General features: G+C 65.6%; 209 protein-coding genes, 8 tRNA genes and 1 riboswitch (2 of these 218 only partly in view). Of the genes, 98 read left to right on the forward strand and 119 right to left on the reverse strand.

The features are described from left to right. The 4 genes in view from ispF to eno are tightly spaced (at most 31 nt apart) and all read right to left on the reverse strand, a layout consistent with a single transcriptional unit that may run on beyond the window. A protein-coding gene (ispF, locus tag G7Y85_RS02055) for a 2-C-methyl-D-erythritol 2,4-cyclodiphosphate synthase (protein WP_166251029.1) crosses the window boundary here: on the reverse strand, positions 1–407 show its 5' portion. 97 nt of this gene lie to the left of the window's left edge; 407 of the gene's 504 nt are visible here — the first part of the coding sequence; it begins with the start codon at positions 405–407; the stop codon falls past the left edge of the window. Further along, complete coding sequence (ispD, locus tag G7Y85_RS02060) at positions 404–1117, reverse strand: 2-C-methyl-D-erythritol 4-phosphate cytidylyltransferase (RefSeq protein ID WP_366514905.1); 714 nt, start codon at positions 1115–1117, stop codon at positions 404–406. Before ispD ends, ispF begins: the two co-directional genes overlap by 4 nt. Before the next feature lie 14 nt (positions 1118–1131). Further along, the gene (gene ftsB, locus G7Y85_RS02065; protein ID WP_166251031.1) at positions 1132–1410 is read right to left on the reverse strand and encodes a cell division protein FtsB; all 279 of its coding nucleotides are present in this window, start codon (positions 1408–1410) and stop codon (positions 1132–1134) included. 31 nt (positions 1411–1441) lie between these two features. Further along, positions 1442–2758: a phosphopyruvate hydratase gene (gene eno, locus G7Y85_RS02070; RefSeq protein ID WP_166251033.1), complete on the reverse strand. Its 1317-nt coding sequence runs from the start codon at positions 2756–2758 to the stop codon at positions 1442–1444. Positions 2759–3045: 287 nt separating this feature from the next. Here eno and kdsA point away from each other — a divergent pair, with 287 nt between their 5' ends. After that, positions 3046–3894, forward strand: a complete 849-nt coding sequence (gene kdsA / locus G7Y85_RS02075; RefSeq protein WP_166251035.1) for a 3-deoxy-8-phosphooctulonate synthase — start codon at positions 3046–3048, stop codon at positions 3892–3894. A 109-nt stretch (positions 3895–4003) separates the two neighbouring features. Here the strand turns inward: kdsA and pyrG are convergent, their stop codons facing one another. The 21 genes from pyrG to rpsB form a co-directional block, all read right to left on the reverse strand. Next, positions 4004–5704, reverse strand: coding sequence for a CTP synthase (gene pyrG / locus G7Y85_RS02080; protein WP_166251037.1), 1701 nt, complete (start codon positions 5702–5704; stop codon positions 4004–4006). 65 nt (positions 5705–5769) lie between these two features. After that, on the reverse strand, positions 5770–7062 hold the full coding sequence (tilS, locus tag G7Y85_RS02085; RefSeq protein ID WP_166251039.1) for a tRNA lysidine(34) synthetase TilS: 1293 nt from the start codon (positions 7060–7062) through the stop codon (positions 5770–5772). Between the two features lie 177 nt (positions 7063–7239). Then, positions 7240–8202, reverse strand: coding sequence for an acetyl-CoA carboxylase carboxyltransferase subunit alpha (locus G7Y85_RS02090; RefSeq protein ID WP_166251041.1), 963 nt, complete (start codon positions 8200–8202; stop codon positions 7240–7242). 246 nt (positions 8203–8448) lie between these two features. After that, the gene (locus G7Y85_RS02095) at positions 8449–9528 is read right to left on the reverse strand and encodes a transporter substrate-binding domain-containing protein (RefSeq protein WP_166251043.1); all 1080 of its coding nucleotides are present in this window, start codon (positions 9526–9528) and stop codon (positions 8449–8451) included. Positions 9529–9625: 97 nt separating this feature from the next. Next, positions 9626–13210 (reverse strand): DNA polymerase III subunit alpha, encoded by a 3585-nt coding sequence (gene dnaE / locus G7Y85_RS02100; RefSeq protein WP_166251045.1) that lies wholly within the window; start codon positions 13208–13210, stop codon positions 9626–9628. After that, entirely contained in the window at positions 13207–13854 is a 648-nt protein-coding gene (gene rnhB, locus G7Y85_RS02105; RefSeq protein WP_166251047.1) for a ribonuclease HII, read from the reverse strand. The genes dnaE and rnhB overlap by 4 nt, the downstream gene beginning before the upstream one ends. Positions 13855–13922: 68 nt before the next feature. After that, entirely contained in the window at positions 13923–15077 is a 1155-nt protein-coding gene (lpxB, locus tag G7Y85_RS02110; protein ID WP_166251049.1) for a lipid-A-disaccharide synthase, read from the reverse strand. 39 nt (positions 15078–15116) lie between these two features. Continuing rightward, a complete protein-coding gene (locus G7Y85_RS02115; protein WP_166251051.1) occupies positions 15117–15674 on the reverse strand; it encodes a peroxiredoxin in 558 nt (185 codons plus the stop codon). A 21-nt stretch (positions 15675–15695) separates the two neighbouring features. Then, positions 15696–16487 carry an acyl-ACP--UDP-N-acetylglucosamine O-acyltransferase gene (lpxA, locus tag G7Y85_RS02120; RefSeq protein ID WP_166251053.1) on the reverse strand — a complete coding sequence of 264 codons (792 nt, stop codon included), beginning with the start codon at positions 16485–16487 and terminating at the stop codon, positions 15696–15698. After that, the gene (gene fabZ / locus G7Y85_RS02125; RefSeq protein WP_166251055.1) at positions 16484–16960 is read right to left on the reverse strand and encodes a 3-hydroxyacyl-ACP dehydratase FabZ; all 477 of its coding nucleotides are present in this window, start codon (positions 16958–16960) and stop codon (positions 16484–16486) included. The genes lpxA and fabZ overlap by 4 nt, the downstream gene beginning before the upstream one ends. Then, complete coding sequence (gene lpxD, locus G7Y85_RS02130; RefSeq protein WP_166251057.1) at positions 16938–17996, reverse strand: UDP-3-O-(3-hydroxymyristoyl)glucosamine N-acyltransferase; 1059 nt, start codon at positions 17994–17996, stop codon at positions 16938–16940. The genes fabZ and lpxD overlap by 23 nt, the downstream gene beginning before the upstream one ends. A gap of 141 nt (positions 17997–18137) precedes the next feature. Further along, positions 18138–18644, reverse strand: coding sequence for an OmpH/Skp family outer membrane protein (locus G7Y85_RS02135; protein WP_166251059.1), 507 nt, complete (start codon positions 18642–18644; stop codon positions 18138–18140). Positions 18645–18683: 39 nt separating this feature from the next. Beyond that, complete coding sequence (gene bamA, locus G7Y85_RS02140) at positions 18684–20993, reverse strand: outer membrane protein assembly factor BamA (RefSeq protein ID WP_366514906.1); 2310 nt, start codon at positions 20991–20993, stop codon at positions 18684–18686. Positions 20994–21012: 19 nt separating this feature from the next. Then, positions 21013–22368: an RIP metalloprotease RseP gene (gene rseP, locus G7Y85_RS02145; protein ID WP_166251061.1), complete on the reverse strand. Its 1356-nt coding sequence runs from the start codon at positions 22366–22368 to the stop codon at positions 21013–21015. Next, positions 22361–23530: a 1-deoxy-D-xylulose-5-phosphate reductoisomerase gene (locus G7Y85_RS02150; protein ID WP_166251063.1), complete on the reverse strand. Its 1170-nt coding sequence runs from the start codon at positions 23528–23530 to the stop codon at positions 22361–22363. The genes rseP and G7Y85_RS02150 overlap by 8 nt, the downstream gene beginning before the upstream one ends. Before the next feature lie 13 nt (positions 23531–23543). Next, on the reverse strand, positions 23544–24374 hold the full coding sequence (locus G7Y85_RS02155; RefSeq protein WP_166251065.1) for a phosphatidate cytidylyltransferase: 831 nt from the start codon (positions 24372–24374) through the stop codon (positions 23544–23546). Between the two features lie 18 nt (positions 24375–24392). Beyond that, a complete protein-coding gene (uppS, locus tag G7Y85_RS02160; protein WP_206675462.1) occupies positions 24393–25094 on the reverse strand; it encodes a polyprenyl diphosphate synthase in 702 nt (233 codons plus the stop codon). A 52-nt stretch (positions 25095–25146) separates the two neighbouring features. Then, entirely contained in the window at positions 25147–25704 is a 558-nt protein-coding gene (gene frr / locus G7Y85_RS02165; protein ID WP_166251069.1) for a ribosome recycling factor, read from the reverse strand. Between the two features lie 52 nt (positions 25705–25756). Then, on the reverse strand, positions 25757–26476 hold the full coding sequence (pyrH, locus tag G7Y85_RS02170; protein WP_166251071.1) for a UMP kinase: 720 nt from the start codon (positions 26474–26476) through the stop codon (positions 25757–25759). Between the two features lie 105 nt (positions 26477–26581). Beyond that, positions 26582–27628, reverse strand: a complete 1047-nt coding sequence (tsf, locus tag G7Y85_RS02175; RefSeq protein ID WP_166251073.1) for a translation elongation factor Ts — start codon at positions 27626–27628, stop codon at positions 26582–26584. A gap of 150 nt (positions 27629–27778) precedes the next feature. Beyond that, entirely contained in the window at positions 27779–28594 is an 816-nt protein-coding gene (gene rpsB, locus G7Y85_RS02180; RefSeq protein WP_166251075.1) for a 30S ribosomal protein S2, read from the reverse strand. 222 nt (positions 28595–28816) lie between these two features. Here rpsB and map point away from each other — a divergent pair, with 222 nt between their 5' ends. The 3 genes from map (at position 28817) to dapD (ending at position 33250) form a co-directional block, all read left to right on the forward strand. After that, entirely contained in the window at positions 28817–29599 is a 783-nt protein-coding gene (gene map, locus G7Y85_RS02185; protein WP_166251077.1) for a type I methionyl aminopeptidase, read from the forward strand. After that, entirely contained in the window at positions 29599–32277 is a 2679-nt protein-coding gene (glnD, locus tag G7Y85_RS02190; RefSeq protein WP_166251079.1) for a [protein-PII] uridylyltransferase, read from the forward strand. Before map ends, glnD begins: the two co-directional genes overlap by 1 nt. Before the next feature lie 157 nt (positions 32278–32434). Continuing rightward, positions 32435–33250, forward strand: a complete 816-nt coding sequence (gene dapD, locus G7Y85_RS02195) for a 2,3,4,5-tetrahydropyridine-2,6-dicarboxylate N-succinyltransferase (RefSeq protein ID WP_166251081.1) — start codon at positions 32435–32437, stop codon at positions 33248–33250. A gap of 19 nt (positions 33251–33269) precedes the next feature. Here dapD and G7Y85_RS02200 read toward each other — a convergent pair whose 3' ends face one another. Beyond that, positions 33270–33770 (reverse strand): DUF2721 domain-containing protein, encoded by a 501-nt coding sequence (locus G7Y85_RS02200; protein WP_166251083.1) that lies wholly within the window; start codon positions 33768–33770, stop codon positions 33270–33272. A 104-nt stretch (positions 33771–33874) separates the two neighbouring features. Between G7Y85_RS02200 and dapE the strand changes: the two genes are divergently transcribed. Next, complete coding sequence (gene dapE / locus G7Y85_RS02205) at positions 33875–35014, forward strand: succinyl-diaminopimelate desuccinylase (protein WP_166251085.1); 1140 nt, start codon at positions 33875–33877, stop codon at positions 35012–35014. Next, positions 35011–36045 (forward strand): YheT family hydrolase, encoded by a 1035-nt coding sequence (locus tag G7Y85_RS02210; protein WP_166251087.1) that lies wholly within the window; start codon positions 35011–35013, stop codon positions 36043–36045. The genes dapE and G7Y85_RS02210 overlap by 4 nt, the downstream gene beginning before the upstream one ends. Positions 36046–36065: 20 nt before the next feature. Here G7Y85_RS02210 and G7Y85_RS02215 read toward each other — a convergent pair whose 3' ends face one another. From G7Y85_RS02215 to G7Y85_RS02225, 3 genes are all read right to left on the reverse strand, one after another. Beyond that, positions 36066–37130 (reverse strand): hypothetical protein, encoded by a 1065-nt coding sequence (locus tag G7Y85_RS02215; protein ID WP_166251089.1) that lies wholly within the window; start codon positions 37128–37130, stop codon positions 36066–36068. A gap of 143 nt (positions 37131–37273) precedes the next feature. Beyond that, complete coding sequence (locus G7Y85_RS02220; RefSeq protein WP_166251091.1) at positions 37274–38062, reverse strand: SDR family oxidoreductase; 789 nt, start codon at positions 38060–38062, stop codon at positions 37274–37276. Between the two features lie 184 nt (positions 38063–38246). Then, positions 38247–39134: a fructose bisphosphate aldolase gene (locus G7Y85_RS02225; protein ID WP_166251093.1), complete on the reverse strand. Its 888-nt coding sequence runs from the start codon at positions 39132–39134 to the stop codon at positions 38247–38249. 121 nt (positions 39135–39255) lie between these two features. Between G7Y85_RS02225 and G7Y85_RS02230 the strand changes: the two genes are divergently transcribed. Next, positions 39256–39343: transfer RNA gene (locus G7Y85_RS02230), tRNA-Ser, on the forward strand. 213 nt (positions 39344–39556) lie between these two features. Next, positions 39557–39632: transfer RNA gene (locus G7Y85_RS02235), tRNA-Thr, on the forward strand. A 249-nt stretch (positions 39633–39881) separates the two neighbouring features. Here the strand turns inward: G7Y85_RS02235 and G7Y85_RS02240 are convergent. The 3 genes from G7Y85_RS02240 to dapA form a co-directional block, all read right to left on the reverse strand. Then, positions 39882–39973, reverse strand: a tRNA-Ser gene (locus G7Y85_RS02240). A gap of 35 nt (positions 39974–40008) precedes the next feature. Continuing rightward, positions 40009–40347, reverse strand: a complete 339-nt coding sequence (locus tag G7Y85_RS02245; RefSeq protein ID WP_166251095.1) for a hypothetical protein — start codon at positions 40345–40347, stop codon at positions 40009–40011. Then, the gene (gene dapA, locus G7Y85_RS02250) at positions 40347–41225 is read right to left on the reverse strand and encodes a 4-hydroxy-tetrahydrodipicolinate synthase (protein WP_166251097.1); all 879 of its coding nucleotides are present in this window, start codon (positions 41223–41225) and stop codon (positions 40347–40349) included. Before dapA ends, G7Y85_RS02245 begins: the two co-directional genes overlap by 1 nt. A gap of 139 nt (positions 41226–41364) precedes the next feature. Between dapA and G7Y85_RS02255 the strand changes: the two genes are divergently transcribed. The 6 genes from G7Y85_RS02255 to G7Y85_RS02280 all read left to right on the forward strand — a co-directional run bounded on the left by G7Y85_RS02255 (position 41365) and on the right by G7Y85_RS02280 (position 45592). After that, positions 41365–41904 carry a glycine cleavage system transcriptional repressor gene (locus tag G7Y85_RS02255; RefSeq protein WP_166251099.1) on the forward strand — a complete coding sequence of 180 codons (540 nt, stop codon included), beginning with the start codon at positions 41365–41367 and terminating at the stop codon, positions 41902–41904. A gap of 9 nt (positions 41905–41913) precedes the next feature. Next, entirely contained in the window at positions 41914–42369 is a 456-nt protein-coding gene (locus G7Y85_RS02260) for a peroxiredoxin (protein WP_166251101.1), read from the forward strand. A 267-nt stretch (positions 42370–42636) separates the two neighbouring features. After that, positions 42637–44067, forward strand: coding sequence for a PhoH family protein (locus G7Y85_RS02265; RefSeq protein ID WP_166251103.1), 1431 nt, complete (start codon positions 42637–42639; stop codon positions 44065–44067). Positions 44068–44125: 58 nt separating this feature from the next. Next, the gene (locus tag G7Y85_RS02270; protein WP_166251105.1) at positions 44126–44434 is read left to right on the forward strand and encodes a hypothetical protein; all 309 of its coding nucleotides are present in this window, start codon (positions 44126–44128) and stop codon (positions 44432–44434) included. 14 nt (positions 44435–44448) lie between these two features. Next, positions 44449–44814, forward strand: coding sequence for an MmcQ/YjbR family DNA-binding protein (locus G7Y85_RS02275; RefSeq protein WP_166251107.1), 366 nt, complete (start codon positions 44449–44451; stop codon positions 44812–44814). Position 44815: 1 nt separating this feature from the next. After that, positions 44816–45592, forward strand: a complete 777-nt coding sequence (locus G7Y85_RS02280; protein WP_366514907.1) for a sulfite exporter TauE/SafE family protein — start codon at positions 44816–44818, stop codon at positions 45590–45592. A 7-nt stretch (positions 45593–45599) separates the two neighbouring features. On the opposite strand, the gene epmA is transcribed toward G7Y85_RS02280, so the two are convergent. Both epmA and efp read right to left on the reverse strand, forming a co-directional pair. Next, complete coding sequence (epmA, locus tag G7Y85_RS02285) at positions 45600–46553, reverse strand: EF-P lysine aminoacylase EpmA (RefSeq protein ID WP_241695916.1); 954 nt, start codon at positions 46551–46553, stop codon at positions 45600–45602. 87 nt (positions 46554–46640) lie between these two features. Continuing rightward, positions 46641–47210, reverse strand: a complete 570-nt coding sequence (gene efp, locus G7Y85_RS02290) for an elongation factor P (RefSeq protein ID WP_166251111.1) — start codon at positions 47208–47210, stop codon at positions 46641–46643. 90 nt (positions 47211–47300) lie between these two features. On the opposite strand from efp, the gene epmB reads away from it, so the two are divergent. The 3 genes from epmB (at position 47301) to G7Y85_RS02305 (ending at position 51894) form a co-directional block, all read left to right on the forward strand. Further along, positions 47301–48335, forward strand: a complete 1035-nt coding sequence (epmB, locus tag G7Y85_RS02295) for an EF-P beta-lysylation protein EpmB (protein ID WP_166251113.1) — start codon at positions 47301–47303, stop codon at positions 48333–48335. Between the two features lie 156 nt (positions 48336–48491). Then, positions 48492–50612: an EAL domain-containing response regulator gene (locus tag G7Y85_RS02300; RefSeq protein ID WP_166251115.1), complete on the forward strand. Its 2121-nt coding sequence runs from the start codon at positions 48492–48494 to the stop codon at positions 50610–50612. A 73-nt stretch (positions 50613–50685) separates the two neighbouring features. Next, positions 50686–51894, forward strand: coding sequence for an Aq_097 family APC-type transporter (locus tag G7Y85_RS02305; RefSeq protein ID WP_166251117.1), 1209 nt, complete (start codon positions 50686–50688; stop codon positions 51892–51894). A 76-nt stretch (positions 51895–51970) separates the two neighbouring features. Here the strand turns inward: G7Y85_RS02305 and htpX are convergent, their stop codons facing one another. From htpX to G7Y85_RS02340, 7 genes are all read right to left on the reverse strand, one after another. Further along, positions 51971–52855 (reverse strand): protease HtpX, encoded by an 885-nt coding sequence (htpX, locus tag G7Y85_RS02310; RefSeq protein ID WP_166251119.1) that lies wholly within the window; start codon positions 52853–52855, stop codon positions 51971–51973. An 81-nt stretch (positions 52856–52936) separates the two neighbouring features. Further along, a complete protein-coding gene (gene parC, locus G7Y85_RS02315) occupies positions 52937–55189 on the reverse strand; it encodes a DNA topoisomerase IV subunit A (protein ID WP_166251121.1) in 2253 nt (750 codons plus the stop codon). Between the two features lie 37 nt (positions 55190–55226). Beyond that, entirely contained in the window at positions 55227–57131 is a 1905-nt protein-coding gene (recQ, locus tag G7Y85_RS02320; protein WP_241695917.1) for a DNA helicase RecQ, read from the reverse strand. 193 nt (positions 57132–57324) lie between these two features. Beyond that, positions 57325–59250, reverse strand: coding sequence for a DNA topoisomerase IV subunit B (gene parE / locus G7Y85_RS02325; protein ID WP_166251125.1), 1926 nt, complete (start codon positions 59248–59250; stop codon positions 57325–57327). A 116-nt stretch (positions 59251–59366) separates the two neighbouring features. Next, a complete protein-coding gene (locus G7Y85_RS02330) occupies positions 59367–59741 on the reverse strand; it encodes a hypothetical protein (RefSeq protein WP_166251127.1) in 375 nt (124 codons plus the stop codon). Beyond that, the gene (locus tag G7Y85_RS02335) at positions 59738–60295 is read right to left on the reverse strand and encodes an RNA polymerase sigma factor (protein WP_166251129.1); all 558 of its coding nucleotides are present in this window, start codon (positions 60293–60295) and stop codon (positions 59738–59740) included. The genes G7Y85_RS02330 and G7Y85_RS02335 overlap by 4 nt, the downstream gene beginning before the upstream one ends. 12 nt (positions 60296–60307) lie before the next feature. Further along, a complete protein-coding gene (locus tag G7Y85_RS02340) occupies positions 60308–60730 on the reverse strand; it encodes a DUF6249 domain-containing protein (RefSeq protein WP_166251131.1) in 423 nt (140 codons plus the stop codon). Between the two features lie 129 nt (positions 60731–60859). On the opposite strand from G7Y85_RS02340, the gene G7Y85_RS02345 reads away from it, so the two are divergent. From G7Y85_RS02345 to dxs, 3 genes are all read left to right on the forward strand, one after another. Next, positions 60860–61120, forward strand: coding sequence for an exodeoxyribonuclease VII small subunit (locus G7Y85_RS02345; protein ID WP_166251133.1), 261 nt, complete (start codon positions 60860–60862; stop codon positions 61118–61120). Further along, a complete protein-coding gene (locus G7Y85_RS02350; protein ID WP_166251856.1) occupies positions 61120–62010 on the forward strand; it encodes a polyprenyl synthetase family protein in 891 nt (296 codons plus the stop codon). The genes G7Y85_RS02345 and G7Y85_RS02350 overlap by 1 nt, the downstream gene beginning before the upstream one ends. Positions 62011–62104: 94 nt before the next feature. Then, positions 62105–63988: a 1-deoxy-D-xylulose-5-phosphate synthase gene (dxs, locus tag G7Y85_RS02355; RefSeq protein ID WP_166251135.1), complete on the forward strand. Its 1884-nt coding sequence runs from the start codon at positions 62105–62107 to the stop codon at positions 63986–63988. Between the two features lie 17 nt (positions 63989–64005). On the opposite strand, the gene cysG is transcribed toward dxs, so the two are convergent. Both cysG and G7Y85_RS02365 read right to left on the reverse strand, forming a co-directional pair. Beyond that, positions 64006–65400, reverse strand: a complete 1395-nt coding sequence (gene cysG, locus G7Y85_RS02360; protein ID WP_166251137.1) for a siroheme synthase CysG — start codon at positions 65398–65400, stop codon at positions 64006–64008. Positions 65401–65426: 26 nt separating this feature from the next. Beyond that, complete coding sequence (locus G7Y85_RS02365) at positions 65427–66230, reverse strand: sulfite exporter TauE/SafE family protein (protein WP_166251139.1); 804 nt, start codon at positions 66228–66230, stop codon at positions 65427–65429. Positions 66231–66318: 88 nt separating this feature from the next. Here G7Y85_RS02365 and cysB point away from each other — a divergent pair, with 88 nt between their 5' ends. The 5 genes from cysB to G7Y85_RS02390 all read left to right on the forward strand — a co-directional run bounded on the left by cysB (position 66319) and on the right by G7Y85_RS02390 (position 70811). Beyond that, entirely contained in the window at positions 66319–67302 is a 984-nt protein-coding gene (gene cysB / locus G7Y85_RS02370; protein WP_166251142.1) for an HTH-type transcriptional regulator CysB, read from the forward strand. A gap of 86 nt (positions 67303–67388) precedes the next feature. Next, positions 67389–69059 (forward strand): nitrite/sulfite reductase, encoded by a 1671-nt coding sequence (locus G7Y85_RS02375; protein WP_166251144.1) that lies wholly within the window; start codon positions 67389–67391, stop codon positions 69057–69059. Continuing rightward, positions 69056–69559: a DUF934 domain-containing protein gene (locus G7Y85_RS02380; protein ID WP_166251146.1), complete on the forward strand. Its 504-nt coding sequence runs from the start codon at positions 69056–69058 to the stop codon at positions 69557–69559. Before G7Y85_RS02375 ends, G7Y85_RS02380 begins: the two co-directional genes overlap by 4 nt. 187 nt (positions 69560–69746) lie before the next feature. Then, entirely contained in the window at positions 69747–70520 is a 774-nt protein-coding gene (locus G7Y85_RS02385; protein WP_241695918.1) for a hypothetical protein, read from the forward strand. Positions 70521–70550: 30 nt separating this feature from the next. Continuing rightward, positions 70551–70811 carry a hypothetical protein gene (locus G7Y85_RS02390; RefSeq protein WP_166251148.1) on the forward strand — a complete coding sequence of 87 codons (261 nt, stop codon included), beginning with the start codon at positions 70551–70553 and terminating at the stop codon, positions 70809–70811. An 85-nt stretch (positions 70812–70896) separates the two neighbouring features. Here G7Y85_RS02390 and G7Y85_RS02395 read toward each other — a convergent pair whose 3' ends face one another. The 10 genes from G7Y85_RS02395 to pcnB all read right to left on the reverse strand — a co-directional run bounded on the left by G7Y85_RS02395 (position 70897) and on the right by pcnB (position 81078). Then, positions 70897–72165 carry an N-acetylmuramoyl-L-alanine amidase gene (locus tag G7Y85_RS02395; RefSeq protein ID WP_166251150.1) on the reverse strand — a complete coding sequence of 423 codons (1269 nt, stop codon included), beginning with the start codon at positions 72163–72165 and terminating at the stop codon, positions 70897–70899. Between the two features lie 94 nt (positions 72166–72259). Then, a complete protein-coding gene (gene tsaE, locus G7Y85_RS02400) occupies positions 72260–72769 on the reverse strand; it encodes a tRNA (adenosine(37)-N6)-threonylcarbamoyltransferase complex ATPase subunit type 1 TsaE (protein ID WP_166251152.1) in 510 nt (169 codons plus the stop codon). After that, positions 72769–74259, reverse strand: a complete 1491-nt coding sequence (locus tag G7Y85_RS02405; protein ID WP_166251154.1) for an NAD(P)H-hydrate dehydratase — start codon at positions 74257–74259, stop codon at positions 72769–72771. Before G7Y85_RS02405 ends, tsaE begins: the two co-directional genes overlap by 1 nt. A 111-nt stretch (positions 74260–74370) precedes the next feature. After that, on the reverse strand, positions 74371–76011 hold the full coding sequence (gene pgi / locus G7Y85_RS02410; protein ID WP_166251156.1) for a glucose-6-phosphate isomerase: 1641 nt from the start codon (positions 76009–76011) through the stop codon (positions 74371–74373). A gap of 69 nt (positions 76012–76080) precedes the next feature. After that, on the reverse strand, positions 76081–76701 hold the full coding sequence (locus G7Y85_RS02415) for a TIGR02466 family protein (RefSeq protein WP_166251158.1): 621 nt from the start codon (positions 76699–76701) through the stop codon (positions 76081–76083). Positions 76702–76705: 4 nt separating this feature from the next. Further along, positions 76706–77092 carry an aspartate 1-decarboxylase gene (gene panD / locus G7Y85_RS02420; RefSeq protein ID WP_166251160.1) on the reverse strand — a complete coding sequence of 129 codons (387 nt, stop codon included), beginning with the start codon at positions 77090–77092 and terminating at the stop codon, positions 76706–76708. A gap of 166 nt (positions 77093–77258) precedes the next feature. Then, entirely contained in the window at positions 77259–78104 is an 846-nt protein-coding gene (gene panC, locus G7Y85_RS02425) for a pantoate--beta-alanine ligase (protein ID WP_166251162.1), read from the reverse strand. Continuing rightward, positions 78101–79033 (reverse strand): 3-methyl-2-oxobutanoate hydroxymethyltransferase, encoded by a 933-nt coding sequence (panB, locus tag G7Y85_RS02430; RefSeq protein WP_166251164.1) that lies wholly within the window; start codon positions 79031–79033, stop codon positions 78101–78103. The genes panC and panB overlap by 4 nt, the downstream gene beginning before the upstream one ends. Positions 79034–79249: 216 nt before the next feature. After that, on the reverse strand, positions 79250–79735 hold the full coding sequence (gene folK, locus G7Y85_RS02435; RefSeq protein ID WP_166251166.1) for a 2-amino-4-hydroxy-6-hydroxymethyldihydropteridine diphosphokinase: 486 nt from the start codon (positions 79733–79735) through the stop codon (positions 79250–79252). Then, on the reverse strand, positions 79732–81078 hold the full coding sequence (pcnB, locus tag G7Y85_RS02440) for a polynucleotide adenylyltransferase PcnB (RefSeq protein ID WP_166251168.1): 1347 nt from the start codon (positions 81076–81078) through the stop codon (positions 79732–79734). Before pcnB ends, folK begins: the two co-directional genes overlap by 4 nt. 59 nt (positions 81079–81137) lie before the next feature. Here pcnB and G7Y85_RS02445 point away from each other — a divergent pair. Next, positions 81138–81213 (forward strand) — tRNA-Glu (locus tag G7Y85_RS02445). Between the two features lie 109 nt (positions 81214–81322). On the opposite strand, the gene G7Y85_RS02450 is transcribed toward G7Y85_RS02445, so the two are convergent. From G7Y85_RS02450 to G7Y85_RS02460, 3 genes are all read right to left on the reverse strand, one after another. Next, entirely contained in the window at positions 81323–82291 is a 969-nt protein-coding gene (locus G7Y85_RS02450) for an SDR family NAD(P)-dependent oxidoreductase (protein ID WP_166251170.1), read from the reverse strand. A 1-nt stretch (position 82292) separates the two neighbouring features. Continuing rightward, the gene (locus G7Y85_RS02455; protein WP_166251172.1) at positions 82293–82823 is read right to left on the reverse strand and encodes a VOC family protein; all 531 of its coding nucleotides are present in this window, start codon (positions 82821–82823) and stop codon (positions 82293–82295) included. A gap of 97 nt (positions 82824–82920) precedes the next feature. Further along, entirely contained in the window at positions 82921–83832 is a 912-nt protein-coding gene (locus G7Y85_RS02460) for a recombination-associated protein RdgC (RefSeq protein ID WP_166251174.1), read from the reverse strand. 233 nt (positions 83833–84065) lie between these two features. Between G7Y85_RS02460 and G7Y85_RS02465 the strand changes: the two genes are divergently transcribed. Beyond that, positions 84066–84704: a diguanylate cyclase domain-containing protein gene (locus G7Y85_RS02465; protein WP_166251176.1), complete on the forward strand. Its 639-nt coding sequence runs from the start codon at positions 84066–84068 to the stop codon at positions 84702–84704. 76 nt (positions 84705–84780) lie between these two features. After that, on the forward strand, positions 84781–85308 hold the full coding sequence (locus tag G7Y85_RS02470) for an RDD family protein (RefSeq protein ID WP_166251178.1): 528 nt from the start codon (positions 84781–84783) through the stop codon (positions 85306–85308). 13 nt (positions 85309–85321) lie between these two features. On the opposite strand, the gene G7Y85_RS02475 is transcribed toward G7Y85_RS02470, so the two are convergent. The 3 genes from G7Y85_RS02475 to lptF form a co-directional block, all read right to left on the reverse strand. Beyond that, complete coding sequence (locus G7Y85_RS02475) at positions 85322–85840, reverse strand: CC0125/CC1285 family lipoprotein (protein WP_241695919.1); 519 nt, start codon at positions 85838–85840, stop codon at positions 85322–85324. Between the two features lie 80 nt (positions 85841–85920). Further along, positions 85921–86985, reverse strand: a complete 1065-nt coding sequence (gene lptG, locus G7Y85_RS02480) for an LPS export ABC transporter permease LptG (protein ID WP_166251180.1) — start codon at positions 86983–86985, stop codon at positions 85921–85923. Then, positions 86982–88064 carry an LPS export ABC transporter permease LptF gene (gene lptF / locus G7Y85_RS02485; protein ID WP_166251182.1) on the reverse strand — a complete coding sequence of 361 codons (1083 nt, stop codon included), beginning with the start codon at positions 88062–88064 and terminating at the stop codon, positions 86982–86984. The genes lptG and lptF overlap by 4 nt, the downstream gene beginning before the upstream one ends. A gap of 273 nt (positions 88065–88337) precedes the next feature. Here lptF and G7Y85_RS02490 point away from each other — a divergent pair, with 273 nt between their 5' ends. From G7Y85_RS02490 to G7Y85_RS02510, 5 genes are all read left to right on the forward strand, one after another. Continuing rightward, positions 88338–89849 (forward strand): leucyl aminopeptidase, encoded by a 1512-nt coding sequence (locus tag G7Y85_RS02490; protein ID WP_166251184.1) that lies wholly within the window; start codon positions 88338–88340, stop codon positions 89847–89849. A 39-nt stretch (positions 89850–89888) separates the two neighbouring features. Next, complete coding sequence (locus G7Y85_RS02495) at positions 89889–90326, forward strand: DNA polymerase III subunit chi (protein WP_166251186.1); 438 nt, start codon at positions 89889–89891, stop codon at positions 90324–90326. Further along, positions 90323–90694, forward strand: a complete 372-nt coding sequence (locus G7Y85_RS02500; protein WP_166251188.1) for a hypothetical protein — start codon at positions 90323–90325, stop codon at positions 90692–90694. Before G7Y85_RS02495 ends, G7Y85_RS02500 begins: the two co-directional genes overlap by 4 nt. Positions 90695–90785: 91 nt before the next feature. Continuing rightward, positions 90786–93713 carry a valine--tRNA ligase gene (locus G7Y85_RS02505; RefSeq protein WP_166251190.1) on the forward strand — a complete coding sequence of 976 codons (2928 nt, stop codon included), beginning with the start codon at positions 90786–90788 and terminating at the stop codon, positions 93711–93713. 73 nt (positions 93714–93786) lie between these two features. Beyond that, positions 93787–95532 (forward strand): ABC transporter ATP-binding protein, encoded by a 1746-nt coding sequence (locus tag G7Y85_RS02510; protein ID WP_166251192.1) that lies wholly within the window; start codon positions 93787–93789, stop codon positions 95530–95532. An 18-nt stretch (positions 95533–95550) separates the two neighbouring features. Here G7Y85_RS02510 and G7Y85_RS02515 read toward each other — a convergent pair whose 3' ends face one another. After that, the gene (locus G7Y85_RS02515; protein ID WP_166251194.1) at positions 95551–96699 is read right to left on the reverse strand and encodes a glycosyltransferase family 4 protein; all 1149 of its coding nucleotides are present in this window, start codon (positions 96697–96699) and stop codon (positions 95551–95553) included. Between the two features lie 89 nt (positions 96700–96788). Here G7Y85_RS02515 and G7Y85_RS02520 point away from each other — a divergent pair, with 89 nt between their 5' ends. The 6 genes from G7Y85_RS02520 (at position 96789) to spt (ending at position 103485) form a co-directional block, all read left to right on the forward strand. Then, positions 96789–97733 carry a glycosyltransferase family protein gene (locus G7Y85_RS02520; protein ID WP_174839731.1) on the forward strand — a complete coding sequence of 315 codons (945 nt, stop codon included), beginning with the start codon at positions 96789–96791 and terminating at the stop codon, positions 97731–97733. A 96-nt stretch (positions 97734–97829) separates the two neighbouring features. Then, positions 97830–98972 carry an ELM1/GtrOC1 family putative glycosyltransferase gene (locus G7Y85_RS02525; RefSeq protein WP_166251196.1) on the forward strand — a complete coding sequence of 381 codons (1143 nt, stop codon included), beginning with the start codon at positions 97830–97832 and terminating at the stop codon, positions 98970–98972. Positions 98973–99114: 142 nt separating this feature from the next. Next, positions 99115–100845 (forward strand): fatty acyl-AMP ligase, encoded by a 1731-nt coding sequence (locus G7Y85_RS02530; RefSeq protein WP_166251198.1) that lies wholly within the window; start codon positions 99115–99117, stop codon positions 100843–100845. Continuing rightward, a complete protein-coding gene (locus tag G7Y85_RS02535; protein ID WP_166251200.1) occupies positions 100835–101809 on the forward strand; it encodes an NAD-dependent epimerase/dehydratase family protein in 975 nt (324 codons plus the stop codon). The genes G7Y85_RS02530 and G7Y85_RS02535 overlap by 11 nt, the downstream gene beginning before the upstream one ends. 189 nt (positions 101810–101998) lie before the next feature. Further along, the gene (locus G7Y85_RS02540; protein ID WP_166251202.1) at positions 101999–102250 is read left to right on the forward strand and encodes an acyl carrier protein; all 252 of its coding nucleotides are present in this window, start codon (positions 101999–102001) and stop codon (positions 102248–102250) included. Next, positions 102247–103485, forward strand: coding sequence for a serine palmitoyltransferase (gene spt / locus G7Y85_RS02545; protein ID WP_166251205.1), 1239 nt, complete (start codon positions 102247–102249; stop codon positions 103483–103485). The genes G7Y85_RS02540 and spt overlap by 4 nt, the downstream gene beginning before the upstream one ends. Before the next feature lie 25 nt (positions 103486–103510). Here the strand turns inward: spt and G7Y85_RS02550 are convergent, their stop codons facing one another. The 3 genes from G7Y85_RS02550 to G7Y85_RS02560 are packed head-to-tail and all read right to left on the reverse strand — an operon-like array spanning position 103511 to position 106565. After that, positions 103511–104449, reverse strand: coding sequence for a hypothetical protein (locus tag G7Y85_RS02550; RefSeq protein ID WP_166251208.1), 939 nt, complete (start codon positions 104447–104449; stop codon positions 103511–103513). Next, positions 104446–105384: a diacylglycerol/lipid kinase family protein gene (locus tag G7Y85_RS02555; RefSeq protein WP_166251211.1), complete on the reverse strand. Its 939-nt coding sequence runs from the start codon at positions 105382–105384 to the stop codon at positions 104446–104448. Before G7Y85_RS02555 ends, G7Y85_RS02550 begins: the two co-directional genes overlap by 4 nt. Next, positions 105384–106565, reverse strand: coding sequence for a CDP-alcohol phosphatidyltransferase family protein (locus G7Y85_RS02560; RefSeq protein WP_166251214.1), 1182 nt, complete (start codon positions 106563–106565; stop codon positions 105384–105386). The genes G7Y85_RS02555 and G7Y85_RS02560 overlap by 1 nt, the downstream gene beginning before the upstream one ends. Before the next feature lie 32 nt (positions 106566–106597). Here G7Y85_RS02560 and G7Y85_RS02565 point away from each other — a divergent pair, with 32 nt between their 5' ends. From G7Y85_RS02565 to G7Y85_RS02590, 6 genes are read left to right on the forward strand one after another with little or no spacing between them, the layout of a single operon-like run. Then, complete coding sequence (locus G7Y85_RS02565; RefSeq protein ID WP_166251217.1) at positions 106598–107512, forward strand: metallophosphoesterase family protein; 915 nt, start codon at positions 106598–106600, stop codon at positions 107510–107512. Next, positions 107509–107958 carry an HIT family protein gene (locus G7Y85_RS02570; protein WP_166251220.1) on the forward strand — a complete coding sequence of 150 codons (450 nt, stop codon included), beginning with the start codon at positions 107509–107511 and terminating at the stop codon, positions 107956–107958. Before G7Y85_RS02565 ends, G7Y85_RS02570 begins: the two co-directional genes overlap by 4 nt. 13 nt (positions 107959–107971) lie before the next feature. Next, positions 107972–109177, forward strand: coding sequence for an LptF/LptG family permease (locus G7Y85_RS02575; protein WP_166251223.1), 1206 nt, complete (start codon positions 107972–107974; stop codon positions 109175–109177). Further along, complete coding sequence (locus G7Y85_RS02580) at positions 109174–110259, forward strand: LptF/LptG family permease (RefSeq protein ID WP_166251226.1); 1086 nt, start codon at positions 109174–109176, stop codon at positions 110257–110259. The genes G7Y85_RS02575 and G7Y85_RS02580 overlap by 4 nt, the downstream gene beginning before the upstream one ends. A gap of 38 nt (positions 110260–110297) precedes the next feature. Continuing rightward, positions 110298–111431, forward strand: coding sequence for a GNAT family N-acetyltransferase (locus G7Y85_RS02585; protein WP_166251229.1), 1134 nt, complete (start codon positions 110298–110300; stop codon positions 111429–111431). Beyond that, positions 111428–112210: a nucleotidyltransferase family protein gene (locus G7Y85_RS02590; RefSeq protein WP_174839732.1), complete on the forward strand. Its 783-nt coding sequence runs from the start codon at positions 111428–111430 to the stop codon at positions 112208–112210. Before G7Y85_RS02585 ends, G7Y85_RS02590 begins: the two co-directional genes overlap by 4 nt. 3 nt (positions 112211–112213) lie before the next feature. On the opposite strand, the gene G7Y85_RS02595 is transcribed toward G7Y85_RS02590, so the two are convergent. The 3 genes from G7Y85_RS02595 to G7Y85_RS02605 all read right to left on the reverse strand — a co-directional run bounded on the left by G7Y85_RS02595 (position 112214) and on the right by G7Y85_RS02605 (position 115300). After that, the gene (locus tag G7Y85_RS02595) at positions 112214–112861 is read right to left on the reverse strand and encodes a sterol desaturase family protein (RefSeq protein WP_166251232.1); all 648 of its coding nucleotides are present in this window, start codon (positions 112859–112861) and stop codon (positions 112214–112216) included. A gap of 7 nt (positions 112862–112868) precedes the next feature. After that, entirely contained in the window at positions 112869–113651 is a 783-nt protein-coding gene (locus G7Y85_RS02600) for a phosphocholine cytidylyltransferase family protein (RefSeq protein WP_166251235.1), read from the reverse strand. Between the two features lie 152 nt (positions 113652–113803). After that, positions 113804–115300 carry a DUF3336 domain-containing protein gene (locus tag G7Y85_RS02605; RefSeq protein ID WP_241695920.1) on the reverse strand — a complete coding sequence of 499 codons (1497 nt, stop codon included), beginning with the start codon at positions 115298–115300 and terminating at the stop codon, positions 113804–113806. A 161-nt stretch (positions 115301–115461) separates the two neighbouring features. On the opposite strand from G7Y85_RS02605, the gene G7Y85_RS02610 reads away from it, so the two are divergent. The 4 genes from G7Y85_RS02610 (at position 115462) to G7Y85_RS02625 (ending at position 120071) form a co-directional block, all read left to right on the forward strand. Further along, positions 115462–116373, forward strand: a complete 912-nt coding sequence (locus tag G7Y85_RS02610) for an AAA family ATPase (protein ID WP_166251238.1) — start codon at positions 115462–115464, stop codon at positions 116371–116373. Between the two features lie 10 nt (positions 116374–116383). Continuing rightward, on the forward strand, positions 116384–117379 hold the full coding sequence (locus G7Y85_RS02615; protein ID WP_166251241.1) for a DUF58 domain-containing protein: 996 nt from the start codon (positions 116384–116386) through the stop codon (positions 117377–117379). Beyond that, positions 117376–119358 (forward strand): transglutaminase TgpA family protein, encoded by a 1983-nt coding sequence (locus G7Y85_RS02620; RefSeq protein ID WP_241695921.1) that lies wholly within the window; start codon positions 117376–117378, stop codon positions 119356–119358. Before G7Y85_RS02615 ends, G7Y85_RS02620 begins: the two co-directional genes overlap by 4 nt. A gap of 116 nt (positions 119359–119474) precedes the next feature. Continuing rightward, positions 119475–120071 (forward strand): 1-acyl-sn-glycerol-3-phosphate acyltransferase, encoded by a 597-nt coding sequence (locus tag G7Y85_RS02625; RefSeq protein WP_166251244.1) that lies wholly within the window; start codon positions 119475–119477, stop codon positions 120069–120071. Position 120072: 1 nt separating this feature from the next. Here the strand turns inward: G7Y85_RS02625 and G7Y85_RS02630 are convergent, their stop codons facing one another. From G7Y85_RS02630 to ilvN, 7 genes are all read right to left on the reverse strand, one after another. After that, positions 120073–121302: an MFS transporter gene (locus tag G7Y85_RS02630; protein ID WP_166251247.1), complete on the reverse strand. Its 1230-nt coding sequence runs from the start codon at positions 121300–121302 to the stop codon at positions 120073–120075. Position 121303: 1 nt separating this feature from the next. Further along, a complete protein-coding gene (rimI, locus tag G7Y85_RS02635; RefSeq protein WP_166251250.1) occupies positions 121304–121777 on the reverse strand; it encodes a ribosomal protein S18-alanine N-acetyltransferase in 474 nt (157 codons plus the stop codon). Continuing rightward, on the reverse strand, positions 121774–122637 hold the full coding sequence (locus G7Y85_RS02640) for a uracil-DNA glycosylase (RefSeq protein ID WP_241695922.1): 864 nt from the start codon (positions 122635–122637) through the stop codon (positions 121774–121776). The genes rimI and G7Y85_RS02640 overlap by 4 nt, the downstream gene beginning before the upstream one ends. 44 nt (positions 122638–122681) lie before the next feature. Beyond that, entirely contained in the window at positions 122682–124379 is a 1698-nt protein-coding gene (gene leuA, locus G7Y85_RS02645) for a 2-isopropylmalate synthase (protein ID WP_166251877.1), read from the reverse strand. A 269-nt stretch (positions 124380–124648) separates the two neighbouring features. Next, on the reverse strand, positions 124649–125446 hold the full coding sequence (gene pssA, locus G7Y85_RS02650) for a CDP-diacylglycerol--serine O-phosphatidyltransferase (protein ID WP_166251253.1): 798 nt from the start codon (positions 125444–125446) through the stop codon (positions 124649–124651). A gap of 125 nt (positions 125447–125571) precedes the next feature. Next, positions 125572–126588, reverse strand: coding sequence for a ketol-acid reductoisomerase (gene ilvC / locus G7Y85_RS02655; protein ID WP_166251880.1), 1017 nt, complete (start codon positions 126586–126588; stop codon positions 125572–125574). A gap of 67 nt (positions 126589–126655) precedes the next feature. Next, a complete protein-coding gene (gene ilvN, locus G7Y85_RS02660) occupies positions 126656–127165 on the reverse strand; it encodes an acetolactate synthase small subunit (protein WP_166251256.1) in 510 nt (169 codons plus the stop codon). Between the two features lie 159 nt (positions 127166–127324). Here ilvN and ilvB point away from each other — a divergent pair, with 159 nt between their 5' ends. Then, positions 127325–129169, forward strand: a complete 1845-nt coding sequence (gene ilvB, locus G7Y85_RS02665) for a biosynthetic-type acetolactate synthase large subunit (RefSeq protein ID WP_166251259.1) — start codon at positions 127325–127327, stop codon at positions 129167–129169. A gap of 10 nt (positions 129170–129179) precedes the next feature. Next, entirely contained in the window at positions 129180–130493 is a 1314-nt protein-coding gene (locus G7Y85_RS02670; RefSeq protein WP_166251263.1) for a GGDEF domain-containing protein, read from the forward strand. A gap of 49 nt (positions 130494–130542) precedes the next feature. Here G7Y85_RS02670 and G7Y85_RS02675 read toward each other — a convergent pair whose 3' ends face one another. Further along, positions 130543–131049, reverse strand: a complete 507-nt coding sequence (locus tag G7Y85_RS02675; protein WP_166251267.1) for a winged helix-turn-helix transcriptional regulator — start codon at positions 131047–131049, stop codon at positions 130543–130545. A gap of 81 nt (positions 131050–131130) precedes the next feature. Between G7Y85_RS02675 and G7Y85_RS02680 the strand changes: the two genes are divergently transcribed. The 3 genes from G7Y85_RS02680 (at position 131131) to G7Y85_RS02690 (ending at position 133303) form a co-directional block, all read left to right on the forward strand. Continuing rightward, complete coding sequence (locus G7Y85_RS02680; RefSeq protein ID WP_166251270.1) at positions 131131–131631, forward strand: PaaI family thioesterase; 501 nt, start codon at positions 131131–131133, stop codon at positions 131629–131631. Between the two features lie 99 nt (positions 131632–131730). Next, the gene (locus G7Y85_RS02685; protein ID WP_166251273.1) at positions 131731–132504 is read left to right on the forward strand and encodes an enoyl-CoA hydratase; all 774 of its coding nucleotides are present in this window, start codon (positions 131731–131733) and stop codon (positions 132502–132504) included. A gap of 250 nt (positions 132505–132754) precedes the next feature. Next, a complete protein-coding gene (locus G7Y85_RS02690) occupies positions 132755–133303 on the forward strand; it encodes a hypothetical protein (RefSeq protein ID WP_166251275.1) in 549 nt (182 codons plus the stop codon). Between the two features lie 18 nt (positions 133304–133321). Here the strand turns inward: G7Y85_RS02690 and G7Y85_RS02695 are convergent, their stop codons facing one another. Beyond that, positions 133322–133687, reverse strand: coding sequence for a Rieske (2Fe-2S) protein (locus G7Y85_RS02695; RefSeq protein WP_166251277.1), 366 nt, complete (start codon positions 133685–133687; stop codon positions 133322–133324). Positions 133688–133731: 44 nt separating this feature from the next. Then, on the reverse strand, positions 133732–134982 hold the full coding sequence (locus G7Y85_RS02700; RefSeq protein WP_166251279.1) for an MFS transporter: 1251 nt from the start codon (positions 134980–134982) through the stop codon (positions 133732–133734). Positions 134983–135088: 106 nt separating this feature from the next. Here G7Y85_RS02700 and G7Y85_RS02705 point away from each other — a divergent pair, with 106 nt between their 5' ends. Continuing rightward, on the forward strand, positions 135089–135859 hold the full coding sequence (locus G7Y85_RS02705) for an AraC family transcriptional regulator (RefSeq protein WP_166251281.1): 771 nt from the start codon (positions 135089–135091) through the stop codon (positions 135857–135859). Positions 135860–135874: 15 nt separating this feature from the next. On the opposite strand, the gene G7Y85_RS02710 is transcribed toward G7Y85_RS02705, so the two are convergent. Next, positions 135875–136234, reverse strand: coding sequence for a SpoIIAA family protein (locus tag G7Y85_RS02710; RefSeq protein ID WP_166251283.1), 360 nt, complete (start codon positions 136232–136234; stop codon positions 135875–135877). Positions 136235–136399: 165 nt separating this feature from the next. Here G7Y85_RS02710 and G7Y85_RS02715 point away from each other — a divergent pair, with 165 nt between their 5' ends. From G7Y85_RS02715 to G7Y85_RS02730, 4 genes are all read left to right on the forward strand, one after another. Further along, on the forward strand, positions 136400–137434 hold the full coding sequence (locus tag G7Y85_RS02715) for an isocitrate/isopropylmalate dehydrogenase family protein (protein WP_166251285.1): 1035 nt from the start codon (positions 136400–136402) through the stop codon (positions 137432–137434). A 75-nt stretch (positions 137435–137509) separates the two neighbouring features. Further along, positions 137510–137980 (forward strand): Imm26 family immunity protein, encoded by a 471-nt coding sequence (locus G7Y85_RS02720; RefSeq protein WP_166251287.1) that lies wholly within the window; start codon positions 137510–137512, stop codon positions 137978–137980. Positions 137981–138223: 243 nt separating this feature from the next. Beyond that, positions 138224–139867: a GMC family oxidoreductase gene (locus tag G7Y85_RS02725; protein WP_166251883.1), complete on the forward strand. Its 1644-nt coding sequence runs from the start codon at positions 138224–138226 to the stop codon at positions 139865–139867. Between the two features lie 110 nt (positions 139868–139977). After that, positions 139978–140526 carry a CC0125/CC1285 family lipoprotein gene (locus G7Y85_RS02730; protein ID WP_166251289.1) on the forward strand — a complete coding sequence of 183 codons (549 nt, stop codon included), beginning with the start codon at positions 139978–139980 and terminating at the stop codon, positions 140524–140526. Positions 140527–140597: 71 nt separating this feature from the next. Here the strand turns inward: G7Y85_RS02730 and G7Y85_RS02735 are convergent, their stop codons facing one another. The 3 genes from G7Y85_RS02735 to fadB all read right to left on the reverse strand — a co-directional run bounded on the left by G7Y85_RS02735 (position 140598) and on the right by fadB (position 144669). After that, positions 140598–141023 (reverse strand): MAPEG family protein, encoded by a 426-nt coding sequence (locus tag G7Y85_RS02735; RefSeq protein WP_166251291.1) that lies wholly within the window; start codon positions 141021–141023, stop codon positions 140598–140600. A 192-nt stretch (positions 141024–141215) separates the two neighbouring features. Further along, entirely contained in the window at positions 141216–142376 is a 1161-nt protein-coding gene (gene fadA, locus G7Y85_RS02740) for an acetyl-CoA C-acyltransferase FadA (RefSeq protein WP_166251293.1), read from the reverse strand. Between the two features lie 124 nt (positions 142377–142500). Further along, the gene (fadB, locus tag G7Y85_RS02745; RefSeq protein ID WP_166251295.1) at positions 142501–144669 is read right to left on the reverse strand and encodes a fatty acid oxidation complex subunit alpha FadB; all 2169 of its coding nucleotides are present in this window, start codon (positions 144667–144669) and stop codon (positions 142501–142503) included. 523 nt (positions 144670–145192) lie between these two features. On the opposite strand from fadB, the gene G7Y85_RS20050 reads away from it, so the two are divergent. Together G7Y85_RS20050 and G7Y85_RS02755 are read left to right on the forward strand one after the other, a co-directional pair. Further along, on the forward strand, positions 145193–145867 hold the full coding sequence (locus tag G7Y85_RS20050; protein WP_174839733.1) for a histone: 675 nt from the start codon (positions 145193–145195) through the stop codon (positions 145865–145867). A gap of 112 nt (positions 145868–145979) precedes the next feature. Further along, a complete protein-coding gene (locus G7Y85_RS02755; protein WP_166251297.1) occupies positions 145980–146909 on the forward strand; it encodes a metalloregulator ArsR/SmtB family transcription factor in 930 nt (309 codons plus the stop codon). Between the two features lie 44 nt (positions 146910–146953). Here G7Y85_RS02755 and dnaQ read toward each other — a convergent pair whose 3' ends face one another. The 3 genes from dnaQ to G7Y85_RS02770 all read right to left on the reverse strand — a co-directional run bounded on the left by dnaQ (position 146954) and on the right by G7Y85_RS02770 (position 149032). Next, positions 146954–147679, reverse strand: coding sequence for a DNA polymerase III subunit epsilon (gene dnaQ, locus G7Y85_RS02760; protein ID WP_166251300.1), 726 nt, complete (start codon positions 147677–147679; stop codon positions 146954–146956). Continuing rightward, entirely contained in the window at positions 147676–148164 is a 489-nt protein-coding gene (gene rnhA / locus G7Y85_RS02765) for a ribonuclease HI (protein ID WP_166251303.1), read from the reverse strand. The genes dnaQ and rnhA overlap by 4 nt, the downstream gene beginning before the upstream one ends. Before the next feature lie 91 nt (positions 148165–148255). Then, a complete protein-coding gene (locus G7Y85_RS02770; RefSeq protein WP_166251306.1) occupies positions 148256–149032 on the reverse strand; it encodes a class I SAM-dependent methyltransferase in 777 nt (258 codons plus the stop codon). A gap of 55 nt (positions 149033–149087) precedes the next feature. Between G7Y85_RS02770 and gloB the strand changes: the two genes are divergently transcribed. Together gloB and G7Y85_RS02780 are read left to right on the forward strand one after the other, a co-directional pair. Then, positions 149088–149858 (forward strand): hydroxyacylglutathione hydrolase, encoded by a 771-nt coding sequence (gene gloB / locus G7Y85_RS02775; protein ID WP_166251309.1) that lies wholly within the window; start codon positions 149088–149090, stop codon positions 149856–149858. A 47-nt stretch (positions 149859–149905) separates the two neighbouring features. Next, positions 149906–150304 (forward strand): hypothetical protein, encoded by a 399-nt coding sequence (locus tag G7Y85_RS02780; protein WP_166251312.1) that lies wholly within the window; start codon positions 149906–149908, stop codon positions 150302–150304. Positions 150305–150354: 50 nt separating this feature from the next. Here G7Y85_RS02780 and lon read toward each other — a convergent pair whose 3' ends face one another. The 4 genes from lon to G7Y85_RS02800 form a co-directional block, all read right to left on the reverse strand. After that, the gene (lon, locus tag G7Y85_RS02785) at positions 150355–152688 is read right to left on the reverse strand and encodes an endopeptidase La (protein ID WP_241695981.1); all 2334 of its coding nucleotides are present in this window, start codon (positions 152686–152688) and stop codon (positions 150355–150357) included. Between the two features lie 194 nt (positions 152689–152882). Next, positions 152883–154943 carry a transglycosylase domain-containing protein gene (locus G7Y85_RS02790; protein ID WP_166251318.1) on the reverse strand — a complete coding sequence of 687 codons (2061 nt, stop codon included), beginning with the start codon at positions 154941–154943 and terminating at the stop codon, positions 152883–152885. A gap of 37 nt (positions 154944–154980) precedes the next feature. Beyond that, positions 154981–160623: an Ig-like domain-containing alpha-2-macroglobulin family protein gene (locus tag G7Y85_RS02795; protein ID WP_166251321.1), complete on the reverse strand. Its 5643-nt coding sequence runs from the start codon at positions 160621–160623 to the stop codon at positions 154981–154983. Between the two features lie 4 nt (positions 160624–160627). Next, positions 160628–161122, reverse strand: a complete 495-nt coding sequence (locus G7Y85_RS02800; RefSeq protein ID WP_166251324.1) for a hypothetical protein — start codon at positions 161120–161122, stop codon at positions 160628–160630. 86 nt (positions 161123–161208) lie between these two features. Here G7Y85_RS02800 and G7Y85_RS02805 point away from each other — a divergent pair, with 86 nt between their 5' ends. Continuing rightward, positions 161209–162291, forward strand: a complete 1083-nt coding sequence (locus G7Y85_RS02805) for a ZIP family metal transporter (RefSeq protein ID WP_166251327.1) — start codon at positions 161209–161211, stop codon at positions 162289–162291. 42 nt (positions 162292–162333) lie between these two features. Here G7Y85_RS02805 and G7Y85_RS02810 read toward each other — a convergent pair whose 3' ends face one another. The 5 genes from G7Y85_RS02810 to G7Y85_RS02830 form a co-directional block, all read right to left on the reverse strand. Next, a complete protein-coding gene (locus tag G7Y85_RS02810; protein ID WP_174839734.1) occupies positions 162334–163680 on the reverse strand; it encodes a class II 3-deoxy-7-phosphoheptulonate synthase in 1347 nt (448 codons plus the stop codon). 89 nt (positions 163681–163769) lie between these two features. Further along, positions 163770–164585: a DODA-type extradiol aromatic ring-opening family dioxygenase gene (locus G7Y85_RS02815; RefSeq protein WP_166251330.1), complete on the reverse strand. Its 816-nt coding sequence runs from the start codon at positions 164583–164585 to the stop codon at positions 163770–163772. Positions 164586–164616: 31 nt separating this feature from the next. Beyond that, a complete protein-coding gene (locus G7Y85_RS02820; protein WP_366514909.1) occupies positions 164617–165609 on the reverse strand; it encodes an Lnb N-terminal periplasmic domain-containing protein in 993 nt (330 codons plus the stop codon). Positions 165610–165780: 171 nt separating this feature from the next. Further along, entirely contained in the window at positions 165781–166530 is a 750-nt protein-coding gene (locus tag G7Y85_RS02825; RefSeq protein WP_166251333.1) for a slipin family protein, read from the reverse strand. A 13-nt stretch (positions 166531–166543) separates the two neighbouring features. Next, complete coding sequence (locus tag G7Y85_RS02830; protein WP_166251336.1) at positions 166544–167401, reverse strand: NfeD family protein; 858 nt, start codon at positions 167399–167401, stop codon at positions 166544–166546. Between the two features lie 135 nt (positions 167402–167536). Here G7Y85_RS02830 and mutS point away from each other — a divergent pair, with 135 nt between their 5' ends. The 6 genes from mutS to G7Y85_RS02860 all read left to right on the forward strand — a co-directional run bounded on the left by mutS (position 167537) and on the right by G7Y85_RS02860 (position 175158). After that, positions 167537–170149, forward strand: a complete 2613-nt coding sequence (gene mutS / locus G7Y85_RS02835; protein WP_166251339.1) for a DNA mismatch repair protein MutS — start codon at positions 167537–167539, stop codon at positions 170147–170149. A gap of 29 nt (positions 170150–170178) precedes the next feature. After that, positions 170179–170514 carry an antibiotic biosynthesis monooxygenase family protein gene (locus tag G7Y85_RS02840; protein WP_166251342.1) on the forward strand — a complete coding sequence of 112 codons (336 nt, stop codon included), beginning with the start codon at positions 170179–170181 and terminating at the stop codon, positions 170512–170514. Positions 170515–170609: 95 nt separating this feature from the next. Continuing rightward, the gene (locus G7Y85_RS02845) at positions 170610–171095 is read left to right on the forward strand and encodes a MarR family winged helix-turn-helix transcriptional regulator (protein ID WP_166251345.1); all 486 of its coding nucleotides are present in this window, start codon (positions 170610–170612) and stop codon (positions 171093–171095) included. Next, on the forward strand, positions 171092–172441 hold the full coding sequence (locus G7Y85_RS02850; RefSeq protein WP_166251348.1) for a TolC family protein: 1350 nt from the start codon (positions 171092–171094) through the stop codon (positions 172439–172441). The genes G7Y85_RS02845 and G7Y85_RS02850 overlap by 4 nt, the downstream gene beginning before the upstream one ends. Before the next feature lie 58 nt (positions 172442–172499). Beyond that, complete coding sequence (locus G7Y85_RS02855) at positions 172500–173588, forward strand: HlyD family secretion protein (RefSeq protein WP_166251351.1); 1089 nt, start codon at positions 172500–172502, stop codon at positions 173586–173588. Position 173589: 1 nt separating this feature from the next. Next, complete coding sequence (locus G7Y85_RS02860; protein ID WP_241695924.1) at positions 173590–175158, forward strand: DHA2 family efflux MFS transporter permease subunit; 1569 nt, start codon at positions 173590–173592, stop codon at positions 175156–175158. 10 nt (positions 175159–175168) lie between these two features. On the opposite strand, the gene G7Y85_RS02865 is transcribed toward G7Y85_RS02860, so the two are convergent. From G7Y85_RS02865 to G7Y85_RS02895, 7 genes are all read right to left on the reverse strand, one after another. Continuing rightward, entirely contained in the window at positions 175169–175855 is a 687-nt protein-coding gene (locus tag G7Y85_RS02865) for a helix-turn-helix transcriptional regulator (RefSeq protein ID WP_166251354.1), read from the reverse strand. Between the two features lie 23 nt (positions 175856–175878). Continuing rightward, entirely contained in the window at positions 175879–176244 is a 366-nt protein-coding gene (locus G7Y85_RS02870; protein WP_166251357.1) for a VOC family protein, read from the reverse strand. Between the two features lie 96 nt (positions 176245–176340). Further along, the gene (locus G7Y85_RS02875) at positions 176341–178101 is read right to left on the reverse strand and encodes a DUF885 domain-containing protein (RefSeq protein ID WP_166251360.1); all 1761 of its coding nucleotides are present in this window, start codon (positions 178099–178101) and stop codon (positions 176341–176343) included. Positions 178102–178132: 31 nt separating this feature from the next. After that, positions 178133–178366 (reverse strand): DUF2970 domain-containing protein, encoded by a 234-nt coding sequence (locus G7Y85_RS02880; protein WP_166251363.1) that lies wholly within the window; start codon positions 178364–178366, stop codon positions 178133–178135. A gap of 61 nt (positions 178367–178427) precedes the next feature. Next, positions 178428–178916: a DUF2505 domain-containing protein gene (locus tag G7Y85_RS02885; RefSeq protein WP_166251366.1), complete on the reverse strand. Its 489-nt coding sequence runs from the start codon at positions 178914–178916 to the stop codon at positions 178428–178430. A 73-nt stretch (positions 178917–178989) separates the two neighbouring features. Continuing rightward, the gene (locus G7Y85_RS02890; RefSeq protein ID WP_166251369.1) at positions 178990–180345 is read right to left on the reverse strand and encodes a DUF1329 domain-containing protein; all 1356 of its coding nucleotides are present in this window, start codon (positions 180343–180345) and stop codon (positions 178990–178992) included. A 126-nt stretch (positions 180346–180471) separates the two neighbouring features. Then, on the reverse strand, positions 180472–181860 hold the full coding sequence (locus G7Y85_RS02895; protein ID WP_366514910.1) for an ABC1 kinase family protein: 1389 nt from the start codon (positions 181858–181860) through the stop codon (positions 180472–180474). Between the two features lie 52 nt (positions 181861–181912). On the opposite strand from G7Y85_RS02895, the gene G7Y85_RS02900 reads away from it, so the two are divergent. Then, positions 181913–182353 (forward strand): DUF6918 family protein, encoded by a 441-nt coding sequence (locus tag G7Y85_RS02900; RefSeq protein ID WP_166251376.1) that lies wholly within the window; start codon positions 181913–181915, stop codon positions 182351–182353. Positions 182354–182516: 163 nt separating this feature from the next. Here G7Y85_RS02900 and G7Y85_RS02905 read toward each other — a convergent pair whose 3' ends face one another. The 10 genes from G7Y85_RS02905 to G7Y85_RS02950 all read right to left on the reverse strand — a co-directional run bounded on the left by G7Y85_RS02905 (position 182517) and on the right by G7Y85_RS02950 (position 190423). Then, positions 182517–185078, reverse strand: a complete 2562-nt coding sequence (locus tag G7Y85_RS02905) for a DUF1329 domain-containing protein (RefSeq protein ID WP_241695925.1) — start codon at positions 185076–185078, stop codon at positions 182517–182519. A gap of 2 nt (positions 185079–185080) precedes the next feature. Continuing rightward, on the reverse strand, positions 185081–185812 hold the full coding sequence (locus tag G7Y85_RS02910; protein WP_166251382.1) for an energy transducer TonB: 732 nt from the start codon (positions 185810–185812) through the stop codon (positions 185081–185083). A gap of 15 nt (positions 185813–185827) precedes the next feature. Next, complete coding sequence (locus tag G7Y85_RS02915) at positions 185828–186241, reverse strand: ExbD/TolR family protein (RefSeq protein WP_166251385.1); 414 nt, start codon at positions 186239–186241, stop codon at positions 185828–185830. Positions 186242–186251: 10 nt separating this feature from the next. Then, entirely contained in the window at positions 186252–186785 is a 534-nt protein-coding gene (locus G7Y85_RS02920; protein ID WP_166251388.1) for a MotA/TolQ/ExbB proton channel family protein, read from the reverse strand. Beyond that, the gene (locus G7Y85_RS02925; RefSeq protein WP_166251391.1) at positions 186769–188145 is read right to left on the reverse strand and encodes a MotA/TolQ/ExbB proton channel family protein; all 1377 of its coding nucleotides are present in this window, start codon (positions 188143–188145) and stop codon (positions 186769–186771) included. Before G7Y85_RS02925 ends, G7Y85_RS02920 begins: the two co-directional genes overlap by 17 nt. Beyond that, the gene (locus G7Y85_RS02930) at positions 188142–188903 is read right to left on the reverse strand and encodes a DUF3450 domain-containing protein (RefSeq protein WP_166251394.1); all 762 of its coding nucleotides are present in this window, start codon (positions 188901–188903) and stop codon (positions 188142–188144) included. The genes G7Y85_RS02925 and G7Y85_RS02930 overlap by 4 nt, the downstream gene beginning before the upstream one ends. 8 nt (positions 188904–188911) lie before the next feature. After that, positions 188912–189706 (reverse strand): alpha/beta hydrolase, encoded by a 795-nt coding sequence (locus tag G7Y85_RS02935; protein ID WP_166251397.1) that lies wholly within the window; start codon positions 189704–189706, stop codon positions 188912–188914. Between the two features lie 235 nt (positions 189707–189941). Beyond that, positions 189942–190018 (reverse strand) — tRNA-Asp (locus G7Y85_RS02940). A 13-nt stretch (positions 190019–190031) separates the two neighbouring features. Continuing rightward, positions 190032–190107: transfer RNA gene (locus G7Y85_RS02945), tRNA-Val, on the reverse strand. Between the two features lie 43 nt (positions 190108–190150). Next, on the reverse strand, positions 190151–190423 hold the full coding sequence (locus tag G7Y85_RS02950; RefSeq protein WP_166251400.1) for an HU family DNA-binding protein: 273 nt from the start codon (positions 190421–190423) through the stop codon (positions 190151–190153). A 499-nt stretch (positions 190424–190922) separates the two neighbouring features. On the opposite strand from G7Y85_RS02950, the gene G7Y85_RS02955 reads away from it, so the two are divergent. From G7Y85_RS02955 to fabV, 10 genes are all read left to right on the forward strand, one after another. Beyond that, positions 190923–191423, forward strand: coding sequence for a hypothetical protein (locus G7Y85_RS02955; protein WP_166251403.1), 501 nt, complete (start codon positions 190923–190925; stop codon positions 191421–191423). Further along, complete coding sequence (locus G7Y85_RS02960) at positions 191420–193228, forward strand: tetratricopeptide repeat protein (protein ID WP_166251406.1); 1809 nt, start codon at positions 191420–191422, stop codon at positions 193226–193228. The genes G7Y85_RS02955 and G7Y85_RS02960 overlap by 4 nt, the downstream gene beginning before the upstream one ends. Before the next feature lie 14 nt (positions 193229–193242). Then, the gene (locus G7Y85_RS02965) at positions 193243–196116 is read left to right on the forward strand and encodes a tetratricopeptide repeat protein (RefSeq protein ID WP_166251409.1); all 2874 of its coding nucleotides are present in this window, start codon (positions 193243–193245) and stop codon (positions 196114–196116) included. Continuing rightward, the gene (locus G7Y85_RS02970; RefSeq protein WP_241695926.1) at positions 196100–196771 is read left to right on the forward strand and encodes a tetratricopeptide repeat protein; all 672 of its coding nucleotides are present in this window, start codon (positions 196100–196102) and stop codon (positions 196769–196771) included. Before G7Y85_RS02965 ends, G7Y85_RS02970 begins: the two co-directional genes overlap by 17 nt. Continuing rightward, complete coding sequence (locus tag G7Y85_RS02975; RefSeq protein ID WP_166251412.1) at positions 196768–197145, forward strand: hypothetical protein; 378 nt, start codon at positions 196768–196770, stop codon at positions 197143–197145. The genes G7Y85_RS02970 and G7Y85_RS02975 overlap by 4 nt, the downstream gene beginning before the upstream one ends. 72 nt (positions 197146–197217) lie before the next feature. After that, entirely contained in the window at positions 197218–197847 is a 630-nt protein-coding gene (locus G7Y85_RS02980; protein ID WP_166251415.1) for a MotA/TolQ/ExbB proton channel family protein, read from the forward strand. A gap of 28 nt (positions 197848–197875) precedes the next feature. Further along, the gene (locus G7Y85_RS02985) at positions 197876–198400 is read left to right on the forward strand and encodes an ExbD/TolR family protein (RefSeq protein ID WP_241695927.1); all 525 of its coding nucleotides are present in this window, start codon (positions 197876–197878) and stop codon (positions 198398–198400) included. Next, entirely contained in the window at positions 198397–198903 is a 507-nt protein-coding gene (locus G7Y85_RS02990) for an ExbD/TolR family protein (RefSeq protein WP_166251418.1), read from the forward strand. The genes G7Y85_RS02985 and G7Y85_RS02990 overlap by 4 nt, the downstream gene beginning before the upstream one ends. Then, positions 198900–199883, forward strand: a complete 984-nt coding sequence (locus G7Y85_RS02995) for an AgmX/PglI C-terminal domain-containing protein (RefSeq protein WP_166251421.1) — start codon at positions 198900–198902, stop codon at positions 199881–199883. Before G7Y85_RS02990 ends, G7Y85_RS02995 begins: the two co-directional genes overlap by 4 nt. A gap of 167 nt (positions 199884–200050) precedes the next feature. Then, positions 200051–201265: an enoyl-ACP reductase FabV gene (fabV, locus tag G7Y85_RS03000; RefSeq protein WP_166251424.1), complete on the forward strand. Its 1215-nt coding sequence runs from the start codon at positions 200051–200053 to the stop codon at positions 201263–201265. Between the two features lie 106 nt (positions 201266–201371). Here fabV and G7Y85_RS03005 read toward each other — a convergent pair whose 3' ends face one another. From G7Y85_RS03005 to G7Y85_RS03015, 3 genes are all read right to left on the reverse strand, one after another. After that, positions 201372–203288, reverse strand: coding sequence for a SurA N-terminal domain-containing protein (locus tag G7Y85_RS03005; protein ID WP_166251427.1), 1917 nt, complete (start codon positions 203286–203288; stop codon positions 201372–201374). A 73-nt stretch (positions 203289–203361) separates the two neighbouring features. Further along, positions 203362–203436 (reverse strand) — tRNA-Lys (locus G7Y85_RS03010). A 16-nt stretch (positions 203437–203452) separates the two neighbouring features. Then, a tRNA-His gene (locus tag G7Y85_RS03015) sits at positions 203453–203528 on the reverse strand. Positions 203529–203638: 110 nt separating this feature from the next. Here G7Y85_RS03015 and G7Y85_RS03020 point away from each other — a divergent pair. Together G7Y85_RS03020 and G7Y85_RS03025 are read left to right on the forward strand one after the other, a co-directional pair. Continuing rightward, positions 203639–204409 carry an ABC transporter ATP-binding protein gene (locus G7Y85_RS03020; protein ID WP_166251429.1) on the forward strand — a complete coding sequence of 257 codons (771 nt, stop codon included), beginning with the start codon at positions 203639–203641 and terminating at the stop codon, positions 204407–204409. After that, positions 204406–205209, forward strand: coding sequence for an ABC transporter permease (locus G7Y85_RS03025; protein ID WP_166251432.1), 804 nt, complete (start codon positions 204406–204408; stop codon positions 205207–205209). The genes G7Y85_RS03020 and G7Y85_RS03025 overlap by 4 nt, the downstream gene beginning before the upstream one ends. Before the next feature lie 7 nt (positions 205210–205216). Here G7Y85_RS03025 and G7Y85_RS03030 read toward each other — a convergent pair whose 3' ends face one another. Next, positions 205217–206215: an AraC family transcriptional regulator gene (locus tag G7Y85_RS03030; RefSeq protein ID WP_166251435.1), complete on the reverse strand. Its 999-nt coding sequence runs from the start codon at positions 206213–206215 to the stop codon at positions 205217–205219. Positions 206216–206332: 117 nt separating this feature from the next. On the opposite strand from G7Y85_RS03030, the gene G7Y85_RS03035 reads away from it, so the two are divergent. Both G7Y85_RS03035 and G7Y85_RS03040 read left to right on the forward strand, forming a co-directional pair. Then, positions 206333–207199, forward strand: coding sequence for a sterol desaturase family protein (locus G7Y85_RS03035; RefSeq protein WP_166251438.1), 867 nt, complete (start codon positions 206333–206335; stop codon positions 207197–207199). Between the two features lie 92 nt (positions 207200–207291). Further along, complete coding sequence (locus G7Y85_RS03040; RefSeq protein ID WP_166251441.1) at positions 207292–208161, forward strand: lysophospholipid acyltransferase family protein; 870 nt, start codon at positions 207292–207294, stop codon at positions 208159–208161. 12 nt (positions 208162–208173) lie between these two features. Here G7Y85_RS03040 and G7Y85_RS03045 read toward each other — a convergent pair whose 3' ends face one another. Beyond that, positions 208174–208503, reverse strand: a complete 330-nt coding sequence (locus G7Y85_RS03045; RefSeq protein ID WP_166251444.1) for a DUF190 domain-containing protein — start codon at positions 208501–208503, stop codon at positions 208174–208176. Between the two features lie 15 nt (positions 208504–208518). Beyond that, positions 208519–208905: a fluoride efflux transporter CrcB gene (gene crcB / locus G7Y85_RS03050; RefSeq protein ID WP_166251447.1), complete on the reverse strand. Its 387-nt coding sequence runs from the start codon at positions 208903–208905 to the stop codon at positions 208519–208521. Positions 208906–208977: 72 nt separating this feature from the next. After that, a riboswitch (Fluoride riboswitch) is annotated at positions 208978–209042 on the reverse strand. 90 nt (positions 209043–209132) lie between these two features. On the opposite strand from crcB, the gene G7Y85_RS20575 reads away from it, so the two are divergent. Beyond that, positions 209133–211259: a TIR domain-containing protein gene (locus G7Y85_RS20575; protein WP_166251450.1), complete on the forward strand. Its 2127-nt coding sequence runs from the start codon at positions 209133–209135 to the stop codon at positions 211257–211259. Positions 211260–211449: 190 nt separating this feature from the next. Next, positions 211450–214062, forward strand: coding sequence for a neutral/alkaline non-lysosomal ceramidase N-terminal domain-containing protein (locus G7Y85_RS03060; RefSeq protein WP_166251453.1), 2613 nt, complete (start codon positions 211450–211452; stop codon positions 214060–214062). Here the strand turns inward: G7Y85_RS03060 and G7Y85_RS03065 are convergent. Then, positions 214028–214720 carry a TetR/AcrR family transcriptional regulator gene (locus tag G7Y85_RS03065; RefSeq protein WP_166251456.1) on the reverse strand — a complete coding sequence of 231 codons (693 nt, stop codon included), beginning with the start codon at positions 214718–214720 and terminating at the stop codon, positions 214028–214030. The two genes, G7Y85_RS03060 and G7Y85_RS03065, sit on opposite strands and share 35 nt — an antisense overlap. Positions 214721–214800: 80 nt before the next feature. Between G7Y85_RS03065 and G7Y85_RS03070 the strand changes: the two genes are divergently transcribed. The 8 genes from G7Y85_RS03070 to G7Y85_RS03105 all read left to right on the forward strand — a co-directional run bounded on the left by G7Y85_RS03070 (position 214801) and on the right by G7Y85_RS03105 (position 222172). Next, on the forward strand, positions 214801–215586 hold the full coding sequence (locus G7Y85_RS03070) for a sterol desaturase family protein (protein WP_166251459.1): 786 nt from the start codon (positions 214801–214803) through the stop codon (positions 215584–215586). An 86-nt stretch (positions 215587–215672) separates the two neighbouring features. Next, on the forward strand, positions 215673–218285 hold the full coding sequence (locus G7Y85_RS03075) for a neutral/alkaline non-lysosomal ceramidase N-terminal domain-containing protein (protein WP_166251462.1): 2613 nt from the start codon (positions 215673–215675) through the stop codon (positions 218283–218285). A gap of 121 nt (positions 218286–218406) precedes the next feature. Then, positions 218407–218772 carry a SpoIIAA family protein gene (locus G7Y85_RS03080; RefSeq protein WP_166251465.1) on the forward strand — a complete coding sequence of 122 codons (366 nt, stop codon included), beginning with the start codon at positions 218407–218409 and terminating at the stop codon, positions 218770–218772. Between the two features lie 274 nt (positions 218773–219046). Beyond that, positions 219047–220099: an inorganic phosphate transporter gene (locus G7Y85_RS03085; RefSeq protein ID WP_166251467.1), complete on the forward strand. Its 1053-nt coding sequence runs from the start codon at positions 219047–219049 to the stop codon at positions 220097–220099. 15 nt (positions 220100–220114) lie between these two features. Next, a complete protein-coding gene (locus tag G7Y85_RS03090; protein ID WP_166251470.1) occupies positions 220115–220867 on the forward strand; it encodes a DUF47 domain-containing protein in 753 nt (250 codons plus the stop codon). A gap of 115 nt (positions 220868–220982) precedes the next feature. Continuing rightward, on the forward strand, positions 220983–221375 hold the full coding sequence (locus G7Y85_RS03095; RefSeq protein ID WP_166251473.1) for a hypothetical protein: 393 nt from the start codon (positions 220983–220985) through the stop codon (positions 221373–221375). Beyond that, on the forward strand, positions 221372–221572 hold the full coding sequence (locus G7Y85_RS03100; protein ID WP_166251476.1) for a helix-turn-helix transcriptional regulator: 201 nt from the start codon (positions 221372–221374) through the stop codon (positions 221570–221572). The genes G7Y85_RS03095 and G7Y85_RS03100 overlap by 4 nt, the downstream gene beginning before the upstream one ends. A 207-nt stretch (positions 221573–221779) precedes the next feature. After that, positions 221780–222172 carry a group I truncated hemoglobin gene (locus G7Y85_RS03105; protein WP_166251479.1) on the forward strand — a complete coding sequence of 131 codons (393 nt, stop codon included), beginning with the start codon at positions 221780–221782 and terminating at the stop codon, positions 222170–222172. Positions 222173–222230: 58 nt separating this feature from the next. Here the strand turns inward: G7Y85_RS03105 and G7Y85_RS03110 are convergent, their stop codons facing one another. After that, positions 222231–223250, reverse strand: coding sequence for an AraC family transcriptional regulator (locus tag G7Y85_RS03110; protein ID WP_166251482.1), 1020 nt, complete (start codon positions 223248–223250; stop codon positions 222231–222233). A 124-nt stretch (positions 223251–223374) separates the two neighbouring features. Between G7Y85_RS03110 and G7Y85_RS03115 the strand changes: the two genes are divergently transcribed. Both G7Y85_RS03115 and choxAB read left to right on the forward strand, forming a co-directional pair. Then, complete coding sequence (locus G7Y85_RS03115) at positions 223375–224874, forward strand: flavin-containing monooxygenase (protein WP_166251485.1); 1500 nt, start codon at positions 223375–223377, stop codon at positions 224872–224874. A gap of 61 nt (positions 224875–224935) precedes the next feature. Then, positions 224936–226552 (forward strand): cholesterol oxidase, encoded by a 1617-nt coding sequence (gene choxAB, locus G7Y85_RS03120; protein WP_166251488.1) that lies wholly within the window; start codon positions 224936–224938, stop codon positions 226550–226552. A gap of 51 nt (positions 226553–226603) precedes the next feature. Here choxAB and G7Y85_RS03125 read toward each other — a convergent pair whose 3' ends face one another. Beyond that, the gene (locus tag G7Y85_RS03125; RefSeq protein WP_166251491.1) at positions 226604–227437 is read right to left on the reverse strand and encodes an alpha/beta fold hydrolase; all 834 of its coding nucleotides are present in this window, start codon (positions 227435–227437) and stop codon (positions 226604–226606) included. 55 nt (positions 227438–227492) lie between these two features. Beyond that, positions 227493–229334 carry a dihydroxy-acid dehydratase gene (gene ilvD, locus G7Y85_RS03130; protein WP_166251494.1) on the reverse strand — a complete coding sequence of 614 codons (1842 nt, stop codon included), beginning with the start codon at positions 229332–229334 and terminating at the stop codon, positions 227493–227495. Between the two features lie 105 nt (positions 229335–229439). Here ilvD and G7Y85_RS03135 point away from each other — a divergent pair, with 105 nt between their 5' ends. Next, positions 229440–229446, forward strand: partial view of a LysR family transcriptional regulator gene (locus G7Y85_RS03135; protein ID WP_166251497.1) — the start only. The gene runs 905 nt beyond the window's last position; 7 of the gene's 912 nt are visible here — the first part of the coding sequence; its start codon is at positions 229440–229442; its stop codon lies beyond the right edge, outside the window.

Below are 229446 nucleotides of genomic sequence, written 5' to 3' on the forward strand. Positions count from 1 at the left end.
CAATCGAGCGCGACGTCCAGTCCCTGCGCCAGCTGCTCGCACATCGCCGCGGTATGCGCCGAGACCCGCGGTGCCTGCGCGATCAGGCTGAGATCGGCGTTGACGACGCGATAGCCGGCCAGGTTCACGCGGCGCATGACTTCGGCGAGCAGGCGGCGGCTGTCGATGCCCCTGTACTGCGGATCATGGTCCGGAAACAGCTTGCCGATATCGCCCGCGGCGATCGCGCCGAGCAGCGCATCGCAGAGCGCGTGTATCAGCGCGTCGCCGTCCGAATGCGCGACGATGCGATAGGCGCAGGGAATGAACACGCCGCCGAGCTGGACGCCGTCGCCGGCTTCCAGGCGATGTGTATCGAAGCCATGACCGATGCGCAGCCCTCGTGCCTGGCCCGTCGGTGGATTCATGCCTGTCGCTCCTGCTGCTGCAGCCAGAACTGCGCGAGCTGCAGATCTTCCGGATAGGTGACCTTGATGTTGGCCTCGCTGCCGCGCACCAGGCGCGGCCGGTAACCGCGCCGTTCCATCGCACTGGCTTCGTCGGTGGCCTCGACGCCGCCGTCGCGGCAGTCCTGCAGCGCCTGCATGAGCAGGCTCATACGGAACAGCTGCGGCGTCTGCGCGCGCCAGAACGCGCTGCGATCGACGGTCTCGGCGATGCGGCTCTGGCGGGCTCGCTTGAGCGTGTCGTTGACCGGCAGCGCGAGAATGCCGCCATGCTCGTCATCGGCCTCCTCGCAGAGCCGGTCGATGTCGGCAGCCTGCACGCAGGGTCGCGCCGCGTCATGCACCAGCACATGGACGTCGCGAAAGGCGCGGGTGCGCGCCGCCACCACTTCGAGTCCGGCGAGTACCGACTCGGCGCGCGCGGCACCGCCGATCGTCGTGACGATGCGCGGATGGCGCGCGATCGGCAGCTGCGCAAAGCCGCTGTCGCTGCGCGCCAGCACCAGCACCACGCCGTCGATCCATTCGGCTTCGAGAAACGGCGCCAGCGACCACTCGATCAGGGCACGCCCGTGCAGCGGCAGATACTGTTTCGGCCGGCCGCTGGCCATGCGCGTGCCACCGCCGGCGGCCGGAATCACGGCCCAGTAACGCGCTGCAGGTGCGGACACGTACGCGCGCGGCTTCAGCGCTGGACGACCAGATAGAAGGTCTCGCCTTCCTTGATCATGCCCATGGTCGTGCGCGCGCGGCCCTCGATCGCGACGACGCCGGAGTTCAGATCCTGGACTTCGGCGTCGAGCGTCGCATTGCGTGCGCGCAGCCGATCGTTCTCGGCGGCCTGTTCGGCGACTTCGCCTTTCAGGCGATGCGTGTGCGCGATGCCACCCTTGGCGACCCACAGCCGCCACTGCAAACCGAGCAGCATCGCGGCGAGGACGACAAGAATGACGCGTTTGGCCATGTCGCAGTCTAGCGCCAGTCGAGCCGTTTGTTTACAGGGCGATCGGGAACGCGCCGGCACCCGGGTACCGGGCACGCTTGCCGAGCTTGCGCTCGATGCGCAGCAGCTGGTTGTACTTGGCCATGCGGTCCGAGCGGCACAGCGAGCCGGTCTTGATCTGCGTCGCGGTGGTGCCGACGGCGATGTCGGCGATCGTCGCATCCTCGGTCTCGCCGGAACGATGGCTGACGACACTGCTGTAGCCGGCGTCGGTCGCCATCTGGATCGCTTCCAGCGTCTCGGTCAGCGTGCCGATCTGATTCGGCTTGATCAGGATCGAGTTCGCGACGCCGCGGATGATGCCTTCGGCGAGGATCGTGGTGTTGGTGACGAACAGATCGTCGCCGACCAGCTGCACCTTGTTGCCGAGCTTCTCGGTCAGATACTTCCAGCCCTTCCAGTCGCCCTCGGCACAACCGTCCTCGATCGAGATCACCGGGTACTTCGCGCAGATGCCGGCGAGGTAATCGGCAAACTGTTCACTGGTGTAGCTCTTGCCCTCGCCATGCAGGTTGTACTTGCCCTTGGCGTAGAACTCGCTCGACGCCACATCGAGGCCCAGATAGATGTCCTTGCCCGCCTTGTAACCGGCCTTCTCGATGGCTTCGAGCAGGCAATCCAGCGCCGCGACATTCGACGGCAGGTTCGGCGCGAAGCCACCCTCGTCGCCGACCGAGGTGCTCAGCTTGCGGCCGTGCAGCACCTTCTTCAGCGAGTGGAAGATTTCCGCACCGTAGCGCAGCGCTTCGGAAAAGCTCGGCGCGCCGACCGGCAGGATCATGAATTCCTGGATGTCGACATTGTTGTCCGCATGCGCGCCGCCGTTGATGACGTTCATCATCGGCACCGGCAGCGTCACGCTGGAAATGCCGCCGAGATGCTGGAACAGCGGCAGGAAATTCTCTTCGGCGGCGGCCTTGGCGCTCGCCAGCGAGACGGCGAGGATGGCGTTGGCACCGAGCTTGGATTTGTTGGCGCTGCCGTCGGCGGCGACCATCGCGGCATCGACCACGGCCTGCTCCTGCGCATCGAGACCGGTGACGACCTTGGCCAGTAGCCCTTCGACATTGGCGACCGCCTTCTTCACGCCCTTGCCGAGATAGCGCGGATGCTTCGCGGTCTTGCCGCCCTTCTTGGCAGCCGGTGCGCCGTCACGCAGTTCCACCGCCTCGCGGGTTCCCGTCGACGCCCCGCTCGGTGCCGCCGCGCGGCCGACCGCACCGGATTCGAGTTCGACTTCGGCTTCCACGGTCGGGTTGCCGCGCGAATCGATGATTTCCAGGGCAGTGACTTTGACGATCTTCGACATGAGGGAAAACGCTCCGGATAGCGGGAAAGATCGCGAATTCTAGCGTGCGCGACCGGACCCGTCATACGCGAAGCACCGTCCCCGGGCATTTCTGCCGACCGGCATGGAGCACGCCCGCAACGCGAGGTGAACGTACGGCCGGCACGGCCGGCGGTGTGCGGCCGTGCGCCGTCGACGCCTGCGCCGCTCGTTCACGCTGAAACGAAAGGGGCGGTGATCGCCGGCCTCTTCGTTGACGCTGCGCAAGACGTCGCGGACACTGCCGCGAATTTGCCACCAGCCAGAACATGTCCACGACCCTCCACATTCAGAACATCGCCGTTGGAAATTCGGCGCCGTTCGTCCTCTTCGGCGGCATCAACGTCCTCGAATCGAAAGAGATCGCCCTGCAGGCCGCATCCGAATACGTGCGTGTCACGCAAAAACTGGGCATTCCGTACGTCTTCAAGGCCAGCTTCGACAAGGCCAACCGCTCGTCCATCCACTCCTATCGCGGCCCCGGCCTCGAGGAAGGCCTGCGCATCTTCGAGGCCGTGAAAGCCGAGTTCGGTGTGCCGCTGATCACCGACGTGCATGAGCCCTGGCAGGCCGCGCCGGTCGCCGAGGTCGTCGACGTCCTGCAGCTGCCGGCCTTTCTCGCGCGACAAACCGATCTGGTCGTCGCCATGGCCAGGACCGGCCGCATCATCAACATCAAGAAGCCGCAGTTTCTCAGCCCCTCGCAGGTCGGCAACATCGTCGAGAAGTTCCGTGAGGCCGGCAACGAAAGGATCATCCTCTGCGATCGCGGTACCTGCTTCGGCTACGACAACCTGGTGGTCGACATGCTCGGCTTCGGGGTCATGAAGAAGGCCACCGCCGGCCTGCCGGTGATCTTCGACGTCACCCATGCCCTGCAGCAACGCGATCCGGGCGCCGCGGCGTCCGGCGGGCGCCGCTCGCAGGTGCTCGATCTGGCACGCGCCGGCATCGCAACCGGCCTCGCCGGCCTGTTCCTCGAAGCGCATCCGAATCCCGACCAGGCCAAGTGCGACGGCCCCAGTGCGCTGCCGCTGGCTCAGCTGGAGCCGTTCCTCGCCCAGCTCAAGGCGCTGGACGAACTGGTGAAAGGCTTCGCGCCGCTGGAGATCCGCTGACGCGCATGACGATGCTGTGGCGCCGCACGGCGCCGAAGCCGTGCGTGGCAGCACGAAAAAGGCCGGCTTGCGCCGGCCTTTTTCATGTTTGCCCAGCCAGGTCGGCACGTCACGCCACTTTCACGCTCGTCGCAGCCGGAGCACTGGGAGCGACCTGCGTCGGCTGGTTGGCGCGATGATGCTCGCGCGCCGCCTTGACGAAGCCTTCGAACAGCGGATGGCCGTCACGCGGTGTCGACGTGAACTCCGGATGGAACTGGCAGCCGATGAAGAATGGATGCTTCGGCAACTCGACCATCTCGACCAGTTCGTTCTCGGCCGACTCGGCGACCAGATCCATGCCGTGCTCGGACAGGATCTTCTTGTAGTTATTGTTGAACTCGTAGCGGTGACGATGGCGTTCGCGAATGATCTCGGCGTTGTACAGCGCGCGTGACTTCGATCCGGCCTTGAGCCGGCAAGCCTGCGAACCGAGGCGCATGGTGCCGCCCTTGTCGGAGCCTTCGCTGCGCAGCTGCTTGCGGCCGGCTTCGTCCTGCCACTCGGTGATCAGGCCGATCACCGGGTCCGGCGATTTCGGATCGAATTCGGTCGAATGCGCGCGCGTCAGGCCGCAGACATTGCGCGCGTACTCGATCACCGCGACCTGCATGCCGAGGCAGATGCCGAGATACGGGATGTTGTTCTCGCGCGCATAACGCGCCGCCATGATCTTGCCTTCGATGCCGCGCTCGCCGAAACCGCCGGGCACCAGGATCGCATCCATGCCCTGCAGGATGCGCGCCGACTCGGTTTCGACCGCCTCCGATTCGATGTAGCGGATCTTGACGCGCGCGCCGGTGTGCAGACCGGCGTGATGCAGCGCCTCGTTCAAGGACTTGTAGGCGTCGGCGAGATCGACGTACTTGCCGACCATCGCCACCTGCACTTCGGTATCGGCGCTCTGCCGGGCCTCGACGACCCGCTCCCAGGCCGACAGGTCGGCAGGCCGCGCGTCCAGACCGAAATGGTCGATCACCAGCTGGTCGAGATTCTGCTGATGCAGCCAGCCCGGAATCTTGTAGATGTCGTCCATGTCGATCGCGGCGATCACCGCCTGATACGGCACGTTCGTGAACAGCGAGATCTTGCGGCGCTCGGCATCCGGGATCGGCCGCTCGGTGCGGCAGATCAGCACGTCCGGCTGGATGCCGATGCCACGCAGCTCCTTGACCGAATGCTGGGTCGGCTTGGTCTTCAGCTCGCCGGAAGCTTTCACGAACGGCAGCAGGGTCAGGTGCAGGAACATCGCGTGGCGGCGGCCGAGTTCGACCGCCATCTGGCGGATCGCCTCGAGGAACGGCAGCGACTCGATGTCGCCGACCGTGCCACCGATCTCGACCATGCAGATGTCGGCGCCGTTGACGCCGCGACGGATGCCGGCCTGGATTTCGTCGGTGATGTGCGGAATGACCTGCACGGTCTTGCCCAGATAATCGCCACGGCGCTCCTTGTCGAGCACGTTGCGATAGATCTGACCGGTGGTCATGTTCGAATAGCGCGTGGTCTTGCCACGCAGGAAGCGTTCGTAGTGACCGAGGTCGAGGTCGGTTTCGGCGCCGTCTTCGGTAACGAACACTTCACCGTGCTGGAAAGGGCTCATCGTGCCTGCATCGACATTGATGTAGGGATCGAGCTTGATCATGCTGACCTTGAGTCCGCGCGACTCGAGAACAGCACCCAGGGAAGCGGCGGAAATGCCTTTACCAAGCGAGGACACCACGCCCCCGGTGACAAAAACGAATCGCGTCTGATGCGGCGCGTCGGGCATGGGAATGGGCAGGCAATGGGTTTAGTGGATTTTACGCCGACGGCCGCGCGCACTCAAAGTGGGCATCAGCCCGTTTTGCCGGAAAAGCCCGTGCTGCCTGCGCCGGCGAGCGTCGTCTGCCATTCCGGATCAAGACCCAGTTCCACTGCTTTTGCGCTGCGCCAGTAGCCGGCGATCGCCAGCAACTCGTCGCCGGCAAGCAGCAAGGGCATGCGGACGCGCACCCAGGGCGGGATTCCGGCCTCCTGACAGAGCTGCTTGAGACTGCGGCTGTGGCGGCCGGCGGCCGGCTTCAGGCGCTCGCCGCCACGCGCAAAGCCGACCTGCAGCGGCAGTGGCGACGGCCTCGACAGCCGCAACTCGCCGAGCCCGGCCGGCAGCGTCAAGGCCCGGCGCCGCGCCGGCCACGCGAGAACCTGATCGGGGACAGGCGGCAGATGCGGCAGAAAGTGCAGAACGTCGCGAAAACGACGGACCTCGCCGCTTTCGTGGCGCAGCAGCGGCTGTGCGTCGCCGCGCGCACGGAGAATTTCCTCGTCGAGTCGTGCCAGCCGCGCCTCGGCCGGCGCCGGCCAACCCATCGCAACCCAGGCGTGGTACAGGGCGTTGCGACGACGCACGCGATCCAGCGCAAGCAGACCCGCGACCGACCAGCCGTCGCCAACACGCAGGGCAAGCAGATCCTGACTGGCCAGCGCAGCGACGAGCGCTTCGGCATCGGCGGCGCGCTGCGCCAGGCGCGCCAGACTCGCGGCGGCCTGCGGCCAGTGCGCCCCAAGCCTGGGCATCAGCTCCGTACGCAGGTACGAGCGCGCATAGCGCGCGTCCTGATTGTGCGGATCGTCGATCCATTGCAGGCCGCGCCGTTCGGCGAAACGATGCAGTTCCGCACGCGGCTGATCGAGCAGCGGCCGCCACAGCCGCCCGGCCCCGAACGCGGCAAGCACCGGCATCGCCGCCAATCCTGCAATGCCGGTGCCGCGCAGCGCGCGCAGCAGGACGGTTTCGGCCTGATCGTCGCGGTGATGCGCCGTCGCCAGCAGATCGCCGGCCTTCAGCATGGCCGCGAACGCGGCATAGCGCGCCTCGCGCGCCGCCGCCTCCGGCCCGCCGCCGTGTCGCGGATCGACCCGGACCCGGCGCACGCTGAGCGGCACGTCCAGCGCCCGGCACTGGCCGCGGACCTGCCGCGCCCAGCCGTCCGCCGCTGCCTGCAAACCATGATGGACATGCACTGCCCGCAGATTCGGCACGCCGCTTTCGTGAAGCAGATGCAGCAGGGCCGTCGAATCGAGCCCGCCGCTGAGCGCCACCCAGACCCGCGCGCGCGGCGCAAGCGGTGGCAAAACGATCTTCATGGCTTGGCTCTGGGCCAGCGCAGCAATGCCGCCGCAGGCGGCGAGCGAAGCGTGCCGATGATGTGAACGGGGCGTCGCGAGCAGGGCCGAGGTCGCGCTGGCCGCGCGCAGCTGTGCTGAAGCACAGCGAGCACGGCCGGCGCGAGATCGACCCGCACAGCAGCCCCGTTCACATCATCAGTGGAGGGTGTCGTAGGAACCGTATGCCATCAGCCGCTGGTAGCGAGCCGCCATCAGCTTGGTCATCGGGGTGTGGCGCAGACGTTCGAGATTGGCGGTCAGCTTCTGTCGCACGGTTGCCATCGTCGCGGCCATGTCGCGGTGCGCACCGCCGAGCGGCTCCGGCACGATTTCGTCGACCAGCTTGTGTTCGTAGAGGTCGGTCGCGGTGATGCGCATCGCCTCGGCTGCTTCCGGCGCCCGCGCCGCGTCCTTGAACAGGATCGATGCGCAGCCTTCCGGCGAGATCACCGAGTAGATGCTGTACTGGAGCATCATGATGTGATCGGCGACGCCGATCGCCAGTGCGCCACCCGAACCGCCCTCGCCGATCACCGTCGCCAGCACCGGCGTGCGCAGCTTCGACAGCTCGAACAGATTGCGTGCGATCGCTTCGGATTGATTGCGTTCCTCGGCGTCGATGCCCGGATACGCGCCCGGCGTATCGATGAAGGTCAGCACCGGCAGATTGAATTTCTCGGCGAGCTTCATCAGGCGCAGCGCCTTGCGGTAGCCCTCGGGCTTGGGCATGCCGAAGTTGCGGTAGACCCGCTCCTTGGCATCGCGACCTTTCTGCTGGCCGATGACGACGACGGCGCGACCTTCGAGGCGGGCCACGCCGCCGACGATGCTCGGATCATCGGAAAAGTGGCGGTCGCCGTGCAGCTCGTCCCACTCGGTGAACAGGGTCTTCACGTAGTCCAGCGCGTACGGCCGCTGCGGGTGACGCGCGACCTGCGCGACCTGCCAGGGCGTGAGCTTGGCGAAGACCTGCTCGGTCAACTGCCGGCTCTTGCCTTCGAGGCGCGAAATCTCTTCGGTCAGGTTGACGCCGCTGCCGGTGGTGGCAAAGCGCAACTCCTCGATCTTCTGCTGGAGTTCGGCGATCGGCTGTTCGAAATCGAGATAGTTCAGGTTCATTGGTTGGTCGTTCGTTTGCAGCGGGGGGTCGCGGCGGCCTGTTGCCAACTTTAGCGCAAATCGGCCGCGCGCCGTCCGGGCCGTCGCGTACCAGCGGGAATTCGGGCCCCCGTCATGGCGAACCGCGCAGAGGTGGCGCCATCCGGCAGCGTGGCCGGATCAGGCAGCGTGTCGCAATCGCCTCGTCGGCCTTTGCCCGCCTCGCAATGACAAGTTCCAGAGCGAGACGCCGCCGTCCGGGCCGGTTCAGCGATCAGCGCCCAGATAGCGATCCAGCGTGTCCTGCCACTGCGGCGCCTCGACGATGCGCAGCAAGGCCTGGTTGATCGGCTTGCGCCATTCGGAATCGCGCGGCACCGCCAGTGCGTAGTCTTCCTCGCGCACGAGTTCGGCAAGCACGGTCAGATGCTTGAGCTTGCCGTCATGAATCCGCGCCTGCAGCACCGGCGCGTCGTAGAGCACGGCATCGACCTGTCCGGCCGCCAGACGCCGCAGCGCTTCGGCCGGATCGACGACGTCGATCACCGTCAGCCGGTGGTGATCGGCCAGCGTGGCGCTGGTCGAACCGGAGGTCGACGCGACCCGCACATGCGGCAGATCGGCGACGCCATGCACTTCGGTCGACAAGCGCCCGATCGTGATCGACGAGGCGATCGCCGCGGTGAATCCGGAGATCGTGATCACGCTGACGAACATCCAGACCAGTCCGACGACACGCCCGCCGAGACTGGTTGGCGCCTTGTCGCCGTAACCGACGGTGGTCATCGTCACTGCCGACCACCACAGGCCGGAACCGATGCCGCGCGCAGGCGTGCCGCCGAACTGCGCGGGATTGCTGCGCCGCTCGAACCACCAGACCAGCACGCCCACCAGCAACAGGACCAGCACCAGCGCGCCGACCGCCTTGAGAAAGCTGGCCGAAATCATGCCGCCGAGCGCAGCCCGCCAACCGCCGCTGGCACGCGTGGCGATGCCGATGCCGCCGCGATAAAACGGCTGCGTGAAATCGACCTGCTCGGCGCGTTGTGCGGTGACCGTCAGCGCGCCAACCGCCACATCGAAATGACGATCCGCAACACCGGCAAGCAAGGTATCGACATCGTCGGCAGGCGCGTATCGCGTCCGCGCACCGATCGCTTGCGCGATGCCGCTCCACAGTTCGATCGCGATGCCGCTGTAGCGACCGTCGGCATCGCGCATCACGAACGGCGGATTCTCGCGCAGGCCGACGGTGAGGACATGCCCGCTGCCGCCGGCCGGCGCGACCGATGGCGCCTGGCTTGCCTGTGCTGCAGCGGACAGGCCACCCAGCAGCAGAACGAGCATCAGGCAGCTTCGAGCGAATGGCAGCATCGCGGACTCCTTGGTCGTCTGAGCGTCCGACCCACCTTAACGCAGCGGCCACGCCGATGCGCCTTGCGCATCACTCGTCGTCGAACGAGCCGGCGCCGGCGTTGGCAAACTTTCGCTGCGGAATCGGCGCCTGGAAGCGCTTGTACTGCACGCGCACCGCGGCGGCGCCGAGCCATTGCTGCAGATCGAGCAGGGTCTTGTCGTCGAGGCGCAGCCTCCACTCGGCGCCGAATTCCAGCTCGCAGGCCGCCTTGCTGCCGCGGTAGCGGATTTCGACCTCGGTCTTGCCGCCGCGCAACGCCATCACGCGCTTGCGCAGGGCAATGACGTCGTTGGCCGGACGCTGCCAGTCGAGGCTGAGACGCACGGCATAGTCCCGCAGCACGTCGTCCAGCGAATGGAATTCCGGCGCGTACAGCCGCGGCTCGGCGTCGCGATTTTCGCGCGCCGGCGACAAACCGATTTCGGCGATCGCGAACACCAGCTGATCGGGTTTCACGAACGGCGCGTACTTCGCCCACTTGTCGGCATCGATCCAGGTCGACAGCTGCGCGCTGCGATCGTCCAGCGTCAGCTTGTAGCTGGCGCCGCCGCGACCGTCGCCTTTGAAGAAACGCACATCGGCCACCCAGGCGGCAAACATCACTTTGACGCGCGGCTGCCAGACCGGCTTGCCGTTGGCGGCGACCGGCTGCGGCGTGGCGTGCTGGCGGATCAGCTCATGCAGGCGACCACTGCAGACCTGCTCGGTGATCTCGCCGTAGGCCTCGATCGGATGGCCGGACAGATAGAAGCCGAGCGTGTCGCGTTCACGCGCGAGCAGTTCGCGCTGCGACCAGTCGGCCTCGGTATCGGCTTCGATCTGCTGTTCGGCCTTCGCCATGCCGCCACCGAGACCGAACAGATCGTTCTGGCCCGAGTCGGCGCTGGCGGCGGCGGCCTCGGCGAGCTGCAGCGCCTTCGGCAGGGTCTTCATCAGCGACGGCCGGTTCAGGCCGAAGCCGTCCATCGCGCCGGAACAGATCAGGGCCTCGAGCACGCGCTTGTTGGCCTTGCGCGTGTCGACACGCTTGCAGAAGTCGAACAGATCCTTGAACGCGCCGTTCGCCGTGCGCTCGGCAATGATGCCTTCGAGAGCGGCTTCGCCGGCACCCTTGATCGCACCGAGTCCGTAGCGGATCGCGCCCGGCTGCGGCACCGTGAAACGGTAGTCGCTTTGATTGACGTCGGGGGAAAGCATCTTCAGGCCCATGCGCAGGCATTCCTCGCGCATCGTCACGATCGCGTCGGTGTGCTGCATTTCGCAGGACAGCACCGCTGCCATGAACTCAGCCGGATAGTGCGTCTTCAGCCACGCAGTCTGGTACGAGACCAGCGCATAGGCCGCGGCATGCGACTTGTTGAAGCCGTAGTTCGCGAACTTCTCCATCAGGTCGAAGACCTGGGTCGCGATCTCGCCGTCGACGCCGCGACCGGTCGCGCCGTCGGTGAAGATCTCGCGCTGCTTGGCCATTTCCGAAGCGATCTTCTTGCCCATCGCGCGGCGCAGCAGGTCGGCGCCACCGAGCGTGTAACCGGCCAGGCGCTGCGACATCTGCATGACCTGTTCCTGGTAGACGAAGATGCCGTAGGTCGGCTGCAGCACCGCTTCCATTTCCGGATGCAGATAGACCACCGGCGCATCGCCGCGCTTGCGGGCGCAATATTCGGGAATCAGGTCCATCGGCCCCGGCCGATACAGCGACACCAGCGCGACGATGTCCTCGAAGGTATCAGGCTTCAGGTCCTTGGACGCGCGCTGCATGCCCGGCGATTCCATCTGGAACACCGCGGTCGTCTCGCCGCTCGCATACAGCTCGTAGGTCCTGGCGTCGGTGATCGGCAGCTTCAGCACGTCGATCTCGGTCCCGGTGCTCTTGACGACATTGTTGACCGCCTCCTGGATCACGGTCAGCGTCTTCAGGCCCAGAAAGTCGAATTTCACGAGCCCGGCGGATTCGAGATCCTTCATGTCGAATTGCGTGCGCATGCCGCCGCCGCCGGCTTCGCAGTACATCGGCGCATAGTCGGTCAGCGGCTGCGGCGCGATCACGACACCGCCGGCGTGCACGCCGACACCACGCGTCGTACCTTCCAGTGCCAGACCGAGATCGATGACGGCGCGCGTGTCTTCCTCGCCGTCGTAACGCTGCTTGAGCTCCGGCACCTGTTCGAGTGCGTCGACCAGGGTTGCGCCCGGCGTGCCCGGCACCAGCTTGGCAATCGAGTCCGCGAAACCGTAGCCATGGCCCATGACGCGCGCGACATCGCGAATCACGCCGCGCGCCGCCATCGTCGCGTAGGTGATGATCTGGCCGACGCGGTCACGGCCGTATTTCTGCGCGACGTATTCGATCACGCGATCGCGATTGTCCATGCAGAAATCGATGTCGAAATCCGGCATCGAGACGCGCTCGGGATTGAGGAAACGCTCGAACAGCAGGTTGTACGGCAGCGGATCGAGATCGGTGATCTTGATCGCGTACGCGACCAGCGAGCCTGCGCCGGAACCACGGCCGGGCCCGACCGGACAGCCGTTGTTCTTCGCCCACTCGATGAAGTCGGAGACGACCAGGAAGTACCCGGCAAAGCCCATCTTCTCGATGATGCCGAGTTCGTAGTCCAGGCGTTGCCAGTAGACATCTTCCTCGGCCGCCAGCGTGATCAGCGTGAAGCGCTCCCGCAGACCTTCGCGCGCGCGTTCGCGCAACCAGCTGTCGGTCGTATAGCCGTCGGGAACCGGGAAGTTCGGCAGGTGATACGGTGGCGCGAACTTGAGCGTCAGCGAACAGCGGCGCGCGATCTCGACCGAGTTTGCCAGCGCTTCCGGCAGATCGGCGAACAGCGCACACATTTCGTCGGCGGACTTCAGATATTGCTGATCCGTGTAGTCGCGCGGGCGTTTCGGGTCGTTGAGCACGCGACCCTGCGCAATGCAGACGCGCGCCTCGTGGGTCTCGAAATCGTCCTGGGCAAGAAAGCGCACGTCGTTGGTCGCGACCAGCGGCAGCTGCTCGTGTCGCGACAGCGCGGCTGCGGCGTCAACCCATTCGTCGTCGCCGGCGCGGCCGCAACGCGCGATCTCCAGATACAGGCGATCGCCGAAACAGTCACGCAATTCGGCCAGTGCCTCGCGTGCCGCGTCGACGTTGTCGGACAATGCGGCGCGGAAGACCGCCCCGTCGCGGCCGCTCAGCGCGATCAGACCCTCGTTCCAGGCGTGCAGCGATTCGCGCGACACCAGCGGCTGCCCGGTGGTCTGCCCTTGCGTGTAGGCCGCCGAGATCAGCTTGGCGAGATTGCGATAGCCACCGTCGTTCTGCACCAGCAACGTCAGCCGCTCGGGGCTGTCGCCGGCCAGCCGCGGCGCAAGCCAGACATCGACACCGACGATCGGCTTGATGCCGGCGCCCTCGGCCGATTTGTAGAACTTCACCATCGCGAACAGATTGTTCTGGTCGGTGATCGCGACCGCCGGCATCCGCAACTCGGCCGCGCGCGAGGTCAGCGTCGCGCCGACACCGCCGCCCTTGCGTTTCGGCGGCTCGACGCGCACCACGCCATCGGTCAGCGAATACTCGGTATGCAGGCGCAGATGGACGAAGTCCGTCGTCATGCGCAATGCCCGGCCGCGGCGAGACGGAGGCGATCGTGTTCGCCTGCGAACAGGTCCTGCTGCTTGCAGGGCGCGAAACTCATCCGGTGAATCGCGCTGACGCCGAGCCGCCGCAAGGCATCGAGATGCTCCGGCGTGCCGTAGCCCTTGTGCTGCGCGAAGCCGTAGCCGGGATAGTCGGCATCGAGCTTCTGCATCTCGCGATCGCGCGCAACCTTGGCGAGAATCGACGCCGCCATGATCGGCGCGTGGATGGCATCGCCATCGACCACCGCTTCCGCGCTGTATGCCCAGACCGGCAGGCGATTGCCGTCGACCAGGCAGTGCTGCGGTGCGGGCTTCAGTGCATCGACTGCACGGCGCATCGCCAGCATCGTCGCGTGCAGGATGTTGAGGCGCTCGATCTCGTCGAGTTCGGCGCGGGCGATGGCGAACGCGACGGCGCGATCCTGGATCTGCTCGAACAGCGTCTCCCGTACGCCGGCCCTCAGCTTCTTCGAGTCGTCGAGGCCGCGGATGCCGTGCTGCGCGTCGAGAATCACGGCAGCCGCATAGACCGGCCCGGCCAGACATCCACGACCTGCCTCGTCGATTCCGGCGACAAGCGGTACGGGATAAGTCGCGATCGAGACACGGCGGGGCATCGGCCGATTTTAGGCGCCCGGCCGCAGAATCACAGTCTTGACGACGGCCGCAGTACGCGAATACGCGATCAGGGCTGACTCTGCAGCAAATCGCCGAGCACATCGGCGGCGCGGCGCGCCGCATCGCAGCGCAACCGACTCCGAACGCCATCGAATTGCTGCAACTGGACATCGCGCGCCGCCGGCTCGCGCAGCAGCGACAATACCGCCTCGGCCAGCAATTCCGGCTTTACCTCGCCCTGCAGAAACTCGGGCACCACGGGCCGATCGGTGAGCAGGTTCGGCAGGCTGACATAGGGGGTCTTCAGCATGCCGGCCGACAGCAGCAGCCAGGCCGTTATCGGCGCACCGCGATAGGCGACGATCATCGGCCTGCCCAACAGCAGACATTCGAGCGTCGCGGTACCGGAGGCGATCAGCACCGCGTCGGCCGCCCGCATGGCGTCGCGCGACTGGCCGTCGAGCAGCGTCCACGACAGCGTTGGCGCATGGCTTGCAATCGCCGCCTGCATCCGCGCACGCAAGGCCGGCTTGGCAATCGGCGTCACGAAGCGCGCGCCGGGCATCTGCGCCGCAATCAGCGCCGCCGCGCGAACCAGCGGCTCGGCGAGATACTTGAGTTCGGAGCCGCGACTGCCGGGCAGGACCGCGACCAGCGGTCCGGGCAACGGCAGGCCGAGTGCGGCACGCGCCTGCGTCGGCGTGACCCCGGCATCGAGCTCATCGGCCAGCGGATGGCCGATGTATACGGCCTTGTCCGGTGCACCATGCCGGGCGTAGAAGTCCGGCTCGAACGGAAACAGGCAGAGGATGCGTTCCACCGCGCGCGCGATCGTCTTGACGCGGCCGGCACGCCAGGCCCAGACCGTCGGACTGACGACGTGCACGGTGCGAATGCCGCGATCGCGCAGGCGCCGTTCGAGCCCAAGATTGAAATCCGGCGCATCGATGCCGATCACGAGGTCCGGCCGATCGGCGGAAAAGCGCGCGACCAGATCCCGCCGCAGCCGCAGGATGCGCGGCAGGGCCGGCAGCACTTCGGTAATGCCCATGACCGACAGTGCGTCGATCGAGGCAATCGACTCGCAGCCGGCCGCCGTCATGCGCGCACCGGTGACGCCGTAGAAGTGTGCAGCCGGAAAGCGCTCGCGCAAGGCCGCAACCAGGGCGCCGCCCAGCAGATCGCCGGACAGTTCGCCGGCGACCAGCGCAATCCTCAACATGCGATCTGCGCGGCTTGCCTGATCACGATCGCAGACGCTTCACGGACTCGCCGTCGGCGCGCTTTGCGCCTGCTTCCACTGCTTGATCGCGTTCAGCGTGTTGGCGACGTGTTCGCTCGGATCGAGCGCGCTGTAGGCGTAGATGATCTTGTGATCCGGCGCGATCACGTAGGAGATGCGTGTCGCGTAGTTCAGCAGCGGCATCTTGGCGTCGTACTCGTTGATGATCTTCTGATCCGGATCGGCCGCGACCGGAAACTTGCTGCCGCACTCGCTCAGCGAAAACCTGTGCAGGGTGCCGATGTCGTCGCTGGACACGCCGATCACGCTCGCACCCAGCGCCTTGTACTGGTCCATGGCCTGCGCGAACTGATGTGCTTCGATCGTGCAGCCCTTGGTAAAGGCCTTGGGATAGAAATAGACCACCACCGGCCCCTGTTTGAGCGCGTCTGCCAGCGAGAAGGCGTAGTCCTCGCCGCCCAGCGCGGACGGCGCCGAGAAGTCCGGCGCCTCGCTGCCAACGGCCAGGGCGGCCCAGGCCGGCGCTGCAGCGGCAAGACCCAACAGGGCGACAGCCAGGACTCTGATCGCACGCATGGCAAACTCCGGTGATGACATTCAGCGCTGCAGGGCGCGCTTCGACCCTTCGATGAACTTCAGCATGTACGCGACATGTGCGGAATCGGATGCCATCTTCGCCAGTTCCTGCTTGACCTCGTCCATCTTCAGACCCGACAAGTAGACGAGCTTGTACGCGTCCTTGATCTTCGCGACATCGTCTGCCGCGAAGCCACGTCGGCGCAGGCCCTCGCTGTTGATGCCGCGCGCCGCCGCCGGCGAGCCCTGCACGATGACGAACGGTGCCACATCGCGCGTGATCACGCTGCCGCCGCCGGTGAAGACGTGCGAGCCGATCTGGCAGTACTGGTGGATCAGCGTGTAGCCGCCGCAGCCGACGCAATCGCCCATCAGCACGTGGCCGGCCAGCGCCGTGTTGTTGGCGAGAATGTTGTGATTGCCGACGATGCTGTCGTGGCCGATGTGCACGCCATTCATGATCCAGTTGCGATCGCCGATCCGGGTCAGCGCCGCCGTTTCCTTGAGCGTACCGCGCTGGATCGTCACGTATTCGCGGATCGTGTTGCCGTCGCCGATTTCGACACGCGTCGCATCATCGGCTTTGGCGCTCATGTCCTGCGAGATCTCGCCGAGCGAGGCGAACTGGAATATCTTGTTGTCGCGGCCGATCGTCATCGGCCCGCGCAGCACCACGTGCGGACCGATCCAGGTCCCGGCGTCGATCGTGACGCCCGGCCCGATGATGCTGTACGGCCCGACCTCGACGGTCTCGTGCAACTCCGCGCCGGCATCGACGATCGCCGTCGGGTGAATGCGCGATACCGCGCTCATGCGCCCTTGTTTCCGTAGTCGACCGTGCGCAGCACGCACAGCAATTCGGCCTCGCATGAGACTTCGTCACCGACGCGCGCCTGGGTCTTGAACTTCCACAGATCGCGCTTGTGCTTGATCAGTTCGATGTCGAAGCTCAGCTGATCGCCAGGCACAACCGGCCGCTTGAAGCGGCAGTTGTCGATGCCGGCGAAGTACAGGACCAAGCCGTCACCGGCGCGCAGGCCGGATTTGTGGATCGCCAGCAGACCGGCGGCCTGCGCCAGTGCTTCGAGCTGCAGCACCCCGGGCATGGTCGGCATGCCGGGAAAATGGCCGGGGAAAAAGGGTTCGTTGAAGGTAACGTTCTTGATCGCCGTCAGTTTCATGCCGGCTTCGTCGATCATCGTGACACGATCGACCAGCAGGAACGGATAGCGATGCGGCAACAGCTTGAGGATTTCGCAGATATCAAATGCTTTCGCTGTGGTCATCGTCCTGGCTTCCAGCATTGAGGCTTAAATGTTTTTCGAGTCGCTGCAGCCGCGCTTCGAGCCGACCCAGACGGCGCACGCGGGCCACGGTCTTGCGCCATTCGCGCGCGTCGTCGAGTGGCAGTCCGGAGCCGTAGACACCGGCTTTCGGAATCGACCCGGTCACCATCGCCCGACCGAGCAGAATCACATCGTCGGCAATCTCGACATGACCGGCGATGCCGACTGCGCCGCCAATCATACAGCGGCGTCCTATGCGCGTACTGCCGGCGATCCCGGTGCAGGCCGCGATCGCGGTGTGCTCGCCGATCCGGACGTTGTGGGCGATCTGGATCAGGTTGTCGAGCCGCACGCCGTTGGCGATGACCGTATCGTCGATCGCACCACGATCGATGCAGGTATTGGCGCCGATCTCGACATCGTCGCCGATGATCAGCGAGCCCAGTTGCGGCACTTCTTCCCAGCCGCCCGGCCCGCGCGCATTGCCGAAACCACGCGAACCGAGCACGGCGCCAGCCTGCACCTGGCAGCGCGCTCCGATCACGACCCGCGCCGCGACGCTGACCCTCGCGATCAGACGCACACCGTCGCCGATCACGGCGCCGCGACCGATCGTGCAACCGGGCCCGATATAGACATCGGTACCGACACGGGCATCGGCATCGATCACCGCACCCGCCGCGACGCGGCAGCCGGCACCGATCTGCGCACTGTCGGCAACGAACGCGCCGGCGTGCACACCCGGCACGAAATCGCGCTCGGGATCGAACAGCCGGGCAATTCGCGCGTAGGCCAGGTAGGGATCGGCGGCAATCAGGGCAGCGCCGCGCGCCGCGTCGGCATGCCGCGGCGTGACGATGACGATCGCGGCCAGGCTGGTCGCCAGCTCATCGCGCAACCTGGGATTCGAAAGAAAGCCGATGCAACCCGGCTTGCCCGGGCTGAGGCTGCAGACGCCATGCACTGCAGTCGCTGCGTCGCCGCGCGCTTGCAGCCCGAAGCGTCGGGCCAGTTCATCGAGTGTGAAGGTGGGCATTGGTTGCCATCCCGGAGGACTGGCGCAAGCTTACGCGCACGCGCATCCCGCGAAAACGGCGACGGCCTGCATGCAGGCCGTCGCGAACTTCATTTTCGGGCATGCCGGCGCCGGCTGGCGCCACATGCCCGCCGAACTGCCTTACTTGGTGCCGGCTGCCTGCAGGCGCTTGAGCACTTCGTCGGTGACATCAAGCTCTGGCTTGGCGAACGGGGGGTTTTCGATGATCAAATCCAGCCCCTTGTCCTTGGCGACTGCGTCGATCACGGTTTTGATCGAATCCATCACCTTGGCATACTGCTGCTGGCGCGCCGAATTGAAGTCGTCCTGCAGCTGACGGCCCTTTGATTCGATATCTATTTTGCGCGTCGACAGATCCTTTTCCTTCTTGGCACGATCGGCCGGCGCGAGCATGTCGGCTTCCTTCTGGAAGGCCTGGGCGTCGTCCTGCAGCTTCTTGGCGTCGGCTTCCAGATCGTTCTGGCGGCGCTCGAACTGCGCCTTCAGCTGGTCCTGCATGGCCTTGATCTGCGGCGCCTTCTGCATCAAATCAGCAGAACTCAAAACTCCGATCTTGAGGTCGGCGAGTGCCGGCAGCGTCGTGAAGGCGAGGATGACGCCGGTGATGGCAATGAACTTACGAATCATGTCTCTCTCTCGTGTGTAGGTGTTGCAGCCTTGATGAATTTAGAAGCCCGAACCGAAGCTGATCTGGAAGCGGTTCTGAGAATCGCCCGGCTTCGCATTGAGCGGAACCGCGTAGCTCAGATCGAGCAGACCGAGGAACGGCGTGAACCAGGAGAACGCCACGCCTGCAGACTGCCGCAGTTCGTTGATGGCGAAATCGTTGGGTTCCGCGAACACGTTGCCGACGTCCCAGAACGCTTCGAGGCGCGTCGACTTGCCGTCGCTCGCGATCGGCAGCGGGATGATGACATTGGTCTGCGCGGTCGTGCGCAGCTTGCCGCCGTACGGATTGTTGAACAGATTGGTCGGATGGTCGCGCGGACCGAGGTAACCGTCCTTGTAACCGCGCACGGTCTGCGGACCGCCGGCGAAATAGTTTTCCCAGGGCGGCACATCGTTGTTGCCGTAGCTGTTGACGTAACCGACAGAGCCGTTGATCTCGGCCGTGAATTTCCAGAACAGCGGCACGTACTGCTGCGCGCGGTAGCTGATGTTGTAGTACTCGAGATCACCGCCCGGCAACGCGATGTCGGCGGTCAGCGCGTGCAGGGCGCCGCGCGTCGCGAAGAAGGTGCGATTGCGCGAGTCGTAGCTGATGCCGGTACGCGCCTGCCAGCTGAAGAACTGGGTGCCGTTGTCGATGACGTACTTGAGGATTTCGTCCGAACTGTTGGACGGGAAGGTTTCCACCGAGGTGTCTTCGACACCGATACCGGCTCGCAGGGCGATGAACTCCGACAGCGGAATGCCGTAGGTCAGGTTCGCACCGATCGTGTTGGTGTTGAAACCCGACGAATACCGGATCACGCCCTGCGACTTTCGATAGAACATCGAGATCGTCTGGCTGATGCCGTCTTCGGTGAAGTAAGGATCCGTCCACGACAGATTGATCGACCGCGAATAGACGTTGTTTTCCGCCTGCAGATCGATGCGGTTGCCGGTGCCGAGGAAGTTGGTGTGCGTCACCTGGCCGGTGATCAGGAAGCCCTGAGAGCCGGAGTAACCGACGCCGAACTGCACGGAGCCCGGCGGGCGCTCCTTGATCTTGAAATTGACGTCGACCAGATCGTCGGTGCCGGGTACCGGCTTGGTATCGACTTCGGCGCTCTCGATGAACGGCAGGCGCGTCAGGCGCACGCGCGAGCGCTCGACCGCCGACTTCGAAAACGGCGCAGCTTCCAGCTGGCGCATTTCGCGGCGCAGCGTCTCGTCGTTGGTGCCGCTGTTGCCGGTAAATCCGATGTGGCGCACATACGCGCGCTTGCCCGGATCGACCACGTAGTTCAGCGAAACCTCTTTGTGCTCCTCGTCGACTTCCGGCACCGGCGTGACTTTCGCGAACGCGTAGCCGATGTCGGACAGCGCGGCTTCGATGCGGTCGGACGAATCGGTCGCTTCCTTGCGCGAGAAGATGTCGCCGGCCTTGGTCGAGGTCAGGATTTCGAGATAGCGATCATTGAGTATCGTGTCGCCCGAGAAATGGCGATCCTTGACCTTGTAGACATCGCCTTCGCTGACATTGATCGTGATGTAGATCGACTTCTTGTCCGGTGTCAGCGCGACCTGCACCGAGTCGACGGAGAACTTCAGGTAACCGCGGTCCTGGTAGTACGACTGCAGCTTTTCGAGGTCGCCGGACAGCGACTGCTTGGAATAGCGGTCGCTCTTCTGGAACGGCATCCAGTTGGTGGTCTTCAGATCGAACTGCTTGAGCAGCTCGTCGGTCGGGAAGACATGATTGCCGATGATGTTGATGTCGGTGATCTTGGTGACGGACCCTTCCGTGACCTTGATGTTGATCGACACGCGATTGTTCGGCTCCGGCGTCACCTTGGAGTCGATGCCGACCGCGTAATAGCCGTTCGCATAGTACTGGCGCCGCAGTTCCTGCTCGACCTGATCGAGCAGGTCGCGGCGGAACAGTTCGCCGTCGGCCAGGCCGAGATCCTTCAGCGATTTCTTCAGTTCGTCACCACCGATCTTCTCGTTGCCTTCCAGCTTGAAGTTGGTGATCGCAGGACGTTCCTGCAATTTGACGACCAGCGCATTGCCGTCGCGTTCGAGTTGCACGTCCTGGAACAGGCCCGAGGCATACAGCGAGCGGATTGCCTGCTGCGAGGTCGCGTCATTCAGCGTGTCGCCGTTCGACAGCGGCAGATACGTCAGCACCGTGCCGATTTCGAGACGCTGCAGACCCTCGGCGCGGATTTCGGAAATTCGGAAGGGCTCGAATGCATGTGCCCGCGCGGTCAGCGCCAGCGCGGCCAGAGCCGTCGCAATGGCCGTCTTGGAAGTCTTGAGTCTTTTCACCGGCTCTATTTCTTTGGGGTCAGTTCAGCAGGCGCACGATATCGTTGTAAAAAGCGAGTCCCATCAGCAAGGCCAGCATCGTCAGACCGACACGCTGCCCCGCTTCCTGCGCGCGCTCCGAAAGCGGCGAACCTTTCAGAGCCTCCACGCCGTAATAAAACAGATGGCCGCCGTCCAGAACCGGCACCGGCAGCAGATTGAGCACGCCGAGACTGACACTGACCACCGCCATGAAACTCAGGAACGCAACGACGCCCATCTGCGCCGAATAACCGGCCACCTGCGCAATCTGCAGCGGCCCGCTGACGTTCTTGACCGACACCTCGCCGGTCACCATGCGCGCCAGCATGCGCAAGGTCAGCGACGACATCCGCCAGGTTTCCGACACCGCGCGTGGAATTGCCGCTAACGGACCGAATCTGCTGACGGCGCGCAAATCCTGCCACAAGTCCCCCGGTGACGCCACGCTGGCACCGAAGCGGCCGACGGTTTTGCCGTTCTCGTCGGCATGCGTGAGGATGACCGTGCGCTCCAGCTCCTGATCGCCACGACGCAGGCGCAGCTTGACGACTTCGTCCGCGTGCGCGCGCACCCACAGCGCCCATTGCTGCCAGGAATCGATCGGCGTTCCGTTATAACTGAGCAGCACATCGCCCGGCTCAAAGCCGGCAATCTGCGCAGGATCACCCGGCAGGATGCTGTCGATGCGGGCCGGGATGACGGGCTGATATGGCTGCAGACCCAGATCGTCGAACAGGTACTCGGGGTCGATGCGCACGCCGGACAGCGGCAGGCTGACCAAGCGCAGGGCGCCATCGGCCGATTTCACGGTCAATCGCAGTGCGTCCTTGTCGAGCGCGTGCTCGATGATTTCGGTACGCAGCTCGGTCCAGGTCGGAATCGCCTCGTTGCCGACCGCCATGACCTGATCGCCGGCGACCAGATCGCTGTGCGCGGCCACCGATCCGGCCGGGGGCGTGCCGATCAGGGGCTTGAGTCCTTGCACGCCGACGACGAACACGCACCAGTACAGGACGATGGCGAGTGCGAAATTGAATAGCGGTCCGGCGGCGACGATCAGCATGCGCCGCGGCAGCGATGCGCGCGTGAACGCATACGGCAGCTCCGCCGGCGCCACCTCGCCTTCGCGCTCGTCGAGCATCTTCACGTAGCCACCGAGCGGCACTGCCGACAGCGCCCACTCGACGCCGTCGCGAGTGCGATGCGTCCACAAGGGCTTGCCGAAGCCGATCGAGAAGCGCAGCACCTTGACGCCGCAACGGCGCGCGACCCAGTAATGGCCGAATTCGTGGAACGCGACCAGCACGCCGATGGTGATGACGAAGCCGCCGAGCGACCATGCAAAATCAAACACCGATGGCCTCCTGCGCCTGCGCGCGGGCGGCCGCGTCGACCGCAAGGATCGCGTCGAGATCGCCCGCTGCCGCCGTTCGCCGCGTTGCTGCCGCCAGCGTTTTTTCGATCACCTGCGCAATCCCCGGGTAAGAAAGCCGTCCCTCCAGAAAGGCTTGGACAGCGACTTCGTTGGCCGCGTTCAATACATTCGGCAAGTCGCCGCCGTCGCGCAGGGCGCTGCGCGCCAGTTCGAGGCAGGGGAAACGCTGCGGATCGGCCGCCTCGAAACGGAAGCGGCCCAGCGCCACGAGATCAAGGCCGCCGACGCCGGATTCCCAGCGCTCGGGCCAGGCCAGCGCGTGGGCGATCGGCACGCGCATGTCGGCCTGCCCCAGCTGCGCCAGCATCGAGCCGTCGCTGTACTCGACCAGCGAGTGGATGGCGCTCTCCGGGTGGATGACCACCTCAAGTTGCGCGTCCGGCAGATCGTAGAGCACGGACGCCTCGATCAGCTCCAGGCCCTTGTTCATCATCGTTGCCGAGTCGACCGAGATCTTGGCGCCCATCACCCAGTTCGGATGACGGACCGCCTGCTGCGGCGTGACGTCCTTGAGCTGTTCCAGCGGCGTTTCGCGGAACGGCCCGCCGGACGCGGTCAGGATCAGCCGGCGCACATGCGCCGGCGCCTGTCCGCAACGGCTGTCCGGCGGCAGGCACTGGAAGATCGCATTGTGCTCGGAGTCGACCGGAATCAGCATCGCGCCGGCACGCGCCGCCTCCCGCATCAGCAGGGCGCCAGCCATGACCAGCGGCTCCTTGTTGGCGATCAGCACGCGCTTGCCGGCACGCACCGCCGACAGCGTCGGCAGCAGACCGACGGCACCGACGATCGCCGACATCACCTGATCGGCGTCGGGATGCGCAGCCAGCTCGTTGAGCGCCTCCGGACCGCCGAGCACGGTCGTGGCGGCGCCGAGACGGCGCTGCAGTTCGGCGGCCGCATCGGCATCCGCCATTGCCGCATGACGCGGCCGGAATTCGGCGCACAGCGCCACCATGCCGTCGACATCGCGATTGGCGGTCAGCGCCAGCACCTGAAGGCGCTGCGGATGACGGCGGACCAGATCGAGCGTGTTGCGACCGATCGTGCCGGTGGCACCGAGTATGACCAGCTGCTGCATCAGGACCCGCGCCTCATGCCAGACCACAGAGCCGCAGGCCCAGCAGCATGACCGGCGCGGCGGCGACGATGCTGTCGACGCGATCGAGAATCCCGCCGTGCCCCGGCAGGATATGGCCACTGTCCTTGAGACCGACGATGCGCTTGAGCATCGATTCGGTCAGGTCGCCGATGATCGAGACGATCGCGACGAGTACGGACAGCGCGATCAGCGTCGCGATTGCCGTGGCGGCGTGCAGACCGAAGGCGAAGCTGCCGGCCGTCGCGCCCCAGAGCGCACACAGCAGCAGGCCGCCGATTGCACCTTCGATGGTCTTGCCCGGTGAAATCTTCGGCGCCAGCTTGCGACGGCCGAAGCTGCGCCCGGCGAAGTACGCGCCGGTATCGGCCGCGAACACCAGGAACAGCACGAACAGCAGCTTGATCGGACCGTTCGGCAGCGCGTGCAAGGCTGCGACCGACAACAGCGTGCTGGCAATCATCAGCTGCCCGGCAATCGCCATCACCGGCGTCGCGATCGGTCCGCTGTCGCCGCCGCGCGAATACGCGCGAAAACGCAGCGGCATCAGCAGCCAGATCAGGGCGACCGGCGCCAGCGCCCAGTTCAGCGCCGGGCCGTTGACGGGACTGAACCAGACCGTCGCGAGTACCAGCGCCGTCAGTGCGAGATAGCCGACGCGCAGCGGCGTGTGGGCGCTCAGCCCCATGAACGCTGTCCATTCCCAGGCCATCACCAGCCCGATGCCGCCCAGCGCGGCGTACAGCCAGGGCGTCGGCGCAAACCAGACCAGGGCGAGCAGTACGGGCAGCAGCAACAGCGCGGTCAGAACTCTCTGCATCAGCATGGGGTTCGTGCTCCCGGCTCAGGTCTGGACATGCGGCACGGCGCCGAAACGCCGCTCGCGGCTGGCGTACCACTGCAGGGCGTCGCGCAAGAGTTGCACATCGGCATCGGGCCACAGCAGATCGGTGAAATACAGTTCGGTATAGGCCATCTGCCAGAGCATGAAATTGCTGATCCGGTATTCGCCGCCGGTCCGGATCAGCAGATCCGGCGCCGGCCAGTCGGCTGTCACCAGCTCGCGCTCCAGGCTCTCGGCGTCGATGGCCCTGCCCTGCGCCGCCAGACGCTGCGCCGCCTGCACGATATCCCATTGCCCGCCGTAGCCCACCGCGACCACCAGGGTCATGCCGGTATTGGCCGCAGTCTTGTCCTGCGCCTCGGCAATGCGCTGGCGCAAGGCGACACTGAGTCCGCTGTGTTCGCCGATCACCCGCAGACGCACGCCGTTCCTGTGCAGTTCCGGCAGCTCGCGTTCGAGCGTGCTCATCAACAGCTCCATCAGCAGCCGCACTTCCAGCGGCGGCCGCTTCCAGTTCTCCTGCGAGAACGCAAACAGCGTCAGCACCCGGATGTCGAGATCGCGCGCGGCGGTGACGATGCGGCGCACCGCCTTGACCCCTTCGCGATGACCGCTGGGCCGCAGCTGGCCGCGCGCCTGCGCCCAGCGGCCGTTGCCATCCATGATGATGGCGACATGCTGGGGAATCGGTACCTTGCCCATGGCGGGAGGAATGCTGGTCATCGCGCGGCGAACCGCAGATCGCGCGTCGGCGTCACATCGACAGCAGTTCTTTTTCCTTGGCGGCCGAGGCTTCATCGACCTTGGCGACGAACTGGTCGGTCAGCTTCTGGATCTCGGTTTCGCCGCGCTTCTCGTCGTCGGTCGAAATGTCCTTGTTCTTGACCAGCTCCTTGATCGCCTGATTGGCGTCGCGGCGCACGTTGCGGATCGCGACCTTGGCGTTCTCGGCCTCGCTCTTGACCACCTTGGCGAGTTCCTTGCGGCGCTGCTCGGTGAGCGGCGGAATGTTGATGCGGATGGTCTGGCCGGCGGTGTTCGGCGTCAGTCCGAGATCCGAGGTCATGATGGCCTTTTCGATGACGCTGACCAGACCCTTGTCCCAAGCCTGCACCTGGATCGTGCGGGCATCCTCGACGCTGACCTGCGCGGCCTGCGACAAGGGTACTTCGGAGCCGTAGTAGTCGACCCGGATATGGTCGAGCAAGGCGGCGCTGGCACGGCCGGTGCGCAACTTCATCAGTTCGCTCTTCAATACGTCGACGCACTTCTGCATGCGCGAACTTGCGTCGTTCTTGATGTTGTTCAGCATCTGCGGACTCCGGAACAGCTGGAAAATTTCAGTAAGAGGTTCGCCGGGTCGATCAGCGATTGACGCGCGTACCGATGCTGGCGTCACCGCTGACGATCTTCAGCAGCGCCCCCGGTGCGCTCATGTCGTACACGCACAGCTTCATGCCGTGGTCGCGGCAAAGCACCATTGCCGTCTGGTCCATCACGCCGAGGCGCTTGCCGAGCGCCTCGTCGTAAGTCACCTCGTCATAGCGCTTGGCGTGCGGATCTTTCTTCGGATCGGCGTTGTAGATGCCGTCGACCTTGGTGGCCTTGAGCATCAGATCGGCCTCGATTTCGACCGCGCGCAGCGCCGCCGCCGAATCGGTGGTGAAGAACGGATTGCCGGTGCCGGCCGCGAACACCAGCACCCGGCCCTTTTCGAGATGACGCATCGCCTTGCGGCGGATGAAGTCCTCGCAGACCTCGTTGATGCGGATCGCCGACTGCACGCGTGCCTGCATGCCGACGCGTTCGATCGCGTCCTGCAGCGCCAGTGCATTGATGACGGTCGCCAGCATGCCCATCTGGTCGCCGGTCACGCGGTCCATGCCGGCGCGCGCCAGACCTTCGCCGCGGAAGATGTTGCCGCCGCCGACGACCAGCGCGACCTGCACACCGATGTCGACGACCGCCTTGATCTCGCCGGCGAGAAAATTGGTGACTTCCGGCGAGATGCCGAACGCCTGTTCACCCATCAGCGCTTCACCGGACAGCTTGAGGAGGATTCTCTGGTAGGCAGGCTGGCTCATGGATTTCTGGCGACGGCTACGGGCGGAACGGCTCCGCGCGCATGGTACTTAAAAAGAAGCCCCGTTTCCGGGGCTTCTTCACATTCAAGCGCTTGGCGTCCGATCTTAAGCCTTGATGCCGGCCTGCGCCATGACTTCAGCGGCGAAATCGACCTGCTGCTTCTCGATGCCTTCGCCGACGCCGAAGCGCACGAAACGCGCAACCTTGGCCTTCCTTTCGGCAAGCAGCTTCTCGACCGTGAGGTCCGGATTCTTGACGAACGGCTGACCGAGCAGGGTGATCTCGCCGATGAACTTGGCGGTGCGGCCGTCGATCATCTTGGCGAGGATTTCCGCCGGCTTCGGTTTGAAGCCGCCGCCGAGCTTCTTCTTGATCATCGCGTAGTCGTCGTCCCAGCTCTTCTTCTCGTCGTCGGACAGTGCGGCGTAGGTGCCGTTCTGCTTCTCGGCATCCATTTCCTGCAGAGCGCTGGCAAACTTTTCGGAGTCGGCCCTGGCATCGGCCTGTTCCTGGGCGACCGTCGCCTCGATGATGCGGCGCTCGGTGGCGAGCACATCCGCCGAGATTTCACCGGCGTCGAGGAAGCGCGGACTCATCGCCGCGATGTGCATCGCCAGATCGCGCGCCAGTTCGACATCGCCGGCTTCCATGGCAATCACCACGCCGATCTTGTCGCCCGGATGCAGATAGGTCACCAGCGGGCCACCCGCCGATTCGACGATCTCGAAACGGCGGATCGTCATGTTCTCGCCGAGCTTGGCGATCAGCGTGCGACGATGCTCGTCGAGCGTGACATCGCCGGCCTTGAGCTGGCTCAGCGCCGCGGCATCGGCCGGCTTGTGCGCATGCGCCGCTTCGGCGGCCTTGCGCGCCAGCGTACGGAAATCGTCGCCCTTGGCGACAAAGTCGGTTTCGCTGTTGAGTTCGACGATCGCCACTGCGTCGTCGTTGCCGGCGATCGCCAGCACGCCCTCGGCGGCGGTGCGGCTGGCCTTCTTGTCGGCCTTGGCCGAACCGTCCATGCGCAGCTTTTCCGCCGCCTTGTCGAGGTCGCCACCGGTGGCTTCGAGCGCCTTCTTGCAGTCGCCCATGCCGGCGCCGGTACGTTCGCGCAGCTCTTTGACGAGGGCCGCAGTGATGGGAGTGCTCATGGGATTTCCTGAATTCTGGATGTGAGGGGGGCCGCAATGCGGCCCGCAAAAACTGGCCGTGCCGACGCGCGTGGCGCATCCAGGCCGGCCGGTGAAGCGGTGGACCGTGACCGGCATGCCTGCGGCAAGCGGTCACGGTCCACGAACGGCTTACTCGCGACGCGCGCCGGCGCCACGACCCGGGCGATCGCTGCCCGGCTTGCGCGGTGCGCGCGGCTTGCGCGGCGCCTCACGCTCTTCGGCCGCGGCGACGCTTTCTTCCGTGACGCGGAACGCCACCGGATTGGCACCGCGTGCTTCGATGATCGCGTCTGCCACGCACTGCGTGTAGACCTTGATCGCGCGGGTGGCGTCGTCATTGCCCGGGATCACGCAGTCGATCGGACCCGGATCGTTGTTCGAGTCGACGACGGCGATGACCGGGATGCCGAGCTTGCGTGCTTCGAGCACGGCGTTCTTCTCGTAACCGGTGTCGATGATGAACAGGCAGTCCGGCAGGCTCGGCATTTCCTTGATGCCGCCCAGCGACTTGCGCAGCTTTTCGATCTCGCGCGTGAAGGTCAGCTGCTCCTTCTTGTTGAGGCGCGCAATCGAACCGTCCTCGACCTGCTTTTCCATCTCGATCAGGCGCTTGATCGACGCCTTGACGGTCTTGAAATTGGTCAGCGTGCCGCCCAGCCAGCGCTGGTTGACGTACGGCATGCCGGCGCGACGGGCTTCTTCCTCGATCGTCTCGCGGGCCGCACGCTTGGTGCCGACGAACAGGATGCGACCGCCGTTGGCAGCCAGCTTGCCGGCGAAGGAACAGGCGTCCTTCAGCATCGGCAGGGTCTGCTCGAGGTTGATGATGTGAATGCGATTGCGGCTGCCGAAAATGTACTGGTCCATTTTCGGGTTCCAGTAGCGCGTGCGGTGGCCGAAATGGGCACCCGCTTCGAGCAACTGGCGCATGGTGATATCCGCCATTGTTGAAACTCCATAGGTTGTGGCAAATCGTGCCTGGGCAACGCCTCGTGAGGCGGGCACCTTGGAATGGCACGAATGAATTTCTCCAAATGCGGCCGGTCGACTGCGTTCCGATTGCCTTTGGAGGGCGCGCTTTATACCATAGCGCCCCTTTGAAAACAACGAGTTTTGCTGCTTCGGCGCATGGCTCGCACCCCACTCTCACGCGGGCACGCTGGCGTTATGGCCGTATCGATCAAGACTACCGAAGAACAACAGAAGATGCGTGAAGCCGGCGCCGCCGCCGCGTCCGTGCTCGTCATGCTCGAGCCCTACGTCAAGCCCGGCGTCTCCACCGACGAACTGAACCGCATCTGCCACGAATACATCGTCGGCACGCTCGACTGCATTCCGGCGCCGCTGCACTACGGTGGCGGCGGCGGTCGCCCGCCGTTTCCGAAGTCGATCTGCACCTCGGTCAACCACGTCGTCTGCCACGGCATTCCCGGCCCCAAGGTACTGAAGAAAGGCGATGTCGTGAACGTCGACATCACCGTCATCAAGGACGGCTTTCACGGCGACACCAGCCGCATGTTCTACGTCGGCGAGCCCAGCATCCTCGCCCGCCGCCTCGCCGAAACCACGCACGAGGCCATGATCGAAGGCATCAAGCTCGTGAAGCCCGGCACGCGACTGGGCGACATCGGCGCGGCGATCCAGAAATACGCGGAAACGCGCGGCTTCTCGGTGGTTCGCGAGTATTGCGGCCACGGCATCGGCCGCATCTTCCACGAGGATCCGCAGGTGCTGCACTACGGGCGCGCTGGCACGGGTCTTGAACTGGTCGAGGGCATGACGTTCACGATCGAACCGATGATCAACGGCGGCAAGGCGGACGTGAAGCTGCTGCCGGATGGCTGGACCGTGGTCACCAAGGATCATTCGCTGTCGGCACAGTGGGAGCACACCGTGCTCGTCACCGGCGACGGCTACGAGGTCATGACACTGCGCGACGGGGCAATGTGATGGGCGCCGAAATCGATCTGGCGGACGAAGAAGCCGCCGGCATCTTCAGCGCGCACCGCATCCGCTCGCGCCTGGCGCACGGCGGGCATTCGATCGCCGCCTTCCGCGAAACCCTGAAATGGGGCAGCGAGCGCCTGAACAGCCTGTTCCACGAAGGCATGCCGGCCGATTCGCTGGTGCATGCCCGCTCGCATCTGGTCGACGAGGTGCTGCGCACGTCCTGGCAGAAATTCCTGCCGGATTCGGCAAGCGGACTGGCACTGGTCGCGGTTGGTGGCTACGGTCGCGGCGAACTGCTGCCGCACTCGGACATCGACATCCTGCTGCTGCACCGCGATGGCGCGCTGGAACTGCACCGCACCGCACTGGAGCAGATGACCGCGTTCGGCTGGGATATCGGCCTGGAAGTCGGTCAAAGCGCACGCACCGTCGAGGAGTGCGTCGCCGAAGCCGAAAAAGACATCACCATCATCACCAACCTGCTGGAGGCACGCCTGCTGACCGGCGACGCCGACCTGTTCCGCGCCATGCAGGATGCGCTGACACCGGACAAGCTGTGGCCGGTCAAGGCGTTCTTCGAAGCCAAGAAGGCCGAGCAGCAGAACCGTCACCGCAAGTACGACGATACCGGCTACAAACTGGAACCGAACGTCAAGGAATCGCCGGGCGGCCTGCGCGACATCCACACCATCGGCTGGGTCACCAAGCGCTACTTCGGCGCACAGACCCTGGGCGAACTGCGCGAGCGCGGCTTCCTGACCAAGCAGGAATGCGACGAACTGTTTGCCGGCCAGGATTTCCTGTGGCGTGTGCGCTTTGCCCTGCACATGCTGACCGGCCGTCACGAGGACCGCCTGCTGTTCGACCACCAGATCAAGGTGGCAGCGCTGTTCGGCTACGAAGACGACGATCACAATCGTGCGGTCGAGCAGTTCATGCAGCTCTACTACCGCACGATCAAATCGCTGTCCTGTCTCAACGACATGCTGCTGCAGCTGTTCGAGGAAGCGATCATCCAGCCGCAGCCGGGTGTCGAGCCGATCGCGCTGAATCCGCGCTTCCAGGTTCGCGGCGGCTACATCGAGGCGCGCACCGATGACGTCTTCCAGCGCCACCCCTGGGCCCTGATCGAAATCTTCCTGCTGCTGCAGCAACATCCGAAGATCGAAGGCATCCGCGCCCAGACCTTGCGCCTGATCCTGCGCGACGGCCGCCTGATCAACGACCACGTGCGCCAGTCGGTACAGGCCCGCACGCTGTTCATCGAGATGTTCCGCGAAGGTCGCGGCCTGACACGCAATCTGCGGCGCATGAACCGCTACAACGTGCTCGGCCACTATCTGCCGGCGTTCGGCCACATCGTCGGCCTGATGCAGTACGACCTGTTCCACACGCTGACGGTGGACGAGCACATCCTGTACGTGGTGCGCAACGCGCGCCGTTTCGCGATGCAGCGCTTCCGCCAGGAATTGCCGTTCTGCAGCCAGGTCATGGATCGCCTCGCCAAGCCGGAGTTGCTGTACCTGGCCGCGTTCTGGCATGACATGGCCAAGGGCCGCGGCGGCGACCACTCCGACATCGGCGCCGACGAAGCCGAGCGTTTCTGTCTCGATCACGGCCTGTCGCACGGCGACGCGGCGCTGGTGCGCTGGCTGGTCAAGAGCCATCTGCTGATGTCGCTGACCGCGCAGAAGCAGGACCTCAGCGACGATGCGGTGATCGCCGAATTCACGCGCGCGGTCGGCAGCCGCCAGCGACTCGACTACCTCTACCTGCTGACCTGCGCCGACATCCGCGGCACCAATCCGGCGCTGTGGAACAACTGGCGCGATTCCCTGCTCAAGGAGTTGTACAACCTTGCGGCGCGCTCCTTCGAGCGCGGCATCGACAACCCGCTGCAGGCCGAGGAACGCGGCAGCGAAATCCGCAGCAAGGCGCTCGTCCTGCTGGCGGCCCAGGGGGTCGGCGCCGAACAGGCCGAAGCCGAATGGAAGCGCTTCGAGGACGACTACTTCGTCCGCCAGTCCGCCGAGGAGCTGGCCTGGCATCTGCCGCCGGTGATGGCGGTGCAGGAGCAGGATCTGCCGCTGGTACTGGTCGCGACCATCGGCGGCCGTGGCACCAGCGTGTTCATCTACACCCGTGATCGCGATCACCTGTTCGGCCTGTCGACCGGCGTGCTGGCGCGACTCGGCCTCAACATTCTCGACGCCCGCCTGCACACGACCGCCGACGGCTTCGTGCTCGACTCCTACGTCGTCATGGAAGGCGACAACACGCCGATCACGCAGCCGGTCCGCTTCGAGGAAATCCGTACCGCGTTGCGCAAGGTGCTGAGCGATCCGGAAGTCTCGACGATCGATGTCAACCGTCGCGTCTCGCAACGCCTCAAGCATTTCAACACACCGACCCACGTGCATTTCAGCCAGGACGACACGCGCGGCCGGACCATTCTCGAACTGGTCACCGCCGACCAGCCCGGCCTGCTGTCGATCATCGGCCGCGTGTTCCAGAAGCGCGGCATCCTGCTCAACGCCGCCAAGATCGGCACCATCGGCGAACGCGCCGAGGACGTCTTCTACGTTACCGATCGCATGCACCGGCCTATCGTCGATGACGGCACCCTGCACGATCTGCGGGAAGTCCTCGTCCGCACGCTGGACCGGGATACCGCATGAATCAATCTGCTGCGCGGGCCGATCCCGCAAGGGCGATGCTCGCCGTACCGTAGTGCGCCTGCGCGTCGCCCTTGCGACCTCGACCCTGCTCGCGACGATTGCTTCACGCGATATCAAGCGAGCAGATTCCCTCACTCAAATCAGAAAAACTAGAGACATGACCACTCTTCAGCAACAAATCGAAGCCGCCTGGGAAACCCGCGACAACTTCGACAAGAACAACGGCGAGACCCGTGCCGCGATTGAAAGCGCGGTCGCCTTGCTCGATTCCGGCGCCGCGCGCGTCGCCGAGCCGGGCGCGTCGGGCTGGCAGGTCAACGAGTGGCTGAAGAAGGCGGTGCTGCTGTATTTCCGCCTGCACGACAACGCACCGATCGCGATGGGCGGCCTGCTCGGCTACGACAAGGTGCCGCTGAAATTCGCGAGCTGGAGCGCCAGGGAATTCGTCGAACAGGGCGCGCGCGTGGTGCCGCCGGCGGCCGTACGCAAGGGCGCCTACATCGCGCCGAACGCGATCCTGATGCCGTCCTACGTCAACATCGGCGCCTACGTCGGCCGCGGCACCATGGTCGACACCTGGGCAACGGTCGGTTCCTGCGCGCAGATCGGCGCCAACTGCCACCTGTCGGGTGGTGTCGGCATCGGCGGCGTGCTCGAACCGCTGCAGGCGTCGCCGACGATCATCGAGGACGACTGCTTCGTCGGCGCACGCTCGGAGATCGTCGAAGGCGTGATCGTCGAGAAAGGCGCGGTGATCTCGATGGGCGTGTTCATCGGCCAGTCGACGCCGATCTACGATCGCGAGGCCGACACCGTCTCGTACGGACGGGTACCCGCCGGCGCCGTGGTCGTCGCCGGCTCGCTGCCGAAGAACGGCGGCAAGTACAACCTCAACTGCGCCGTGATCGTGAAGCGTGTCGACGAAGGCACGCGCAAGAAAGTCGGCATCAACGCCCTGCTGCGCGACCTGTAGGCCGCGGCGCGCAGCGCGATCAATCCGATGGCTGATCGCGCTGGGTCGTGACCGCGCGAGCAGCCGGCACGGCCTGCTCCGGCTCCAGCTCGCCGATGCGCAGATAGCGCGTCGCCAGCTGGATCTCGCGCAGGAAACACAACAAGCCGCAGATCAGCGACAGCACCGACAGAATGAACAGGCCGGCGATCACCGGCGCCAGGTTCCAGCGCGAGAACGTGCCGACGAACAGCACCACGATCACGCTGCTGATGAGCAAGGCACAGCCGATGCAGCAGGCGATGGCGGCACTGGTCAGGCGTGCACGCGCGGCCAGATGGCCGAGGCCCTTGCGCAGACCCGGTCCGCGGCCGGGTGCCGCCGCCCCCAGCTCGGCCTCGAGCTTGCGCGCACGATCGACGATGCGCGCAAGGCGGTTGGTCAGCACGCCGAGCATCGCCCCCACGCCGCCGAGCAGGAACACGGGGGCAACCGAAACCTGAATCGTGTGGGCAATCGCCGCGACCTGCGTTTCTTCCATGTCTGCCTTCCGCGTGGACCGGCCCATTATCCATGAGCGCATCCGCGCGCGGCGGTCACGCTCGCGGCCGGTTAAAATCACGACCTCGACCTGGATTTCCCGACATGGCTGACGATGCTGCGCCGCAAGCGGTGCTCGACCTCACCTGCGCGCTGATCGCGCGCAGATCCCTGACGCCGGACGACGCCGGCTGCTGCGCATTGATCGGCGAGCGCCTCGCCGCGCTGGGCTTCGCGCTGGAGTGGATCGACGCCGGTGGTGTCACCAATCTCTGGGCGACCTGCGGCAGCGGCGCGCCGCTGACCATCCTCGCCGGCCATACCGATGTCGTGCCGCCGGGATCGCGCAAGGACTGGCTCAGCGATCCTTTTGTCCCGGAAATCCGCGACGGCATGCTGTACGGGCGTGGTGCCGCCGACATGAAGTCGGGACTGGCGGCGATGGTGGTCGCCGTCGAACGCCTGCTTGCACAAGGCGAGCCGCGCGGCACCCTCGCCTTCCTGATCACCAGCGACGAAGAAGGCAGCGCCCTCCACGGTACGCGCCACGTGGTCGAAGTGCTGAAGGCGCGCGGCCTGGTTCCGGACTATGCGATCGTCGGCGAAGCCACTGCCGCGGAGTCCTTGGGCGATCGCATCACGATCGGCCGCCGCGGCTCGCTCGGCTGCAATCTGCGCGTGTTCGGCAAGCAGGGCCACGTCGCTTATCCGGAAAAGGCCGACAACCCGATTCACCGGCTCGCGCCGGTGCTGCTGGAACTGACGACCACGGTCTGGGATCAGGGCAACATGCATTTCCCGCCGACCTCGTTCCAGGTCTCGAACCTGCACGCCGGCACCGGCGCCAACAACGTGATTCCGGGCGATGCCGAGCTGGTCTTCAACTTCCGCTTCTGTACCGAATCCACCGCCGACGACCTCAAGGATCTGGTGCACGGCATACTCGACCGGCACGGCCTGCGCTACGAGGCCGACTGGTGGCTCAGCGGAGAACCGTTCCTGACCCGCGAAGGCGCGCTGATCAAGGCCGCGCAGGCGGCAGTGGCCGACGTCACCGGCCTGACGCCGGCGCTGTTCACAGGTGGCGGCACGTCCGATGCACGTTTCCTTGCGCCCTGGGGCGCGGAGACCATCGAAATCGGCCCGGTCAACGACAGCATTCACAAGATCAACGAACACGTGCTGGTGGCCGACCTCGATCGCCTGTCACGCATCTATCAGGGCGTGCTCGAGCGCCTGTCGTGAGCGACGGACTGCTGCCGCCCGAAACGCCAGCCGACGTTCCCGGACCGGACGCTTTCAAGCCGCATTGGCTGCTGCGCAATTCGCAACTGCAGTCGATCCTCGCAACCAAGAGTCCGCGCCGCCGTCGCTGGCTGAAACGCGACGCTCGCATGGAAGCCAGCGCCCGCCATCAGCTGCTCGATGCCGGCGATGGCGTGCGACTGGGCGGCTATCACTCGCCGCAGCCGGGCGGCAGCGCGGCGCGTGGCCTGGTCGTGCTGATTCACGGCTGGGAAGGCAGCCACGAGTCCAGCTATCTGTATTCGATGGCCTGCAGCGTCTACGCCGCCGGTTACAGCGTGCTGCGACTCAACCTGCGTGATCACGGCAGCAGCCATCATCTCAACCGCGAGTTCTTTCATTCCGCGCGCATCGACGAGGTACTTGGCGCGATCGCATCGGCGCAGCGCCTGGAAGCGGCACTGCCGCTGTACGTGCTCGGCTTTTCGCTGGGTGGCAATTTCGCGCTGCGCGTCGGCCTGCACGGCCCGGCCGCCGGCGTCCGGCCGCGACTGGCGATCGGCATCTCGCCGGCCATCAATCCGCGCGCGACGATGCAGGCGATCGACGACGGCCCCGCCATGTTCCGCTGGTACTTCTCGAACAAGTGGCGCAAGACCGTGCGTGCGAAAAAGGCGGCCTGGCCCGATACCGACATCAGCGGCCTGCTCGAGGGCGCCAATCTGATGGCGATCACGACGACGTTCGCCGAACGACACACCGAATATCGCGCGCTCGACCCTTACTTCGCGCAGTACACGCTCGATCACGAAGCCCTGTACGCGTCGCCGACGCCGCTGGCGATCATCACCGCGCGCGACGATGCCGTCGTGCCGATCGACGATTTCGTCGGTCTGCGCGCGCAGCGCTCACTGATTGCCTGCGAGCTGACACGCCATGGCGGACACTGCGGTTTCATCGAGGATTTCAGTCTCGGCTGCTGGACCGAGCGACGCGTGCTGCAATTGCTGGCGAACGATCGCGGCGTCTGAACATCGCCGATGCGTACGGCTCAAGGCATTGCCGTACAGGGATCGGGGTCGGCATTCACCAGCGCCGCGTTCTCCCGGGTGACACTCTGCCAGGCAATCTCCTGCAACTGCACGGCAAGATTCTGCGCGAGACCGAGGCTGGTCGCCGCCTGCTCGCCGCCACCCAGCGTCCGCACATCGACGGCAGTGATCTGCTGAAACAGCACCAGCGCCGCCAGATAGGCGCCTTCGACGCTGGGGTGATAGCGATCCGGCGAGCTGATCGCCGGGTCGTTGACCGATTTGATGCCGTACCACAAGGACGGCAGTCCGGAACTTCCGGTGTACGGATTGGCTTCCGCCACGCCCTGCGTCCAGGCGCGCTGCCAGGCCTCGCCGACCGGCGCGACGGCGCGGATTCCACCGGCCAGCGCCGCCGCACGATAGTAGGCGTCGTGATAGGCATTGTCGAGCCTCTCCAGCGCCGCCGCATAGTCGGTGTCGAAACCGGCCTGCGACGGATCGCCGGCCAGCGAGCGGGCGGCATCGGCGCGCGGCCAGGTCTCGTAGAGATAGATCGCGGCCGTCGGCGCGACAGCGTGCACGTCCCGCTCCAGCGTCTGGACCGAGTTGCAGAAGCCGGCCGGATTGCTGTTGCCGCCGTCGGCGAGTCCGGCCGGCAGGGGCTTGGTGCTCTGCTCCTGCAGTACCACGCTGTCCCACTTCGGATCGGCGATGACATCGAGCGCCGCGTTGATGTGCGTCTGCAGCGTCGCCGACGAGATCGTCTCGATATGCACGTCGTAGTCGAGACCCGCTTCCGCTGCGAACTCGGCAAACAGACCGGGAATGCCGCCGTAGGGACCAACCTCGTTGTCCTCGGCACGCGCGCCACGCGCCGCTTCGTTTTCGTCGACGACGAGCGTCGAGCCGCCGACCGGCGCCGCGCTGCCGCCACTGTTGTACTGGCGCACCGGTGCGTAGCGGCCGTGCGTGAAGCTGTTGCCGACGAACAGGATGTGCTGCTGAGCGGCGTCGACCACCGACGTGTCGCTGTTCTGGTCCGAAGCACCGCCGGTACAGGCGCCGAGCGCGAGGCTGAGCACCAACGGCAGCCCAGACGGGAGCCATCTGCAAGTCGGCATGATCGGAACGCAGGTGAGGGAGAGGCCTGCGATCCTAGAGGGCCGCCCGCCGCCGTCCTATAACACCTTGGAGTTATGCTTCCGTTCGAACCCGCCGCCGCCGCTCAGGCAAGCTTTGCACGCTTGACCGCCGCGGACACCAGCGACGGCACCCAGCGTTTGAGATAGATCGCGATCTTTTCACGGCCGACGTACAGCTCCTCGGCATCGCGCGCGACACCGGCCCAGATCTGCTCGGCACAGCGCATCGCGTCCATGCCCTTGTCCTGGGCCGCGTCCATGCGTCCGTGGCGGCCGCCGTCGGCGGTGATCGCGTTGCGCGACACGTCGGTGCGGATGAAGCCCGGACAGACCAGCGTGAAGCGGATGTCGTCGCGCCACAGCTCGGCGCGTGCCGAATCGAAGAACCCGTGCAAGGCGTGCTTGGCAGCCGCGTAGCCGGTGCGCAGCGGCGTGCCCATCTTGCCGACCACGCTGCTGATCACGACGATATGGCCGCTGCGGCGACGCTGCATGTCGCCGATCAGGGTCTTGGTCAGCGCCACCGGTGCAAAGAAGTCGAGTTCGAGGATGCGACGATAGACGTCCATCGAGGTATCGACCAGCAGACTGCGCTGCGAGATGCCGGCGTTGTTGACGAGCACGTCGATCGGCCCGAACGACGCTTCGGCATCACGCCGCGCCTGTTCGGCATCGAAGCAGGTCAGGTCGAGCGGCAATACCGCAACCCGATCCGGATGCGCGCAAGCCGCGCGTACGCGTTCGAGCTCGTCGGCCCGGCGCGCCGAGAGCACCAGCCTGGCTCCGCGCCGGCTCGCCGACAAGGCCATCGCCTCGCCGATGCCGCTCGAAGCGCCGGTGATCCAGATCGTTCTGCCCGCGATATCCGTCATGTGGCACCCCGGCGTTCCCTGCAATGGCGATGCGCGAGTCTGCCATGACGCCAGCCGGATCAGGCGCAAAACAAAGCGCCCGCTCCGTTGCGGGAGCGGGCGCCTGCGAGACCCTCGCGTCTCAGGCGGCGTTCTCGAGCGTGGCGCCGATGCGCAACGACGCCGCGCCACCGACTCCGATCTGTCAGCTCAGCGACGCCTGATAAATGCCTTCGATCGCAGCGTCCAGTGCCGTGTTGAACTCGGCGTCGGACATCTGCGCGGTGAGGCCTTCGGTCAGCGCGCGGCTGAAGCTGGCGATCACGCCCTTGTTCCTGGCGAGGATGGCGTTGGAGTCGGCACGCGAATAACCGCCGGACAGCGCGACCACGCGCGTCACCTTCGGATGCTTGACCAGCGCATCGAACTTGCCGACGACTTCCGGCAGCGTCAGCTTGAGCATGACCGAGACGCCGGCCGGCAACACGTCGAGGCGTTTGAGCAGGCCTTCCACCAGCAGGTCTTCGATCTTGGCCTTGTCGGCCGACTTGATCGAGACTTCCGGTTCGATGATCGGCATCAGGCCGGCATTGAAGATCTGCTGGCCGACCTCGAACTGCTGATCGAGAATGGCATCGATGCCCTTCGGATTGGCTTCGTCGATCACCGAACGCATCTTGGTGCCGAAGATACCCTTGGTGCTGGCGCGCTTCAGCAGCGCATCCAGGCCCGGGTTCGGCTTCATCAGCTGCACGCCGTCGGCGGCAGCGGCCAGACCCTTGTCGATCTTCAGGAACGGCACCACACCCTTCTTCTTCCACAGGTAGTCGGCAGCCGGCAGGCCGTCGAACTCGCGATCCATGGTCATCTCGAACAGGATGGCGCCGAGCACGCGCTGCCCGCTGAACGCCGGGCTGCCGACGATGCGGGCACGCATGGCATGGACGAGATCGAACATCTGCGCTTCACCGCTGTAAGCGGACTCTTCGACGCCGTAGAGCTTGAGCGCCTTCGGCGTGCTGCCGCCGCTCTGATCCAGCGCGGCAATGAAGCCCTGGCCCTTGGCGACTTTAGCCAGTTGTTCCTGATTCATTCATGCACTCCTGATGCGATGCGTGTGGGATTCGAGCAGTAATTTGGCGCGGGATGGTATCAGGATGTACGTCGCGACACACAGCTGCGCACAGCACTTTCCGGTAGAATCGCCGCCGCCCGGAGAGATGGCAGAGTGGTCGATTGCGGCGGTCTTGAAAACCGCTGAACCGCAAGGTTCCGGGGGTTCGAATCCCTCTCTCTCCGCCACAAAACAAAAAGGCCGACTCAATATCGGGCTGTCGTTTGCCGGATGGAGGCGGGAGCGCGATGCGCACGCGCGGCGACACCCGGCCCATCGGGGGAATCCCTGTCGGTCCGCCATCAGACACGAGAGCCTGGCCGGGTGACAACGCTCGCCGGTCCTGATTTTCGGAACAGCATTGTTCGCACGGAACGAGCACCCTATAATTCGCGCCCCTCGCCGGGATAGCTCAGTCGGTAGAGCGACTGATTCGTAATCAGTAGGTCGCAGGTTCGATTCCTGTTCCCGGCACCATCTCCGCCCACGGCGTGATGCAGAGAAAACAGAATGCCCCGCCTGCGCGGGGTTTTTTGTGGCCGCTCGAAGCCGAGCAATCCATCAGTCCGGCCAAACGGACAGCCGACGCCGGGGCCGGTCTTTCGTTTTGCGGCAGAGAGCCGGGTTCCCCTGACGGGCCGGACGCTGCCGCGCCTTCGAATCCCGCCCTCGCTTTGGCACCTCGCAAAACAAAAAAGCCGACATCGAGTCGGCTTTTCCGTTTTGTGGCGGAGAGAGCGGGATTCGAACCCGCGATACGGGGTAAGCCGTATACACGCTTTCCAGGCGTGCTCCTTAAACCGCTCGGACATCTCTCCGTAAATCGAAGGGCGGCGATTATAGCCGCGACCGCTCAGGACTTGCCCGCTTCGGTTGCCTGCTTCGGCGCAACTTCCTCGCTGGTCGCCGGGGATTCGGCCGGCGCCACCATGTGCGGCGGCACGTCGAGGCATTCGTAATGCGTACCGCCCTTGGCATCGGCCACCTTGACACCGAAAGGCACCGGCTGTGCCGGCTGCGGCGGAATGTGCAGTGCCGAAGGCGAGTCGGGCACGGTCAGTCCGGGAATCGCGCCGGGTGTCGGCAGAGTCTCCGCAGTCTGATAGGCCTGCTCGCCTTCGCAACGCTTGGTGTTGCTGCAGCCGGCGAGCAGAGCGCCCCCAACCAGAACGCTGGCAATGACGAGGCGCATCAGATCGCTCCGCCGGTGCGCAGGGCGGCGCGCACGACGTCCTGGTTTGCGGAGTCCATCGCGACCAGCGGCAGACGCAGACCGGCGGGAATCTTGTTCATTTCGTTGAGTGCCCACTTGACGGGAATTGGATTGGGTTCCACGAACAGATGCTTGTGCAGCGGCTGAAGTTCCGCATCGATGCGCTCGGCCCTGGCGCGGTCGCCGGCGAGCGCGGCCGCACAAAGCTCGTGCATCTTGCGCGGCGCGACATTGGCCGTCACCGAAATGTCGCCATGACAGCCGAGCAGGATCGATTCGCAGGCGGTCGCATCGTCGCCGCTGTAGATCGCGAAATCACGCGGCAGGCCGAGCGCCAGCAGCTCGTTGATGCGCTCGATCTCGCCCTTGGCTTCCTTGAGGCCGATGATGTTCTTCAGCTTCGCCAGCCGCGCGACGGTCGCGGGCTGCATGTCGCAGCCGGTACGGCCCGGCACGTTGTAGAGAATGATCGGAATGTCGACCGCTTCGGCCACCGCCTTGTAGTGGCGATACAGGCCTTCCTGCGGCGGCTTGTTGTAGTAAGGCGTTACCAGCAGCGCGGCATCGGCACCGGCTTCCTTGCCTGCCCGCGTCAGTTCGATGGCTTCGGAGGTCGAGTTCGCGCCGGTGCCGGCAATGACCGGTACGCGCTTCTTCGACAGCTTGACGACACGGCGGATGACTTCGATGTGCTCGTCGACATCGAGCGTCGCCGATTCGCCGGTCGTGCCGACCGCGACGATGCCGTCGGTGCCTTCCGAGATATGCCATTCGACGAGCGCCGACAGGCTGTCCCAGTCCACCGCACCGTCCGGGAACATGGGAGTAACGATGGCAACGATGCTGCCCTTGATCATGCGCTGTGCGAAAACCGGATTTGCGGGGGGCGCAAGTATAGCGGCTGCATCTGCCGTGGCGAACTGGCCGTCTCGCCAGCGGCTGACGCCGCCCGGCCGCGGCCACTACAATAGCGAGCTAATCCGCCGTGCAGCACTCATGTCCGCCAACGATAACCTGCTCACCGTCTCCGTCATCGGCAAGCCCAAGGGCAATGTGCCGCTGGAGCTTTTCAAGGCGATCCGCGAACGCGGCGGTGAAGTCGAGGACTGCCGGATCGCGCAGATCGGCGATCGGCTGACCGCCAACCTGCTGGTGTCCGGCAACTGGAGCACGCTCGGCCGGCTGGAGACGGCCCTGCCGGGAATCGCCGAGAAGCTCGAACTGCAGGTTCGTTTCGAGCGCTGCGAGCTGCGCCCGGTCAACCCGGAGTTCCGGCCCTACGCGGCGGAAGTGATTGCACCGCAGGACCCGAACCTGCTCGTCAACATCCTCGAGTTCTTCCAGCACCAGGATGTCGAGGTCGTCGAAATCTCGACGCAGAAGTACCAGTCCACCTACACCGGCGCCGACATGGCGAACGTGCAGATGGTGCTGCACGTGCCGGTCAACCAGCATCCGCAGGCACTGCGCGAGTCGTTCATGGACCTGTGCGACGACCTCAATGCCGACGGCATGCTCGATCCGATCAAGACCTGAGATCGCACCATGAAAGTCGGCGACAAGCTCCCGGACCTGCAACTGGCTGCCAGCGGCGGCCGGACCGTCGCGCTGCGTTCGCACAAGCAGCCGCTGGTGATCTATTTCTATCCGAAGGACAACACGCCGGGCTGCACGCAGGAAGGCCAGGATTTCCGCGACCTGCACGCGCAGTTCGTCAAGGCCGGTGCCGTGGTGTTCGGCGTTTCGCGCGACAGCGTGAAGTCGCACGACAATTTCGCCGCCAAATACGAATTTCCATTCGTGCTGCTGTCGGACGGCGACGAAGCGATGTGCAAGGCTTTCGACGTCATCAAGGAAAAGAGCCTGTACGGCCGCAAGTATCTGGGCGTCGATCGCAGCACGTTCCTGTTCGATGCCAGGGGTGTGCTGAAGCGCGAGTGGCGCGGTGTGAAGGTCAAGAACCACGCGGCCGAAGTGCTCGGGGCCCTGCGCGAAATCTGATTTTCCGGCGCTGCGAGCGTTCGTCACAGTAGCGGGAATCGGCGTCGCTGAAAAGCACTTTTTTCTGCAGCCCGGCTGCGCTAGATTGGGGTCGGTCGCCGGCAGCTCGGCGTGGCGTTTCCAGCCTCAGCAGCACCTCAAAATCATCAAGCACCGCTTCAGCGCAAGCCGATCCCGCCGGGTTCCCAACGGAGCCGGCCGGTCTTCCCTTACGACACCAGACAGCACCGTGAGCTCCGGTCACGCGTGCAGGGCCTCCCATTGCCGATGAGCAAGCGCAAGATCTTCGTCCTCGATACCAACGTCCTCCTTCACGATCCGTCCTCGCTGTTCCGTTTCGAAGAACACGATTTGTTCATTCCGATGGTGGTGCTCGAAGAACTCGATGCCGCCAAGAAGGGCACCAGCGAAATCGCCCGCAATGCGCGTCAGGTCAGCCGTTTCCTCGACGAGATGATGCATGACAAGAATCATGCGCAGATCGAAAAGGGACTGCCGCTGCCGGGCACACGCGCCAACGGCAACGGCCACGGGCATGGCAAGAGCGACGAGCCGGCCACCGGCAAGCTGTTCTTCCAGACCCGGCCGACGGAAGCCGTGCTGCCCGGCCTGATGCCCGGCAACAAGCCGGACAACAGCATTCTGATCAACGCACTGGATCTGCAGACCAAGCATCCGGGACGGCATGTCGCGCTGGTCAGCAAGGACATCAACCTTCGCATCAAGGCGGCGATCGTCGGCGTCCATACCGAGGACTATCACAACGATCAGGTCCTCGACGACCTCGATCTGCTGTACACCGGCTACAAGGAGCTGCCGGGGGACTTCTGGCAGACGCACGGCGAGAAGATGGACAGCTGGCAGGACGCGCGTGGCCGCGCCTGCTACCGGATCAGGGGTCCGCTCGCGAAGGACTGGTACGTCAACCAGTTTCTCTACATCCCGGACGACGACAACGACAAGGGCCTGGAACTGATCGTCAGCAAGGTCGAGGATTCGATGGCCGAGCTGCGCGTGGTACGCGACTACCGCGCCGCCAAGACCAGCGTCTGGGGCATCCACGCCAAGAATCGCGAACAGAACTTCGCGCTGAACCTGCTGCTCGATCCGGACGTCGATTTCGTCACCGTGCTCGGCACCGCCGGCACCGGCAAGACCTTGCTTACCCTGGCAGCGGGTCTCGCGCAGACCATGGACGAGCAGCGTTATCGCGAAATCATCATGACCCGTGTCACTGTGCCGGTCGGCGAAGACATCGGCTTCCTGCCGGGCACCGAAGAGGAAAAGATGGCGCCGTGGATGGGTGCGCTGATGGACAACCTCGAAGTGCTGACGCAGAACGGCTCGGGCGGCGACTGGGAGCGTCAGGCAACCAATGACATTCTCGCCAAGCGCATCAAGATCCGCTCGCTGAACTTCATGCGCGGCCGTACCTTCCTGAACCGCTACATCATCATCGACGAGGCGCAGAATCTGACCGCCAAGCAGATGAAGACGCTGATCACGCGCGTCGGCCCCGGCTCGAAGATGATCTGTCTCGGCAATCTCGGCCAGATCGACACGCCATATCTGTCGGAAACCACCTCCGGCCTGACCTACGTCGTCGACCGCTTCCAGGGTTGGCCGCACGGCGGTCACGTCACGCTGGCGCGCGGCGAACGTTCGCGCCTCGCCGCCTACGCTTCGGATATTCTCTAGGGCTGACCACACCATATTCGACGGAGACGCCGGGATGCTCGGACGCCTGGGGAAATCAATGAAGGAAGGCGCGCTTGCGGTGGCGCTGCGTGCCTACGTGAACGATCGCTTCAAGGAATACGGCGAGGTGCTCGATTGCCAGGTCGACACCAAGGAAAACCGCCTGACGTTCCGCGTCATGCTGCGCGGCGAGAAGGAGCCGGCGAGCGCGTCGATCGATCGCTACGAGATCGAGAACGAAGGTGACGATGTCTACCTGAAGCTGCGCAGCTTCTCCACGTCGCGCGAATGGATCACCTTGCTGTTGAACCAGCTGCTGGCCGGCAAGCGCTTCAAGATTCCGTCGAAGGTCGCCGGCCTGCTGTAAAGCGCAAACGCGACATGGCGATCAGCGAGGCGCAGTTCCGCAATCGGGTCGAAGCCTGGCCCGGCGTCACGCTCGACGTGAAGTGGGGCGACCATCTGGTTGCCTCGGTCGACGCGAAGATGTTCGCAATGTTCAACCGCGCCGACAGCGCGCGTGCCGGCCAGCTGCATTTCAAGGTCGAGGACGAGTTGTTTCTGGCGCTGACCGAGCAGCCGGGCATCGCGCCGGCGATGTACCTGGCGCGCGCGAAATGGGTCACGGTCGTCGAGCCGAAGCGCTATCCGATGAGCTGGTACGGCGAACGCCTGCGCGGCGCCTACGAGATCATCGCCGGCAAATTGTCGAAAAAGCGCCAGCGTGAACTCGGCCTGACAAGTTGAGGTGAGCGAGCTCCTGCCGACATTGGCGGCACTGTGCGGCTTCGCGTTCCTGGCCGGCTTCGTCGATTCGGTGGTCGGCGGCGGCGGCCTGGTGCAAGTGCCGGCGCTGTTCGTGCTGCTGCCGGATACCGCGCCGGTCACGATCCTCGGCACCAACAAGCTCGTCAGCAGTTGCGGCACGGCAGCCGCTGCGGTGCAGTACTCGCGGCGCGTCTCGATCGAATGGCGCGCCACGCTGCCGACGATCGGCGCGGCGTTGCTGTTCGGCTTCATCGGCGCCCGCACGGCCGCGCAGATTCCGAGCGACTGGTTCCGCCCCCTGGTCGTCGCCCTCCTGCTCGGCGTGCTCGCATACACGCTGTGGAAGAAAGATCTCGGCGCGCTGCACGCACCGCGCCTGAGCCGCGAACACACATTCTGGTTCGGCCTCGCGACCGGCAGCGCCGTCGGCTTCTACGACGGCTTCTTCGGTCCCGGCACTGGCTCCTTTCTGATCTTCGCGTTCGTCGGCCTGTTCGGTTTCAGCTTTCTCGCAGCGTCGGCGTCCGCGAAGCTGATCAACCTGACGACCAATCTCGCCGCCCTCGCCTACTTCGTCACGCATGCTTTCGTGCGCTATGAAATTGCCCTGCCGATGGCGATTTTCAACATCGCCGGCAGCCTGGTCGGTTCGCGGCTCGCGATCCGGCGGGGCAGCGGTTTCGTGCGGGCGCTGTTCATCGCCATCGTCAGCCTGCTGATTGCGCGCCTGCTATGGGACATCGTGCGGCCCGGCTGAGCGGTATTCAGGCGCGATCGGCGGGAAACGCCATGACCTCGTCGATACACGACTTGCCAAGCAACATCATCAACAGGCGCTCGACGCCGATCGCGACGCCGGCGCAGGCCGGCAAACCCGACTGCAGCGCGGCGATCAGTTCGCGATCATGGGGCGGCACGACGCGGCCACGCTGCCGGCGCCAGACCTGATCGGCCTCGAAGCGGTTCCGCTGCTCGACGGCGTCGGTCAATTCGTGAAAACCGTTGGCGAGTTCGATGCCGTGCCAGAACAGTTCGAAGCGTTCGGCGACCGGTGGCAGCTCGTCGCGCACGCGCGCCAGTGCGGCCTGCGAAGCCGGGAAGTCGTACAGAAATGCCGGGGCGCCCCGCCCGAGCTGCGGGCCGACGACATGCGACATCCACAGGTCCAGCCAGAAGTCGCGATCGGCGCCTTCGTCGGCCGACAAGTCGTCCGGTCCGGCGACGCCGCGCTCGCGCAGACGCGCGCGCAGAGCGGACGCATCGAGCGTGTGCGGATCAAAGCCGGCATGGAGTTCGAAGGCCTCGCGGTAGCTGAAACGGCGCCAGCCGGACTCCGGCGCATCGCAACTGCGCAGCAGTGATTCGACTTCGTCCATCAAGCGTCGATGATCGAATCCCGGACGGTACCACTCCAGCATCGTGAATTCGCAATTGTGATGACGGCCCTGCTCGTCGAGCCGGAACACCGGTGCGAGCTGCCAGATCGGTCCGCTGCCGGCGGCCAGCAGCCGTTTCATCGCAAATTCCGGCGAGGTCTGCAGCCAGCGACCGTCGACGGTCGCGAAGCTGTCGATATGCCGATCGACCGTCGCGTGGCGCGACAGTACCGGCGTCGTTACCTCCAGCACCTCGCGTTCGGCGAAGAATTGGCGAATCCTTGCCAGCAGCGCAGCGCGCGCGCGCAAAGTATCGAAGCTTGCGGTCGGCTTCCAGTTCATCGATGCGTTCATGTCGTGAAAATAACAAAGGCCGCACGAGGCGGCCTTTGTCCGGACCCGCGTCGGAACGCGGGCGATCGATATCGACTACTTGCCGGCGCGGTTCAGATACTCGCCGGTACGGGTATCCACCTTGATCTTCTCGCCTTCGGTGACGAACAGCGGCACCTTGACCACGGCGCCGGTTTCGAGCTTGGCCGGCTTGGTGCCGCCGGTCGCGGTGTCGCCGCGCAGTCCGGGATCGGTCTCGGTGATCGTCAGCTCGACCGTATTCGGCGCCGCGACGCTCAGCGGCACGCCGTTCCAGAGCGTGACGCGAACGGTCTCCTCGCCCTTGAGCCACTGCGCGGCATCGGCCATCGCCGCTTCGCCGGCCTGGATCTGTTCGTAGCTGCTCGGATCCATCAGGGTCCAGAACTGGCCGTCGTTGTACAGGTACTGCATATCGGTGTCTTCCACGTCGGCCGCTTCCCAGCTGTCGCCCGAACGCAGGGTCTTTTCCAGCACGCGGCCGGTCTTGAGGTTGCGGATCTTGATCGAGTTGGTCGCCTGCCCTTTGCCCGGCTTGCGATACTCGTTCTCGATCACGGAATACGGCTCGCCGTCGATCAGGACCTTGGTCCCGGATTTCATTTCATTGGTGCTGACAGACGCCATAACGGTCTCGCAGAAGGTCGGTTCAAATGGATGACTGGACTGAAGATTCCAGTTGCCGCGCCTTGAAGCAGCGGCGAAAATTGGCCGCGAATGATACCGCCCCAACCCCAAAACGGCCAGAGAGCCCCACTCTGGCAGCACGAGCTGCGCAAGGCCTTCAGCCGGCCGCTGGATCTGCTCGCCTATCTCGAACTCGATCCGACCACCGCCGGCCTGGACGCCGGGTCGTTGCGCGATTTTCCGCTGCGGGTCCCGCGCGGTTTTGCCGCCCGCATGCGCAAGGGCGACGCGCACGATCCGCTGTTCCTGCAGGTCTGGCCGTCGGCGCAGGAGCGCGCGGCGACGCCAGGTTATGTCGTCGATGCAGTCGGCGATCTGCAGCGCGTCCGAGAAGCGGGGCTGATCCACAAATACCAGGGTCGTGTCCTGCTGGTCGCAACCGGGGCCTGCGCGGTTCACTGCCGCTACTGTTTCCGGCGCCACTTCCCGTATTCGGAGCAGCTCGCCGCGCGCGATCGCTGGTCGCCGGCACTGTCCGACATTGCCGGCGACGCCAGCATCGAGGAAGTGATCCTGTCCGGTGGCGACCCCTTGTCATTGTCCGATGACAAGCTGGCGGAACTGGTGGCCGCGCTCGACGCCATCCCCCATCTGAAACGGCTGCGCCTCCACACGCGCCAGCCGATCGTGCTGCCGGAACGGATCGACGAACGCCTGCTGGCCTGGCTCGACCGCACGCGCCTGCAAACCGTATTCGTGCTGCATGCCAATCACGCCGCCGAGCTGGACGAACAGGTCCGCACCGCCCTGCTGCCGCTGCGCCAGCGTGGCATCATGCTGCTCAACCAGTCGGTCCTGCTGCGCGGCATCAACGATGACGCGCAGACGCTGGCCAGGCTGTCGGAACGGCTGTTTGCCTGCGGCATCCTGCCCTACTACCTGCATCTGCTGGATCGTGTGCAGGGCGCCGCGCATTTCGACCTGCCGGAGGACGAGGCGCAAGCCCTGATGCGCGTGCTATCGTCGCGTCTGCCCGGCTACCTGCTGCCGAAGCTGGTCCGGGAGGTTGCCGGGGCACCGGCCAAGACCTGGATCGCGTGGGAACGGTCCGCGCCGTCGTCATGAACCGGCGGACACCAGGCGCAACGACAGACGACAATGGAGGACCTGTGCCGGAACTGCCATCGCAATATCATGACGCCGGGTTTGCCGCCGCCGGTCGCCGATGCGGCCACGTCTGTTCCATGAACAAGGTTTCCGGCAGATGAACGGAGCATCCTGATGGCATCTGTTGCCGTAGCCTCGCAAATGCCGAACGAAGCCACCTTGATCACCCCCGCCGCCAATCAGGCGGCCGGTCATGTGGTGCTGGTTGTCGCCGACTCGGAAAGCATCACCAAACGCATTGAAAGCTATCTGCGCAACGCCGGCCATCCGGTCCGCACGGCGTGGGTGAACGACATCGAGGATGTCGAGGAAGCCCTGCGCCGCGGCGCACCTGACCTGGTCCTGTGCGCCGACAATCTGCCGGCCGCACCGCTGCGCGACGTCATCGATCTGTGCAAGCGGCTCGCCAAGGATCTGCCCGTCGTCCTCCTGAGCCCCCGCTTCGTGCCGGAAGACACCGTGTCCGCGATGGCCGGCGGCGCACGCGATCATGTCTCCTACGACGACCTGCGACACATGCGCCATCTGGAGCTGGTCGCCCTGCGCGAGTTCTCCGTGCACCAGCATCTGCGCGAGTTGCGTGCCACGCAGAAGCGTCTCGAGATCTTCGAATCGCGGCACCAGGAACTGATCAGCGGCACCAATGATGCCGTCGCGCACATCCAGGAAGGCATCCTGTCCGACGCCAACCCTGCGTTCGCGCATCTGCTCGGTTACGAGGATGCCGGTCCGCTGGTCGGCGTGCCGCTGATGGATCTGGTCGGGTCCGACTTCGTGCCCAAGGTCAAGGAGCAGCTCAAGCTGCTGCTGCGCGGCAAGACCGACAAGCGTGCCCTCGACTGCTGTCTGGTACATCAGGACGGACGGCCGGTCGCGATCAGTGCACGCCTGACGGTCACCGAAGTCGAAGGCGAACAGCTGATTGAAATGCTGATCCGCGCCGAGGCCGCGCAGGCGGCGCCTGCCAGCGGTTCCGCGGCACCCAGCGGCCGGCTGCAGTTCTTCGAAAGCCTGGGCGCGGCAATTGCCGGCGCCAGCCAGCAGAAGCAGCAGCGCACCGCCTTGCTGCTGGCGGTCGATGCCTATGCCGCACTCGAGGAACGGCTCGGCCTGCACGATGCCGAACAGGCTGTCCTGGAATTGTTGAAGTGGGCGCAGGAACGACTCCAGCCCGGCGACCAGATCTTCCGTTTTTCGACGCACGAACTGGCGGTGCTGGCGACGTTCAAGGACGGCGGCAGCGTGCAGAGCTGGGGCGAGGCCATCGTTGACGAGGCGCGCAAGCAGATCTTCAGTACCGCCGGCCATGAGGCACAGCTGAGCCTGACCGTCACGGCCTATCCATTCAGCGGCAGCGAACAGACGAGCGCAATTGTCGCCGAGCTCAGCAGCACCGCACGCCAGCTGTCGGCCAAGGGCGGCAAGCAGTTCGCCAATCTGGGCGCGACCGCCGAAACCTCGCTGCAGGAACGCGAAGACCAGCGGCGCGCGGAGATGGTCCGCAAGGCCATCGACGACAACCGACTGAAGCTCGCCTACCAGTCGATTGCCAGCCTCGAAGGCGATTCACGGCAGCACTTCGACGTGCTGCTGCGCATGATCGACGAGGAAGGCCACGAACAGCACGCATCCGAATTCCTGCGCGCCGCGGAAAAGGCCGGTCTGATGTGCGCGATCGATCGCTGGGTCACGGCGCGCGCCTTGAAGATGCAGGCCAAGCGCGACGGCGCGCAGCAGGCCTCGAGCCTGTTCGTCAAACTCTCGGAAGACACTCTCAAGGACAGCGAGAATTTCGTCGCCTGGCTGCAGGAACAGCTCAAGGCACGGCCGCTGCGCCCGGGCGAGATCGTCTTCGAAGCGCAGGAGCGCATCCTGCAGAATCATATTCGCAAGGCCAAGCTGCTGACCAAGAGCCTGGTCGATCTCGGCGCACAGGTGGCGATCGAGCACTTCGGCATCGGCTCGAACTCGGCGCAGATGATCGAGCACATTCCTGCGCAATTCGTGAAATTCCATCAGTCGTTCGCCAAGGACTTCGCGATCAAGGAAACCCAGAAGCACATGTCGTCGCTGATGGAAGTGGCCAAGCAACGCAACATCAAGGTGATCGTCAGCCACATCGAAGACGCCAACGTCATGGCGCGCCTCTGGCAGATGGGCGTCAACTTCATCCAGGGCTACCACGTGCAGGAGCCCGAGGTCGTGCTGCTGTCGGCGGAAGTCGGCACGCGCTGAGAACAGGGCGGCGGCGCGTGAAGCCGCAAGCGACTCGCCGCTTCGCCGTCGTGAAACATCCGGCGGGCGCTCGATGAGCCAGCTTGCCAACCTGGTCGTTGCGGCCGGCATGGTCGCCACCGCAACCGTGGTCCTGCGTCGACGACTGCGCGACGCGCCTTGGTGGCGCGCCTGTCTGACGCCCCTGGCGTCGATCATCGGCAGCGGCTTTCTGGTCCTTGCACCGATCCTGATGCGCGAGTTCGGGCGGGCGGCGCCGCTGGTGATGCTGGCGCTGTGCATCGTCGCCTACGGCTTCGGCGCCGTCATGCGCTACAACATCGCGCACTTCGAATCGCAGCCTTGCCCGCCGCGCATCGTGCGCGGCTTCGAGTCGCTGTCGAGCTGGGCGCTGTGCTTCGCCTATGTCATCTCGGTCTGCTACTACCTGAAACTGTTCGGTGCGTTCGCGATGGCCCTGACACCATGGCCCGGCGAAGCGAGCGGCCGCGTCGTCAGTACCGCGGTGCTGATCACGATCGGCGCGGTCGGCTGGCGCGGCGGCCTGCGCCGGCTCGAACACCTGGAAACGATCGCGGTCAGCTTCAAACTGATCGTGATCGGCGGCCTGCTCTGCGGTCTGGCACTGCACGCCGGCCAGACCGTACCGAAAACCGGCCTGGTCAGCGACGCCGCGCATTTCGATCGCTGGTCGCAACTGGCACTCGCCTTCGGGCTGATCATCACCGTCCAGGGCTTCGAGACGTCCCGCTACCTCGGCGCCGCCTACGATGCGCCGACGCGCATCCGCACGATGCGCTACGCACAGTGGATTTCGACACTGATCTACGTCGCCTATGTGGGTTTCGCCGCGGCGAGCATTCCGGCCGCCAATCTCGGCCACTCGGAAACGGCGGTCATCGACATGAGCGCTGTGGTGTCGAACTGGCTGCCTTCGCTGCTGGTCGCCGCCGCGCTGGCCGCCCAGTTCAGTGCCGCCGTCGCCGACGCGCTCGGTTGTGGCGGCCTCGCCGAAGAGATCAGCGGTCGACGCCTGCAGGACCGCATGGTCTATGTGCTGATCGCGGCCGCCGGCATCGCCCTGACCTGGGCCGTCGATGTTTTCGGCATCATCGCCTGGGCGTCACGCGCGTTCGCGCTCTACTACGCCCTGCAATCGGGGCTGGCCGCCCGCCTGGCCTGGAATGCCGGGACCACGGGCGAACGCTGGCGCAGCGTCGGCTTCTGCGCACTGGGCAGTCTGGGGGCACTGATCGTCCTCAGCGGGCAGCCGGCCGAATGAGCCTCGCCCGCGGCTGAACGAAAAAGGCGGCCCGTGGGCCGCCCTTTCCAACATCGTCAATCGCCCGGTCGATCGCTCAGGCCGTCTGTGCCTGCTGCAGCGCCGCGATGCGGACCTCCAGCGGCGGATGCGAAGCAAACAGCCTGGCGAGCTGACCGCCGGTAATGCCCATCGCCGTCATGTTCTGCGGCAGCGACGATTCACCGTGCGCGGCCTGCAGGCGCTGCAGGGCGGCAATCATCTTGCGCTTGCCGGCCAGATGCGCACCACCGGCGTCGGCGCGGAACTCACGCCGGCGCGAGAACCAGGCGACGATCATGCTGGCGAGAATGCCGAACACGAGTTGCAGGATCATCACCGTGAAGAAGTAGCCGATGCCCGGGCCACGATCGTCGGCACCGCGACGAAACACGGCCTGGTCGATGGCATAGCCGATCACGCGCGCGAGGAACATCACGAAGGTATTGAGCACGCCCTGGATCAGCGTCAGGGTCACCATGTCGCCGTTGGCGATGTGACTCATCTCGTGGCCGAGCACGGCTTCGACCTCGTCCTGACTCATGCTGTGCAGCAAGCCGGTCGACACGGCCACCAGCGAATTGTTGCGGCTCATGCCGGTGGCAAACGCATTGGGTTCCGGCGCATCGAAGATCGCGACCTCCGGCATGCCAACGCCGGCCGCGCGCGCCTGTCGTTCGACGGTCTGCAGCAGCCACATTTCCGAAGAGCTGCGCGGTTCCTTGAGCACCCTGGCGCCGGTCGTCCACTTGGCGATCGGCTTGGACAAGGCCAGCGAAATGAAGGCACCGCCCATGCCGAACACGAAACAGAACACCAGCAACGCGGAGTAGTTCAGGCCATTGGCCATCAGCCAGTGGTTGACGCCGAGCAGCGAGGTGACAACGCTGAGGATCAGAACGATCGCAAGGTTGGTTGCGAGAAACAGCAGGACGCGTTTCATGGACGTACGATTTGCCTTTTCGGTCGGGACTCAGCTCAGACAGCTGGGGACGGCCCTGGTTCTTTCAAGGCCGTACCGAAGTCATTTTCCTTCCGGATAAACGCTGTCGACGCGCTGGAACCCGCGCGGCAGATGGCTGCCGCGGCTGGCACGCGAGCCGACGTAGTGCGCCAGGTCGGCCGCCTTCAGCGTCAGCGTGCGCTTGCCGCAGACCAGCGTCAGGCTGGCGTCAGCCGGCAGTACGCAGGACGCCAGAATCCGGTCCTCGCCTTTCAAGGCCACCAGCTTGTTGCCCTTGCCTTTCGCCAGCTCCGGCAGCTCGGCGAGCGGGAACACGAGCAGGCGACCTTCGGCGGTGATCAGTGCGTAGCGATCATTGCCGACATCGCCGACGCGCGCCGGCACCAGCACGTTTGCCGTCGCCCCGACATTGATCACGGCCTTGCCGGCCTTCTGACGCGATTCCAGGTCGCCGAGCCGGGCGACGAAGCCGTAGCCCTCGTCGCTGCCGAGCACCAGACGTTCGCTGGGCTCGCCCATCATCACGCCGGTGATGCGGCCGCCATCCTGGATGTCGAGGCGCGTCGTGACCGGCTCGCCCTGCGAGCGCGCCGACGGCAGCTCGCGCGGATTGAGGGTGTAACAACGCCCCTTGTGATCGAGCAGCACCAGGAGCTGGTTGGTCTTGCCCTGCACCGCAAAACCGAATTCGTCGCCCGACTTGTAGCTCAGCGCGGTCGGGTCGAGTTCGTGGCCCTTGCCGGCGCGAATCCAGCCCGCCTTCGAGAGCACCACGGTGACCGGTTCCGCCGGCAGGATTTCGGTGGCCTCCATGGCTGCTGCCGGTGGTCGGGCATTGATCGCGCAGCGACGCTCGTCGCCGTACTTCTTCGCGTCTTCCTTGAGTTCCTCGCCGATCAGTTTCTTCATCTTGTCGTCGTCGCCGAGCAGCTCATCCAGCCGCGCGGCTTCGGCCGCGAGCTCTTCCTGCTCGCCCCTGATCTTCATTTCCTCGAGCTTCTGCAAGTGCCGCAGTTTGAGGTCGAGGATCCATTCGGCCTGCGCATCGGACAACGCGAAGGTGCTGATCAGCTTGGCCTTGGGATCATCTTCGAAGCGGATGATGCGAATCACCTCGTCGATGTTGAGGTAGGCGATCAACAGACCTTCGAGGATATGCAGGCGCTCGTTGACCTTGGCGAGCCGATGATTGACGCGCCTGGTGACCGTCGCAAAGCGATAGTCCAGCCATTCGCCGAGAATCTCCTTGAGATTCTTCACGCGCGGCCGGCCATCGAGGCCGATCATGTTGAGATTGACGCGGTAGCTGCGCTCGAGATCGGTGGTCGCGAACAGATGTGCCATCAGCGCGTCGGCATCGACGCGATTCGAGCGCGGCACGATCACCAGCCGCGTCGGGTTCTCGTGGTCGGATTCGTCGCGCAGATCCTCGACCAGCGGCAGCTTCTTTGCGCGCATCTGCTCGGCGATCTGCTCGAGGATTTTCGCCGGCGATACCTGATGCGCAAGATGCGTGACGATGATGTTGCCATCCTCGTCCCGTTCCCAGCGCGCGCGCGCGCGAACCTGGCCATAGCCGGTCTGGTAGATCTTCAGCAGATCGTGCGGCTCGGACACGATCTCGCAGCCGGTCGGATAGTCCGGCGCGGGCACGAACTCGCAAAGCTTTTCGATGTGTGCATTCGGGTGCTTGAGCAGATGCAGACAGGCCGCGACCAGCTCGCGCAGATTGTGAGGCGGCACGTCGGTTGCCATGCCGACCGCGATGCCGGTGGTGCCGTTGACGAGGATGTTCGGCAGACGGGCTGGCAGCAGGCGCGGCTCGTCGCGCGAACCGTCGAAGGTCGGCAGCCAGTCGACCGTGCCCAGACCCACTTCGGCGAGCAAGGTCTGCGCATACGGCGTCAGCCGCGACTCGGTATAGCGATAGGCGGCGAAGGACTTCGGATCGTCCTGCGAACCCCAGTTGCCCTGACCGTCGACCAGCGGATAGCGATACGAAAACGGCTGTGCCATCGTCACCATCGCCTCGTAGCAGGCGCTGTCGCCATGCGGATGGTATTTGCCGATCACGTCGCCGACCGTCAGCGCCGACTTGCGCGGCTTGGACGCGGCATTGATGCCGAGTTCCGACATCGCGTAGATGATGCGTCGCTGCACCGGCTTGAGGCCGTCGGCGACATGCGGCAGCGCGCGGTCGAGCACGACATACATCGAGTAGTCGAGATAGGCCTTCTCGGCGAACACGCGCAGTGGCACGCGCTCGCTGTCGAGATTTTCGGTCGGGCCGTTTTGCGTCGGTGTGTCGGTCATGGATTTCCTGCCAATGTTCGTCCGGGCCTGCGCCCGGTCATGAATTCAGATATTCGGCGTTCTCGGCATCGGCGTAAGTGCGGATCGCCGCGACGAACGCCTGACCGTATTGTTCGAGCTTGCGCACGCCGACGCCGGTGATCTCGGCGAAAGCATCGAGAGTGCGCGGCTGGCGTTCGGCCATCTCGCGCAGACTGGCGTCGTTGAACACCACATAAGGCGGCACATTCTGCGCGTCGGCGAGCTGTTTGCGCAGCGTTCGCAGCTGGCCGAACAGCGATTGGTCTCCGGGCCGCAGGCCGGCGCGCTCGGCACGCTTCTTCGCCTTGCGCATCGCCGCGGTCTCGCGCTTCGGCGGCGGCACGACCAGCACGCTCCGTTCACCCTTGAGTACCTCGCGACTGGCAGCCGCGAGCTTGAGTACCGGATAACCGTCGCTGGTTTCGTCGAGCAGGCCCTGATGCAACAGTGTGCGCACCAGCGTCCTCCATTCGTCGAGCGAACGTGCCTTGCCGATGCCGTAGGTCGACAATTGCTGATGGCCGCGGTCGATCAGTTTCTGGGCTTCGGAGCCGCGCAGGATATCGATGACATGGGCGCTACCGAAACGCTCGCCGCGCTGCGCGAGTCGCGCGACGCAGGACAGGAGCTGCTGCGCCTCCAGCGTCCAGTCCTCGGTGACCTTCGTTTCCAGGCAGTTGTCGCAGGCGCCGCAGTTGTCCTCGAAGACTTCGCCGAAATAGCGCAACTGGATCGCGCGACGACATTCGCCGGACTCGGCGTAGTCGACGACCTGGCGCAACTGCTGGCGCGCCAGCCGCTGCTCCTGCTCCAGCGGCAGATTCGTTTCCGGATGGGTCTTCTGGCCGATCAGGAATTCCGCCGTGCGAATGTCGCCGAGCCCGAAGAACAGGATACAGCGCGAGGCCTCGCCGTCACGGCCGGCGCGGCCGGCTTCCTGGTAATAGCCTTCCATGGTGCGCGGCAGATCGTAGTGCGCGACCCAGCGCACATCCGGCTTGTTGATGCCCATGCCGAATGCGACGGTGGCGACGATCACCTGCGCATCATCGCGTATGAAGCGCTCCTGATTGTCGCGCCGTGTATCGGCGTCGAGGCCGGCGTGATAGGGCGCGACGCGAACATCGTCGGCGGCCAGCTTCGCGGCAATCTCGTCGACGCGTTTGCGCGACAGGCAGTAGACGATCCCGGCCCCGCCTTCGCGCGCCAGCGCCAGCAACTGCGCGTAGGTCTGCTGGGTCTTCGGCCGTACCGCGTAATACAGGTTCGGGCGATTGAAACTGGCAATGTGGACAGACGCATCCTGCAGCCGCAGCTGCGCGACGATGTCGCCGCGCACGCGCGCCGTTGCGGTCGCCGTAAACGCCCAGAAAGGTATCCGGGCCGGCACGTCGGCAAACTGTTCGCGCAGGCTGCCGAGCTGGCGATACTCGGGGCGAAAATCATGCCCCCATTCGGACACGCAGTGCGCTTCGTCAACCGTGATCGCGGAAATGCCCGGGTCTTGCGCCAGACGTGCCAGCAGGCCGTCGCGAAACTCCGGCAGCAGCAGCCGCTCGGGCGCCAGGTACAGCAGGCGGTACTCGCCGCGCAGCAATGCCGCGCTGCGCGCCGACGCTTCGGCCGCACTCAATGACGAGTTCAGGAATGTCGCGGCAATGCCCATCTCGCCGAGCAGGCGCACCTGATCCTGCATCAGCGCGATCAGCGGCGAGACGACGATCATCAGGCCGGGCTTGAGCAGGGCCGGCAACTGGAAGCACAAGGACTTGCCACCACCGGTCGGCATGATCGCCAGCAGATCCCGACCTGCCAGCGCGTCGCGCACGACGGCCTCCTGACCCGGCCGGAAGTGATCGAAGCCGAACCAGCGCTTGAGGGCCTCCCTCAGATCGAGAGCCTGCGCCTTATCGTGCCCCATCATCCATTGCCTGAAGCTCGTGAAGTTTTCGTCGCGAGCGACGGCAGGTCGCGTTTTGCCCGAGCACAGCAACCGCAGCGTACTGAAGTACGTGAGGGTGAGGGCTGGTTCGGGCCAAGCAACGCTTCGGCAAGCCCGAACGAGCACCGCCAGAACGCGAGATGTCGAGCGCAGCAGGAAAATTCATGAGCTTTCAAACCTCGGCGCGATTGCCCTCGCGCTCCAGCCATTCCTTGCGATCGCCGGAACGCTTCTTCGCGAGCAGCATGTCCATCAGCAGATCGGCGGCGTTGATCTGATCGGGAATGTCGTCGTCGAGCGTCAGCTGCACGAGGCGCCGCGTGTCGCGCGCCATCGTCGTTTCGCGCAGCTGCAGCGGATTCATCTCGCCCAGACCCTTGAAGCGCGTGACCTGCGGCTTGGCGCGGCTGCCTTCGGCGATCAGGCGATCGAGGATGCCGTTCTTCTCGGCTTCGTCGAGTGCGTAGAACACCTGCTTGCCGGCGTCGATGCGGAACAGCGGCGGCATCGCGATGAAGATGTTGCCGGCGGCCACCAAAGGTCGGAAATGCTTGAGGAACAACGCGCACAGCAGCGTCGCGATATGCAGGCCGTCGGAATCGGCGTCGGCCAGTACGCAAACCTTGCCGTAGCGCAGGCTGGCGATCTCGGCACTGCCCGGATCGACGCCGATCGCCACCGAGATGTCGTGGATTTCCTGCGAGCCGAGCGCCTCGTTGGCGTCGACTTCCCAGCTGTTGAGGATCTTGCCGCGCAGCGGCATCACCGCCTGGTATTCGCGATCGCGCGCCTGCTTGGCCGAGCCGCCGGCCGAATCGCCTTCGACCAGAAACAATTCGGTGAGCTTGGCATCGCTGGACACGCAATCGGCGAGCTTGCCGGGCAGCGCCGGGCCACTGGTCACTTTCTTGCGGACCACCTGCTTGGCGAGCTTGAGCCGCGCATTGGCATTGGCGATCACCAGCTGTGCGATCTGCTCGCCGGCCTCGGTGTGCTGGTTCAGCCACAGGCTGAACGAGTCGTGCACGACACCCTGCACGAACGCGGCTGTCTCGCGCGACGACAGGCGCTCCTTGGTCTGGCCGGCGAACTGCGGATCCTGCATCTTGACGCTGAGCACGTAGGCGCAGCCATTCCAGACATCTTCCGGCGTCAGCTTCATGCCGCGTGGCAGCAGATTGCGGAATTCGCAGAATTCGCGAATCGCTTCGGTCAGGCCGGTGCGCAAGCCATTGACGTGCGTGCCGCCCTGCGCGGTGGGAATCAGGTTGACGTAGCTCTCGGCGACCGGCTCCAGGCGGCCGCCGTCGGCATTGAGCCAGACCAGCGCCCACTCGGCTTCCTCGCGCGTCGCCCGGAACTGGCCGACGAAGGGTTCGGCCGGCAAGGTTTCGGCGCCCTGCAGCGCATCCTTCAGATAATCCGTCAGGCCGTTTTCGTACTGCCACACGATCTCCTCACCATGAGCCTTGTCGAGCAAGGTCACGCGCAGGTTCGGGCACAGCACGGCCTTGGCACGCAGCACCTGCTTGAGGCGCGGCATCGAGAACTTCGGCGAGTCGAAATACCTGGGATCCGCCCAGAAGCGCACGGTCGTGCCGCGCTTGTTCTTCGCCACCGGGCCGACCGGCTTCAGCGGCTGCGTGACCTCGCCATTCTGGAACTCGATCAGATGTTCGGTGCCGTCGCGGAATACGCGGACTTCGAGCTTGCTCGACAGCGCGTTGACGACAGAGACGCCGACGCCGTGCAGGCCGCCCGAGAACTGATACTGCTTGTTCGAGAACTTGGCGCCGGAGTGCAGCTTGGTCAGGATCAGCTCGACGCCGGTGACCTTGTGCACCGGATGAATGTCGACCGGCATGCCGCGACCGTCGTCGCCGACTTCGAGCGAACCGTCTTCGTGAACCGTGACCAGAATGTTCTTGCAGTGACCGGCGAGCGCCTCGTCGACCGCGTTGTCGATCACTTCCTGCGCGAGATGATTCGGCCGGGTAGTGTCGGTATACATGCCCGGGCGCTTGCGCACCGGGTCGAGGCCCTGAAGAACTTCAATTGCTTCAGCGCTGTAGGAACTATTGTTTGAGTTTGCTGCCATCGTCGGGGTCGCTCTGCGGACGCGCGAAGGTAGCCAATGCATCGCCTGTCGGCAAGATTGCCGACAGCGCCGGATTCAGGCACGCAGGCGCGTGCCTTTGAATCGGCCACCGCGGATCAATCCTCGAGCAGGGTCGCACCCGCCAGATACAGGGCCAGCAGCGGCGCCAGCAGGCTCAACAGCGACCCCGGCGTCGGTTGCGCCAGAACCAGCGAAAAGTGCTCGACCGTGCGATCGGCCATACCGGCCAGTGGCGTCTGCAGCAGCCCGACGAGATACAACAGACCGGAGCCGAGCGCGGCGACAATGACCAGCCCGCTCAGGCCCTCCAGCCAGCGACGCCGAGGCGGCGGCAGTGCTTGCAGGACACGGGCGCTGAAACCCGCGTCGTCGAGATACGGCATCCGTTCGGCATCGTCGTGCAGCAGGCTCTGCAGCCATACCGCATCGGCAGCGTCGTCGTGAAGATCGGATTCGATGCGGCGGTTCATGGTGCAAGCTCCCAGGCCTGCAGACAGGCCTTGAGTTTCTGCTTGCCGCGCGCGATGTGCGACTTCAGCGTGCCGATCGGGCAGCGCAGCGCGGCGGCGGCTTCTTCGTGACTCATGTCGAGATGGTAGCACTGCAACAGCGCCGCTCTTTCCGCCGGCGAGAGCACGGCGAACGCGCGTGCCATATCGAGCTGCAGATCGGCATCCGGCACTTCGTCATCGACCGCATCGGCCGCGATCGCGGGGATTTCATCGAGCGACAACTCGATGCGGCGTGCGCGCAGATACTGCAGATACGCGTTGGTGGCGATGCGGTGCAGCCATGTCGAGAATTGCGCATCCGCCCGAAACTGGCCGAGCTTGCGCCAGGCCTGCAGGAAGGTTTCCTGCGCGAGGTCGTCGGCAAGGGCGTGCTGGCCGGCGGTCAATCGGCGCAGCAGATTGCGCACCGGCGACTGGTGGCGGCGCACGAGCGCGGCAAATGCCTGGCGATCGTCACCCGCGAGCACACGGGCGATCAGCACAGCGTCGGCAGGATCGGCGGAACTCGACAAGTGCGTGTCCGGCTAGCGGTCCTGCGGCTGCCTGCGGTCTTCGATCGCCCAGGCCACCAACCGCGCGACGCCGACGAATATCGGAATCAGCGCATAGGGCCAGGCGTGATTGCCGGTCAGGTAGAAGGCCAGGGTCAGCGCCACACCGACCGACAGCATGACGAGGCCGCGATTGAGGTTCGAGCGCCGGCACGACATGGCCTGGAACAACTCCGGCGGGATCGGCTGTCCCGCGGCGGCGAGCTTGGCAATGATCTCGTTCTGCAGACGCTGACGGCGCAGGCGGAAGATCATCACGGTGATGACGATCACCGCCGGCAGTGCGAACGCCATGATGATGGTGGTCAGACCGGTGATGTCCAGATGATGCGCATCGAGCGAATCGAGGCCGTCGACCTGAAAGCTGGCGGCGGCGGTGGAAAGCAGGTTCAGCATGGCAGTGGCTCCTTGAAACGTCCCGTGACGATCGGATTGACGATCGGCTCATGGACTTGGATGCGGCGACCACCCGTTTTGGATGCACGCGCCGGCGATTACACTACGCGCCCCAGCCGACGACCCGCCATGTCCCCGAAAAACCCGGTTGCCAAGCCCGATCCGAGCACGCCCTCGGCCGCAGATGCGGTCGGCCAGTTCGAAGACGCGATGAAGGAGCTTGAAACCATCGTCCAGTCGCTCGAACGCGGCGAGCTGCGGCTCGACGAGTCGCTGCGGCTGTTCGAGCGCGGTGTTGCGCTCGCGCGTCAGTGCCGCGGCTCGCTCGAAGGCGCCGAGCTGAAGGTCCACGAACTGCTGGCGACGGACGACGAGGACGACGCGGCGTGATGCCGCCATTTGCCGAGCGGGTCGACACCTACCAGCAACGCCTGCGCGCGAGTTTCGAGCGCTGGCTGCCGTCGGCGACCACCTACCCCGCCCGCCTCCACGAAGCGCTGCGCTATGCCTGCGACGGCGGCAAGCACCTGCGCCCGCTGCTGGTCTATGCCGCCGGCGAGGTGCTCGGTCTGCCGGCGCGGCGGCTCGACGCGGCGGCCTGCGCGGTCGAGATGATTCACGTCTATTCGCTGGTGCACGACGATCTGCCGGCGATGGACGACGACGATCTGCGCCGCGGGCGGCCGACCACGCACAGGGCCTTCGACGAAGCGACCGCGATTCTGGTCGGCGACGCACTGCAGGCGCTGGCGTTTCACGTCCTGGCCGCCGATCACGACTCGGGCCTCGACGCGAGTCGGCGTTTGCAGATGGTCGAACGCCTCGCCCAGGCGGCAGGCTCGCGCGGCATGGTCGGCGGCCAGGCCGTCGATCTCGCGGCCGAGGGCCAGCAGCTGACACTGGCCGAACTCGAAGCCCTGCACATTCACAAGACCGGCGCGATGATCCGCGCCTGCCTGCAGCTGGCCTGCCTCGCGGCGCCCGATCTGCCGGCCGAGCAGGCCGAGGCGCTCGATCACTACGGCAAGACCATCGGCCTGGCCTTCCAGATCCAGGACGACGTGCTCGACATCGAATCCAGTTCGGCAGCGCTCGGCAAGACCGCCGGCAAGGACGAGGCGCATCTGAAATCCACGTACCCGTCGGTGATGGGCCTGCCGGCCGCCAAGCTGCGGGCCGCCGAACTGTTCGCTTCGGCACGGGATGTGCTCGGCCCGTTCAATGACGCTGCAGAGCCGCTGTTGTGGCTGACGCGCCATATCGAAGGTCGCGACCACTGAGCCACAGTGCCGCCATGCACTGGTTCGGGGCGCGGCATTTCGCCGATAATCCCGGTTTAATCATTCCCTTGGTGCCGATGGCACCGGACATTTCATGACCGATATCCCCGGTTACGCCCTGCTCGGGCGGATCCAGACGCCGGATGACCTGCGCAAGCTGCCTGTCGGCGAATTGCCGGGTCTCGCCGTCGAAATGCGCCGCTATCTGATCGAAACCCTGGGCCGCATCGGCGGCCACTTCGCCGCGAATCTCGGCACCGTCGAGCTGTCACTGGCGTTGCACCACTGCTTCGAGACGCCGCGCGACCGCATCGTCTGGGACGTCGGTCATCAGGCCTATCCGCACAAGATTCTCACCGGCCGTCGTGCGCAGCTGGAGACGATCCGTCGGCTCGGGGGTCTGGCGCCGTTCTGCCTGCGGGCGGAAAGCGAATACGACAGCTTCGGCGTCGGGCATTCGTCGACATCGATCTCCGCCGCCGCCGGCATGGCGGCCGGTGCGCGCGTCAAGGGCGAGCCGCGACGCGTCGTCGCCGTCATCGGCGATGGCGGCATGACGGCCGGCATGGCGTTCGAAGCGCTCAATCACGCCGGCCACCTCGGCCTCGACATGCTCGTCATCTACAACGACAACGACATGTCGATCTCGGAAAACGTCGGCGCATTGCGCGACCATTCCGCGCGCCTGATGCAGAAGCTCGGGCTGAATACGCCGCACGCCGCGCGCGCGCCGCAGGCCGAACACAACGAGGCGCACCTCGATCACCCGGGGGCGATGTTCGAAACCTTCGGCTTCCGTTATTCCGGCCCGATCGACGGCCACGATCTGCCGGTGCTGATGGCGGAATTCGACCGCCTGAAGGACAGCAAGGGGCCGCAGCTGTTGCATGTGGTGACGACCAAGGGCAAGGGCTTCGAGCCGGCCGAGGCCGATCCGATCAAGTATCACGGCATCACCCAGTTCGACCCGGTCACCGGCGCGTTTCCCGCCAAGAAAGGCGGTGGCGCGCCAAGCTACACGCAGGTGTTCGGTGACTGGCTGTGTCGCGCCGCCGAACACGATCCGCTGATCGTCGGCATCACGCCGGCGATGCGTGAAGGTTCCGGCCTGGTCGAATTCTCGAAGCGCTTCCCCGATCGCTATTTCGATGTCGGCATTGCCGAACAGCATGCCGTCACGCTCGCCGCCGGCCTTGCCTGCGAAGGCCTGAAGCCGGTCTGCGCGATCTACTCGACCTTCCTGCAGCGCGGTTACGACCAGCTCATCCACGACGTCGCGATCCAGAACCTGCCGGTCGTGTTCGCGATCGATCGCGGCGGCCTGGTCGGCGCCGACGGCGCAACGCATCACGGCGCTTTCGATCTTTCGTATCTGCGCTGCATTCCGAACATGGTGGTGATGGCGCCATCCGACGAAAACGAATGCCGGCGCATGCTCGCCACCGGCGTCTCGCTGAACCAGCCCAGCGCCGTGCGCTATCCGCGCGGCAACGGCAACGGGCTGGCCGCCGAGCTCGATCCCAAACCGCTGCCGGTCGGGCGTGGTCGCATCGTTCGCGAAGCGCATGGCCGGCGGCGTCCGCGCGTCGCGATCCTCGCATTCGGGGCGATGGTGCAGCCGGCGATCGAAGCCGCCGAAATTCTCGACGCCGTGGTCGCCGACATGCGTTTCGTCAAGCCGCTGGACGCCGAGCTGATTCTCGATCTGGCCAATGAAAACGATCTGCTGGTGACGATCGAGGACAATGCCCGCCTCGGCGGCGCCGGCTCCGGCGTCAACGAAGTGCTGGTCGCCCAGCATCACACGGTCCCGGTGCTCAACCTTGGCCTGCCCGACCAGTTCGTCGAGCACGGCACGCGCGAGGAACTGCTTGCCCAGGTCGGCCTCGATACCGCCGGCATCCTGCGCGCGATCCAGAAACGCCTGCGCAGCCGCGATCTCGACGTATCGGCGCGCACCACCAATCGCGGTGCCTGAGAGCCACCGGCGATGATCTAGCCGCCGGCCGCGCCTTCAAACCAGGCCAGCTTGTCGCGCAGCTTCACGACTTCGCCGACGATCAGCAGGGTCGGCCCCTTGATGTTCGCCTCGATCACGCGCTGCGGCAGATCGTCGAGCGTGGCGCCGAGCACCCGCTGTCGCACCGACGTGCCGTCCTCGATCACGGCAGCCGGCCAATCGCGCGGCAGGCCGTGTTCGATCAGCGCCGTGCAGATCTGCGGCAGCGTCTGCAGGCCCATGTAGAACACCACGGTCTGGCCGCGTCGCGCGAGCTGGTCCCAGTGCAGTTCCAGCTGGCCGTCCTTGCGCGCATGACCGGTAACGAACACGCAGGCCTGCGCATAGTCGCGATGCGTCAGCGGAATGCCGGCGTAGGCGGCACAACCGCTCGCCGCGGTGACGCCCGGCACGACCTGGAACCTCACGCCGTGGGCCATCAAGGTTTCGATCTCTTCGCCGCCGCGGCCGAAAATGAAAGGGTCTCCGCCTTTCAGACGCAAGACGCGCTTGCCCGCCTGCGCGTGACGGACCAGCTCCTGATTGATCTCGTCCTGCGGCACCGCGTGGTCGCTGCGCGCCTTGCCGACGTAGAGCCGCTCGGCGTCGCGCCGCACCAGTTCCATGATCGCCGGCGACACCAGACGGTCGTAGAGCACGACATCGCACTGCTGCATCAAGCGCAACGCACGAAATGTCAGCAGATCCGGATCGCCGGGCCCGGCGCCGACCAGATAGACCTCGCCGCGTTGCGGCCCGTTCACCAGCAAGCCGGCCAGTGCCTGTGCTGCCGCGGCGTCGTCGCCACGCAATGCCGCTTCGGCGCCCGGGCCATCGATGAAGCGCTCCCAGATCGCCCGCGGCGAAACGCCGGCTTGCGCTTTCACCTGCTCGCGCAAACGATGCATGAATGCCGCCAGTCGCCCGTACGCGGCCGGCAACATGGCCTCGATGCGCTCGCGCACGCGGCGCGCCAGGACCGGCGCCGCCGCGCCGCTGGAAATCGCGACCAGCATCGGACTGCGATCGACGATGGCCGGCACGATGAAACTGCTGCGCTCGGCGTCGTCGACGACGTTGACGGGAATATTGGCGGTATGCGCCGCGGCCGCGATCCTTGCGTTGAGCACGGCGTCGTCGGTGGCCGCCACGATCAGGCGCTGCCGGTCGACGAGATCGGACGAGAACTCCGCGGCAAGGTGCGTGGCGGCGTTGTCATCCACCGCGGCACGAACTTCATCGTTCAACTCGCGCGCGACGATTTGCACGCGGGCACCGGCGCGCCGCAGCAGGCGCAGCTTGCGCGCGGCCACGTCGCCGGCGCCGACCAGCAACACCGGCTCATCACGCAGGCGCAGGAACAGCGGAAAGTAAGGCCACTCGCTCGTCATGACGCGCAGTTCAGCACGAACATCGCTCAGGACGCGAGCGCCCAGGCCTTGGCCGCCATCGTCACGCCGATGAAGACCAGGAAGCCGGCCACCAGTCGCTTGAGCAGACGCGGCGACAGGCGAAAGCCGAGACGGGTCCCGGCCCAGATGCCGGGCAAGGCGCCGATCAGCAACAGGATCAGCATGCGGTAGTCCACGGAGCCGATCCCGGCGTGGCCGAGACCGGCGATGCCGGTGATCAGCACCGCGTGCGCGAGATCGGAGCCGACCAGGGTCAGCGGTTTCTGCCGCGGATACAGCAGCAGCAGGATCATCATGCCGATCACACCGGCACCGACCGACGAGATCGTCACCAGCGTGCCGATCAGCAAGCCGGCCAGTACCGTCAACGGCCGCTGGATGCGATCGAGCAGATCGTCGCCGACATGCAAGCCGCGACGCGCCAGCAGGCGGCCGATCGGCTCCTGCAGCAGAGTGAAAGTCGCGGTCACGATGATCGCGATCGACAGGACCATCTGGATCAGGTGATCGAGATGGGGCCCGGTCTCGAGCCGGCGCAGGACCAGCAGGGTCACGACCGTCGCCGGCAGACTGCCCGCCGACAGCCACGCGACCAGCGGCCAGTCGACGCTGCCGTTGCGTCCGTGCAGGGTCACGCCGAATGCCTTGCTGATGCTGGCGTAAAGAAGGTCGGTGCCGACGGCAATGGCAGGTTTGACGCCGCAGAACAGGATGAGAATCGGCGTCATCAGTGATCCGCCGCCGACGCCGGTAGCGCCGACCGCGGTGCCGACGACGAGTCCCGCCACGATGAAGCCAAGCTCTTGCATGTTCAGGGTCTGGGTGAGTAGCCGGGAACTGCCCGCACGAAGGGGCAGCGCACTATACTTTTATTCTATCTGCGCATATGGAATGACCATGAAGCTGCGCCAACTGCATTACATCCACGAGATCAGCAAGCGCGGGCTCAATGTCACCGCCGCCGCCGAAGCCCTGTTCACCTCGCAGCCCGGGGTCAGCAAGCAGATCCGTCTGCTCGAGGAAGAACTCGGCGTCGACATCTTCGTGCGCAACGGCAAGCACCTGTCCGAGATCACGCCGGCCGGACAGCGCATTCTCGACTGCACCCAGCGCCTGCTCGGCGAGGTCGAGAACATCAAGCGTGTCGCCGAAGAGTTTCATGACGCCGACCGTGGCGATCTCGCGATCGCGACCACGCACACGCAGGCGCGTTATGCACTGCCGCCGGTGATTCACGCATTCCGGCAGCGTTATGCCAATGTCAGCCTGCATCTGCATCAGGGCTCACCGCCGCAGATCGCGCGCATGGCGGCGGAAGGCCAGACCGATTTCGCGATCGCGACCGAGGCCATGCATCACTTCGAAAACCTCGTCATGCTGCCGTGCTATCACTGGAACCGATCCGTGCTGGTGCGACCGGATCATCCGCTCGCCGTCAAATCGACGCTGTCGCTCGAGGACATCGCCGCCTATCCCATCGTCACCTACACCTTCGGCTTCACCGGCCGCTCCAAACTCGACCAGGCGTTCGCCGCGCATGGCCTGAAAGCCAATGTCGTGCTGACCGCCGTCGACGCCGACGTCATCAAGACCTATGTGCGGCTCGGGATGGGTATCGGCATCGTCGCCAGCATGGCTTATGACCACGATGCCGACGATGATCTGGTCCGTCTGCCGGCCGATCACCTGTTCGAAGGCAGCGTCACCCACATCGGTTTTCGCCGCAGCCTGTTCCTGCGTGGCTACATGTACGAATTCCTGCGCCTGTTCGCCCCGCATCTGACGCCGGACATCGTCGACGGAATTGCGGCGATCGCCGAGCCTGAGCAACGCCAGAAGCAGGCGCTAGCCTTGATCAGCGAGCTTCCGGAAGCAAAATAATCATTCGGCATGAGCTTAGAACCGGCGAAACGCTTCATTGCGTGAGGGAAAACCCGGATAATGACGCCCCCGCGCCAGTGACTGCCATGTACAAGTACGATTCCTACGACCAGAAGCTCGTCGACGAACGTGTCGCCCAATATCGCGATCAGACGCAGCGCTTTCTTGCCGGCCAGATCCCGGACGACGAGTTCCGCGCGCTGCGCCTGCGCAACGGGCTTTACATCCAGCGCTTCGCGCCGATGCTGCGCGTGTCGATCCCGTACGGGCTGCTTGCGAGCCGCCAGCTGCGCATGCTCGGCCACATCGCGCGCGAATACGACAAGGGTTTCGGTCATTTCACGACGCGCCAGAATATCCAGTACAACTGGCCGCAACTGGAGCGCGTGCCGGACATCCTCGCCGATCTCGCCAGCGTGCAGATGCACGCGATCCAGACCTCCGGCAACTGCATACGCAACATCACCTCCGATCACCTCGCCGGCGTCGCGCGCGACGAGCTGGTCGATCCGCGGCCGTACTGCGAACTGACGCGTCAGTGGGCGACCTTCCATCCGGAATTCAACTGGCTGCCGCGCAAGTTCAAGATCGCGTTCTCGGCCACGACCTCGGATCGCGCCGCGACCAAGGTGCATGACATCGGCGTCCACATCATCCGCAACGACAAGGGCGAACTCGGTTACGCGATCTACGTCGGCGGCGGCCTCGGCCGCATGCCGATGATCGCGCACCGCATCCGCGACTTCCTGCCGGAACTCGATCTGCTGTCGTACCTCGAAGCGGTGCTGCGCATCTACAACCGCCTCGGTCGCCGCGACAACATTCATCGTGCGCGCATCAAGGTGCTGGTCAAGGAAACCGGTCCGGCCAAATTCACCGAAATGGTCGAGGCCGAGTGGGCCCTGATTCGCGACGGCGATCTGCGCCTGCAGCCCGGCGACATCGACATCATCAAATCGCACTTCGACGAGCATCCGTACGAAAGCGATGCAGCGGCCGACACCAGCTTCGATGCGATGCTGAAATCCGATTCCGGATTCGCGAGCTTCGTGCGGCGCAACGTGCACCTGCATCGCGCCGACGGCTATCGCGTCGTGTTCGTTTCGCTCAAGCCGCTGGGCGGCGTGGCCGGCGACGCCTCGGCAGAGCAGCTCGACGTGCTCGCCGACCTCGCCGATCGCTACAGCTTCGGCGAAGCGCGTGTGACCCACGACCAGAACATCGTGCTCGCCGAAGTCAGACAGAAGGACGTGTACGCGCTCTGGCAGGCGCTCTGCGAACACGGGCTGGCGACGCCGAACATCGGCCTGCTGACCGATCTGATCTGCTGCCCCGGCCTCGACTACTGCTCGCTCGCCAACGCCGGCTCGATCGGCGTGTCGCAGGACATCGCCGACCGCTTCGAGTCGCTCGACTACCTCTACGACATCGGCGACATCAAGATCAAGATGTCCGGCTGCATGAACGGCTGCGGCCATCACAGCGTCGGTCATATCGGCATCCTCGGCGTCGACAAGCATGGCGAGGAGTGGTATCAGGTCACGCTCGGTGGCTCGGCCGAAAACGATGCCAGCCTCGGCGACCGCACCGGCCCGGCGATCAGCCGCGCCAATATCGCCGAAGCCGTCGAACGCATCATCAGCGTCTACATGGAGCAGCGTCAGTCCGAGGACGAATCGTTCCTTCGCTGCTATCGCCGCATCGGCATGCCGCCGTTCAAGGCCCGCATCTACGCCGAACCGGAAGTGACCGCATGAGCGCCCTGCTTCGCGGTCATCAGATTGCGACCGACGACTACGTCGCGCTGGCCGATGACGAAAGCGGCAGCGAGGGTTCTCGTGTCATCGTCTCGCTGGCGCGCTGGCTGGAACAGGGCGAAGCCCTGGCCGGTCGCTTTGACCAGGTCGGTGTCCGGCTGCCGAACACCGTGGAGCTGTCGACGATCTGGGCCGGACTGGCGAGCCGGCCCCTGATCGAGCTCGACTTTCCGGCGTTCGCCGATGGGCGTGCCTACAGTCAGGCGCGGCTGCTGCGCGACCGCTACGGCTTCAGCGGGGAAATTCGCGCATCCGGCATGGCCGTCGTACGAGATCAGATGCAGAGCATGGCGCGCGCCGGCATCGACAGTTTCGTCCTGCGCGCCGATCAGGACGCGAATTCGTGCCTGGCGGCGCTGCGCGATTTCAATCTCGCATATCAGCCGGCTGCCGACCGGCTGCCGATCGTGTCGGCCCTGCGCCGTTCCGCAGGTCCGTGAAGTGCGCTGGATCACGGTTTTCGAACCCGAACTGGCGTACAGTCGGCAAGTTGCCGCCAGTCGAATTCAGCCGGCGATTCGTCGCCCGTAGCGCCTTGTATTTGTAGAGATGAACTAATAGAGTGTTTCGCGGCGACGCAACATATTTCGGGCGTGCCGCACGAGCCAACCATAGGGGAATCACGGTATGAAGGGAAAGAACAAAGCGGTTCTGGTGACAGGCGCACTGATGTTGGCGAGCGCACCGGCCTGGGCCCAGAGCAACACGGCCGCCAGCACCGCCGCCAGCGACATGAAAGGCTTCGCCGCCCCCGCCCTGCAGGCCCCCGTCGCATATGGCGCTCGCTGGGGCACGGTTGGTGTCGGCGCCTACGGTCAGACCTGCAACTGCAACAAGCAGAATGAAGACGGCTCGGTCGGTCTCGCGTTCGGTCTCGGCGATCCGGACAAGTATGCGGCGCTCGAAGTCGCCGTTTCGTCGTCCTCGCTGTTCGGCGACACCGGCAGCGGCGACAGCTTCGGCGATGCCGGCTCGGTCGGTCTGAAGCTGCACACCAACGTTCCGGGTTATGCCTCGTTCGCGGTCGGTGTCAACGGCACCGGCAAGTGGGGCAGCGACAACTTCAAGAAGGCCAACCCTGCGAGCGTCTACGCGGTGGCCACCAAGATGGTGCCGGTCGGCCAGTACGCGGCGATCCTGAATCTCGGCATCGGCGACGAGCTCTACAACGAGCCGAACAAGGACGGCGCCGGCGTGTTCGGATCGGCCGCCTTCTACTTCACGCAGCAGATTTCGGTGCTCGCCGAATACACCGGCCGCTTCACGAACGCCGGCGTGTCGGTCGCGCCGTTCCGTTCATTCCCGTTGACGGTGACGCTCGGCGCCAGCAATCTCGGCAAGCGCTATGGTGGCGACGTCGAGTTTGCCGGATCGATCGGCATGGGCTTTGCGTTCAATTAATCGCGCCAACACTCAGTCAGGAGCACCACGATGCGTAATTTCATGATCAAGATGTCGCTAGCGGCGCTGGTCGTCGCGGTTTCCGCCCCGGTCGCGATGGCCGCACCGTCCGGCACCAGCGGCGTCAGCGGTAGCGCGGGCCTCGGCATCGATGTCGGCGCCAACATCGCCGCCAGCGGTTCCGGCGATCCGTATCTCTCGGTGCCGCCGGGCGGCCAGGCCGACGGCACCCTCGGTGGTCCGGTCGCAGGCCTGATCGACAAGTTCTCCAAGAAGGAAGACGACAAATAGTCGGACGCGCGTCGACGAAAATGCCCCCGGACATCGGGGGCATTTTTTTGTTCGTCTTCCGTGTCGATGCCGCGTCGCGTATTCGTCAGTTGCTGAACGCAGCGTCTTGCAAGCTTCCACCACCGGCCGAGGCGCTGACCTGCTGCAGGTGCGGCGCTTCCTTGTCGACGATCTGCTGCCGCGGCCGATAACCGTGGAAGTAGCCTTTGACCCCGTCGAGAATGCCCGACGCCAGCTTGCCCTGGTAGTCGTCGCTGCCCAGCAGCTTTTCTTCATGCGGATTGGTGATGAAGGCCGTCTCGACGAGCACCGACGGAATGTCCGGCGCCTTCAGGACGACAAAGGCAGCCTGCTGCACGTCGCGCCGTTGCAGCGTGTTGATCTCCCCCATCGAGTGCAGAATGCGCGAGCCGACGTCGAAGCTCGCCTCCATCGTCGCACTCTGTGACAGATCGAGCAGCACGGTGGCTAGATCATTGTCCTTGCCCTGCAGTTCCACGCCGCCGACCAGGTCGGCCGCGTTCTCGCGATTGGCCAGCCAGCGCGCCTGCTCGGTATTCACGCCGCGATCGCTGAGCACGTAGACGGCGGTGCCGTGCATGTCGCGCTTGGTAAACGCATTGCAGTGTATCGACACGAACATGTCGGCCTGCTGCTTGCGGGCGATCTCGACGCGCTGACGCAAGCCGACGTAGTAATCACCGTCACGCGTCAGCACGGCCCTCATGTTCGGCTGCGTGTTGATCAGCAGCGCCAGCTTGCGGGCGATGGCCAGCGACACGTTCTTTTCCAGCAGACCGGACGGACCGTGTGCGCCCGGATCCTCGCCGCCGTGCCCGGCATCGACGGCGATCACGATCTGCTTGTCCTGAAGACGCCCGGTGCCGGGCAGCACGGGGGCCGTTACCGACTGCGGCGCGGATTGCGGCGTGGCTGTGGCCGCACTGGCGCCGACGGCCGCGTTGTCGACCACTGTCTTGCGCCCGAGATCGACAACCACGCGGTTGCCGTAATCGTCGTTGGGCGCAAGATCGAAAGCATTGGTCGTCACCGGCTCGTCGACATCGAGCACGATGCGTACGCCGTCGCCGTGCACGCCGGCGCGCACGTTCCTGACGATACCCTTGGCTTCGGTCTGATTGGCTTTGCGGACACCAGCAGCATCGATGCCGTCGAGATCGATCACGACGCGATCGGGCTTCGTCAAAGTGAATACGTGCGACTTCGCCGCGTTGCTGACATCCAGCACGACACGCGTCGAGTCCGGTGCGTCCCAGACGCGCACGTCGCGCAATTCAGCCGCCTGCGCCAACGGCAATAGCAGCATCAAAATCAGGCCGATTCCCCAACGCATCGGTCATTCCCGAAGGAAAACGTGTCCGGACAGTAGCTCAATCTCAATGTCAATGCAAACTTTTTTTTCTCAAACAGGGAGATAGAGCGTACTTCTAAGGTTGATAGTGGCGATTGTGGACAAGCCCTTCCTCAAGCAGGGAAAACAGCCGTGAATATTCCGCTTCGCCCAAGCGACCGGCCTGCACTCGCAGACGGCGACCCTGGCCTTGCACCGAAGCCGACAGATGCAGCCACAAATCCGGCTTCGGTAGATAACCCTGCCCCCGCTCGGGCCACTCGACCAGCCACCACACCCGTCCCGTGCTGAAATCGCGAAGTCCGAGCCCGTCCAGCTCATCCGGATCGCGCAAGCGATAGAGATCCATGTGCAGCACCGATGCGCCGTCGCATTCGTAGGGTTCCACGAGGGTATAGCTCGGACTGCGCACCGGTCCGCCGACCCCCAGCGCGCGCAGCAAACCCCGTGCAAGACTGGTTTTGCCGGCACCGAGCGCGCCGGACAGGAAGATCACACCGCCCTGATGCTTCGTCATCCAGCAGGCGATCAAGGCACCGGCGCGTTCACTGGCGGCAAGATCGACCAGCTCGAACTCGGACGCCATCAGTGATCGCCCCGATTGACCAGCGCACGCAGGCGGTCGATGACGTCACTCGGCAGCAGGCCACGTTCGCCCTGCACTGCGGCGTGATCGGCAGCGAGTGCATGGACCAGCACCCCGATTTGCGCCGCTTCGCAGACATCGAGACCCTGCCCCCGCAGGGCCGCGACGATACCGGTCAGCGCGTCTCCCATGCCAGCCACGGCCATGCCGGGATTTCCATACGGACAGAGCACCGGCGTCTGCCGTCCGCTGATCAAGCTGCCAGCACCCTTGAGCACGACCGTCGCACCGTAGCGGCGCTCGATGGCGTGCAGCGCGGCGAGGCGATCTGCCTGCACTTCGGCCGTGCGGCAACCAAGCAACCGCGCCGCCTCGCCGGGATGCGGCGTCAGAATCGCGTCGGTCGGCGTCGTCGGTTCGATCGCCAGCAGGTTCAAGGCATCCGCATCGATCACCGATGGCTTGCAGCTGTCGAGCACACTCGACCACAGCGCCCGCGCCCAGCTGTCCGTCCCCAGACCCGGACCAATCGCGACCACATCGGCCGTGTGCAGCAGCGGGCGCAACGGCGTTGCATCGTCGCAGCCATGACACATCAGTTCCGGTTGCGCGGCCGTGATCGCGGCCACGTGCTCCTGGCGTGTCGCGACCATCACCAGGCCAGCACCGGCGCGCAGAGCGGCGCGCGCAGCGATCAGCACGGCGCCCATCATGCCGTGATTGCCACCGACGATCAGCACGCGGCCATGATCACCCTTGTGCGCCACGCGCGAGCGCGGCCTCAGCTGCGTCTGCAACTCCGATTCGGCCAGCAGTCGCGCAACAGGCTGGATATCGCCGTCCTGATTCTGCGGCTCCACCAGCGCATCGAAATGCCGCGCACCGCTGACCGCCGGCCCTTGCCCCGTGAACAACCCCAACTTCCGGGCAATGAAACTGACGGTGACGTCCGCCTGCACCGCCTCGCCGGACGGTACGTCGCCGGTGCTGGCGTCGAGCCCGCTCGGAACGTCGACCGCAAGCACACGCGCACCGTGTTGCCGGGCCGCACGAGTTGCAGCCACCGCGGCCAGCGCTTCCCCCGAGAGCTTGCGCGACAGTCCGGTGCCGAACAGGGCATCGACGACCCAGTCGCAGTCCGGCAGAACGCCCGCGAACGCGGCAACCGCTCCGCCATCTCCCAACCATGCGGCATGAGCATGCCCGGCATCGCCGCCCTGTGGCACTCCCTCGACCGCACAGACGTGCACGACGTGACCATCCGCCATCGCAAGACGCGCGATCTCGTAACCGTCACCACCGTTGTTGCCAGATCCGCAGAGGACGACGATCACGCTGGCGGGGCGGCAATGGCCGGCTATCTCGCGCCAGCAGGCCCGCGCCGCACGCTGCATCAAGTCGTACCCGCTGATGCCCATGCTCGCAACGGCACGCCGATCCAGCTCACGGACCTGGGCGGCGGTGTAGAGGAAAAGACTCGAATCAGGCATTCGACGAGTATAAGAGCCGGCGTTTGCGGAATGATGCCGGAGCAGCGATGTGCCTGGTGCCGAGACGGGCCTGCCTCGGTGCGCCGGCGTCATGCTGCCGAGCGAATCCGCTCAGCGTGCGTGGAACTGCACCTTGCGCATCAATTCATCGGTCGACGGATCAAGTGCGACGGCTTGCTGATCGTCGAGAATACGGTTGGCAAGCTGCTTGCCGAATTCGACGCCCCACTGGTCGAAGGCATTGATCCCCCACAGCACGCTTTCGACGAACGTGCGGTGCTCGTAGAGCGCCAGCAGCGCCCCGAGATGGAAAGCGTCGACACGCGGCAACAGCAGGGTATTGCTTGGCCGATCACCAGGAAACACGCGATGCGGAATCGCCGCCTGCAGCGCGTCGCCCTCCATGCCCTTGCTCTGCAGCTCGGCACGAACCTCGTCCGCCGTCTTGCCTCGCATCAAGGCGGAAGCCTGGGCGAGGCAGTTCGCCACCAGTTTGCGATGCATGTCGCGGAACGGATGATCGGCGAATACCGGCAGGATGAAGTCGACCGAGTGCACCGCCGGCCCCTGGTGCAACATCTGGAAATATGCATGCTGGGCATTGGTACCCACATGCCCCCACAACACCGGCGTGGTCCGGTAGTCGACGGCAAAGCCGTCGCGCGTGACGCCCTTGCCGTTCGATTCCATCTCCAGCTGTTGTGCCCAGCCGCCGAACAAGGACAGGCGCTGCGCGTACGGCGCCAGAACATGGCTCGCACAACCCATGAAATTGTTGTTCCAGATCGCGAGCAGCCCCATCAGCACCGGCAGATTGTGTTCGAGCGGCGCGCGTCGGAAGTGCGTATCCAGCGCGTGTGCGCCGCGCAACAGATCGTCGAAGCGCTGCGGGCCGAGCGCCAGCATTGCGATGAGACCCACCGCACCCCAGAGCGAATAGCGCCCGCCGACCCAGTCCCAGAAGCCGAACATGTGATCGGCCGCGATACCGAATGCCTCGACCGCTTCCCGATTGGTCGAAACCGCGACGAAGTGCTTCGACACCGCGTCGATATCGAGCGAAGAGATCAGCCAGGCCCGTGCGTGCAGGGCATTGGCCAGTGTCTCCTGGGTTGCGAAGGTCTTGCTGACAACCACGAACAGTGTGGTCTCGGGACGCAGACGCGCCAGCACGGCGTGAAGTTCGGCACCGTCGACATTGGCGACGAAATGCGGGCGCGGCCCGTCGATCTGCGGCGCGAGTGCCGTGCAAAGCAGTCGCGGCCCCAGGTCGGAACCGCCGATACCGATATTGACGACATCGGTGATCCGCTTGCCGGTCGCCCCACGCCAGTCGCCCTCACGCACCCGTTCGGCGAAGGCGCGCATGCGCTGTCGAACCTGATGAATCTCGTCACCGACACGGCGTCCGTCATCGCGGAAATCGGCCACTCTCGGTGCGCGCAAGGCCATGTGCAGCGCCGCGCGATTCTCCGTGTTGTTGACGTGCTCGCCCGAGAACAGCCGGTTGCGCCACTGATCGAGACCCTGCTGTCGCGCCAGCGACTGAAGCAGGCTCATGGTCTGTCCGTTGACGCGTTGCTTGGAGTAGTCCAGATAAAAGCCGACGTCCTCGCAGACAAAGCGCCTGTGCCGTTCGGCGTCGCGCTCGAACAGATCCATGATGCGCGTCGGCATCATTTCGGCCGCGTGCACGTTCAAGGCCCGCCAGGCCGGACTGGCGGTCAACGACTGAGGTATTGGAGCGTTCATGAGCCGACAAGACTAACGACTTGCCGCACGAACGAAAATAGCCAGGACGGCAGGTGGCAATCCCGGCGATCAACGCCAGTGATAGTTGAAGCTGATGCTCACCCGTTCGGCGTCGATGCGGCTGGCCGGCACCTCGTGACGCAACCAGCTTTCGAACAGGATCAAGTGCCCGGCTCTGGCCGGATACAGGATATGTGGGCGCATTCCCGGTGCCGCGCCGGCCTTGCGCGATGGCGCCGCCATCAGCCGCGACAAGCGCGGGTCTTCGAACTTCAGACCGCTGGCGCCACGCGGTGTCCGCACGTAGTACGTACCGCTGACCACCGACTGCGGGTGCAGATGAAAACTGTGGGCACAGCCCTTCGGCATGATGTTGATCCAGCAATCCGTCATCTGCAGGCGACCCCCTCGCAGATCCCAGTGCTGGGTGCGTGCGTAGCGCTTGACGTGGGTATCGATGCGGTGACGCAAGGCATCGAAGGTCGACGAAAACAGATGCAGGCGATCAAGAGAGCCGTAGCTGGTGTATCCCAGCGGATAGTTCGGCTCCGACCATTTGCGACCGGCGATGTCGTGGTCGCGAATCCGCAGGCATTCGTCCAGCAGTTCAGCGTTGAACGCCCGCAGGCCTTCGGCCTGCAGGCGTTCGCTGTAGATCAGCGTGGGAAACCACGCCTGCGTGCTCTTCACACGCTCAGGCGCCGACAGCCTGAACCGGAATCGTGTTGGCCGTGCGCTGCACGCGGTTTTTTTCGTCGAGATAGACCAGGTGCGGCTTGTACACTCGTGCCGCGGATGCGTCCATCGACGAATACGCACAGATGATCACGCGATCACCGACACCAGCCTTGTGCGCCGCCGCGCCGTTGACCGAGATGATGCCGGAACCCGGTTCCGCCCGGATCGCATAAGTCGTGAAACGTTCGCCGTTGGTGACGTTGTAGATCTGGATCTGTTCGAACTCGAGAATATTGGCCAGTTCGAGCAGCTTCGAATCGATCGCGCAGGACCCTTCGTAGTCGAGCTCAGCGTGGGTCACACAAGCACGATGCAGCTTGCATTTCAGCATGTGCAATTGCATGGATAGCCTCTTGGATTTTTAAGCAGTGCGCGGCCCAATAAGACATACGCGCAGGGCTTCTCAGGTCTGAAAAGGCGGGTGGCCCACTAAGACATGCACCCGGCGCCGGTGGCAAACCATCGGCAAGGGTCGAAGTTTAGCTGATTTCCGCGCTGGATCAAATCATTCAGGCAGAAGCCGGAATGTTGTCAATCAACCTCGTATTGCCGAGAAATGCCGCCAAAAGTATGCGAAATTCGTTATCGGCGATGTCGGCACGCTGCAGGTCCGGGCGCCTCACAACCAGATACTGCGGACGAAACCCCGAATCGCGGAGCACTGACAAGCCACGTTCGCAGAGCGGATCGAAATCGCGCGCGCCGGCACGCAACTCGGCGGCCAGCTGCACCAGTACCTGGTGCAGTACCGACGCCCGCTTGCGTTCCTCCGCGGAGAGGTACTGATTGCGTGATGACAAGGCCAGACCATTGACCTCGCGCTCGGTCGGCACGCCGAGAATGTCGACAGGCAGATGCAGATCGGCCGCCATCTGCCGGATCACCAGCAACTGCTGGTAATCCTTTTCGCCGAACAGGGCGACGTCCGGCCGCACGATGTTCAGCAGCAGATTGACGACCGTCGCCACGCCGTCGAAGTGCCCCGGACGGAACTCGCCCTCGAGGATGTGCGCGTAGCGCGGCACGCTGATGACCGTGAAGCCTTCCCGGCCATGCGGATACATTTCCGCCACCGAGGGCGCAAACAGAAGATCGCACCCGGCCTGTACCAGCTGCTCGGCGTCGGCATCGAGCGTGCGCGGATAACGATCGAAGTCTTCGTTCAAGCCGAATTGCAGGGGATTGACGAACACGCTGGTGACGACGCGCTGCGCCTGCGCATGCCCCGCCTCGACCAGACGCAGGTGGCCGCGATGCAGATTGCCCATCGTCGGCGTCAGCGCAACCCGTTCGCCAGCCTTGCGCCAGGCGGCAACCTGTTCCCGCACCTCGGCGATCGTGTGAACGGTCTTCATCGCGAGCGCGTTTTCTTCGGCGATCCCGTCTTCACGATCGGCTGCCGATCGGCTGGCGCGCCGATCGCGGCCGCCGATCCGGATTTCAGCGCCTTGGGCGCGGGCGCCGCATCCGCGAAGCCGTGCTCGGGGGCCGGATACGCACCGGACTTCACTTCGTCGACGTAGTTGCGAATGGCCGATTCGATGTCGGCCGCGCCCTGCATGTAGTTCTTCACGAAGCGCGGCGTGTGCCCCACCGTCACCATCGGTGAAATATTGAGGATGTCCTGGAGCACGAGAATCTGGCCGTCGGTATGTGGGCCGGCGCCGATGCCGATCACCGGCACCGACGAAATCTCGGTGATGCGCTGACCCAGCGACGACGGTATGCACTCCAGCACCAGCAGGTCGGCACCGGCGTCCGCGAGCACCTTGGCATCGTGCAGCATCGCCTCGGCTGCGAGATCATCGCGCCCCTGCACCTTGAACGCACCGAGCTTGTGGACGAACTGCGGCTGCAGCCCGAGATGCGCGCAAACCGGCACGCCCCGTACGGCCAGATACTCGACGATGCTCGCCTGCTCGCGTCCGCCTTCGAGCTTGACCATCTTCGCGCCGCCTTCCTGCATCAGGCGCTGCGAGGCATCGAGTGCGCGCTCGAGCGTCGCATACGAAAGAAACGGCAGATCGGCGACCAGAAAGGCGCGCTGCAGATGTGGCGCCACGCAGCGGCTGTGATAGGCAATGTCGGCCACTGTCACCGGCGTGGTGGTCGTGCCGCCCTGGATCACCATGCCCAGCGAATCGCCGACCAGAATCAGGTCGACGCCGGCACGATCCTCGAGCATCGCGAAGCTCGCGTCGTAACACGTCAGGCACGCAATCTTCTCGCCGGCAGCGCGCATGCGGCGCAGTTCGGCAACATTGACCGGTTTGGTCAGGTTCATATCAGGACTCCCGGAAAACGGCGCGGCCTCCATGTCGCACACGGAGGAAAGAGCACGTTTTCGATAGGAAAACGCCGGCGGCCCACCAAGACATACGCGCGACGTTCACGGGTCAGATAGAAAGGGCGGCCCACTAAGGCAGACACCCGCTGGCAGATGCCGGAAGCGGCCGACATCGGCGAAGTGCGGCGAAGTGTAGCCGTTCCCGGCGTACCGTCAATCCGCGTCCCGCCACGGCCACAAACCAGTGGCACCGATCAGCGCCGCGAGCTCGCCGATGCAGCCGACCCCCGGCACGACCAGGTCCGCCGCAATCTGTGCCCACGGCACCAGCACGAAATTGCGTTGGCCGATGCCGGGATGCGGCAGCTGCAATTCGGCCGTCTGCAAGGCGACGCCGTCGACATGCAGGAGATCGAGGTCGAGGGTGCGTGGCCCCCAACGCTGCTCGCGCACCCGACCAGCAGTCCGTTCGAGGTCGAGCAGGGCACGCATCAGCTCGAGCGGTGACAGCGCCGTGCGCAATATGCAGACGGCATTGCAGAAATCCGGCTGTTCGCGCGGCCCCATCGGTGCGCTGCGAAACAAGGCCGAACTCGCCTCGATTTCGCCCAGTCCGGACAAGGCCGCGAGCGCCCATCGCAATCGCCGGGCCGGCGCCTCGAGATTCGCGCCCAGGCCGATGTGGGCGCGAAAGTTCACGCGTTCGACGGTGAGGTCGGCTGATCGGCGCGACGACGGCCGCGGCCGCCACGACGACGGCGCCGCTTGCGCGGTTCGCCGCTCTCGCCATCCGGCGCGACCGGCGCCAGCGGCGGCAAACCTTCACCGATCTGTGCCTGCGTCCACCAGTCCGCCAGTTCCTGCGGCACCTCGCCAGCCTGGGCGCGCAGCAAGAGGAAGTCGTAGGCGGCGCGAAAGCGCGGATGCGTCAGCAAGCGCTGGGCACGTCCGCCGCGGCGCATGTCGAAACGTGGCTGCAGCGCCCAGATTTCGCGCATCGGCACCGAGAAGCGCTTGGGGATGACGATGTACTTTGCCGACTGCGCGAGGACTTCATCGGAAGCCTGCGCGATCGCCGCGTTGACCTGCACCACATCCTCGCCGCCCAGCTTCTTCTGCCGGGCATTGACCGCCGGCCACAACAGCGCGGCGTACAGAAACGCCGGGCTTACGGTTTGCTCGCCGGCGATGCGATCCGCCGTGTTGGCCAGTGCGGCTTCGATGAACACCCGTGTCTGCGGCTGCGCCAGCGCAGCATCGGTCTGCGGCAACAGCTGCGCAAGCAGACCATATTCATTCAGGCCATTGAGATTCGCGACCGCGTCGCGACACTGCAGCAGCTTGATGACCTCGTCGAACAGCCGCGCCGGCGGAATCTCCCGCAGCAGCGGCGCAAGCCTGCGGATCGGCGCCGCCGTGTCCTTGTCGATCCGGAACCTCAGCTTGTTGGCGATACGGACGGCGCGCAGCATGCGCACCGGGTCTTCGCGATAGCGCAACTCCGGGTCACCGATCATTCGCACGACGCCAGCCTTGACGTCTTCCAGCCCGCCGGCGAAATCGACGATCGAGAAGTCGCGGATGTCGTAGTACATCGCGTTGACCGTGAAATCGCGCCGGAATGCGTCGGATTCCAGGGTGCCGTACTCGTTGTCGGAGAGGATGCGTCCGGTCTCGTCACGCTCGTGACTGTCGGTGATCTGGCCGCGGAACGTCGTGACCTCGCTGATCTCGTCACCGAAGCGCACATGCGCAATGACGAAGCGACGACCGATCAGGCGGCAGGAGCGGAACACGCGGCGAATTTCCTCGGGCCGCGCATCGGTGGCGATGTCGAAGTCCTTGGGTTCCATGCCGGCGAGCAGATCGCGCACACCGCCGCCCACCACGTACGCCTGGAAACCGGCGTCCTTCAGGCCATAGAGGACCTTGAGCGTACCGCTCGGAAATTGTGAGCGCGAGATCGGATGTTCCGCGCGCGGCACCCTTCGGGTCGCTGGGATTTTCTTGTTGCGCGGAAACAGAGTCTTGAGCCAATTCATGGGCCGCGTATAATACGCGGCCTCTTGCGCTATCAAAAGCTCGGGAGGACACGCATTCAGCTCCTATCGTCTAGAGGCCTAGGACGGAGCCCTCTCAAGGCTTAAACCCGGGTTCGAATCCCGGTAGGAGCGCCAATCACCGGTTCGCCGCGATTGACGGTCGGCGTCTCGGCAGCAAGCCCGCCCGACGCGGGCTTTTTTGTTGACTCGACAACATCCGCACACGGCCACGCGCGCCGCGCGTCTAGCGTCCCGAAACGGACCGTGCCGGCTGCTCAGCCGCACCGGCCATCCAGGCCTGCGTTTGATCCCACAGTCGGGCGGCGACCTGCCGGTTGCCCGCTTCCGCGCCGGTCATCGCCGGCGCGCAGCGCCGGAAGTAACGCCCGCCACCGAGGGCCGGTTTCGTTGCGCAGTGAATCGACGTCTGCGCGCCCTCCTCCGCCGTCAACAGGAAGTAGCGCTCGACCGGCGCGAAGCGGTGGCGAATCGCTTCAAGTCGCGGATTGCCGGCAAGCCCTCTGGTGGCGATATTGCTGAATACCGCTCCGGGATGCAGACAGTACGCCTGCAATCCGGCGCCGGCGTGGTGACGCTGCAATTCGAAGCTGGCGTGCATCAGCGCCAGTTTCGAGGTGCCGTACGCCACCCACGAGTCGTAGGGTGCGATCGGCGCAAACAGGAATGCGTTGCGGCCGCGTGCGTGCAGCATCGAGACGACATTGACGATGCGGGCGTCGCCGCTGCGCCCGCCCGCCTCGAGCAGCAGCGGCAGCAGAACGTCGGTCAGCTGCATCGTGCCCAGATAGTTCGTTCGCCAATGAATCTCGGCGCCGTCGACCTGATGCGGCTCGCGCCACTGCGACAGCAGATCGAGATGAATGCCGGCATTGTTGATCAGGACGTCGAGCCGGCCGTGTCGTGACCCGTAGGCGTCCGCGAAACGCGACACGGAGCTGCGGTCGGCAAGATCGAGCGTGTCGGCGTCGATCTCGCCACTGCCGGCCGGCAGTGCGGCGCGCAAGGCTTGCGCCAGCAGTCGTGGATCGGATCGCGTGGTGACCGTGACATCGGCGCCCCAGCTCGCCAGCGTCGACGCCGTCGCAAAACCGATGGAGCCCGGCGCCGCACCGGTCACGATCATGCGGCGGCCGCGCAAATCGACCTTTTGCGCCTGCGGCGCGCGAACGATCAGGCGACGGAGTGCAGCCACTTCAGGCTCCAAGATCGAAGGTCTCGATGATCCGCGTCCGACCATCCCATTGCCGCGACGCCGCGACGCCGGTCGCGAATCCATCCAGCACTGCCGGCGACGCTTCGATCAACTCCAGCAGCAGGCCCGGCTCGCGCGCCGACTCCAGATAGGCAACCTGCACGACCCCGTTGCCGGCCGCGAATGCCGTGCACAGGCCGCGTGCCTGTGCAGCCGCGACATCCGCCTCGAGATTCGTCGAATGCCGCGCGACATGGTGCATGCCGATGAGCGGCTGCCCGGCTGCACCCTGATATGGCGACGGCGTGCGGCTGACGACCTGGATCAATTCGATCTGTAGTTCGTCCTGATAGGACAGCCCCACGTGCATGCTCACCGTGGTCGGCGTGCCGCGGTACCGGCCCTGCATGATCGTGTTGCGGTAAACCGTCCACGGACCGACGCCGACGAATCGGGTCCAGTGCTCGATGCTGGCGTCGAGATCCTCGACGACGTACGCGAGTTGCTTGATCGGACCGAATCCTGCTTGCATGGGCGCCTGCCGAACGAGGATGCAGGGCGCATGATCGCGGTCCGCGACGGCGCCGGCCTCGTCCATCGGAACGAGCCGGATGGCGGCCCGCCGCAGCTCAGGTGGCCGCTTTGCCGGCCGTTCCGCCCATGGCCTTTTCCAGATCGGCCAGCAGCGCGACCAGCTCGCCGGACATCAATGCAAATTCGGCGTCGAACTGCTCCTCGGGGCTTTCGGTCGCGACATCCTCGCGCGCCTTCTCGATGTCCTCGAAACGCAGTTTCTTGACCTCGAACTTGTCGGTCAGCACGAAACTCGCGCGGTTGTTCCAGCGCAGACCGAGCCGGGTCGCCAACTTGCCTTCAGCGATATGCTTGCGAACCTCGGCGCCTTCCAGCGAGTGCCGCAGGTAGCGCACGGTCGGCTTGCTCTGATCATTGCCGCGCAACTCGCACTCCTGATCGAGTTCGAAGGTGCCGGGTGCGTCACCGCCCGCCAGCCATGCCGTCATCGCCGTCGCCGGCGACTGCGCGAGTTCGGGCAGTTCGAGGCTGAGGCCTTCGACCTCGTCGCGCAGGACTTCCAGCAATTCCTCCGCCCGCGCCGGCGAGGCTGCATCAACGACAATCCAGCCGCTGACCGGGTCGATCCAGGCGCGCGTCGAACGGCGTTTGGCGAACGCGCGCGGCATCAACTCGGCGGTCACCTGATCCTTGAGGTCCCGCAACTGCTTGCGGCCGGGCTTGAAGCCCTGGCGCTGCTCCAGCTCGTCGGCACGTTCGTCGACGGTCTGCCTGACGACTGACGACGGCAGCAGCTTCTGTTCGACGCCAAGCGCGATCAGCATCTGCCGCCCCTGGGCATAGACCAGTTGCGCCGTATTCGTGCCGGGCCCGACCCAGCCGCGGCTCTGCGGATTGAGGCCGATGCAAGGGTGAAGCGGATGACGGGCGAGACGTTCTTCAAAGGCGCCTGGCGCGAGCGTCCACTCGCCTGCCAGACGATAGGTCTGCAGATTCTTGAACCACATATGGAGAAAAACCGGTTGTCGCGGCCAGCAGCGGCCGCCGATGGAATGACGTCCGCGCAAGTTTAGCAATTCACCCGCGCCTCCGATGTCGGGCGGGCGGTCGCTGCGGCCCGGCAAACGGCCTTCAGCGGATCGCCGTCCGATGACCGGCATCGGTCAACGGAGCAGCGGCATCGCGCAGCCCGGCGACGATGCCGCATGCTTGCAGCTGAACCCGCAGACAGAGAACTGCCTTGAGCATCCTTGCAGCCAGCGGCGGCCACGGCGTCGAGCTGATGATAGTTGCCGGCCTCGTCGTTGCCGCGCTTGCCGGGTATTACGCGAACGCTCGGCGGCAATCGCGGCAACGCGACGATCACAGCCAGCGAGAACAAGCCGACCGGGCACGTACACTGAACCTGCACGACCCCGAAACCATGCTGCGCAATCGGCCGTCGTTCCAGCAGGAAGCCGTGAGCTTCATCCAGCGCTGCTCGCGCAATCGCACGCGATTCGATCTGTTCTACGGCACGCTCCGCGTCGAAGGCGACGACACCCGGGCGATGATCGTCGTTGCCGGGCGCCTGCAGCAGCTGGTCCGGCCGCAGGACTTTCTCGCGCGCTACGGCCGTTTCGAGTTCGCGCTGCTGCGCATGCGCGAACCGATGGAAGGTGCGCCGCAACTCTTGCGCGACCAGTTGCTGTCCGCGTGCACACTGCCGATGGAGATCGACGGCAAGCGGATCAATCCGCAGGCGCACGTCGGCTGCGGCACGTTTCCCGACGACGGCCAGAGCCCGAGACAGCTGTTGATGGCCGCCGCCCGCACCGCCAACATCAGCCAGACCGCCGCAGCACCCGGCAAGCGCAGCATCCGCCACCTCGCGGCCTGATCCCGCGCACCCTCGCCGCCGCTCTTTCCTTTTGGCGTCGGCTGGCTATCCTGAGCGCCCCTTGCCGGCCGCGCTCATGATCGAATCGCTTCCTCCCGCCCCGTTGTGGCGACGCCTGATCGCCGCCACTTACGACGGCCTGCTGATGCTCGCGCTGTGGATGGTCACCGTTCTGATCGACGCCGTGCTGCGCGAACTGGCCGGCGCCTCGCGCAGCTGGGGCAGCCTGCAGCTGTATGTGTTTGTCGTCTGGCTCGGATTTTTCGGCTGGTTCTGGACGCATGGCGGGCAGACGCTCGGCATGCGCGTGTGGCGCCTGCGCGTCCTGCGCGACAACGGCGACACGCTCAACATGGTCAGCGCGGCGGTCCGCTATGCCGGCATGCTGCTGGTCTGGGGGGTGGCGCTGACGCCCTTGCTGGCGCTGACGCCGCCGCTGCGTGTCGAACCGCATGCGGCGATCGCTTCCATGATCTGCGGCGGACTGACCATGGCCATGCTGGCCTTGATGCTGTTCGATCGCCGGCTGCGGGCGCCGCACGACTGGCTCAGCGGCAGCCATCTGGTATTGCTGCCGAAGCCCGCCGCAAAATCAATCGGATGAACGCGCGGCGGCGCTAGCTTTTCGGGACCGGCCGCACAATCGACGGCTCGAGGTTCTTGCGTACTTCGCGCGCATCAAATGCCTGCACGTCGCTCTCCTTTTTCTGCCCCGTGAACATCACGACGTTGGCCTGCGCGACATACTGAGTCACCGGTGTCGCCGTCGACGCACCAAGGCCACCGAAGGCGCTGCGCGGCCCCCAATAGTAATGGCCCCAGCCGTAGAAACCGTCGAAGTTCTGAAGGTAGGTCGTGCTGGCATCGGTGCTGTCGGACGCCAGCACGAAGTAGTCGTAACCGGACTTCAGGGTCAACTCGGCGGCGCGGAACAGCAGATAGGTTTCAACCGTCTGCTTCGGCGTGTCGGAATTGCCGGCAAAGCTGACCCGGAAGCGGTTCTTTTCGATCTGCTGCTCCGAATAGCCGTAGCCCTTGTCGACCGGCTGATATGGCGTGACGCTGGCACATCCGGCGGCACCGGCCAGCAGGGCCAGAGCGGCGATTCGCGGGAGTCGTGACGGGATGTTGAACATGTAAAGTCCTCGGCGCAGATCCGGAACGGGCTCCGGCAGTACTTGGATCAAATTTAGCGGACAAAGTTTTCCGTGTCGCCTCAGCTCGCACGCCGCAGGCGCAAAATCGCCAGACCTGCCAGAGCCGCGGTCGGCGAACCCGCTGCCAGCAGCGGCGGCCAGTCGTAGATCTGCCCCATGCTGGCCGTCACCTCGTTGACCACGTAGAACACGAGGCCAACGAGAATACCGACCAGCAGTCGCTGTCCGGCACCGCCACCGCGCTGCGAGCCGAGTATGAACGGAACCGCGAACAGCATCATCGCCACCACGGTCAGCGGCGCCACCAGCTTGCGCCACAGCGACAGCCGGTAAGCGCTGGCGTCCAGGCCGTTACGTTCCAGATAGCGGATCAGACGCACGAGGCCCGGCGTCGTCAGGCTGTCGGCCTCCAGCACGAACAGGCGCAGGACCTCCGGCGACAGATGACCGTCCACATCCAGGGAGGGCAGCTTCTCGGCCAGCGTGCGATCGGTCTCGAAACGGGTGCGCGTGATGCCGCTCAGGTGCCAGTGGCCGTCGACGAACTCGCCACGATCCGCGTGCAGCGCGCTTTGCAGCGACAGATCGTCACCCAGTTCGTAGACCTCGACATTTTCGATCTGCCGCTCCGACTTCAGCGTGCCGATGTGCACGACCGACTGCCCGTCACGCAACCACAGCGGCCGCGCCACCAGTCCGGCCGGCACACCGTCGCGCGTTTCGCTGCGGAAGCTGCGGGCCGCCTGCGTGCCGGCCGGCGCCAGTACATCGCCGAGCACGATGTCCAGACCACCGAGAAGCACGCCGGCCATCAGTGTCGCCAGGCCGAGTTGCATGACGGTCATGCCGGCGGCGCGCATCGCCGTGACCTCGTTCTGCGCTGCCAGCGCACCCAGGCCCATCAAGGTCCCGAGCAGCGCGATGACCGGCATCAGCGTGTAGAGGCCGGTCGGGATCATCATCAGCGTGTAGTACAGCAACTGCGCAATGCCGAACTCGCCCTGCCCGGTCTGGTCGATGTCCGAGACAAAGCTGATGAAGGTGTAGATCGCCACAAGCGCCAGGCCGATGATGGCCGAGAAGCCGGCAATATGGGACACCAGATGCCGCGACAGGCGCCTCATGCGCGCACCCGGCGCAGCCAGTTCTGCTGGCGGGCAATCAACAGCAGCGCCCAGCCGAGCATCAGCACATGCACCCACCACAGGCCGTAGTGCCCCAGCGGCCTGTCCTTGGCGACCCAGCTTTGTGCGATGCCGAGCAGCTGTGAATAGACCAGATAGGCGAGGATGCCGATCACCAGTTTGCCGTAACGGCCCTGACGCGGACGGACGTACGACAGCGGTACGGCCAGCAGGGTCAGCACGAGCACGGCGATCGGCGCGCCGATCCGCCACTGCAACTCGGCACGATCCTGCGGATCACCGGTACCGAGCAGGCGACCGGTCGGCTCGATCTTGCGTTTCGACGAGCTGTACATGAATTGTGGCGGCTTCACGTTGGTGGTCAGCGTGTCGAAGCTGACGACGTCGAATTGCGCGGAACCCGGCTCACCGACATAGCGATGCCCCTGCCGCAGCACGATCGTGCGGTCGCCGGTTTGCGCATCGACCGACTGCGTGCCGCTGCGAGCGGTCACGAAGCTGGTCGCCTTGTTTTCGTGTATCTGCGCGACCACGTTCTCCAGCTGATCACCGCTGGCATTCATCTTTTCGGTGAACACGACCGCACGATCATCGCCGATCGACTTGAAGCGGCCTTCCTCGAACGGGTTGTACTTGATGAAGCGCGCGGCATCCTTGACCAGATAGTCCGACGTGCGGCCCGCCCAGGGGCCGATCTGGAACGCGAGCAGTGCGGTCAGCACCGCAAGCGCGGCGCCAAGCAGCAGGAACGGGCGATACAGCGTCCACAGGCTGACGCCGCAGCCGGTCATCGCCGCGACTTCGTTGTCCTGGTACAAGCGGCCGAGCGCCATCATGATGGCCAGCAGTAGCGAGACCGGAATCAGCAACACCAGATACTGCAGGCTCGACAGACCGGCCACCTGCAACAGCAGGTCCTGCGGCAGATCGCCGGCCGCGGCTTCGGCCAGAAAGCGCGCGAAACGCGTCGACACCATGATCGCCAGCAGCACCAGCGTCACGCCGAACCAGGCGACACCGGCTTCCCGCAGTAGATACCGTCCGAGTACGCCTCTCATTGTCCTTGTTCGTCATGTGCGGCGGATCGCGCGATCCGCTGCCGGGGGCGGCGATTATCGCGCGAACCGCCCTGAATATTTGCTTGCCCTGTCCGGCGCGCGCGAACCCGGGGTTTGTCGTGGCTTGTCGCGGCAGATCGAGCGGCTAGAATGTGAAATCCCCCGTACTCCTCGAGAATTGCCAGCCCGCATTGTTCGACGCCGCCCGGCGGACGGCCGCCGGCGACGGACGATTTCAGGAAAACCGGGGCATCTCCCACGCACGAGTACCTCATGGAATATTTCGTAAAAAGCGGAAGTCCCGAAAAACAGCGCGTTGCCTGCATCATTGTCGGCATTTTCGATCGACGCTCGCCGACCGAGGCCGCGGAAAAAATCGACAAGGTCAGCGACGGTGCGATCGGCGCGGTGATGCGTCGTGGCGACATGGACGGCAAGCTCGGCTCGACGCTGATCCTGCACAATGTCGCCGGCAGTTTCGCCGATCGCGTGATGCTCGTCGGGCTCGGCCGCGAGCGCAACTTCGACGAGGCAGCGTTCCGCAAGGTCCAGGCTGCCGCCGCACGGGCGCTGCGCCAGACCGGCGCGATCGACGCGGTGTCCTATCTGACGCACCTGGCGCTCAAAGGCCGCGATTACCAGTGGAATGTCGCGCAGGCGTTGCTCGCCACGGAAGATGTCTTCTACCGCTTCGATGACTGCCGCGGCGCCAAGGCGCGCGAGGACATCAGCGCGGCCAAGCTCGAGCGTTACACCTTCGATGTGCCGCGCCGTTCCGATCTGCCTGCCGGCGAACGCGGACTGAAGGAATCGCTGGCGACCGCCAAGGGCGTGAAGCTGGCCAAGGACCTCGGCAATCTGCCCGGCAACATCTGCACGCCCAGCTATCTTGCCGAACAGGCCAGGAAGCTGGCGACGCAGCTGCCGATCAAGACCCGGATTCTCGAAAAGGCCGACATGGAGAAGCTCGGCATGGGCTCGCTGCTGTCGGTCGCCAAGGGTTCCAGCGAGCCGCCGAAGCTGATCATCATGGAGTATCTGAAGGGGCCGAAAAACGAAAAGCCGATCGCCCTGGTCGGCAAGGGCCTGACTTTCGACGCCGGCGGCATCTCGATCAAGCCGGCAGCGAAGATGGACGAGATGAAGTTCGACATGTGCGGCGGCGCCTCGGTATTCGGCACCCTGACGGCGATCGCTGAACTCAAACTGCCGATCAATGTCGTCGGCGTAGTCGCCGCCAGCGAAAACCTGATCAACGGCGAAGCCAACAAGCCGGGCGACGTCGTCACCAGCATGTCCGGCATCACCATCGAAATACTCAACACCGACGCCGAGGGCCGCCTGATCCTCTGCGACGCACTCACCTACGTCGAACAGACCTACGAGCCCAGCTTCTGCGTCGACATGGCGACCCTGACCGGCGCCTGCGTCGTCGCGCTCGGCAGCGTCGCGACCGGCCTGTTCAGCAACACCCCGGCGCTCGCGCGAGCCTTGCTCGGCGCCGGCGAACAGAGCGGTGACCGGGCCTGGGAACTGCCGATGTGGTCGGATTACGACGACAACATCAAGAGCGAGTGCGCCGATATCGCCAACATCGCGACGCGCGGCGCCGGCGAAGCCGGGGCGACGATCGGCGCCGTGTTCCTGCACCGGTTCACGCGCAAGATGAAATGGGCGCATCTGGACATCGCCGGCACCGCCTGGGTCGGCAAGAAGTCGACCGGCCGACCGGTGCCGATGCTGGTTCAGTACCTGCTCAACGTCGCCGCGAAGAAGCACGATTGATCCGCCTTGCATGCGCGGCATTCGCATAGAATGCCGCGCATGACGCGTATCGATTTCTACATCCTGCCGGACGGCGCCGGTCCGGCAGCCGGCCCCGTGATGACGGCGTGCAAGCTCTGCGACAAGGCGACGGCCGGCGGCCATCGCGTCTACGTCAACTCGCCGGACGAAGCGATCGCCGAAGATCTCGACGGCGCGTTGTGGAGCTTTCAGCAGGGCGGCTTCCTGGCGCACGAACGCTATGACGGCGAACCGCTCGACGAGCCGCTGCCGTCGGTCTTGATCGGTGCGGTCGAACCGCCGGAGTCGCATCATGGCGTGATGCTCAATCTCGGCCTCGACGTACCGGACTGGTTCAGCCGCTTCGAACGCGTGCTCGAAATCGTCGCCGCCGACGCCGAAGCGCGCGCCAGATCGCGCGAGCGCTACAAGTTTTATCGTGACCGCGGCTACGAACTGAGTACACACAAACTGTGAACATCAAAACGCTTGCCGCCGCTTTTGCCACGGCCGCACTGCTCGGCGGCTGCAGCCTGTTCAGCCTGACCCCGGATGCCGATGTCGTCGCCCAGGTGCATCGGCAGGTTCCGGTCGGCGCCAGCCTCGACACCGCAGAAGCGAATCTCGCCAGCCTGGGTTTCAGCTGCAGTCCGCAGCGCGGTGCCTATACCGACGAGCGCGGCAACGACCACGAGAATGCGCACTTCCTGCAATGTGCGCGGCGCCCCGGCACGATCAGCTTCGCCTGCGAAAATCGCGATCAGGTCGTGGTCGTGCCCGGCGACACCGGCAAGGTGGCCGCCGTCGAAGTCAGCCACGGACCGGATTGCGGCGCCCGCCAGTAGCCACCCGCACGGGATTCGTCCCGTGCCCGTAAAATAGCCGCCCGCTCGCGCCCAGCCACGGCGCGCCAGCCCTGCAAGATCAAAAAACGCCATGGACAAGACATTCGAGCCGCGCGACGTTGAGGCGCGCTGGCGGGACCGCTGGGAACAAACAGGCTGCTACGCGCCATCGGGCAAGGGCGAGCCGTACAGCATCATGATCCCGCCGCCGAACGTCACCGGCACCTTGCACATGGGTCACGCCTTCCAGCACACGGTGATGGATGCGCTGACCCGCCACGCGCGCATGTCGGGCAAGGACACGCTGTGGCAGCCGGGCACCGATCACGCCGGCATCGCCACGCAGATGGTCGTCGAGCGCAATCTCAAGCTCGCCGGCGAACCGGCGCGGCTCGAGCTGGGGCGCGAGAAATTCGTCGAGAAGGTCTGGGAGTGGAAGCAATACTCGGCCGGCACGATCGGCGGGCAAATCCGCCGCATGGGTTCGAGCGTCGACTGGTCGCGTGAAGCATTCACGATGGACCCGTCGTATTCGAAGGCGGTCATCGAGCACTTCGTCAGACTCTACGACGCCGGCCTGATCTATCGCGGCAAGCGCCTCGTCAACTGGGACCCGGTGCTGCTGACGGCGATCTCCGATCTCGAAGTCGTCAGCGAGGAAGAGAACGGCAAGCTCTGGCACTTCCGCTATCCGCTCGCGAACGGGGCAAAAACCGCCGACGGCAAGGACTACATCGTCGTCGCGACCACGCGCCCGGAAACGATGCTCGGTGACACCGCCGTGGCGGTGCATCCGGACGACGAGCGCTACGCGCACCTCGTCGGCAAAAGCGTGCTGCTGCCGCTGACGAATCGCGGGATTCCGATCGTTGCCGACGATTACGTCGACCGCGAATTCGGCACCGGCTGCGTGAAAATCACGCCGGCTCACGACTTCAACGACTATGCGCTCGGCCAGCGCCACGGTCTGCCGATTTTCAATATTTTCACGAAGACAGCAACGATTATTTCGTCTGCCAATGACAGTCCGATCGTAGATGAAATTCGGCGAAGAGCTGAGGTGCGTCCAGGCGTTAAGTCAGTCACGATGTGGACGTCGGTCTATGACTACACGCTAATACCCGAGAAGTACCGGGGCCTAGACCGATTTGTCGCGCGCAGGCAGATCGTCGCCGACCTCGAAGCGCTGGGTCTCGTCGACAAGATCGACGATCACAAGCTGAAGGTGCCGCGCGGTGACCGTAGCGGCGCGGTCGTCGAGCCTTACCTGACCGATCAATGGTTCGTCGACCTGACGCGCGAGACACGCCACGACGGCCAGCCCGGTCCGGGCGGTCTGACGGCGATCACCAGGCCCGCGATCGACGCCGTCGAGTCCGGCCGCATCCGCTTCGTGCCGGACAACTGGAAGACCACCTACTTCCAGTGGCTGCACAACATCCAGGACTGGTGCATCAGCCGCCAGCTGTGGTGGGGTCACCGCATCCCGGCCTGGTTCGACGATGCGGGCAATGTCTATGTCGGCCGCGACGAGGCCGAAGTCCGTATCAAGCACGGGCTTGCTGCCGATCTGTCGCTGCGCCAGGACGAGGACGTGTTCGACACCTGGTTCTCGTCGGACATCTGGCCGATGGCAACGCTCGGCTGGCCCGAGCAGACCGAAGCGCTGAAGAAGTGGTATCCGTCGAGCGTGCTGGTGACCGGCTTCGACATCATCTTCTTCTGGGTCGCACGCATGGTGATGATGGGCCAGTACTTCCAGAATGATGTGCCGTTCCGCGAGGTCTACATCACCGGCCTGGTCCGCGATCCGGAAGGCAACAAGATGTCGAAGTCCAAGGGCAATGTCCTCGACCCGCTCGACGTCGTCGACGGCATCGCGCTCGAAGACCTGGTGAAGAAGCGCACGACCGGCCTGATGAAGCCGGAAACGGCGCCGAAGATCGAGGCCAAGACGCGCAAGGACTATCCGCAGGGCATCGCTGCAGTCGGTGTCGACGCGCTGCGCTTCACGTTCGCCGCGCTGGCGACACAGGGGCGCGATATCCGTTTCGATGCCGGCCGCGCCGCCGGTTACCGCAACTTCTGCAACAAGATCTGGAACGCGGCGCGTTACGTGCTGATGAGCTGTGAGGATCAGGATTGCGGGCGGGACGGCAAGCTGCCCGTCGAACTGTCCGACGCGGACCGCTGGATCATCTCGAAGCTGCAGAAGCTCGAAGCGGAAGCGGCCGAACACTTTGCGGGCTATCGCTTCGATCTGTTGTCGACCGCGCTCTACCAGTTCATCTGGAACGAGTACTGCGACTGGTATCTGGAGCTGTCGAAGCCGGCGCTGCAACAGGGCTCGGCCGCGCAGCAGCGCGGCACGCGCCGCACGCTGCTGCGCGTGCTGGAAGCCGCGCTGCGCCTGCTGCATCCGCTGATGCCATTCATCACCGAGGAAGTGTGGCAGCGCATCGCGCCGCTGGCCGGCATCACCGGCGACACGATCATGCTGCAGGTCTACCCGCGCGCCGAGCCGGCGAAGATCGACGAAGCCGCAGAGGCCGACATCGAGTGGCTCAAGGCCTTCATCCTCGGCGTGCGGCAGATCCGCGGCGAAATGAACATCGCGCCGGGCAAGCCGCTGCCGCTGCTGCTGCAGGAGGGCTCGGCCGAGGACATCGCCCGACTGGCACGCATGCGGAACGCCATCGAATTCCTTGCACGAGTCGAGACGCCACGCGTGCTCGAAGCCGGTGACAGCGCACCGCAGTCGGCGACGGCGCTGCTCGGCACCGCGCGCCTGCTGGTGCCGATGGCCGGCCTGATCGACAAGGATGCGGAACTCGCACGCCTCGGCAAGCAGATCGCCAAGCTCGAAACCGACGTGATGAAGACGCAGAGCCGCATCGACAACCCGAACTTCGGCAAGGCCCCCGCCAACGTCCAGGATCAGGCCCGCCAGCATCTGGCGAAGCTGCAGGCCGAGCTGCAAATCCTGCAGCGGCAATCCACCGACATCGCCGCGCTGTGATGCCCGGCACCGGCGATCGGGGCCGCTATACTCGCGCATGCGCCACGCCTTGCCGCGCGCCCTTCTATTCGTCATGACCGAGTCTCCCAAGCGCCACGGCGCAGCCCTGATCTGGCGCATCGTCACGACCGTGTCGGCCGGCCGCAATCTGCTCGTCGCGTTCGCCATCACGTTCGCCGGCGCCGCGGAAGGCATCGGCATCGCGACGATCCTGCCGCTGGTGGCCGTACTCGGTGACAACGCATCGAAAGCCAATGCGCTGAGCCGCACGATCCTGGGGGTGCTCGACAAGCTCGGCATGCCGCATGATCCGGTGCTGCTGCTGTTCATCATCGGCGGCGGGCTGCTGACCAAAGCCGCCGTGACCTTGCTGGCGCTGCGTCTGGTCGGCCGCACCGTTGCCGAAGTGGTCGCCCGGCTGCGGCTCGACATGATCGATGCCGTCATGCATGCCCGCTGGGGCTTTTACGTGCGGCAGCCGGTGGGGCGGTTTTCGAGCGCGTTGAGTGGCGAAGCGCAGAAGGCCGGTGAAGCCTACAACTCGATGACGCAGATGTTCTCGCAATCGATGCAGGCGCTGATCTATCTGGTGATCGCCGCGATCGCCAGCTGGCAACTGGCCGTGCTCGCCATCCTCGTCAGCGCCGTGATGATCGTGTCGCTGAACCGCCTGATCCTGGCGTCCAAGAACAGCGCGCGCATCCAGACCAACCGCATGCGCTCTTTGGTGTCACGCCTCACCGACGTGCTGGTCGGCATCAAGCCGATGAAGGCGATGGCGCGGCAGGCACGTTTCAACGCGCTGTTCACCGAAGATCTGAAAGCGATCAAGAAAGCCATCCGCCGCCAGGTTTTCGCAAAAAACACCAACAAGGCACTGCAGGAGCCGATCCTCGCGCTGTGCCTGCTGATCGGCATCTATTTCGCGCTGAAAGTCTTTGCGATGCCGGTCGGCGAAGTCATCGTCATGGGCCTGCTGCTGACCAAGACGGTCAACGTCGTCGGCAAGGCGCAGCAGGAACTGCAGACGATCTATGCCAACGAAAGCGGCTTCACCGCGGTCTACGAGGTCACCGACGAAGCACGCGCAGAACGCGAGACCGCGAGCGGCCGCGGCGCGCCGACCTTCGATCGCGGATTCGCATTCAGCGATGTCTCGTTTTCGTTCGGTGCGCACGACATTCTCAAACACGCCAGCTTCTCGGTGAACAGCGGCGAAATCGTCGCCTTGACCGGGGCTTCGGGAGCCGGCAAGACGACCCTGGTCGATCTGCTGCTCGGCCTGCAGGTTCCCGCGCACGGTGACATCCGCGTCGATGGCACCGCCTTGCGCGATATCGATCTGCTGCAGTGGCGCGGCCGTACCGGTTATGTACCGCAGGAACTGATGCTGTTCCACGATTCGATCTTCGCCAACATCACGCTCGGCCAGCCGGAATTTTCGCGGGACGACGCCGCACGCGCCCTGCGCCAGGCCGGCGCCTGGGACTTCATCGCCAGGCTCCCGGATGGCATCGACACCATTGCCGGCGAGCGGGGGGCACTGCTGTCAGGCGGTCAACGACAGCGCATCGCCGTGGCGCGCGCGCTCGTGCATCAACCCAAGCTGCTGATCCTCGACGAGGCGACCAGCGCACTCGATCCGCAAACCGAGCAGCTGATCGTGGGCAATGTCTGCAGGCTGGCGCGCGAGACGGGGCTGACCGTGCTGGCGATTTCGCACCACCCGGCCTGGATCGACGCGGCGGACCGTGTGCTGCGCCTGGAGGGCGGTTACGTTCAGGAGCGGCAGCAGGAAACGCGCCGCGAAGCGGTCTGATCGTGGCGACGGCGGTGATCAGCTGGCTGCAGTGGCAGCACCGACGCGCGTGCGCCTGATTTGCGCATCGAGGAAATCGGCTATCAGCTGCGCACGCCGATCCCAGGTGTAACGGGCAGACAGCTCGGCCTGCGCAGCGGTCGCCAGGCTGCGACGCAGATCCGCGTCGGCGGCCAGACGGCGAACCGCGGCAGCGAGGGACTCGGCATCATCCGGCGTACTGAGCAGGGCCGTACGACCATCGTCCAGAACTTCGCGCAGCACCGCCAGATCGGAGGTCACGATCGGCAGGCCGACCGCCATGTATTCGAAGATCTTGATCGGCGACATCCATTTCGCGAGATTCGCCCCGCCCGGCTTGCGTCGTGCGCCGTGCACGACCTGCCCGTACGGCGCCAGCGCGATGTCGAACTCGCGCAGCTTCTCCATGGCGCGCACGTGCGGCATCTGGCCATGCATCACGACGTTCGCGGGCAGCTCGCCCAGCGCGGCCAGCTGGGCGGGATTGCCACCGATGACGTGGAATTCGACCCCTGGCACCATCGTCGCCGCGCGCAGCAGCGTCTCGACGCCCTTGCCCGGCAGCACGCTGCCGCAATACACCGCGCGCACGCGGCTCCCCTCGCCGACGTGCACCGGCCGGATCGCCGTGCTCGGCGCGCCGTCATACGCCAGCAACAGATCGGCAGGATCGAGCTCCGGATAAAGCCTCAGGATCTCGTTGCGAAGCTCGCCCGAGATGGCGACGATGCCGCAGAATCCCGACGAGCGGATGAGGTCGCGAATCTGCTGGTACCGCTGGGCATTGCGGGGCGGTGAATGCAGCTCGATCGCGACCGGGTAGCGCGCCCGGGCCAGCAGCGCGAGCGCACTGATCTGGCGCCCGAAGAAAACCTCGTCCGTGCGTGCGCGCCGGCAGAGCCAGCGCCATGCCAGCCAGATCGCCGACTGCAGTTTCGTGTCGAATGCGATATGCAGCCGATGCCGCAGCGCGTAGTGCGCGTGCGGCGACGCTTCAACAGGGCCGCGGCGCGCGCGCAGCCTGATGTCGTAGCCTGCTTCGGCAAAGGCATCGCACATCATCATGACGTTGACCGCGCTGGCCTGGTGAGACGGAACACTGGCCTGGGAAATATAATGAATGCTCTTCAGCTGCTTCGGCGCCATGAGGTCTAGCGTGGAAATCGGGTAAGGGATCACAAGGGTCGTTGGTCACTGCCCGGCACGGGCACACGAAAAACATCCGCGAGCCATCTATGAATACCGTCTTCATTCATACTAATCCAAAGCAGCGGATCGGCGCCGAAGTCGCCCGCTTCTGCCTGAAGCGCAACAGCGGCAACCCCGACGCCTTCGACGTCCGCATCATCAGCACTGCCGACACGCGCTTTCTGCTGGACTACGAAGGCCGCGAATATCTTCGCGAGGGTCGCCGTGCGGTCTGGCGCAACGACGATCTGCAGTCGTTCACGCCGCTGCGCTTCGCGGTACCGGAGCTGATGGACTACAGCGGCCGTGCGATCGTCATGGACCCGGACGTGTTCGCGATCGGCGACATCAACGAGCTTCTGAACACCGACATGGGCGGCGCCGCCATCATGGCGCGGCGCATGGAAGCCGATTTCCGGCGTCCCGGGCACTACGCATCGAGCGTGATGCTGCTCGACTGCGCGCGACTTCGGCACTGGCAGCTGGAGGCGGACTTCGCAAAGCTGTTCGCGTTCGAACGCGACTACCGGGACTGGATGTGGCTGCTGCTGGAGCCCGAAGGCAGCGTCGCCGCCTTCGCGTCGGTATGGAACGATTTCGATCGTCTTGCGGCGGACACCCGTCTGCTGCACAACACGCACCGCCGCACGCAACCCTGGAAAACCGGCCTGCCCGCCGACTTCACGCCGCGCGGCACGACGGTCCGCTCGAGGCTGGGCCTGCTCGGCCGGAGTATCGGCAAGCTCGTGACCGGCAAGGCCGGTCGCGGCCACTATCGCCGGCACCCGGATATCGCGCAGGAGCGCTTCTTCTTTGCGCGGCTTGGCGAATGCATGGAGAACGGCATCGTGTCGCCGGCACTGATCGAACAGGAGATCGGCCTCGGCCATCTGCGCAAGGATGCGCTGCAGCTCGCGTATCGGACAATGTCCGCCACGCCGCAGGCTTCGTCGACGACGACGTCACTCGGTCGCGCATCGACGCCGCTATAAAGTCATGGCGGCCGCTCCTGCACGGCTCGGGATTCGAGCCGGGCGGAAGCCGGTCCTGATCCACCTCACTCTCTGCGCACCCGTCACGGCAAGACCATGCTGCACGTCGAGCACAGCTCACCACGCTCATCGCGGCCCGTCTGGGTCTTGCTCGGCAAACACCATGGTGACAATCAGCAACTGATCGCGCTCGCCGAATCGCTGGAACGACCGGTGCTGACCATCCAGCTGCACTACGGCAAGCTCATCAGCCGCCTGCCCGCCGTCTTGCTTGGCCGCCGCCTCTTGCCCCTCAGTGAACCCGTCGCATGGCCGTCACCCTGGCCGGAAATCGTGCTGGCGTCCGGACGCCGTGTGGTACCGGTCGTGCGCTGGATCCAGGCCCGGGCGGCGCGCAGCGGCATCGCCACGCACCTGATTCACCTCGGGCGGCCGCGGGCACCACTGCGCTGGTTCGATCTGATCGTCACGACTGCTCAATACGGTCTGCCGGACCGCGACAACGTGATCCGCAATCTGCTGCCGCTGAGAAACGAACCGGCACCCGGCAGCGCGCCGCCCGACAGCTCTTCGCTGGCAGCGTTTTCCCGGCTACCGCGGCCCTGGACCGTGGCGCTGGTCGGCGGCAACAGTCGTCCGTACTGCTTCGATCGCGAGGCCGCGCAGCGGCTGGCGCTGGAGATCGACGGGCAAGTCCGCGCGAATGGCGGCAGCGCCATCATCCTCGGTGCGCCGAGAACCGTGCCCGAACGCCTTGACGAGATCGAGCGCGGGCTGCAGGTCGAGCACGTGATCTGGCGCTGGTCGGCGCGCGACAACCCGTATCGAGCTCTGCTGCGCCAGGGCGATCGATTCATCGTGACCAGCGACAGCCTTGCAATGCTCGGCGACGCCCTGTCCAGCGGCCGGCCCGTTCAATTGTTCGAACTGCCGCAGCGGCTCGACATCGCGGCACGGATCGCGATTTTCGCCAAACGGGCCGGTACCCGCTCGCCATGGCTGCACGCCGTCCACGCGTGGCTGATCGATGCCGGCCTGATCTTCTCGCTGCGCGATCTTGCCGAGTGCCATCGGCAACTGCGCGAGGCCGGCGTATTCGGCCAACCGGACCGCGCCCTGAGCTTTGTCGCACAGCAACGCGAACGGACGGTCGCGCGCGCGCGCGCACTGGTCGATCGCGCCGATCCGGCCGGTGAAATCGCGGCGGCGCCGGGTGGCGACGATTCGACTTCGAACTGAACGTGGCCGGGTGACGCGACGGAGTCGTGTCGTCACGAGCCGACGGTCGTCACAGTCCGGCGCCGCGGAAGTATCATAGATGGCTGGCGCGGGGGCGCAGGCAGGGACGCCAACCTACAAAATGAGCGATTTCAGATTGTCGATGACCAATATTGCTGCCGCGGCGAGCGGCGACACGCTTGTCGGCCCGCAAGGCTACTGCACTTTGACCGGTGCACTTGACTACGCGGCCGGCAGCGCGAACGCGATGAATTTCTACTCGGGCAAGGGCGAGCTGCAGGAAGCTCTCAGCTACCCGGACCTGCGCGAGCAGTCGATGACGCTGGCGCGGCACCTGCTCGCAAGCGGCCTGAAAGCGGGGGACCGGGTCGGCGTCGTCGCCGAGACCGACGGTGATTTCGCGCGCGCGTTCTTTGCCTGCCAGTACGCCGCTCTGGTGCCGGCGCCACTGCCGCTGCCGGCAGCGCTTGGTGGTCGCAGCCAGTACGTCGAGCATGTACACGGCATGCTCGCCAGCATCGGCGCGACCGCATTGCTGGCGCCAGCGACGCTGATCGACTGGCTGGAAGAGCCCTGCAGCGATCTGCCGCTGCGCTTCTGCGGGACCTTGGCGCAGCTGCGGACTTTGCCTGCCGGCAGTGACGATCTGCCGGAAGTGGACGCAAACGCCCTCGCCTACCTGCAATTTTCGTCCGGCAGCACCCGCTTTCCTCAGGGCGTCGCCGTCACGCATCGAGCCGTCATCGCCAACATCGGCGCCATCGCCCGGTACGGGCTTGAAATCGGCCCGGACGACCGCTGCGTATCCTGGCTGCCGTTCTATCACGACATGGGACTGGTCGGCTTCCTGCTGACACCGCTGTGCTGCGCGATCCCGGTCGATTTCATCGCCACCCGCGAGTTTGCGCGTCGGCCGCTGACCTGGCTGCAACTGATCAGCCGCAATCGCGGCACGCTGTCCTACAGTCCCAGCTTCGGCTACGAGCTTTGCGCGCGGCGTGCCGAAAACGGCGCGCCGGACGGCCTTGACCTGTCGAGCTGGCGTGCGGCCGGCATCGGCGGCGACATGGTGCGCCCGGCACCGCTGCACGCGTTTGCCGAGCGTTTCGCCGGCAGCGGTTTCCGTGCCGATGCCTTCGTGCCGAGCTACGGCATGGCGGAGGCGGCCCTGGCCCTGTCGTTTTCGCCGGCTGGCCGTGCGCTGCGCGTCGATGTGCTCGATATCGATGCGCTCGAGCGCAATGACCGCGCGGAACCGGCGGCTGCCGATGCCACCCGCAGTCGCAGCTTCGTATTCTGCGGGCCGATCCTGCCGGGCCACGCCGTCGAAGTGCGTGGTGAAAACGGCGAAGCCCTGGCGGAACGTCAGATCGGCCGCATCCTCGTGCGCGGACCGAGTCTGATGAAGGAATACTTCGCACGGCCCGATGAGACGGAACGGGTGATGCTGGCCGGTGGCTGGCTGGACACCGGCGATCTCGGCTATCTGGCCGACGGCGAGATCGTGATCACCGGTCGCGCCAAGGATCTGATCATCGTCAACGGCCGCAACATCCTGCCGCAGGACCTGGAGTGGACGGCGGAGGGCGAAGTCGCCGCACTGCGCAGCGGCGACGTCGCGGCGTTTTCCGTCAACGACGAGGCCGGCGAGCGCGTGGTCGTGCTGTTTGAATGCCGCAGCAACGACCCGGACTTGCGCGACGCCATCGGCGCCGAAGTCGCCGGCGTGCTGCGCACACGTCACGGCGTGCATGCCGATGTGGTGCCGGTGCCGCCACGCGCGCTGCCGCAGACCTCGAGCGGCAAACTCAGCCGCGCGAAGGCGCGTCAGCTTTATCTGAAAGGTGCGTTCGAGAGCGTGCGTGCCGCCTGAGGCGGGGCCCGCCGCGAATGCGCCGGTCGTCGCCGTCACCGGCGCCACCGGCTTCATCGGCCGGCATCTGGTTCCGGCGCTGGCCCGCGCCGGCTGGCAGGTCCGCATCCTGGTCAGGCGCGATCCGGCGGGCACCGACTGGCGCGATCTGGGGATCGAGTCCGTCGCCGGGGATCTGCGCGATCGAGAAGCCCGGCGACAGCTGGTGCGGGGCGCCGACGCGGTCGTCCATCTCGCCGGCTTGATCAAGGCCCCGGACACCGCGGGTTACATGGCGGTCAACCGCGACGCGACGCGTGCGCTCTGCGAATCGATCCGTGAACACACAGCGGACTGCCCGGCGTTCTACATCTCCAGCCTCGCTGCGCGCGAGCCGGCACTGTCGTCGTACGCCGCGAGCAAACGTGCCGGCGAAGACGAAATGCTGCACATCCTCGGCGCAAAGGCCGAGGTACTGCGACCCGCCGCGGTGTACGGCCCGGGCGACCGGGAAACCCTGATCTTCTTTCAACTGGCGCGTCTGGCCCGGGTCCCGCTGCTCGGCAGCGACCGTGCCCGGATCAGCGTCATCCAGGTCGAGGACCTCTGCGCCGCAATCGTCTCTGCCCTGCAACTCGGCCCGCACGGCCGCGTCAGCACGATTTGCGATGCGCGAGCCGAAGGCTATTGCTGGCGCGAATTGATGCAGGCGGCAGCGGCGGCGATCGGACGTGCGGATGCGGGTTACTTCCGCCTGCCGCCTGCCGTCCTGCAGGGCCTCGCCCTGATCGGCGACATTGGCCATCGCTTCGGCAGCCACCAGATGCTCGGCTCGGAAAAGCTCCGCGAACTCCTGTTCGAAGACTGGACGGTACCCGTCGAGCAGCGTTTCACCGCCCCCCGGTGGCAGGCCCGGTTCGCGCTGGCGGACGGCTTTGCCCACGCCGCTGCGTGGTATCGTCAGGCTGGTTGGCTGGCTGCTTGAAGGCGGAAAACGGCTTGCGCAAGGGGGCTTGGCGCTCGTGACAGCTTCGTTGCATATTTCTTGCAGCTTCCCTAATATTTAACAACGACTTACTCGCGATTCTCCGGCTCCCTCCCCCAAACGGCACCGCATTTGCAGCAGCGGTTCCGTGCCGAAGTGCCCGCGACACACTTGATCGATGGACCCACGATGCAGCTTTCCGAGATTCGCGAACAGATCATTGCCGGCCTGCATCAGGCCCGTCCCGATGTGCCGGACATCGGCGGCGCGACGCGCATCGTCCAGGATCTGGAACTGGATTCGGTCGCCGTCATGGACTTCATCCTTTCGGTCGAAGACCGCTTCGACATCTCGATTCCGCTCGATCGCGTCGCCGACATCGTTACCGTTGACGATCTCGCGCAGGTCGTGGAGCGCTTGGGGAACGCGGAACGCGCATGAGCATCTTCGACAAATTCGATCACCTTCGTCAGACCTATGACAGCCTTGGCGACAGGGCGCACAATCCGTTCTCGGTCAGTTTCGATCGCATCGAATCGGCGACCGAAGGCGTCCTCGGCGGCCGTCGCGTCATCCTGCTCGGCACCAACAACTATCTCGGCCTGACCTTCGATCAGCACGGCATCGACGAGGCCGTGCGCGCCGTGCAGACGCTGGGCACCGGCACCACCGGCTCGCGTGTCGCCAATGGCAGCTATGCCGGCCACGGCGCACTCGAACGCGATCTCGCGGCCTTCTTCGGACGCCGTCACTGCATGGTGTTCAGTACCGGCTATCAGGCCAACCTCGGCATGCTGTCGACGATCGTCGGCCGCGGCGATCACCTGATCCTCGATTCCGACAGCCACGCCAGCATCTACGACGGCGCGCGTCTCGGCCATGCCGAGGTGATCCGCTTCCGCCACAGCGATCCGGATGATCTGTACAAACGCCTGCGCCGTCTCAAGGACGTGCCGGGCAGCAAACTGATCGTCGCCGAAGGCATCTATTCGATGCTTGGCGATGTTGCGCCACTGCGCGAGATCGCGGCCGTGAAGCGCGAGATGGGCGCCTATCTGATGGTCGACGAGGCACACTCGATGGGCGTGCTCGGCGAGCACGGCCGCGGTCTGGCCGAAGCCGCAGGGGTCGAGGCCGACGTCGATTTCATCGTCGGCACCTTCTCGAAAAGCCTCGGCAGCGTCGGCGGCTTCTGCGTCGCCGATCTCGACGGCTTCGACATTCTGCGCGTCGCCTGCCGTCCGTACATGTTCACCGCCTCGTTGCCGCCATCGATCATCGCCTCGACACGCAGCGCGCTGCAGCGTCTCGATCGCGACAAGGGCCTGCGTACGCAACTGATGGCCAATGCCACGCAATTGCATGGCGGTCTGCGGGCGCTGGGGCTGGAAGTCGGCCCGCACATCAGTCCGGTCGTATCGGTCGCACTCGACGAACCGGAGGTTGCCGTCCGTTTCTGGAACGCACTGGTCGAAGGCGGCGTCTATCTCAATCTGGCGCTGCCGCCGGCAACACCTTCGAGCCGACCGTTGCTGCGCGCAAGCGTCAGCGCAGCGCACAGTCCGCGGCAGATTCAGAAGGCCGTCGACCTGTTCGGCGAGATCGGTCGCGAACTGGGCATCCTGCCGGCCGAACCGTTCGTCGAATTGCCGCGCATCGCGGTCGGCGCCGTCTGAAGCCGAGCGCAGCTGCGGGCTCGTTCTAGCGCAGCACACCACGACGCCAGAGTCGCCAGAGCAGACGTGGCGCGGCGATGACCGGGTGACGTCGCTGCCAATCGCTCAGTTCCAGGCGAAAGCCGGAATGCCGCTCGATCTTCCACGCCAGATAGTCGGCACCGTTGTCGAAGGTGAACGCGGCCTTTGCCAGCCGCAGTATATTCAGCGGCTTGCCGGCGAGACGGCGCAGCGACCAGGCCGCTTGTGCCGAACGCCTCGCGTCGGCGCTCAGGGCCGGCGTCAACAGTTCTCCCGCCTCGCGATAGGCGATCCCCGCCGCCCGCCACGCCAGGGGCAGCAGCTGCGCATACCTGCCGCCGCCGTACGCGAGCAGCGACTGCGCACGCGCGCCGCCCCGTTCGACGCGCAATTCCACCGCGTAAGTGTGCTGGTACAGCAGCTGCCAGTAGTCGGCGGCGGTGCCGGACTCGGGCCCCAGCAGCGCCGCCCATCGCGCCGCCGTCACCACCGCCTGCATCACATCGGCATCGATCGCGTCTTGTGCTGCCGCATCACGCACCCAGACACAGGCCGCCGGCTGTGAAAAGCGCGCCCAGATCGTCGTATCGATCGCGGCCGGCCGCATGCCGGCGCGCAGCTGCGCCGGACTGAGGACAGCCACCTTGGCGCGCAAGGTCTGTCCGTCGACGGTCAGCTCCTCGTACGAAACGTTGACCGGCAGCAGCTCGTTGGCGAGCGCCGCCGTACGGCTGCTGTGCCAGTCCCGCAGCGGCGACGCCACGACGTAAAAGTCGAGCAGGCCACTGAAATCCGCATCGCGCAGCGCGGAACCGTAGAACAGCACGGCATACGCAGCCGGGCTGCGCTGCGCAAGTGCACGGGCAAATGCGACGACGCGCGGATCGAGTTCGCGATGCAGCTCGGCGGCGATCAGACTGTGCAGCACGGTGCGCGTGCTCATGGCGTCACGAATTCCACGGTCGGGCCGCGACCGAATTCGACGATCGCAGCCGGTCCCGGCATGAAGACTTCACCGTCGATCACCATCGGCTCTTCGCAATGAATGCGGATGTGCTCGGCGCGACCGCTGCGATAACCATTGCTGAGGATCTGTGCCGTCGGCCGCCCGCGCAGCACGGCTCGCAGCGATCGCCAGAGCTTGCGCGGCGGCGAATCGATGTCGAGATAGCGCAGCGGTGCCGTGCGATCTTCGTCGCCCCAGAACGGCCACAGCCCCATCATCAGTTTGTTCAGCGTGGTCACCAGAAACAGAAACCGCGCCCCGTCCAGCGGTGCCGCATCGTCCACCGTTATGGCCATGGCCTCGGCCCCCAGCCACCCCGGCTGCCCCTTGACTGCACGCCATACCGCGACGGCGACCGTCACCAGCACGGACGCCTTGTGTGTCACACCCTGGGTCAGCACCTTTTCGTTGGCGTGGCGGGTGGCACGCGCAAGCACTGCCGCGCCGCCGAAGAAGCCGAGCACCGGCGACACATCGCGATCAGGCCAGCTGACACGCAGCATCGGCCGGCATTCGCTGCGACGGAAGCGATTCTCCTGTGCCGCGCGCAGTACACGCTGCAGCGCGTCGGCCCCGAAACCGGCGGACCCGACATCGGAGGCCACCGTGTTGGCATTGCCGGCCGCCAGCAGCGACAGGCGCGGCAGCCGCTCGCCGTAGGCCTGCGGCAACAGGGTGGTCACGTCGCGCAGCGTGCCGTCACCGCCGCTGACGATCAGCAGTTCGACCCCTTGCGACGCGAAGTCACGCAAGGTGTCGAGCAGTTCGGCTGGCGTGCCCGGGCTCGCCGACGGCAGCGTCGGTGGAATCCGCAGATCGACGCCACGGCGGTTGCGCTGACTGCGCGGATTGTGGATCAGCCCCGCGCGCATCAAGCGGCAAGCCAGGACGACAGCGGACCGCGGCGCCGGGCGATCATGCCCTGCACGATGCAGCTTGCATGAACGACGAAGCAGATCAGAACCCAGATCGCGACGATCTGCATGCCGATGTCCGGGCGCCCGAACAGAACGCTGATGCTCAGGATCACGAGGTTCGGATTGCGACGAGCCGTGATCATGCGGAAGAAACTGTCGAACGGACGCCAGACGTGCATCGCCATGCCGAACAGCAACTGGAAGATCCCCTCCTCCAGGCGCTGGGCGACGTATCCGACAAGAACGATCGCCAGAACCAGATCGTGATCCGGCAGGCTGCAGCCCGCAACGGAGAGGCCCGCGATCCAGGCCCACCACCAGAATGGCGGATGAATGAGATCGATGCCGTGATCGAAGACGTCTCCGAATTTCGACGATTGCAATGTGACGCGCGCGAGCTTGCCGTCGACGGTGTCGAGGAAGGTCATGATCCACGCCGCCAGCAGACCGCCCAGATAGTGGCCGTCGCGAAACTGGAAGAAGGCCACGATCACGAAGGCCAGGCTGGCCAGCGTCACCTGATTCGGGGAAATGCCGAATCGCGCGCAGAAGCGCGTGACATGCCGCGCCGGCCAAGGCCAGACATACTTGGTGACGATATCCGTCACGCCCTTGTACGAGGCAGCAAACGTGCGCTTCTCGATCGCGGAAACGGTGCTCGCATCCAGGGCGCCGAGAAACGCGGTTTCACGCTTGCGCAGACGCGCGTTGTAGGTGCCGACGAGCGTGGCGGGTGTCGCGACCCGAAACGCGGACGCGAGATTCGCCCCTGGCTCGCCGAGACGAGCAGCGACATCGCGGCACTGCGCCGCATCGACGACGGCGGCCACCAACCGGTCACTGCCTTCGTCCAGCAGCACCGTGCCGGCCGTTGCTGCCGCCAGCGCCACCACCAGCGACTCATCGAACACCCAGCCGCAATGCAGCAACAGCACGCGCCCGGACTGCGCAGCGGCGACCGCCGGCTCTTCGCCGACATCGCGGACACCGGCGCGCTGCAACTGCCGACGCAGTCGTTCGGCGCCGCTGAGCCCCCAGATCCGCACATCGCTGTCGCCGAGAAGAACGGCAATCGGGGGCGTCGCACCGGAAGTCTCGCCGGCGTTCCGGCCTTCGGCCGATGGTGCCTGTGTCATCATGGAGCCCTGAGTAAAGCCACGTATTATCCATGACCGCGTTCACGCTTGCGCACTTTTCCGATCCGCACCTGCCGTACGAACCGCGACTCGACTGGCGCCAGCGTTTTTCCAAGCGTCTGCTCAGCGCCTGGTCCTGGCATCGCAAGCGCCGTGAGGTGCAGCGCCACGACATCGTCACCGCCCTGACCGCCGACGTGCGCGCCGCCCGCCCCGATCACATCGGCGTCACCGGCGATATCACCAATTTCTCGCTGCCCGGCGAATTCACGCAGGCCGCCGCCTGGCTGGAAACGCTGGGCCGCGCCGACGATGTCAGCATCGTGCCCGGCAATCACGATGCGCTGGTCAAGCTCGATCCGGCGGAGGGCTGGAGCAAATGGCAGCATTGGATGCGCAGCGACGACGGTGACGTCGACAACTGGCCCTACGTGCGCGTGCGCGGCGAGATCGCGCTGATCGGCGTCAATTCCGCGGTGCCGACTGCACCGCTGCTGGCCGGCGGACGGATCGGCGACATCCAGCTCGCCGCCCTGGAAGCACGGCTGCAAGCGCAGCGTGGCCGCTTCCGCATCGTCCTGGTCCATCATCCGCTTGCGGATGCGGCGGTGTCGCGCCGCAAGGCGCTCGCCGACCGCGCCGCGCTGCGCGACGTGCTGCGCCGCGCCGGTTGCGAGCTGGTGCTGCACGGCCATGCACGCGACGCCCGCCTTGACCTGCTCGGCGGCGACGGCCAGCCCATCCTGTGTCTGGGCCTGCCGTCCGCGTCGGCGATGCCGAACGCACATGACGCCGGCGCGCGCTGGCATGCCTTGCGAATCGATGCCGACAGCGACGACAGCTGGCGACTGGACGTCGCGACCCGCATCTGGGACGAGCCCAGTGCCGCCTTCGTCTCCGGCGGCAGCTTCCGCTATCGCATTACCCGCCCGGAGCCTCGTCCATGAGCAATGCCACCGCACGCAAGTTCGGCTATCCGGACACCTTGATCGCGGAAGTCGGGCCCTGGCTGCTGCTGCTGCGCCCGAAGCAGCCGACGCTCGGCTCGCTGGTCCTGGTCTGCACTGAAGACGCAAGGGCCTTCGGTGATCTCAGCGGCGAGGCCTACGCGCAGTTGCGCGACGCCGTACGCGGTGCCGAACGCATGCTGAAAGGATTTGTCGGCTACGAGCGCATCAACTATCTGATGCTGATGATGATCGACCCGGACGTGCACTACCACGTCATTCCCCGCTATGCCGGCAGCCGCGAATTCGCCGCTGCGAGCTACGTCGATCACGGCTGGCCCGGGCCGCCGGCGCTGGGCGAAACCGTCGATCCAGGACCCGCGGCCCAGGCCGAACTGATCGCCGAATTGCGCAGGCGATGGGCGCAGCCCGATCCGGCTGCATGAGCAGGCCGGCTCCGTGAACGTACCGGCCCGCAACACGCGGATCGTCGACCGTTACCTGCTCGGCCTGCTGGTCCAGCCGCTGACGGTGTCGATTGGCGTCGTGCTGGTCGCACTGTTGCTGGAACGACTGCTGCGCCTGTTCAATCTGGTCGCAGCCAGTGGCTCGGCGCTCGATGCGGTGCTGTTGATGATCGCCAACCTGGTGCCCTATTACCTGGGCCTGGCGCTGCCGGCGGCTTTCTTCGCCAGCATTTTCATGGTCGTCGCCAAGCTCGGCGACGACAACGAACTCGACGCGCTGCTGGCGGCCGGCCGGTCGATCGTGCAGCTCGCGCTGCCGTTCGTGATGGTGGCCGTTGCACTGGCGGTGTTCGCGTTCTATCTCTACGGCTACCTGCAGCCGCACAGCCGCTACCGCTACCGCGCGGTCTTTTACGAAGCCCTGCACGAAGGCTGGAACGCGCGCGCCGAGGAGAACGTGTTTGCCGACGCCGGCCGCGGCTTCACGCTGACGGCCGACAAGGTCGACGCCAGCGGCCGGCAGATGAGCGGTGTCTTCATCCGCCGCCACACCACCGCTTACGACGAAATCATCACGTCCGAAACCGGCACCCTGCTGCCGACCGACGATGGCCGACACCTGCGGCTCGAACTCGGCATCGGCCGCATGGTCCGCGAACAGCGCGGCGGCGATGTGGACGACACGCACTTTGCACACGCCGTCGTCAACGAGGATTTCAATCCGCAGGCGCCACCGTTCCGCGCGCGCGGCGACAGCGAGCGCGAACTGACCTTGCCCGAACTCTGGTCGGCCATGCACGAAGCCAGTCCGGTGGTCTCGCATGCCGAACTTGCCGGCGAATTCCATGGTCGCCTGGCGCGCTCCGCGGCACTGCCGTTCCTGCCCTTGCTGGCCTTCGCGCTCGGCATGGCCGCCAAGCGCGGCCAGCGTGCGCCCAGCGTCGCGCTGGCCTGCCTGATGCTGCTGGCGCTGCACCACGGCGTGCAGTTCGGCGAAAGCCTGGCGCAGACCGGTCATGTGTCGGCGATCGTCGCGGTCTGGACGCCGGTCGTGGTGTTCGCGATCGTCAGCTGCTGGCTGTTCGGGGCCAGCCTGAAAAGCCCGGGCGACAATCCCCTGACGCGTGCGGTCGCCAGCGTCGAGCGCGCGCTGGAAGGCACCTCGCCGCTGCGGCGCAAGCCGCGGAGCGCGACGTGAAAGGCCCGCTGGCGTCCTATCTTCGGCGCATGCTTCTGGGCCAGACGGTCGGCCTACTGCTGGCGCTGGCGGCGCTGATGCAGGTACTGGATCTGCTCGACGCCACCACCGACATTCTCAAACGCCATCTCGGTCTGCGCGGTGTCCTGCACTACGCCGCCTTGCGCACACCGGCCGAACTGATGCTGGCCATGCCGCTCGCGGCCCTGCTCGGTGCACTGTTCACGTTCTACACACTGGCCAGGCGGCGCGAGCTGGTGGCGATCCGCGCCACCGGCGTCAATCTGCGCATGGTCCTGATCGCCATGCTGCCGGTGCCGCTGCTGTTCGCAAGCGCTCAGTTCTGGGTCGCCGACCAGTTGGTGCCGACAACCGAAACCGCGCTCGCCGCATGGTGGAATTCGACGACGCCCCCACCCGGCGACGACGACGCGCAGAGCTCCGGCAACACCCTTTGGGCGCACACCGGCGACGGCCTCGCCGCCTTCGACCGGATCAGCGCCGACGGCCGGCACATCGGCGGCCTGCATCTGTATCGACGCGGTGCGGACGGCCAGTTTGCAGTACGGCTGGAGGCTAGGCAGGCCGACTGGGACGGTAGCCGATGGCAGCTGGCGGGCGCTGATCGTCTGGAGCTGCGCGACGACAGCGTCGCGCGCACGCCACCGGACAGCGACATCTGGCAAACCAATCTGCGTCCGGACGATCTGCTGCGCATCGACTCGCCGCAGCCGCAGCTGTCGAGCACGGTGCTGATCGGCGTACTGGCCGGCGCCCGCGTCGGCGCGCGACCGGCCAGCTACTACCACACGGCGCTTTATCGCCGCTTCAGTGCACCGCTCGCCTCGCTGGTCATGCTGCTGCTCGCGCTGCCGGCGACCCGCGCCGCTGGCCGCAGTGGCGAGGGCGGCGGCCTGCTGCTGCTTTCCCTGGGCCTCGGGCTGCTGTTCGTGCTCGTCGACGGACTGCTGGCGGCGCTCGGCGATGGCGGCCGCGTGCCACCGCTGCTGGCCAGTGCCGGCGCGCCACTGGCCTTCGCCGCACTAGGCCTGACGATCCTGCACCGTTACGATTCGACCTGACCAAGAACCAGAACCGGCCGCAGCCGGAAGACCCTCACATGACTTCCTCCGTCGAAATGGTGCCCGTGCGCAGCGCAGCCGAGATGCGGCGCTTCATTCGCGTGCAGGCGCGTCTGCACGCACACGACCCCCTGTTCATCGCACCGCTCGAACTCGAGCGCAGCGAGGCCTTCTCCGCGAAGAAAAATCCGTTTTTCGCGCATGCCGACGTGCAGTTCTGGATTGCACAGCGCGATGGCGTCGATGTCGGCCGCATCAGCGCGCAAATCGATCACCTGTCGCCGATGCTGCGCGACGAGGGTGCGGGTCACTTCGGCCTGATCGAGGCGGAAGACGATCCGGCCATCTTTGCCGCCCTGTTCGAAACCGCAGAGGCCTGGCTGCGCGAGCGCGGCTGCCGGCGTGCGCTGGGCCCGTTCAATCTGTCGATCAACGAGGAAACCGGCCTGCTGGTGCGCGGCTTCGACACACCGCCGATGCTGATGATGGGTCACGATCAGCCGCATGTCGGCACCCGCATCGAGGCCCAGGGTTACGAGGGCGTCAAGGATCTGCTCGCCTACATCCTGGAAACCGCGCACGCGCCGCCAGCTGGCTTGCAGCGCATGCTGGCGCAGCCGCCGAAGAACCTGCGCGTGCGGCCCCTCGACAAGAAGCGCTACCGCGAGGACATCGGCACCATCACCGCGATCTTCAACGACGCCTGGTCGCAGAACTGGGGTTTTGTTCCGTATACGGAGGCGGAGGTCGAACACCTGGCACAGGCCCTCAAGCCGCTGCTCGATCCGCAACTGGTGCCGATCGCCGAGCTCGATGGTGAAGCGGTTGCCTTCGGCGTGCTGCTGCCCAATCTGAACGAAGCGATCCGCGACTTCGGCGGCAAGCTGCTGCCATTCAACTGGGCCAGGCTGCTGTGGCGCCTGAAAGTTCGTGGTGTCGGCACCGGCCGCGTGCCGCTGATGGGAGTGCGCCGCAGCCTCGGCGCCGATTTCACGGCGCGCGCCGTCCCCTTCTTCGTGATCGACGCGATGCGTCAGCGCTGTCTGCAGCTCGGCATCCGTCAGGTCGAGCTGTCGTGGATATTGGAAAACAATGCGCCGATGCGCCGCTTGCTGGAAATGATCGGCAGCCGCGACTACAAGACTTATCGCGTCTACGGCAAGGCCCTGTGAAGACAGCCGCCGGGCTGACGGCGCTGGTGCTCGCCGGTTCGCGTGGCCCGCACGAAGCACTCGCCGTCTACGCAGGCGTCAGTCACAAGGCCCTGATCGAGATCGGTGGCCGGACGATGGTCGAGCGCGTGGTCGAGGCGCTGGCCGGGCTGCCGGAGATTGCACGAATCGTCGTCATGATCGAGGAACCGGCGCTGCTCGATGGGCTCGCCGGTCTGCGTCGGCTTGGCACGCGCGTGCGGACGCTGCGCGCGGCTGGCAGCCCGAGCCTCAGCGTCAATGCGGCGCTCGAACAGCTCGGCACGCCGCTGCTGGTGACAACCGCAGATCACGCCCTGCTCGAAACCGCCTGGGTGCGACATTTTCTCGAGCACTGCCCGGCCGATCGCGACGTCTGCGTCGCGCTCGCGCGGCGCCAGGAGGTGGTGGCTGCGGTACCCGACACCCAGCGTACCTGGCTGCGCTTCGCAGACGGACAGTTTTCGGGCTGCAATCTGTTCTACCTCGCGACGCCGGCCGCCGGCCGCGTCGTCCGGTTCTGGCGCCAGCTGGAGAACGACCGCAAACAGCCGCTGAAGATGCTGCGCCGTGTCGGCTACGGCAGCGCGCTGCGTTACGTGCTGGGTCGACTGTCGCTGGTCAGTGCCCTGGACCGCATCGGGGAGCGCTGCGACGCGCGCGCGGCCATGGTCGAACTGCCGTTCGGTCGCGCAGCGGTCGATGTCGACAAGCCGTCCGACCTCGACCTCGTGCGCCGGCTGGTCGAACCGGGCGCGTGAAAATCAGGAACGGCCGCGACTGCGCAACACGATGTCCCAGAGCGGCGAGCTGACACCGTAGCGACGGTCCGGCTCGACGAAGTGGTGCTGCATGTGGTTGCGCTTGAGCCATGCGAACCATGGCATGCGCCAGCTCGCGTGATGCAGCGCGTAGTGCATGAGGTCGTAGGCGACGTAGCCGCTCATGAATCCGGCCACGAACGATTGCAGGCCACTCGCCGGCAGGACCAGATAGAACAGGCCGTAGAACATCATCGTGATCGGCAGGCTCGCCGACGGCGGCATCACCAGCCGATAGGCGTCGTTCGGATAATCGTGATGTACGCCATGAATGATGAAATGCAGGCGCTGGCTCCACTGTGCGCGCGGTTCGTAGTGAAAGGCCCAGCGGTGCAGCACGTATTCGGTAGGCGTCCACGTCAGCATGCCGCCGACGAACCAGAGCGCCATCGACCCCGGTGCGACATGCTCGATCGCTGCCGCATGAATCAGCAACAACACGACCAGCGGCGAGTACACCAGCGGCGGCACCCACCAGTAGACCTTGGACAGCGCCTCCATCCAGCCGAGCCGGAACATGCGTACCGACTCGCGCGAATTCGAGACGAAGCGCTTGCGTGGGACGGCGCCGGTCGACAGCACCGCTTGCATGCCGATCTCAGCCACTGGCAAACACCGCCCGCGACTTGGACGCAGGCGTCAGCCAGCGCGCCGCCCAGGACCCGGTCATCTCGCGATTGCGCTCGACATCCGGCAGGAAATCCATCTCCCCCCACTCGAGTCCTTCGATCGACACCGTACGGACGTCGCAACCCTCGTTGACGAGGCGGTTGATGGTCGACAGGTACCAGAGCTTGAGCCCCTCGCCGCTGCGCATCATGCCTTCCAGATCGGCAATGAAACGCTCGGCGCCGGCGGCATCGAAACGCAGAAAGCCGATCGATTCGCCGTCCACCGTCGACATCGGCAGCGACTTGCCGATCGCACGCAGGCGCAAGCCATCGGTCTCGACCTTCATGTCGTCGCTGTCATAGTGCGACTTGCGATCGATCGTGACCGTCACCGGCGCAGCCGGCGCGGCCAGCAGACGTTCGGCGATTTCCGGTTCGATCAGGGTGTCGCCGTTGAGGATGAGGCCGCCGCCACGCAGTTCCTCGCGAACCAGCCAGCAGGTCGCAAGATTGTCGCTGACGTTGTAGAACGGGTTGAAGACCGTACGCACGCGCATGCCGGCCGGGGCATGCAGCGCCAGCATCGCGTCCACCTGTTCGGCGGCAAAGCCGGTGACGATCACGGCCTCGCCGACACCGGCGCGGGCCAGCGCCAGCAGCTGCCATTCGAGCAGGCTGCGTCCGGACAATTCAATCAGGCACTTGGGACGACTTTCGGTCAGTGGCAGCAGGCGACTGCCCTGCCCCGCGCTGAGAATCAGCACCTTCATCGCGGACGGCTTGTCCGTCCCGCGCCCGGGAATTCCATCATCCATAGCATCCGCACCTGATTGATCACATGCGGCGCTGCCCCCCGGCTGCGCCGACCTATGTGACGCCTATGTTACGGCGCTGGCGACGAAGCTGCACGGATCATGCCGTTTCAGGCGCCGCGGTCTCGCACCACGCGGAGTTCGGGACGCCGGACCCGGTCGCCGGTGCCGGGCAATGGCCGGAGCTGCTCCAGCGCACGCACGCACTGGTCGAGCATCTGGCTGATCAGGGTCTGGTTGCGGATCATCTCGATTCTGGGCCAGGTCGCGCGTTCGCCTTCGAGCATGAAGCGCTTGATCGATTCCATCGATGGATTGGCGGTGACGTTCGCGTACCGCCACAGGCTGACGTCCGGCAGGATGTTGATGTTGCCGCGGTAATCCTGGTCGAGGATCGACGAGGCAGCGTCCAGGGTGCGCCGCACGCCGCTGACCGGCAGGTTCTGGCGCGCCAGATCGAGAATGCTCTTGCTCTGGCCGCGCACGGTCGAATAGAGGTAATCGCGTGCGGCATTGCGCAGGCCACGATCGCCCGGTTCGCGTTTGCCGGACACGAACGGCAACACGTGCGGATTGGTCTGGCTGACGATGAAGTGGTTGACGTTGTGCAGGCGGCGCATGCGCAGGATCGGCAGATCCGATTTCAGCGAGCCGTCATTCCAGCGCAGCAAGGGCATGTATGGCACGCGTTCGTCATGCTCGTCCTGGGTCATCAGCATGACCGGCGGAAACAGCAGCGGTACCGCGCAGGACGCCAGCACCGCCTCGCGGATGTACAGGTACGGGAAGGTCAGGTGATTGAGCAACCGCGGCTGCTGATTGGTGCCGGCCGGCGAGACGGTGATATTGGTGACGCGCCCGGAAAGATTCTGCGCCTGCTCGAAGGTCAGATCGCGGACGTTGGCGGCGATCGCCTTGCGCAACTGGTCCTGGTCCATCAACGCGCGGCGCCGGATCACGTCGCGCATGGGCAGCATGCGCCAGAAATGGTAGTACGCGGATTCCGGATCGAGCAGGTCCTCGACCTCGTGCGCGGCGCGTGTGCCGACGGTTGCGCAGACGACCGAGCCGGCGCTCGATCCGGACATCACCAGCGGCACGAGGCTTTCGCGGAACAACGCCTTGACAACGCCGACATGAAACAGGCCAAGCGTCGCGCCGCCGGACAGCATCAGCGCCGATCGTCCGTAGCTGAGCTCGATCTCCTTGAAGAATTTCAGCTTGGCGGCATGCGGCAGCTCGGCCAGTTCGGTTTCGCAGATCCACTGCAGCGCAGAGGCCACTTCACGCGTGTACTCGGCGACCAGCTGCTTGGTGCCGACACGGGCATGCGCATAAAGGCGCGGGTTGCCGATATTGCCGAGGTTCCAGTGCAGACCCTGCCGCAGATGGTGGATCAGCTTGAGGATGTCGTGCTGGTCCCGATACTGGCGGATCTGCCGCAGACGTGAGCGGATCAGGCGCCAGTCGTAATCATCCGATGCCTCGTCCGCCTGCCATTCGTCCCAGCCTTCGCGCCGGTCGAGTTCGTTCGCCGCATCGCGCCACTGCGAATAGCTCGTGGACGCTTCGACCTCGCGATGCAGTTGACGGCTTCTCGGATCCAAAACCAGCTCCGGTCGAAAATTGAATGATCGTTATGGTGGGGGCAAGCGCCCCGGCGTCGCAAGCACGCCGGCACCGTCCTTCGCCGGATTGCCGCCGCCGGTCCGCAAAGCCGGCCGATTACACTCGCTACATTCCGCTTCGCCTGAGAGATCGCCCGATCATGAGTTCTTCCGTCGCGCCCGTCCTGCAGGGCCTCAACCGCATCATTCTCGGCAAGGACGAGCAGCTCAAGCTGGTGCTCGCCTGTCTGCTGGCCCGCGGCCACCTGCTGATCGAGGACATTCCAGGCATGGGCAAGACCACGCTCGCGCTGGCTCTGGCGCGGGTGCTCGGCCTGCACTTCCAGCGCGTGCAATTCACCAGCGACCTGTTGCCGGCCGACATTCTCGGCGTGTCCGTGTTTGAGACCGCGACCAGCAGCTTTCGTTTCGTCCCCGGCGCGATTTTTTCGCAGCTGGTGCTTGCCGACGAGATCAATCGCGCCAGCCCGAAGACGCAGTCGGCGCTGCTGGAAGCGATGGAGGAGCGTCAGGTCACCGCCGAAGGGGAAACCCGGCCGCTGCCGCAGCCGTTCTTCGTCATCGCCACCCAGAATCCGGCCTATCAACTCGGCACCTTTCCGCTGCCCGAGTCGCAGCTCGACCGCTTTCTGATGCGCATCTCGCTCGGCTATCCATCGCCGGATGCGGAACGCCAGCTGCTGCTCGAACGCGAACGCCGCGATCTGCTCGCCGAAATCGAACCGGCACTGGCGCCCGCGCAGCTGATCGAACTGCAGCAACGGGTACGCGAGGTGCGCGCCGCGCCGGCGCTGATCGACTACATCCTGGCGCTGGTGCAACGCACGCGCGAACTGCCCGGCCTGCGGCAGGGACTGTCGCCGCGCGCCGGACTCGGCCTGCGCCGCGCCGCGCAGGCCTGGGCCTTCATCGAAGGCCGCAGCGGCGTGATTCCGGAAGACGTGCAGGCCGTGTTCGCGGCCGTCGTCAACCACCGGCTGATCACGGCTGCCGAACGCGAAGGTGCGGCGACCAGCGCCGCGGAAATTCTCGCGCAGGTCGCGATTCCCTGAGCCGCCGGCCATGCGCCTCTGGCTGATTGCCAAGATGCTGCTGCATCCGCTGCGCTGGGCGCAGGATCGCATCGATGCCTGGGTGATGGCGCGCGTCAAGCGTCAGCCCGGACCGATCGCGATTCCGCGTGGCCGCGTCTACATCGTGCCGACGCGCTTCGGTTACGTGTTCGCCTTCATGCTGCTGGTGATGCTGCTCGGCGCGATGAACTACAGCAACAGCATGGCCTTCCTGCTGAGCTTCCTGCTGGCCGGGATCGGCCTGTTGTGCATGCACCACACGCACGCCAATCTGGCGAATCTGCAACTGCGGGCCGGTGTCATCTCGCCGGTCTTCGCCGGCGACACCGCCCACGTCGAAATCCGCATCGACAATCCGTCCGCACAGCAGCGCCTGTCGATCGGCCTGTCGTGGCCGAGACAGGACGTCAGCATGACGGCGATGGCCGACATCGCCGCGCTGCAGGGCGAGACCCGCAGCCTGCCGTTGCCGGCCGCCCGCCGTGGCTGGCTGCGCGCCGGGGTATTCAGCGTGTCCACCGAATATCCGCTCGGTCTTTTCCATGCCTGGACCTGGGCAGAACTCGACATCGCGACCCTGGTGTTTCCGCGACCGGCGACACCGGGACGGGTGCCGCCGGGCAGCGCCGGTCAGGGCAGCCTGGAAGCGAGCAACCGCGTCGGCCAGGACGAATTCAGCGGCCTGCGCAGCTATCAGCGCGGCGACACCGCACGCGCAATCCACTGGAAGAGCCTGCCGAAATCGCCGCAGCCGATGGTCAAGCAGTTCCAGGAAACGCTCGATCAGGATCTCTGGCTGGAATGGAACACGCTCGCCCACCTCGATCATGAGGCGCGCCTGTCGCAACTGACGCGCTGGGTGCTCGACGCCGACACCCTGCATCGCCGCTACGGACTGCGCCTGCCGGGCACGGTGATCGCACCCGGCCAGGGTGAAGCGCATCGCTTCCAGTGTCTGAAGGCGCTGGCGCTGTTCGACGCATGAGCATGAGCGAACGCGGCCTCAACGATTACCTGCCGGTCGCCACGCTGCTGCGCATGCTGGCCGTGCTGTTGCTGATCCTCGCGCCGCATGCATCGCACCTGCCGGTCTGGGAATCGGCGCTGATCGTGGCGCTCTTGTCCTGGCGTGGCATGGCCGCGCGCCGCCAGTGGCGCATGCCGCCGCGCATCCTGCGAGCGGCGCTGGTGTTCGCCGCCCTCGGCGGCGTCTACGCCAGCTTCGGCCACGTCTCCGGGCAGACCGCCGGCACCGCGCTGCTGTGCCTGATGGCGGCGCTCAAGCTCGTCGAACTGCGCGAGCGCCGCGACGTGATGGTGATGGTGTTCCTGATGTATTTCCTGCTGATCACGCACTTCTTCTATTCGCAGGAAATCTGGACCGCGATCTACCTGCTGGCGAGCTGTGTCGCGATCACCGCACTGTTGATCGAATGTCAGCACCTCGGTGCGCTGAGCCCGCGCCAGACCCTGCGCAAGGCCGGCGTGATGGTCGCGCAGGCATTGCCGCTGATGCTGATGATGTTCATCCTGTTTCCGCGCATTCCCGGACCGCTCTGGGGCCTGCCCTCCGATGCCGGCGCTGCGGCGCGCAGCGGCCTGTCGGATTCGATGTCGCCGGGTGACATCGCGGCGCTGATCCAGTCCGATGCCGTGGCCTTTCGCGTGCGCTTCGAGGGGGCGGCGCCGCCACCCGACCAACGTTACTGGCGCGGCCCCGTATTCGACCATTTCGACGGCCGCACCTGGAAGCACGGCTGGACGCCGCCGCGCGCGTTGAGCGCCGACGCGGTTCGCTACGAAGGCGCGGCCGTCCGCTACGAGCTGACGCTGGAGCCGACGCGCATGCCCTGGCTGCTGGCACTCGACCTGCCGCAGGCCCGGGATCTGCCGCCGGACAGCCAGCTCGATGACGACGGCGAACTGCTGGCGCGCCATCCGGTGAACGAACGCGTTCGCTACACCTTGACCTCGTATCCGCACTACCTGCTCGAACCCGAGCTCGATGTCCGCGAACGTGAACGCCTCACCAGCCTGCCGAAGGGCCGCGATCCACGCGCCGTGGCCCTGGCCCGCGGCTGGAAGGCGCAAGGCCTGTCCGACCCGGCGATCGTGGCCACCGCGCTGCAGATGATCCGCCGGCAGAATTTCGTCTACACGCTGCGCCCGCCGGCCCTCGGCACCGACAGCATCGACGAATTCCTGTTCGATACGCGCCGCGGCTTCTGCGAGCACTACAGCAGCAGCTTCACCTTCCTGATGCGAGCCGCGGGAATCCCGGCGCGCGTGGTGACCGGCTACCTGGGCGGCGAGCTGAACGAACTCGGCGGCTACTACATCGTCAGCCAGTCCGACGCCCATGCCTGGAGCGAGGTCTGGTACGGCGGCAGCTGGCATCGCGTCGATCCGACTGCGGCCGTCGCGCCGGAGCGCGTCGAGCGCGGTCTCGATGCGGCGATCGGCAGCGGCGAAGGTCTGCCTGCGTATCTGGCGCGGCGCACCGCCTGGCGCGATGCCGTCAAGCTGCGCTGGGACTGGCTCAATGCCCGCTGGAACGGCCTGGTGCTCGGCTACGGCCCGGAACTGCAGCAGCGCTTTCTCGAACGCTTCGGCCTCGACGATCTGCGTTCGATGATTCTGGCCTTGACGGTGTTGCTGACCACCAGCATGAGCATCGTCGGGCTGCTGCTGTTGCGCCGTGCCGCGCCGGCTCGCAGCGCGGACCGGGCGCTGCGCGAGTGGCAGCGTCTGCAGCATCGGCTGGCGGCGCGCGGCTACGTCCAGCGCGGCGACGAAGGTCCGCGCGACTTCGTTGCGCGCGTGCTGGGCGAGCGCCCGGACTGGCGCGCACCGCTGCAGACCGCCGCCGATCTGTACCTGCAGACCCGTTACCTGCAGGCGCCGGACGCGGGCCTGCTGACAGCCTTGCAGCAGGCGGTGCGCGCGGCCCGCCTGCCAGCCTGAGCGGCGCGGCCCTGGAGCCGGTCTCGGCGTTCGGCGATAATATCGGCGCCCGCGCAACGGACGCGGCCAACAGCCAGAAAACCTTCGCGTAACGAAGGTCGGGGAGTCAGGGAAACATGAAGGACCACACCGAAATCGGCGCCGCCGTGCCGCGTCGCCGCAGCCGCCTGCTGCGTGCCATCGGCTACGGCGTGCTGCGCGTCTTCGGCTGGCGCATCGACGTCTGCATGCCGAACGAACCGAAACTGGTCGTGATCGCCGCACCGCACACGTCGAACTGGGATTTCGTGTTCGGCATGGCGACCATCCTGGCGCTCGATCTGGACCTGCACTGGTTCGCCAAGCACAGCTTGTTCAGTGGCATCTGGGGGCGCCCCCTGCGCGCGATCGGCGGCATCCCGATCGACCGCAGCGCCCCGGGTGGCGTCGTGCGCCAGACGGCGCAGGCGTTCGAGAACAAGAACCAGCTGATCATCGGCCTTGCTCCGGAAGGCACACGGGCGCGCGTCGCGCAATGGAAGCGGGGCTTTTATCACCTCGCGATGAGCGCGCAGGTTCCGGTGCTGATCGCCTGGATCGACTACCGCACGAAGACCGTCGGTGCCGATCTCGTGTTCCGCCCGACCGGCGACTGGGACGCCGACATGCAGCCGGTGTTCGCCCGCTACCGCCGCGTCGGCGCCAGAAAGCCGGAAAACTTCGCGACCGGATGAATCAGCGCGACGCCGGTTCGCGGACGCGCGACAGCAGCAGGCCACCGATCACGAAGAACGGCAGCAGCGTGAGGATCGGCAGGCGCTGGTTGTCGACCAGCAGCGCGGTCTGGCCGACGACCAGCGGACCGAGCACGGCCGCGAACTTGCCGAGCATGTTGTAGAAGCCGAAGAACTGGCCAGACTGTTCGGACGGAATCAGGCGCGCGTAGTACGAGCGCGACAGCGACTGCACGCCGCCCTGCACGACGCCGATCGCGGCCGCGAGCAGATAGAAATCGGCTTCGGTCTGCAGCCAGTAGGAACCGACGGTGACCATGCCGTAGACCAGCAGACCGAGATAGATCATGCGCCGCGTGCCGACGCGATCGGCGAGCCAGCCGTAGGCGACCGCCGCCGGAAAGCCGATGAACTGCACCAGCAGCAGGGCCTTGATCAGCGCGCCCGGCTCGAAGCCCAGCTTCACGCCGTAGTCCACGGCCATGCGGATGATGGTGTCGACCGCGTCGATGTACAGCCAGTAACCGGCGAGAAACAGCAGCACCGGTTTCATCGTCAGGACCTGGCGGAAGGTGCGCACCAGTTCCTGCCAGTCGCTGCCGGACTGGTCGTGCATCGGTTCCTCGTGCACGAAGCGGAACAGCGGCAACGCGAACAGCATCCACCAGATGCCGACCATCAGGAACGACCACAGCACCGCCTGCGCACCGTCGGCGAGGCCGAAGGCCTGCGGCTTCTGGAACATGACGACGTTGATCGCGAACAGCAGTCCGCCGCCGAGATAGCCGAGGCCGTAGCCGAGCGCCGAGGTCCGGTCCATCTCGTCCGGCCTGGCAACCGCGACGATCAGCGAGTCGTAGAACGACGTCCCGGCAAAAAAACCGATCGAGCCCAGGGTGAACAAGCCGAGCGCAAGCGGCCAGTGCCCCTTGGCAACCCAGAACATCGCCGCGGTGGAGGCCGCGCCGAGCAGCGTCGCGAAGAACAGGAAGCGCTTCTTGTAGCCTTTGCGATCGGCGAGCCCGCCGAGCAGCGGGGCAAGGATCATGACGACGACGCTCGCCGCCGAACTGGCGATGCCGAGCCAGAACGTGCGCGTGCCCGGCGGCAGGCCGTCGGCCCAGTACGCGGCAAAGAACAGCGGAAAGAACCCCGCCATCACGGTGGTGGCGAATGACGAATTCGCCCAGTCGTAGAAAGCCCAGGACCAGCGTGCGCGAGACGATGTCACATCATGATCCTGTCAGTTCGAGCGCCAGCACCAGGGCGTCCTCGCGACCATCGAGCGCGGGATAGTAGTCGCGACGCTCGCCGATCCTGGCGAAGCCGAAGCCGTCGTAGAGTTTCTGCGCAGCCTTGTTCGACTTGCGCACTTCCAGCAGCAGCAGCGTCACGTCGGCGGCACGCGCGACCATCAGCAGATGCTTCAGCAGAAACGCGGCAAGCCCCTGCCGCTGCTGATCCGGCGCCACGCAGATATTGAGAATGTGCGCTTCGCCGACCGCCATGCTCATCAAGGTATAGGCCAGCACCTCGCCCAGCGTATTGGTCACGACCCAGGCGCTGTAGCCGACGCGCAGGCAGTCACTGAAAATGCCCTCGGTCCACGGGTGCGTGTAAGCCTCGCGCTCGATCGCCAGCACCTGCTGCAGATGCGAGGGATGCATCGGATACAGACGCCAGGCGCTCTGCAGCTGCGCGCTCATGGCACAGCACCCAGCTGCTGGTGAATCTTTTTCAGATCGGCCCAGCTCTTGGCTTTCTCGCGCGGACTGCGCAGCAGGTACGCCGGATGGTAGGTCACCAGCAGCGGCGTCCGCCTCGCTCCGTAGTGATACAGGGGCCCACGCAGCTTCGACAGCGGGGCGTCGCTGTTCAGCAGGCGCTGCGCGGCAATGCGGCCGAGCGCAACAATCAGTTTCGGCCTGACCAGCTCGATCTGGCGATCGAGATACGGCCGGCAGGCGTCGACCTCGTCCGCCTCGGGATCACGATTGCCGGGTGGCCGGCACTTGACGACATTGGCGATGAAGACCGCCTCGGCGGCATCCGCGCGCCGGCGATCGCGGCCGATGCTTTTCAGCATCTGGTCGAGCAGCTGGCCAGCACGACCGACGAAGGGCTCGCCGCGCGCATCCTCGTCGGCGCCGGGCCCTTCCCCGACAATCATCAGCGGCGCAGTTTCACTGCCGACGCCGAATACGGTGTTGCTGCGCGTCGCGCACAGCTTGCATGCCATGCAATCCTTGACGGCGGCACGCAGGCCGGGCCAGTCCGACGGGACGACGATCGCCGGCGACGCCGCCGGCCTGTGCTCCGCCGCGGGCGCGGCAGCGATCACGGGGGGCGCCGACCTGGCGCCGACGGCTAGACGCACGGGCGCAGCCGGCGGCGGCAGACGCGGTGCGGGCCGTTCGGGGCGCGCGGCTTTCGGCTGCGGCGCCTCGGCGGCGCCGGGCGCGACATCGACGAACGGCTCGGCCGCCTCGGCGCCGCGCAGACGCCAGACGTCGATGCCCATCAATCTGAGGTACCGCTGCCGGCGCGCCGAGTCCATGTCGGCCATTCTAGCCGCGGAGCACGACGCGCCGGCAGTGGATTTGCGCGTCCTTACGCGACGCGACGCTCGCCGACGCTGCCACGCAGCGCCAATGCGCGATTGACGCCGGACAGGATCGCCTTCAGCGATGCCGTGACGATGTTCGGATCGCGCGCGGCACCGAACAGCGCCTTGCTGTCGCCGAGCCTGAGCTCGATGTAAGTGGCCGCTGCCGCGTCCGCCCCGCTGCCGATCGCATGCTCGTGATAGTCGACAACGGCAATCTTCTCGCCGAGCAGCTGCGACAGGCCGGCAATGAAGGCATCGATCGGTCCGTTGCCGCGGCCGGAAAGCTTCTGGGCACGGCCGTCGATCTCGATCTCGGTCGACAACTCGACCTCGTTGCGCTTGGAATCCTCGACCAGATGATGGGCGACGTACGCGTACGGTTGCTGCGCGTCGAAATACTGCTGCGTGAAAATCCCGCCGATGTCCTCGGCCGTCATCTCGCGCCCGGATTCATCCATCGCTTCCTGCACGACCTGCGAGAACTCGATCTGCAGGCGACGCGGTAGCGACAGGCCGTACTCGTGCTCGAGCAGATACGAGATGCCGCCCTTGCCCGACTGCGAATTGACGCGAATCACCGCCTCGTAGCTGCGGCCGAGATCCTTGGGGTCGAGCGGCAGGTACGGCATCTCCCAGATATCGTCTTCCTTGCGCGCGGCGAACGCCTTCTTGATCGCGTCCTGATGCGAACCGGAAAACGACGTATAGACCAGATCGCCGACATACGGATGGCGCGGATGCACCGGTAGCTGGTTGCAGTATTCGACGACCTGGCGGATCGCGTCGATGTCGGAAAAATCGAGCTGCGGATCAACGCCCTGCGAATACAGGTTCAGCGCCAGATTGACGACGTCGAAATTGCCGGTGCGCTCGCCGTTGCCGAACAGCGTGCCTTCGATGCGGTCGGCGCCTGCCATCAGCGCGAACTCGCCGGCCGCGGTGCCGGTGCCACGGTCGTTGTGCGGATGGATCGACAGGATGATGGCTTCGCGTTTGGCGACGTTGCGATGCATCCATTCGACCATGTCGGCAAAGATGTTCGGCGTCGAATGCTCGACCGTCGACGGCAGGTTGATGATCAGCGGCTTTTCCCTGGTCGCGCCGAAGGCTTCGACCACGGCATCGACCACGCGCTTGGAGAAATCCAGTTCGGTGCCGGAGAACATCTCCGGGGAATATTCGAAACGCCAGTCGGTCCCCGGATTCTCGTCGGCGAGCTGCCGCGCCAGGCGCGCGTGCTTGACGGCCAGCTCGTTGAGCACCTGATCCTGGCTCATGTTGAAGACGACACGGCGCATGATCGGCGCCACCGCGTTGTAGACGTGGACGATCGCGCGCTTCGCGCCCTTCAGCGACTCGAAGCTGCGCCGGATCAGTTCCTCGCGCGCCGGCGTCAGCACCTGGATAGTGACGTCGTCCGGAATCATGTTCTTTTCGATCAGCTGGCGGACGAAGTCGAACTCGGTCTGCGACGCACTCGGGAATCCGACCTCGATTTCCTTGAAACCGATGCGGATCAGCTCGCGGAACATGCGCAGCTTGCGCTCGACGTTCATCGGCTCGATCAGCGCCTGGTTGCCGTCGCGGAGGTCGGTCGACAGCCAGATCGGCGCCCTGGTGAGCACGGTGTCCGGCCACTGCCGGTCGCGCAGGTGCACGGGTTTGAAGGAACGGTACTTGGTCGAAGGATCTTTGAGCATGGTCATGGCGGATTCCTGCCGGTGCGCGAACGAGGCTTTGAACCTGGATCGGCGGTTTTGTTCGTGAGGGTCTTGCTTGGCACGGTTTCGGCCCCGTGCGGGCGCGGTCTATGGTCTGCCTTACGGCAGAAGCTTGAGACCAAGAAGCGAGAACGCGCGCGCGGACCCGGCACTGAGCGTGCGGGCAGCGAAGTCGGAGTGACGGGCGCAATTCATGGCGTCGAACTATAGACCAATTCGCCGGCGACGAAAACCGCCGGCCGTCCGGCTCACGCCGCCGGCCGGCGCCGCATGCGGCGCCACAGCAGGATCGCCGGGCCGGACAGGGCGTAAGCGAAAAACACCAGGAACAGGATGCGCGGCGGATCGATCAGCACCAGCGCGAACACGCCGATCACCGCGGCCAGCGACATGAAGCGTGTGCGCGTCTTCAGGTTGACCTTCTTGAAACTGTTGTAGCGCACACTCGAGACCATCGACAACGCGGTTGCCAGCGTCAGCGGCGCGGCGAAGCCGAGCACCTCGCTGCCGGTCAGCGGCACATGACCCGACACCCAGGCGAACAGCGAACGGCTGTCGTCGACGCAGCTCCAGACGAAGAAAGTGATCACCGCCGCCGCCGCCGGGCTCGGCACCCCGAAGAAATCCTTGTTGGAACTGGCGATGGCCGCCAGCACGTTGAAGCGCGCCAGACGCAGGGCGGCGCAGGCGGCATAGGCGAACGCGATCACCCAGCCGAGCTTGCCGCCGATCCAGCGATAGTCGGCGAGATAGTGCAGCGAGAACGCCCAGATCAGCACCGCCGGCGCAATGCCGAACGCCACCATGTCGCACAGCGAATCGTATTCCTTGCCGAAGTCGGTCTGCGTATTGGTCAGCCGCGCGACCCGGCCGTCGAGTCCGTCGGCGATCATCGCGCCGAAAATGCCGAACACTGCGGCCTCGAAGTGCCCGGCAGTCGCCATCACGATCGCGTAGAAACCGCCGAACAAGGTGCCGGTCGTCAGCAGGTTCGGCACCAGATAAATGCCCTTGCGACGAGGCTTGAGCGCTTGCTTGTTTTCCATGAGCCCTGCGACAGTCTGTCTTGTCCGATTGGCCGGCATCTTAACTGACGGACTCCGTCACGATCCGGACCCGCAATGAAAAAGGCGCCCGCAGGCGCCTTTTTCGAAGCTGATTGGCGTCGCGATCAATTCTTCGACTTGTCGACCAGCTTGTTCTTGCCGATCCACGGCATCATCGCGCGCAGCTGGCCGCCGACCACTTCGATCGGATGTGCGGCGTTGAGACGGCGCATCGCGGTCATTTCCGGATAGCCGAGCTTGCCCTCGGAAACGAAGGCCTTGGCGTACTTGCCGGTCTGGATGTCGAGCAGGGCCTGCTTCATCGCCTTGCGCGACTCGTCGTTGATGACCTTCGGGCCGGTCACGTACTCGCCGTACTCGGCATTGTTCGAGATCGAGTAGTTCATCGTCGCGATGCCGCCTTCATACATCAGGTCGACGATCAGCTTGAGCTCATGCAGGCACTCGAAGTAGGCCATCTCCGGCTCGTAGCCGGCATCGACGAGCGTTTCAAACCCGGCCTTGACCAGTTCGACGGCGCCGCCGCAGAGCACGGCCTGTTCGCCGAACAGGTCGGTCTCGCATTCGTCCTTGAACGTGGTCTCGATGATGCCCGAGCGGCCGCCGCCGATCGCCGAGGCATAAGACAGCGCGAGCTTCTTGGCGCTGCCGCTGGCGTCCTGATAGACGGCGATCAAGTCCGGAATGCCGCCACCCTTGGTGTACTCGTTGCGGACCGTATGACCCGGCGCCTTCGGCGCGATCATGATCACGTCGAGGTCGGCACGCGGCACCACCTGGTTGAAGTGGATCGCGAAGCCGTGCGCGAACGCCAGCGTCGAACCCTTCCTGATGTTCGGTTCGATCTCGTTCTTGTACAGCTCGGACTGGAACTCGTCCGGGGTGAGGATCATCACCAGATCGGCCCAGGCGCAGGCATCGGCAACGCTCTTGACCTTGAGACCGCCGGCCTCGACCTTGGCGGCAGTCGCCGAGCCCGGGCGCAACGCCACGACGACGTCGACGCCACTGTCCTTGAGGTTCAGCGCATGGGCGTGGCCCTGCGAACCGTAGCCAACGATCGCGACTTTCTTCGACTGGATGATCGAAAGGTCGGCGTCTTTGTCGTAGTAAACGTTGATGCTCACGTGAAACTCCAGTTGCGTAGGCCGCTCTTGACGGCCCGGTCTTGCGGGATTTGCGAATGCTTCAGGCAGCGAGCGTGCCGGAGGTCACGGTCTGATGACCGATCGCGACGGCGGCGACACCGCTGCGTACCAGTTCGAGCACGGTCGAGAAGTTCGACAGCGCGGCGACGAACGCCTCGATCTGCGCGGCGGTACCGGCGAGTTGCACGGTGCGCGTGTTGTCGGTGCCGTCCAGCGCGATCGCGTGATGGTCGCGAACACAGTGGATGAAGGCATTGGCCTGCTGCAGCGGCAGATCGACCTTGACGATCACCAGTTCGGATTCGATGTGATCGGCGCTCGACAGATCGAAGATCTCGACAACGTCGATCAGCTTGCGGGTCTGCTTGATGATCTGCTCGATCACGGCGTCCGAACCGCTGGTGACGAGCGTCAGCCGCGACACGGCCGGATCGAGCGTCGGCGCCACCGACAGCGAGTCGATGTTGTAGCCGCGGGACGAAAACGTGCTGGCGACGCGCGCAAGCGCACCGGCCTCGTTTTGCAGCAGGATCGAGATGATGTGACGCATAGGGGCGCGAATGATAGAGGCTCGTCGCCGGAAAATCACCCGGAAAAGAGCCGGATATTGCCGTTTCGCTAGCACGGACCGGGCGCCGCGGCTATTGGGGCAGCCCCCCAAATGGCGCTAATATCGCGCCCCCGCAAGCAAGCCCCGGCCGCAAACGACATGAACGCTGTGCTGAAGACCCCGCATCCGCTCGCAGGCCGGACGATGACCGGCGCGGACATCGTCGTCCAGATCCTGGCGGACGAAGGCGTGGATGTCGTGTTCGGCTACAGCGGCGGCGCGATCCTGCCCAGCTACGACGCGATCTTCCGTTACAACGCCGCGCATGCGCCTGCCGGCGGCAGCGAGCCGATGCCCTTGATCGTGCCGGCCAACGAGCAGGCGGCCGGCTTCATGGCCGCCGGCTTTGCGCGTGCGTCCGGCAAGGTCGGCGTCTGCATGGTGACGTCCGGTCCCGGCGCAACCAATACGGTCACGCCGGTACGCGACTGCATGGCCGACTCGATCCCGATCGTCGTGATCTGCGGCCAGGTGCCGACCGCCGCGGTCGGCACCGACGCCTTCCAGGAAGCACCGATCAGCTCGATCATGGGCGCCGCCGCCAAGCATGTGTTCCTCGTCACCGATGCCAGCAAGCTTGAAGCGACGGTGCGCAGTGCATTCGAGATCGCGCGCACCGGTCGCCCCGGCCCGGTGGTCGTCGACATCCCCAAGGACGTGCAGAACTGGTCGGGCACGTTCCGCGGCGAGGGCCGCCTGCCCCTGCCCGGTTACCGCGCGCGTCTCCGCGAGGTTTACGAAAACCAGCTGCAGCCGGCCAGGGCCGCCTCGTTTCTCGAATTGCTGCGCGCCGCCAGACGCCCGCTGATCTATGCCGGCGGCGGCGTCATCCACGGCGAAGCCGCCGCCAGCCTGCGCGCGTTCGCGGCGAGCTTCGGCATTCCGGTGACGACGACGCTGATGGGCATCGGCGCGGTCGACACCACGGCACCGCTGTCGCTGCAGATGCTCGGCATGCACGGCACCGCATTCGCGAACTACGCGGTCGACGACTGCGACTTCCTGATCGCGGTCGGCGCGCGTTTCGACGATCGCGTCGCCGGCAATCCGGCGCGCTTCGCGCCCCGCGCCCAGGCGATCGCCCATTTCGACATCGACCCGTCGGAGATCAACAAGGTCAAGCGGGTGCACTGGCATCACGTCGGCGAACTGAACCACGCGCTGAACACGCTGCGCGACTACATCGGCGCGCAGGGCTTCAAGCCGGACTATCAGGCCTGGCATGCGCACATCGCCGAGCTCAAGCGGCGTTACGCAATGAACTACGAGCGCGGCGGCGAGCTGATCCAGCCGCACGCCGTGATCGAAGCGATCAACGACATCACCGGCGGCGAAGCGGTGGTGGCAACCGGCGTCGGCCAGCACCAGATGTGGGCCGCCCAGTACTTCGACTTCAAGCAGCCGCGTCTGTGGCTGACGTCCGGCTCCATGGGCACCATGGGTTTCGGCCTGCCGGCGGCGATCGGCGCCGCCTTCGCGCAAAAGAACCGCACGGTCATCGACATCGACGGTGACGCTTCGATCCGCATGAACCTCGGCGAGCTGGAAACGGCGACCACCTACAAGCTGCCGGTCAAGATCGTCGTGCTCAACAACAACGGCGACGGCATGGTCAAGCAGTGGCAGCGGCTGTTCTTCGAGTCGCGCTATGCCGGCTCGGACAAGACCCTGCACCAGAAAGACTTCATCAAGGCCGCCGAAGCCGATGGTTATAAGTTCGCCGTGCGGGTCGAGCGCAAGGATGACCTGGCGCGTGTCGTCAAGGACTTCATCGCCTTCGACGGCCCGGCCTTTCTCGAAGTGATGATCGATCCGATGGCGTCGGTCTACCCGATGGTCGGCCCGGGTCAGGCCTACGCGCAGATGATCACCGGCGACTGGATTGCCTCGCGCGATGCCGCGGCTCCGGACCGGGTCGATCCGCAGACCACACAGATGTTCTGAAGTGCGGCGAATGGCGGACACCCCTCTACCGGGCTCCGCCCGGTCCTCATCTCCCGGTGACCGCATTCGCTCGCAGCAACGCTGGCAGCGCCTGCGGAGTCGCGGCCGGGCGCTGGTCAAGGCACGCCTCGGCGATCACCACCAGACGCCGAGCCGGCGCTTCGGCCACGATCTGAGCGCCGGCGACGTACAGATTCTCGAGACGATCGCCGGCGGCGACAGCACGCGCTATCGATTCCCGGCACCGCTGGAACAGCGCTTTCTCGACTACTCGCGCCTGAGCAGCCGCAATGCGCGAATCAGCATTGCCGTGCTGGCTTTCGTGCTCTATGCCGGCGCACCGTTGTGGAGCCGCGTACTGGCGACGCCACCGGAAACCGCGCAGCTGATGCTGCTGCTGGAACTCGGGATCATGGCGCCGGTATTCGGCCTGCTTGCCGTGTTGCTGGCACGCAAACCGTTGTCGCCCGGTGTCGAATGGTTCCTGATCGCGGCGCTGATCATGGAACTGGTCGCGATCGAGATCGTGCGCTACATCAGCGCCGATTTCGGTTTTCACATCGAGCCGTCGATCACCATCGTCATTCCGGTCGCGGCGCTGGTGGTGGTGCGGCTGAGCTTCAATCGCAGCCTGGTATTCGTCGCCGCGTATCTCGTCGCGGTGCTGGGCGTACAGACGCTCTGGCCGGACAGCGATGCGCGCCGCAGCCAGACCGCCTGGGTCATGGAACTCATCCTGCTCGGACTGTCACTGCTTTCGGTGATCTGGTCGCGGCTATCGATGCGCCGGCAATGGGCGTCGGCCCTGTTGCTGGAAATCATGGCGTACCGCGACGGCCTGACCGGACTCGCCAATCGCCGCGCGTTCGAGGAGCACTACGAGAAGGTTGCGCGCGCCGTCGCGCGCGGCCAGAACAAGGTCCTGCTGTTCGCGCTGATCGATCTCGATCATTTCAAGAAACTCAACGACCATTACGGCCACGACTATGGCGACGGCGTACTCGCCGAAGTCGGTCTGGCGCTGGCGGGTTTGGCTCGCCGCTCGCTCGATCTGGCGTCGCGGCTCGGCGGCGAAGAATTCGCATTGCTGCTGTACGACTGCGATGCCGCTGCGGCCGAAGAGCGTCTGCGCGCGATGGTCGCGGCGATCGCCGATCTGCAGATCGAACATGTCGGCAATGACGCCGGTGTCGTCACCTGCAGTGTCGGTGGCGCACTGATCGGACCGAACGACGTGCTCTCGGACGCTTATCGGCTCGCCGACGCGCGCCTGTACGCCGTCAAGCGCAGCGGCCGCAACGGCTTCCGCATGAAGGACGACTGAGCGCCGGCACGCTGCAACAACCGGCTCGAAACGCCTGGCGACGCCGGCCTCAGCGCAGGCGCCCGCGACGAAACGCGGGATTGCGTATCGGCTGCGAATCGCGCGCGTCGACCAGATCACCGCTTTCGTTGACCAGCGACACCCGGATGCGCTCGCCGTTGCGGCGGTCCTTCAGCAGCAGGGGACCACCGCCGGGGCCGGCCACATGCAGATCACCCCACTGCAGCAGACCGACGATCACCGGCAGCAGATCGACCCCCTTTGCCGTCAGGCGATATTCGGCGCGCGGCCGCTCGCCGGGCGCCGAATACATCTGCTTGCGGAAAATACCGGCATCGACGAGTTTGCGCAGACGCACCGCCAGCACCGCGGTCGAGCAGCCGGTATGGCGCAGGAAGTCGTCGTATCGCCGCACGCCATTGAACGCCTCGCGCAGCAGCAAAAGACTCCAGCGATCGCCGATCGCCGCGACCGCCGCGGCCACCGAGCACGAGGCGGCGTCGAGCACGTCGCGCACCTGTGGCGCTTCATCTCTGGCTGGGACTCTGGCTTTCATTGACAAAGTCAGAATACCCGACTAGCTTCTGACTTCCAAATTGCAAGTCAGGTCGCGCCCGGCGCGGCAAGGAAGTCACTCATGTCCGCAGATTCCGTGCGTGCGCCACGCTATGGCGTCGTCGATCCCGCACAACGCAGCAGCGTCAGTGGCGTCGATTTTCTGAAAGCGATCATCGACGGGCGCGTGCCCCTGCCGCCGATCATGGAGACCATGGCGATCACGCCGATCAGCGTGACGCACGGCGAGGTCGTGATGCACGGTGCCCCGGAACAGCGGCATCTCAATCCGCTCGGCAGCGTGCACGGCGGCTACGGCTGCACCCTGCTCGACTCGGTCATGGGCTGCGCGGTGCATTCGACGCTGGAGATCGGCCAGGGCTACACGACGGTCGAACTGAAGGTGAATTTCACGCGTCCGATCCTGCCCGGCATGCGCGTGCGCGGCGTCGGCACGGTCGTCAATCGCGGCCGGCAGCTGGCGATCGCCGACGGCCGCATCCTCGCCGAGGGCGGCAAGCTGCTGGCGCACGCGACCACCACCTGTCTGCTGTTCGCGATGCCGGCACGGGCCGCGGCCTGAGGCCGCCGCGACTGCTGCATTGTGATGACGTCGCGCTGCAACAGGCCGATACAATGCACGCCATCCGAATCTTCCCTTCCGACCTTCAAGGACTCCGGCATGAGCACTGAACCCATCGTCACCGAAGTACGTGATCGCATCCTGACGATTCGCCTGAATCGCGCCGACAAGAAAAACGCCATCAACGGCGTCATGTACAAGGCCATGGCCGATGCCATGATCGCCGGCAACGCCGATCCCGAAGTGCGGGTGATCCTGTTCACCGGCACCGATGGTTGCTTCAGCAGCGGCAACGATCTCGCCGATTTCCTCAATTCGCCGATGGACGCCGGCGGTGGCGTCGTTGCGCAGTTCATGCAGTCGGTGGTCGACGCCGGCAAGCCGGTGGTCGCGGCTGTCGCCGGGCCGGCGGTCGGCATCGGCACCACGCTGCTGCTGCATTGCGATCTGATCTATGCCGCCGAGAAGACCCGTTTCCAGCTGCCATTCGTCAACATCGGCATCTGCCCGGAATTCGCGTCGAGCCTGATGATGCCGGTGATCATGGGCCATCCACGCGCTGCCGAACTGCTGCTGCTCGGCGAGCCGTTCACCGCCGCCAAGGCGCGCGAGTACGGACTGATCAACGAGGTGCTGCCGGAAGCCGATGTCGAAGCGCACGCCCGCGCGCAGGCCCTGAAGCTGGCCGCGCAGCCGCCGAATGCGATGCGCACCGCCAAGGCGCTGCTGAAGCGCTGGACGCGCGAGCAGGTCAAGGACGTGATCGGCATCGAGGTCAATCACTTCGTGCCGATGCTGCAGCAGCCGGAAGCGATCGAAGCGATCGGCGCTTTCGTGCAGAAGCGCAAGCCGGACTTCTCGAAGTTCAACTGAAGCAGGCTCCGAGCCGGAACAACGCGGCCTGCCGGCCGCGCTTTTCGTGGCGATCACCCCGAGTGCCGGAAATGGCGTAGCGTGGCCGGCACGAGAGGCGCGTCGCCAGACCGCTGCTCGCCAGCCGTCACGACGATCCGGTCCCCGAGACATGCCAGCCAGGCGCAGACAGAACGACAGCGGCGATCGCGCAGCCATCCTGGCAGCCGCCCGCCGCTGCTTCATCGAAACCGCGTACGAAAACCTGGCGATGGCCGATCTGATTCAGGCCAGCGAACTCGCGGCGGACCGCTTCGAACGTCACGTCGCGGACAAGGCGTCGCTGTTCCGCGCGCTGGTGGAAGAGAGTCTCGCGCCGCTGCAGGAGCACATCGACGCGTCGCGCCCACAGGCCGCGAGCTTCGAGGTGCTCTTGCGCAGCACCTGCATTCGCGCGTTGCAGGAAATCCGCAGCGAGCCGGAACTGTTCGGCATGATGCTGCGCAATGAATCCGCACTGCGCGCGATTTTCGAAGACGACATCGTCGGTCTGATGCTGCGCCCGCTGCACGATGATCTGCGCGAGGCGGTGCGAAACGGCGCCCTGCCGCCGATCGACGCGGACATGCTGATGACCATCATGATTCGCGCCGCTGACGTGCCTTGCCGTCTGATGGCGGAGCAGCCGAGCCACGATGCGCAGCCGATGGCCGCCGAAATCGGCCGTCAGTTCACCCACGCCATCGATGCGCTGCAGGCCGCGACGCAGACGCCGATGATCCGCATCGGCTCCCGCAAGCTGCGCGGTGCGGCGCGCTGAACCGGTGCCGCAGCGGCTTCAGGCTTCGAGGTAGACGCGACCGTCGCGTTCCCGCGCGACGAAGGTCTGCAGCGGCATCGGCTCGCGGCCCAGTGCGACGATGCGGCGGCTCCATTGCGGCAGCGGCAGGCCGGCGACGGCATTGACCCAGTCGAGATTGGCGCCGCTGCACAGATCGAAACTCGAACCGCGAAACGGACAGCGGATGACGCCGTCGACGATCCGGCCGCGTGCCAGCGGCAGGCCCAGATGCGGACAGCGGTTCTCGACGGCGCAGAGCGTGCCGGCAACGCGCGTCAGCACGATGGAACGGCCTGCCGCACGAACCGTCAGTGCGGCACCTTCACGCACATCGGCGACATTCGCCACGTCGATCTCGGCCATCGTCTTCCCCGCAGGCTGCGACACGCAGTGACTATACGCCGCGATCAGTCCTGCGCGCGCAACCGGCCGCCGCGCTGGTCCGGCAACAGCACGGTCAGCACGCCAAGCAGCGGGAAGAATGCGCACGCGCGATAGACCGCTTCGATGCCGTACAGGTCGGCGAACTTGCCGAGCACCGCGGCGGCGATGCCGCCCATGCCGAACGCGAACCCGAAGAACAGGCCCGACACGGCGCCGACCTTGTCCGGCGCCAGTTCCTGGGCGAAGACCAGAATTGCAGAGAACGCCGACGCCAGCACGAAGCCGATGATGACGCTGAGCACGCCGGTCGCGGCCAGGCCGACGTGCGGCAGCAGCAGCGTGAACGGCGCGACGCCGAGGATCGATACCCAGATCACCTGCTTGCGGCCGACGCGATCTCCGATCGGGCCGCCGAGCACGGTGCCGGCGGCGACGGCGAACAGGAACGCGAACAGGTACAGCTGCGCGGACTGTGCGCTCAGACCGAAGCGATGCATGAGATAGAACGTGTAGTAGCTGGTGATGCTGGCCAGGTAGAAATACTTGGAGAACACCAGCAGCATCAGCACCAGCATCGCGCGGAGCACGGTGCGGCGCGGCAGCTTCGACACGGGCACCGCTTTCGGCCGGGCCGCAGCGGCGCGATGCTGCCGGCGGTACCAGATGCCGATCTTCCACAGCACGCCGATCGCGATCAGCGCGGCGAGCGAAAACCACGCAAGGCTGCGCTGGCCGTGCGGCAGGACGATCAAGGCCGCCAGCAGCGGTCCGACTGCGCTGCCGGCATTGCCGCCGACCTGGAACAGCGACTGCGCGAGGCCGTGCTGCCCGCCGGAGGCCATGCGCGCGACGCGCGAGGATTCCGGATGAAAGATCGACGAGCCGGTACCGACCAGCGCCGCCGCCATCAGCACCACCGCGAAACTCGGCGCGAACGCCAGCAGCAGCAGACCGCAAAGCGTGAAACTCATGCCGACCGCCAGCGAGCTCGGTTGCGGACGCCTGTCGGTGTACAGGCCGATCAGCGGTTGCAGCAGCGAGGCACTGAACTGATAGGTCAGCGTGATCAAACCGATCTGCGCAAAGCTCAGCGCAAAGCTCGCCTTCAGCAGCGGATAGATCGCCAGGATCAGCGACTGGATCATGTCATTGAGAAAGTGCGCGAAGCTGATCGCTCCGAGCACGCCGAAGCCGGTGCGCGACGCGCGCTCGCCGGCATTCACGATCGGTGGGCTCAAAGGCGCTTCCAGCGGATTTTTCAGCGGCGTTTCCATGTTTGCGGGTCGAGGTCGGCAGCCATCGGCGTCAAGGCTGCGCATCGTAAGCAGCGGCAATACGCCTGTCCTGCGAGAATAGGACGACATCCTTTGCAAATGCGACATGCCCAAGCTCAACGCCGACTTTCGCGATCACGACCACGGGCCGGCGCCGGTCACCGCGCTTGCCACCGATTATTCGCCCGGCCACGAGACCGCCGAGCACGACCATCCGTATGCGCAGCTGCTCTACGCCGTGCAGGGCGTGATGATGGTGCGCACCCATGCCGGCCACTGGGTCGTGCCGCCGACCCGCGCGATGTGGTTGCCGCCGAAAACCCGACATGCCGTGCGCATGATCGGCAGCGTTCACATGCGCTCGGCGTTCATCGATCCGCAGCGCGTACCGGATCTGCCGACCCGATGCGCAGTACTCGCGGTTTCGCCCTTGCTGCGCGAACTGCTGGTTGCCGCGGTCGCCTTGACGCCGCCGCACACACCCGATTCGCGCGGCGAACGCATCACCGAGCTGCTGCTCGACGAGCTGCGGACGGTGCCGGCGCTGGCCTTGCACCTGCCACAACCACGGGATGCACGTTTGCGCCGGATTTGCGATCGACTCGCCAGAGCGCCGCATGACAACACCACGGCAACGCAATGGGCGCAGACCCTGCACATCGATGCGAAAACCATCCAGCGCCTGTTCGCCCGCGAAACCGGCATGAGCTTCGGTCAATGGCGCCAGCAGGCGCGACTGCTGGCGGCACTCGAACAACTCGCGCAGGGCGAACGCGTGCTCGACGTCGCGCTGGCGCTCGGTTATGCCAGCCCCGGCGCGTTCGCGACCATGTTCAAGCGCCAGTTCGGCGTGACGCCAAGCGCGTATTTCAGCTGAAGCCTCGCGACATGCTCAGTGACAGATCCATTCCTTCGCGGCTTCCGTCTCGGCCATCGCAAAGCTGCGCACTTCGACGCCCGGCATCAGCTTGGCGGCCACCGACAGCACGTTCTGCACCCAGCTCTGATCGCTGACCACCGCCTCGCGCTCGAAGCGATCCCAGTTCTTCAGGCCGAACTTGAGGTCCTTGAAAAAGGCTTCCGCCGACATGCCGTCGAACGCCGGCACCTCGACGTAGATGCGCAGCTTGTCGTGCGTCGCCAGCTTCGCGTCGATGGTCTTGCGCACGGCATCGTATGCCTCGGTACCGATACGGCCGTCGACGCGCAGGCCGACGACATTGCCGGCCGGAAACGGAATCGATTCGATCATGTCATGTTCCTCCTGTATTCCATGGCGGGCGCTGGAGCCCGGTCTGCGGTTGCCGGCAATGAAATCGCACCGGCACAACACGGACGCCGATTGCGGATCGACGACAGACGGCCGCGACCGGCCCCGTTACTATCGCCGTTCTCCCCTTTTCCGAGCTGAATACCCATGAGCGTCCGCATTCCCGCCACCCTCATCCCCGGCGACGGCATCGGCCCCGAAATCGTCGACGCGACGCTGGCCGCGCTCGATGCGCTGGACGTGTCGTTCGACTGGGATATCCAGCAGGCCGGACTCGCCGGCGTCAAATCCGCCGGCGACCCGCTGCCCGATGCGGTGATCGAGAGCATCCGCCGCACGCGGCTTGCCTTGAAAGGACCGCTGGAAACGCCGTCCGGCAAGGGCTATCGCTCCAGCAACGTGCGCCTGCGCGAAGCGTTCAAGCTGTACGCCAACGTGCGTCCGGCACGCACGCTGATTCCCGGCGGCCGCTACGACAACATCGATCTGATGATCTATCGCGAGAATCTCGAAGGCCTGTACATGGGCTACGAGCACTACATCCCGATCGACGGCGATCCGGAGGCCGTCGCGATCGCCACCGGCGTCAACACGCGCCAGGGCTCGCGGCACCTGCTCGAATACGCGTTCGAGCACGCGATCGCGCTCGGCCGCAAGAAGATCGCCGTCGTGCACAAGGCCAACATCATGAAGGCGCTGACCGGCATCTTCCTCGACGAGGCGCGCAGGCTGTACAAGGCAAAGTACTCGGATCGCATCGAACTGCAGGAAGTCATCGTCGACGCCTGCGCCATGAAGCTGGTGCTCAATCCCTGGCAGTTCGACACCATCGTCACCACCAACCTGTTCGGCGACATCCTCTCCGATCTGGTCGCCGGCCTGGTCGGCGGTCTTGGCATGGCGCCGGGCGCCAACATCGGCGCCGACGCGGCGATCTTCGAAGCGGTACACGGTTCGGCGCCGGACATCGCCGGCCAGGGCATCGCCAATCCGGTCGCGCTGCTGCTGGCAGCGGCGATGATGCTCGACCACCTCAAGCTGCAGGACAAGGGCGATCGGCTGCGCAAGGCGATCGACGCCACCTTCAACCTCGATCAGGTCCGCACCGGCGATCTCGGCGGCAAGGCCGATACCAAGACGTTCACTGCCGCGCTCGTCGCGCGCATTCGCAACGAGGGTTGAGCCGCGGACCGTCAGAGGCTGCACTTTTAACCCGGGAAGCTTGCAGATGGATGAGTCAAGCAGCGAAGGCAAAAGATGAGTCGTCGCCGAAAGCAGAAATGGGGTGTCGGCGATGTCTTCGAAGTACCGCTGCGAGACGGAAGCGCGGCGATCGGCCAGGTGATTGCACTCGAGCCAGGTGCAATGAAATGCCCGATTTGCGCGTTTTACGCTGAAAAGTGGCGCGACGATGTGTCGCCGAAACTGATCGAGTCAGACCTGATCGCAGTCCTCTTCGTGACTCCAGATCTTTTGGATAGCGGCGTATGGACTATCGTAGGGAGTCGCCTCGCCATCAAGCCGGACCGTTTTGTTGCGCTCGACGAATTGCGGCGCTCGAATTTCGTCGGACTGCGAATCATTGGATCCGGCATCGTTCGTGAACTTGTGGAAGCCTTTGACGGCCTGATTCCTTGGGACAGGTACCACGATCCAAATTATTTGGATGGCCTGCTCGCGCCTGGGCGTAGTCGGCCAAGCTCTGCTCGTTTTTCAAGGCCACATTGAGTGTGCTCTCGTGACGTTGTCAGACTCCTTCTGCGAGAAAATACTGCGAATGGACATTGATGTTTGCGCAATGGACGTACCGCTTGCATGGAAGATGCATTTACGTGAAGTCATCCGCATCGGGCGAAATATCGATATTGGCATCCCTTATATCGACTTGCGCGGACCTCATCGGCCTTCGCAAAGCGCGCCGCCGACAAAAAACTCTCAATGCACGGCACGAACGTAGCCATCATGCCCACCATGCAAGCCTTCGGTTCTTACGACTACATCATCGTCGGTGGCGGCAGCGCCGGCTGCGTGCTGGCCAATCGCCTGTCGGCAGACCCGGATGTTTCGGTGCTGCTGCTCGAAGCCGGCGGCAAGGACGACTGGATCTGGATTCACATTCCGGTCGGCTATCTTTACTGCATCGGCAATCCGCGCACGGACTGGTGCTATCACACGCAGGACGAAGCCGGTCTCGGCGGCCGCTCGATTCTCTACGCGCGCGGCCGCGTGCTCGGCGGCTCGTCGTCGATCAACGCGATGATCTACATGCGCGGCCAGGCATGCGACTACGACCAGTGGGCCGAACTCGGCGGTGATCCGTCTTGGGCCTGGGACGCCGTGCTGCCCGTCTTCAAGCGCAGCGAAGATCATTGGCGCGGTGCCAGCGAGCACCATGGCAGCGGCGGCGAGCTGCGCGTCGAGCAGCAGCGCCTGCGCTGGGACATCCTCGATCGCTTTGCCGATGCCGCCGAGCAGGCCGGCATTCCGCGCACCGACGACTTCAATCGCGGTGACAACACCGGCTCCGGCAAGTTCGAAGTCACGCAGCGGCGCGGCCTGCGCTGGAGTGCGTCGCGCGCATTCCTGAGACCGGCCATGAAGCGCCCGAACCTGCAGGTCGTGACCGGCGCGCTCAGCGACCGCCTGTGTCTGGACGGCGCGCGCGTGACCGGCGTCGAGTTCGTCCGCGATGGCGAGCGCCATCGCGCCACGAGCCGGATCGAAACCGTGCTCGCCGCCGGTTCGATCGGCTCGCCGACCATCCTGCAGCGCTCCGGGATCGGCGATCCGCAACGACTGAGCGCGCTCGGTATCACGACGCATCACGCCCTGCCCGGCGTCGGACGCAATCTGCAGGATCATCTGCAACTGCGCTCGATCTACCGGATCAGCGGCATCCGCTCACTCAACCAGCTCGCGAACAACTGGTGGGGCCAGGCCATGATGGGCCTGGAATACGCGTGGCGGCGCGGCGGGCCCCTGAGCATGGCGCCCAGTCAGCTCGGGGTGTTCACCCGCTCGGGACCGGAGCAGACCCGTCCGAACCTCGAGTACCACGTGCAGCCCCTGTCGCTCGACAAGTTCGGCGATCCCCTGCACCGCTTCCCGGCGTTCACGGCTAGCGTCTGCAATCTGCGGCCGAGTTCCCGCGGCGAAGTGCATGTCGCGTCGGCCGATCCGCACGATGCGCCGGTCATCGCGCCACGCTACCTGTCCACCGAAGAGGATCGCCGCGTCGCCGCCGATGCCTTGCGCCTGACCCGTCACATCGTCTCGCAGCCGGCGCTGGCGCCGTACCGGCCCGAGGAATACCTGCCGGGCCCGCAGTACCGCAGCGACGACGAGCTGGCAGACGCCGCCGGCGCGATCGGCACCACGATCTTCCATCCGGTCGGCACTTGCCGGATGGGACGCGCCGACGACGGCTCGGTGGTCGACACCCGGCTGCGCGTGCACGGATTGCACGGCCTGCGCATCGCCGATGCGTCGATCATGCCGACCATCACCTCCGGCAACACCAATGCGCCGACCATGATGATTGCCGAACGGGCGGGCGCGATGATTCGGGAAGATCGCCGGCTCGGCCGCACCGGCGGGCCATCTGCATCCATCTGAGTGACGCCGACGTAAAGTTTCGTGTGTCGGCACGGAAACTTGTCTTCCGCAAGACCGTCCAACCAGGCAGCGGAATGTTCCGCTCCATCCGACCTCCGGGGAGATCACTCATGTCCGTTCGCCTGCTTGCCCCCGCCGCGGTCCTTGCCGCAGCCCTGTCCGCCTGCGCGAGCCAGAGCACTTACCAGCCGGCCGCGCAAGCCAACGCGGTGGGCTATACGCAGACTGCACTGGGCGACGGCCACTACCGCATCGTCTATGTCGGCGATACCCGGACCCGGGCCGAGACCGTGCGGGACTACGCCCTGCTGCGGGCTGCCGATTTCACGCTGGAGCAGGGTTACGACTGGTTCACGGTCACCCGGCAGGACACCGAACACCGCGACCGGTCGACGACCAATCTCGCGCCCGATTTCGCGGCACCGCCGCAGCCGGTCGTCTATCGCAGCTGCGGCCTGCTCGCCTGCACGTCCTCCGTCGCCTATGCTCCCGGCTACAACGATGGCGAAGGGAGCGCGACAACGACAAGCGAGCGCGCCTACACGTCACGACTGGAGATCGTCCTGCACAAGGGCCAGAAGCCGGGCGACAACGTCAACGCCTATGACGCGCGTGACGTCGCCCGCTCCCTGCGCCCGGGCAGCAGCGTCACGCCATGAGGTTTGTCGATGAACGAAAAGGCCGGGCCTTGCCCGGCCTTTTCGTTGCCGCGTCGACCCGCTGCGTTCGCTCAGCAGAGCTGCATCGCCGCACGGACGGTGAGCGCGAGCAGCACCAGCGAGGAGATGGCGAACAACCCGAAGCGCAGTTCGATCTTGTTGATCAGCGCCTGCACGAAGCTGTGCACGACCCGCAGCACGACATAGGCCCAGGCCAGCGCCACACTCAGCGTCGACGCGTCGCCGAGCGTCGCCAGCGCAATCGCGACCGCATAGAACAGGACCGGCTGCTCCAGCAGATGGTTGTAGTTGTCGGCCTTCCAGCGCACCGAGGCCGGCAGTTCGGCCATCTGCGCACCGTTGACCCGCTGAGGATCGAGCACCATCTTCATCCGTGTGATCGCCGGAATGCGCGTCGCATACATCCACGCCCACATCACGAACGTCCACAGCACCAGCACGACCACCGGCTGCAGCAGCAGCTTGGCGTTTTCCATGTTCCCTCCCCCTGATGGGCGCCGGTCGGCGCCGACCGAACTCTATTGCAGACTCGACACGACAATCCACAGCGGACACGCGCCATGGCCGGAGGCGGTACCGGAAGCCGGGGCTTGGACAGGAAACGGAGTTGCCGGCAACAAAAAGGGCCGGGCAAAGCCCGGCCCTCGTGATCGACTGCGGCTCCGGCCTCAGTTCACGCGCTGCAGCACCGTCGCAACGCCCTGTCCCATGCCGATGCACATCGTCGCCAGACCGAACTCGGCATTCTTGTCGTTCAGCACATGCGCGAGCGCGCCGGTGATGCGGGCACCCGAGCAGCCCAGCGGATGGCCGAGCGAGATCGCGCCGCCACGAACGTTGACGCGGTCCATGCGCTCGGTGAGCTTGAGATCCTTGAGCACGGCGATCGACTGCGCGGCAAACGCTTCATTGAGTTCGAAGTAGTCGATGTTGCTGATGTCCAGACCGGCGCGCTTCAGCGCCTTCTGCGACGCCGGCACCGGGCCGATACCCATGATCGACGGATTGCAGCCCGCCGAGGCCATGCTGACGATCTTCGCCATCGGCTTGAGCCCCAGAGCCTTGGCCTTGTCGGCCGACATGATCAGCGTGCACGACGCGCCGTCGGAAATTGCCGAACTGTTGCCGGCGGTGACACTGCCCTTGGGATTGAAAGCCGGCTTGAGCTTGCCGAGATCGGCGAGGTTGGCGTCCGCCCGAACGACTTCGTCGAAGTCGACCAGCAGCGGCGCGCCATCGGCGTCATGGCCTTCGACCGGCACCATTTCGTTCTTGAACTCGCCATTCTTCCAGGCGGCGTACGCGCGCTGGTGCGAGGCGAGCGCGAACTCGTCCTGCTGCTGGCGGCTGACCTGATGGGTCTGCGACAGCATCTCCGCGGTCAGGCCCATCATCGCCGAGGCCTTGGCGGTGTTGAGCGACAGTTCCGGATCACCGTCGAAGCCATGCGTCATAGGCACATGGCCCATGTGCTCGACACCGCCGGCGATGAAGATGTCGCCGACACCGGCCTTGATGCTGCCGACGGCGGCGTGGATCGCGGTCATCGACGAGCCGCAGAGGCGGTTGACGGTCTGGCCGGACACGGTCTGCGGCAGACCGGCGAGCAGCGCCGCGTTGCGCGCGATGTTGAAGCCCTGTTCGAGGGTCTGCATCACGCAGCCCCAGATCACGTCTTCGACGTCGGCCGCCTGCACGGCCGGATTGCGCTTGAGGATTTCCTGCATCAAATGCGCGGACAGGGCTTCCGCGCGGACGTTGCGAAACGCACCGCCCTTCGAACGACCCATCGGCGTACGGATCGCGTCAACAATCACGACATCAGTCATTGCAAATCTCCGTTTCGTCTTCCTCTCCCCATGTGCGGGGAGAGGATCGAGGTGAGAGGCGTTTCAATGAGACCCCTCACCCTGGCCCTCTCCCCGCGGGGAGAGGGAACTGTTGTTGAGAGCTTTACTTGGGGAAGTAGAGCTTGCCTTCGGCGGCCATCTTCTTCATCGACTCGGTCGGCTCGTAGAGCTTGCCGAGCTGCGCGTATCTGGCGCACTTGTCGAGGATGGTCTGCATGCCGATCGTGTCGGCGTACTTGAGCGCGCCGCCGCGGAACGGCGGGAAGCCGATGCCCATGATCAGGCCCATGTCGGCTTCGGTCGGCGTCTCGACGATACCGTCATCGAGGCAGCGCACCGTCTCGATGATCATCGGCAGCATGTGACGGTCGATGATCTCTTCGTCGCTCATGTCGACCTGGCCCTTCTGGGTCGGCTTGAGCAATTCGTAGGTCGCCGGATCGGCAATCTTCTTCGGCTTGCCCTTCGGATCGGTTTCGTACTTGTAGAAGCCGAGGCCGTTCTTCTGGCCGAAACGCTTCTGTTCGTACAGCACATCCAGCGCGGTCTTGTCGCCGGTGTCGTTTTTCATGCGATCCGGATAACCCTCGGCCAGCACATCGCCGACGTGGTGCGAGGTGTCGATGCCGACCACGTCCTGCAGGTAGGCCGGGCCCATCGGCCAGCCGAAGCCTTCCATGACCTTGTCGATCTTGACGAAATCGGCGCCGTCGCGCAGCGCACCGAGGAAGCCGTAGAAGTACGGGAACAGGATGCGGTTGACGAGAAAGCCCGGGCAGTTCTTGACGACGATCGGCGTCTTGCCCATCGCCGCGGCGTAGGCGGCGGTGGTCGCAATCGCTTCCTTCGAGGTCTTCTCGCCGTAGATCACTTCGACCAGCGGCATGCGATGCACCGGGTTGAAGAAGTGCATGCCGAGGAAGTTTTCCGGATGCTTCATCGCCGTCGCCAGCTCGTCGATCGAGATCGACGAAGTGTTGGACGCGATGATCGTACCTGACCGGACCTGACTCTCGACTTCGGCGAGCACCGACTTCTTGATCTTCGGATTCTCGACGACCGCCTCGACAACCATGTCCACGGTCTGGAAATCGCCGTAGTTCAGCGTCGAGCGAATCGTCGACAGGATGTGGCCGGCCTTTTCCGGCGTCAGCTTCTTGCGCTCGACCTGCTTGGACAGCAGCTTGTTGGCTTCTTCCATGCCGAGGTCCAGCGCCTTGTCGGCGATGTCCTTCATGATCACCGGCACGCCCTTGACGGCGGACTGGTACGAGATGCCGCCACCCATGATGCCGGCACCGAGCACAGCCGCGTGCTGCACCTTCTTGCCGGCCTTGACGTAGCCCTTGCCCTTCTTCTTGATGAGCTGGTCGTTGAGGAACAGGCCGATCAGCGCGTCTGCCTGCGGGGTCTTCGCGACCTTGGCGAACGCCTGGCCCTCGATCTTGAGTGCATCGTCGCGGGTCTTGCCGGCGGCCTTCTCGATCGCCGAAACCGCAGCCAGCGGCGCCGGATAGTTCTTGCCGGCCTGGCCGGCGATGAAGGCCTTCGAGGTGCTGAACACCATCATCGCTTCGATCGCATTGAGCTGGAGCTTGCCGGTCTTCTGGGCGCGGCGCGCCTTCCAGTCGTACTTGCCGTCGACAGCCTGCTGCAGCAGCTTGATCGCGGCGTCCTTGAGCTTGTCCGGCGCCACCACGGCATCGACCGCGTGCACCTTGAGCGCCGCTGCCGGCTTCTGCTGCTCGCCGCCGGCGATCCATTCGATCGCGTTGTCGGCACCGATCAGGCGCGGCAGGCGCACGGTGCCACCGAAGCCCGGGAACAGGCCGAGCTTGGCCTCCGGCAGGCCGACCTGGGCGGTCGCGCTCATCACGCGATAGTCCGTCGACAGCGCCATCTCGAAACCGCCGCCGAGGGCGATGCCATTGATCACCGTCACGCTGGGAAACGGCAGGTCCTCGATCGCACTGAACACCTTGTTGGACTCGAAGGTCCAGGCGGCGATCTCCTCCTCCGGGCGCTGGAAGCTGGCGCCGAATTCGGTGATGTCGGCACCGACGATGAACACGTCCTTGGCGCTGGTCACCAGCAGGCCCTTGATCGAACCGTCCTTCGCCAGCGCGGCACCGGCCTCGCCGAGTTCGGCCACGGTACGCGCGTCGAACTTGTTGATGACATCACCCTGGCGATCGAAGCGGAGTTCGGCAAAACCGTTCTCGAGCTTGTCGACCTGGATGGACTGCCCTTGATACAGGGGCGTGTTGGACATTACAGACACCTCGCTCAGCAGATGGAAAAGGGGGAGGCGCGGCCGCCTTGCGACAGCCTGGCGCGACGGAAATTTGAAGTCGGCCATCATAGCGGCGGCCCGGCAAACGTGAAACCTCGAAACCGGGCCGCGCCAGGTGTCCGCAAGCGCCCCGCCAGAGGCCGGCCGGACGCGCGCATGTGTTTCTTTTTTGACAATGTTTTGGGCCAGACCTACACTCGACGACAGCTTTTTGGGGGAAAAGTCAAGGGGAGTAGATGGCGCCATCGAATCGCCACTGTAAGGACATGAAAAAGCCGTTCGTTACCGGCCATCGCCATGCTGCGCGCGCCCCCGCCATGCCGGCATCTGTTGTCGCCCCGCCCCACGAATTCCCGGTATCCGGTCGCCACCTTGCGCGCCGGACCCTGCCGCGAATCGCGTCCTGCCTTCGCCACGCCCCGCAGCCGACGCGCCTGGTTCCACTGCTGCACGCATATTCCTGGCCGTCCTGGCCGCAACCCGTATGGAGCTTGTCACGCTTATGAAGAAGTCCGCGAAGAAGGGCCCGGCCAAGGCTGCCAAAGCTGCGAAGAAGGTCGTTGCCAAGAAGGCCGTGAAGACCAAGAAGGTCGTCGCGAAGAAAGCCGTCAAGGCCAAGAAGGTCGTTGCCAAGAAGGCAGCGCCGAAAAAGGCGGCAGCCAAGAAGCCGGCCGCGAAGAAGCTCGTGAAGAAGGCCGTCGCCAAGAAGAGCTCGGCCAAGAGCAAGATCGCCGCGCTGAAGAAGTCCGCGAAGAAGGTCGTGAAGAAGGCGCAGAACGGCGCCAAGAAGGCCGTCAAGCAGGCCAAGGCGGCGGTGAAGAAGAACACGGCCAAGGTCAAGAAAGTTCAGGCGACCGTCAAGAAGGACGTGAAGAAGGTTCAGGCGACCGTCAAGAAAGACGTCAAGAAGGCGCAGGCGGTCGTCAAGAAGGATGTCAAGAAAGCACAGGCAGCCGTCAAGAAGGTCGAAGTGCAGGCGAAGAAGGCCGTCGCTGCGGTGGAAAAGAAAGTCAGTGCCGTGACCGAGCCGGTCGTCGCCGCGGCCGTCAACATCACGCCGTCGCCGCTGTCGCGCGCCTTTCTGGCCACGTCGGCGGGCAAGAAGGAGATCGCCGAGCATCCGGAAATCGTCGCGACCATCAGCGACAGCACGCCGCCGGAATCATCGTCTTCCTGATCGGCACTTCGCTTCGTGCAAAGGCCCGCCATCCGGCGGGCCTTTGTCGTTTTGGCGCGCGCAGGCGACAATCCGCAAGCCGTCCCATTCATCCGTCCATCCGCATGAACTCATGAGCCTGACGCTGGAACAAAGCACGGCGCTGTGCAGTCTGCTGTCCGACATCAGCCGTCAACGCCTGCTGCTCCTGCTCGAGCGCTACGAGCTGTCGGTCGCGGAGCTGACCGAAGTCACCGACCTCGCGCAAAGCCGGGTATCGACGCATCTGGCCCGCCTCAAGCGCGCCGGCCTGGTCCAGGACAAGCGCGCCGGCAATGCGGCGTATTACTCCGCCATCCAGCACGACGGCGAAGCCTCGACCTTCTGGAACCTGCTGCGCGGCACGCTCGACGACGGCCAGGCTCGTGTCGACGACGAACGGGCCGAACAGGTCGTGGCGCGCCGCAAGCACGGCCAGACCTGGGCCGAATCGGTTGCCGGGCGCATGGAACTGCACTATTCGCCGGGCCGCACCTGGGAAGCGACGGCGCGCGCGCTGATCGGCCTGCTGTCGCTGGGCGAAGTGCTCGACATCGGCTGCGGCGACGGCGTGCTCGCCGAGCTCGTCGCGGAACGCGCCGACGGCGTGACCTGCGTCGACATCAGTCCGACCGTCATCGCCGCGGCGCGCAAACGGCTGCACGATTTCCCGAAAGTCGAATTCGTCGAGGCCGACATGCACGCACTGCCGCTCGCGGCCGGCCGCTATGACCATGTCTTCATGATGCATGCCCTGGCCTACACCAGGGAGCCGAAGCTGGTACTGCAGGAGACGGCGCGCCTGCTCAAACCCGGCGGCCGCCTGATCGTGGCAGCGCTGGCGGAGCACACGCATGAAGAGACGATGCGTGCCTACGATCACGTCAACCTCGGCATCAGCCCCGACAAACTACGCAAGCTGCTGGTCGCCTGCGGTTATGCAGTGGAAAGCTGCCGGATCAGTTCGCACGAGCCGCGGCCGCCGTATTTCGCGGTCGTCACGGCACTGGCCCGACGCGTCTGAGCGATCGACCGCGGCGCTACCGCGGCGCTACCGCGGCAACGGTATCAGGCGTCCTTGGCGGGCAGCTCGCCGGCCCAGACACAATTGCCCCTGGACTTGTCGTCGATCTTCTGCAGCCGTGCGCGATGCGCGACGAGTTCGGCGTCGCTGGCCCGCCGTACCGGCAGTGCCGCATCGCTGACGCCAAGCAGCTCGGCGAAACGCGAGCGCCGGTTCTGGCCGGCGCCTTCGTCATCGAGCACCAGCTTGCTCTGGCCGCCGGTCATCGCCAGATAGACGTCGGCGAGCAGGCGCGCGTCGAGCAGTGCGCCGTGGAAATCGCGATTCGAATTGTCGACGGCGTAACGCTTGCACAAGGCGTCGAGATTGACCTTCTGGCCCGGGTGCAGACGCCGCGCCATGGTCACCGTGTCGGTGATCTCGCAGACTTCTTCGAGCTTGCGCAGCACACCGGCGCGCGCGAACTCGGCATTGAGAAAGCCGACGTCGAACGGCGCGTTGTGAATGATCAGCTCGGCGCCGGCGAGGTAGTCCCAGATCTGCTGCGCCAGCGCCTCGAACTTCGGCTCCTGCGCGACGCGCTCGTTGGTGATGCCGTGCACGCTGATCGCGCCGGCGTCGATTTCGCGTTCGGGATTGAGGTAACGGTGGAAGTTGTTGTGCGTGGGGCGCCGGTTGCGCAGCTCGATGCAGCCGATCTCGATGATGCGGTGGCCGAGGTCGACCTCGAGGCCGGTCGTTTCGGTATCGAGAATGATCTGGCGGTTCATGAAGTCAGTTCCCCGGAGCTGACGGCAGTCGACAGCGCCATCAGCACGCCCTCGTTGGCGAGCCGATCGGCCTCCTCGTTGCCTGGATCGCCGTTGTGCCCCTTGACCCAGCGCCAGTCGATCCGGTGTCGCTGGGCGGCAGCATCGAGCGCCTGCCACAGATCCTGATTCTTGACCGGCTTCCGGTCGGCGGTTTTCCAGCCACGCGCCTTCCAGTTCGGCAGCCACTGCGTCAATCCCTGCACGACGTAAACCGAGTCGGTGAACAGCGTCACCTCGCAGGTCTGCTTCAGCGCATTCAGCGCCTCGATCGCGGCAGTCAACTCCATGCGGTTGTTGGTGGTCGCACGTTCACCGCCCTTGAGCGTGCGTCGCGTCCCGCCGTACTGGAGAACCGCACCCCAGCCGCCCGGGCCGGGATTGCCCTTGCAGGCACCGTCGGTGTAAACGGTGATCGACTTCAATGCAGGCGCGGAATCATTCATGCGCACATTCTAGCGACCGCGCCTGCACGCCACTCGCGATGACGATGCGCGCGCCATCGCCACTCGCCTCCCGATTCGCAGGTGACGACGCTCAGGGCGCGGGCTTGGGCTCGCCGTCGAGCCCTTGCCGCTGCGCGGCCGGCGTGGCAACGCCGATCAACGGTTTGATCTGTGCGCGCTGCGTCTTGCCGACCAGATTGATCGGCAGCACACGCCGGCGCGCGACGATCAGATAGCTTTCCGCCAGTGGTGCCAGCAGATTGCCGGGCGTCCAGGGATGCGTGATCGAACGCGGCGCCAGCCACGGAAAGCCACTGCCGAAACGACGCACGTCAACGATGTCGAAATCGAGCAGCTGCAGCCAGTCGCCGACCCGGCCGGCACCGTAGTAACGCGCGCCCGGCGGAAAGTTGCGTGCGCGCAGGCCGAGCCGCTGCCGCCAGGCCAGCCAGCTCCAGGGGCTGAACCCGAGCAGGAACAGGCGACCGCGATCATTGAGCACGCGCGCCGCCTCGCGCAGCACCGTATGCGGCGAACCGCTGAACTCGATGGTGTGCGGCAGCACCAGCGCATCGACGCTGCGCGCCGGCAGCGGCAGATGTTCGGGATCGATCACGGCCGACGCACTGCCGCCGATCGCGGTTCCGAGCACCGCGCGATGCAGGGTTTCCGCGCCCTCCAGCAGACGACTGTCGCCCAGCCAGCTGCCGATCTGCAGGACATGGCGACCGAAGATGTCCGGCAGCAGACGCCGCAGCTCCGCAGACTCGAGGGCGAGCAAACGCTGGCCGCGCGGCGACGCCGACCATTGCTCAAGCGCACCACGATCCGACAGTCGCCGACCGCGGGGATGACGTGCTGGAGTCATCGCACTACCCTCTTGCTGGAAACCTCGCCTTCATCATAACGCCGAGCCCCGCACGATGATCACCGTTCAGCCCCTGCCGGCATTTACCGACAACTACATCTGGGCCCTGCGCCGCGACCGGCAGGCGATCGTCGTCGATCCGGGCGACGGCAGCGTCGTGCAGCGCTGGCTGGACGCCGAATCCCTGCAGCTCACGGCCATCGTCATCACCCACCACCACCCGGACCACACCGCCGGCATCGCGCCCTTGCGCCAACGCTGGGACGTGCCGGTCTGCGGGCCGCGTGCCGAGCAGGCCACGATCCCCGGCCTGACGACGCTGCTCGACGACGGCGACCGCGTCGAGCTGTTCGGCGAGCCGTACACGGTGATGGCGGTACCCGGGCACACGCTCGGTCACATCGCCTATTGCGGCGGCGGTCGGCTGTTCTGCGGCGACACCCTGTTCTCGGCCGGCTGCGGCCGGCTGTTCGAAGGCACGCCGGCGCAAATGCATGCGTCGCTGAGCCGTCTGGCCGCGCTGCCTGGCGAAACGGCGGTTTACTGCACGCATGAGTACACGACCGCCAATCTCGCCTTCGCCGCCGCCGTCGAGCCGGACAATGCCGATCTGCAGGCACGCATTGCCGAAGTCCGCAGCCTGCGGGCCGCCGACCGGCCGAGCCTGCCATCGACGATCGCACTGGAGCGCCGCCACAACCCCTTCCTGCGCAGCGCGGTGCGCGAGGTGCAGTCCAGCGCCGCGCAACATGCCGGACAGCCACTTGATGGCGAGGTCGCCGTATTCGCCGCGCTGCGCGCCTGGAAAGACGGCTTCCGCGGCTAGGATATTGCTTGCCAATGTCGGACAAACCCGCAGCGCAGGAGCCCTTCATGAACCATCTGCCGGCCGCCGCGTGGCCAGGCCGACGCCGCCACGCACCGATGCTGATGCTGGCCGCATGCGCAGGCCTGCTCTCCTTGCCAGCATTCGCCCAGGCCGGGGCCGCGGGCGGCGCGACCGCCAGCGCCGCCGCCGCCGCTGCGGCGCCGGATCCACTGGCGCGAATCGCTGAACTGTCCCGCATCCGGCGCGAGGCCGGCCTGAAGATCTGCCGCGACTCCGCCGACGGCAAGCTCGCCTACGTCGGCTTCGTGCAGGACGCCGAGCAAGGCAACATCAAGGTCGAGATCGCCCAGGAACTGGACAAGGCTGCCGGCACGCCGGTCGCCGGCTTTCAGCCCGTCAATGTCTGGGATGCGATCGACAACTGGACGATCTGTCCGCAGTAGCCGCACGAAAAAGCCCGGGCTGACCCGGGCTTTTTCCGCCTGCCGAGAACTCAGTGTGCGCGCGCCGCTTCCGCGGCGGCCGATTCGCCGGTCGCCGGCGTTTCGGCGACGACCCGCGGCTCCGGCTCGCGCTCGAGCGCGATCCGCAATACGTCCTCGATCCAGCGTACCGGCTCGATGTTGAGCGTCGACTTCACCGTCTCCGGAATGTCGGCAAGATCCTTGACGTTCTCCTGCGGAATGATCACGGTCTTGATGCCGCCGCGCTGAGCCGCCAGCAGCTTTTCCTTCAGGCCACCGATCGGCAGCACCTCGCCACGCAGGGTGATTTCGCCGGTCATCGCGACATCGGCGCGCACCGGAATCTCGGTCAGCGCCGAGACCAGTGCCGTGCACATCGCACCACCGGCCGACGGACCGTCCTTCGGTGTTGCGCCTTCCGGCACATGCACGTGAATGTCGGTGGTCTCGTAGAACTTCGGATCGATGCCGAGCTTGTTCGAGCGCGAACGCACGACCGTCAAGGCGGCCTGGATCGACTCCTGCATGACGTTGCCGAGCGAGCCGGTCTGCGTCAGCTTGCCCTTGCCGGGCGCCAGCGCCGCCTCGATCGTCAGCAGTTCGCCGCCGACTTCGGTCCACGCCAGACCGGTGACCTGACCGACCTGGTTGCGCTCTTCGGCACGTCCGTAGCGGAACTGGTAGACGCCCAGATACTTGTCGAGATTGTCGGCCGTCACGTCGACGCGCGTCGTCTCCTTCGAAGTCAGCAGCTCCTTGACCACCTTGCGGCAGATCTTGCTGACCAGACGTTCCAGCGAACGCACACCGGCTTCGCGCGTGTACAGCCGCACGATGTTGCGCAGCGCGTCGTCGCTGACGGACAGCTCGCCGTCCTTCACGCCGTTGTTCTTCATCTGCTTCGGCACGAGGTACTGCTTGGCGATCGCGACCTTCTCGTCCTCGGTGTAACCCGGCAGGCGGATCACTTCCATGCGGTCGAGCAGCGGGCCCGGAATGTTCAGGGTGTTCGCGGTGGCGATGAACATCACGTCCGAGAGGTCGTATTCGACCTCGAGATAGTGATCCTGGAACGTCGAGTTCTGTTCCGGATCGAGCACCTCGAGCAGCGCCGACGACGGATCGCCACGGAAATCCATGGCCATCTTGTCGATCTCGTCGAGCAGGAACATCGGGTTCTTGACGCCGACCTTGCTCATGTTCTGGATGATCTTGCCCGGCATCGAGCCGATGTAGGTGCGCCGATGACCGCGGATCTCGGCCTCGTCGCGCACGCCGCCCAGCGACATGCGCACGAACTTGCGGTTGACCGCATCGGCGATCGAACGGCCGAGCGAGGTCTTGCCGACGCCCGGCGGGCCGACGAGGCACAAGATCGGGCCCTTGAGCTTCTTCATGCGCGCCTGCACGGCCAGATACTCGACGATGCGTTCCTTGACCTTCTCCAGACCGTAATGGTCCTCGTCGAGCTTGGTCTGCGCCAGATCGAGGTCGATGACGGTCTTGGTGCGCTTCTTCCACGGCACCGAGGTCAGCACGTCGAGGTAATTGCGCACGACGGTGGCTTCCGCCGACATCGGCGGCATCATCTTCAGCTTGTTGAGTTCGGCGACCGCCTTGGCCTTCGCCTCCTTGTGCATGCCGGCCTTCTCGACCTTGCTGGCCAGTTCCTCCTGCTCGTTCGGGCCGTCCTCGTTCTCGCCGAGTTCCTTCTGAATGGCCTTCATCTGCTCGTTCAGGTAGTACTCGCGCTGGTTCTTCTCCATCTGCTGCTTGACGCGCGTGCGGATCTTCTTCTCGATCTGCAGCACGTCGATCTCGCTTTCGAGTTGCCGCATGACGTGCTCGATGCGCTTCTTCGCATCGTCGATCTCCAGCACTTCCTGCTTGTCCTCGAGCTTCAGATTCAGGTGGGCAGCGATCGTGTCGGCGAGCCGGCCGGGCGCGTCCATGCTGGCCAGCGACGGCAACAGTTCCGCCGGAATCTTCTTGTTGAGTTTGGCGTAGCCCTCGAACTGGGCCAGGATCGAACGCGTCGCCGCGTCGACTTCCTTGTCATCGGTGGTGCCGAGCTTGTCGTCCGGCAGCTGCTGGCAGTCGGCCGTCAGGTAGGCGCCTTCGAAGTCGAAGCTCGCGATGCGCGCACGGTGCACGCCTTCGACCAGCACTTTCACGGTACCGTCCGGCAGTTTCAGCATCTGCAGGATGCTGGCGAGCGTGCCGACGCGATAGAGGTCTTCCTCGCGCGGCTCGTCGGTATCGGCGGTCTTCTGCGCCACGAGCAGGATGCGCTTGTCGTCCTGCATCGCCGCGGTCAGCGCCTTGATCGACTTCTCGCGGCCGACGAACAGCGGGATCGCCATGTGCGGAAACACGACCACATCGCGCAGCGGCAGGACGGGTGCGGTGCGTTCGGGCTGGTTGTCCACGAGATCTCCAGGTTGGGTGCCAGCATTATGCCGGCTCGGGTCTCTTCCTGTAGTCGAAGCGGCAAGAATCAAGCCATGCGCCGGACACCCAAGGTCAAAGCGTCTTGCGATCAGCGACTTGCGCATCATCACCGGACCGTGAAGTGCACCGCCGGCGTCAGCTTCTCGACACCGTCGGCACCACGCACCGCCGCTTGCAGGCGGTGCGCGCCGACCACCAGCGGCCAGTCGTATTGCGCGTCGCTGGTTTCGGCGACCGTCGCGCCGTCGACCTGCCAGCGCACGGCGACCGGCGTCTCGCGCCAGGCCAGTTCGAAGCGCAGCGCCTCCAGCGCGTCCGGAATGCGCGGATCGCGCGCCAGCAGCAGGCCATCGAAGGGCTGGCCGATCCTCGGCGTGTCCGGCAAGGTCTCGACCGGTTTGCTTGCGTCGGCATCGGCCGCCAGATTCAGTGTCGCGGCGCGCAGCGGCGTGTCCGGCGGCAAACCGGCGAGCAGCGAACGTGTCAGCAGCGCCGGTCCGCGCGCGCCGGTCACGCCTTCGGTTGCGACGCCCGACAGATTGCCGATCCACACGCCGACCAGCCAGCGGCCGTTGTACGCAACCGTCCAGGCATCGCGGTAATCGCTGGAGGTACCGGTCTTGACCGCGGTGCGCACGGGAAAGCGCAGCACGCCGCCTTCGCCGAACTCGAGCAGTCGCGACGAGGCGTCGGACAGGATCGCGCTGATCGTGCGTGCCGCGTCGCGCGCGATCAGCGGCTGCGGCGGCGCTTGCGGTCCGGTGTCGTCGAACACCGTCAGAGGCTGCCAGACGCCATCGCGCGCCAGCGCCGTGTAGGCCTGCACGAGCTCGTACAGACTCAGCGCACCATTGCCGAGCGCCAGACCGTCCCCGTAATAGTCGGCAGGTTCGACGAGGCTGTGCACGCCCAGCGCCTGCAGGCGCGTCAGAAACGCCTGCTGACCGACGAATTGCAGCGCCTTCACGGCCGGAATGTTCAGCGAATTGCCGAGCGCCTCGGCGACCGTGACCGTGCCGTAGTGCGTGCGGCTGTAGTTGCGGTACTCGTGCAGACCGCCGTTGATGCGCTCGCGCAGTTCGGCGTCGTCTATCGTCGTGTCGGCGCGCCAGCCGCGTTCCAGGGCCTGCGCATAGAGCAGCGGCTTGAGCGTCGAACCGGGCTGGCGCGGTGTCTGCACGGCGTCGATGCCGACCGCATGCGGATGGACGCGATCGGCGCTCGCGTAGGCGCGAATGCGGTTGCCGTCGAGATCGACGACCAGCACCGCGCCCTGCCCGGCGCCATCGCGCGCCAGATCGCGCAGTCGCTCGCGCAGGAAATCTTCGGCCGCGGCCTGCAGCGCGACGTCGAGGCTGGAGTGCACACGCGTCGTGCCGGGTCGCAGACGCGCCGCCTCGCGTGCCGCAAACGCACGAAAATGCGCGGCATGCAGTTCCGGCACCGGCCGCACGAAATCGGGCAGATTGGTGATGATCGCGCCGGCCGGCCATTCGCCGCGCGCCTGCATCGCCGACGCCAGACGCCGTACGCGCTGCTGCAGCGCCAGCGGTTCGCGCGCGAAACGCGAGGGCGCGCGCACCATGACCGCGAGCGCCAGCATTTCCTGCGCCGACAGCGTGTCGAGGCTGCGTCCGAAGTAGTACTGCGCCGCCGGCCCGACACCGCGACGGTTGGCGCCGTACGGCACCTGATTCAGATAGAACTCGAGGATGTCGGCCTTGCTGAAGCGGGCTTCCAGACGCATGGCCTCGAAGCCTTCGACCCAGCGCGACCAGACCGTGCGCGGTCTGGGATGGAGAATCCGCACGACCTGCTCGCTGATCGTGCTCGCGCCGCGAACAGCGTGGCCGGCGCGCAGATCGGTCCACAGCGCCGCGACGCGCGCGCGCCAGTCGACGCCCCGATGCCGCCAGTAGCGATGATCCTCGGCCTCGACAAAGGCCGTGCGCAGGCGCGCCGGAATGCGCTCCAGCGGCACCCGATCATGCAGATTCCAACCACCGTCATACGAAACCTGCAAGGCACGACCGTCGCGGTCGAGCACCTCGGGCTGCTGCGCGGCGACGGTATCGAGTCGCAAGGTGTCCGGCAGGGCGCGCTGGGAGGCCAGCGTCGCCAGCACCAGCAGCGCACCGGCAAGGGCGATGGCGCGGACGATCTTCATGCGTGCGCGCCGGACGCCACGATCGGCAAACGCCCGTTCACGGCGCCGGCTCGACCTTCAGTCGCGCGGCGATGCCGTTGCCGAACACGTCCGGGTCATACATGCGTTCGGCGTGCGTCTCGGTGACCGCGAACTCGCCGCTCGCGACCGCCTGTGCGATCCACGCCAGCTTGTAGTGCCCGGCCGCAATCTCGTCGGCGTAGAAGCGCACGCCATCGAAGCGCAGGGCGCGGTAGTAGAACGGATACGGATAGGCCGGACTGGCCTGCGCCAGCGTCTCCGCATCCAGGCCCGAGGCAGTGGCCAGGTCAGGATTGACCGGCTCGAGACCGGCCGGCACCGGATCGTCGACGACGACGTAGGTCATCCATGCCGGCACATCGAGACTCAACTCGATTTTCAGTCGTTCGCCCTGGCGTACCGACATCAGCGGACCCGACAGTGCCTGCCACTGGCCATCGCGCTGCACGAAGTAGTGGCGCGACACGCTCAGACCGGCGTCGAGTGCCGCATCGGGCACCGGCGTCGCATAGCGCAGGGTCGTCGTCACGTAGGCGCGGCCGTCGCCGCTGCCGCGGATCTGCAGGCTGCGCGCGGCGCCGGCCGATGCTTCGAGCGGCTTGTCGATCGTCGCCGAGCGACCGTCGGCGAGCTGTACGCTGCCGAGCGTCTGCGCGTCCAGTGCCGCGCTTGCCGTCATCTTCAGGGGCACGGCTTCGTAGCGATCCGCATAGTCGATCAGCGCACGCGTGCAGAACAGATTCTCCTGCGTGTTCTCCCAGTGTGTGTGCGTGCCGCGCGCCTGCGTGATGGTGCGTGTCAGTTTCATCGCCAGCTCGGCGTCGCCGGCCGTGCCGTGCGAATCGGCCGGCGCCAGCAGCGCCGACAACGCCGCGCAGTTCGAGCGCAACGGCGAGCCCAGCAGCCAGGCATCGTCGCTGCCACGATCGTCGGCCAGCACGAAACTGCCGGCCGACTGCTGACCGCGCGCGAGCATGCGCGCCGTCGCCGCCTGCAGCGCATCGCCGCCACCCGGCGTATGCGCGGCGGCCTGCGCAAACAGCGCCTCGCCGAACAGGCCCATGCGCGGCAGCTGCACTTGATAGCGTTGCAGATCCTCGGCCCCGAGCTGACCACGCTGCGCGAGCGCGGCGAGCGCGACGGCCCGGACCTGTGCGCGAAGTTCGGCGCTGTCGTAGCCGCTGCCCTGGATATCCTCGCGCAGCAGCGTCCGCAGATAGGCGTCGAGCTTGTCCCAGACCGCGTTCGGCGGCCGGTAGCCCATCGCCTGCAGCCAGCCGAACGCGAGCGCGGTATAGGCCGACAGATACGGACTCTGGTACGCATCCTGCGGCACGAAAAACGTCATGCCGCCACCCGGCGCCTGGAACGAGGCCGCGTCGTCGAGCGTCTTCTGCGTCAGGGTCTGCGCGTCGCTCCAGTCCGGCGGCGATGCCAGTCGTGCGCGCAGCTTGAGGAAGTGCGCGGCCATCACGCCCTTGGTGAGCCGTTGCTCCCAGCACAGGTACGGGTAGTCCGCCATGTAACTGAACGCGCCGTCGAGATTGCCCAGCAGACTGCTGGCAAAGGCCAGCCGCAGATCGGCGTGCGTCGCCCCGGCCGGCAACTGCAGGGGAAGGGTCAATGGCTGCGCGGCGGTCAGCGGCGAGAAGTCGGCGGCTGTCATCGTCAGCGGACGCTCGTGCACCGGTACGTCAAGCTGCAAGGCATCCCGATCGGCAGCGTCGCCGGCGCGCACGACGAAGTGCACGGTGCCGGCCTGATCGACCGTCAACGGCAGGCCGATATTGCGACGCTCGAACGGCTTGAGCGTCAGCGACTGCTCGATCCTGCCGCGCGCCGCGCCGCTTGCCTCGATGCTGACGCCGAGCGTCCGGGGCTTCCTGGCGCGGTTCATCAAGGTGAACGCCGCGTCGACTTGATCGCCGAGCGCGAGCTGATTCGGCAGGGCGGAGCGCAGCTCGGTCGGCTTGTTGACCGCGATCCTGCCCTGCCCGAGCCCCATGCGATCACCGGGTGTCACGGCCATCGCCAGCACGCGCCAGCCGGACAGATTGTCCGGCGTCGTGAACGTGAACCGCGCACGACCGTCGGCGTCGGCCTTCAGCGACGGATTCCAGTACGCAACGAACTTGTCGACCGAGCGCAGCGACAGGTCGGCGCCACCATCGCCGCCCGCGTTCGCGCCCTTCTTCTCGAATTTCTGGCGGCCGATCAATCGCGTCAGCAGACTGTAGTTCGCAAGATCCAGCGCATCGAGCTGATTGAAGCCCTGGAGCGGATCGAAGTATGTGCTGCCACCGGAGATCAGATCGAACACGGCATCGTCGAGTACCGCAACCGCGAATTCGATCGGTTCGCCGCTGTCGTGGCGCGGCCTTGCCGCCAGCTCGACCTGCAGCGCCTCGCGCGGCCTGGCCTCGGCTTTCGACGGTGTGACCTCGACCTGCAGTTCGCGATACGGGTCCTCGACCTTGAGCGTCGCGTAGCCCATGCGGAACGTCGGCTTGCCGAGATCGACGCCGTCCTTGACGGGCGCCGCCACACGCGGTGACACCACCGTCACCGAAACATAGGCGCCGGGCAGATATTCAGGCTTGATCGGAATCTCGATGACCGGCGTCGCCGTCTCCAGCTTCTGCGTGCGACGCTCGAGCACACCGTAGCGCTCGACCGTGATCAATGCGGTCGCGCCCGGATACGGATTCTCGACGAACAGACGGGCGACATCGCCGACCTTGTACTTCGCCTTGTCGACGCGCACGTCGAGTGAAAAGTCCGGCCGGTCTTCCCATAGCACGGCGTCACGACCCTGCGCGTAGATCCAGGTCGTCGACTCGTGCAGGCGGCCATGACGATCCTGCGTCATCGCCGTCGCGCGCAATTCGCCTGCGGCATCCGGCGTGAAACGGCAGTGATCGCCGTCTGCGTGCGAACGGCCCTTGCAGCTTGCGACCCGCTGCCAGCTCTGCACGTAGCGCGTGATGTAGGCGTTGCCCGCCCCCTTGACGCGCGCGCCCTTGGTGATCCGGCGTTCGATCGTAACGTAGTACGGGGCGTCCGCCTGCGGCTTGCCGTCGCGATCGACGACCAGCGTGTCGACCTCGGCGGCCTGACCGGCCTGCGCCCAGCCGCTGTAGTTGATGCCGATGTAGCGATCGCGCCCGAAATACGGAATCCGCGCCTGACCGACGATGGCGCGACCGCGATCGTCCTGCACCGTGCCTTCGAGCACCAGATCGCCGACCAGCACCGCGCTGTCGTTCAACTGCAGCGACGTGGTCCATTCGCCCTTGTTGTCGAGCGTCGCTTCCTGATCGAGCAGCGGTGCGCTCTCGCGTCCCCCGGACTGCCAGGTGTCGAAGCTGTAGCGTTTCGCGAGCGGGTCCTGCGGCTCGAATGGCGCCGCCTGCACGCGCGCGGTGATGCGCGCCCTGGCATCGGCGAACGGACCGCCGCCGTGCAGTGTCGCGCGCAGGTTCGCGTCGAGCCGCGCACCCGGCATCGCATCCCCGGCACGCCATTCGGCGCTGACGTGGAACGGCGCCGGCACGAAATCCGAGACCAGCACGCGAATCGGCTCCAGCGTCAGGTCCCTGGCGTAAGCAGGCTGCAATTCGAAGCGATACCAGCCGACCGCCGCCGCGTCGGCGAGCTTGAGTTCGCCGTCGATCGCGCCGAAGGCCGACAGTGCGAGATGCTCGCGCACCTGCACGGCCGTGCCGGTCGGATCGATGATGCGCAGCGTGTAGTCGCCGGCCGGTGCCGGCTTCAGCGTGCGGTCGCCGTCGTCGCGGACATAGAGCTTGTACTGAATCGTGTCGCCGGCGCGGTAAACGCCCTGCGCGGTCGTGCCCCAGGCGCGCAGATGACCATGCCGCTCGCGCCGCCATTCGGAAATCTGTTCGCGGGACGCGCGCCAGGTGTCGACCTGGAACTCGCTGGTCAGCGGCAACAGCGCGATGTCGTTGCCGCGCGTGACCCGCAGCACCAGCGGCTGCCGGCCGTCGCTGCGCGTCGCAAGGTATTGCCGATCGAGCTGCGGATCGAGCTCGGCGCTGCCCGGCAACTGCACCAGGCCGCTGGCGTCGGTACGGCCGCTGGCCTTGACGGCGCCATGCCAGCCGTCGAGCACCGCGACATCGGCGCTGCCGACCGCGGCGCCGTCGGCCATGGCCGTCACCCAGACCAGGAGATTGGCGTTGCCGTACTTGGCGTGTACCTGCCAGGGCGTGACTTCGGCAAAGAACGGCAAGGGCTTTTTCGAGGTCGCCGGCGTGCTGCTCAGCTCGCCGAGCAGCACGCCGCTGCCCGCACCCAGCAGTTCGCGCATGCCGAGCGGCGTCGCGTAGGCGAGATTGCGAACCGCCGGCAACTTCAGGTCGCGGCTCGCCGCGCGGTCAGCGTCGGCGCCGGCCGTGATGCGCTGCGCGCCGAGATGCAGCGTCTCGAGATTGGTGACGATCGCCGGCACGTCGGAGTCGACACCCGATTCGATCACTGCCGGCGAATGCTCGAACACCAGTCGCGGCGTGCGCGCGCCGGTGCGAAAGCCGAGCGTCGTCGCCTTGCCGAATGCACGACCGAATCGATCCTGCAATGCCGCTGCGACGGTCAGCTGGTAGTCGGTTTCGGCTGCCAGCGCGAACGGCAGGCGCAGGTCGTAGGTGTCGGTCCTGGCGTGATCGCCGCTGACCGTGCGCGCAGCCGCGGCGCTGTCGTCGTCGCCATCATCGCCGTCCCCGGTACCGTCATCGGCGCTGTCGTCATCGTTCGCCTCGGCCTTGCGCAGGTCGGGGACGATCGTCAGCGCGTCGCGCAGGGCCTGCGCCGCGACCGGCACATTGAACACCAGCGACGCACCTTCCAGCGGCGCACAACGCGCACCCGGCGCGATCACGCGCGTGCGACCGTTGTCGTCGCAGCGCAGACCGATCAGCCGCGGCGCAGCAAACGTCTGGAAACCGGCGATGCTGCGCGATTCGTCGCCACGCTGCGCACCGAACGCCGAACGCAGTCCCGGCTGCACCTGCAGGCTGTAGCCCCGGTCATCGGCAAGCGGCGCACGTGGGCGCAGGAGCCAGGTTGCACGCGCCTCGCCGTCCGGTGTCCAGAACGGCGTCTCGCGATCGTACCAGGCCGGCTGTGCCTGCAATGGCGCACCGTCGAGCGTGATGGACTGTTCGACGGACTTGGCGGTCACCGGCTGGCTGAACTGCACTCGTAGCTGCGGCAGGCTCGGACCGGACCAGTCGCCGACCTCGGCGTACTGCACGCGCGGCAGACTGGTGACGAACCGATAGCGGCGCGGCGACGCCAGACTGCTGCCGTCCTGTGCGACGAAGCCCGGCTGCACGGCAATCGTGTACGCGGTCGCCTCGCGCAACGAGTCACCGTCGGCAAGATTGCAGGCGAGATTCTGGGTGTCGAGCCAGCGCCAGTGGCACGCGACCGCCGGCGTGATCGTCACCGGCACTTCGCTGCTGTCGCGCTCCATGCGGCCGAGCGGCACGACGGCGCGGTCGAACGCGAGCACGATCTGGCTCTGCGCCGGCACGTCCTCGCCGGCCGGCGTCACGCGCAGCAACTGCAGCGCCTCGGCGCGCGCGCCGGGCGCGTACAGCAATGCCAGCGCCAGCGTGACGATCAGCCGGCGCATGGCGTCAAAGCGTGGTGACCTTGATGCGCGCATAGATCGCCCCCTGATCGTTGCCCACCAGCCGCACCTCGCGGTAGCCGGCCAGGCCATGCCAGATATCGTCGTGTTCATCGATCTGATCCGGCTCGCGCTGCGGCAGACCGAGCACCGCGAGGCTGGTCGCCGCCAATGGCAGCTCGCCGGACGACAGCGGCACGGTGATCCAGTCGGCCTTGTCGGCGATGTACGTGATCTCGACACCGATGCCGTTGTAGCGGCAGCGCTCCGAGAACTCGCCGGGCTCGCAACGCTGCGGCTCGCCGAGCACCTTGCTCACTGCAGCACGCGGCTTGCCGGCGATCGCAACGATGTCGATCAGCGAGGCCGCGGCGCCGGAAGTCGCGGGCTTTTCGAAAACGGCTTCGTAGTCGAAGCGATCCGCCGCCCCACGTACGTGATACCACCAGCCGCCAGCCGCAACGATCAGCAGCACGGCGATCAGCGCGAAGATCTTCCTCATCGCTCTCTCCCTGAATCGGCTCACTGTACCAGCGGCCTGCGGGCTTGACGCTCGTGGAATAATGACAGCTGATCACCGGCCTCCTCATGCACTTCGCCCTGCTTCTCGCCACGCTCGCTGCCCTGCTCAGTGGACCGCTGCTGTACGGCTGGGCGCAGCGGCGCTCGGCCGTGCTGGCCTTCCTCGACGGCTTCCTGTTCGTCAGCATCTTCGGCCTCGTGCTGATCGAAGCAGTGCCCGGCACGTTCAGCGCCGGCGGCCGCTGGAGCGCGTTGTTCCTCGTGACCGGTCTGCTCGGCCCGACGCTGCTCGAGAACTGGCTGAGCCGCGCGCGCCGCGAAGCGCATCTGGTCGCCCTGCTGCTGGCCATGCTCGGGCTGGTCGTGCACAGCCTTGGCGACGGCGTGGCGCTGTCGGCGGGCGGCGATGCGCATATCGCCATCGCGCTGCCACTGGCCGTCGCCCTGCACAGCGTGCCGGTCGGCCTGATGGTCTGGTGGCTGCTGTTTCCGGTGTTCGGCCGCTGGCCACCGCTGTTGGCCATTCTGGCGATGTGTGCCGGCACGATCGCCGGCTTCCGCTACGGCCCGGCGCTCGGCGCCCTGCTCGGCGCAACCGGCTGGGCCTGGTTCCAGGCACTGGTTGCCGGCACCATCCTGCACGTCGTGTTCGGGCGTCCACACATCGATCCGGACGCGCATCATCCCTCGGCGCCGCGATTCGAAGGCCTCGGCAATCTCTGCGCTCTGGCCGGCCTGGTCGTGCTCGCACGGCTCGATACCGACGCCCTGCCGGCCGCCGAACTGTTCAGCCACTTCACCCGGCTGGCAGCGGCCGTGGCGCCGTGGCTGATCGCGGCACACGTGCTTCATGGCCTCAGTGCGATCGGCAAAGGCCTGCCGGCGGCCTGGCAGCGCGGCGCGGCACGATCGGTCGACGCCAGTGCAATCTGGGTGGTGCTGGCGCTGCTGCTCGCGGCGTTCCTGGGCGCCCATCTCGGCCACGGTTTCGCGCCATTGCCGACGCCAGCCGTACCGGACGCCCTGCATCTCGGCGCGCTGGTCGCGCTGGTCGCGCTCTATGCCGCATCGCTGCTGCGCTGCGGTGGCCGCGCCTGGATCGCGCGCGCGCTGCCGCATCCGCGGCACGACCACGAGCACGCGCACTGAATACGGTACGCAGGCCCGTAGGCGCTCGATCCGCGCCGCGGCTCAGTCCGCGATGCGGGCGATCTTGATCGCAAGCTCCAGGGCTTGCTCGTAGTTGAGGCGCGGATCGACCTGCGACTTGTACGCCCGTTCCAGATCCTCGTGCGACAGGTTGCGTGCGCCGCCCGTGCACTCGGTGACGTCCTCGCCGGTCAGTTCCAGATGCATGCCGCCCAGCGTCGAGCCGCAGGCCTTGTGCAGCGCGAACGCCTGTTCGACTTCCGACATGATGCGATCGAAGGGCCGCGTCTTCAGGCCGTTCGGCGTCGACACGGTATTGCCGTGCATCGGGTCGCACATCCACAGCACCTGATGACCGGCCTTGCGCACGGCTTCGATCAGGCGCGGCAGATGATCTGCGATCTTGTCGGCTCCCATGCGGTGAATCAGGGTCAGACGTCCGGCTTCGTTGTCCGGATTCAGCACGCGGCACAGATCGAGCACCCACTCCGTCGTCATCGTCGGGCTGACCTTGACGCCCATCGGATTTCGGATGCCACGACAGTATTCGACGTGCGCGCCGCCGAGGTCGGCCGTGCGCATGCCGATCCACGGGAAATGCGTGGACAGGTTGTACCAGCCCGGGGCGCGCGGCACCTGCCGGGTCTGCGCCTGTTCGGCCCACAGCAGCAGCGCTTCATGCGAAGTGTAGAAATCGACACGCGAGAAATCGCTGACCCTGCCGCCGGCCAGCGTCTCCATGAAGCGCACGGAATCGCCCAGGGTATCGACCATGCGCTGATAGTCGGCGGCCAGCGGTGAATGCTGAACCCAATCGAGATCCCAGTATTCCGGGTGGTGCAGATCGGCGAAGCCGCCGTCGATCAGGCCGCGCACGAAATTGATCGTCATCGCCGAACGCATGTGGCCTTCGAGCAGGCGCTGCGGATCGGGAATGCGCGCCGCGGCGCTGAAGCCCGGGGCATTGACCAGATCGCCGCGATAGCTCGGCAGCGTGACGCCGTCCCGCGTCTCCAGATCGGCCGAACGCGGCTTGGCGTACTGCCCGGCAAAGCGGCCGATGCGCAGCACCCGCTTGCGCATGCCGTGCACCAGCACCAGTGACATCTGCAGCAGTACCTTGAGGCGATTGGCGATCACGTCCGAGCGGCAGTCCGCGAACGATTCGGCGCAGTCGCCGCCCTGCAGCACGAACAGCTCGCCGGCCTGCGCACGCGCAATCTGCGCCTTGAGGCTGTTGACCTCCCAGGACGTGACCAGCGGCGGCAGGCTGCGCAGCTGGGCCAGTGCCGCCTGCAGCGCATCGGCATCCGGATAGTTCGGCTGCTGGGCGGCAGGCCTGTCCTGCCAGGAATCGGGGCGCCAGTCGGGCGCGATGACGGGGCTCACGTTGACTTCGTCGTTGACCGGAAAGGCGCGGATTATAGGGACTGATCCGCTCGGCGGCCCATGAGGCCGCGCGAGGCCACCACCGGCATTCAGTCGAAGCGATAGGCGGACACTGTCGTCTCCATCACGCGGTCGCTGAAGATGCAGCGGCCGACGCCGCCCGGCGCCGCGCCGGCCGCGACCATCAGCGGCAGCAGGTGCTCTTCGGCGCGCGGTGGATGCGACAGGCGCGCGTCAGGGGCTTCGTCCCAACGCGCAAGCCGCGCTTCACGCTCGGCCGGAGCGGCCTCGACCGCCGCCGTCAGCCAGCTGTCGAAGCGCTCGGAGACCGGACCGAAGCGCGGATCGCCGTAGGCGCGCATGTTGTGAAAGCTCATGCCGCTGCCGACGATCAGCACGCCTTCGTTGCGCAATGCGGCCAGCGCGCGGCCGGCAGCGAGATGCGCGGCCGCATCCATCGACGCCATCAGCGAGAGCTGCACGACCGGCACATCGGCCGCCGGCAGGACCAGCTTCAGCGGAATGAAGACGCCGTGGTCATAGCCGCGCTGCGCGTCATCGGCGGCGGGCAGCGCCTGCGCCTCCAGCAATGTCCGCACGCGCGCGGCCAGCACCGGTGCGCCGGGCGCGCCGTAACGCAGCTGATAAGTGTGCTCGGGAAAGCCGTAGTAGTCGTAGATCAGCGGTGGCTGCGGATGACTGCCGACCGTGAAGGCGGCTTCGAGCCAGTGCGCGGAAATCAGCAGCACGGCGCGTGGCCTCGCCGGCAGGGTTGCGACCAGACCGCGCAGGAAATCCGCCATGCGATCCCAGATGCCGGGCGGATTCCAGTCCATGAAAAAGCAAGGGCCGCCGCCATGCGGAATGTACAGGCTGGGCTGACGAAGCGGATCGCGATCGGACATGGGGGCGGATACTCCGGAGTGCGTTGCGTTTTCAGATGCCGGGCACGCCATCGCGGATGCGCTGCGAAAAGGCAGGGTCCTGATCGGCAAGCCAGGCGCGCGTGTTGATGCAGCCGGCGCGGCGCAGCGTGGCCAGATCGACACCCGGTGTCAGACCGCCGAGGCCGGCGATGTATTCCGGCAGGCGGCCGGACAGCAACAGCCGGTAATCCAGCGGCAAACGGCCGACGATGCGGCGCAGCATCTCGAACACCACGGTGGTGCAGTTCGCGGTTGCGGTGTTGTACCAGCGCGGCCGGCGGCGCAGGCTCTCGGCCTCGGCGAGATACGCGAGAAACAGCGAGCGGATTGCGTCCGGCGGCAGGGCGATGCGGTACAGGTAGACATCTTCGCGCCGCAGGTTCGATCGCAGGCGCACGATGTCGCGCTCGTCGGCGGCGACCAGGCCGGTTTCGAACTTGCGGAAGAAGCCGCCCAGCGCCGAATACGCTTCGCCGTGTTCCTTGCGGATCTCGATCGAGAACGCCAGATAGCGATCGTCGGCGAAACCGAACGAGACCAGCACATGGGCGATCAGCGGCCCGGTCCAGTACGACAGCAGGGCATCGACCGAACGCAGCTGGCCGAGATCGTACTGGCGCGTCTCCCAGCGCGCGCTGTAGTCGCCGAGGCTGCGCCATTCGAAATTGCGCACGTTTTCCAGGGTGACGATATCGCCGACGACGCGGCTGCCAAGCTGACGGGCGACATCATCGGCCCAGACGCGGGTATTCGAGGGCCTTATCGTCCGCCACCAGGCGAGCAGCACGGTCATGGCAATCGCGCCGACCACCAGCGCCGCTCCCGCATGTCCGCTCCAAGGCAGCACGGTCACCAGCAGACCCATCACGATCCACGCACCGATCATCCAGCCTCTGCCCGGACCGCGCGCCGGCAGCTGATAGCCGAGCGCAAGGCCGCCCCAGGCGGTCGCCGACAGCGACAGCAGCGAGCCCAGCCACAGCAGGCTCAAATGCAGCAGCACGTCCGGCCAGGCCGGTGCACGAACGAAAACCGCCGCCGCGCGTCGACGACAGCACCGCCGGCATCGATCAGCCTGATGGTGTTTTGCATGGCCGGCATTCTGGCATCAAGACCCGGCTTGGCGTCGCGAACCGGCGGAAAGCCCACGGCGCGATCCGCTTCCAAAGCGGTTTCAGCCCTTTTTGCCGCCGACCAGTTGCCCGATCAGATCCATCGGCAGCGGAAACACGATCGTCGAATTGTGCTCGCCGGCGATGTCGATCAACGTCTGCAGATAACGCAGCTGGATCGCCAGCGGCTCGCGCGCGAGCAGCGCCGCGGCTTCGGTCAGCCTCTGCGCGGCCTGCATTTCACCCTCGGCGTGAATCACCTTGGCACGCCGAGTACGCTCGGCTTCCGCCTGCCGGGCGATCGCGCGAATCATGCTCTCGTCGATGTCGACATGCTTGATCTCGACCGTGCTCACTTTGACACCCCAGGGATCGCTCTGCTCGTCGAGGATGATCTGGATGTCGTTGTTGAGCTTGTCGCGGGCACTGAGCATTTCGTCGAGATCGTGCTGGCCGAGCACCGAGCGCAAGGTGGTCTGCGCCAGCTGGCTGATGGCGTCGTAATACACGGCGACCTTGAGCGTGGCCTTGGCCGGATCGACGACGCGGAAGTAGACGACGGCATTGACCTTGACCGAGACGTTGTCGCGCGAGATCACGTCCTGCGAGGGCACGTCCATGACGATGGTGCGCAGATCGACCTTGAGCATGCGCTGCACCAGTGGAATCAGGACGATCAGACCCGGACCCTTGGTGCCGGTATAGCGCCCGAGCGTCAGCACGACGCCTCGTTCGTATTCGTTGAGCACGCGCAGCGCCAGCATCAGCGCGGCGACGATCAACGCGAGCAGTGTCACCAGTGCGGTCGGCATGTGCTTTCTCCTGTCAGGTGGTTCCGGATGACGCGAAGGGTTCGACCACGAGCGTCAGCCCGTCGCGATCGACGATGCGCACGGTGTCGCCGGGCGCCAGCGCACGCGTTGCCGCGATGCGCCAGCGCTCACCGTGGAAGCGCGCCCAGCCTTCATGGCAACTGCCGTCGACCGACTGTACCTGCACCGTGCTGCCGATGAACTCGGCGCTGCCCTTGCCGGATGCAGCACGGCGCACGCGCCAGACGAAGTACAGGGTCAGCGCCATGATCATAGCGACAGCGATCGCAAGGCCGAGACCCAGCGCCAGATCGAACCCGTGACCCGCACCTGCCCCCATCAACGTGATCGAGCCGGTCACGAACGCGACGAGACCGCCGACACCGAGCACGCCGAAACTCGGCACGGTCGCCTCCGCGAACAACAGCATCAGCCCCAGCACCATCAGCGCAAGCCCGCGGTAGTCGATCGGCAGCACCTGCACCGCGAACAGCCACAGCAGCAGACAGCTCGCGCCGACCACGCCGGGCAGGGTTGCGCCGGGATGCAGCGCTTCGAGCAGCAAGCCGTAGATGCCGGCCAGCAGCAGCAGATAGGCCACGATGGGCCTCGCGATCAGGCCCAGCAGGCGATCGCGCCAGCCCGGGTCCAGCATGACGATGCGGGCTCCGACGATGTTCGGCGCCGGTGCCGGAATCGCGCCCGTCGCGACGTTGCCGACCGGCGCACCGCGCGCCGCATCGGCAGCCTGCAGCCCGATGCCGCCGTGCACGGTCGGCCCCGCGGGGTCGGCATCGGGAGCGACGTCCGCGCGACCGGCGGCGGCGATCAAACCGGCACACAAGGCGAACAGCAGCGCACACATCCTCATCGGCACTCGCTCCATCCGGGCGAAACCCGAATCCACCTTACTCCTGTTTCGAGGGCCCGCAAGGCAATCGAAATCGCCGTGGCCAAGCGGTTCGGCAGCCCCGGATGCGGTCCGGTTTCGGAGATAATCGCGGCGATGAAGAATCCGAACGTTCAGGCGCACACGCCGCTGATGCAGCAGTACCTCGGCATCAAATCGCAGCACCCCGATACGCTGGTGCTGTTTCGCATGGGCGATTTCTACGAACTGTTCTATGACGATGCGCGCCGTGCCGCGCAACTGCTCAACATCACGTTGACGCGGCGCGGCGAATCGGCTGGATTGCCGGTGATCATGGCCGGTGTGCCGCATCACGCGCTGGAGCAGTATCTGGCGCGGCTGATCAAGGCCGGCGAGTCGGTGGTAATCGCCGAACAGGTCGGCGAAGTCGGCGCCGAGAAAGGTCCGGTACGGCGCGAGGTGGCGCGCATCGTCACGCCGGGCACGGCGACCGACGATGCGCTGCTTGACGCGCGCGCGCAAACGCTGCTTGCCGCCGTCTGTTCCACCGACCAGAACTACGGCCTGGCCTGGCTGGAACTGTCGTCCGGTCGCTTCAGTGTGCTGCAGACCGCGTCGCTCGCCGAGCTGCACGCCGAGCTGTTCCGCCTGCAGGCCAGCGAGCTGCTGGCGCCGGACGGCTTTTCCGGCGACTACGACGGCTTTCGCCCGCGCAGCCGGCCGATCTGGCATTTCGACTCGGCGTCGGCGTACCGCCTGCTGACTGAACAATTCCAGACGCGCGATCTGCGCGGCTTCGGCGCCGAAGGGCTGGGCGCCGCGATCGCCGCCGCCGGCGCGCTGCTGCAGTACGTGCAGGAAACGCAGAAGAGCAGCCTGCCGCACCTGCGCAGCCTGCGCGTCGAGACGCCGGGCGATGCCCTGATCCTCGATGCGGCAACGCGCCGCAATCTCGAGATCGATCGCTCGCTGTCCGGCAGCCACGATCACACATTGCTGCGGGTCGTCGACACCTGCGTGACGGCGATGGGGGCACGCGCGCTGCAACGCTGGCTGACGCGACCGCTGCGCAGCCATGCCGCGCTCGAGGCCCGCTACGACGCCGTCGCCCAGCTCGCCGAGGCGCAGGTGCGCGGCAGCGGCGACGAGATGCTGCGCGCGGCGCTGCGCGACATCACCGACGTCGAACGCATACTGGCGCGCATCGCACTGCGCTCGGCGCGCCCGCGCGATCTGGCCGGCCTGAGTGCGAGTCTGGCCAGCCTGCCGAACGTGGTCGACGCACTCGCCGGGATCGACGCACCGCTGCTGCACGAGCTCGGCGAGCGGCTCGGCGAACACGGCGCGCTGTGCGCGCAGCTGCGGGCGGCGCTTGCCGATGAACTGCCGTTGCTGGCGCGCGACGGCGGCGTGTTCCGCAGCGGCTTCGACGCCGACCTCGATCGGCTACGCGGCCTGTCCGAGAACGCCGATGGCTTTCTCGTCGATCTCGAGGCCCGCGAACGTCAGCGCAGCGGCATCGAGACGCTCAAGGTCGGCTACAACCGCGTGCACGGCTACTACCTCGAAGCCGGCAAGACGCATGCAGCGAAGATTCCGGCCGATTACACGCGCCGCCAGACACTGACAAATTACGAGCGCTACATCACCGAGGAACTCAAGCAGTTCGAGGACCAGGTGCTGTCGGCACGCGACCGGGCTCTGGCCCGCGAAAAACAGTTGTACGAAACGCTGCTCGACCGGATTGCGGCCGACCTCGCGCCGCTGCAGACCATGGCGCAGGCGATCGCCGAACTCGACGTGCTGGCCTGCTTCGCCGACACCGCTCGGCGAAGCAAATGGTGTCGCCCGCAGCTGCTTGCGGAGCCCTGCCTGACGATCCGCGCCGGCCGCCATCCGGTCGTCGAGGCGAGCCTGCAGACGCCATTCGTGCCGAACGATCTCACGCTCGGCGACACCGCCCGACTGCTGGTGATCACCGGTCCGAACATGGGTGGCAAGTCCACGTACATGCGGCAGACCGCGCTGATCGTGTTGCTCGCGCACGCCGGCTGCTTCGTGCCGGCCGACGCCGCGACGATCGGTCCGATCGATCGCATCTTCACGCGTATCGGCGCCGCCGACGATCTGGCGTCGGGACAATCGACCTTCATGGTCGAAATGAGCGAGACCGCCAACATCCTGCATAACGCGACGCGCGAATCGCTGGTGCTGATGGACGAGATCGGTCGCGGTACCTCGACCTACGACGGGCTGTCGCTGGCACGCGCGGTTGCCGAATTTCTCGCCACCGACGTGCGCGCATTCGCGCTGTTCGCCACCCACTACTTCGAGCTGACGGCGCTGGCCGACACCCTGCCCGGCGTCGCCAACGTCCATCTCGACGCCGCGGAATACAGCGACGCGCAGGGTGAACGACTGGTCTTCCTACACAACGTCAAGGCCGGCCCCGCCAACCGCTCGTTCGGCCTGCAGGTCGCCGCGCTGGCCGGCGTGCCGCAGGCCGTGATCCGCGCCGCTCGCGGTCATCTGCAGACGCTGGAGAATCGGCCGCAGGTCGATGCCGGTCTGCCGCTTCCGGCCAACCCGGTCCGCGCCGCGGACAAGCCGCAGCTGTCCCTGTTCGCGCCGGCCTCGCCGTCGGCGGCGATGAAACTGCTCGACGCGCTGGAACCGGACGCGCTGTCGCCACGCGATGCCCTCGATGCACTGTACGAACTGAAGAAAACCCGGCGCCGCGAGCTGTAGCGGCGCCGACCGACGCCTGCGGAGGTTTCATGAGCACGCCATTCGCGACCACGCCTGCAACGCCGTACTACGCCGTGATCTTCAGTTCGCTGCGCTCGGCCGCGTCAGCCGGCTATGAACAGACCGCGGCGCGCATGCTGGAACTTGCCGCCGGACAGGACGGCTTTCTGGGCGCCGAAAGCTGCCGCGGCGCCGACGGCTTCGGCATCACCGTCTCGTACTGGCGCAGCGAAGCGGCAATCGCCGCCTGGAAGCAGCAGGCCGAACATCGCATCGCCCGCGAGACAGGGCGTCGCGACTGGTATCGGCATTACGAGATTCGCGTCGCCAAAGTCGAACGCGCCTACGGCGGTCCGCCGACCTAGCCGGCGCCATCGTCGACTTCGATCAGATCGCGGCATCTTTCCGGGAAAAGATAGTGAAGATATAATCAGTAAAACTGACTTTCTACTGATTGCCCGTGTCCAGCGAAAAACCCGACCTCGCGTCGCTGGTGCCGCCCGAGTTCCGCGGCCATCTCGGCTTTCTGCTGAGCAAGGCGCATCGTGCCCTGCTGTCCGAGATCGAAACCGTGTTCGCGGACGAGCTGTCGATCCGGCATTTCGCGATTCTCAGCGTCCTCCACCACCGTGGCGGCCTGCGGCAGACCGACATCGCCGGCGTCATCGGCATCGATCGCACGACGACCATGAAGATCGTCGACGAACTCGAACAGAGCGGCATGGTGCGGCGCTCGCCGCATTCCGAAGACCGCCGCGCCAATGCTCTGGACCTGACCGACAAGGGGCGTGCCTGGCGCGAACGCATGCTGCCGGGCGTGATCGAGCAGGAGGCCGTGTTCCTGGACTCGCTGAGCGAGGGCGAACGCACGCTGCTGCAGGAACTGCTGCTGCGCCTGGTCACGGCGTCCTTCGACCGTAAGCGTACTAATTGTCATCAACCATGATAAAGATCGTCCCCCGCCACTGGCGGTATCCGTGTTTGCCGGCCGTGTTCGGCCTGCTGCTCGGCGGCCTGCTGCCGTATTCGGCACTTGCCGACGACGCGGCGCCGGCGGCGCTGAGCCTGCATGACGTCATCACCCGCGCCGTGCAGATGGCGCCACCGCAGCGGATTGCCGAGGCGTCGCTGGCGCTCGCGCAGGCGCAGCAGGACGCCAGCCGTGCAAACCTGCTGCCACAGATCGGGGTTTCGGTGTCGCAACTGCGCCAGACCACCAATCCGGCCACCCTCGGCTTCAACTTCCCCGGCCTGCCGTCGCTGATCGGTCCGTACTCGGTGTTCGATGCACGCATCAAGGCATCGCAGAAGCTGGTCGACTTCGCGGCCGCCGCGGAACTGAGCAGTGCCGAGTTCGGCACGCGTGCGGCCGCAGCGCAGGCCGAAGCCAGCCGTGAATCGATCGCCAGCCACGCCGCGCTGGCCTACATCCAGGTGCTCGGCAGCGAGGAAATGCTGGCGAGCGCGCGGGCCGATCTCGGCCTTGCCAATGATCTGCTGAGCTTGTCGCGCGATCAGCAGAAGGCCGGCATTGCATCGGGTGTCGACGTCGCGCGTGCGGAAACGGCAGTCGCCCAGGATCGCTATGCCGTATCGGAATCCGAGACCGCGATCGCACAGGCGCGCCTGCAGCTGCAGCGACTGGCGGTACTGCCGATGGACCAGCCGCTGAAACTGTCGGGCGATCTCGATCACGCGGCAGCGCCGGAACTCGATATTGCGCATGCCCTGCAAACCGCCGACAGCCAGCGGCCGGAGCTGGTCGCGATCGACGCGTCGATCCGGCAGGCCGATGCCGAACTGTCGGCGGCAAAACGGCGGCGCCTGCCAACGCTGTCGCTGGTGGCCGACTACGGCCTGTCGTCGAATACACCGGGCCAGAACGACGAAGACACGTATCGATACGGCGCCACCATCGATCTGCCGCTGTACGCAGGCGGCGCGATCAAGGCTCAGGAAGATGCCGCGAAGCTGCGCCTCGAACAGCAGCGCATCCAGCTCGAAGACCTTCGCCAGCAGATCGAGCAGGACGTACGTCTGGCGATCGCCACCGCCGCCGCAAGCCGCGAGCAGGTGCGGGCGGCGCTGTCGGCGCGCGATCTCGCCGAGCGCGAACTGGAACTGGCACGCGATCGTTTCAGCAATGGCGTGGCCGACAACGTCGACGTGATCCGTGCACAGACCAGCCTCGCGCGCGCGCGCGCGCAGGCGATTGCCGCGCAGGCGGCGTACCAGCAGGCACGCGTCAACCTCGCGGCCGCGCAGGGCAAGGCGCGGCAATTCGATCTTTGAACAGGGCTGCGACCCGGGCGTCGCAGCTTGAACCGAAACGGAACAGGCACAGACAACGATGAACAAGGAACAGGAGGCGCGATCTTCGCGCAAGCCGCTGCTGATCGGGATCGCCGGCATCGTCGCGGTGATCGCCGCGGTCGCCTGGTGGATCTCGCGAGGTTACGAATCGACCGACGATGCGTTCATCCAGGCCGACATCACGATGGTGGCGCCGCGCGTCAGCGGCACCGTGATCGCCATCCATGTCGATGACAATCAGGCGGTGCACGCCGGCGATCCCCTGTTCGAGCTCGATCCTGCCGACTACATCACGCATGTCCGTCAGGCCGAGGCCAATCTCGCTGCCGCGCAGGCGCAGGCGCAATCGGCGCAGGCCGATCTGACGATCACGCAGACCAGCGCGCCGGCAATGGTCGCGCAATCGCAGGCAGCGCTGGTGGCCGCACGCGCGCAGGCCGAACGTGCGCAGGCCGATGCCAGGCGCTACGAGTCGCTGTACGCCAAGGACGAGATCTCGCAGCAGACGCTCGATCAGGCGCGCACCACGGCGCGCGCACTGAAGGCGCAGGCCGATCAGGCTGCCGCACAGCTGACGGCGTCGCAGACCACGACCGAACAGCTCGGCGCCAAGCAGGCGCAGCTTGCCGCGGCACAGGCGGCCGTGGCGCAGGCGCAGGCAGCGCTCGATCAGGCAAAACTGCAGCTCTCGTACACCAGGGTTGCCGCCCCCAGCGACGGCCGCGTCACGCGCAAGAACCTGCAACCGGGCTCGCAGCTGCAGGCCGGCAGTCCGGTGCTGGCGCTGGTCGGCACGACGCCCTGGATCGTTGCCAATTTCAAGGAAACCCAGTTGCGCCACATGCGCGTCGGCCAGCCGGTCAGCGTGGAGATCGATGCCTACTCCGGGCAGAAATTCAGCGCGCGCGTCGACAGCGTGCAGGCCGGAACCGGTTCGGCCTTCAGTCTGCTGCCGGCCGAAAATGCCAGCGGCAACTTCGTGAAGGTGGTGCAGCGCGTACCGGTCAAGCTGGTCTTCGATCCCCTGCCGTCACCCGAGCTGCATCTGGCGCCGGGCATGTCGGTGGTGCCGAAGGTCGACATCCGCGATGACAGCGGCACCCGCCTCGCGCAGAAGGCCGGCTGAAATGGCGGCGGCCAGCAACGCGCCGTCGGCAATGCCGAAAGGGCCGTACCTGATCGCGTTCGTCTGCGGCATGGCGGCGTTCATGGAGGTGCTCGACACCGCCATCGCCAACGTGTCGCTGGTCCATATCGCCGGCTCGCTGTCCGCGAGCCGCGACGAAGCGACCTGGGTGCTGACCTCGTATCTGGTGTCCAACGCCATCATCCTGCCGATGACCGGCTGGCTGGCCGACACGATCGGCCGCAAACGCTACTACCTGATCTCGATGTCGCTGTTCACGCTGGCATCCGTGTTGTGCGGTCTCGCAACTTCGCTGCCGGCCTTGATCTTCTTCCGCATCCTGCAGGGCATCGCCGGCGGCGCCTTGCAGCCGGTCTCGCAATCGATACTCGCGGATTCGTTTCTGCCGTCTCAGCGCAGCATGGCGATGGCAATCTACGGCATGGCCGTGGTTTCCGGCCCGGCGATCGGTCCGACACTGGGTGGTTACATCACCGATCACTTCAGCTGGCACTGGATCTTCCTGATCAATGCCCCGGTCGGCCTGATGCTGATCTCGATGGCCGGCGCGCTGCTTCACGATTCGCCGGCACAAATCGCCGTCCAGCAGCGGCGCAAGGAGCACGGATTCCGCGTCGACTACGTCGGCTTCGCGCTGATCGTGCTGAGCATGGGCGCCTTGCAGATCATGATGGACAAGGGTCAGCAGGAAGACTGGCTGAACTCCGATTTCATCGTCGGCCTGCTCGCGACGTTCGTCGTCGCCACGGCGCTGCTGGTCTATCGCGAGCTCAATCACGAACATCCGATCGTCAATCTGCGCCTGCTGGCCAATCCCAATTTCGCGGTCGCGAATCTGATGATCGTGGCGATGGGCGTCACGCTGCTCGGCACGACCCTGCTGATGCCGCAGTTCATGCAGGTGCTGCTGGGGTACTCGGCGCTCGACGCCGGCATGGTGATGTCGCCGGCAGCCGTGATGAGCGTGCTGATGATGCCGCTGATGGCGCGCCTGTCGACGCGCGTCGAACCCAGGATACTCTGCACGATCGGCTTCGTCGGCATCGCGCTGTCGATGCTCGCGCTGACGACGCTGAGCCTCGACGTCAGCAACATGCGCCTAGTGATGCTGCGCGTGTTCACGACCTTCGGCGTGTCCTTCATCTTCGTTCCGATCCAGGGACTCGCGTATGCCGGCATTGCGCCGCAGGAAATCGGCAGCGCCAGCGCGATCATCAACCTGATGCGCAACATCGGCGGCGGTCTCGGCATCTCGATCGTCACGACCTATCTGGCACGTTCGACGCAGATCGAGCAAAGCCATCTCGTCGATCGCGTCAGCGTCCTCGATCCGGCGTATCAGAGCAGCGTGCACGCGCTGGGCGGCGCCATGGGCAGCGAGCAACTCGCACAGGCTTCGATTGCCGGCGAAGTGGCGCGTCAGGCCGGCAACCTCGCCTTCATCGACGTCTTCTATTTCCTCGCCGGCACTGCCGTGCTGCTGATTCCGATCATCTGGCTGTCGCGCCGCGTCGATCCACACCACGCCGCCCCGGAAGGCGCGCACTGAGCGCAGGCGATCAACTTGCTTGCATGCTGCGCACGAAGTCTTCGAGCCGCCGTCCGGCTGCGTCCGGAAACTGCGCGCCGCTCGACGTCGCCGTCGTGATGCGATCGACCCGGAAGTTGCGGAAGTCCTGACGCAGCTCGCACCACGCGCCGAGCAACCAGACGTCGCCCCAGAAAAACAGGCCCAGCGGCCAGACCGCCCTCGCCGAGCGTTGCCCGCGCTCGTCGCCGTAGTCGAGGATCAGCACGTCCCGGGCGGCGATCGCACGGCGCAGCCCGTCGAGCAAGGGGCCGATCCTCGCTGCATACGAGGCCGCCACGTCCGGGGCGTACAGCGGCGTGCGCTCCAGCGCAATGCGCTCGCGCTCCGGCAACGCCGCAGCGAGCTTCGCCCACACGGAACCGACACCGCGGCGCAGCTCGGGGCTGCCCCAGGCCTGCAGCATGCGCAGCCCGGTCGCGAGCGCTTCGATTTCCTCGCGCGTGAACATCAACGGCGGCAGATCGAAATGCGGCGACAGCCGGTAGCCGACACCCGCTTCTCCCTCGATCGGCACGCCGGTGAGACTGAGGTCTCGCACGTCGCGATAGATCGTGCGCTCGGAGACCGACAGCCAGCCGGCCAGCTGCGTGGCCGTCGTCAGACGACGGCCACGCAGGTATTGCACGATCTGGAACAGGCGGTCGGCGCGGCGCATGCGGCAGTGTGCCGCAAGTCGCGTCAGCGGACTTTCGCCGGATCGAAATGCGGGTTGTAGATCAGGCTCAGGCGATTGCCGTTCGGGTCGAGCACGCTGGCGACCTTGATGCCGTCACCAACATCCTGAATCGCGTCGCAGGGTCGCGCGCCAAGCGCGACGATGCGTGCATGCTCCTGTTCGATGTCGGCGACGCCCCAGTAGGCGCGGGTGCCGTCGGCCGAAGCCGTCGCGTCCGGCAGCAGGCCGATCTCGAAGCCACCGACTTCGAAGCCGACATAGAACGGCTGGTCGAAATACGGATCGACGCCGAGCAGCTGACGATAGAAATTCTTCGCGGCAGCCAGATCCGGCGAAGGATAGATGGCGGTGCGCAAGCCCTTGATCATGGCGAAACTCCGGTTTTGTCGAGGAGTCCGCAGTATCGGCAAGGCCTGCTGACAGCCTCCTGTCAGCAGGCCAACGACCGGATCGGCCGGGTCAGCTTACGGGCGCGCGAGTTCGGCCGGGACGAACTGTTCGATGACGGCCTTTTCGAGCAGCTTCGGCGGCAACAGGCCCTGCGCCAGCAGGAAATCGTGGAAACGCTGGCGATTGAACTTGTCGCCCAGCGCCAGCTCGGCCTTCGCGCGGATACCCATGATGGCCTGATAGCCGACGAAGTACGCGGTCGCCTGCCCGGGCGAACGGAACACGTAACGATCGGTTTCCGCCTGCGCCATCGCCGGCGACAGACAGACCTGCTTCTGCAGGAAGGCGTTGACCTCGTCCGGCGTGATGCGGCCGAGATTGACCATCGGATCGAGGAAGGCGCGCGCCGCGCGCATCAGGCGCAGCTGCAGGCCGATCAGCTGACCGTCCAGCGGAAAAGTCGGCTTCATCTCGGCTTCCGCGTACAAGGCCCAGCCCTCGACATTGACGCTGTTGAACGCGAACACCGCGCGGGCCGTCGACACGCCCTTCTCGATCATCGCCGCGAACTGCAGCTCGTGACCGGGGCGCGCCTCGTGTGCGGTCAATGTCCAGGCCGCGGCCTTGAACGTGAAATCGTCCATCTTCATGTCGCTGCGCCCGGCTTTGCCCGGCACGTTCAGCGGCAACACGAATTCGCCGTATTCGCCGGTATTGCCGATCAGTCGCGGCGGACTCATGAACGGCGCCGGAATCTGCGCCGACTCTGCTTCACTGGCAAGGCGGATCTTCGCTTCGCGCTGCGGCAGCGTGACGATGTGATCGCGGCGGATGCTGGCCTCGATCGCCTTCAGCGTATCGCGATACAGGGGCAGGATGGCATCGCCGCTGACCTGATCCTGCTTCAGCGCGTGGATCACGTCGCGATAGTCGGTCGACTTGTACCCTTTCTGCCGGGCCACCAGCGGCGCCAGTGCACGCATCTCGTTCTGGATTTCCACGAAGCTCAGTTGCGCGCGGCGAATCAATTCGTCCGGCGCCAGATCCTCGACGCCGACCTGCTTGAGATTGTCGGCATACAGCGCCGGCGGCAGACGGTGATCGGCGCGCGCGTGCGGCAGCAGATCCTTGCTCACCCAGTCGTCGTATGCGACGAGCTGCGCCTTGAGCGTGGCCAGCGGCGCCTCGTAGCCCTTGATGCCGGAATCGGCGAACAGCTTGGCAATGCCTTCGATGTAGCGCGGCGCGTCGGCCAGATCCTGTTCGACTTCACCCCGATACGGGCCAACCAGCTCGTTGTCGCCAAAACGTTCCTGCGTTCGGGCTTCGGCCAGCTCGGTGATCGCCGTGCTGCCCGGTTCGAGACCGGCATAGCGACGCAGACGCAGCAGTGCCGCAGCCTGACGTTCCTTCGGCACGCGCGGGTCGAGCAGCGCCCGGATGCCGCTGAACACCATGTTCGGCACGCCGTAGTACGGCAACAACAGTTGTTCGTTGAGCCGCGACGTCTCGATGTTGTCCTGCGCGGAATCGATCAGGATATCCAGATCCTGCAACACGGCCGGGTCACTGGTCCTGGCGCGACGCGCTTGCAGTTCATCGATCGCCTGTTGCAAGGCCTTGCGACTGCGCTCCTCCAGTTTCGGTCCCAGATCGACGACCTGTTCGTCATGACCGTCGACGCCGAGCTGGCCTGCACTTTCCGGACTGAAATCGGCCAGCACCTTGAGCAACACGTCGGCATTGCGATTGCTCTCGGCGACCCAGGCCGGCGGCTCGGCTGCGAACGCGGTGCCGCAACACAGGATCGCGACGATCCACAGCAGCTTTTTCATGCGCTTCTCCCCCTAAAGACTGCGCAGCGAATCACAGACCCGCGTTGTGCAGCAGGATTTTGACGATCAGCACCAGCACGCCGATGAAGACGCCGACCATGAGCAGACCGATGACGATGAAATGCAGAGGTTTGCCGCGGCTGAAATCGCGTTTGCGGTTCTTGCTGCTCTGCACGCCGAACATGGCAGCGGAGACGCTCTGCACGGTCTGCCATAGCGTCACCGCTTCAGCTTGGCGTTCGTCCTCGGGTCTGTCGGCACTCATGACGGGGCATTATCCGCGCCGCCGCCGGGTCTGAACAGGCGGAATCCCCTCAGCGGGTCGCTCAATAGTCGGCGAGGATCTTGCGCGACGCGGCGAGGTCGGCATCGGCCTTGGCCTGGATGTCGGAGACCAGCAGCTTTTCGAGCTTGCCGCCGAGCAGCGGCACCGAGCAGACGACTTCCCAGGCCAGGGTATTGGCGCTGCCCTTGCCCTCGTCGGCCAGACGCATGGCGGCACCGACCTTGAGCGGAATGCCGCGCAATTCGACTTCGAGGCGACCCGTCTTCTTCTTCAGATCCCAACTGTCGCGCTGCACGATGTTCATTTCGGCCGGCACGAATTTCTTCGCGAAGTCCGGCAAGGGAACGTCGGCAGTCGCCGTGTAGCGAATGCGGATCGTGAACTGATCCCCCTTCTTCTCGTGTTCCAGCACCTCGACATTGCGGAACCCGAGCTCCGCATACTTGCGCTCGAAGTACGCACGATCGCCGAACATCTTGATGACGGTCGACGAGGGTTTGTCGAAGCTCTGCTTCTGTTCGTATTTCATTTCGTTCCCCCTCAAAAAAAAGCCGCCGGATCGCTCCGGCGGCCTGATGTCACACAGCTCGATGCCGGCGCGCTCAGCGCGTCGTCATCTTCTGCACCGACGGCGCGGTGAAGTAGCTGTCGTTGAAGTGCACCGTCGCGTCGATCGGCTTGTCCTCGTTCCATGCCGCCGTGATGAAGTAACGACCGGAGTCGAAGTGGTAGATCACTTCCGGTACGGTCGTCGCCGCCTGGATGTTCGGCGCGCTGATGATGTGGCCTTCCTGGAACTGGAACAGGTCGCCACGGTTGTCGTAGTCGTCGACCGCGGCGATGGTCCATGCATCCTCGTCGATGTAGAAACGACGGGTCTTGAACGTGTGGCTGGTGCCCGGACGCAGTTCCGCCTCGACGACCCACACGCGATGCAGTTCGTAACGCGGCAGATCCTGGTTCAGGTGACGCGGACGCACGAGATCCTTGTACTTGACCGTGTTGCCGGCGATCTTGTTGGAGTCGTACGGGATGTACATCTCCTTCTTGCCGACGATCTTCCAGGTGTAGCGTTCGAGCACACCGTTGAACATGTCGACCTGGTCGTAGAACTGGTGACCGTCGGTGCCTTCATACGGGTTGTCGCAGCAGACCGTCGGCGCGCGGCGGATGCGCTTCAGACCCGGCGAGTACAGCCAGGCGGCGCGGCCATCGGCGCCGGTGCCGGTCTTGTCATGCACGAGAATGAAGGTGCCGGCCAGACGCGGCGGCGCCACCACGTGCGACAGATACTCGAGATATTCGCCGTTGGCCGAGTCGATCGGATGCGGATCCTTGATCGACGCGTACGGGAACTGCACGTCCTCGATGATCTTGGTGAGCTGATAGTCGCCGTTGTTCTGCACGATCATCTGGTTGTTGAAGCGGGTCACCGCTTCGCCGCGCCACTTCAGCTTGTGATTCCAGATCGGCTCGGCGCCGGTCTTCGGAATCGGGAACGGGAAACCTTCCTTGCAATTGTTCAGGGTATCGGTGCCCTGGATTTCGCAGGTGGTTGCGTTCTTGATCGTCGCGTCCTTGATCGACTTCGGCCAGTCGACCACGCGATGCGACGGATACACGTTCATCTTGTAGTCGCTGTACAGGTTCAGCAGTTTCTTGTGACCTTCGGTCAGCTGATCCGCGTACTTGGCCATGTTGGCCTTGGTGATCGTGAACAGCGGCTTTTCGGCGTCGATCTTCGGATTGTTCGGAAATTCGCCCTTCAGCGCGCCGCGCTGCGGTTCCGGCTCCCACGCCGGGATCGTGCCGTCCTTGTTGCCGGCGCGCTCGGCGCCGATGGGTGTCAGGGATTTGCCGAGTTCGGCGGCTTCCTGTGCGGAGACCTTTGCTGCGGCCTGGCCTGTCGTCAGAGCCAGGAACAGCGCTCCGGTCAAGAGTGCGTACTGCTTTTTCATCGTCGCTCTCCTCTGGGGATGGGAGACCGCTACAGCGGTCTTCGTTTCAAAGTTATCCATTGATGCTATCCAATCGCTGTCGCCGGGACAATCCAATCCGCGACAACGCTTCCATGTCTCTACGGCCTACAGGGTAACGCCGGATGCCGGTTCCTGATGTGCATCGTGCAGTGCAGCAAGCAATGCCGCGCGTCCGTCGACTTCGCTGCGCAAGGTCGCGAGCATGATGAAAACGCCGGCAAGCCGACGATGCAGGAACACGATTTCACGCGGCGGCACGCGGAAATGCACGGACAGCGCATTGGTCGCGGCGATCCGCCCGCTGCGCATCGGCAAGTCGCTGTCGCCCCAGCAATAGGCGCCATTCTTGTTGCGCAGCGTCCCCCCGGCAGCCTGGTCGTCGGCCGCCTCGAACGGCTCGACGATGGCCTCGCACATCGCTGCAAACGCGTCGAGTGCGCTGCGCGGCATCTTCTCGCTCATCAGGCCGATCGCGATCGCGCCGCGCAGCACCTGCTCGCGATCGCGCCGCAGCGAACCTTCGACGATATCGCTGTAGTTCTCGATGAATCCGCGTCCGAAGATGCGCGTCGCACCGAAGTCGAGCAGCACGATGCGATCGTCTTCGGCACGCTCGCCGACGCGGAACCGGTAATTGCCGAAGTGCGGATCGGACTGCACCATGCCCCAGCGGAAGAACTCGTTGAAGAACAGTTCGAGAAAGGCGCCGCCGAGGCGGTCCCGACGCGCCTGGCCGAGCTTCTGCACCCTGGCGTCGCGCACCGAGCAGTTGCTTTCGTAGCTGGTGGTCAGGATCTGCGGGCTGCTGTATTCGCTGATCACCTCGGGCACGACGAAGCGCGTGTCGCCGGCAAGCCGGGCGGCAAACTGCCGCGTGAAACCGGCTTCGGCTTCGTAATCGACCTCGCGGTACAGCATCTCGCGCACTTCGTTGAAGACCGGTTGCAGGTCCAGACCCTTGGGCGTCAGCCGCGTCATGATCAGCAGGCGGGACAAGGTGCGGATGTCGCTCTCGATCGCGTCGGCAACGCCCGGATACTGGATCTTCACGCACAGCTCGCGGCCGTCCTTCTTGCGCCGCGCACGATGCACCTGACCCAGCGAGGCCGCCGCCATCGCCTCGGTGTCGATGTCGAGTTCACGCAGGCGGCTGCGGCCGAGACTGCGCTCCAGCACCGGCGCGACCACGTTCCAAGCCACTGGCGGCGTGTCGTCCTGCAGCTGCGAGAGCACGACGACCGCTTCTTCCGGCAGGAAGTACTGGCCGTACAGCGACAGCATCTGGCCGGCCTTCATGACGCTGCCTTTCAGCTTGCCGAGCTCGTCGGCCAGGATCTGCGCCTGGCGTTCGTAGAACTCGCGATTGGCCGAATCGCGCGAGATTTCGCCACGGAAAATGTTGGCGAGGGAATGCGCCATGATCTTCGCGCCGGCGCCGACACCGAGCCGGGTCAACGCGATGCTGCGTTCCAGCGGCTTGGTCTTCAAAGCCACGATGCTAAGCTTCTGTCTGCCGTCCTCACGCGCTGCCATAAGCCATCCGGTCGTGAAATCCCTGAACGAAATTCTCTGGTCGCCGTCGCAACGCGATGCGTTCGCCGCCGATCTGGTCACGCTTGTCGATCGGCATCTGGCCGGCGTCCGCGGCTTGCGCGGCATCGGCCTGAAAACCGGCATGGCGGTGCTCAAGGCCGCCAAACCCGATCTGCTCGACGGAGCATTGCGTCGCAACGCGCCACAGTTTATCGCCGCGCTCGAACCGCTGTACGCGGAGTTCCAGCGCAGTGCCGATCGCGACTTCTCGGTATTCCTGCAGAAACATGCCGATGAAGGCCGCGACGCCCTGCTGGCGATGGCCGACGCGCGGCTCGAAAAGAGCCGCAACGGCGCCTTGCAATCCGCGTACCGCAAGATGCGCGGCAGCATCGAAAACGAGATCGGCGCAGCGATGCCGGCACTGGGAAAGCTGATTCGCGGCTACATGTGATCGCGCAAGAGGCAGGCGCGCAAGAAAAACCGGACGGCTGGTCGAACCGCCCGGTAATTTGGGAGTGATGCGAGCACTGGAGTGGCACTCAGGGCTTTGACGTTGCCGTTCCGGAAAAAGTTGCATCACCCGGAAATTATTTTCCTGCGGCCCCGGATACCGGCTAGAAATGGCCGTAGCGGGCGCGAACATTGTCCGGCATGAATTCGGCCTTGCGCATCGGCACGTCGAACTGCGCCGGCGGGTCCTCGGCGAACAGACGATTGACGAAGTAACGGCCGTCCTTGAGGTCGTAGGTGATCACCGGTGCGCAGTTTGCCGTCTGCGCGTCGTACGCCGGAAGCAGGTGACCTTCCTGGAAGCGCCACAGCCGGCCGTCGTGATCCTCGTTCTCGACCAGCACCACGTTCCAGCTGTCTTCGTCGACGTAGAAGGTCCGGGTGCCGAAGCTGTGGCGCTTGCCGCCGCGCTCGGTCGCTTCGATCTGCCAGACGCGATGCAGTTCGTAGCGTGTGCCGGCGGGATTGAAGAACTTCGGCGTCAGCAGCTGCGCATATTTGTAGCGGCCGTCGCTGAGCCGGTAGCTGTTGTACGGAATGTACAGCTCGCGCTTGCCGACCAGCTTCCAGACATAGCGGTCGAACGCGCCGTTGTACATGTCGATCATGTCGAGAAACATCAGGCCTTCCGAGCCGGGGAACGGCTGGTCGTAACCCACCGGCGGCACGCGGAACATCTTCGGAATGCCCGGCGGGATGACCCAGATGCCGCGCGGCTGCTTCAGCGAATTGGCGGTTTCGTGCACGAGCGCGACGAAATCGATCTCGCTGCGCGTCTTGCCGAACCAGGTCAGGTAGTAAAGCAGGATGTTGTCGTCGGACAGATCGCTCGGATCGCGAGTGTTGCCGTAGCGGAACAGGATGCGTTCGGTCTGCTTCAGATACGTCGGCGCCTCGTCGTTCGGCCGCACCACGGCCTGTGTCGATTGCGTGACCAGGGTATTGCCGCGGTAGCGCGTGCGGTGATTCCACATGATCTCGACGCCGGACCGGGGCTGCGGAAACGGCACGCCGAGATGGGCCCCGATCAGCTCGTCGGACCCGGTCAGCCTGGCCTTGCCGACATTGGCGCGGCTGGCGTCGTAGATCGCCTGCGGATAAGCCACGCTGCGCCGGCTCGCATACACCGGCATGCGGTAGTCGGGATATTTCGCGAACAGCGCGAGATGGCCGGCACTGAGCCGGCTGCGGTACTGCGCCAGATTGTCATTGGTGATCGTGAACAGCGGCTTGTCGTTCGGATACGGATCGGCAAGCCGCTGCCCGACATGAAAATCCTTCGGCCACTGCACGCGCTGCAGACCACCGGTCCACGCCGGTATCGTGCCGTCGGCATTGCCGTTGGCATCGGCGCCGATCGGGGTCAGTTTGCCGCTGGCGACGGCCGCGACCGCCTGGCTCCCGCCGGCGCTGCCGAGCACGACCGTGTCGCCGCTGAGCCGGCCACTGAGCTGGACTTCACCCTCGTCGCGCTGGCCGCGCTCGCTCGCCGCCTGCAAGGCCTGCTCACGCGCCTTGCCGCTTTCCAGATAGTGAATCCATTCGCTGGCCGACGCGTGACCGTCTGCCAGCTTGTCGGCCTGCCGGAACGACGCCAGCGCCGCATCGATGTCGGCCTGCTGGTACTGCGCGAAGCCGAGCGCGAGCCAGGTCTTGCCGTTCGGTTTGCCGAGCTGCACCGCCTGCTGCAAGGCTTGCGCAGCGGCAGCGTATTCGTCGCGATCCATGTACAGCTGTGCGAGCTGCTGATACAGCGGCGCGCTGGGCGCGGTCTTCACCAGTGCCTGCAGAGCCGGCAGCGCGAGACTGTCCTCACGCGCCGCCAGCCACAGCTGCGCGAGCAGCTTGCGATTGGCCTGATCGTCCGCCACTTCCTTGCGATCGATCAGCGACTGCAGCAGCGAGCCCGCCTCGAACGGCGCGCCAATCTGCGCGGTCAAGGTCACCAGCCGCAGGCGATCCTCGGCGCTGGTGAGGAAGCCGAGTCGATTGGCGAGTTCCATGACCGCGGCAGCGCGCGCCTTGTCGCCGAACTTGAGCTGCAGCGCCGCCAGCCGCAGCCAGTCTTCGCGATGGCTCGGGTCCTGCTTGAGCAACTGCTCGAGCAATGGCAGCGCGTCGTGCTCGTGGCCGCTGCCGATGTAGGCTGCCGCCAGTGCGCGGCGCCAGCTGATGTCGGCACCCGGTTTGTCGGCGCCGGCCTTCTGCAACAGCGACAGCGCATCCTGATAGCGCTTCTGGCCAAGATAGACCGAAGCCAGCGCCGCCAGCATCTGCGGCGAGGCCTGACCGCTCTTGACCTGCGCTTCGAGCCGCGGCTGCATCTTCTTCAGATCGCCACTGGCCATGTACAGCTGGGCCAGATCATCCTTCATCTGCGCCGCCGCCGGCCCCGACAGCGCGTTCTGCGCCAGCGCCTGCTCCAGGTATTGCGTCGCCTTGGCGTAGTCGTGCTTCTGCACAGCCTGCGCGGCAAGATCCCGCAACAGCAGCGCCTTGCCGTAAGGGTCGGTCGTGATGCGCAGCAGCTGTTGCGGGTCTTCCTGCTTTTCCGGCTGCGTCGGCGTTTCGACGATGCGTTGTTCGCTGCGATACTGGTCGGCGAGTGCCGGCATCGTCAGCAGCAGCCCCAGCGCCGCGAGCGCCGCATGCATCGGCAGGCGCATCGTCATTGCTTCCAGTTGTAGACGCAGTCTTCCGGATTCATCTCGACGCGCTGCTTGACCTCGCGCGCGTGATCGCCGGAATCGTAGATCCAGTTCGAGATGCTTTCGATCGCCGCAGCTTCGAACACGCCGCGTGGACTGGCGTCGACCAGCTTGACGTCGCTGACGTGACCGCTCGGCAGGACAGTGAACACGACTTCGACCCAGCCGCGGATTTTCTGCTTGCAGGCCCAGTCCGGCATCTGCGGACGCGCCGTCGACAACGGCACCAGCGGCTTGCCCTTGAAACCCTGACCCGTGCCGTTGCCGCCCCCACCACCACCGGCGCCACCGCCGGCGCCGCGGCCGGCAAATCCGGCAAAGCCGCTGGCACCGGTCAGGCTCAGGCCACTTGCACCCAGCGTGACCGGCACCGAAATGGGTCCGGCATCGAGCGGTGCGGTGGCCATCGCCGACGACAGCGACGGCAGATCCGGCCGCGTCAGTGCCGGCGGTGCATCCGGTGGCGGCGCCGGCGCATTGGCCAGCTGCTGATCCTGTGTCTCGTCGTGCGGTGGTGGTGGCGTTACGACCTCGACGTTGTCGAGCGCGCGTACACCGCCACCGTGGATCTTCGGCTGTATCAGTTGATACATCCACCAGAACAGCAGCAGCGCCACCGCCAGCCCGAGCAGCGGCGGCACCACGAAGCGCGACCAGCGCGCGTCAGCGGATGCGACGAGACTCGCGCGCATCGCGGCGGTCATCCTTCATGGCGAGGTCTGCGGCGTCGCGGCGATCGCGACATTCTTGAAGCCAGCCAGACGGGCCTGGTCCATCGCCTCCACCACCAGACCGGCACGCGCATCGCGATCGGCCTGCACGATGACCGCCGCATTCGGATTTTCCTGGCGACGTTTCTGCAGGTGCGCGCGCAAGGCGCGAATGTCGACGCGCTGGCCGTCGCTCCAGACCTCGCCGTTCGGTGCGATCGCGACCAGCACGTTCGCGCGCTCCTGCTTGACCGCAGTGCTCGCCGACGGCCGGTTGATGTGAATGCCGGCCTCGGAAACGAAGGTGTTGGTGATGATGAAGAAGATCAGCAGATTGAGCACGAAATCGAGCATCGGTGCGAGATCGATGCCGGTTTCCTCGGGCGGATGCGTGTGGCGGCGGGTGCGCATGGGGGCCTCGTCAGAATTCCAGGAGATCGCCGAAGCTTTCCGTCTCGCGCTCGACGCGAGCCTGGAAGCGGCTCAGGAAAAACATGCCGCTGACGCTGACGACCAGGCCGGACAGCGTCGCGATCATCGCGTGCGAAACGCCATAGGCCATGGTGCGCGCATCGGCGCTGCCGCTGATCATCATGCCGTCGAACACTTCGAGCATGCCGGTGACGGTGCCGAGCAGACCGAGCAAGGGCGCGATCGGCACCGTGACGCGAAGCAGCGGTAAAGGCGCGTCCATCGCGACCCGCACCTGCGACACCAGCATCGCGCGAATCTGTCGCGCGCTCCAGGACCGATGATCGTCACGCGCACGCCATTGCGCATGCAGCGCCGCACGCTGCGCCGGAAAGATGCGGTGGAAGTACCACCAGCGTTCGGCGATCAACGTCCACATGATCAGCGCCGTGGCGAAGATCCACGGCAGTACCCAGCCGCCGGCACCGATCAGCGCCGACACCGAGCTGAACGGACGCAGCAGCAGATCAAGCACCGCGTGCATCGCCCTCGCCCGTGCCCGATTCGATATGACGCGCGAGCAGGCCGGCACTCTGCTCGTCGAGGATCTGCACGAGCACGCGCGAACGCGCCGACAGGATGGCGTTGACGAACAGCATCGGCACCGCGACGCCGAGGCCGAGCACGGTAGTGATCATGGCCTGCGAAATACCGCCGGCCATCAGTCGCGGATCGCCGGCGCCCTGCTCCTGGATCACCTGGAAGGTGATGATCATGCCGGTCACCGTGCCGACCAGACCGAGCAGCGGACCGGCGGCGATGATCAGTCGCAGCAGTGGCTGGAAACGTTCGAGCGCCGGAATCTCGCGCAGAATCGCTTCCGACAGGCGCAGCTCCAGGACTTCGGCATCGCCGATGCCCTGCGCCGGATCGCCGCGAAACGCCGCGAGCACCCGGCCGAGCGGATTGTCGTCGCGCGGCCGGCCGATGTCCGCCAGTTGCACACGCACGCCGCGCCCGACGCGCAGCAGATAGACCAGCTGGTAGATCGCCATCAGTGCGCCGATGGTGCCGATGACGATGATCACGTAGGCGATCACGCCGCCCTGCGCAATGCGTTCGCGCAGATTCGGCCGCAGCGCCTCCTGCACCAGCAGCGTGCCGTGCGACGGATCGATCATCGCCGCATGCAGTCCGTCCGTGGCCTCGCCGAAATCGTCGGCCAGCGCACGCCAGTGATGCGCAGGCTGACGCGTCAGCTCGACCAGCGCCAGCGCCTCCGGATCGAATACCAGGTAGCGATTGCCGGTGAACGCGCTGAAGCTGCCGATGCGCACGACCTCCTGTTCGCTGCGCACACCGTCGGTATCGACGACCGGCGCCTTGAAGCGCACGACCTTGCCGCTTTCCGTGAGCTCCTGCTGCAGCGCGTACCAGAAGCGTTCGAGATCGGCGACCGGCGGGTAGCCGTCATTGTCGGCAAGTGCGTCGATGGTCTTCAGGCGCTCCGGCGCCTGCGCGCTGATCAGCGATTCGCTGGCGACCGCGCGGAAGGCGCCCGCCGCTTCCTTGACGGCGCCCTGCACCTGCAGGTAGTCGCCGGCGTGCGCCTGGATCTGTGCTTTCAGATCGGCGATCGTCTTCTGGTTGGCGGCGAAGTTCGCACGCACCGCATCGGCCTTGTTCTTCGCCGCAGCCTGCGCGGCCTCGGCCTGCGCGACCAGCGCCGCCTGCTGGTTCTTGTCGCTGAGGAAGCGCTGCTCGCGCGCCTGATTGAGCCTGGCGTCCTGGCCGGCGGCGTCCTGGACCTGCTTGAGCAGTGCATCGAGTCCGACCGGTTCGGCAGCGGACGCGAACGCCGGCACACAGCACAACAGCAGCGCCGCAAGATGACGACGGTTCATGGCGTGCTCCCGGCCGCGGCCGCAACCGGCAGTTCGAGCAGGTTCACGGCCGTCATTTCGCGCGCCATCTTCAGACCGTCGCGAATCGACGAGGCGGCGCCGCGCGACAAGGCGTCCCACCTGCCGGTCTGCGGATTCCAGATGCGTGGATCGCTGCCGTCCGGCGCCAGCGCATAGAGGGCAACACGGCCGACACGCAGGACATCCATGGTGTTGCCGGCCACATCGATGCGCTCGACCCCGAGCGTGCGGCCGTAGTCGACCTCGATCTGGTAGGCCTCGAGGATGCGACGGAATTTCTCGCCGGCGTTGACCTGCGGATCACCGAGCGCCTGCTTGAGATTCTCGATGCGTTCGTGACGCTCGTCATGCAGGAACGGCAGATCGAGCGCGACGAATTTGTCGAGACTGTCGGTCATGCGCAGCATCAGCGGCATCAGATCCTCGCCGGCACGATCGAGATCGGCAAGCTGCTGGCGCAGGCTGGCGATCTGCGCGGTCTGCTGGGCCAGCAGCTCGTTGAGCTGCTGCGCGTAGACATTCAGCTGCTGCGTCTGCCAGCTTGCCGCACGGTAACGCTCCAGCAGTGCCCGTGTCTGATCATCGAGCTGATCGACACGCTGTTGCGACTCGACGCTCGCCTGCTGCGCGCGCTGCGTGGTGTCGAGCGATTTCGACAGCGCATCGTTCTGCGCCTGCGCACGGGGCGCGGCGAGACTCGACACGATGATCGCGGCCAGCGCGAGGCGTCTGCTCATCGCTGCGCTCACGAGGTCTGCGCCGCACGTTCGACTCTTTGCTCGAACGGGCGCAGCCAGCCGCAGATCGCGTGCATCATTTCTTCCGTCTCCTCGTCATCTATGACCCAGTGTCCGCGCTCGGCGTAGTGGCGTTGCGTGGCCTGCGGATAGCGTCGCGCCAGCTTGCGCACCACGCTCGCCGGCGTCAGCCGGTCCTTGCCGCAGCTTACGATGTAGACCGGACACTGCACCTTGGCCGCATCGACCGCAGCGGCGCGCGCAAAATCCAGTGGCCACATGCCGATCTCGAAAGCCGCGCGGCCGGATTCATGCACGAGACTCTCGTACAGCGCGCGATGGCGGTCGATCGGCACGCCGTTGAACGCGAAGCGCTGCGCATGCGCAAAGCCCGGCTTGTGCGCGTTGCGCCAGAACAATCCGCTGAACATCCACGGCGCAAACGCGGCGATGACGGTCGGCGTCAGTACGTTGATGCCACGCGGCGCGGCCGGCGTCAGCAGCACCAGAGCCAGCGGCTTGATCCGCGCTGCGAGTTGCTGCGCCAGCAAGCCGCCCATCGAATGGCCGATCAGGATCGGCGGCTTCTGATAGTGCCGCGCCGCGATCTGCCGCTCGAGGTCGGCGGCGTAATCGCGCAGACCGAGGCGGCGCACCTGCAGCGGCTGATCGGTGGAATCGTCATGCGCGAGCAGCGACGGTGCGAAACAGTCGTAGCCGCGCGGCGCCAGGATGCCGGCGACGCGTTTCCAGCTCGCTGCCGTGCACCACATGCCGTGAATCATGACGACGGGATAAGCCATGCCGCGTTCCCCAATGGTCTTTGTGCGGGTCTTGCGGCGCTAATCTAGACGCTCGCCCGCCACGCACTCAATCGACATCGATTTCGCAACAACCAGACCCGACTTTGGCGCAGACGCGATGTGCCGGCCTCGTCGGAGTGAAGGAGAAACCCGGCGTCAGCCGGAAAAATCCGCGGAACCGAGAATCGACGGGCAACAAAAAAGGCGCCGCAAGGGCACCTTCGTTGTTCATCTGTGGCGGAGCGGACGGGACTCGAACCCGCGACCCCCGGCGTGACAGGCCGGTATTCTAACCAACTGAACTACCGCTCCACTTCAAACTCTTTGGTGGGTGCTGAGGGGCTCGAACCCCCGACCTACGCCGTGTAAAGGCGACGCTCTACCGACTGAGCTAAGCACCCGGTTGGGGTTTGCCCGGTCAAGCAACCTACCGTTGGAAGACCGCTACTTTATCAGGTCCTTGAGGGCCTTGCCAGCTTTAAATGCCGGCGTCTTGCTCGCCTTGATCTTGATCGTCGCACCGGTCTTCGGATTGCGGCCGGCGCGTGCCGAACGCTCGCGCACCAGGAAGGTACCGAAGCCGACGAGCGAAACCTTGTCCTTCTTCTTGAGCGCCTTGCCGACGACTTCAAAGAAGGCGTCGACCGCACGGCCGGCGTCGGCCTTCGACAGATCGGCCTTGTCGGCGAGCGCGTTGATCAGTTCAGTCTTGTTCATGTGAATACATCCCCTCGGAAAAGAAATGGTGGCCGAAGCCGAGTAGAGGCCCGCTTGTGTAATTGCGGCATTCCCGCGTGTCGACGATCAATGCGGCGCTCGTCACGGCAAGCGCGAGTCGCGAGGTAGAGCGGGTTGCGGCGCTTTATATCAAGCGGGTTTTCGAGCGTCAACACAGTTGCGCACTCGTTTCGCGAGGGCGACGACTGCTTCGCAGTTCGCAGGAAAAATCAAGCCCCGAAGCTCGTTTCGCACAAGACGATCGCGATATCGATTCCGTTCGTCTGCAACATCACACCGTTCAGTGGCGGCGAGCCAAAGGCGGACAAGCACGCGCCCATGATTTCGTCACAATTGCACGATCGACGACGCGCCGTATCGCGCGAATTGCTTTGCTACACTCATCAGCCCGACCGGATTCAAGCAGCCGATGCCGACAACTCGAGGCCGCCACAAGGCCCTAGGCGCAAGCCTTGTACTTTTGTTGAGCTTGCCCGCCGTGGCCGCCACGCCGGACATGGGCGAGCGCGCCATCAAGCTCGATCAGACCGTCCAGGCACTGAAGGACGAAGTGCTCGAATTCAACAGCGAGGCGTCGTCTGCCGAAGTGGATGCCGTACTGCCCGCCTATGACCGCCTGAATGTCTATCTCAGCGTCAAGGCCGGCGGTCTGCTGCTGCAGGATGTGACGGTCAAGCTCGACGATCACGCGCCGGAGGTCTATCACTACGACGAATTCGATTCGCGCGCGATTCTCGGCAAAGAGGCACTGCAGCGCCTGATCCGGGTGTCCGCCGACCCTGGCCCGCACCGCCTGCACGTCAGCTTCCACGGCAAGTTCGCCGACGCCAAGGACAGCGATCCGCCGCTGGGCGATCAGTACGACGTGACCATCGACAAACCCGCCTATGCCACCGACGTCGAATTCATCATCGCCAGGGAAAGCCGCTTCGGCGGCAAACCGAAATTGACGATGAAGCAGTGGAGGTCGGCACGATGAAAGCGCGCCTCGCCCTCGCCCTCGTCACCGCACTGCTGCCGCTGGCTGCGAGCGCGGTCGAAACCTATGAACCCGGCAGTGCCGACGATCCGCAGGTTCGCCTCGCGCGCTTCCTCGACGACGACAAGCGTCATTTCTCGGCGATCGTCGAATTGCAGCAGATCGCCGGCAAGACCGATCCGCTGAAGATGCCCGCCGAATACCAGTGGCGGCTGGCCGACAACTATCTGGGTTTCGGCATGCGTGATCGTGCCGAGGAGATCTATCGCAACCTCGCGACGATCGCGCCGGACCCGAAACGCATCGGTCAGGCCAATCTGCAGCTTGCCGAATTCGATTACGAACGCGGCTACACCGCGGAAGCGCGCGCCACGCTGTATCGCATGCGCGAAAAGCTGCCGCCGGAACTGATGCCCGACTGGCAGGATCTGCTCGGTCGCGTGCTGATGGCGGAAGGCCGCTATGGCGAAGCCGCCGATGCCCTGCTCAAGGACGGCGACAAGCAGTCCGCCTTCACGCGTTACAACCTCGGCATCGCGCTGCTCAACGATGGCCGCACCGTGCAGGGCCAGACGGTACTCGACAACGTCGGCACCATGCGCCCGCAGACCAGCGAGGAACTCGCGCTGCGCGACCGCGCGAATCTGACGCTGGGCTGGCAATTCCTGCAGACGCAGCAGGGCGGCACCGCCAAGCCGGTATTCAGCCGCGTGCGCGTCGAGGGGCCATTCTCGAATCGTGCCCTGCTCGGCCTCGGTTGGGCCCAGCTCGCACCGCAGGGCTCGCGCATCCAGAAGGCCGATACGCCGGACGCCGACAGCAACAATCCGAAGAACCGGGTGCTGACGACATTGTCGACGCTCGGTGTGCTGATTCGTCCGGGCTATCTCGACCAGGACGTCTTCGATCGCGCGGGCCTGCATTCGTTCCGCCTGCGCAACAGCGATCCGGAAACCGAAGCGGCGCTGCGTCGCGCGCTGGTACCGTGGATCGAGCTGACCAAGCGCGACCCCATGGACCCGGCCGTCGAGGAAGCGTGGCTGGCGATCCCTTACACGCTCGACAAGCTCGACGCCCACACCCAGGCCTTGCAGTACTACGAGAAGGCGGTCGACATCCTCGAAAACGCGCGTTCGCGGATGAACGAGGCGATGGCGTCGATCAAGCAGGGCCGCATGGTCGAGACCATCGTCCGTCGCGACCTCGACTCGGAAGCGGGCTGGGACTGGAAACTGCACGATCTGCCGGACGCACCGGAGACCTACTTCCTGCAGAACCTGCTCGCCGAGCATCGCTTCCAGGAAGCACTGAAGAATTACCGTGACCTGCGCATGCTCTCGCGCAATATCGAAGCCTGGCGCGTACGCCTCGATGGCATCGCACACGACTACAGCACCACCGAACGCCCGGCGGGCGATGCCGACGTGCTGATCAAGCGCGCGCTCAGCGACGCCACGCCACCCTACCCGGACGTCAAGGCAACGCTGCGCTTCGACTCGCATCTGGCGGCGCCGGGCGCTTACAACGACAAGCTTTCGACCGGCAATCCGCCGCTGCCGGCGCTGGCGCTGGCGGCCGCGCCCGCACGTTTCGACGGCCCATATGAACGCACACTGGCGCTGCAGGCGCGGGTCGGCAATCTTCGCGAACAACTGACGGCCGCCGGCGCCGACCAGGCGCAGCTGCTGCAGGACATGTCGATGCACGAACTCGAAGGTCAGCGCCAGCAGATCGAGCGCTACCTGATCGAGGCACGTTTCGCGCTGGCGCGTCTTTACGATCGACAGAAGCAGGGCGACCAATAGCCGTGACCGAGCCGATGACCCCCAAATCGCATACGCGCGCCAGCTTCCCGACTACGCTCGCGCTCGCCGCCATCGCGCAAGCCGTGCTGGCGATGTCCGCCTGCACCCCGCAGGTCGTCAAGGATTCGGCGCCGCCGATCCGCGCGACGATCGGCAAGGAAAAGGCACCGGCACCGGACGTACTGCCGATCATCAAGTCCGAAGACATCGCCCCCGACCCGCAGAAGGCGGCCGACAATTATCGCGAACTGCTCAAGCTCAAGCCGGATGCCGAAACGCGCGACGAGTCGACGCGCCGGCTCGCCGACCTTCAGGTGCAGATGGCCGACGCCGACGGCGCCACGCCGGAATCGGAAAAGGCCGTACACGAATCGATCAGTCTCTACAAAGGACTGCTCAAGGAGCATCCGGACGATCCCAAGAACGCCCGCATCTATTACCAGCTGGCGCGCGCCCAGCAGAATGTCGGCGAGCCGGACGCGGCGATCGACACGCTGAAGGAGCTGACCGATCGCCAGCCGGATTCGCAGATTGCCGGCGATGCGCATTTCCGTCGCGCCGAACTGCTGTTCATCCGCACCCGCTACGCCGAAGCCGAGACCGAATACCACACGGTGATGGCGCTCAAGGACGCGACACCGTTCTTCGAGCAGGCGCAGTACAAGTACGGCTGGTCGCAGTACAAGCAAGCCAAGTACGAAGAGGCCATCAGCACCTTCTGCGACATCCTTGACCGCGAGCTGCCGCCCGGTCAGACCACCGATCCGGAAGCCGCGATCAACGGCGTCAGCAAGGGCAAACTGGATCTCGCCAAGGACTCGCTGCGCGTCATCACGCTGTCGCTGACCACCCTCGGCGGTGGTCCGGCGCTGAACGACTACCTGGCCAAGCACGGCGATCCGCGCTTCTATCCGCTGCTGTACGTCGCGCTCGGCGACGCGATGCTGGACAAGAATCGCTACACCGACGCCGCCAACGCCAGCGCCGCATTCATCACACGCTATCCAGGCTCGCCGCTGGCCCCGACCTTCCAGACCCGCGTGATCGCCGCCTACCAGGCCGGCGGCTTCGACGATCTGGTGCTCAAGGAGAAGGAGCGCTACGTCGCCAGCTACGATCCTTCGGCCCCGTACTGGAACGGCCAGCCGGCAACACCGGAAGTGATGACCGCACTGCGCGGCCATCTCGAAGACATCGCCAAGTTCTATCACGCCGGCGCCCAGCAACAGTTGCGCGACGCCAAGACGCCGCCGGCGACACCACCGGCCGGCTTCCTGACGGCTGCCAAGAGCTACCGCCGCATCATCGAGCTGTTCCCGCAGGACCCGAAACTGCCGGACATCAATTTCCTGCTCGGCGATGCTCTGCTCGACGGCGGCCACACGCTGGAAGCCGCGCAGGAATACAGCAAGACGGCCTACGGTTATCGACCGCACATCAAGGCTCCGGAAGCCGCGTACGCGGCCGTGCTTGCATACCAGAAGTACGCCAAGGAAGTGCCGGCCGAACAACGTCCGCAGGCGCTCAAGCTGGCGATCGACGAAAGCCTCAAGCTCGCCGACACCTATCCGGCACACGTGCAGCGCAATGCGGTACTGACTCAGACCGCCGAAGACCTGTTCGAGCTCAAGGACCACGAACGTGCGATCACGGTCGCCGACCGCGTCATCAAGGCCACCGGCAATGTCACGCCGGAACAGCAGCGTCTGGCCTGGAGCGTGACCGGCGATTCGCAATTCGCCCTCGCCCGTTATCCGCAGGCCGAAACCGCGTTCGCCGAAGAACTGAAGCGCACGCCGGCCAACACGCCGCAGAGCGCCGAAGTCACCGAGCAGCTGGCGGCGGCAATCTACAAGCAGGGCGAAGCCGCACGCACGGCCGGCGACATGAAGACCGCCGCGCAGCAGTTCCTGCGCGTCGGTCAGGTCACGCCGACCGCGAAGATCCGCGCGACCGCCGACTACGACGGCGCCGCCGCGCTGATCGCCCAGCAGGACTGGCCGCAGGCGGCACGCGTGCTGGAGAACTTCCGCAGCCTGTTCCCGGACAATCCGCTGATCGCCGATGTCGACAAGAAACTCGCCGTCGCCTACCAGAAGGACAACAAGCCGCAGCAGGCGGCGCAGGCCTACGCCCGCATCGCGCGGCGCACGAGCGAGGACACGCCGACTCGCGAGCAGGCCGCCTGGCTGACGGCAACGCTGTACGAGGAAGCCAAGTCGCCGGCCGATGCCGGCAGCGCGTACGACTACTACGTGAAGAACTTCCCGGGCACGTTCGACCGCAACGTCGAGGCCCGCAGCAAGCTGGTCGACTACGCCCGCAGCAGCGGCAACGGCGATGCGCTGAACAGCGCGCTGCGCGAGCAGATTGCCGTCAACGACGGTGCCGGCGCGCAAGCCAGCGACCGCTCGCGCTCGCTGGCCGCCAAGGCCAGCCTCGAACTCGGCCGCATCGCGTCGCGCGACATGCAGGCGATCGCGCTGAGCGCACCGATCGAAAAGAGCCTGCCGAAACGCAAGCAGAGCATGGAGCAGGCCCTGAACTGGTTCGACAAGGCCGCCGGCTACGGCTATGCCGACGTCACGACCGCCGCCACCTTCGAGACCGGTGCGGTATACCAGAGCTTCGGACGCGCCCTGCTCGACTCGGAGCGGCCGAAAAAGCTGTCGGCGCTGGAGCTCGAACAGTACAACCTGCTGCTCGAAGAACAGGCCGAACCGTTCGAGGAAAAGGCGATCAAGACCTACGAGAACAACCTGCGCCGCATCAACCAGGGCATCTACGACGAGTGGGTCGCCAAGAGCGCCGCCCAGCTTGCCGTGCTGGCACCGGCCCAGTACGCGAAGCGCGAACAGGGACAGGATCGTTATGAAACGCTCAATTAAGCTCCGGACGATGCGCGCTGCGCGCGTCGCGCTGGCCTTGCTGCCGCTGCTGATCGCGGCCTGCGGCGGCGAGCCGGTGCGTCCGGAAAATCCCGCCAGCACGCGGCCGGCGGCGCCCGCAGTCAAACCACCCGATCACGGCGATCCGCAGGCGCGCTTCGATGCCGCGCTGACGCAGATGAAGAACGGCGATGCGCAGGGTGCCGAAGATGCGTTCAAGGCCTTGACCGGCGATTTCCCGCAGTACGCGGGACCGTGGACCAACCTCGGCATTCTCGAAGCCAAGGCCAAGAAACGGGATGCGGCGATCGCCGCGTTCACGCGCGCTGCACAGATCGATCCGAACAATGTCGTCGCATTCAACTGGCTCGGCATACTCAACCGCGAGGCCGGCGACTACGCGCGCGCCAAGCTGGCGTACGAGAAGGGGCTGGCGGTGGCGCCCGACGATGCCCTGACCCGCCTCAACTACGCGATCCTGCTCGATGAGTACCTGAAACAGCCGCAGGCAGCGCTGGAGCAGTACAAGCAGTACCTGAGCACATCGAAGAAGGAAGATCTGCGGGTGACGGCCTGGGTTGCCGAACTCGAAGCCAGAACCAAGGTCACCACAGCGCCGCCGGCCGCCGCGGCCCCGTCCGGAACGACACCATGAAGTCCCGTCATTTTCTGCCCCTGCCCCTGATTCTCTGCGCGCTGAGCGCGACGGTGTCGGCGCAGGACGAGATGCCGGCGGTCGCCGGCCCGGACGCGGCCACCAAGGCGATCGTCGCGCGGCCTGACAACGGCATGGCGGCAGCCGACAAGCCCGGCACCACGATCTTCGGCGAACGTGAATCGCCGATCGGCCTGTACATCACGCCGTGGCGTGACGCCCACGCCGAGAAGGACATCGACCGTCCGGCGCGGCTCTTGCAGGAAAAAGCGGTACCGATCGACCGCACCGTTTTTGACCGTCAGGTGGAGTACTACGAAGTCCTGACGGCCGAGTTGAAGAAGAAGGGCATCATCACGCCCGAGAAGCGCTAGCGGAACGAGCAGCTCAACGACGAGCTGCCGACAATCTCAATTGGCAAGGCTTGACCACCGAGGACACGCAACATGGATTTCTTCGTCACCATCCTCCACTTCTTCCAGAAGGGCGGTTTCATGATGTACCCGATCGCGATCGTGCTGGCGCTCAGCGTCGCGATCGCCATCGAACGCTGGCTGTTCCTGAGCCGCGTCGAGAGTGAAAACCGCAAGATCTGGAGCGAAGCAGCACCGCTGCTCGCCAACGGCGACATCGCCACCGTCGAACAGCTGGCGTCCGGCTCCGACACCGCAGTCGGTCGCATCCTGTCGGCCGGCGCCGCGCAGGCCAAGGTCGACCGGCATCGCAACGAGGTCGAAACCGCGACCGAAGAGGCGCTGATGGAAGTGCTGCCGGCCGTCGAGCGCCGCACGCACTACCTGGCGACGTTCTCGAACATGTCGACCCTGCTCGGCCTGCTCGGCACCGTGATCGGCCTGATCGCCGCGTTTGCCGCCCTCGGCAACGCCGATCCGACCGAGAAGGCCGACCTGCTGTCGCGCGGCATCTCCGAGGCCATGAACTGCACGGCCTTCGGCCTGATGGTCGCGATTCCGACGCTGATCGTGCATGCCTGGCTGCAGGCCAAGACCACCGAGCTGATCGACAGCCTCGAGGCCGCCTGCACCAAGTTCGTCAGCGCAGCCGCGCGCAAGTAATCCGATCCCGTCCACAGGGGTTCCCCGGATGAAAATGTCGCGCCAATCGCGCCGCCTGGAGCGCCATCAACGGATGCGCGCGCGGGCGGTGTCGCTGAACATCGTGTCGATGATCGACGTGTTCGCGGTGCTGGTGTTCTTCCTGCTGGTCAGCTCGTCGATCACCGCCGCCAAGCTCAATGTCATCAATCTCAACCTGCCCTCCCCCGATCAGCAGACGACGCCGGACAAGCCGCCGCTGCAGCTGACGATCACGCTGCACAAGAACGGTCTGGACGTGTCCGATCGCAATGGCGGCCTGCGCCGGCTCGACAACACGCCGGAGGGTTACAACCTGCAGGCGCTGTCGGACCTTCTGGTCGAGGTCAAGAAGACCGCGCCCAGCGAAGACACCGTGACGCTGCTGCTGGAGCCGGACATTCCGTACGACGACCTGATCAAGATCATGGACGCCGCACGCTTTGCGCCGGCCGAGGCGCGCGCCGCCGGCATGCCGGCTGAAATGTTCCCGAACGTCTCGCTCGGTGATGCACCGAAGGGAGACCAGCCATGAGACAGCGCTCATCAGCCAAGCGCGCGCAGCGCAAGTTCCGCATGGCCGGCCGCGAAGTCGAGATGAACGTCGTCTCGCTGATCGACATCTTCGCGATCCTGGTCTTCTACCTGCTGGTCAACGCGCTCGCCGTCGAAGTGCTGCCCAGCCCGAATTCGCTGCAGCTGCCGAAATCCATCGTCAAGGAAGAGCCCAAGCAGACGCCGGTGATCGTCGTCAGCAAGAACGACATCCTCGTCGACAACGTGCGCGTCATGAGCACGTCGGATGCTTCGGCAACCGACAGCACTTTCCTGCCCGATCTGAAAGCCGAATTGCTGCGCGCGCCACTGTTGCGCGTCGACGGCGGCGACGCCACTTCGGTCACGCGTGGCGACGTCAACATCATGGCCGACAAGGCCATTCCGTACGAGGTTCTGAAGAAAGTGATGGCGACCTGTACCGAGGCGCGCTTCGCGAAGATCTCGCTGGCCGTCATCGAGAAGCACGGAGGCACGCCGTGAACGCAAGCTTTGTCACCGCGTTCGACGGCTGGAGCCTGACCGAGGAAGCGGACCGCCGCTTCCGCAAGATCAGCGGCATCATGCTGCTGCTGTTCGTCGTGCTCGGTGTGCTGATTCCGCTGATCCAGCTGACCGGCCTGCAGCGCGGTGGCGGCGACACGGTCGAGCAGCGCTATGTCAGTATCCTGCCCGACGCACCGGTCGCCGATCAGGTCGAGGAGCCGAAACCGGCGCCCGAGGACAACAAGAAGCCGCCGGAGGAGCCGGCCAAGTCGCCGACGCCGAAGCACGACAAGCCCGAAGCGCCACCGAAGCCGGTGCCGACCGAAGCCCAGCAGCAGGCACAGGCGCGCGCGGTTGCGCAGAGTTCCGGCGTGCTGGCGATGGCCGACCAGCTCGCCGAACTGCGCGACCAGTCGCTGCACGGACTTGACGCCAATCGCTCGCTGAGCAGCAACCGCATCACGGCGCAGGCCGGCACCGGGGCATCCGGCGGCTCGACCGAGAACTTCGCGGCGTCGGCTGCCAGCGGCAGCGGCGGCATCGGTGCCACCGGCAACGGTGACGATCGTCGCCTGCAGTCCGGTGCCGGTCTCGGCGAACGGCGCACGACCACGGTGCAGGCACCACGCGGTGCAGGCCCGGACAAGACCCGGCCGGGACAGAACGGCGACAAGCTGCTCGCCGGACGCACGCTGGAGGAAATCCAGCTGACCTTCGACCGCAACAAGGGTGCGTTCTACGCGATCTTCAATCGCGCGATGCGCGAGGACCCGAACATCGGCTCGGGCAAGATCGTCGTCAGTCTGACGATCGCACCGAACGGCAGCGTCACCGACTGCAAGGTGGTGTCGAGCACGTTCAACGATCCGGATCTGGAGCGCAAGGTCGTGCAGCGCGTGATGCTGCTGAACTTCGGCGCCAAGGACGTCCCGTCGTTCACATTCCCGAACTATCCGATCAACTTCCTGCCGTCCTGATCGGCAGCTTCCCGCTTGCAATCAAGGCGCCGTGACCCGGCGCCTTTTTCTTGGCGGTCAACTACCGGTCGGCGTGCCGTCCGCGTCCCGGAGTCGCTGCAGCGACCGACGCATCGGTCGCTGCAGCCAGTAGAATGCCGCTGCCCCCAACGACGACGAGGAATGCAGTGATCATCCATCCCAAGGTCCGCGGCTTCATCTGCACCACCACGCATCCGCTCGGCTGCGAACGCAACGTGCTCGAGCAGATCGAGGCCACCCGCGCCCAGGGCGTGCGCAAGGACGGCCCGAAGAAGGTTCTCGTCATCGGCGCCTCCAGCGGCTACGGCCTGGCTGCGCGCATCACCTCGGCCTTCGGTTTCGGTGCCGACACGCTCGGCGTGTTCTTCGAAAAGCCGGGCAGCGACAAGAAGGCCGGCACCGCCGGCTGGTACAACTCCGCCGCCTTCGACAAGTTCGCCAAGGCCGAAGGCCTGTACAGCAAGTCGATCAACGGTGACGCGTTCTCGAACGAGGCGCGTGCGCGGGTCATCGAACTGATCAAGACCGAGATGGGAAGCAAGATCGATCTGGTGGTCTACTCGCTGGCCTCGCCGGTGCGCAAGCTGCCGACCACCGGCGAAGTGAAGCGCTCGGCGCTCAAGCCGATCGGCCAGACCTATACGGCAACCGCGATCGACACCAACAAGGACAGCATCATCCAGGCCTCGATCGAACCGGCGACCGAACAGGAAATCGAGGACACGGTCACCGTCATGGGCGGTCAGGACTGGGAGCTGTGGCTGCAGGCGCTGGCAGCCGCGGGCGTGCTCGCGCCCGGCGCGCGTACGGTCGCGTTCAGCTACATCGGTACCGACATCACCTGGCCGATCTACTGGCATGGCGCGCTCGGCCGCGCCAAGACCGATCTCGACGCGACGGCGCGACGTCTCGACGCCAGCCTGCAGGCCATCGGCGGCAGCGCCCATGTCGCGGTGCTGAAGTCGGTGGTGACGCAGGCCAGCGCGGCGATTCCGGTCATGCCGCTGTACCTGTCGATGGTATTCCGCATCATGAAGGACAAGGGCCTGCACGAAGGCACGATCGAACAGCTCAACCGCCTGTTCCGCGATCAACTCTATCGCGCCGACGGCAAGGGACCGAGCACCGACGCCGAGCATCGCCTGCGACTCGACGACTGGGAATTGCGCGACGATGTGCAGGGCGCCTGCAAGGCGCTGTGGCCGCAGGTCAACACCGAAAACCTGTTCGAACTCACGGACTACGCGAGCTACAAGCAGGAGTTCCTGAAACTGTTCGGCTTCACGCGCAGCGACATCGACTATGACGCCGAGGTCGATCCGGACGTGCACTTCGACTGCATCGAACTGACGCCGGCATAAGCCGGCGCGGCGTGCGCAGTCGCACGCTCCCGCCGGGTACAAAAAACCGCTCGGGGCGCTGGCCACGAGCGGTTTTTCGATACGCCCGGCGCGGCGCCGGGTGCGATCACTCGTCCGGCGAAGGCTCCTGGGCCTGCGGCGGATTGACGATCTTGACCTTGATCTTGTCGGCGATGCGATCGCGGTAGGCCTGGAACTCGAGACCGGCGGCGAGCTGATCGAACTGCGCGGTCGCGCCCGGCGGAATCGCATCGGCCGGCGGCAGGTCGATCTTGCGCAGCGCCAGCACCGCAACATTGCCGTCGCTCAGGGTCGCGACACCATAGCTGGGCTTGTCGTCCTTCGGGTGCGGCAGCTTGAATGCCGCATCGACGAGCGCGGCATCTTCGCTCTGGTTGTCGCGGCGCAACGCGCCGGCATCCTTGATCTCCACCTTGGCGGCGGCCGCCGCATCGGCCAGCGACTGACCACCCCGGACCGCAGCCAGCAGGGCCTTGGCGTCGGCCTGTGCCTTGAGCCTGGCCTGTTCGGTTTCCAGGGTCTTGCGCACGTCGGCCGACACCTCGTCGAGACTGCGCTGGCGCGGTGCCTCGTATTCGGCCTTGCGGATCACCACCAGCTTGCTCTCGCCCACGGCGATCGGCTTACTGTTCTCGCCATCCTTGAGCACTTCCTGCGAGAACGCCGCTTCCTTGATGGCATCGTTGGCGGCCAGATCGCTGCCACCGGCACGCGTGAACCAGTCGGTGGTCTCGACCTTCAGGCCCAGCTCGTTGGTGATCGGCTCCAGCGAGGTCGGGTTCTCGAACGCCAGCTGCTCGAGCTTGTCGCTGAGTTCCTCGAAATGCTTCTGCTTCTCGCGGTTCTGGTAGAGCTCGACCAGATCGTGCTGCACCGACGGATCGTCGAAAGGCTTGACCGTCCCCGGCTTGATCTCTTCGACCTGGATGATGTGCCAGCCGAACTCGGTTTCGACCGGATCGCTGATCGCTCCCGACTTCATGTCCCACAGGACCTTTTCGAAGCTGTCCGGCATCTGGCCGCGCTTCAGCCAGCCCAGTTCGCCGCCCTTGAGCTTGGAGCCGACGTCTTCGGAGTCCGCCTTGGCCAGCGTCGCAAAATCGGCACCATTCTTCAGCTGCGCTTCGATGGCTTCGGCCTTCTTCTCCGCAGCGGCCTTGTCGGCTCCGAACTTGATCAGGATATGGCGCGCGCGGCGTTCTTCGGCCGTCGTGAACCGGCCCTGCTTTTCGGCGTCGTAGAGCACCTTCAGCACGTCCTGCCCCGGCGCAGCAGCCGTCGGCAGCGTATCCGGCGACAGTTCAACATAGGCAAGCTTGATGCGCTCGGGCGCCATGTACTGGCTCTTGTCGTCCTCGTAGCGCTGCTTGACCGCGTCGTCGCTGACCGTGATGTCGGCGGCATCCTTGCTGACGTCGAACAGCGCGTAGCTGATCTCGCGCTGCTGCCCGGCCACCTGCATCAACTGCTCGCGCTCGACCGGCGGCATGAATGCCGTGTCGGTGATGGCCTCGCGCATCTGGTCGATTTCCAGCGACTGGCGCAACTGCGCCTCGAAACGCGACGGTGCCAGATTCTGGCGCGCCAGCGTGCTGCGATAGGTTTCGGTGTTGAACTTGCCGTCGCTCTGGAACGCCGGAATCGCGGCGATCGCGTTGAACAGGATCGCGTCGTTGGCGCGATAACCGGCCTTGTCGGTGTACTGACGCAGCATCGACTCCTGCGTCATGTCGTCAAGCACGGACTTCTGGAACTTGGCCTGATCGAACTGGTCGGCGCGGAAGTTTTCTCCCATCAGCTGCAGATACTGCTGATAGCGCTGCTCGTAAGCGTGCCGGAACTGCGACTGCTTGATCTTCTCGCTGCCGACCTTGGCCACCAGCGGATCGCCGCCACCGCTCGTGAACGACTGCACGCCCCAGAACGCAAACGGAATGGTGACGAGGGCGATGACGAAGCCGGCGACAAGGCCGGAGGTCCGATCACGAATACTCTGGAGCATGCCTGTACTCTCTCAAACCGCTTTCGCGTTGTCATTAGCAAAAAGCCCGGCTGGGCCGGGCTTTTTGTTTGTCTGGTGGGCTGTCAGGGACTCGAACCCCGAACCTACTGATTAAGAGTCAGCTGCTCTACCATTGAGCTAACAGCCCGCTGCTACAACAAAACTGGGGTGACCGACGGGGCTCGAACCCGCGACAACCAGAATCACAATCTGGGACTCTACCAACTGAGCTACGGCCACCATCGGGAACACTCTCCCCGCTGGGGGAGCCGTCAGGGGCGCGAATCATAGCAGAACGAATCGCGCGTCAACAATTCCCGTCCTCGAAATCATGCCGACACGGATTTTCCATGCCCGATGAACCACACCGCGGTCCGGTACTGAGCGTTGCCGCGCTGCGCAAGCACTATGGCGACACGATCGCCGTCGACGACATTTCGTTCGCGGTGCGGCGCGGCGAGATCGTCGGCCTGCTCGGTCCGAACGGCGCCGGCAAGACCACGACCCTGAACATGGTGCTCGGCGTGCTCGAACCGAGCGCCGGCCGCATCGTCATCGACGGGCTCGACGTTGCCCGGCATCGCGCCGAGGCGCTGGCGACGGTCAACTTCGCGGCGGTCTACGCCCCGCTGCCCGGAAATCTCACCGTCTGGCAGAACCTGCGCGTCTTCGGCCTGATCTACGCCGTACCCGATCTCCGTACTCGCATCGAACAGCTGCTCGAACAATTCGATCTGCAGACCTTCCGGGACAGCAAATGCGGCGTGCTGTCGTCGGGAGAGCAGACCCGCGTGTGTCTTGCCAAGGCCATGCTCAACCAGCCGCGGCTGCTGCTGCTCGACGAGCCGACTGCCTCGATCGATCCGGCCAGTGCGCGCGAACTCCGGCAGATGATTCGCGCGATCGCCGACCGCGGCGACAGCGGCATCCTCTGGACCTCGCACAACATGCATGAAGTGGAAGCCGTCTGCGATCGCGTGCTGTTCGTCTCGCGCGGGCGCGTGCTGCTGGAAGGCGACCCGCGCCGGCTGCCCGCCGAACGCGGCGCGGCGTCGCTCGAGGATCTGTTCATCCGTGTCGCCCGCGAACCGCTGTCGTTCGGCGCCGGGGCCGGCGCATGAACGCGCGCCACGTCGCCGGCATCCTGCTGCGTCATTACTACCTGCTGCGCGGCAGCCCGACACGCGTGTTGCCGACCTTCGCCTGGGTCGCGATCGACATCGTGCTGTGGGGCTTCATCACGCGCTATCTCGACAGCGTCGGCCCCTCCGGCATGGATTTCGTGCCGACCCTGCTGGGCGCGGTGCTGCTCTGGGATTTCTTCAGTCGCGTGATGCAGGGCGTGACGACCGCGTTCTTCGAGGACGTCTGGTCGCGCAATTTTCTCAACGTGTTCGCCTCGCCGCTGACGATCGCCGAATACGTCAGCGGCCTGGTGCTGACCAGCGTCATCACCAGCCTCGTCGGCCTGCTGGTCATGCTGTTGCTGGCCGGCGGCGTGTTCGGTCTGTCGTTCTTCAGCTACGGCATCCTGTTGCTGCCGTATCTGCTGGTGCTGTTCATGTTCGGCATCGCACTCGGAGTCGTCGCCAGCGCGATGGTGCTGCGCCTGGGACCGGCATCGGAATGGCTGGTCTGGCCTATCCCGGCACTGCTCGCGCCGTTCGCCGGCGTGTTCTATCCCTTGTCGACCCTGCCGGCCTGGATGCAGGCGGTCGGCCGCCTGCTGCCGCCGTCCTACGTGTTCGAAGGCATGCGCGCGATCATCGCCGGCCGGCCACCGGACTGGAGCGCCCTTGCCGGCGCGCTGCTGCTGGCCGCGGTGCAGATCGTCGCTGCCGGCTGGTGCTTCGCGCGCGTGCACCGCTACGCGGTACGCAGCGGCCTGCTCGCGCGTTACAGCGCCGAAAGCGTCAGCTGAGGCGGCGTCAAATCCGACGGCGCTGCTTGCGGTAGCGCAGCGGCGTCTCGCCGGCCCAGGTCTTGAACGCGCGCGTGAACGCGCTCTGCTCCGAATAGCCGAGCAGCAGGGCGATCTCCGGCAGCGAGAGTTTGGCGTCGGCGAGATAGCCACGCGCCAGCTCGTGGCGGGTGTCGGCGAGCACGCGCTTGTAGCTCAGGCCCCGTTCGCCAAGCCGGCGATACAGCGAGCGCGTCGAGCTGCCCAGCCGCCGGGCAATCTGCTCCAGCGTCGGCTCACCCTCCTGCAGCGCCGTGACCACCTGCTGCTGCAGCGCCGACAGGAACGCGTCGGCCTGCGGCAGCACACGCAGCAGCGCTTCGGCCTGCTGGTCGAGCAGTGCGCGCAGGTGCGGATCGCGCGTGTTGATCGGCCAGCTCAGGGCCGCGGTATCCAGATGCACGACCAGCGTGCGGCTGTCGAACTGCACCGGGCACGCGAGCAGCTGCGCGTAGCGTGCCGGATCATCAGGCGCGGCGCCGGGAAATTCGACCCCCCGCCATTTCAGATCGGCACGCCCCGTCAGCTGCCGCGCGAGGGTCAGCATCGCCGAAACCAGCACTTCGTCGGAGAGCCGCGTCGAACGTCCGTACGCTGGGTCCCAGCTGAGGCGGAAATCGTCGCCCTTGCGACTCGCCAGCGTCGGCGTCAGGTTGTGCAGCAGCGGCTGGAAGCGCTGGAAGCGGACCAGCGCCTGGCCGAGGGTCTCGCAGGACATCGACAGGTAACCGAGCACGCCGACGTGGTGTGGCCGTGCGTGGTGGCCGATGTGCAATCCGGTTGCCGTTCGCGGGTACTGGTCGGCGATCGCCTGCAGCAAGGCCCACCAGGTTTCGACCGGCATGCGCTGGGCACCCGAGAACGCGTCGAACTGCGCACGCAGCGCCGGCGCGGCGATCGCCTCGTCGTCGAGGTATTGCCGCAGCATTTCCGCCAGCGCCGCGGAGACATAAACCCCTTCTGCCACCCGTCGTCCTCCGTGGCGCAGAATGTCAAAAACGAAAAGCGGGCGTCAAGACAGACCCGCCGGCAAGGCTCAGGATGTGCGCACAGTCGGCGCCTGCCTGCCGCCGTGGAGAACCCGATGGAAGACGTGCTGCATGCCCTGAGTTTCATCGCCGCCGCCGGCGTGATCTTCATCGGCGTCGTGCTCGCCGAGGCCTGGTACTGGCGGCGGCGCGGCGTGCCCGAGAAATATGCGCTCAATGACACCGTGTCGAACATGACCATGGGCCTGAGCTACAAGCTCGTCGACGGCGTGTTCGTCGCGCTGCTCGGCAGCGCGTTCTTCGACCTCGTTCATCCCTACGGACTGCAGTACCGGCCTGTGCACGGCATCTGGAGCGTGCTGCTGATCTTCGTGATCAGCGACTTCACGTTCTATGTCTCGCATCTGATCTGGCACAAGGTGCGCTGGTTCTGGACCTCGCACGCCGTTCATCATTCGTCGAACCGCATGAACTACTCGACGGCGCTGCGACAGAATTATCTGGTCGTGCTCAACGGCGGCAATCTGCTGATCGCGGTGGTGATTGCACTGGTCGGCTTCAACAAGACCTGGGCGATCGTCGCCCTCGAACTGAATCTGCTCTATCAGTTCTTCCTGCACACCGAGGCGCCGAGTTTTCTCGACCGCTTCGGCGCCGTGCTCAACACCCCGTCGCACCACCGCGTCCATCACGGCGCCAACCCGGCGCAGATCGACCGCAATTTCGGCGGCGTGCTGATCATCTGGGATCGCCTGTTCGGCACGTTCCGCGCGGAGAAGGATGCCGGCGAGATCGTCTACGGCGTCACCGAGCGCCAGCCCAGCTCGTTCAATCCGTTCTATCTGCAGCTGCACGAAATGGGCACGCTGCTTCGCGATCTTTGGCGCTACCGCGATCCGCGCATCCTCGTCCGCCATCCGGCCTGGGCAGAACGCCGCTACGGTGGCGACAGGCCCGGCTGATCGGGGCGCGCCCGGCACGATCCGGCTGCAGCTGTCATGATGCGCACGCGCTGCGCAACACGGCCGCGTTCTCATTCGAACCGGACCGCCACGTGCGCACGTTTTTTCATCTGCTGGCCCATTTGCCGCTCGGCGTGCTGCAGGCGCTCGGCGCGCTCGCCGGCCGGCTGTCGTGGCTCGCGGCGTCTGCCCGCCGCCGTGTCGCCCTGCGCAATCTCGAACGCTGCATGCCGGAACTCGACGCGCGCGCGCGCGAACGCCTTGCGCGCGCCTCGCTCGCGCACGAATTCATGACCTATGTCGAAACGATCCGCGTCTGGCTCGGCCCGGCGCGCCGCGTTCGCGACGCCGTCGTCGAATGGCGCGGACTCGACGTGCTCGACCGGGCATTTGCACAGGGCAAGGGCGTGATCCTGCTGACACTGCATCAGGGTGCGTTCGAGGCGATCGCGATCCCGATGTCGGAACGCTATCCGTTCTGCGGCCTCTACAAGCCGCAGCGCGGCATCTTCAACGAACTGTCGATCAAGGGCCGCACCCGCTTCGGCGGTCAGCTGCGCGCAACCGAAGCCGGCGTGCGCCGGCAATCCCTGGGCCTGCTCGCGCAAGGCATGGGCGTGTACTTCATGCCCGATCACGATCCGCCGGAAGGCCGCGGCGTATTCGTGCCGTTCATGGGGCAGCCGGCGCATACACCGACGCTCGTCGCCAGGCTGGCGCACGAGTCCGGTTCACCGGTGGTCTACATGTTCGGCGAACGACTGCCGCAGGCGCGCGGCTTCATCGCGCACTTCATCGCCGCCCCGGAGGACATCGCCAGCGGCGACGTGATGGCAGCCAGCGCAGCGATGAACCGCGGCCTCGAACAATGCCTGCGCACCTGCCCGGCCCAGTACTGGTGGGGCTACAGGCGCTTCCGCCGTCAGCCGCCCGGGGTCGGCGCGTTCTACGCGGACCTTTGACGGCGGAGAACTTCAGCGCCCCGACCCGTCCTCGCCGGTCACGCCGAACTCGACTGGTGCGCAGACATAGAAAAGCTTCAGCTGCTCGAGAGCGAGACGTTCGAACAGCTGTTTCGATTGCGCCTCGGTGACTGCCATCACGACTTCGATCGACTGATCTCCGAGCTCGAAGAAGTGTGCCGAATGCACTCGCCCGGCGTGCCCGAAACCCTCGCTGGCCGCGAACACCGTTGCGCCGCGAAAGCCCAGCTCCCTGGCCAGCTGCACCAGCCAGTCGGCGAGCGGCTGATGCGCGTGCCGCTGATCCTGCTGCATGAACAAGCTGATCCGGTATCCGTTCATGAAAATTCCCCTTTTTCAGCGCTGACTGAGCATCTGCAATGTGGCCATGCCGGCGAGCGTCATGAGCAGGGAACCGCCGACATGCATGATGATCGCGCCGGCCATGACCGCGAAGCGCCCCTGCTGAAACAGCACGGCGATCTCCGCAGAGAAGGTCGAAAAGGTGGTGAGGCCGCCGCAGAAGCCGGTGACGATCAGCAGGCGCCATTCCGGCGAAAGCCCCGGCGCCTGCGAAAAGAAGGCGATCGCCAGACCGATCACGTAGCCGCCGACCAGATTCGCGGCGAGCGTGCCGGGTGGAACGCTGGGAAACAGCGAATTGAGCAGCAGGCCAAGCAGCCAGCGCAACCATGCACCGAGCGCCGCACCCGTCCCCACCGCGAGCAAACCGAAAGCCGTCATCCATGATCTCCAGGTCTGGACTGCCTGGATACGGGTCGAGGCTGGCACTCACCTACGGGCCCGTATCGTCAAGGCGCTGTAGGCATCATCAGCCCGGACCGGGCGGTTCGAGGAGGAATGCCATCTCCTGAGCGTGAAGTATAGCGGGCGTCGCCGGCTTCATCGCATCACTTTTCCGAACTCGGCCCGGCAGCGTAAGCTGGGCTTCGTGCGACGGGCGGGATCGAGTGGCGGACGAAGCATTCAAATATCGGGCGTTCATCAGCTACAGCCACGCGGACGAAGCCTGGGGCAAGTGGCTGCAACGTCGACTCGAAAGCTACCGCACGCCGGCACGGCTGGTCGGCAAACCCGGCCTGCATGGACAGGTACCCAGGCGTATCGGCCGCTGCTTTCGCGATCAGAACGAGCTCTCGGCGGCCAGTCACCTCAGCGACACCCTGCAGACCGCCCTGCAGCAGTCGGAAGTGCTGATCGTCATCTGCAGCCCGCACGCGGCAGCCTCGGCCTGGGTCAATCAGGAAATCCGGTATTTCCGGACATTGGGTCGCGAGGCGCGCGTGTTCGCGCTGATCGTCGACGGCGAGCCCGGTGCCCGGAACCCCGCGCGCGAATGTCTGCCGCCGGCCTTGCTGCGCGACGAGCACGGCGCCGCCCTGCCCGAGCCACTCGCCGCGGACGCCCGTCACACCCGCGATGGCAAGGTCGACGGCTTTCTCAAGCTCGCCGCAGGTGTGCTCGGCGTCGGCTTCGGCGAACTCCGGCAACGCGACCAGACCCGACGCATTCGCCTGATGGCGGCGGCGGTCGGCCTGTCCCTGGCGATCGCCGGCGTCACCCTGGTTCTGGCAATCAGCGCCTATCACGCGCGCAACGATGCGCGACAGCGTCGCGAACAGGCCGATGATCTGATCAACTTCATGCTCGGCGACCTGCGCGACCGGCTGCAGACCGTCGGCCGTCTCGATGTGCTGGACGCCGTCGGCGACAAGGCGCTGGCCTATTTCGCGACGCTCGATTCGGCCGCTCAACCGGACGCCTCGCTGAAGGCACAGGCACTCGCGCTCAAGCAGATTGCCGATATCCGCGGCAGCCAGGGCCAGCTGCCGGCAGCCCTCAAGCTGTTCGATCAGGTCCTCGAAATCGACAATCAGCTGCTCAGCCGACACCCCCGCGATCCGCGCTATATCTACAACCTCGCGGACGCCTGTTCCTGGGCCGGTGTTGCCGCCCAGCAGGCCGGTGAAGTCGAGCTCGCAGCGTCCAGATTCCGGCGCTACCGGGTGCTCGTCGATCAGCTGCTGGTTCTCGAGCCGGACAACGCCGAGTGGCTCTACGAAGACACCGCCGTCGAAAACAACTTCGCGGTTCTCGAGCGCGCGCGCGGCAACCTCGAAGCGGCCCTGCCGCACATCGAGAAGGCGGTCGCCGGCGATCTCAAGCTCGTGGCCCGCTATCCTGAGCGCGACGACTTCGCGGCCGGTCTGGCAACCGACCACGGTTTCATGGCGCGCCTGCTGGGCAATCTCGGACGCCTGCAGGAAGCCGAGACGCACGCCGAACAGGTCATCGAGGTGGAACGCAGACTCGTCAGCCGCGACACGCAGGACGTCGATCGCCGGCAAAGCCTCGCCAACAATCTGTGCATGGCCGCCAACCTGAGCCGCTTGCGGGGCGAGTTCGGCAGCGCCGAACATCTGAGCTCGGAATGCGGTCGGATCGCGCAGGACGTGTCCCGCCGCGACCCGGCCAACGTCGCCGCCAAGGAACAGGTGTCGCTGTTTCTGTCACTGCAGTACGAGTTGCGGGTGCAGCGCGGCGATTTCGTGGCTGCACGACAACTCCTGGACCAAAGTGTCGCCCTGCAGGAAGTGCTGAGCACGGCCGACCCCAGCCGTCAGGCCTGGCGGGCCCGTTACTCCGACGTGCTCGCCGATGCCGCCGAACACGCCCTGCGTTTCGATCACAAGCGCGCGCGCGCCAGCTCGCTGGCCCATGCGGCACTGGCGCTCTGGCAGGATCGGGAAACGACCGCCGATGCGCGCTGGTATCTGTTGCGCTCGCAGCTGTTGTTGTGGGAAATCGCGCAAGCCGACGGCGATGCCGTCGCGGCCGCCGCAGCCCGGGACAGCGCGACCGAACTGCTCCGTCAGCAGCGCCCCAGCCATTACCCGCGCCAGCTGGAGCTGCGCGCGCGCTACGACTATCTGGACGGCACGGCCGACGCCGGCGATGTCATCTGGCAGGACCTGTCGCACATGGGCTTCCGGTCGCGTACGTTCACGATGGCACGCGAGACCGCCTGCGCGCGAATCGAGCGGGCGCATCGCGGGCCGTACTGTCAGGCGAGCTGAAAGCGCGGCAACGACGCATCACCTCACCGAACCGGTCTTTCCGCAGATGAGCGCTGCCGCGAGCCGGCGATGGCAGACATGACCCCGTGGCGTCAGCTGTCATTCACAGACCCACCACGCACCCTCTAGAGTCGCGGGACGGTCGGTCGCGTCGCGGCACGGCCTGCTTCGCGTTGCCGGAGAACGTCACATGACTCGCACTGGTCGGCTTGCGGTCCGGCTGTCCGCACTGCTCGGCTGCACCCTGCTCGCGGCCTGCGGACACTCGACGGCGCCCGATGGCGATGCGCAGACGCGCCTGCCGCCAGCGGCGCAATGCGTGCTGAAAAGCCCGGCGCTCGCTGTCGGCAGCACGAACGCGCTGGTCGTCGATGGCGTGACCTACACGAATTCGCACCAGCCGGATGCGCCGAGCCCGCTCGAGACGCCGATCGCGAATCCCGGTCCGCAGCCCGCCGGTGCCTGCCACGGCAGCGCGGGCTATCGATTCGGCAGCGGCCTCTACGATGTCACCGGCCCGATCGGTGGCGATGCCGCCGGCCACGCCGATCTGGCCGGCATGGTGCTGCCGCCGCAGGCGCAGAACGGCATTCACACCCGCCTGTATGCGCGCGCTTTCGCGATCGAATCGCCGTGCAACGGCAAGCGCGTGATGTTCGTCTCCGACGATCACGCGTTCACGACCGCACTCGAACGCCAGGAGGTGCTGAAGGCGATTGCCGCCGATCCGCTGCTGAGCCCGTATTACGGCCCGGACAACGTCATGATCTCGGCGATCCACACGCATTCCGCGCCCGGCGGCTTCGGCGACGAAACGGTGCTGCCGAACCTGCCGGCCGGCACTCCGCAGGCGATCGTCGACACCTACAACTACGCGCAGTCGCTGGTGCTCAGCACCAGTCCGTTCGACGCCGACAACTTCAAGGTGATGGTCGACGGCATCGTGCAGGCGATACGCCGTGCGCACGCCAATCTCGAAGCGCATGCGGACAGCGCCCCGATCCGCCTGTCGGTCGGCGAACTGCTCAATGCCAATCGCAGCCGCGACCCGCCGGCCTACGCACAGAACTCGCCGGCCGAGCGCGCGCAGTACCTCGACGACAACGGCTACGAAGTGGACGTCGACAAGCGCTTTCTGCAGCTCAGCCTGATTCGCGCCAACGGCAGTGCGGCCGGCGTCATCAACTGGTTCGGCGTGCACCCGACCGCGATGGGCAATCACGACCTGCTGATTTCGTCGGACACCAAGGGCTGGGCCGGACTGGGCTTCGAACGGATGATGGGCACACGCTACGTCCCGGATGACGGCACGACAGCGGACGGCGCCGACAACTTCGTCGCCGCTTTCGCACAGACCGACGAGGGCAACACGATTCCCGACCTGTTCGTGTTCGACAAGGATCTCGACGGCAACGACGGCCCGGGCCAGGGCGTGCCCTACCGCTTCCGTCACGGCACCGACGATCCCTACGACTTCGACCAGCCCGGTTACGCGCTGGGCATGCCGAAGGCGACGGCACTGAACGGCACCAAGCAGCTCGCGCAGGCACTCAGGCAGTTCGGCGCCGGCAGCAAGCTCAGCGGCCCGGTCGACTACCGTTTCTTCTACGTCGACATGACGGCGGAGACGATCGACGATCCCGTGATCGCCGACCAGCTCGCCTACGCCGACCTGCCGACCGCGCTCTATGCCGACGATCCGAAGACGACCTGTGCCGGCGCCGTCGGCCTCAGCAAACTCGCGGGTGGCGCCAACGCGCCCGATCTCGGTGCCGCCGGCTATGTCTGCAGGAACGATGCACCGGTGCCGTACCAGGACGCGCTGCGTCATCACTACAACGGCATCTACAACGGCACACAGTCGGTGGTCGCCGATCTCGATGCGGCGCCGCCGCTGAAAGTACCGTTCCCCGGCGTACTCGCGTTCGACGTGATTTCACCGCTGCTGTGCACGACCGAAGCGCAGCTGCCGGACAACAGCTGTCAGGACGAGAAGCCGCCGCTGGCGCCGGCGACCGTGACCCCGGCACCGTTCCAGATCTTCCGCATCGGCAATCTGGCGATCCTCGGCGTGCCGTGGGAAGTGACGACGATGGCGGCACGGCGCCTGCGCAAGACCGTACTCGACGCGCTGTCGCCGGTCGGTGTCGACACCGTCGTCATCGCCGGCCTGGCCAATGCCTATCTCGACTACATGGCGACGCGCGAGGAATACAGCGCACAGCTGTACGAGGGCGCGTCGACCTACTTCGGGCCCTGGCAGCTCGCCGCCGCGCAGCAGGAATCGCGCAAGCTGGCACTGAGCATGGCGCAGGGCGAACCGGCGCCGCAGGGCGTCACGCCGGACACGCTCGCGCTCGGTGATCCGTCACCGATCACCATCGACGGCAACGCCGCCTTCGGCAGCGTCGTCAGTGACGCGCAGGCGTCCTACACGCAGGGCGACACGGTCGATGTCAGCTTCGTCGCGGGCTATCCCGGCAACGATCTGAAGACGATGTCGTCGTACCTCTATGTCGAACGCCAGAACGCGCGAGGCGGCTGGGACGTGGTGGCGACCGACAAGGACCCGGAACTGCTGTTCGTCTGGCACGGCAAACCGAATCTGGTGTCGACCCTGCTGCACGTTTCGAGTTCGTCGACCGCCGAAGCGATCTGGAAGATTCCCGCCAATACGCCGAGCGGCAGCTACCGCATCCGTCACGACGGTGTCTCGCGCAGTTCGGCGAACGCCGCGCCGACGCCTTACGAAGGCATCAGCCGCCCGTTCACGATCGACGGCGTGCCGGCACCCTGCCCTTAGCAGGCGACGGCAGGCGCAGGCGCAGCTGATCGAGAAAAAGCCGAAGACCGAATTCGAAGGTCTTGTCGAAATTCGCCGGCGAAAAGAAAGCACCGGCGCTCGCGATATGCGGGAAGTCGCGCGCCAGCTGCGTATCGCTGACCGGTTCCATCGACGACGGGCCCTTGGCGTAGCCGCTGATCTCGTCGAGTGCAGCACCGGCGAGGAAGTAGCCCATGACGCGAAACATGCGGGCCGCCGTCTCGCGGTCGAGCCCGGCATCGTCGAATGCCCGCAGCACCGCTTCGAGATAGCCGACGCCGATCGCCGAATTCATGCGATGCACGGACAGCAGCGGATAGAAGCGCGGATGGCGCAGCGCCATCGCCCGCCAGCCGCGCGCCAGTGCGGCAATGCGTTCGATCGGATCGAGCCCCTGCGCGGGAATTTCGGCCATGCCGACGATGCGATCGACCAGCGCATCGAACAAATGCGCCTTGCTCGGATAGTGGTGATAGATGCTCATCGCTTCGCAGCCGAGCCGCTGGCCAAGCTTGCGGGTGCTGAAGCCGTCGAGTCCCTCGTCGTCGATCAGCGCCAGCGCCGCCTGCTCGATGCGCTCGCGGCTCAAGGATGCGCGCCGGGTTCGGCGCCGCCCGGGCGCCGGGCTTGCCTTCATGGTCTTCTCCTTGACAACTTACACCGTAAGTCTAGACTGTGCGTGCCTTACACCATAAGGCAAACGCTGGGGCAATTGCCATGGACGCCGTCGATCTTTTCGGTTTGCTGATTCCGGTCACCTTCTTCGTCATGCTCGCCGCCGAAGCACGCTGGCCGGCACGCGCCTTTCCACCGCGGCGCGGCTGGCGCTGGCTCGGCATCGGCTTTCTGTTCCTGCTGGCGGCCGCCAGCAGTTTCGTCCCGCTGCTGCTGCCGACACCCTGGATGACCACACATCGCCTGATCGACGGCAGCGACCTCGGCATCGGTGCCGGCATCGTCGTCGGCTGGATCGTGCTGTCGTTCTGCAATTACCTGTGGCATCGCAATGTGCATCGCGTCGACTGGCTCTGGCGCGGGTTCCACCAGATGCACCATAGCGCTGATCGCGTCGACATCGCCGGCTCGGCCATCTTCCATCCGCTCGAGATGGTGGTCTTCGTGACGATTTCGACGACCGTTACGACGCTGATCCTCGGCCTGCAGCCGGTGGCAGCCGCCGCCGTCGGCTATGTCGCGGCGTTCTACAGCATCTTCCAGCACTGGAACGTGCGCACGCCGGTCTGGCTCGGCTATTGGATACAGCGACCGGAATCGCACTGCCTGCATCACGAACGGGGCGTGCAGAACTTCAACTACGCCGATTTTCCGCTCTGGGACCTACTGTTCGGGACGTTCCGCAATCTTCCCGACTGGCAGGGCGACGCCGGCTTCGGCGAACCGGCGTCGCGACAGTATGGCGCCATGCTCGTCTGGCGCGACGTCAATCTCGGGCAATACGGCAGCGCGAGCCGTGGCGTAGCACCGCACGGGCCACCGGCATGAGACAGCCGATGGGGTTCTTTTCCTATCGTCACCAGTCGCGCCGGGCTGCGTAGAATCGCCGGTAGAGCCAATGCCGGGAGCCTGCCTTGATCCGTATCACCGTCGCGCGCAGGCTTGTGCCACCGCTGCTCGGCCTGCTGCTCGCCGCCTGCGGCCGGAGCAGCGTCACCGGCACCGCGAATGGCGCCGGCGCGGCCAAGACGCCGGACCCGCAGGCCGCCGAATGCATACTCGACAGTCCGGCGCTGCAGGTCGGCACGACGAAAACGCTGACGATCGCCGGCACCATCTACACCAACAGCCACCAGCCGGACGCGCCGAGTGCGATCGAGCTGCCGATCGCCAGTGCCGGACAGCCGCTCGAAGCCGCCTGTCGCGGCAATCAGCAGTTCCGCTTCGGCAGCGGCCTCTACGACACCACCGGGCCGATCGGCGGCAATCCGACCGGTCACGGCGACATGTTCGGCATGGTCGTGCCGCCGCAGGTGCCGAAAGGCATCGACACGCGCCTGTATGCGCGCGCCTTCGACATCGAATCGCCGTGCAACGGCAAGCGCGTGGTGTTCGTGTCGATCGACCTCGGCGCAATGTCGGCGATCGTGCATCAGGAGGTGCTGAAGGCACTGGCCGCCGACGACACGCTCGGCGGCCTCTACAACGCCGACAACGTGATGATCTCGGCCACGCACACGCATACCGCACCGGGCGGTTTCGGCGTGCCGGAACTGCCGGACCTGTCGTCGACGCTGCCGGAAGCCGTCAACGATCCGGTCGAATGGGTCGAGAGCCTGATCTTCAGCGATGCCGCCTTCGACAGCGACAACTTCCACGCCATCGTCGGCGGCATCGTCGAAGCCATCCGCCGCGCGCACGCGAATCTCGAAGCGCATCCGCAGCCGGCACGCATCCGCCTGTCGGTGAGCGAGCTGCTCAACGCCAACGTCAACCGCTCGCCGCCGGCCTATGCGCAGGACGCCCTCTCCGAGCGTGCCCAGTACATCGATGACGACGGTCACGAAGTCAATGTCGACAAGCGTTTCGTGCAGCTGACGCTGGTGCGCGACGACGGCAGCGCAGTCGGCGTGCTGAACTGGTTTGCGGTGCATCCGACCTCGATGGGCAATCACGATCTGCTGATCTCGTCCGACAACAAGGGCTGGGCCTCGCTCGGCTTCGAAAAGCTCATGCACACGCAGTACGCAGCGGACAGCGGCGGCACACCGTCCGGCGCCGACAACTTCGTCGCCGCCTTCGCGCAGACCGACGAGGGCGACACGATTCCCGATCTGTTCGTGTTCGACGCCGATGCCGAAGGCGGCAACGGACCCGGCCAGGGTGTGCCCTACTTCGCACGCGGCGGCACCGACGAGCCTTACGAGTTCGAGCAGCCGGGCTATCAGTACGGCCAGCCGCAGGCGACGGCGATCAACGGCAGCAAGCAGCTCGCCCAGGCGCTGCGCGAATTCGGCCAGGGCGCTGCGCTGAGCGGCCCGATCGATTATCGATTCTTCTATGCCGACTTCAGCGACGACGCGGTCACCGATCCGGTCGTGCTGGCCGGCCTGCAGGCGCCGGGCTCGCCGGACGCGCTCTACGCGGGCGACAAGACCACCTGCAAGACGGCGCTGGGATTCGGCTTCGCGGTCGGTGGCGTCAACGGTCCCGGCCCCGGCGCGGCCGGCTTCACCTGCGTCAACGACGCACCGTCCGAATACAAGACCGACATCCGCAGCGGCTACAACGGCCTGTTCAACGGCACCGGCTATCTGACCGTCGAGCAGAACGACATGCCGGTGAAAGTGCCGCTCAGCGGCGTCGCCGTGACCGCCGCGGTCACGCCGGTGCTGTGCCTGCAGACGCTGGAACCGTCCTACGGCTGCCAGAACGAAAAGCCGATCTTCCTTGCATCGGAAACCGATCCGGTGCCGTTCCAGATCTTCCGCATCGGCAATCTCGCCGTGCTCGGTGTGCCCTTCGAAGTGACGACCATGGCCGGCCGCCGCCTGCGCAAGACCGTGCTCGACGCGCTGGCACCGGTCGGCGTCGACACCGTCGTCATCGCCGGACTGTCCAACGACTATCTGCACTACATGGCGACGCGCGAGGAATACTCGGCGCAGATGTATGAAGGTGCCTCGACCTACGCCGGCCCCTGGCAGCTGGCCGCCACCCAGCAGGAAGCGCGCAAGCTGGCGCTGACGATAGCGGCCGGCGAACCCGCGCCGCAAGGCGTGGCGGCCGCTGATCTGGCCATCGGCGCCGACGCGCCGGTCAGCATCGATCCGCCGGCCAATTTCGGCAGCGTCGTCAGCGACGCGCAGCCCGCTTACACGCAGGGTGATCTGGTCGATGTCAGTTTCGTCGCCGGTTATCCGGGCAACGATCTGAAGACCATGGCGTCGTATCTCTACGTCGAGCGCCAGAACGCCGACGGCGGCTGGGATGTCGTCGCCACCGATCGCGACCCGCAGCTGCGCTTCGTCTGGAACTCCAGCTCGAACCTGATCGATACCGAACTGAATCGCGTCAGCACCTCGACCGCCGAAGCGCTGTGGACGATTCCGCGCAACACGCCGGCCGGCACCTACCGCATCCGCCACGAAGGCGTTTCGCGCACCTCCTCGAGCGCGCCGGCGCAGCCTTACGAGGCCATCAGCCGCAGCTTCGCGGTCGACGGCGTACCGGGCGTCTGTCCCTGAAGCACGGCCCCGCTTGACCGGCATCAATGCCGGCGGCCGTTCCTGCGCGCATGCTGTGGCAAGGTCGCCGCGCGCCGGACAGGCGCGCACGGCGCGATTGCCAAGCATAAGGAGCACAGACATGATCGATCTCATTCCAGGACTGCCGGACGACGTGCTCGGCGTCAGCGCGTCCGGCCACGTCGACGCCGATGACTACCGGCAGGTGCTGATCCCCGCCGTCGAGGCGTCGCTCGCAAAGCACACCAAGTTGCGCCTGCTGTTCGTCACCGCGCCCTCATTCAAGGGCTACAGTGCCGGCGCCATGTGGGAAGACGCCAAGCTCGGCTTCCATCACCTGACGCACTGGCGCAAGGCAGCCATCGTCTCCGATGTGCGCTGGCTGCGGTCGGCGGTGGCGGCGTTCGCATTCGCGATCCCCTGCCCGGTCCAGCTGTTCCGCGGCGACCAGCTGGACGAAGCGAAGGCCTGGCTGGCGCACGACTAGGGCCTGTTAACGCTATGGCAATCGCTGCGGCGGAGGTCGTTTTGGCGCAGGGCAAGGCGCCAGCCGCGCCGCCTGGTGGCGCCAGGCAAGCGGCTGGCAACGCCGCCCTGCGCCAAAACGGCCCCGCCCCATTCGGGTTGCGCCAGCAATCGCGCCATGCGGCGTTACGAGCCTTGCGCTTGGCGCCACCAAGCCCTGCGGCTCCTGCCTTGCCTGGCGTGATTGCTGGCAGCAACGCAGCGATCGTCCATAGCGTTAACAGGCCCTAGGCACCATGCCGGCACTCGACGCCGTCACCGTGCTGATGCTGGCCGGCGTCGTCGCCGTGCTGGCCTTCGATTTCACCAACGGCTTTCACGACGCCTCGAACATGCTCGGCACGCTGATCGCATCGCGGGCGATGACGCCGGGGCAGGCCGTCTGCCTGGTCGGCGTCTTCACGTTCGTCGGTCCGGTGCTCGGCGGCACGGCCGTCGCCGACACCATCGGCGGTTTCGTCGATCTCGACAACCAGAGTCGCGCCGTCGCGCTCGGCATCGTGCTCAGCGGCCTGCTCGGCGCGATTGCCTGGAACCTGCTGACCTGGCGGCTGGCGATTCCGTCGTCATCCTCGCATGCGCTGGTCGGCGGTCTGGTTGGTGCGGTGCTCGTCAGCGCCGGCGCGCAGGACGTGCACTGGGGCTGGACCGCGCTCTGGCACGGCCAGCTGGCCGGCGTCAGCAAGCTGATGGTGTCGCTGCTGGTCTCGCCGCTGATCGGTCTGGCAGCCGGCTACGGCCTGCACCGCTTCGCAGGCTTGCTGTTGCGTCGCGCGCGCCCGGCGGTCAACGACACGCTGCGTCACCTGCAGTGGCTGACGGCATCGGCGCTGGCGTTTTCGCACGGCACCAATGACGGCCAGAAAGGCATGGGTGTGATCGCGCTGCTGCTGGTGCTCGCCGGCCTGCACACGCAGCTCCAGGTGCCACTGTGGGCGATCGCCCTGAGTTCGCTGGCGATGACCGGCGGCACCCTGATCGGCGGCTGGCGCATCGTCCGTACCGTCGGCTTCGGCATCTACCGCCTGCGTCCGCTGCATGGCTTCGACGCCCAACTGGCATCGTCGGCGGTGATTCTCGGCGCCTCGGCTTTCGGTGGCCCGGTCTCGACCACGCATGTCGTCAGCGGCGCAATCATGGGTGTCGGCGCCTCCGAACGGCCGCGCGCCGTGCACTGGATGAAGGCGCGCGAGATTCTCGCCACCTGGCTGCTGACCCTGCCCGGCGCCGCGCTCGCCGGGGCCGGACTGTGCCGGCTGATCCGCGTCCTGATCGCGCACGACTTGTGAATGCGGAGCTTCATCATGGACACCGACACGCCCACCCTCTGGAAACGCCTGCGCAATCAGATCCTGCCGCCGGTGCCGAACTTCTATGCACGCCTTTGCCGGCAGTGCGAGATGGCCGCCGGCGGCATCGACGAGCTGGTTTCGTACATGGAAACCGGGCGCGATCCACACGCCGACCGCGTCGCCGAGCTCGAGCGACGCGGTGAGGCCCTGAAGAACGAAAACATGGCGACGCTGCATCAGGCCTTCTCGACACCGATCGACCGCGAGGACATCTACCAGTCGATCGCGGCGCTCGCCGAGATTCTCAACTACGCACGCACGACGGTGCGCGAAATGCAGCTGCTGGCGGTCAGGCCGGATCGCCACACGCTGGGCATGGCGCGCCAGCTCGCTGCCGGCGTCGCCGAACTGCAGCGCGGCTTCGACCAGCTCGAGAAGCAACCGCTCGCGGCCGAGGCGCACGCCGACAATGCCCGCGCCACCGAACGCGAGGTCGAGAACAGCTATCGCGCCGCGGTCGCCGAACTGTTCGACGCCAGTCACTACCGGCGCACGCAGACCGGTGCCGACAATCCGGAGGCAGCGTCGCTGAACGTGCTGCTGCAGCCATTGCCGGACGATCAGAGCCCGGCGATTGCGGCAGCGCTGGGCTTCGTCGTCGACATCCTCAAGCGCCGCGAAATCTACCGACACATGTCGAACGCCGCCGACCGTCTGGTGCGTGCCGGCGAGGTGCTGCACGACATCGTCGCCAAGATCGCCTGAACCCCGCGTTCGTCATCACGGCAGGCAGTTCATGATGTGTAAACCATGCTTGACATATATGTAAAGCTTGCTTTACTCTCCGCGCACTCACTCCCGAACTGCCCGGAGGCTGATGATGAACAAGGTGCGCCCATTTCGTTGTTTCGATGGAAAGGCCTTGCCGACGTCCGTCGGCGTTGCGATCTGGCTTGTCGCCAGCGCGCTGCTGCAGCGCCAATACGGCCAGTGGCCCGACACCACGCGATTGCTCGCGACCAGCCAGATGCTCGCCGTGATCGGGCTCGTGTTCGTGCTGGTGCGCTCGATTGCCCGGCTCGACGAACTCGAACGCCGGATTCATCTCGAGGCAGCGGCAACGGCCGGCGTTCTCCTGATCACGGCCATCGCCGGATGGAGCTTCATGGAGAGGACCGGTCTGCCTAGCGTCGACTGGTCACTGCTGGCCACGCCGGTTTTCGTCATCGCGTGGTCGCTCGGCGTGTGGTGGATCGGTCGAAAATTCGTGTGAAGAATCGACTGCGGAATCTCCGCGCTTCACGGCAATGGTCGCAGGCCGATCTCGCCAAGGCCCTCGGCGTCTCGCGTCAGACCATCAACGCCATCGAAACGGAAAAGTACGATCCCAGCCTGCCTCTGGCGCTGAAGATTGCGCGCCTCTTCGAACGCCCGCTCGAGACGATCTTCGACTCACCCGACGATCCGTGAGCCGGATGCCCGTGTGCGCGCGGGTGGTGACAGGATTCTTGCCAGCGTGCGACAAGGCCGCGTCCGCCGGAGCGCGAATATCTCCATCATCCGGCGATCACCGGGAATCTGGAACGTTTCGCCGACGCCGTCGGCATTGACCCGGATCAAGGCGACGAGTGGCTGCAAGCGGCATGCTCGGCAGACGCACCCGCACCGGAGATCGTCATGCCCGTCCCCCAGCGCAGCGGCAGCCTGTTCGAGGTGATCGGCGGCCACGAGGGCATCGCCGCACTGGTTGTCCGTTTCTACGAGCGCGTACTGGCCGATCGCACGCTGGCGCCGTTCTTCCTGCACGTGCCGATCGATCGCCTGCGGCGCATGCAGATCGAATTCTTCTCGGCCGCGCTCGGCGGGCCGACCCCGTACAAGGGGCGCGTGATCGCTCATGCGCATCAGCAGTTGGGCATCTCGCGCCCGCACTTCCAGCGTTTCGTCGGCTGCCTGTTCGATACCCTGGCCGATCTGCCGCTCAGCGAACAGGACCGCTACGACATCATCGGCCGCATCAATCTCTATGCCGAAGACGTGATCGGCGCCGGCTCCGACTTCAGCGACTGAGCCCGGCCTTGCGACACCGAACGGCCGCATCCGGCGCTGCCATGCGCGCGGGCGTTGCTCAGGCGGATCGCCGCGACAGCCGGAACGCATGCGGCGTGTGGCCCGACCAGCGCCGGAACGCATTGATGAAGCTGGTTGCCTCGGCATAGCCGAGGCGCGCGGCGATCTGCTCGATCGACATGCGCGGCCCGCCGAGGAATTCTTCGGCGAGGGTCTGGCGCACTTCATCGCGCAGCTCGGCGAAGGTTGTCTCCTCTTCGAGCAGGCGCCGGCGCAGCGTGCGCGCCGTCAGGCACAGCTCGCGCGCCGCAACGTCCATGTCCGGCATATCGGCCGCGCGGGCGGCCAGCAGTTCGCGAACTTTCGACGCCAGTCCACTGCGAGCGCGCCGTCCGTCTAGCAGCTTGCGGCACTGCTCCCGCGCCGCGTGCAATGCAAGCTCGTTGGCCAGCGGCATGCGCTGCTCGAACAACGCGCGATCGAGCACCGCCATCGTGTGCGGCGTCGAGAATTGCGGACGCACCCGGAAAAAGCGCGCGTACTCGCCGATGTCGGACGGCGCTGCAAACGCGAACTGCAAGGCGCCGAGCGCCGGCTCGAACGCGAACAGATCGCGCATCACAGTGACGAAACAACTGAAATCGCGGGCCACGAGAAACGCGCGCACATCGTCCGGCACGCCGTCGTCGTCGACGATGACGCGCGTCTGCGTGCCGTGATCCTCGACCTTGAAGCGGGTGAACGCGAACGTCAGATCGAAATACTGCAAGGCCACGTCGAGCGCGGCGCGCGGCGTCGGGCTGCTGATGATCGCAAAGCCGAGCACGCCGAATGCCGTGAAGTGGTAGCACTGCCCGGCCTCGATGCCGAGGCCCGGCGGATCGCCGAGACCGTTCACCAGATTGCGGATCAGCTGCAATTCCTGCTCGCCACTGACCAGATACTCGGGATCGCCGAGCTGCCGCGCATCGAGGTCGGTGCCGGCCAGCACCGCGCCCAGGGTCAGGCCGTGCTTGACGGCGAGATCGGCCATCAGGCGCATGCTGGTGACGTTACGCTGGAAACTCCATCGCGGCACAGCGAGCCTCGCGGGCGGTTGTGGCCTTGATTATCGATTTTTTGTCCGCCGCTGTCATGTCACACCGCCGCACATGCGCTCAGAATCATCGTCATTCGGATAAGCAGTGAACGCAGGAGAACGCATGAATACGCAGAACACGTCAGCGCCGCGCAGCAACCCCAGGGTCGTGATCATCGGCTCCGGCTTTGGCGGGCTCGGCATGGCGATCCAGCTCAAGAAGGCGGGCATCGACAGCTTCGTCGTGCTGGAAAAGGCCGACCGCCTCGGTGGCACCTGGCGCGACAACACCTATCCGGGTGCCGCCTGCGACGTGCAGTCGCATCTGTATTCGTATTCGTTCGAGCCCAAGCACGACTGGACACGCAAGTTCGGACTGCAGGCGGAAATTCGCGACTACATGGAAGACTGTGCAAGCAAGTACGGCCTGCACGCGCACATCCGCTACCAGCAGGAAGTCGCATCGGCGGCCTTCGACAAGGATGCCGGACTGTGGACCATCACCACGCGCAGCGGCGAGGTGCTGCAGGCGCAGGTGCTGGTCAGCGCGGTCGGCCAGCTCAACCAGCCCGCCTACCCGAAGATACCGGGCATCGAGACCTTCAAGGGACGCGCCTTTCACTCGGCGCGCTGGGAGCATGACGCCGGGCTCGACGGCCAGTCGGTCGCGGTGATCGGCACCGGCGCCAGTGCGATCCAGTTCGTCCCGCAGATCGCTCCGAAGGTGAAGCAACTGACGCTGTTCCAGCGTTCCGGCGCCTGGGTGATCCCGAAGGCCGATCGACCGTTCGCCCGCATCGAACAGCGCCTGTTCGAATCCCTGCCGCTGTTCGATCGCGTCTATCGCACGTCGATCTACTGGAAAAACGAGGTGCGCGCGCTGGGCTTCACGCGCTTCGGCGGACTGCTTGAAGCCTGGGCCTGGCAGAGCCGCCGCAACATGCGCCGCGACATCAAGGATCCGGTCAAGCGGCAAAAACTGATGCCGGACTACAAGATCGGCTGCAAGCGCCTGCTGATTTCCAACGACTGGTTCCCGGCAATCAACCGGGACAACGTCGAGGTCGTCACCGATCGCATCGAACGCATCGAGGCGGATGCCGTGGTGACCGCCGACGGCACGCGCCACCAGGTCGATACGATCATCTACGGCACCGGCTTCGCAGCCACCGAATTCCTGACGCCGATGAAGATCACCGGTATCGACGGGCTGGATCTGAACGAAGCCTGGAAGGACGGCGCCGAAGCCTACAAGGGCACTTGCGTCTCGGGCTTCCCGAACCTGTTCATCCTCTACGGTCCGAACACCAATCTTGCGCACAGCTCGATCATCTTCATGCTGGAATCGCAGTTCCGCTATGTCATGCGATGCCTGCACACGCTGAGCGAGCGGAGTCTGTCGTACATGAACGTGCGCGCCGAAAGCCAGCGCCGCTACAGCGAGAAAATCCAGAAGCGCATCCAGAGCAGCGTCTGGCTGGCCGGCTGCGATTCGTGGTACATCAACAAGTCCGGCAAGGTCACCAACAACTGGCCGGGCTACACCTTCAATTTCCGCCGCATGACGAGCCGGCTGGAACTGCAGGACTACGAGCTGCAGACCGCGCCGGTCGTGGTCGTTTGATTAATTCGCGCCATCCTGAACAATGCGCAGCTCGGGCAGCGGGCCTGATTCGGGGACGTACATGACGCAACACGACTACGACTACGTGATCGTCGGCTCGGGCTTCGGCGGCAGCGTGTCGGCGTGCCGGCTCAGCGAAAAGGGTTACAAGGTCGCCGTGCTCGAACAGGGGCGGCGCTGGACGCAGGACAATCTGCCGCGCAGCAACTGGCGGATTCGCGACTATCTGTGGCGGCCGTTTCTCGGCCTGCGCGGCTTTCTCAGCCTGCGCCTGTTCCGGCACGTGATGATCCTGCACGGCAACGCCGTCGGCGGCGGTTCGATCACCTACGCGCAGACCCTGCTGGTCCCGCCGCAGAAGGTCTGGCACAACGGCAACTGGGCCGGACTCGACGACTGGGACGCGCAAATGCCCGGGCATTACGCGACCGCGCAGCGCATGCTCGGAGTCACCGAGAACCGCCGGCCCGGCCCCGCCGATGCGCGACTGAAGCAGATGGCCGATGCCACCGGCGTCGGCGACAGCTTCTACTACACCAGGGTCGGCGTGTTCTTCGGCAAGGACGGCGACGCGCCGGGCACCGAATATCCCGACCCGTATTTCGACGGGGAAGGCCCGACGCGCAAATCCTGCCTCGGCTGCGGCGGCTGCATGGTCGGCTGCCGGCACGGCGCCAAGAACACGCTGGACCAGAACTATCTGTATCTCGCCGAGAAGCGCGGCACGACGGTGCAGGCCGAAACGCGCGTCGTCGACGTGCGGCCGCTGAACGACAAGGCCGACGGCAGCGACGGCTACGAAATTCTCACCGAGCCGACGTTCGCCCGCTTCTTTCGCAAACGCTCGCGCGTGACGGCACGCAACGTGGTCTTCGCGGCCTCCTCGCTCGGCACGCAGGAACTGCTGTTCAAGCTCAAGACCGGCGGCTCGCTGCCGAACATTTCCGACGATCTCGGCAGGCGCGTGCGCACCAATGCCGAGTCCATCCTCGGCGTGCGCTATCCCGGCACCGGCGACGACATGTCGAAAGGCGTCGCGATCGGCTCGGGCATCTACATCGACGAGCACACGCACATCGAAGCCGTGCGCTATCCCGAAGGCTCGAACCTGCTGGCCGGTCTGTTTACGATCCTGACCGGTGGCCGCCCCGGCTTCACGCGCGTTTTCGTGTGGCTGTGGACCATGTTCGGCCTGCTGCTGCGTCACCCGCTGCGCGGCTTCAAGGCGATCCTGCCGTATCGCGCGTCGAGCGAAAGCGTGATCTTCCTCGTCATGCAGACCCTCGACGGTCATCTCGACATGCGCTGGACGCGGCCCTGGTACTGGCCGTTCGCAAAAACCCTGAGCACGCACGGCAAGCGCATCCCGACCTTCATTCCGGAAGCCAATGCCTTCACTGAAAAGGCCGCGAAGGCGACTGGCGGCATCGGCCTCAGCACGATCACGGAAATCCTGTTCAACGTGCCGATGACGGCGCATTGCATGGGCGGCTGCGCGATGGGCGCGACACCGGAACAGGGCGTGATCGATGCACAGAATCGCGTCTTCAACTACCGGAACCTGTACGTCGTCGACGGCTCCATGCTGGCCGCCAATCTCGGCGTCAATCCGAGCCTGACGATCACCGCACTGGCCGAACGGGCGATGAGCTTCATCCCGGACAAAGCGGCAGCCTGAGCGGTTTGCCGCGCCCGACCGGCATCAGCGCCGGACCGAACGCCATCTGCGTCAGGCTTCGCGCAAATGTGCGAGCAGCAGGTCATTGAGCAGCGCCGGCTGTTCCAGCGGAATCCAGTGGCGGCCGCCCAGACGCTGGTAACGCCACTTGCCGCGCACGCGCGATTCCGACGCCAGCATCTGCGATTCGGTGAGAAAGGCGTCGCACTCGCTCCACAGCGCCAGCGTCGATGCCGGCACGGCGGGGTGACTGCGGAACAGTACATCGACGAAATTCGCACGATAGATCCGCAGCGCCGCAGTCAGGCGACCCGGTGCGGACAGACGTTGCATCACGGCGTCCATCTGCGGGTGCGTCCCGAACACGCGGCGCAGGCTGAACCGGCCGTTGCCCGACAGCAGACGCTCCGACAGGCCGGCGAGCAGGAAGAACAGCACATACCAACCCTTGATCTTCTGCGCGAGGCCGGCGCGGCCATAGGCCGTCGGATGCCCGACCGACAGCACGACCAGCCGCAGGACACGCTGCGGGTAGTAGATCGCCGCGTACCACGCCAGCACCGCGCCCCAGTCATGCCCGACGATGTGTGCCTGCGCGATGCCGAGTTGATCGAGCAACGCCAGCGCATCGGCAACGATGAGGCGGGCCGAATAGTCGTGCAGCTGCGCGCCGACCGCCGACTCGCCGCAGCCGATCGTGTCCGGCGCGATGCAGCGGAAGCCGGCAGCATGCAACGCATCGATCTGCGCCACCCACATGCCGGCTTCATCGGGAAAGCCGTGCAGCAGCAGTACCGCCGGCCGGTCGCGCGCACCCGGCGCGGAATCCAGATAGGACAAGCGGAAACCGCGGCTGTCGAAATAACCCCGCCGTACTGCACCCATGGTCCACCCCTTGTTCAGCACGCCATGGCGATCACCGGGTCACGATACTGCGGGTTCAATCTTCCAGCAGATCGAGATTGCGGACCGCACCCATGTCGGCGCTGGTCACCAGCTTGGCATAGGCCTTCAAGGCTGCGCTGACCTTGCGCGGACGCGGTGCCGCAGGCTTCCACCCCTGCGCGGACCGAGCGGCGCGGCGCCGTTCGAGTTCCGCATCGCCGACCTCGAAGCGCACGATGCGGTTCGGAATGTCGATGAAGATCGTGTCACCGCTTTCGACCAGCGCGATATTGCCGCCCTCCGCCGCCTCGGGCGAGACGTGCCCGATCGACAAGCCCGCCGTACCGCCCGAAAAGCGACCGTCGGTGATCAGCGCGCAGGTCTTGCCGAGTCCCTTCGATTTCAGATAGCTCGTCGGGTACAGCATCTCCTGCATGCCGGGTCCGCCGCGCGGTCCCTCATAGCGAATCACGACCACATCGCCGGCCTTGACCTTGCCGCCGAGAATCGCGTCGACGGCGGCGTCCTGGCTCTCCAGCACGACAGCCGGTCCGCTGAATTCGAGAATGCTCTTGTCGACGCCGGCGGTCTTGACGATGCAGCCACGCTCGGCGAGGTTGCCGAACAGCACGGCCAGACCACCGTCCTGGCTGTAGGCGTGGGCCTTGCTGCGGATGCAGCCTTTCTCTCGATCGGTATCGAGCTCGTCGTAACGGCAGCTTTGCGAGAACGCCTTCGTGGTGCGGATGCCCGCTGGACCGGCGCGGAAGAATTCCTGCACCGCCGTGTCCTGCGACTGCGCGATATCCCAGCGCTTCAGTGCATCGGCCAGCGACGGGGCGTGCACGGTAGGCACCGAGCTGTCGAGCAGGCCGGCGCGATCCAGTTCGCCGAGAATCGCCATCACGCCGCCGGCGCGATGCACGTCCTCGAGATGGAAATGACTGGACGGCGCGACCTTGCAAAGGTTCGGCACCTTGCGTGACAAGCGATCAATGTCGCCGATGTTGAAGTCGATCTCGCCTTCGCGGGCCGCGGCCAGCAGATGCAGCACGGTGTTGGTCGAACCGCCCATCGCGATATCGAGCGACATCGCGTTCTCGAACGCCGCCTTGCTGGCGATATTGCGCGGCAGGGCGCGCGCGTCGTCTTCGACGTAGTGACGCCTGGCCAGTTCGACGATCGTGCGGCCGGCCTTGCGGAACAGCTGCTCGCGATCACTGTGCGTCGCCACCAGCGAGCCATTGCCCGGCAGCGACAGGCCCAGCGCTTCGGTCAGGCAGTTCATCGAATTGGCGGTGAACATGCCGGAGCACGAACCGCAGGTCGGACAGGCCGAGCGTTCGATCTGCGCGACGTCGGCATCCGACACCGAATCATCGGCCGCTGCCACCATCGCATCGACCAGATCGAGCGGAATCACCTTGTCCGCGAGCCTGGTCTTGCCGGCTTCCATCGGCCCGCCGGAGACAAACACCACGGGGATGTTCAGGCGCAGCGCCGCCATCAGCATGCCCGGCGTGATCTTGTCGCAGTTCGAGATGCAGACCAGCGCGTCGGCCGTGTGCGCGTTGCACATGTACTCGACGCTGTCGGCAATGATGTCGCGCGACGGCAGCGAATACAGCATGCCGTCATGGCCCATCGCGATGCCGTCGTCGACCGCGATGGTATTGAACTCCTTGCCGACGCCACCGGCCTTCTCGATTTCCTCGATGACCAGCTGACCGAGATCCTTGAGGTGGACATGCCCAGGCACGAACTGCGTGAACGAATTGGCAACGGCGATGATCGGCTTTTCGAAGTCCCCGTCGTTCATGCCGGTGGCACGCCACAGCGCGCGGGCGCCAGCCATGTTGCGGCCGGCAGTGCTGGTACGGGAGCGGTAGGCAGGCATCGGGAGCTTCCTTGGCGACGGTTCATGGAGTGGGCGCCATTCTGATTGGATTCATGTATACGGACCAATACATAATCGCGATCCCTGATATTCGGAAAGCAAATAGTGGAAC

It is taken from the genome of Solimonas terrae, from assembly GCF_011067135.1.
GTDB classification, from domain to species: domain Bacteria; phylum Pseudomonadota; class Gammaproteobacteria; order Nevskiales; family Nevskiaceae; genus Solimonas; species Solimonas terrae.

Bases quoted from the DNA above. Each gene is read 5' to 3' on its own strand.
- ilvB (WP_166251259.1), top strand. From the start codon at position 127,325: ATGAACGCTGTGCTGAAGACCCCGCATCCGCTCGCAGGCCGGACGATG.
- G7Y85_RS02970 (WP_241695926.1), top strand. From the start codon at position 196,100: ATGAAACGCTCAATTAAGCTCCGGACGATGCGCGCTGCGCGCGTCGCG.
- G7Y85_RS02875 (WP_166251360.1), bottom strand. From the start codon at position 178,101: ATGAAAAAGCTGCTGTGGATCGTCGCGATCCTGTGTTGCGGCACCGCG.
- G7Y85_RS02625 (WP_166251244.1), top strand. From the start codon at position 119,475: ATGAAGGACCACACCGAAATCGGCGCCGCCGTGCCGCGTCGCCGCAGC.
- dapA (WP_166251097.1), bottom strand. From the start codon at position 41,225: ATGATCAAGGGCAGCATCGTTGCCATCGTTACTCCCATGTTCCCGGAC.
- G7Y85_RS02700 (WP_166251279.1), bottom strand. From the start codon at position 134,982: ATGGAAACGCCGCTGAAAAATCCGCTGGAAGCGCCTTTGAGCCCACCG.
- G7Y85_RS03095 (WP_166251473.1), top strand. From the start codon at position 220,983: ATGAACAAGGTGCGCCCATTTCGTTGTTTCGATGGAAAGGCCTTGCCG.
- G7Y85_RS02155 (WP_166251065.1), bottom strand. From the start codon at position 24,374: ATGCTGATGCAGAGAGTTCTGACCGCGCTGTTGCTGCTGCCCGTACTG.
- glnD (WP_166251079.1), top strand. From the start codon at position 29,599: ATGGGCGCCGAAATCGATCTGGCGGACGAAGAAGCCGCCGGCATCTTC.
- G7Y85_RS02715 (WP_166251285.1), top strand. From the start codon at position 136,400: ATGAGCGTCCGCATTCCCGCCACCCTCATCCCCGGCGACGGCATCGGC.
- G7Y85_RS02735 (WP_166251291.1), bottom strand. From the start codon at position 141,023: ATGGAAAACGCCAAGCTGCTGCTGCAGCCGGTGGTCGTGCTGGTGCTG.
- G7Y85_RS02640 (WP_241695922.1), bottom strand. From the start codon at position 122,637: ATGGCCGACATGGACTCGGCGCGCCGGCAGCGGTACCTCAGATTGATG.
- G7Y85_RS02470 (WP_166251178.1), top strand. From the start codon at position 84,781: ATGATCGAATCGCTTCCTCCCGCCCCGTTGTGGCGACGCCTGATCGCC.
- G7Y85_RS02840 (WP_166251342.1), top strand. From the start codon at position 170,179: ATGAGCACGCCATTCGCGACCACGCCTGCAACGCCGTACTACGCCGTG.
- G7Y85_RS03085 (WP_166251467.1), top strand. From the start codon at position 219,047: ATGCCGGCACTCGACGCCGTCACCGTGCTGATGCTGGCCGGCGTCGTC.
- G7Y85_RS02515 (WP_166251194.1), bottom strand. From the start codon at position 96,699: ATGGCGCCGAAGCAGCTGAAGAGCATTCATTATATTTCCCAGGCCAGT.
- G7Y85_RS02920 (WP_166251388.1), bottom strand. From the start codon at position 186,785: ATGCACGCGGTGCTTGATCTGCTGCTGCGTCCGTTCAGCTCGGTGTCG.
- ilvD (WP_166251494.1), bottom strand. From the start codon at position 229,334: ATGCCTGCCTACCGCTCCCGTACCAGCACTGCCGGCCGCAACATGGCT.
- G7Y85_RS02340 (WP_166251131.1), bottom strand. From the start codon at position 60,730: ATGCTGAACCTGCTTTCCACCGCCGCCGCCAGCTTTCAGGTCGACGGC.
- G7Y85_RS02570 (WP_166251220.1), top strand. From the start codon at position 107,509: ATGAGCAATGCCACCGCACGCAAGTTCGGCTATCCGGACACCTTGATC.
- G7Y85_RS02490 (WP_166251184.1), top strand. From the start codon at position 88,338: ATGGAATATTTCGTAAAAAGCGGAAGTCCCGAAAAACAGCGCGTTGCC.
- G7Y85_RS03060 (WP_166251453.1), top strand. From the start codon at position 211,450: ATGACTCGCACTGGTCGGCTTGCGGTCCGGCTGTCCGCACTGCTCGGC.
- G7Y85_RS02930 (WP_166251394.1), bottom strand. From the start codon at position 188,903: ATGAGCAGACGCCTCGCGCTGGCCGCGATCATCGTGTCGAGTCTCGCC.
- efp (WP_166251111.1), bottom strand. From the start codon at position 47,210: ATGGCGTCTGTCAGCACCAATGAAATGAAATCCGGGACCAAGGTCCTG.
- G7Y85_RS02265 (WP_166251103.1), top strand. From the start codon at position 42,637: ATGAGCAAGCGCAAGATCTTCGTCCTCGATACCAACGTCCTCCTTCAC.
- dxs (WP_166251135.1), top strand. From the start codon at position 62,105: ATGACCGATATCCCCGGTTACGCCCTGCTCGGGCGGATCCAGACGCCG.
- G7Y85_RS03115 (WP_166251485.1), top strand. From the start codon at position 223,375: ATGAATACGCAGAACACGTCAGCGCCGCGCAGCAACCCCAGGGTCGTG.
- pyrH (WP_166251071.1), bottom strand. From the start codon at position 26,476: ATGAGCCAGCCTGCCTACCAGAGAATCCTCCTCAAGCTGTCCGGTGAA.
- G7Y85_RS02950 (WP_166251400.1), bottom strand. From the start codon at position 190,423: ATGAACAAGACTGAACTGATCAACGCGCTCGCCGACAAGGCCGATCTG.
- map (WP_166251077.1), top strand. From the start codon at position 28,817: ATGGCCGTATCGATCAAGACTACCGAAGAACAACAGAAGATGCGTGAA.
- eno (WP_166251033.1), bottom strand. From the start codon at position 2,758: ATGTCGAAGATCGTCAAAGTCACTGCCCTGGAAATCATCGATTCGCGC.
- panD (WP_166251160.1), bottom strand. From the start codon at position 77,092: ATGCAATTGCACATGCTGAAATGCAAGCTGCATCGTGCTTGTGTGACC.
- htpX (WP_166251119.1), bottom strand. From the start codon at position 52,855: ATGAAACGCGTCCTGCTGTTTCTCGCAACCAACCTTGCGATCGTTCTG.
- G7Y85_RS02965 (WP_166251409.1), top strand. From the start codon at position 193,243: ATGACCCCCAAATCGCATACGCGCGCCAGCTTCCCGACTACGCTCGCG.
- frr (WP_166251069.1), bottom strand. From the start codon at position 25,704: ATGCTGAACAACATCAAGAACGACGCAAGTTCGCGCATGCAGAAGTGC.
- G7Y85_RS02525 (WP_166251196.1), top strand. From the start codon at position 97,830: ATGCTGCACGTCGAGCACAGCTCACCACGCTCATCGCGGCCCGTCTGG.
- rpsB (WP_166251075.1), bottom strand. From the start codon at position 28,594: ATGGCGGATATCACCATGCGCCAGTTGCTCGAAGCGGGTGCCCATTTC.
- tilS (WP_166251039.1), bottom strand. From the start codon at position 7,062: ATGAAGATCGTTTTGCCACCGCTTGCGCCGCGCGCGCGGGTCTGGGTG.
- G7Y85_RS03070 (WP_166251459.1), top strand. From the start codon at position 214,801: ATGGACGCCGTCGATCTTTTCGGTTTGCTGATTCCGGTCACCTTCTTC.
- G7Y85_RS02705 (WP_166251281.1), top strand. From the start codon at position 135,089: ATGCCCAAGCTCAACGCCGACTTTCGCGATCACGACCACGGGCCGGCG.
- G7Y85_RS02695 (WP_166251277.1), bottom strand. From the start codon at position 133,687: ATGGCCGAGATCGACGTGGCGAATGTCGCCGATGTGCGTGAAGGTGCC.
- G7Y85_RS03090 (WP_166251470.1), top strand. From the start codon at position 220,115: ATGGACACCGACACGCCCACCCTCTGGAAACGCCTGCGCAATCAGATC.
- G7Y85_RS02305 (WP_166251117.1), top strand. From the start codon at position 50,686: ATGAGCCAGCTTGCCAACCTGGTCGTTGCGGCCGGCATGGTCGCCACC.
- G7Y85_RS02980 (WP_166251415.1), top strand. From the start codon at position 197,218: ATGGATTTCTTCGTCACCATCCTCCACTTCTTCCAGAAGGGCGGTTTC.
- G7Y85_RS02475 (WP_241695919.1), bottom strand. From the start codon at position 85,840: ATGTTCAACATCCCGTCACGACTCCCGCGAATCGCCGCTCTGGCCCTG.
- G7Y85_RS02600 (WP_166251235.1), bottom strand. From the start codon at position 113,651: ATGAAGGTGCTGATTCTCAGCGCGGGGCAGGGCAGTCGCCTGCTGCCA.
- dnaQ (WP_166251300.1), bottom strand. From the start codon at position 147,679: ATGAACCGCCAGATCATTCTCGATACCGAAACGACCGGCCTCGAGGTC.
- G7Y85_RS02510 (WP_166251192.1), top strand. From the start codon at position 93,787: ATGACCGAGTCTCCCAAGCGCCACGGCGCAGCCCTGATCTGGCGCATC.
- G7Y85_RS02595 (WP_166251232.1), bottom strand. From the start codon at position 112,861: ATGCAAGCGGTGCTGTCGACCGGCGCCGTCCCACGCAAGCGCTTCGTC.
- G7Y85_RS02780 (WP_166251312.1), top strand. From the start codon at position 149,906: ATGAACCATCTGCCGGCCGCCGCGTGGCCAGGCCGACGCCGCCACGCA.
- G7Y85_RS03020 (WP_166251429.1), top strand. From the start codon at position 203,639: ATGCCCGATGAACCACACCGCGGTCCGGTACTGAGCGTTGCCGCGCTG.
- G7Y85_RS02300 (WP_166251115.1), top strand. From the start codon at position 48,492: ATGGCATCTGTTGCCGTAGCCTCGCAAATGCCGAACGAAGCCACCTTG.
- G7Y85_RS02830 (WP_166251336.1), bottom strand. From the start codon at position 167,401: ATGAGGATGTGTGCGCTGCTGTTCGCCTTGTGTGCCGGTTTGATCGCC.
- panB (WP_166251164.1), bottom strand. From the start codon at position 79,033: ATGAACCTGACCAAACCGGTCAATGTTGCCGAACTGCGCCGCATGCGC.
- G7Y85_RS02960 (WP_166251406.1), top strand. From the start codon at position 191,420: ATGAAAGCGCGCCTCGCCCTCGCCCTCGTCACCGCACTGCTGCCGCTG.
- leuA (WP_166251877.1), bottom strand. From the start codon at position 124,379: ATGCTCAAAGATCCTTCGACCAAGTACCGTTCCTTCAAACCCGTGCAC.
- G7Y85_RS02095 (WP_166251043.1), bottom strand. From the start codon at position 9,528: ATGCTCGTTCTGCTGCTGGGTGGCCTGTCCGCTGCAGCACAGGCAAGC.
- lpxD (WP_166251057.1), bottom strand. From the start codon at position 17,996: ATGCCCACCTTCACACTCGATGAACTGGCCCGACGCTTCGGGCTGCAA.
- G7Y85_RS03025 (WP_166251432.1), top strand. From the start codon at position 204,406: ATGAACGCGCGCCACGTCGCCGGCATCCTGCTGCGTCATTACTACCTG.
- recQ (WP_241695917.1), bottom strand. From the start codon at position 57,131: ATGGGGCACGATAAGGCGCAGGCTCTCGATCTGAGGGAGGCCCTCAAG.
- lpxA (WP_166251053.1), bottom strand. From the start codon at position 16,487: ATGAGCGCGGTATCGCGCATTCACCCGACGGCGATCGTCGATGCCGGC.
- cysB (WP_166251142.1), top strand. From the start codon at position 66,319: ATGAAGCTGCGCCAACTGCATTACATCCACGAGATCAGCAAGCGCGGG.
- G7Y85_RS02220 (WP_166251091.1), bottom strand. From the start codon at position 38,062: ATGACGGATATCGCGGGCAGAACGATCTGGATCACCGGCGCTTCGAGC.
- parE (WP_166251125.1), bottom strand. From the start codon at position 59,250: ATGGCAGCAAACTCAAACAATAGTTCCTACAGCGCTGAAGCAATTGAA.
- G7Y85_RS03105 (WP_166251479.1), top strand. From the start codon at position 221,780: ATGCCCGTCCCCCAGCGCAGCGGCAGCCTGTTCGAGGTGATCGGCGGC.
- G7Y85_RS02395 (WP_166251150.1), bottom strand. From the start codon at position 72,165: ATGCGTTGGGGAATCGGCCTGATTTTGATGCTGCTATTGCCGTTGGCG.
- G7Y85_RS02720 (WP_166251287.1), top strand. From the start codon at position 137,510: ATGAGTCGTCGCCGAAAGCAGAAATGGGGTGTCGGCGATGTCTTCGAA.
- G7Y85_RS02270 (WP_166251105.1), top strand. From the start codon at position 44,126: ATGAAGGAAGGCGCGCTTGCGGTGGCGCTGCGTGCCTACGTGAACGAT.
- fadA (WP_166251293.1), bottom strand. From the start codon at position 142,376: ATGACTGATGTCGTGATTGTTGACGCGATCCGTACGCCGATGGGTCGT.
- kdsA (WP_166251035.1), top strand. From the start codon at position 3,046: ATGTCCACGACCCTCCACATTCAGAACATCGCCGTTGGAAATTCGGCG.
- G7Y85_RS02565 (WP_166251217.1), top strand. From the start codon at position 106,598: ATGACCGCGTTCACGCTTGCGCACTTTTCCGATCCGCACCTGCCGTAC.
- G7Y85_RS02890 (WP_166251369.1), bottom strand. From the start codon at position 180,345: ATGAAAAAGCAGTACGCACTCTTGACCGGAGCGCTGTTCCTGGCTCTG.
- G7Y85_RS02620 (WP_241695921.1), top strand. From the start codon at position 117,376: ATGAGCATGAGCGAACGCGGCCTCAACGATTACCTGCCGGTCGCCACG.
- pgi (WP_166251156.1), bottom strand. From the start codon at position 76,011: ATGAACGCTCCAATACCTCAGTCGTTGACCGCCAGTCCGGCCTGGCGG.
- crcB (WP_166251447.1), bottom strand. From the start codon at position 208,905: ATGACGGCTTTCGGTTTGCTCGCGGTGGGGACGGGTGCGGCGCTCGGT.
- G7Y85_RS02555 (WP_166251211.1), bottom strand. From the start codon at position 105,384: ATGCGCGCGGGGCTGATCCACAATCCGCGCAGTCAGCGCAACCGCCGT.
- panC (WP_166251162.1), bottom strand. From the start codon at position 78,104: ATGAAGACCGTTCACACGATCGCCGAGGTGCGGGAACAGGTTGCCGCC.
- G7Y85_RS02275 (WP_166251107.1), top strand. From the start codon at position 44,449: ATGGCGATCAGCGAGGCGCAGTTCCGCAATCGGGTCGAAGCCTGGCCC.
- G7Y85_RS02755 (WP_166251297.1), top strand. From the start codon at position 145,980: ATGAGCCTGACGCTGGAACAAAGCACGGCGCTGTGCAGTCTGCTGTCC.
- G7Y85_RS03065 (WP_166251456.1), bottom strand. From the start codon at position 214,720: ATGAAGGCAAGCCCGGCGCCCGGGCGGCGCCGAACCCGGCGCGCATCC.
- G7Y85_RS03045 (WP_166251444.1), bottom strand. From the start codon at position 208,503: ATGAACGGATACCGGATCAGCTTGTTCATGCAGCAGGATCAGCGGCAC.
- fadB (WP_166251295.1), bottom strand. From the start codon at position 144,669: ATGTCCAACACGCCCCTGTATCAAGGGCAGTCCATCCAGGTCGACAAG.
- mutS (WP_166251339.1), top strand. From the start codon at position 167,537: ATGAAGAATCCGAACGTTCAGGCGCACACGCCGCTGATGCAGCAGTAC.
- G7Y85_RS02390 (WP_166251148.1), top strand. From the start codon at position 70,551: ATGCGTAATTTCATGATCAAGATGTCGCTAGCGGCGCTGGTCGTCGCG.
- G7Y85_RS02460 (WP_166251174.1), bottom strand. From the start codon at position 83,832: ATGTGGTTCAAGAATCTGCAGACCTATCGTCTGGCAGGCGAGTGGACG.
- lptG (WP_166251180.1), bottom strand. From the start codon at position 86,985: ATGAGGCGCCTGTCGCGGCATCTGGTGTCCCATATTGCCGGCTTCTCG.
- G7Y85_RS02550 (WP_166251208.1), bottom strand. From the start codon at position 104,449: ATGAGCACGCGCACCGTGCTGCACAGTCTGATCGCCGCCGAGCTGCAT.
- pcnB (WP_166251168.1), bottom strand. From the start codon at position 81,078: ATGAATTGGCTCAAGACTCTGTTTCCGCGCAACAAGAAAATCCCAGCG.
- G7Y85_RS02865 (WP_166251354.1), bottom strand. From the start codon at position 175,855: ATGCGCCGCGCCGACCGCCTGTTCCAGATCGTGCAATACCTGCGTGGC.
- G7Y85_RS02800 (WP_166251324.1), bottom strand. From the start codon at position 161,122: ATGAGGAAGATCTTCGCGCTGATCGCCGTGCTGCTGATCGTTGCGGCT.
- G7Y85_RS02150 (WP_166251063.1), bottom strand. From the start codon at position 23,530: ATGCAGCAGCTGGTCATACTCGGTGCCACCGGCACGATCGGTCGCAAC.
- G7Y85_RS02225 (WP_166251093.1), bottom strand. From the start codon at position 39,134: ATGAATCAGGAACAACTGGCTAAAGTCGCCAAGGGCCAGGGCTTCATT.
- G7Y85_RS02805 (WP_166251327.1), top strand. From the start codon at position 161,209: ATGCACTTCGCCCTGCTTCTCGCCACGCTCGCTGCCCTGCTCAGTGGA.
- G7Y85_RS02675 (WP_166251267.1), bottom strand. From the start codon at position 131,049: ATGAAAGCCAGAGTCCCAGCCAGAGATGAAGCGCCACAGGTGCGCGAC.
- G7Y85_RS02795 (WP_166251321.1), bottom strand. From the start codon at position 160,623: ATGCGCCGGCTGATCGTCACGCTGGCGCTGGCATTGCTGTACGCGCCC.
- G7Y85_RS02905 (WP_241695925.1), bottom strand. From the start codon at position 185,078: ATGCGCCTGCCGATGCATGCGGCGCTCGCGGCGCTGGGGCTGCTGCTG.
- G7Y85_RS02855 (WP_166251351.1), top strand. From the start codon at position 172,500: ATGAACAAGGAACAGGAGGCGCGATCTTCGCGCAAGCCGCTGCTGATC.
- epmA (WP_241695916.1), bottom strand. From the start codon at position 46,553: ATGAACTGGAAGCCGACCGCAAGCTTCGATACTTTGCGCGCGCGCGCT.
- lpxB (WP_166251049.1), bottom strand. From the start codon at position 15,077: ATGTTGAGGATTGCGCTGGTCGCCGGCGAACTGTCCGGCGATCTGCTG.
- dapD (WP_166251081.1), top strand. From the start codon at position 32,435: ATGACCACTCTTCAGCAACAAATCGAAGCCGCCTGGGAAACCCGCGAC.
- G7Y85_RS02850 (WP_166251348.1), top strand. From the start codon at position 171,092: ATGATAAAGATCGTCCCCCGCCACTGGCGGTATCCGTGTTTGCCGGCC.
- G7Y85_RS02090 (WP_166251041.1), bottom strand. From the start codon at position 8,202: ATGAACCTGAACTATCTCGATTTCGAACAGCCGATCGCCGAACTCCAG.
- G7Y85_RS02880 (WP_166251363.1), bottom strand. From the start codon at position 178,366: ATGAGTGCCGACAGACCCGAGGACGAACGCCAAGCTGAAGCGGTGACG.
- G7Y85_RS02245 (WP_166251095.1), bottom strand. From the start codon at position 40,347: ATGCGCCTCGTCATTGCCAGCGTTCTGGTTGGGGGCGCTCTGCTCGCC.
- G7Y85_RS02495 (WP_166251186.1), top strand. From the start codon at position 89,889: ATGACGCGTATCGATTTCTACATCCTGCCGGACGGCGCCGGTCCGGCA.
- G7Y85_RS02870 (WP_166251357.1), bottom strand. From the start codon at position 176,244: ATGATCAAGGGCTTGCGCACCGCCATCTATCCTTCGCCGGATCTGGCT.
- G7Y85_RS02790 (WP_166251318.1), bottom strand. From the start codon at position 154,943: ATGAAGATCGTCCGCGCCATCGCCCTTGCCGGTGCGCTGCTGGTGCTG.
- G7Y85_RS03035 (WP_166251438.1), top strand. From the start codon at position 206,333: ATGGAAGACGTGCTGCATGCCCTGAGTTTCATCGCCGCCGCCGGCGTG.
- G7Y85_RS02730 (WP_166251289.1), top strand. From the start codon at position 139,978: ATGTCCGTTCGCCTGCTTGCCCCCGCCGCGGTCCTTGCCGCAGCCCTG.
- G7Y85_RS02710 (WP_166251283.1), bottom strand. From the start codon at position 136,234: ATGATCGAATCGATTCCGTTTCCGGCCGGCAATGTCGTCGGCCTGCGC.
- G7Y85_RS02915 (WP_166251385.1), bottom strand. From the start codon at position 186,241: ATGCGCACCCGCCGCCACACGCATCCGCCCGAGGAAACCGGCATCGAT.
- G7Y85_RS02910 (WP_166251382.1), bottom strand. From the start codon at position 185,812: ATGCGCGCGAGTCTCGTCGCATCCGCTGACGCGCGCTGGTCGCGCTTC.
- G7Y85_RS02815 (WP_166251330.1), bottom strand. From the start codon at position 164,585: ATGTCCGATCGCGATCCGCTTCGTCAGCCCAGCCTGTACATTCCGCAT.
- G7Y85_RS02825 (WP_166251333.1), bottom strand. From the start codon at position 166,530: ATGCCGACCGCACTGGTGACACTGCTCGCGTTGATCGTCGCCGCGCTG.
- G7Y85_RS03125 (WP_166251491.1), bottom strand. From the start codon at position 227,437: ATGGGTGCAGTACGGCGGGGTTATTTCGACAGCCGCGGTTTCCGCTTG.
- G7Y85_RS02530 (WP_166251198.1), top strand. From the start codon at position 99,115: ATGACCAATATTGCTGCCGCGGCGAGCGGCGACACGCTTGTCGGCCCG.
- spt (WP_166251205.1), top strand. From the start codon at position 102,247: ATGAGCATCTTCGACAAATTCGATCACCTTCGTCAGACCTATGACAGC.
- G7Y85_RS02770 (WP_166251306.1), bottom strand. From the start codon at position 149,032: ATGACTCCAGCACGTCATCCCCGCGGTCGGCGACTGTCGGATCGTGGT.
- G7Y85_RS02690 (WP_166251275.1), top strand. From the start codon at position 132,755: ATGGCCGATCTGATTCAGGCCAGCGAACTCGCGGCGGACCGCTTCGAA.
- tsaE (WP_166251152.1), bottom strand. From the start codon at position 72,769: ATGGCGTCCGAGTTCGAGCTGGTCGATCTTGCCGCCAGTGAACGCGCC.
- G7Y85_RS02610 (WP_166251238.1), top strand. From the start codon at position 115,462: ATGAGTTCTTCCGTCGCGCCCGTCCTGCAGGGCCTCAACCGCATCATT.
- lon (WP_241695981.1), bottom strand. From the start codon at position 152,688: ATGGCGATCCCGCTGTTCGTCGGCCGCGAGAAGTCGATCAAGGCGCTG.
- choxAB (WP_166251488.1), top strand. From the start codon at position 224,936: ATGACGCAACACGACTACGACTACGTGATCGTCGGCTCGGGCTTCGGC.
- G7Y85_RS02345 (WP_166251133.1), top strand. From the start codon at position 60,860: ATGTCCCCGAAAAACCCGGTTGCCAAGCCCGATCCGAGCACGCCCTCG.
- G7Y85_RS02255 (WP_166251099.1), top strand. From the start codon at position 41,365: ATGTCCGCCAACGATAACCTGCTCACCGTCTCCGTCATCGGCAAGCCC.
- parC (WP_166251121.1), bottom strand. From the start codon at position 55,189: ATGACCGACACACCGACGCAAAACGGCCCGACCGAAAATCTCGACAGC.
- uppS (WP_206675462.1), bottom strand. From the start codon at position 25,094: ATGGGCAAGGTACCGATTCCCCAGCATGTCGCCATCATCATGGATGGC.
- G7Y85_RS02680 (WP_166251270.1), top strand. From the start codon at position 131,131: ATGTCCGCAGATTCCGTGCGTGCGCCACGCTATGGCGTCGTCGATCCC.
- G7Y85_RS02670 (WP_166251263.1), top strand. From the start codon at position 129,180: ATGGCGGACACCCCTCTACCGGGCTCCGCCCGGTCCTCATCTCCCGGT.
- G7Y85_RS02200 (WP_166251083.1), bottom strand. From the start codon at position 33,770: ATGGAAGAAACGCAGGTCGCGGCGATTGCCCACACGATTCAGGTTTCG.
- G7Y85_RS02585 (WP_166251229.1), top strand. From the start codon at position 110,298: ATGACTTCCTCCGTCGAAATGGTGCCCGTGCGCAGCGCAGCCGAGATG.
- G7Y85_RS02685 (WP_166251273.1), top strand. From the start codon at position 131,731: ATGAGCACTGAACCCATCGTCACCGAAGTACGTGATCGCATCCTGACG.
- gloB (WP_166251309.1), top strand. From the start codon at position 149,088: ATGATCACCGTTCAGCCCCTGCCGGCATTTACCGACAACTACATCTGG.
- G7Y85_RS02115 (WP_166251051.1), bottom strand. From the start codon at position 15,674: ATGCGTGCGATCAGAGTCCTGGCTGTCGCCCTGTTGGGTCTTGCCGCT.
- G7Y85_RS02540 (WP_166251202.1), top strand. From the start codon at position 101,999: ATGCAGCTTTCCGAGATTCGCGAACAGATCATTGCCGGCCTGCATCAG.
- G7Y85_RS02725 (WP_166251883.1), top strand. From the start codon at position 138,224: ATGCAAGCCTTCGGTTCTTACGACTACATCATCGTCGGTGGCGGCAGC.
- G7Y85_RS02385 (WP_241695918.1), top strand. From the start codon at position 69,747: ATGAAGGGAAAGAACAAAGCGGTTCTGGTGACAGGCGCACTGATGTTG.
- G7Y85_RS02925 (WP_166251391.1), bottom strand. From the start codon at position 188,145: ATGAACCGTCGTCATCTTGCGGCGCTGCTGTTGTGCTGTGTGCCGGCG.
- epmB (WP_166251113.1), top strand. From the start codon at position 47,301: ATGATACCGCCCCAACCCCAAAACGGCCAGAGAGCCCCACTCTGGCAG.
- lptF (WP_166251182.1), bottom strand. From the start codon at position 88,064: ATGAGAGGCGTACTCGGACGGTATCTACTGCGGGAAGCCGGTGTCGCC.
- G7Y85_RS02520 (WP_174839731.1), top strand. From the start codon at position 96,789: ATGAATACCGTCTTCATTCATACTAATCCAAAGCAGCGGATCGGCGCC.
- G7Y85_RS03080 (WP_166251465.1), top strand. From the start codon at position 218,407: ATGATCGATCTCATTCCAGGACTGCCGGACGACGTGCTCGGCGTCAGC.
- G7Y85_RS02365 (WP_166251139.1), bottom strand. From the start codon at position 66,230: ATGCAAGAGCTTGGCTTCATCGTGGCGGGACTCGTCGTCGGCACCGCG.
- tsf (WP_166251073.1), bottom strand. From the start codon at position 27,628: ATGAGCACTCCCATCACTGCGGCCCTCGTCAAAGAGCTGCGCGAACGT.
- G7Y85_RS20050 (WP_174839733.1), top strand. From the start codon at position 145,193: ATGAAGAAGTCCGCGAAGAAGGGCCCGGCCAAGGCTGCCAAAGCTGCG.
- G7Y85_RS02135 (WP_166251059.1), bottom strand. From the start codon at position 18,644: ATGATTCGTAAGTTCATTGCCATCACCGGCGTCATCCTCGCCTTCACG.
- G7Y85_RS02405 (WP_166251154.1), bottom strand. From the start codon at position 74,259: ATGCCTGATTCGAGTCTTTTCCTCTACACCGCCGCCCAGGTCCGTGAG.
- G7Y85_RS02990 (WP_166251418.1), top strand. From the start codon at position 198,397: ATGAGACAGCGCTCATCAGCCAAGCGCGCGCAGCGCAAGTTCCGCATG.
- rimI (WP_166251250.1), bottom strand. From the start codon at position 121,777: ATGAGCGCGCAGCTGCAGAGCGCCTGGCGTCTGTATCCGATGCATCCC.
- cysG (WP_166251137.1), bottom strand. From the start codon at position 65,400: ATGACGAGCGAGTGGCCTTACTTTCCGCTGTTCCTGCGCCTGCGTGAT.
- G7Y85_RS02860 (WP_241695924.1), top strand. From the start codon at position 173,590: ATGGCGGCGGCCAGCAACGCGCCGTCGGCAATGCCGAAAGGGCCGTAC.
- fabZ (WP_166251055.1), bottom strand. From the start codon at position 16,960: ATGACCACAGCGAAAGCATTTGATATCTGCGAAATCCTCAAGCTGTTG.
- G7Y85_RS02985 (WP_241695927.1), top strand. From the start codon at position 197,876: ATGAAAATGTCGCGCCAATCGCGCCGCCTGGAGCGCCATCAACGGATG.
- dapE (WP_166251085.1), top strand. From the start codon at position 33,875: ATGGCTGACGATGCTGCGCCGCAAGCGGTGCTCGACCTCACCTGCGCG.
- G7Y85_RS02350 (WP_166251856.1), top strand. From the start codon at position 61,120: ATGCCGCCATTTGCCGAGCGGGTCGACACCTACCAGCAACGCCTGCGC.
- G7Y85_RS02975 (WP_166251412.1), top strand. From the start codon at position 196,768: ATGAAGTCCCGTCATTTTCTGCCCCTGCCCCTGATTCTCTGCGCGCTG.
- G7Y85_RS02455 (WP_166251172.1), bottom strand. From the start codon at position 82,823: ATGCAAGCAGGATTCGGTCCGATCAAGCAACTCGCGTACGTCGTCGAG.
- rnhB (WP_166251047.1), bottom strand. From the start codon at position 13,854: ATGCCCCGCCGTGTCTCGATCGCGACTTATCCCGTACCGCTTGTCGCC.
- G7Y85_RS02380 (WP_166251146.1), top strand. From the start codon at position 69,056: ATGAGCGCCCTGCTTCGCGGTCATCAGATTGCGACCGACGACTACGTC.
- G7Y85_RS02375 (WP_166251144.1), top strand. From the start codon at position 67,389: ATGTACAAGTACGATTCCTACGACCAGAAGCTCGTCGACGAACGTGTC.
- rnhA (WP_166251303.1), bottom strand. From the start codon at position 148,164: ATGAATGATTCCGCGCCTGCATTGAAGTCGATCACCGTTTACACCGAC.
- dnaE (WP_166251045.1), bottom strand. From the start codon at position 13,210: ATGACGACGGACTTCGTCCATCTGCGCCTGCATACCGAGTATTCGCTG.
- G7Y85_RS02885 (WP_166251366.1), bottom strand. From the start codon at position 178,916: ATGAAATACGAACAGAAGCAGAGCTTCGACAAACCCTCGTCGACCGTC.
- ftsB (WP_166251031.1), bottom strand. From the start codon at position 1,410: ATGGCCAAACGCGTCATTCTTGTCGTCCTCGCCGCGATGCTGCTCGGT.
- pyrG (WP_166251037.1), bottom strand. From the start codon at position 5,704: ATGCCCGACGCGCCGCATCAGACGCGATTCGTTTTTGTCACCGGGGGC.
- ilvN (WP_166251256.1), bottom strand. From the start codon at position 127,165: ATGCGTCACATCATCTCGATCCTGCTGCAAAACGAGGCCGGTGCGCTT.
- G7Y85_RS02505 (WP_166251190.1), top strand. From the start codon at position 90,786: ATGGACAAGACATTCGAGCCGCGCGACGTTGAGGCGCGCTGGCGGGAC.
- G7Y85_RS02260 (WP_166251101.1), top strand. From the start codon at position 41,914: ATGAAAGTCGGCGACAAGCTCCCGGACCTGCAACTGGCTGCCAGCGGC.
- G7Y85_RS02615 (WP_166251241.1), top strand. From the start codon at position 116,384: ATGCGCCTCTGGCTGATTGCCAAGATGCTGCTGCATCCGCTGCGCTGG.
- G7Y85_RS02935 (WP_166251397.1), bottom strand. From the start codon at position 189,706: ATGGCTTATCCCGTCGTCATGATTCACGGCATGTGGTGCACGGCAGCG.
- G7Y85_RS02330 (WP_166251127.1), bottom strand. From the start codon at position 59,741: ATGAACCGCCGCATCGAATCCGATCTTCACGACGACGCTGCCGATGCG.
- G7Y85_RS03005 (WP_166251427.1), bottom strand. From the start codon at position 203,288: ATGCTCCAGAGTATTCGTGATCGGACCTCCGGCCTTGTCGCCGGCTTC.
- pssA (WP_166251253.1), bottom strand. From the start codon at position 125,446: ATGGAAAACAAGCAAGCGCTCAAGCCTCGTCGCAAGGGCATTTATCTG.
- G7Y85_RS02560 (WP_166251214.1), bottom strand. From the start codon at position 106,565: ATGACACAGGCACCATCGGCCGAAGGCCGGAACGCCGGCGAGACTTCC.